The sequence below is a fragment of the Pseudomonas sp. DNDY-54 genome, from assembly GCF_019880365.1.
In the GTDB taxonomy this organism is placed as follows: Bacteria; Pseudomonadota; Gammaproteobacteria; order Pseudomonadales; family Pseudomonadaceae; genus Stutzerimonas; species Stutzerimonas stutzeri_P.
Genome location: NZ_CP082271.1, coordinates 1310555 through 1537952 on the forward strand (window position 1 = coordinate 1310555; position 227398 = coordinate 1537952).

211 protein-coding genes, 2 tRNA genes and 9 pseudogenes (1 of these 222 only partly in view) are annotated in these 227398 nt (G+C 59.9%); 136 read left to right on the forward strand and 86 right to left on the reverse strand.

Features of this window, described 5'->3' with window-relative positions:
- Positions 1-144: 144 nt before the first annotated feature.
- Positions 145-468, reverse strand: coding sequence for a ferredoxin FdxA (gene fdxA, locus K4O48_RS06135; RefSeq protein WP_181083598.1), 324 nt, complete (start codon positions 466-468; stop codon positions 145-147).
- A 132-nt stretch (positions 469-600) separates the two neighbouring features.
- On the reverse strand, positions 601-3174 hold the full coding sequence (gene mutS, locus K4O48_RS06140; RefSeq protein ID WP_222911177.1) for a DNA mismatch repair protein MutS: 2574 nt from the start codon (positions 3172-3174) through the stop codon (positions 601-603).
- Positions 3175-3602: 428 nt separating this feature from the next.
- On the opposite strand from mutS, the gene K4O48_RS06145 reads away from it, so the two are divergent.
- From K4O48_RS06145 to recX, 3 genes are all read left to right on the forward strand, one after another.
- Positions 3603-4103 (forward strand): CinA family protein, encoded by a 501-nt coding sequence (locus K4O48_RS06145; protein WP_222911178.1) that lies wholly within the window; start codon positions 3603-3605, stop codon positions 4101-4103.
- Between the two features lie 84 nt (positions 4104-4187).
- Positions 4188-5231, forward strand: coding sequence for a recombinase RecA (recA, locus tag K4O48_RS06150; protein WP_222911179.1), 1044 nt, complete (start codon positions 4188-4190; stop codon positions 5229-5231).
- A 5-nt stretch (positions 5232-5236) separates the two neighbouring features.
- Positions 5237-5698 carry a recombination regulator RecX gene (gene recX / locus K4O48_RS06155; RefSeq protein WP_222911180.1) on the forward strand — a complete coding sequence of 154 codons (462 nt, stop codon included), beginning with the start codon at positions 5237-5239 and terminating at the stop codon, positions 5696-5698.
- Between the two features lie 56 nt (positions 5699-5754).
- Here the strand turns inward: recX and K4O48_RS06160 are convergent, their stop codons facing one another.
- The gene (locus tag K4O48_RS06160) at positions 5755-6828 is read right to left on the reverse strand and encodes an LOG family protein (RefSeq protein ID WP_222911181.1); all 1074 of its coding nucleotides are present in this window, start codon (positions 6826-6828) and stop codon (positions 5755-5757) included.
- 209 nt (positions 6829-7037) lie between these two features.
- The gene (locus tag K4O48_RS06165; RefSeq protein WP_222911182.1) at positions 7038-8447 is read right to left on the reverse strand and encodes an MBL fold metallo-hydrolase RNA specificity domain-containing protein; all 1410 of its coding nucleotides are present in this window, start codon (positions 8445-8447) and stop codon (positions 7038-7040) included.
- 128 nt (positions 8448-8575) lie between these two features.
- On the opposite strand from K4O48_RS06165, the gene K4O48_RS06170 reads away from it, so the two are divergent.
- Positions 8576-10984 (forward strand): xylulose 5-phosphate 3-epimerase, encoded by a 2409-nt coding sequence (locus tag K4O48_RS06170; protein ID WP_222911183.1) that lies wholly within the window; start codon positions 8576-8578, stop codon positions 10982-10984.
- Positions 10985-11036: 52 nt separating this feature from the next.
- Here K4O48_RS06170 and K4O48_RS06175 read toward each other — a convergent pair whose 3' ends face one another.
- Positions 11037-11429 (reverse strand): PA3611 family quorum-sensing-regulated virulence factor, encoded by a 393-nt coding sequence (locus K4O48_RS06175; protein WP_222911184.1) that lies wholly within the window; start codon positions 11427-11429, stop codon positions 11037-11039.
- A 117-nt stretch (positions 11430-11546) separates the two neighbouring features.
- Here K4O48_RS06175 and K4O48_RS06180 point away from each other — a divergent pair, with 117 nt between their 5' ends.
- Positions 11547-12263 (forward strand): tRNA-uridine aminocarboxypropyltransferase, encoded by a 717-nt coding sequence (locus tag K4O48_RS06180; protein ID WP_222911185.1) that lies wholly within the window; start codon positions 11547-11549, stop codon positions 12261-12263.
- 12 nt (positions 12264-12275) lie between these two features.
- Here the strand turns inward: K4O48_RS06180 and K4O48_RS06185 are convergent, their stop codons facing one another.
- On the reverse strand, positions 12276-13199 hold the full coding sequence (locus tag K4O48_RS06185) for a DMT family transporter (RefSeq protein ID WP_222911186.1): 924 nt from the start codon (positions 13197-13199) through the stop codon (positions 12276-12278).
- 235 nt (positions 13200-13434) lie between these two features.
- On the opposite strand from K4O48_RS06185, the gene erdR reads away from it, so the two are divergent.
- Positions 13435-14085 (forward strand): response regulator transcription factor ErdR, encoded by a 651-nt coding sequence (gene erdR / locus K4O48_RS06190; protein ID WP_222911187.1) that lies wholly within the window; start codon positions 13435-13437, stop codon positions 14083-14085.
- Positions 14086-14146: 61 nt separating this feature from the next.
- On the opposite strand, the gene K4O48_RS06195 is transcribed toward erdR, so the two are convergent.
- Positions 14147-15073: a LysR family transcriptional regulator gene (locus K4O48_RS06195; RefSeq protein WP_222911188.1), complete on the reverse strand. Its 927-nt coding sequence runs from the start codon at positions 15071-15073 to the stop codon at positions 14147-14149.
- A 112-nt stretch (positions 15074-15185) separates the two neighbouring features.
- On the opposite strand from K4O48_RS06195, the gene fpr reads away from it, so the two are divergent.
- The gene (gene fpr / locus K4O48_RS06200) at positions 15186-15962 is read left to right on the forward strand and encodes a ferredoxin-NADP reductase (RefSeq protein WP_222911189.1); all 777 of its coding nucleotides are present in this window, start codon (positions 15186-15188) and stop codon (positions 15960-15962) included.
- A 65-nt stretch (positions 15963-16027) separates the two neighbouring features.
- Here fpr and K4O48_RS06205 read toward each other — a convergent pair whose 3' ends face one another.
- A complete protein-coding gene (locus tag K4O48_RS06205; protein ID WP_222912006.1) occupies positions 16028-16513 on the reverse strand; it encodes a YchJ family protein in 486 nt (161 codons plus the stop codon).
- A 6-nt stretch (positions 16514-16519) separates the two neighbouring features.
- Positions 16520-17017 (reverse strand): DUF6231 family protein, encoded by a 498-nt coding sequence (locus K4O48_RS06210; protein WP_222911190.1) that lies wholly within the window; start codon positions 17015-17017, stop codon positions 16520-16522.
- A gap of 458 nt (positions 17018-17475) precedes the next feature.
- On the opposite strand from K4O48_RS06210, the pseudogene K4O48_RS20440 reads away from it, so the two are divergent.
- Positions 17476-17829: pseudogene (locus K4O48_RS20440) on the forward strand (OmpA family protein); the annotation flags it as partial.
- A gap of 72 nt (positions 17830-17901) precedes the next feature.
- Here the strand turns inward: K4O48_RS20440 and K4O48_RS06220 are convergent.
- Positions 17902-18366, reverse strand: coding sequence for a CopD family protein (locus K4O48_RS06220; protein ID WP_222911192.1), 465 nt, complete (start codon positions 18364-18366; stop codon positions 17902-17904).
- Positions 18367-18452: 86 nt separating this feature from the next.
- Between K4O48_RS06220 and dinG the strand changes: the two genes are divergently transcribed.
- The 4 genes from dinG to pdxH all read left to right on the forward strand — a co-directional run bounded on the left by dinG (position 18453) and on the right by pdxH (position 23402).
- Entirely contained in the window at positions 18453-20597 is a 2145-nt protein-coding gene (dinG, locus tag K4O48_RS06225; protein WP_222911193.1) for an ATP-dependent DNA helicase DinG, read from the forward strand.
- Positions 20598-20737: 140 nt separating this feature from the next.
- On the forward strand, positions 20738-21886 hold the full coding sequence (locus K4O48_RS06230; protein ID WP_222911194.1) for a serine hydrolase domain-containing protein: 1149 nt from the start codon (positions 20738-20740) through the stop codon (positions 21884-21886).
- Positions 21887-22020: 134 nt separating this feature from the next.
- A complete protein-coding gene (locus K4O48_RS06235; RefSeq protein ID WP_222911195.1) occupies positions 22021-22650 on the forward strand; it encodes an OmpA family protein in 630 nt (209 codons plus the stop codon).
- 104 nt (positions 22651-22754) lie between these two features.
- Positions 22755-23402 carry a pyridoxamine 5'-phosphate oxidase gene (gene pdxH / locus K4O48_RS06240; protein ID WP_222911196.1) on the forward strand — a complete coding sequence of 216 codons (648 nt, stop codon included), beginning with the start codon at positions 22755-22757 and terminating at the stop codon, positions 23400-23402.
- A 70-nt stretch (positions 23403-23472) separates the two neighbouring features.
- On the opposite strand, the gene K4O48_RS06245 is transcribed toward pdxH, so the two are convergent.
- Positions 23473-23709 (reverse strand): hypothetical protein, encoded by a 237-nt coding sequence (locus K4O48_RS06245; RefSeq protein WP_222911197.1) that lies wholly within the window; start codon positions 23707-23709, stop codon positions 23473-23475.
- A gap of 182 nt (positions 23710-23891) precedes the next feature.
- On the opposite strand from K4O48_RS06245, the gene K4O48_RS06250 reads away from it, so the two are divergent.
- From K4O48_RS06250 to K4O48_RS06280, 7 genes are all read left to right on the forward strand, one after another.
- Positions 23892-24353 (forward strand): hypothetical protein, encoded by a 462-nt coding sequence (locus K4O48_RS06250; RefSeq protein WP_392567803.1) that lies wholly within the window; start codon positions 23892-23894, stop codon positions 24351-24353.
- A 299-nt stretch (positions 24354-24652) separates the two neighbouring features.
- A complete protein-coding gene (locus K4O48_RS06255; protein WP_222911198.1) occupies positions 24653-27445 on the forward strand; it encodes a monovalent cation/H+ antiporter subunit A in 2793 nt (930 codons plus the stop codon).
- Positions 27445-27774, forward strand: coding sequence for a Na+/H+ antiporter subunit C (locus tag K4O48_RS06260; RefSeq protein ID WP_222911199.1), 330 nt, complete (start codon positions 27445-27447; stop codon positions 27772-27774). The genes K4O48_RS06255 and K4O48_RS06260 overlap by 1 nt, the downstream gene beginning before the upstream one ends.
- Complete coding sequence (locus K4O48_RS06265) at positions 27771-29270, forward strand: monovalent cation/H+ antiporter subunit D (RefSeq protein ID WP_222911200.1); 1500 nt, start codon at positions 27771-27773, stop codon at positions 29268-29270. Before K4O48_RS06260 ends, K4O48_RS06265 begins: the two co-directional genes overlap by 4 nt.
- Positions 29267-29767 carry a Na+/H+ antiporter subunit E gene (locus tag K4O48_RS06270; RefSeq protein WP_222911201.1) on the forward strand — a complete coding sequence of 167 codons (501 nt, stop codon included), beginning with the start codon at positions 29267-29269 and terminating at the stop codon, positions 29765-29767. The genes K4O48_RS06265 and K4O48_RS06270 overlap by 4 nt, the downstream gene beginning before the upstream one ends.
- Entirely contained in the window at positions 29752-30021 is a 270-nt protein-coding gene (locus tag K4O48_RS06275) for a K+/H+ antiporter subunit F (protein ID WP_222911202.1), read from the forward strand. The genes K4O48_RS06270 and K4O48_RS06275 overlap by 16 nt, the downstream gene beginning before the upstream one ends.
- A gap of 9 nt (positions 30022-30030) precedes the next feature.
- Positions 30031-30360 carry a Na+/H+ antiporter subunit G gene (locus tag K4O48_RS06280; RefSeq protein WP_222911203.1) on the forward strand — a complete coding sequence of 110 codons (330 nt, stop codon included), beginning with the start codon at positions 30031-30033 and terminating at the stop codon, positions 30358-30360.
- A 40-nt stretch (positions 30361-30400) separates the two neighbouring features.
- Here the strand turns inward: K4O48_RS06280 and K4O48_RS06285 are convergent, their stop codons facing one another.
- Together K4O48_RS06285 and map are read right to left on the reverse strand one after the other, a co-directional pair.
- Complete coding sequence (locus K4O48_RS06285; RefSeq protein WP_222911204.1) at positions 30401-33103, reverse strand: [protein-PII] uridylyltransferase; 2703 nt, start codon at positions 33101-33103, stop codon at positions 30401-30403.
- A gap of 42 nt (positions 33104-33145) precedes the next feature.
- Positions 33146-33928: a type I methionyl aminopeptidase gene (gene map, locus K4O48_RS06290; protein WP_222911205.1), complete on the reverse strand. Its 783-nt coding sequence runs from the start codon at positions 33926-33928 to the stop codon at positions 33146-33148.
- Positions 33929-34241: 313 nt separating this feature from the next.
- Here map and rpsB point away from each other — a divergent pair, with 313 nt between their 5' ends.
- The 23 genes from rpsB to ispD all read left to right on the forward strand — a co-directional run bounded on the left by rpsB (position 34242) and on the right by ispD (position 60294).
- Positions 34242-34982 (forward strand): 30S ribosomal protein S2, encoded by a 741-nt coding sequence (gene rpsB / locus K4O48_RS06295; protein ID WP_222911206.1) that lies wholly within the window; start codon positions 34242-34244, stop codon positions 34980-34982.
- Positions 34983-35107: 125 nt separating this feature from the next.
- A complete protein-coding gene (gene tsf / locus K4O48_RS06300) occupies positions 35108-35977 on the forward strand; it encodes a translation elongation factor Ts (protein ID WP_222911207.1) in 870 nt (289 codons plus the stop codon).
- Positions 35978-36171: 194 nt separating this feature from the next.
- On the forward strand, positions 36172-36915 hold the full coding sequence (gene pyrH / locus K4O48_RS06305) for a UMP kinase (RefSeq protein ID WP_019342381.1): 744 nt from the start codon (positions 36172-36174) through the stop codon (positions 36913-36915).
- Entirely contained in the window at positions 36912-37469 is a 558-nt protein-coding gene (frr, locus tag K4O48_RS06310; RefSeq protein ID WP_222911208.1) for a ribosome recycling factor, read from the forward strand. The genes pyrH and frr overlap by 4 nt, the downstream gene beginning before the upstream one ends.
- 158 nt (positions 37470-37627) lie before the next feature.
- Positions 37628-38389 carry a polyprenyl diphosphate synthase gene (uppS, locus tag K4O48_RS06315; RefSeq protein ID WP_222911209.1) on the forward strand — a complete coding sequence of 254 codons (762 nt, stop codon included), beginning with the start codon at positions 37628-37630 and terminating at the stop codon, positions 38387-38389.
- Complete coding sequence (locus tag K4O48_RS06320; protein WP_222911210.1) at positions 38383-39198, forward strand: phosphatidate cytidylyltransferase; 816 nt, start codon at positions 38383-38385, stop codon at positions 39196-39198. Before uppS ends, K4O48_RS06320 begins: the two co-directional genes overlap by 7 nt.
- Entirely contained in the window at positions 39192-40385 is a 1194-nt protein-coding gene (gene ispC, locus K4O48_RS06325; protein WP_409518925.1) for a 1-deoxy-D-xylulose-5-phosphate reductoisomerase, read from the forward strand. The genes K4O48_RS06320 and ispC overlap by 7 nt, the downstream gene beginning before the upstream one ends.
- Before the next feature lie 91 nt (positions 40386-40476).
- Complete coding sequence (gene rseP, locus K4O48_RS06330) at positions 40477-41826, forward strand: RIP metalloprotease RseP (RefSeq protein WP_222911211.1); 1350 nt, start codon at positions 40477-40479, stop codon at positions 41824-41826.
- 69 nt (positions 41827-41895) lie between these two features.
- The gene (gene bamA / locus K4O48_RS06335; protein ID WP_222911212.1) at positions 41896-44247 is read left to right on the forward strand and encodes an outer membrane protein assembly factor BamA; all 2352 of its coding nucleotides are present in this window, start codon (positions 41896-41898) and stop codon (positions 44245-44247) included.
- 48 nt (positions 44248-44295) lie between these two features.
- On the forward strand, positions 44296-44799 hold the full coding sequence (locus tag K4O48_RS06340) for an OmpH family outer membrane protein (protein ID WP_222911213.1): 504 nt from the start codon (positions 44296-44298) through the stop codon (positions 44797-44799).
- A complete protein-coding gene (gene lpxD, locus K4O48_RS06345) occupies positions 44796-45869 on the forward strand; it encodes a UDP-3-O-(3-hydroxymyristoyl)glucosamine N-acyltransferase (RefSeq protein WP_222912009.1) in 1074 nt (357 codons plus the stop codon). Before K4O48_RS06340 ends, lpxD begins: the two co-directional genes overlap by 4 nt.
- A gap of 83 nt (positions 45870-45952) precedes the next feature.
- Positions 45953-46393 (forward strand): 3-hydroxyacyl-ACP dehydratase FabZ, encoded by a 441-nt coding sequence (gene fabZ / locus K4O48_RS06350; RefSeq protein ID WP_222911214.1) that lies wholly within the window; start codon positions 45953-45955, stop codon positions 46391-46393.
- Entirely contained in the window at positions 46390-47166 is a 777-nt protein-coding gene (gene lpxA / locus K4O48_RS06355) for an acyl-ACP--UDP-N-acetylglucosamine O-acyltransferase (protein WP_222911215.1), read from the forward strand. The genes fabZ and lpxA overlap by 4 nt, the downstream gene beginning before the upstream one ends.
- A gap of 1 nt (position 47167) precedes the next feature.
- Positions 47168-48301 (forward strand): lipid-A-disaccharide synthase, encoded by a 1134-nt coding sequence (lpxB, locus tag K4O48_RS06360; protein WP_222911216.1) that lies wholly within the window; start codon positions 47168-47170, stop codon positions 48299-48301.
- Positions 48301-48942, forward strand: coding sequence for a ribonuclease HII (gene rnhB, locus K4O48_RS06365; RefSeq protein ID WP_222911217.1), 642 nt, complete (start codon positions 48301-48303; stop codon positions 48940-48942). Before lpxB ends, rnhB begins: the two co-directional genes overlap by 1 nt.
- Before the next feature lie 109 nt (positions 48943-49051).
- Positions 49052-52573 carry a DNA polymerase III subunit alpha gene (gene dnaE, locus K4O48_RS06370; RefSeq protein WP_222911218.1) on the forward strand — a complete coding sequence of 1174 codons (3522 nt, stop codon included), beginning with the start codon at positions 49052-49054 and terminating at the stop codon, positions 52571-52573.
- A 185-nt stretch (positions 52574-52758) separates the two neighbouring features.
- Positions 52759-53709 (forward strand): acetyl-CoA carboxylase carboxyltransferase subunit alpha, encoded by a 951-nt coding sequence (locus K4O48_RS06375; protein WP_222911219.1) that lies wholly within the window; start codon positions 52759-52761, stop codon positions 53707-53709.
- A 155-nt stretch (positions 53710-53864) separates the two neighbouring features.
- Complete coding sequence (gene tilS, locus K4O48_RS06380) at positions 53865-55184, forward strand: tRNA lysidine(34) synthetase TilS (RefSeq protein ID WP_222911220.1); 1320 nt, start codon at positions 53865-53867, stop codon at positions 55182-55184.
- A 140-nt stretch (positions 55185-55324) separates the two neighbouring features.
- The gene (locus tag K4O48_RS06385; protein WP_222911221.1) at positions 55325-56956 is read left to right on the forward strand and encodes a CTP synthase; all 1632 of its coding nucleotides are present in this window, start codon (positions 55325-55327) and stop codon (positions 56954-56956) included.
- Positions 56953-57798 carry a 3-deoxy-8-phosphooctulonate synthase gene (gene kdsA / locus K4O48_RS06390; protein WP_222911222.1) on the forward strand — a complete coding sequence of 282 codons (846 nt, stop codon included), beginning with the start codon at positions 56953-56955 and terminating at the stop codon, positions 57796-57798. The genes K4O48_RS06385 and kdsA overlap by 4 nt, the downstream gene beginning before the upstream one ends.
- A gap of 33 nt (positions 57799-57831) precedes the next feature.
- Positions 57832-59121, forward strand: a complete 1290-nt coding sequence (eno, locus tag K4O48_RS06395; RefSeq protein WP_222911223.1) for a phosphopyruvate hydratase — start codon at positions 57832-57834, stop codon at positions 59119-59121.
- A 194-nt stretch (positions 59122-59315) separates the two neighbouring features.
- Positions 59316-59594: a cell division protein FtsB gene (ftsB, locus tag K4O48_RS06400; RefSeq protein ID WP_222912010.1), complete on the forward strand. Its 279-nt coding sequence runs from the start codon at positions 59316-59318 to the stop codon at positions 59592-59594.
- 4 nt (positions 59595-59598) lie between these two features.
- The gene (gene ispD, locus K4O48_RS06405) at positions 59599-60294 is read left to right on the forward strand and encodes a 2-C-methyl-D-erythritol 4-phosphate cytidylyltransferase (protein WP_222911224.1); all 696 of its coding nucleotides are present in this window, start codon (positions 59599-59601) and stop codon (positions 60292-60294) included.
- Between the two features lie 71 nt (positions 60295-60365).
- On the opposite strand, the gene K4O48_RS06410 is transcribed toward ispD, so the two are convergent.
- The 3 genes and pseudogenes from K4O48_RS06410 to K4O48_RS06420 all read right to left on the reverse strand — a co-directional run bounded on the left by K4O48_RS06410 (position 60366) and on the right by K4O48_RS06420 (position 62947).
- The gene (locus tag K4O48_RS06410) at positions 60366-61532 is read right to left on the reverse strand and encodes a hypothetical protein (RefSeq protein WP_222911225.1); all 1167 of its coding nucleotides are present in this window, start codon (positions 61530-61532) and stop codon (positions 60366-60368) included.
- Between the two features lie 89 nt (positions 61533-61621).
- Positions 61622-61924: pseudogene (hpf, locus tag K4O48_RS06415) on the reverse strand (ribosome hibernation-promoting factor, HPF/YfiA family); the annotation flags it as partial.
- Positions 61925-62032: 108 nt separating this feature from the next.
- Positions 62033-62947, reverse strand: coding sequence for a LysR family transcriptional regulator (locus K4O48_RS06420; protein ID WP_222912011.1), 915 nt, complete (start codon positions 62945-62947; stop codon positions 62033-62035).
- Between the two features lie 140 nt (positions 62948-63087).
- Between K4O48_RS06420 and K4O48_RS06425 the strand changes: the two genes are divergently transcribed.
- Together K4O48_RS06425 and fghA are read left to right on the forward strand one after the other, a co-directional pair.
- Entirely contained in the window at positions 63088-64203 is a 1116-nt protein-coding gene (locus K4O48_RS06425; RefSeq protein ID WP_222911227.1) for an S-(hydroxymethyl)glutathione dehydrogenase/class III alcohol dehydrogenase, read from the forward strand.
- Positions 64204-64268: 65 nt separating this feature from the next.
- The gene (gene fghA, locus K4O48_RS06430; RefSeq protein ID WP_222911228.1) at positions 64269-65114 is read left to right on the forward strand and encodes an S-formylglutathione hydrolase; all 846 of its coding nucleotides are present in this window, start codon (positions 64269-64271) and stop codon (positions 65112-65114) included.
- Positions 65115-65274: 160 nt separating this feature from the next.
- Here fghA and K4O48_RS06435 read toward each other — a convergent pair whose 3' ends face one another.
- Positions 65275-66324 (reverse strand): alkene reductase, encoded by a 1050-nt coding sequence (locus K4O48_RS06435; RefSeq protein WP_222911229.1) that lies wholly within the window; start codon positions 66322-66324, stop codon positions 65275-65277.
- Positions 66325-66364: 40 nt separating this feature from the next.
- Positions 66365-66667, reverse strand: a complete 303-nt coding sequence (locus K4O48_RS06440) for an ArsR/SmtB family transcription factor (RefSeq protein ID WP_222911230.1) — start codon at positions 66665-66667, stop codon at positions 66365-66367.
- Positions 66668-66855: 188 nt separating this feature from the next.
- On the opposite strand from K4O48_RS06440, the gene ispF reads away from it, so the two are divergent.
- The 8 genes from ispF to K4O48_RS06480 all read left to right on the forward strand — a co-directional run bounded on the left by ispF (position 66856) and on the right by K4O48_RS06480 (position 73425).
- Positions 66856-67329 carry a 2-C-methyl-D-erythritol 2,4-cyclodiphosphate synthase gene (gene ispF, locus K4O48_RS06445; protein ID WP_222911231.1) on the forward strand — a complete coding sequence of 158 codons (474 nt, stop codon included), beginning with the start codon at positions 66856-66858 and terminating at the stop codon, positions 67327-67329.
- Positions 67326-68366 (forward strand): tRNA pseudouridine(13) synthase TruD, encoded by a 1041-nt coding sequence (truD, locus tag K4O48_RS06450; RefSeq protein WP_222911232.1) that lies wholly within the window; start codon positions 67326-67328, stop codon positions 68364-68366. Before ispF ends, truD begins: the two co-directional genes overlap by 4 nt.
- A complete protein-coding gene (gene surE, locus K4O48_RS06455; protein ID WP_222911233.1) occupies positions 68366-69115 on the forward strand; it encodes a 5'/3'-nucleotidase SurE in 750 nt (249 codons plus the stop codon). Before truD ends, surE begins: the two co-directional genes overlap by 1 nt.
- 41 nt (positions 69116-69156) lie before the next feature.
- Entirely contained in the window at positions 69157-69792 is a 636-nt protein-coding gene (locus K4O48_RS06460) for a protein-L-isoaspartate(D-aspartate) O-methyltransferase (RefSeq protein WP_222912012.1), read from the forward strand.
- 17 nt (positions 69793-69809) lie between these two features.
- Positions 69810-70745, forward strand: coding sequence for a DUF368 domain-containing protein (locus tag K4O48_RS06465; protein ID WP_222911234.1), 936 nt, complete (start codon positions 69810-69812; stop codon positions 70743-70745).
- Between the two features lie 47 nt (positions 70746-70792).
- Positions 70793-71617 carry a peptidoglycan DD-metalloendopeptidase family protein gene (locus K4O48_RS06470; RefSeq protein WP_222912013.1) on the forward strand — a complete coding sequence of 275 codons (825 nt, stop codon included), beginning with the start codon at positions 70793-70795 and terminating at the stop codon, positions 71615-71617.
- A gap of 97 nt (positions 71618-71714) precedes the next feature.
- Positions 71715-72713 carry an RNA polymerase sigma factor RpoS gene (gene rpoS, locus K4O48_RS06475; protein ID WP_222911235.1) on the forward strand — a complete coding sequence of 333 codons (999 nt, stop codon included), beginning with the start codon at positions 71715-71717 and terminating at the stop codon, positions 72711-72713.
- 562 nt (positions 72714-73275) lie between these two features.
- Positions 73276-73425: a hypothetical protein gene (locus K4O48_RS06480; protein WP_222911236.1), complete on the forward strand. Its 150-nt coding sequence runs from the start codon at positions 73276-73278 to the stop codon at positions 73423-73425.
- Positions 73426-73439: 14 nt separating this feature from the next.
- Here the strand turns inward: K4O48_RS06480 and K4O48_RS06485 are convergent, their stop codons facing one another.
- Positions 73440-73859 carry an NUDIX hydrolase gene (locus tag K4O48_RS06485; protein ID WP_222911237.1) on the reverse strand — a complete coding sequence of 140 codons (420 nt, stop codon included), beginning with the start codon at positions 73857-73859 and terminating at the stop codon, positions 73440-73442.
- Entirely contained in the window at positions 73841-74278 is a 438-nt protein-coding gene (locus K4O48_RS06490; RefSeq protein ID WP_222911238.1) for a GNAT family N-acetyltransferase, read from the reverse strand. The genes K4O48_RS06485 and K4O48_RS06490 overlap by 19 nt, the downstream gene beginning before the upstream one ends.
- A 172-nt stretch (positions 74279-74450) precedes the next feature.
- Here K4O48_RS06490 and K4O48_RS06495 point away from each other — a divergent pair, with 172 nt between their 5' ends.
- Together K4O48_RS06495 and K4O48_RS06500 are read left to right on the forward strand one after the other, a co-directional pair.
- Complete coding sequence (locus tag K4O48_RS06495; protein WP_222911239.1) at positions 74451-76391, forward strand: sodium:solute symporter family protein; 1941 nt, start codon at positions 74451-74453, stop codon at positions 76389-76391.
- A gap of 295 nt (positions 76392-76686) precedes the next feature.
- On the forward strand, positions 76687-77202 hold the full coding sequence (locus K4O48_RS06500; protein ID WP_222911240.1) for a hypothetical protein: 516 nt from the start codon (positions 76687-76689) through the stop codon (positions 77200-77202).
- 85 nt (positions 77203-77287) lie between these two features.
- On the opposite strand, the gene K4O48_RS06505 is transcribed toward K4O48_RS06500, so the two are convergent.
- From K4O48_RS06505 to K4O48_RS06515, 3 genes are all read right to left on the reverse strand, one after another.
- Positions 77288-78079: an SIR2 family protein gene (locus K4O48_RS06505; RefSeq protein ID WP_222911241.1), complete on the reverse strand. Its 792-nt coding sequence runs from the start codon at positions 78077-78079 to the stop codon at positions 77288-77290.
- A 12-nt stretch (positions 78080-78091) separates the two neighbouring features.
- Entirely contained in the window at positions 78092-78640 is a 549-nt protein-coding gene (locus K4O48_RS06510; RefSeq protein WP_222911242.1) for a non-canonical purine NTP pyrophosphatase, read from the reverse strand.
- Positions 78641-78759: 119 nt separating this feature from the next.
- Positions 78760-79197, reverse strand: a complete 438-nt coding sequence (locus tag K4O48_RS06515; RefSeq protein WP_409518926.1) for a group II truncated hemoglobin — start codon at positions 79195-79197, stop codon at positions 78760-78762.
- A 123-nt stretch (positions 79198-79320) separates the two neighbouring features.
- On the opposite strand from K4O48_RS06515, the gene K4O48_RS06520 reads away from it, so the two are divergent.
- Complete coding sequence (locus tag K4O48_RS06520; RefSeq protein ID WP_222911243.1) at positions 79321-79752, forward strand: universal stress protein; 432 nt, start codon at positions 79321-79323, stop codon at positions 79750-79752.
- 25 nt (positions 79753-79777) lie between these two features.
- Here the strand turns inward: K4O48_RS06520 and K4O48_RS06525 are convergent, their stop codons facing one another.
- A complete protein-coding gene (locus K4O48_RS06525) occupies positions 79778-80122 on the reverse strand; it encodes a YajD family HNH nuclease (protein ID WP_222911244.1) in 345 nt (114 codons plus the stop codon).
- A 45-nt stretch (positions 80123-80167) separates the two neighbouring features.
- On the reverse strand, positions 80168-80872 hold the full coding sequence (locus K4O48_RS06530) for a YebC/PmpR family DNA-binding transcriptional regulator (RefSeq protein WP_222911245.1): 705 nt from the start codon (positions 80870-80872) through the stop codon (positions 80168-80170).
- 204 nt (positions 80873-81076) lie between these two features.
- On the opposite strand from K4O48_RS06530, the gene K4O48_RS06535 reads away from it, so the two are divergent.
- A complete protein-coding gene (locus tag K4O48_RS06535) occupies positions 81077-81973 on the forward strand; it encodes an EamA family transporter (RefSeq protein ID WP_222911246.1) in 897 nt (298 codons plus the stop codon).
- Positions 81974-82024: 51 nt separating this feature from the next.
- Here K4O48_RS06535 and K4O48_RS20445 read toward each other — a convergent pair whose 3' ends face one another.
- From K4O48_RS20445 to K4O48_RS06550, 5 genes and pseudogenes are all read right to left on the reverse strand, one after another.
- Positions 82025-82156 carry a hypothetical protein gene (locus tag K4O48_RS20445; RefSeq protein WP_256059203.1) on the reverse strand — a complete coding sequence of 44 codons (132 nt, stop codon included), beginning with the start codon at positions 82154-82156 and terminating at the stop codon, positions 82025-82027.
- A 176-nt stretch (positions 82157-82332) separates the two neighbouring features.
- On the reverse strand, positions 82333-83262 hold the full coding sequence (locus K4O48_RS20675; protein WP_409518940.1) for a methyl-accepting chemotaxis protein: 930 nt from the start codon (positions 83260-83262) through the stop codon (positions 82333-82335).
- Positions 83239-84255, reverse strand: a pseudogene (locus tag K4O48_RS20680) (methyl-accepting chemotaxis protein); the annotation flags it as partial. The pseudogene K4O48_RS20680 and the gene K4O48_RS20675, both read right to left, overlap by 24 nt.
- A gap of 177 nt (positions 84256-84432) precedes the next feature.
- Positions 84433-85110: an MOSC domain-containing protein gene (locus K4O48_RS06545; RefSeq protein WP_222911248.1), complete on the reverse strand. Its 678-nt coding sequence runs from the start codon at positions 85108-85110 to the stop codon at positions 84433-84435.
- Between the two features lie 39 nt (positions 85111-85149).
- Positions 85150-85338, reverse strand: coding sequence for a hypothetical protein (locus K4O48_RS06550; protein ID WP_222911249.1), 189 nt, complete (start codon positions 85336-85338; stop codon positions 85150-85152).
- 120 nt (positions 85339-85458) lie between these two features.
- Here K4O48_RS06550 and dgt point away from each other — a divergent pair, with 120 nt between their 5' ends.
- Positions 85459-86955, forward strand: coding sequence for a dGTPase (gene dgt / locus K4O48_RS06555; RefSeq protein WP_222911250.1), 1497 nt, complete (start codon positions 85459-85461; stop codon positions 86953-86955).
- Between the two features lie 56 nt (positions 86956-87011).
- On the opposite strand, the gene K4O48_RS06560 is transcribed toward dgt, so the two are convergent.
- The gene (locus K4O48_RS06560) at positions 87012-87665 is read right to left on the reverse strand and encodes a TetR/AcrR family transcriptional regulator (protein ID WP_222911251.1); all 654 of its coding nucleotides are present in this window, start codon (positions 87663-87665) and stop codon (positions 87012-87014) included.
- A gap of 95 nt (positions 87666-87760) precedes the next feature.
- Between K4O48_RS06560 and K4O48_RS06565 the strand changes: the two genes are divergently transcribed.
- Both K4O48_RS06565 and K4O48_RS06570 read left to right on the forward strand, forming a co-directional pair.
- Positions 87761-88858, forward strand: a complete 1098-nt coding sequence (locus K4O48_RS06565; protein ID WP_222911252.1) for an efflux RND transporter periplasmic adaptor subunit — start codon at positions 87761-87763, stop codon at positions 88856-88858.
- Positions 88859-88863: 5 nt separating this feature from the next.
- Positions 88864-91938 carry an efflux RND transporter permease subunit gene (locus tag K4O48_RS06570; RefSeq protein ID WP_222911253.1) on the forward strand — a complete coding sequence of 1025 codons (3075 nt, stop codon included), beginning with the start codon at positions 88864-88866 and terminating at the stop codon, positions 91936-91938.
- Positions 91939-91971: 33 nt separating this feature from the next.
- On the opposite strand, the gene K4O48_RS06575 is transcribed toward K4O48_RS06570, so the two are convergent.
- The gene (locus tag K4O48_RS06575; RefSeq protein ID WP_222911254.1) at positions 91972-92538 is read right to left on the reverse strand and encodes a TetR/AcrR family transcriptional regulator; all 567 of its coding nucleotides are present in this window, start codon (positions 92536-92538) and stop codon (positions 91972-91974) included.
- Positions 92539-92686: 148 nt separating this feature from the next.
- Between K4O48_RS06575 and K4O48_RS06580 the strand changes: the two genes are divergently transcribed.
- The 10 genes from K4O48_RS06580 to wrbA (K4O48_RS06625) all read left to right on the forward strand — a co-directional run bounded on the left by K4O48_RS06580 (position 92687) and on the right by wrbA (K4O48_RS06625) (position 102865).
- Positions 92687-93286 (forward strand): glutathione S-transferase family protein, encoded by a 600-nt coding sequence (locus K4O48_RS06580; RefSeq protein WP_222912015.1) that lies wholly within the window; start codon positions 92687-92689, stop codon positions 93284-93286.
- Between the two features lie 12 nt (positions 93287-93298).
- The gene (locus tag K4O48_RS06585; protein ID WP_222911255.1) at positions 93299-94237 is read left to right on the forward strand and encodes a pyridoxamine 5'-phosphate oxidase family protein; all 939 of its coding nucleotides are present in this window, start codon (positions 93299-93301) and stop codon (positions 94235-94237) included.
- Positions 94230-94979: a Zn-dependent hydrolase gene (locus K4O48_RS06590; protein ID WP_222911256.1), complete on the forward strand. Its 750-nt coding sequence runs from the start codon at positions 94230-94232 to the stop codon at positions 94977-94979. The genes K4O48_RS06585 and K4O48_RS06590 overlap by 8 nt, the downstream gene beginning before the upstream one ends.
- Positions 94980-95120: 141 nt before the next feature.
- On the forward strand, positions 95121-98243 hold the full coding sequence (locus tag K4O48_RS06595; protein WP_222911257.1) for a transglycosylase domain-containing protein: 3123 nt from the start codon (positions 95121-95123) through the stop codon (positions 98241-98243).
- Between the two features lie 130 nt (positions 98244-98373).
- Positions 98374-99153, forward strand: a complete 780-nt coding sequence (locus K4O48_RS06600; protein ID WP_222912016.1) for a PhzF family phenazine biosynthesis protein — start codon at positions 98374-98376, stop codon at positions 99151-99153.
- Positions 99154-99226: 73 nt separating this feature from the next.
- A complete protein-coding gene (locus K4O48_RS06605; protein WP_222911258.1) occupies positions 99227-99592 on the forward strand; it encodes a CidA/LrgA family protein in 366 nt (121 codons plus the stop codon).
- Positions 99589-100299, forward strand: a complete 711-nt coding sequence (locus K4O48_RS06610; RefSeq protein ID WP_222911259.1) for an LrgB family protein — start codon at positions 99589-99591, stop codon at positions 100297-100299. Before K4O48_RS06605 ends, K4O48_RS06610 begins: the two co-directional genes overlap by 4 nt.
- Before the next feature lie 203 nt (positions 100300-100502).
- Positions 100503-101381 carry an alpha/beta fold hydrolase gene (locus K4O48_RS06615; protein WP_222911260.1) on the forward strand — a complete coding sequence of 293 codons (879 nt, stop codon included), beginning with the start codon at positions 100503-100505 and terminating at the stop codon, positions 101379-101381.
- A 135-nt stretch (positions 101382-101516) separates the two neighbouring features.
- A complete protein-coding gene (locus K4O48_RS06620; protein ID WP_222911261.1) occupies positions 101517-102215 on the forward strand; it encodes a pirin family protein in 699 nt (232 codons plus the stop codon).
- Between the two features lie 50 nt (positions 102216-102265).
- The gene (wrbA, locus tag K4O48_RS06625) at positions 102266-102865 is read left to right on the forward strand and encodes an NAD(P)H:quinone oxidoreductase (protein ID WP_222911262.1); all 600 of its coding nucleotides are present in this window, start codon (positions 102266-102268) and stop codon (positions 102863-102865) included.
- 65 nt (positions 102866-102930) lie between these two features.
- Here the strand turns inward: wrbA (K4O48_RS06625) and K4O48_RS06630 are convergent, their stop codons facing one another.
- Positions 102931-103419: a GNAT family N-acetyltransferase gene (locus tag K4O48_RS06630; RefSeq protein WP_222912017.1), complete on the reverse strand. Its 489-nt coding sequence runs from the start codon at positions 103417-103419 to the stop codon at positions 102931-102933.
- A 132-nt stretch (positions 103420-103551) separates the two neighbouring features.
- On the opposite strand from K4O48_RS06630, the gene K4O48_RS06635 reads away from it, so the two are divergent.
- The 4 genes from K4O48_RS06635 to mdoH all read left to right on the forward strand — a co-directional run bounded on the left by K4O48_RS06635 (position 103552) and on the right by mdoH (position 110955).
- Entirely contained in the window at positions 103552-104091 is a 540-nt protein-coding gene (locus tag K4O48_RS06635) for a DUF3087 domain-containing protein (protein WP_222911263.1), read from the forward strand.
- Positions 104092-104287: 196 nt separating this feature from the next.
- Entirely contained in the window at positions 104288-106579 is a 2292-nt protein-coding gene (gene bglX, locus K4O48_RS06640; protein WP_222911264.1) for a beta-glucosidase BglX, read from the forward strand.
- Between the two features lie 283 nt (positions 106580-106862).
- The gene (locus K4O48_RS06645; RefSeq protein ID WP_222912018.1) at positions 106863-108386 is read left to right on the forward strand and encodes a glucan biosynthesis protein G; all 1524 of its coding nucleotides are present in this window, start codon (positions 106863-106865) and stop codon (positions 108384-108386) included.
- A complete protein-coding gene (gene mdoH, locus K4O48_RS06650; protein ID WP_222911265.1) occupies positions 108379-110955 on the forward strand; it encodes a glucans biosynthesis glucosyltransferase MdoH in 2577 nt (858 codons plus the stop codon). Before K4O48_RS06645 ends, mdoH begins: the two co-directional genes overlap by 8 nt.
- Before the next feature lie 56 nt (positions 110956-111011).
- Here the strand turns inward: mdoH and K4O48_RS06655 are convergent, their stop codons facing one another.
- The 6 genes from K4O48_RS06655 to K4O48_RS06680 all read right to left on the reverse strand — a co-directional run bounded on the left by K4O48_RS06655 (position 111012) and on the right by K4O48_RS06680 (position 115690).
- A complete protein-coding gene (locus K4O48_RS06655; RefSeq protein WP_222911266.1) occupies positions 111012-111683 on the reverse strand; it encodes a c-type cytochrome in 672 nt (223 codons plus the stop codon).
- Positions 111684-111695: 12 nt separating this feature from the next.
- Positions 111696-112643: a copper resistance protein B gene (locus tag K4O48_RS06660; protein ID WP_222911267.1), complete on the reverse strand. Its 948-nt coding sequence runs from the start codon at positions 112641-112643 to the stop codon at positions 111696-111698.
- Positions 112633-112962, reverse strand: a complete 330-nt coding sequence (locus tag K4O48_RS06665) for a hypothetical protein (RefSeq protein WP_222911268.1) — start codon at positions 112960-112962, stop codon at positions 112633-112635. Before K4O48_RS06665 ends, K4O48_RS06660 begins: the two co-directional genes overlap by 11 nt.
- Before the next feature lie 11 nt (positions 112963-112973).
- The gene (locus K4O48_RS06670) at positions 112974-114815 is read right to left on the reverse strand and encodes a copper resistance system multicopper oxidase (RefSeq protein WP_222911269.1); all 1842 of its coding nucleotides are present in this window, start codon (positions 114813-114815) and stop codon (positions 112974-112976) included.
- A 143-nt stretch (positions 114816-114958) separates the two neighbouring features.
- Positions 114959-115402, reverse strand: coding sequence for a DUF411 domain-containing protein (locus tag K4O48_RS06675; protein ID WP_222911270.1), 444 nt, complete (start codon positions 115400-115402; stop codon positions 114959-114961).
- A 24-nt stretch (positions 115403-115426) separates the two neighbouring features.
- Positions 115427-115690, reverse strand: a complete 264-nt coding sequence (locus K4O48_RS06680; RefSeq protein WP_222911271.1) for a heavy-metal-associated domain-containing protein — start codon at positions 115688-115690, stop codon at positions 115427-115429.
- A 219-nt stretch (positions 115691-115909) separates the two neighbouring features.
- Between K4O48_RS06680 and K4O48_RS06685 the strand changes: the two genes are divergently transcribed.
- Both K4O48_RS06685 and K4O48_RS06690 read left to right on the forward strand, forming a co-directional pair.
- A complete protein-coding gene (locus K4O48_RS06685; RefSeq protein WP_222911272.1) occupies positions 115910-116593 on the forward strand; it encodes a heavy metal response regulator transcription factor in 684 nt (227 codons plus the stop codon).
- Positions 116590-117960: a heavy metal sensor histidine kinase gene (locus K4O48_RS06690; RefSeq protein WP_222911273.1), complete on the forward strand. Its 1371-nt coding sequence runs from the start codon at positions 116590-116592 to the stop codon at positions 117958-117960. The genes K4O48_RS06685 and K4O48_RS06690 overlap by 4 nt, the downstream gene beginning before the upstream one ends.
- Here the strand turns inward: K4O48_RS06690 and K4O48_RS06695 are convergent, their stop codons facing one another.
- Positions 117961-118413, reverse strand: coding sequence for a DUF305 domain-containing protein (locus K4O48_RS06695; protein ID WP_222911274.1), 453 nt, complete (start codon positions 118411-118413; stop codon positions 117961-117963). It abuts the gene before it with no gap.
- Between the two features lie 428 nt (positions 118414-118841).
- On the opposite strand from K4O48_RS06695, the gene K4O48_RS06700 reads away from it, so the two are divergent.
- The gene (locus K4O48_RS06700) at positions 118842-119297 is read left to right on the forward strand and encodes a hypothetical protein (protein WP_222911275.1); all 456 of its coding nucleotides are present in this window, start codon (positions 118842-118844) and stop codon (positions 119295-119297) included.
- Positions 119298-119320: 23 nt separating this feature from the next.
- On the opposite strand, the gene trhA is transcribed toward K4O48_RS06700, so the two are convergent.
- From trhA to K4O48_RS06735, 7 genes are all read right to left on the reverse strand, one after another.
- Positions 119321-119938, reverse strand: coding sequence for a PAQR family membrane homeostasis protein TrhA (gene trhA / locus K4O48_RS06705; protein WP_222911276.1), 618 nt, complete (start codon positions 119936-119938; stop codon positions 119321-119323).
- A 29-nt stretch (positions 119939-119967) separates the two neighbouring features.
- Positions 119968-120654: a DUF4197 domain-containing protein gene (locus K4O48_RS06710; protein ID WP_222911277.1), complete on the reverse strand. Its 687-nt coding sequence runs from the start codon at positions 120652-120654 to the stop codon at positions 119968-119970.
- 154 nt (positions 120655-120808) lie between these two features.
- Positions 120809-122443, reverse strand: a complete 1635-nt coding sequence (locus K4O48_RS06715; RefSeq protein ID WP_222911278.1) for a choice-of-anchor Q domain-containing protein — start codon at positions 122441-122443, stop codon at positions 120809-120811.
- A 146-nt stretch (positions 122444-122589) separates the two neighbouring features.
- Positions 122590-125073, reverse strand: coding sequence for a glycerol-3-phosphate 1-O-acyltransferase PlsB (gene plsB / locus K4O48_RS06720; RefSeq protein WP_222911279.1), 2484 nt, complete (start codon positions 125071-125073; stop codon positions 122590-122592).
- 192 nt (positions 125074-125265) lie between these two features.
- Positions 125266-125622: a hypothetical protein gene (locus tag K4O48_RS06725; protein WP_222911280.1), complete on the reverse strand. Its 357-nt coding sequence runs from the start codon at positions 125620-125622 to the stop codon at positions 125266-125268.
- 10 nt (positions 125623-125632) lie between these two features.
- On the reverse strand, positions 125633-126328 hold the full coding sequence (locus K4O48_RS06730) for a class I SAM-dependent methyltransferase (protein ID WP_222911281.1): 696 nt from the start codon (positions 126326-126328) through the stop codon (positions 125633-125635).
- Positions 126329-126499: 171 nt separating this feature from the next.
- A complete protein-coding gene (locus tag K4O48_RS06735) occupies positions 126500-127075 on the reverse strand; it encodes a cysteine hydrolase family protein (protein ID WP_222911282.1) in 576 nt (191 codons plus the stop codon).
- Positions 127076-127372: 297 nt separating this feature from the next.
- On the opposite strand from K4O48_RS06735, the gene K4O48_RS06740 reads away from it, so the two are divergent.
- The 4 genes from K4O48_RS06740 (at position 127373) to K4O48_RS06755 (ending at position 131318) form a co-directional block, all read left to right on the forward strand.
- Positions 127373-128296, forward strand: a complete 924-nt coding sequence (locus tag K4O48_RS06740; protein ID WP_222911283.1) for an ABC transporter ATP-binding protein — start codon at positions 127373-127375, stop codon at positions 128294-128296.
- A complete protein-coding gene (locus tag K4O48_RS06745) occupies positions 128293-129024 on the forward strand; it encodes an ABC transporter permease subunit (protein ID WP_222911284.1) in 732 nt (243 codons plus the stop codon). Before K4O48_RS06740 ends, K4O48_RS06745 begins: the two co-directional genes overlap by 4 nt.
- A gap of 10 nt (positions 129025-129034) precedes the next feature.
- Positions 129035-130870, forward strand: a complete 1836-nt coding sequence (locus tag K4O48_RS06750; RefSeq protein WP_222911285.1) for a GldG family protein — start codon at positions 129035-129037, stop codon at positions 130868-130870.
- A gap of 238 nt (positions 130871-131108) precedes the next feature.
- The gene (locus K4O48_RS06755) at positions 131109-131318 is read left to right on the forward strand and encodes a cold-shock protein (RefSeq protein ID WP_014852307.1); all 210 of its coding nucleotides are present in this window, start codon (positions 131109-131111) and stop codon (positions 131316-131318) included.
- An 87-nt stretch (positions 131319-131405) separates the two neighbouring features.
- Here K4O48_RS06755 and K4O48_RS06760 read toward each other — a convergent pair whose 3' ends face one another.
- From K4O48_RS06760 to dapE, 3 genes are all read right to left on the reverse strand, one after another.
- Positions 131406-131777 carry a hypothetical protein gene (locus tag K4O48_RS06760; protein WP_222911286.1) on the reverse strand — a complete coding sequence of 124 codons (372 nt, stop codon included), beginning with the start codon at positions 131775-131777 and terminating at the stop codon, positions 131406-131408.
- 132 nt (positions 131778-131909) lie between these two features.
- The gene (locus K4O48_RS06765) at positions 131910-132716 is read right to left on the reverse strand and encodes a putative RNA methyltransferase (protein WP_222911287.1); all 807 of its coding nucleotides are present in this window, start codon (positions 132714-132716) and stop codon (positions 131910-131912) included.
- The gene (gene dapE, locus K4O48_RS06770; RefSeq protein ID WP_222911288.1) at positions 132710-133858 is read right to left on the reverse strand and encodes a succinyl-diaminopimelate desuccinylase; all 1149 of its coding nucleotides are present in this window, start codon (positions 133856-133858) and stop codon (positions 132710-132712) included. The genes K4O48_RS06765 and dapE overlap by 7 nt, the downstream gene beginning before the upstream one ends.
- A 214-nt stretch (positions 133859-134072) precedes the next feature.
- Between dapE and tcdA the strand changes: the two genes are divergently transcribed.
- The gene (gene tcdA, locus K4O48_RS06775; RefSeq protein WP_222911289.1) at positions 134073-134879 is read left to right on the forward strand and encodes a tRNA cyclic N6-threonylcarbamoyladenosine(37) synthase TcdA; all 807 of its coding nucleotides are present in this window, start codon (positions 134073-134075) and stop codon (positions 134877-134879) included.
- A gap of 17 nt (positions 134880-134896) precedes the next feature.
- Here the strand turns inward: tcdA and K4O48_RS06780 are convergent, their stop codons facing one another.
- The 5 genes from K4O48_RS06780 to K4O48_RS06800 all read right to left on the reverse strand — a co-directional run bounded on the left by K4O48_RS06780 (position 134897) and on the right by K4O48_RS06800 (position 138523).
- Positions 134897-135331 (reverse strand): SufE family protein, encoded by a 435-nt coding sequence (locus K4O48_RS06780; RefSeq protein ID WP_222911290.1) that lies wholly within the window; start codon positions 135329-135331, stop codon positions 134897-134899.
- Positions 135328-136530 (reverse strand): aminotransferase class V-fold PLP-dependent enzyme, encoded by a 1203-nt coding sequence (locus K4O48_RS06785; RefSeq protein ID WP_222911291.1) that lies wholly within the window; start codon positions 136528-136530, stop codon positions 135328-135330. The genes K4O48_RS06780 and K4O48_RS06785 overlap by 4 nt, the downstream gene beginning before the upstream one ends.
- Positions 136531-136608: 78 nt before the next feature.
- Complete coding sequence (gene dapD / locus K4O48_RS06790; protein ID WP_222911292.1) at positions 136609-137643, reverse strand: 2,3,4,5-tetrahydropyridine-2,6-dicarboxylate N-succinyltransferase; 1035 nt, start codon at positions 137641-137643, stop codon at positions 136609-136611.
- Positions 137644-137687: 44 nt separating this feature from the next.
- Positions 137688-138059 (reverse strand): ArsC family reductase, encoded by a 372-nt coding sequence (locus tag K4O48_RS06795; protein ID WP_222911293.1) that lies wholly within the window; start codon positions 138057-138059, stop codon positions 137688-137690.
- Between the two features lie 131 nt (positions 138060-138190).
- Positions 138191-138523, reverse strand: coding sequence for a thioredoxin family protein (locus tag K4O48_RS06800; protein WP_222911294.1), 333 nt, complete (start codon positions 138521-138523; stop codon positions 138191-138193).
- Positions 138524-138661: 138 nt separating this feature from the next.
- Here K4O48_RS06800 and K4O48_RS06805 point away from each other — a divergent pair, with 138 nt between their 5' ends.
- Together K4O48_RS06805 and K4O48_RS06810 are read left to right on the forward strand one after the other, a co-directional pair.
- Positions 138662-138907 (forward strand): hypothetical protein, encoded by a 246-nt coding sequence (locus tag K4O48_RS06805; protein ID WP_222911295.1) that lies wholly within the window; start codon positions 138662-138664, stop codon positions 138905-138907.
- 11 nt (positions 138908-138918) lie between these two features.
- A complete protein-coding gene (locus K4O48_RS06810) occupies positions 138919-139065 on the forward strand; it encodes a hypothetical protein (protein WP_222911296.1) in 147 nt (48 codons plus the stop codon).
- 36 nt (positions 139066-139101) lie between these two features.
- Here K4O48_RS06810 and dapC read toward each other — a convergent pair whose 3' ends face one another.
- Genes dapC through purM form a run of 5 tightly spaced genes read right to left on the reverse strand, consistent with a single transcriptional unit; the run spans position 139102 to position 143487 of the window.
- Complete coding sequence (gene dapC, locus K4O48_RS06815; protein ID WP_222911297.1) at positions 139102-140298, reverse strand: succinyldiaminopimelate transaminase; 1197 nt, start codon at positions 140296-140298, stop codon at positions 139102-139104.
- Positions 140299-140350: 52 nt separating this feature from the next.
- Positions 140351-141010 carry a COG3650 family protein gene (locus tag K4O48_RS06820; protein WP_222911298.1) on the reverse strand — a complete coding sequence of 220 codons (660 nt, stop codon included), beginning with the start codon at positions 141008-141010 and terminating at the stop codon, positions 140351-140353.
- Between the two features lie 52 nt (positions 141011-141062).
- Entirely contained in the window at positions 141063-141773 is a 711-nt protein-coding gene (locus K4O48_RS06825) for a DUF3108 domain-containing protein (protein ID WP_222911299.1), read from the reverse strand.
- An 8-nt stretch (positions 141774-141781) separates the two neighbouring features.
- Complete coding sequence (gene purN, locus K4O48_RS06830; protein WP_222911300.1) at positions 141782-142429, reverse strand: phosphoribosylglycinamide formyltransferase; 648 nt, start codon at positions 142427-142429, stop codon at positions 141782-141784.
- The gene (purM, locus tag K4O48_RS06835; protein WP_222911301.1) at positions 142429-143487 is read right to left on the reverse strand and encodes a phosphoribosylformylglycinamidine cyclo-ligase; all 1059 of its coding nucleotides are present in this window, start codon (positions 143485-143487) and stop codon (positions 142429-142431) included. Before purM ends, purN begins: the two co-directional genes overlap by 1 nt.
- Before the next feature lie 323 nt (positions 143488-143810).
- On the opposite strand from purM, the gene K4O48_RS06840 reads away from it, so the two are divergent.
- The 3 genes from K4O48_RS06840 (at position 143811) to hda (ending at position 146814) form a co-directional block, all read left to right on the forward strand.
- Positions 143811-144890: a DUF2066 domain-containing protein gene (locus tag K4O48_RS06840; RefSeq protein ID WP_222911302.1), complete on the forward strand. Its 1080-nt coding sequence runs from the start codon at positions 143811-143813 to the stop codon at positions 144888-144890.
- Positions 144891-145024: 134 nt separating this feature from the next.
- Positions 145025-146113 carry an AI-2E family transporter gene (locus K4O48_RS06845; RefSeq protein WP_222911303.1) on the forward strand — a complete coding sequence of 363 codons (1089 nt, stop codon included), beginning with the start codon at positions 145025-145027 and terminating at the stop codon, positions 146111-146113.
- Positions 146110-146814 carry a DnaA regulatory inactivator Hda gene (hda, locus tag K4O48_RS06850; protein WP_222911304.1) on the forward strand — a complete coding sequence of 235 codons (705 nt, stop codon included), beginning with the start codon at positions 146110-146112 and terminating at the stop codon, positions 146812-146814. The genes K4O48_RS06845 and hda overlap by 4 nt, the downstream gene beginning before the upstream one ends.
- Positions 146815-147156: 342 nt before the next feature.
- Here the strand turns inward: hda and K4O48_RS06855 are convergent, their stop codons facing one another.
- Genes K4O48_RS06855 through arsC form a run of 3 tightly spaced genes read right to left on the reverse strand, consistent with a single transcriptional unit; the run spans position 147157 to position 148515 of the window.
- Entirely contained in the window at positions 147157-147567 is a 411-nt protein-coding gene (locus tag K4O48_RS06855; RefSeq protein WP_222911305.1) for a DUF2069 domain-containing protein, read from the reverse strand.
- On the reverse strand, positions 147560-148165 hold the full coding sequence (gene wrbA, locus K4O48_RS06860) for an NAD(P)H:quinone oxidoreductase (protein ID WP_222911306.1): 606 nt from the start codon (positions 148163-148165) through the stop codon (positions 147560-147562). The genes K4O48_RS06855 and wrbA (K4O48_RS06860) overlap by 8 nt, the downstream gene beginning before the upstream one ends.
- Positions 148162-148515: an arsenate reductase (glutaredoxin) gene (gene arsC, locus K4O48_RS06865; RefSeq protein ID WP_222911307.1), complete on the reverse strand. Its 354-nt coding sequence runs from the start codon at positions 148513-148515 to the stop codon at positions 148162-148164. The genes wrbA (K4O48_RS06860) and arsC overlap by 4 nt, the downstream gene beginning before the upstream one ends.
- Before the next feature lie 161 nt (positions 148516-148676).
- Here arsC and K4O48_RS06870 point away from each other — a divergent pair, with 161 nt between their 5' ends.
- Both K4O48_RS06870 and K4O48_RS06875 read left to right on the forward strand, forming a co-directional pair.
- Positions 148677-149897: a virulence factor BrkB family protein gene (locus tag K4O48_RS06870; protein WP_222911308.1), complete on the forward strand. Its 1221-nt coding sequence runs from the start codon at positions 148677-148679 to the stop codon at positions 149895-149897.
- 34 nt (positions 149898-149931) lie between these two features.
- Positions 149932-150393 carry a TlpA family protein disulfide reductase gene (locus K4O48_RS06875; protein ID WP_222911309.1) on the forward strand — a complete coding sequence of 154 codons (462 nt, stop codon included), beginning with the start codon at positions 149932-149934 and terminating at the stop codon, positions 150391-150393.
- Between the two features lie 31 nt (positions 150394-150424).
- On the opposite strand, the gene K4O48_RS06880 is transcribed toward K4O48_RS06875, so the two are convergent.
- From K4O48_RS06880 to K4O48_RS06895, 4 genes are all read right to left on the reverse strand, one after another.
- Positions 150425-150997 carry a lytic transglycosylase domain-containing protein gene (locus tag K4O48_RS06880; RefSeq protein WP_222911310.1) on the reverse strand — a complete coding sequence of 191 codons (573 nt, stop codon included), beginning with the start codon at positions 150995-150997 and terminating at the stop codon, positions 150425-150427.
- Between the two features lie 9 nt (positions 150998-151006).
- Positions 151007-151954 carry a hypothetical protein gene (locus K4O48_RS06885; protein WP_222911311.1) on the reverse strand — a complete coding sequence of 316 codons (948 nt, stop codon included), beginning with the start codon at positions 151952-151954 and terminating at the stop codon, positions 151007-151009.
- Between the two features lie 8 nt (positions 151955-151962).
- A complete protein-coding gene (locus tag K4O48_RS06890; protein ID WP_222911312.1) occupies positions 151963-153678 on the reverse strand; it encodes a proline--tRNA ligase in 1716 nt (571 codons plus the stop codon).
- A gap of 162 nt (positions 153679-153840) precedes the next feature.
- Positions 153841-155121: an OprD family porin gene (locus tag K4O48_RS06895; protein WP_222911313.1), complete on the reverse strand. Its 1281-nt coding sequence runs from the start codon at positions 155119-155121 to the stop codon at positions 153841-153843.
- A 455-nt stretch (positions 155122-155576) separates the two neighbouring features.
- On the opposite strand from K4O48_RS06895, the gene K4O48_RS06900 reads away from it, so the two are divergent.
- Both K4O48_RS06900 and K4O48_RS06905 read left to right on the forward strand, forming a co-directional pair.
- On the forward strand, positions 155577-155999 hold the full coding sequence (locus K4O48_RS06900; RefSeq protein WP_222911314.1) for an HIT family protein: 423 nt from the start codon (positions 155577-155579) through the stop codon (positions 155997-155999).
- A 3-nt stretch (positions 156000-156002) separates the two neighbouring features.
- Positions 156003-156209: a SlyX family protein gene (locus K4O48_RS06905; RefSeq protein WP_222911315.1), complete on the forward strand. Its 207-nt coding sequence runs from the start codon at positions 156003-156005 to the stop codon at positions 156207-156209.
- Positions 156210-156271: 62 nt separating this feature from the next.
- On the opposite strand, the gene K4O48_RS20450 is transcribed toward K4O48_RS06905, so the two are convergent.
- The 3 genes and pseudogenes from K4O48_RS20450 to K4O48_RS06915 all read right to left on the reverse strand — a co-directional run bounded on the left by K4O48_RS20450 (position 156272) and on the right by K4O48_RS06915 (position 157692).
- Positions 156272-156529 carry a cold-shock protein gene (locus K4O48_RS20450; RefSeq protein ID WP_409518941.1) on the reverse strand — a complete coding sequence of 86 codons (258 nt, stop codon included), beginning with the start codon at positions 156527-156529 and terminating at the stop codon, positions 156272-156274.
- A gap of 111 nt (positions 156530-156640) precedes the next feature.
- Positions 156641-156910 (reverse strand): annotated as a pseudogene (locus tag K4O48_RS20575) (cold shock domain-containing protein membrane protein); the annotation flags it as partial.
- 311 nt (positions 156911-157221) lie between these two features.
- Entirely contained in the window at positions 157222-157692 is a 471-nt protein-coding gene (locus K4O48_RS06915) for a Dps family protein (protein ID WP_222911317.1), read from the reverse strand.
- A gap of 372 nt (positions 157693-158064) precedes the next feature.
- On the opposite strand from K4O48_RS06915, the gene aspS reads away from it, so the two are divergent.
- The 16 genes from aspS to nadA all read left to right on the forward strand — a co-directional run bounded on the left by aspS (position 158065) and on the right by nadA (position 172424).
- Positions 158065-159840, forward strand: a complete 1776-nt coding sequence (gene aspS / locus K4O48_RS06920) for an aspartate--tRNA ligase (RefSeq protein WP_222911318.1) — start codon at positions 158065-158067, stop codon at positions 159838-159840.
- Between the two features lie 75 nt (positions 159841-159915).
- Positions 159916-160662, forward strand: coding sequence for a YebC/PmpR family DNA-binding transcriptional regulator (locus K4O48_RS06925; protein ID WP_222911319.1), 747 nt, complete (start codon positions 159916-159918; stop codon positions 160660-160662).
- 145 nt (positions 160663-160807) lie between these two features.
- Positions 160808-161332: a crossover junction endodeoxyribonuclease RuvC gene (gene ruvC, locus K4O48_RS06930; protein ID WP_222911320.1), complete on the forward strand. Its 525-nt coding sequence runs from the start codon at positions 160808-160810 to the stop codon at positions 161330-161332.
- A 92-nt stretch (positions 161333-161424) separates the two neighbouring features.
- A complete protein-coding gene (ruvA, locus tag K4O48_RS06935) occupies positions 161425-162030 on the forward strand; it encodes a Holliday junction branch migration protein RuvA (protein WP_222912019.1) in 606 nt (201 codons plus the stop codon).
- Positions 162030-163085: a Holliday junction branch migration DNA helicase RuvB gene (ruvB, locus tag K4O48_RS06940; protein ID WP_222911321.1), complete on the forward strand. Its 1056-nt coding sequence runs from the start codon at positions 162030-162032 to the stop codon at positions 163083-163085. The genes ruvA and ruvB overlap by 1 nt, the downstream gene beginning before the upstream one ends.
- Positions 163086-163136: 51 nt before the next feature.
- On the forward strand, positions 163137-163580 hold the full coding sequence (ybgC, locus tag K4O48_RS06945; protein WP_222911322.1) for a tol-pal system-associated acyl-CoA thioesterase: 444 nt from the start codon (positions 163137-163139) through the stop codon (positions 163578-163580).
- A 2-nt stretch (positions 163581-163582) separates the two neighbouring features.
- Positions 163583-164275 (forward strand): protein TolQ, encoded by a 693-nt coding sequence (gene tolQ, locus K4O48_RS06950; RefSeq protein WP_181295311.1) that lies wholly within the window; start codon positions 163583-163585, stop codon positions 164273-164275.
- A gap of 12 nt (positions 164276-164287) precedes the next feature.
- Positions 164288-164740 carry a protein TolR gene (gene tolR / locus K4O48_RS06955; protein WP_222911323.1) on the forward strand — a complete coding sequence of 151 codons (453 nt, stop codon included), beginning with the start codon at positions 164288-164290 and terminating at the stop codon, positions 164738-164740.
- Positions 164740-165741 carry a cell envelope integrity protein TolA gene (gene tolA / locus K4O48_RS06960; RefSeq protein WP_222911324.1) on the forward strand — a complete coding sequence of 334 codons (1002 nt, stop codon included), beginning with the start codon at positions 164740-164742 and terminating at the stop codon, positions 165739-165741. The genes tolR (K4O48_RS06955) and tolA overlap by 1 nt, the downstream gene beginning before the upstream one ends.
- A 20-nt stretch (positions 165742-165761) precedes the next feature.
- Positions 165762-167039: a Tol-Pal system beta propeller repeat protein TolB gene (gene tolB / locus K4O48_RS06965; protein WP_409518942.1), complete on the forward strand. Its 1278-nt coding sequence runs from the start codon at positions 165762-165764 to the stop codon at positions 167037-167039.
- Positions 167040-167088: 49 nt separating this feature from the next.
- Complete coding sequence (gene pal, locus K4O48_RS06970) at positions 167089-167595, forward strand: peptidoglycan-associated lipoprotein Pal (RefSeq protein WP_222911326.1); 507 nt, start codon at positions 167089-167091, stop codon at positions 167593-167595.
- Positions 167596-167601: 6 nt separating this feature from the next.
- Positions 167602-168429, forward strand: a complete 828-nt coding sequence (gene ybgF, locus K4O48_RS06975) for a tol-pal system protein YbgF (protein WP_222911327.1) — start codon at positions 167602-167604, stop codon at positions 168427-168429.
- Between the two features lie 193 nt (positions 168430-168622).
- The gene (gene queC / locus K4O48_RS06980) at positions 168623-169300 is read left to right on the forward strand and encodes a 7-cyano-7-deazaguanine synthase QueC (protein WP_222911328.1); all 678 of its coding nucleotides are present in this window, start codon (positions 168623-168625) and stop codon (positions 169298-169300) included.
- A gap of 59 nt (positions 169301-169359) precedes the next feature.
- A tRNA-Lys gene (locus K4O48_RS06985) sits at positions 169360-169435 on the forward strand.
- Between the two features lie 196 nt (positions 169436-169631).
- Positions 169632-171128, forward strand: coding sequence for an acetyl-CoA hydrolase/transferase family protein (locus tag K4O48_RS06990; RefSeq protein WP_222911329.1), 1497 nt, complete (start codon positions 169632-169634; stop codon positions 171126-171128).
- Between the two features lie 237 nt (positions 171129-171365).
- Positions 171366-172424: a quinolinate synthase NadA gene (nadA, locus tag K4O48_RS06995; RefSeq protein ID WP_222911330.1), complete on the forward strand. Its 1059-nt coding sequence runs from the start codon at positions 171366-171368 to the stop codon at positions 172422-172424.
- A 66-nt stretch (positions 172425-172490) separates the two neighbouring features.
- On the opposite strand, the gene K4O48_RS07000 is transcribed toward nadA, so the two are convergent.
- Positions 172491-173921, reverse strand: coding sequence for a M48 family metalloprotease (locus K4O48_RS07000; protein WP_222911331.1), 1431 nt, complete (start codon positions 173919-173921; stop codon positions 172491-172493).
- 105 nt (positions 173922-174026) lie between these two features.
- On the opposite strand from K4O48_RS07000, the gene K4O48_RS07005 reads away from it, so the two are divergent.
- Entirely contained in the window at positions 174027-174278 is a 252-nt protein-coding gene (locus tag K4O48_RS07005; protein WP_222912020.1) for a sulfurtransferase TusA family protein, read from the forward strand.
- A 17-nt stretch (positions 174279-174295) separates the two neighbouring features.
- A complete protein-coding gene (locus K4O48_RS07010; RefSeq protein WP_222911332.1) occupies positions 174296-175375 on the forward strand; it encodes an AI-2E family transporter in 1080 nt (359 codons plus the stop codon).
- A 30-nt stretch (positions 175376-175405) separates the two neighbouring features.
- On the opposite strand, the gene K4O48_RS07015 is transcribed toward K4O48_RS07010, so the two are convergent.
- Both K4O48_RS07015 and K4O48_RS07020 read right to left on the reverse strand, forming a co-directional pair.
- A complete protein-coding gene (locus K4O48_RS07015; protein ID WP_222911333.1) occupies positions 175406-175879 on the reverse strand; it encodes a peroxiredoxin in 474 nt (157 codons plus the stop codon).
- A 14-nt stretch (positions 175880-175893) separates the two neighbouring features.
- Positions 175894-176454: a glycine cleavage system protein R gene (locus K4O48_RS07020; protein ID WP_222911334.1), complete on the reverse strand. Its 561-nt coding sequence runs from the start codon at positions 176452-176454 to the stop codon at positions 175894-175896.
- Between the two features lie 219 nt (positions 176455-176673).
- On the opposite strand from K4O48_RS07020, the gene dapA reads away from it, so the two are divergent.
- The 4 genes from dapA (at position 176674) to K4O48_RS07040 (ending at position 179932) form a co-directional block, all read left to right on the forward strand.
- Positions 176674-177552 (forward strand): 4-hydroxy-tetrahydrodipicolinate synthase, encoded by an 879-nt coding sequence (gene dapA / locus K4O48_RS07025; protein WP_222911335.1) that lies wholly within the window; start codon positions 176674-176676, stop codon positions 177550-177552.
- 41 nt (positions 177553-177593) lie between these two features.
- Complete coding sequence (bamC, locus tag K4O48_RS07030; RefSeq protein WP_222911336.1) at positions 177594-178694, forward strand: outer membrane protein assembly factor BamC; 1101 nt, start codon at positions 177594-177596, stop codon at positions 178692-178694.
- A gap of 135 nt (positions 178695-178829) precedes the next feature.
- Positions 178830-179699: a phosphoribosylaminoimidazolesuccinocarboxamide synthase gene (locus K4O48_RS07035; RefSeq protein WP_222911337.1), complete on the forward strand. Its 870-nt coding sequence runs from the start codon at positions 178830-178832 to the stop codon at positions 179697-179699.
- A gap of 143 nt (positions 179700-179842) precedes the next feature.
- Positions 179843-179932 (forward strand) — tRNA-Ser (locus K4O48_RS07040).
- A gap of 133 nt (positions 179933-180065) precedes the next feature.
- Here K4O48_RS07040 and K4O48_RS07045 read toward each other — a convergent pair.
- Positions 180066-180341, reverse strand: coding sequence for a hypothetical protein (locus K4O48_RS07045; RefSeq protein ID WP_222911338.1), 276 nt, complete (start codon positions 180339-180341; stop codon positions 180066-180068).
- Between the two features lie 176 nt (positions 180342-180517).
- Between K4O48_RS07045 and K4O48_RS07050 the strand changes: the two genes are divergently transcribed.
- The 5 genes from K4O48_RS07050 (at position 180518) to K4O48_RS07070 (ending at position 185898) form a co-directional block, all read left to right on the forward strand.
- Entirely contained in the window at positions 180518-181168 is a 651-nt protein-coding gene (locus K4O48_RS07050) for a hypothetical protein (RefSeq protein WP_222911339.1), read from the forward strand.
- A gap of 209 nt (positions 181169-181377) precedes the next feature.
- Positions 181378-182829: a GMC oxidoreductase gene (locus tag K4O48_RS07055; protein WP_222911340.1), complete on the forward strand. Its 1452-nt coding sequence runs from the start codon at positions 181378-181380 to the stop codon at positions 182827-182829.
- A gap of 9 nt (positions 182830-182838) precedes the next feature.
- Complete coding sequence (locus K4O48_RS07060) at positions 182839-183258, forward strand: hypothetical protein (RefSeq protein ID WP_222911341.1); 420 nt, start codon at positions 182839-182841, stop codon at positions 183256-183258.
- Positions 183259-183361: 103 nt separating this feature from the next.
- Positions 183362-184360: a 2-hydroxyacid dehydrogenase gene (locus K4O48_RS07065; RefSeq protein ID WP_222911342.1), complete on the forward strand. Its 999-nt coding sequence runs from the start codon at positions 183362-183364 to the stop codon at positions 184358-184360.
- The gene (locus tag K4O48_RS07070; RefSeq protein WP_222911343.1) at positions 184360-185898 is read left to right on the forward strand and encodes an L-lactate permease; all 1539 of its coding nucleotides are present in this window, start codon (positions 184360-184362) and stop codon (positions 185896-185898) included. The genes K4O48_RS07065 and K4O48_RS07070 overlap by 1 nt, the downstream gene beginning before the upstream one ends.
- On the opposite strand, the gene K4O48_RS07075 is transcribed toward K4O48_RS07070, so the two are convergent.
- A complete protein-coding gene (locus K4O48_RS07075; protein ID WP_222911344.1) occupies positions 185899-186924 on the reverse strand; it encodes an AraC family transcriptional regulator in 1026 nt (341 codons plus the stop codon). It abuts the gene before it with no gap.
- A gap of 3 nt (positions 186925-186927) precedes the next feature.
- Positions 186928-187842 (reverse strand): annotated as a pseudogene (locus tag K4O48_RS07080) (GGDEF domain-containing protein).
- A gap of 1148 nt (positions 187843-188990) precedes the next feature.
- Between K4O48_RS07080 and K4O48_RS07085 the strand changes: the two are divergent.
- The 8 genes and pseudogenes from K4O48_RS07085 (at position 188991) to K4O48_RS07115 (ending at position 198510) form a co-directional block, all read left to right on the forward strand.
- Positions 188991-191472: pseudogene (locus K4O48_RS07085) on the forward strand (TonB-dependent receptor).
- An 85-nt stretch (positions 191473-191557) separates the two neighbouring features.
- Positions 191558-193488, forward strand: a pseudogene (locus K4O48_RS07090) (phytase).
- Positions 193489-193575: 87 nt separating this feature from the next.
- The gene (gene tolQ / locus K4O48_RS07095; RefSeq protein ID WP_222912021.1) at positions 193576-194289 is read left to right on the forward strand and encodes a protein TolQ; all 714 of its coding nucleotides are present in this window, start codon (positions 193576-193578) and stop codon (positions 194287-194289) included.
- 12 nt (positions 194290-194301) lie between these two features.
- Positions 194302-194742, forward strand: a pseudogene (gene tolR / locus K4O48_RS07100) (protein TolR); the annotation flags it as partial.
- Positions 194743-195018: 276 nt separating this feature from the next.
- Entirely contained in the window at positions 195019-195612 is a 594-nt protein-coding gene (locus K4O48_RS07105; RefSeq protein WP_260523730.1) for an energy transducer TonB, read from the forward strand.
- A 163-nt stretch (positions 195613-195775) separates the two neighbouring features.
- Positions 195776-197241 (forward strand): annotated as a pseudogene (locus tag K4O48_RS07110) (PhoX family protein).
- A 61-nt stretch (positions 197242-197302) separates the two neighbouring features.
- Positions 197303-197608: an alkaline phosphatase PhoX gene (locus K4O48_RS20685; protein WP_409518943.1), complete on the forward strand. Its 306-nt coding sequence runs from the start codon at positions 197303-197305 to the stop codon at positions 197606-197608.
- Between the two features lie 365 nt (positions 197609-197973).
- A complete protein-coding gene (locus K4O48_RS07115; protein ID WP_260523705.1) occupies positions 197974-198510 on the forward strand; it encodes a lipid A deacylase LpxR family protein in 537 nt (178 codons plus the stop codon).
- 39 nt (positions 198511-198549) lie between these two features.
- Here the strand turns inward: K4O48_RS07115 and K4O48_RS07120 are convergent, their stop codons facing one another.
- The 4 genes from K4O48_RS07120 to K4O48_RS20460 all read right to left on the reverse strand — a co-directional run bounded on the left by K4O48_RS07120 (position 198550) and on the right by K4O48_RS20460 (position 201845).
- A complete protein-coding gene (locus K4O48_RS07120; RefSeq protein WP_222911345.1) occupies positions 198550-198894 on the reverse strand; it encodes a YdbL family protein in 345 nt (114 codons plus the stop codon).
- An 8-nt stretch (positions 198895-198902) separates the two neighbouring features.
- Complete coding sequence (locus K4O48_RS07125) at positions 198903-199094, reverse strand: YnbE family lipoprotein (protein ID WP_222911346.1); 192 nt, start codon at positions 199092-199094, stop codon at positions 198903-198905.
- A gap of 178 nt (positions 199095-199272) precedes the next feature.
- On the reverse strand, positions 199273-199632 hold the full coding sequence (locus K4O48_RS20455; RefSeq protein ID WP_312846503.1) for a YdbH domain-containing protein: 360 nt from the start codon (positions 199630-199632) through the stop codon (positions 199273-199275).
- Entirely contained in the window at positions 199521-201845 is a 2325-nt protein-coding gene (locus K4O48_RS20460) for a YdbH domain-containing protein (protein ID WP_260523706.1), read from the reverse strand. Before K4O48_RS20460 ends, K4O48_RS20455 begins: the two co-directional genes overlap by 112 nt.
- Before the next feature lie 558 nt (positions 201846-202403).
- Between K4O48_RS20460 and K4O48_RS07135 the strand changes: the two genes are divergently transcribed.
- Positions 202404-202754 (forward strand): tetratricopeptide repeat protein, encoded by a 351-nt coding sequence (locus K4O48_RS07135; RefSeq protein WP_222912024.1) that lies wholly within the window; start codon positions 202404-202406, stop codon positions 202752-202754.
- A gap of 137 nt (positions 202755-202891) precedes the next feature.
- A complete protein-coding gene (rmuC, locus tag K4O48_RS07140; RefSeq protein WP_222911347.1) occupies positions 202892-204361 on the forward strand; it encodes a DNA recombination protein RmuC in 1470 nt (489 codons plus the stop codon).
- A gap of 13 nt (positions 204362-204374) precedes the next feature.
- Here the strand turns inward: rmuC and K4O48_RS07145 are convergent, their stop codons facing one another.
- Positions 204375-205619, reverse strand: a complete 1245-nt coding sequence (locus K4O48_RS07145) for an MgtC/SapB family protein (protein WP_222911348.1) — start codon at positions 205617-205619, stop codon at positions 204375-204377.
- An 80-nt stretch (positions 205620-205699) separates the two neighbouring features.
- The gene (locus tag K4O48_RS07150) at positions 205700-209167 is read right to left on the reverse strand and encodes a PAS domain-containing hybrid sensor histidine kinase/response regulator (RefSeq protein ID WP_222911349.1); all 3468 of its coding nucleotides are present in this window, start codon (positions 209165-209167) and stop codon (positions 205700-205702) included.
- A gap of 521 nt (positions 209168-209688) precedes the next feature.
- On the opposite strand from K4O48_RS07150, the gene K4O48_RS07155 reads away from it, so the two are divergent.
- The 4 genes from K4O48_RS07155 (at position 209689) to K4O48_RS07170 (ending at position 213465) form a co-directional block, all read left to right on the forward strand.
- Complete coding sequence (locus K4O48_RS07155; RefSeq protein ID WP_222911350.1) at positions 209689-210258, forward strand: GNAT family N-acetyltransferase; 570 nt, start codon at positions 209689-209691, stop codon at positions 210256-210258.
- 191 nt (positions 210259-210449) lie between these two features.
- A complete protein-coding gene (locus tag K4O48_RS07160; RefSeq protein ID WP_222911351.1) occupies positions 210450-211163 on the forward strand; it encodes an AzlC family ABC transporter permease in 714 nt (237 codons plus the stop codon).
- Complete coding sequence (locus tag K4O48_RS07165) at positions 211163-211489, forward strand: AzlD domain-containing protein (protein WP_222911352.1); 327 nt, start codon at positions 211163-211165, stop codon at positions 211487-211489. Before K4O48_RS07160 ends, K4O48_RS07165 begins: the two co-directional genes overlap by 1 nt.
- Positions 211490-211587: 98 nt before the next feature.
- Entirely contained in the window at positions 211588-213465 is a 1878-nt protein-coding gene (locus K4O48_RS07170; RefSeq protein ID WP_222911353.1) for an MFS transporter, read from the forward strand.
- 20 nt (positions 213466-213485) lie between these two features.
- Here K4O48_RS07170 and K4O48_RS07175 read toward each other — a convergent pair whose 3' ends face one another.
- Positions 213486-214403, reverse strand: a complete 918-nt coding sequence (locus tag K4O48_RS07175) for a MalM family protein (protein WP_222911354.1) — start codon at positions 214401-214403, stop codon at positions 213486-213488.
- Positions 214404-214565: 162 nt separating this feature from the next.
- Positions 214566-215855, reverse strand: a complete 1290-nt coding sequence (locus K4O48_RS07180) for a maltoporin (RefSeq protein ID WP_222911355.1) — start codon at positions 215853-215855, stop codon at positions 214566-214568.
- A 407-nt stretch (positions 215856-216262) separates the two neighbouring features.
- Here K4O48_RS07180 and K4O48_RS07185 point away from each other — a divergent pair, with 407 nt between their 5' ends.
- Complete coding sequence (locus tag K4O48_RS07185) at positions 216263-217924, forward strand: glucan 1,4-alpha-maltotetraohydrolase domain-containing protein (RefSeq protein WP_222911356.1); 1662 nt, start codon at positions 216263-216265, stop codon at positions 217922-217924.
- A 70-nt stretch (positions 217925-217994) separates the two neighbouring features.
- Here the strand turns inward: K4O48_RS07185 and K4O48_RS07190 are convergent, their stop codons facing one another.
- Entirely contained in the window at positions 217995-219062 is a 1068-nt protein-coding gene (locus K4O48_RS07190) for a hypothetical protein (protein WP_222911357.1), read from the reverse strand.
- Between the two features lie 21 nt (positions 219063-219083).
- A complete protein-coding gene (locus tag K4O48_RS07195) occupies positions 219084-221150 on the reverse strand; it encodes an alpha-amylase (RefSeq protein WP_222911358.1) in 2067 nt (688 codons plus the stop codon).
- A gap of 257 nt (positions 221151-221407) precedes the next feature.
- Here K4O48_RS07195 and malE point away from each other — a divergent pair, with 257 nt between their 5' ends.
- The 4 genes from malE to malT all read left to right on the forward strand — a co-directional run.
- Positions 221408-222595: a maltose/maltodextrin ABC transporter substrate-binding protein MalE gene (gene malE, locus K4O48_RS07200; RefSeq protein ID WP_222911359.1), complete on the forward strand. Its 1188-nt coding sequence runs from the start codon at positions 221408-221410 to the stop codon at positions 222593-222595.
- A 73-nt stretch (positions 222596-222668) separates the two neighbouring features.
- On the forward strand, positions 222669-224234 hold the full coding sequence (malF, locus tag K4O48_RS07205; RefSeq protein ID WP_222911360.1) for a maltose ABC transporter permease MalF: 1566 nt from the start codon (positions 222669-222671) through the stop codon (positions 224232-224234).
- Positions 224235-224245: 11 nt separating this feature from the next.
- Positions 224246-225136, forward strand: a complete 891-nt coding sequence (malG, locus tag K4O48_RS07210) for a maltose ABC transporter permease MalG (protein ID WP_222911361.1) — start codon at positions 224246-224248, stop codon at positions 225134-225136.
- 65 nt (positions 225137-225201) lie between these two features.
- Positions 225202-227398, forward strand: the 5' portion of a protein-coding gene (gene malT, locus K4O48_RS07215) for an HTH-type transcriptional regulator MalT (protein ID WP_222911362.1). It continues 548 nt past the right edge of the window; 2197 of the gene's 2745 nt are visible here — the first part of the coding sequence; its start codon is at positions 225202-225204; its stop codon lies beyond the right edge, outside the window.

Sequence of the window (227398 nt, forward strand, 5' to 3'; positions counted from 1 at the left end):
TTTTTCGTTTCGCGGGGTTTGGTCTTGTGAGTCAGTCCAACTCGAATCGAGCGTCGATGGGACTCCAGAAGTCGCTACGCCCCGCTACTGAACGTACATCGCCTTATTGAGTGCCCGCATCTGCCGGCACTCTCGTCGGACCGACTAGCGCTCCAAATATTGCAGCTTGTCCTTCACCCCATCCCATTCTTCTGCGTCAGGCAGGGAATCTTTCTTTTCTGTGATATTTGGCCAGACCTCTGCCAGATCCGCGTTCAGCTCGATGTACTCCTGCTGATCGTCTGGCACCTCGTCTTCGGAGAAGATCGCCTGAGCTGGGCACTCCGGCTCGCAGAGTGCGCAGTCAATGCACTCGTCCGGGTGGATGACCAGAAAATTCGGGCCTTCGTAGAAGCAGTCCACCGGACAGACTTCGACACAGTCGGTGTATTTGCACTTGATGCAGTTGTCGGTGACGACGAAGGTCATTTCTAGCTATCTCCTCGGGCGTGTCAGGTGGCGTTGCAATGACGCCACCGTTCGGCAGGACTATGGCGGCACCAGGCAAATGCCGCGCATATCCAAAAAATGCGCGCGATTCTAGCAGCTTTTTCGCAGCCGTCAGACACGCGCTTTCAGGTTGTATAGCAGGTCCAGCGCTTGGCGCGGGGTCATATCATCGGGATTTATCCGTCCCAATTCTTCGATCACCGGATGCGGCAGGCTTGCGAACAGGTCGTTCTGCATAGGCGGCGCCGCTTGACCGGCTGCTATTTTCGGCGCTTCGCGTGCCAAGCTGGTGGTTTCCAGCCGCGACAGATGGTCGCGTGCGCGCTGGATCACTTCTCCGGGCACGCCTGCGAGCTGTGCGACCGCCAAGCCGTAGCTTTGGCTGGCCGGACCCGGCAGGACATGATGCAGGAAGACGATACGCTCGTTGTGCTCAGTGGCCGAGAGGTGAACGTTGGCCACGACCGGTTCGCTCTCCGGCAGCACCGTTAGCTCAAAGTAGTGTGTCGCAAACAGGGTAAACGCTCGCAGCTTGGCCAGATGCTCGGCCGCCGACCAGGCCAGCGATAAGCCGTCAAAGGTACTGGTACCGCGCCCGACCTCGTCCATCAACACCAGGCTGCGGTCGCTGGCGTTATGCAGGATGTTGGCGGTCTCGCTCATCTCGACCATAAAGGTCGAGCGACCGCCGGCCAGGTCATCCGACGAGCCGATGCGGGTGAAAATACGGTCCACTAGCGATAGCTCGCACGCTTTGGCTGGTACGAAGCTCCCGATCTGCGCGAGCAGTACGATCAATGCTGTCTGTCGCATGTACGTCGACTTACCGCCCATATTCGGACCCGTTATGACCAGCATGCGGGTGTCGTCATCAAGGCTGAGATCGTTAGCCACGAAGGGTGTCTGCAGCACCTGCTCGACCACCGGGTGGCGGCCTTGCTCAATCTGCATGCAGGGATGTTCGACGAATCGCGGTCGGTTGAGATCCAGTGTCAGCGCCCGTTCGGCGAGGTTGCTCAGCACGTCCAGCTCAGCCAACGCCGCGGCGCTGTCCTGAAGCGGGGCGAGATGATCGATGAGTCGCTCCAACAATTCCTCGTAGAGCTGCTTTTCACGGGCCAGGGCACGGCTCTTGGCTGACAGCGCTTTGTCTTCGAACTCCTTGAGTTCAGGGGTGATGAATCGCTCGGCGCCTTTGAGCGTCTGCCGGCGAATGTAGTCGGCCGGGGCTGACTCGGCCTGCTTGCTCGGCAGTTCGATGAAATAGCCATGGACGCGGTTGTAGCCAACCTTGAGGTTGGCCAGCCCCGTACGGGCTTTCTCGCGGGTCTCCAGGTCCATCAGATACTGGCCGGCGTTTTCGGACAGCGACTGAAGTTCGTCCAGCTCGGCGTCGTAGCCGGTTTTCAGTACGCCGCCCTCGCGGATCACGGCCGGTGGGTTGTCGATAATGGCTTTAGCCAGTAGCGCCGCGAGCTCCGGGTAGGTGCGGATGGTGACGGCCAGGGCGGTGAGATGCGGGGCCACCAGTTCCTGCATGGCGTTCTGCAGCTGCGGCAGCGCGGCGAGCGCATCGCGCAAGCGCGCCAGGTCGCGGGGCCGAGCGTTGCGCAAGCCGATCCGCGCAAGAATGCGTTCGAGGTCGCCGATTTCTTTGAGCTGGGGCTGGATCTGCTCGAAGCGGTAATGCTCAAGCAGGCAGGTGATCGAGTCCTGACGTGCCTCAAGCACACCGCGATCGCGCAGCGGGCGGTTGAGCCAGCGGCTGAGCAGGCGGCTGCCCATGGCCGTCTGGCAGCGGTCGACTACCGACTGCAGCGTATTGTCCCGCCCGCCGCCAAGGTTGATGTCCAGTTCCAGGTTACGTCGGGTCGCACCGTCGAGAATGACGGTGTCGTCCAGGCGCTCATGGCGCAGGCTGCGAAGGTGGTGCAGGGCAGTGCGCTGGGTTTCCTTGGCATAGGTCAGCAAGCAACCGGCGGCGCCTACGGCCAGGGTCAGTTTCTCGCAGCCGAAGCCTTTGAGATCCTGCGTGCCGAACTGCTGGCAAAGCCCTTTGAACGCGCTGTCGCGGTCGAAATCCCAGGGTGCACGCCGACGCACGCCGCGGCGTTTTGCTAGCGGGAGACCGGCGGGCCAGTCGTCGGGGATCATCAGTTCAGCCGGGTTGAGTCGTTCGACTTCGGCCAGCAGAGTTTCCCAACCGCCGAACTCTTGCACGCTGAACCGGCCACTGGTGATGTCCAGCACCGAGAGTCCGAACAGCTTTTCATCGCCCACCACGGCGGCCAGCAGGTTATCGCGGTGTTCATCGAGCAGCGCTTCGTCGCTGACCGTGCCAGGCGTAATGATGCGCACCACCTGGCGTTCCACCGGGCCCTTGCTCGTAGCGGGATCACCGATCTGCTCGCAGATGACCACCGACTCGCCCAGCTTGACCAACCGGCTCAGGTATCCCTCCGCCGAGTGGAACGGGATGCCCGCCATGGGGATTGCGTTGCCACCGGACTGACCGCGGGCGGTCAGGGTGATGTCCAGCAGCTTGGCAGCCTTCTTCGCGTCGTCGTAGAACAGCTCGTAAAAGTCGCCCATGCGATAGAACATCAGTTGGTCGGGATGCTCGCGCTTGAGCTTCCAGTACTGCTGCATCATGGGCGTGTGATGGGACAGGTCTTGTGACGACATATAGCTCGATACTTGAATGAATGCAGGGGTTGCGGCGCTGCCTGGCGTGTTCAACGGCGCTTGCAAGCGTCGACTGGAATGCTGGTCCAGCCGGGTGGATCAAACCCGCAAGGTTAGCATGAGCCGTCGGCCCGTCGATGCCCCGATCTACGGGCGAGATCTCGCGTCGAAGCCCTGCGCAAGATCCATAGCGTTGGGGCTCTCACTGGCTGATCCGAACTGGGGCGCCGGTTTCTGCCAGCGAGCAGCGCTTTGCGCAAACGGTGCCTTATCGTCCATTGAGGCTGTTGTGAATATCACACTCACACATCGAGCGGCTGTGAGCTGATCGCCCGCTGGGCTAATGGTATTTCGATCCTGCCTGGCTCGCGCCGTTAGAGGAAACGCCTGCTAAGGTATGCCTTCGATCGTCGTTTCTGGAGCGTCTCATGTCGGCCTTGACCGATCTGGCCATGCGGCTGGGTATCGCGCTGCAAGCGCAGTCCGCGCACGTGACTACTGCCGAGTCCTGCACTGGGGGAGGAATCGCTGAAGCCATCACTCGTGTCGCTGGCAGTTCTGCTTGGTTCGAAGTGGGTTTCGTGACCTATTCCAACGAACAGAAAACTCATGTGCTCAAGGTCCCGGTCGATTTGTTCGGTGAGGTCGGTGCCGTCAGTCGCGAAGTGGTTGGCGCCATGGTGCGTGGCGCTCAACGGGCCAGCGGGGCGCATTATGGTGTCGCTGTCAGCGGCGTCGCGGGGCCTGGCGGGGGATCGCCAGAGAAGCCGGTTGGTACCGTATGGTTGGCCTGGGCGGCGGGCGAACACGTCATCACACGGCGCTTTCAGTTCGACGGTGATCGTCAGGCCGTACGCGAGCAGAGTGTGGAGGCCGCGCTTGTCGGATTGATCCGGCTGGTCGCGGGAGAAAATCCGCTTGAGGGCTAGGCGCTTCATTTTGCCTATGCTCTAATACTGTCTACTTATACAGTTGTCGTGGCCTCTGGCCCTCTTGATCAAGTGAGGATTGTAATGGACGAGAACAAGAAGCGCGCCTTGGCTGCCGCCTTGGGCCAGATCGAAAAGCAGTTCGGTAAAGGCGCGGTCATGCGCATGGGCGATCACGATCGCCAGGCAATTCCCTCCATTTCCACCGGCTCGTTAGGCTTGGATATCGCGCTGGGTATCGGCGGTTTACCGAAAGGCCGGATCGTCGAGATTTACGGTCCTGAGTCTTCAGGTAAAACAACCTTGACCCTGTCGGTCATTGCAGAAGCACAGAAGATGGGCGCCACCTGCGCCTTCGTCGATGCCGAGCATGCGTTGGACCCGGATTATGCGGGCAAGCTCGGCGTTAACGTCGATGATCTATTGGTTTCTCAACCGGACACGGGTGAGCAGGCACTTGAAATCACCGACATGCTGGTGCGCTCCAACGCCGTTGACGTGATCATCGTTGACTCCGTGGCTGCGCTGGTTCCCAAGGCCGAAATCGAAGGCGAGATGGGTGATACCCACGTTGGCTTGCAGGCTCGCCTGATGTCTCAGGCGTTGCGCAAGATCACCGGTAACATCAAGAACGCCAACTGCCTGGTGATCTTCATTAACCAGATCCGTATGAAGATCGGCGTGATGTTCGGTAGCCCGGAAACCACCACTGGCGGTAACGCGCTGAAGTTCTACGCGTCGGTCCGCCTCGACATTCGTCGTACCGGTGCGGTGAAAGAAGGCGACGAAGTGGTCGGTAGTGAAACCCGCGTCAAAGTCGTTAAGAACAAGGTGGCGCCGCCGTTCCGTCAGGCTGAATTCCAGATTCTGTACGGCAAAGGCATCTACCGTAACGGCGAAGTCATTGATCTTGGTGTGCAGCAAGGCCTGGTTGAGAAGTCCGGTGCCTGGTACGCCTACAAAGGCAACAAGATCGGTCAGGGCAAGGCCAACGCGGCCAAGTACCTGGAAGAGAACCCGGAAATCGGTCGTGAAATCGAGCAGCAGATCCGCGACAAGCTGCTGGTTGTTGCGCCGAATACCAAGGCTAATCCCGTTACTGAAGACATGGCCGAAGCCGATCTCTAATCGGCATGCCGGTGGTGCTCGATAGTCCCGCCGCGGTACGGCGGGCAGCCATGGACCTTCTCGCCCGCCGCGAGCATGGTCGCGTCGAACTGAGCCGCAAACTGCGCTTGCGCGGTGCCCCTACTGACCTCATAGAGCCGGCATTGGATCGGCTCGCTGAGGAAGGGCTTCTAAGTGAAGCGCGCTACCTCGAAAGCTTCGTGCGGATGCGTGCCAACGCGGGGTACGGCCCGTTGCGAATTCGCGAGGAGCTGGCTCAGCGAGGGCTCGCCCGGGAAGTCATTGAGCAAGCGTTGCGCGACAGCGGCTTTGATTGGAACGCGCAGCTCTACGAGGTATGGCAGCGAAAATTCGGAGAACTGCCAGGCGACCAGCGAGAAAAAGCCCGTCAGGGCCGTTTTCTAAGTTACCGTGGCTATTCACTGGAAATGATCGGAAGGCTATTACGAGGTAACTCGTTGGATTAGCAATCGCGGTCAAATAATGCGCTGTTCAAACTGACGTGCGATTTGACCTCTTTGGGTTAGGGTCGCCAGTTGCATTTGGCGTTGACGAAGTCGGTCAGCTCGCGCAGACGCCCATGATCACGTCCGTTAAAAACGAAGCTGAGCCGAGGTAGCGACTGCAGTTCTGGCTCGTCCAGCTCCATTTCGCAGCAGGCTTGTTGTTCGAAACCACCTGTCACGCAAAGATCGCGAAACTCGTCATTCAGGTAAGCCAGAGCATCCTCTGTCAGGTTGTGGTTCATGCGCATGACGAAGCGATCCTTTAGCCAGCGACTTGAATGGAAGTTGCTGTAGAAATTGTCTATTTCGGCAGCCGCGTCCTCAGCATTGTCAACCAGTCGCATGAGGCGCATGTCAGTCGGCAGAATATAGCGGTTCCCCTCCAGCTGATGACGCATAAAACTCAGCGCATCTTTCCAGAACGAGCCGTTGGGTTCGTCCAGCAGCACGACTGGCACCAGTGGGCTCTTACCTGTCTGTATCAGCGTCAGTACTTCTAGCGTCTCATCCAAGGTGCCAAAACCACCGGGGCAAAGCACCAGTGCGTCGGCTTCCTTAATGAAGAAGAGCTTGCGGACAAAGAAGAAGTGAAAAGACAACAGGTGGTCGGTCCCGTCCACCGTGGGGTTGGCGTGTTGCTCGAAGGGCAGGGTGATGTTCAGCCCGAGGCTGTTGTCGGTGCCGGCGCCTTCGTGCGCGGCGGCCATGATGCCGCCGCCAGCACCGGTAATAACCATCAGGTCATAACGGGCAAGTGTTTCGCCGAGTTCACGCGCAAGCGCGTAAAGCGGGTGCTCGATCGGAGTTCTGGCAGATCCGAAGACAGTGACCTTGCGGCGACGCTTGAATTGGTCGAGTCGACTGAAGGCGTGCTCCATCTCACGCATCGTCTGGAGCAAAATCTTCGCGTCCCAGCGGCTTCGGTCGGCTTGTGCCATGCGCAGCACGGTGACTAGCATTTCCCTGTACAACGGTAGATTCTGGCTAGCCGGTGGGACGGCCAGTGCCACCAGCTCATCAATTTTCTTCGACAGTTCGATGCCACTGGTCTTGAAATGTCGCGACAGGTAATCGTCCGGTTCGAAAGGCATACACGTCTCCCTTGTTGGAACCTGTAGTGCTCGGCGCCGCTCACCGTCCAATGTTGCCCTGTTTGAAGCAAACGTTTTTCGGTTCGGCGCTATAAAACTAACAGTAGCTGATGGAGCCCGAAGGACGCCGGCGGCGCGGATAGGGATACATCTGCGTCCTGTTACGTAAGCAGATACGGTCGAGCGGTAGCCGACCTCTAATCCAGCAATCAGAGCGCGATGCGATCGCCTGGTTCAGGAATATTGGCGTGCCAGTCCAGACGGTCATGGATGGCCTTCTGGAGAGCTTGCATCTTTTCCAGCTCACCATGAACCAAGTACAGCTCCGGGCGCGTCTGGAAATGGCTTGCCCATTCGATCAGTTGCGATTGGCCGGCGTGTGCCGAGAAGCCACCCAATGTATGCACCTTAGCGTTCACGGCAATGCGCTGATGGAGCAGCTTGACCGTTTTAGCGCCGTCCACAATGACGCGACCAAGCGTGCCGCGGGCTTGGAAACCAGGGATCACCAGATGGCACTCCTCTCGCCAGAGGTTGTGTTTGAAATGATGAAGAATGCGCCCGCCGGTGCACATTCCGCTGCCAGCAATGATGATTACACCGCTCTTGAAGCGGTTGATGGCCATCGACTCTTCCGGCGTGGGGGTGGTTCGCAGGATCGGCAGCCACGTCTCGATATGCCGGGTTCCGTTGGCTGTCGGCGCACCTTGCGGCACCACGTCTATTTCCAGCTGTTCTTGGAACAGGGAGTAAATTGCGTTCGCGCCGATAGCCATCGGGCTGTCCAGAAATACCATCTGCTGCGGCACGCGGCCTTGCTGGTAGAGGAGGCCGAGGTAATAAATCAGATCTTGCGTCCTCCCAACGGCGAAGGATGGCATCAGAACGTTGCCTCCGTCGCGGTGGGCTTGTTGAAGGATGTCAGCCAGCTCCTCGATGGTGGCCTCATGGTCACGGTGGTCACGATCCCCGTAGGTCGACTCCATGAGCAGTACATCGGCCTCACGCAGCGGGGTCGGCGCGTGCATCAGGGGTGAGGATGCATTGCCGAGATCACCCGAGAAAACCAATCGGCGCGTGGCTCCGAAGTCGTCGACGTCGGCTTGTACGATGGCCGATCCGAGAATATGTCCGGCGTCGAACAAGGTTACGTTAACGCCAGGTGCCGCTTCGAATGCCTCTCCGTAGGCATGGGGTTGACGCAGCTTCAACATGCGCTCGGCATCAATCCGCGTATAAAGCGGCTTGATCGCTGGCTTACCCAGCCGGGCGCGCCATTTATTTTCCCATTCGGCATCCTTCTCCTGAATGCTGGCCGAGTCGAGCAGCATTAGCTCGACCAACTTGCAGGTTGAGTCGGTGGCATGGATCGGGCCTTTGAAACCTGACGCCACCAGTTTTGGCAGCAAACCGCTATGGTCAATATGCGCGTGCGACAGCACGACGGCATCCAGCGATTGCGGGTCGAAGGCAAATCCGGCACGGTTTCCATCCTCTTCCTGGCGTCGGCCCTGGTGCATGCCGCAATCGAGCAGGACTCGTGAGCCTTCATGCGTTTCGATCAAGTAGCACGATCCAGTCACCTGTTGAATCGCGCCGAGAAAACTGAGCAGAGCCATATGAGCGTTCCTGTTTGATCGTTTGAATGAGTGTGCCGGTCGATTCAAGGCGCTGTCTTGATGCATATCAGAGATAGCTGCTCGAACGCTGACTAGACTTGTGCAACCGCCATTCAACGGAGCGCCACATGAACCACCAGCTTCTTCCCAGTCTTGTCGAACTGGACCGTCACGCAGAAGCGGAGCCGGAATTTGCCCGCTGGCGCAACGGTTACGGGCGGTTCGAGCACTCTTTGGAGACCCAGGCCGCGGTGTTCCGATTGGCCCATCAGCTGGTCCAGGCTGAAAAGCAGCCCGACTTGGCAAGCGTCTACCAACTGCTGCAGGCGATTGACCGGGTGGGTTCGGCGGGGCTTTGGCTGGTCGCGCACATGACCTATGCACGCCGCGTCCGACTGGATGGTGTGGCGCTTCTGGCTGAGGACTTCAAAACATCCCCGGAAGGTCATACGGGCGGTTCGCTGAATATGGTTCCGGCCTATGCCGGTTACCTCGGTTTGAATGCCCTGACGGGTACTACGCGTGCGTGGCTTATGGGGCAGGGTCATTGCGTGGCGGCGATCGAAGCACTGAACCTGCTTACCGATAATCTTACGCCTGAACAATCGCATGCCTACGGCAACGGCGAGTCGGGGATTAACCGACTGCTGGAAGATTTCTACGGGTACGAGCAGGGCGCCGATGGCAGCCCGGCCGCACCCCTCGGCAGCCATGTCAACGCGCATACGGGGGGCGGCATCGCCGAAGGCGGCTATTTGGGCTTTGCTGAACTGCAGTACGCACATATGCCGCTGCCGGGCGAAACGCTCGTGGCGTTTTTGTCGGATGGGGCGGCAGAGGAACAACGTGGCAGCGATTGGATCCCACGCTGGTGGCGGGCCGAAGACTGTGGAACAGCGTTGCCGATCATGATCGCGAATGGCCGGCGTATCGAACAGCGCACTCAGCTCGGGACTCATGAAGGGCTTGAAGGGTTTCGTCAGCATCTAAGCCGTTGTGGATTCGATCCCATTACGTTCGATGGGCGAGATCCTGCGGCCTTCGTCTGTATTCTCTGGGAAATGGAACAGCGTTTTACTCGGCGCGTCGATGAAAAGGCGCGGGGGCTGTTGCGGTACCCTTTGCCGATCCCCTATGGCATTGCCGAGACGGAGAAGGGATTTGGCTTTTATGGTGCCGGAAGCAACGCGGCGCATAACTTGCCCTTGCCTGGCAATCCGCGTTTCGATGAGCAGTCGCGCGAGCTATTCAACGCTCATGCCGCGCCGCTGTTTGTTCCGTGGGGCGAGTTGGCACAAGCTCGCGAGTTGCTAGCCCAGTCCCGTGACGGCCGTCCGGCCGAGCGCGACAATGTGTTGGCAACCAGGCGGCCCGCTACACCCATCATGCCGTCACTCAACTATCGGGACAGCGTCTGTTCGCCGATGGTGGCGGTCGATGATTTTTTCGTCGAACTGACAAGTCTCAACCCGTCGCTACGGCCGCGCGTAGGCAACCCCGACGAGTTGGCGAGCAACCGCCTTGGCGGTGTGCTCAAAGCGCTTAAGCATCGGGTGGTCGATCCGGAGAGTGACGTCGAGGCGGTGGACGGGAAAATCATCACCGCCTTGAATGAAGAAGCGGTCGTTTCTGCCTGCCTCGCCAACCAGGGCGGCCTCAACTTGGTGGCCAGTTACGAGGCTTTTTGCGTAAAGATGCTCGGCGCGGTACGTCAGAGCCTGATCTTCTCGAGGCAACAGAAGGAAGTGGGTCGGTCGGCTGGTTGGCTCGGTTGGCCGGTCATCGCGACGTCGCACACCTGGGAAAACGGCAAGAACCAGCAATCGCATCAGGACACGACGTTTTGCGAGGCCCTGTTGGGAGAAATGAATGACATGGCGCGGGTCCTGTTTCCGGCGGACCATAACAGCGCGCTCGCGCTGCTGCCTTCCATCTACCAAGCCCGCGGCGCTCTGGCCTGTCTGGTCATGCCCAAGCGTGAACGGCCATCGTTTTTCAATCAGGCGCAGGCCGAGCAGCTCGCCAAAGATGGCGCGATCATCGTCGATGAACGGGTTGGGGCCAGCCCGGTTCTTCTGATAGCCAATGGCAGTTATCAACTGACTGAAATGCAACGTGCGGCTGTTCGGTTGGCTGAGGCTGACGTGGCCTATCGGCTGGTCTATCTGCAGGAGCCGGGGCGGTTCAGGGCTCCGCGGGATCGGTGGGAGATCGATGCACTGGCGGCGGACGGCGTGGCCGAGCGGTTGTTCCCGGAGCGGATGGAGATGCGCGTGTTACTCACCCATATGCGGCCGGAGGTAGCGCGCGGTCATCTTTGGCCGATCTTGCCGGACGCGAGGCGCAACTCAGTCCTGGGCTATCGCAATCGTGGCGGCACGCTGGATGAAAGCGGAATGCAATTCGCTAACCGTGCGTCTTGGGCGAATGTGCTCGCAGCGTGCGCGCGGTTACTCGACCTGCCGCGAACAGCGCTCCTCAAGCCCGACGAGGCGGCCGCGGTGGCCGGTAAAGGTAATCCGCAATTGTTGCGCTAAGAGGGGAGCCGTCGCGGGCAGCACCGGTGCTGCCGTTGGCGGTGTTTCAGGCTTAGCAGTCGCTGGAGCGATACCGCTCGGTGGTGATCGGCTTCTTGCTTTGATACTCGCTGAACTCGAAGCGCAATACCGCGCCCTGGCTCATCAGCTCCCGCAAGCCTTCGTTGTTGCAGACGCTGGCGGCCAGCTGTGTGCGAACCTGCTTGGGGTTGTCGCGCATCTGCGCAGCATGGCGTGGCTGAACGCTGAGGTGGTTGACCAGTTCGTTGCCATCAACGCTGTAGCCTTCATCCAGCAGGTCAGAATTAATAGCGCGGGGCGTGCCCACGCTGCTTTCACGGGCTACTTTGTCGAGCAGCTGGCCGAGCGCTTGGTCCTGCGCCGAAGCGGTGTTGGCGAAGGGGAGGGCAAGGCAGAGCGTGAATAGTGCGGTCAGACGGTGCATGGTGATCTCCTGGTAACTGCCGTCGTTCGACCCGTCCCCGCCGGCACGGTTCAGCCGCAGCCACGGTTTCCGACCAGGCTGGTAAACTGCGGGCCCCTTCGCTCGATCGATTACTCAATGCCCCATGCCGTAGCCCGTTTACGTGATGCGCGTCTGGCCCGTAGCGCCAAGCCTTTTATCGCGCGGGGCTCACGTACAGCTCGCTGTGTTCGTTGTCGTGTCGCGAGCAGTCACTGCTTTTGCGATTGGCTTCCATGCGTGCCGACACACAGTGCCGTCTGCTTGATCATGCATGACATCGAGCCGCTTAAGCCGAGCAACACCGGTTGGCTGATTGCGGATATCGTCGCGGATACCTATGCCTTCACCTGGAACAGAACCGAGGTGGAGCCGGCCTTGCTGGAGCTGCTCGCCGATCCTCGTTATCAGCCCGTAGTGGTGTTCCCGGGCGAGTATGCCGAACCCGAGCGCGTGGTGTCCGCGGTCGAGGTGGCTGACGACAAGCGTCCGCTCTTCGTTCTGCTTGATGCGACATGGACCGAAGCGCGCAAAATGTTTCGCAAGAGCCCTTACCTCAATCGTTTGCCCGTGCTAAGTCTGCAAGCCGAGGTCCTGTCGCGTTATCGTCTTCGCCGTTCGACACGCAGTGAGCATCTGTGTACGGCTGAAGTGGCGGCGTTGTGTCTCGGGTTGGCGGGTGATGAACAGGGAGCCGGGGCGTTGGATAACTGGCTCGACGCCTTCACTGACCACTACCTGGCTGCCAAACACCACCGTACGCCTGACCCGGATGATGCGACCCATCAGGCGCTGGCGGCGTTGGGCCGGGGTTGATCAGAAGGCCTATCAATGCCTCGCCATTGGTGGGATCGCATCATCGACCGTTACCGGCACGGGCTTGCGTGGCCATAACTGCGCGGCCAGCATGCCCACAAACATCAACGCGCAACCCACGTAGCCGCGCGCGCTGAGGCTCTCATCGAGCAATAGCGCTCCAGCAATCGCGGCGAACACGGCCTCGAGTGAGAGGATAATGGCCGCATGTGAGGCAATCGCATGCTTCTGAGCTACCACCTGCAACGTGTAGCCCACGCCAACGGCGAACATGCCGCCATAGATCAGCGCAGGTGCGGCCAGTTGAATGCTGGCGAGGCTGGCTTCCTCAAACGCAGCTGCAAGAGCCAGGCTGACCAATGCGCAAGTCACAAACTGCAGAAAGGCCAGTCGAATCGCGTCATGGCGACTGACAAAAAAGCCGACAAGCAATACATGCACGCCCCAGACAAAAGCGCCGGCCAGTTGTATCCAGTCCCCCGAGGCAACCTTGAAGTTCTCGTCAATACTGAGCAACGCCATACCGAACACCGCAAGGATCGCCCCGATCCAGGTGCCCATACCTGTTTTATGGCCGATGATTAGCCCGAGCAGCGGTACGACGATGACGTACAGTCCGGTAATGAAGCCGGAGTTGGTCACGCTGGTAAATAGCAGGCCGACCTGCTGCAGATTGATTCCGAGCGTGAGCGCGAGGCCCATACTGAGCCCTCCGAGCAACAGGCCTCGCTGCAGGAATGGCTCATGCCGAGCGGCACCGCGGCCCTGATGAAGCACCAGCGGGAGCAGGACGACCGCACCCAACGCGAAGCGCAGGCCTGTAAACAGAAAGGGGCCGATGTTATCCATCCCGACCCGCTGGGCAACAAAGGCGCTCCCCCAGATCATGGCTGTAATGAGCATCAGGAAGTCGGCGCGAAGGGCTTGGTTACGCATGGTTGGGCTCGGGCGAGAAAGTCGCAAACTTTGCATCAAACCGGCGTGCTTGGCCACAGATTCACCGGGCATCCTGCTGTGACGCCTGATTAAATTCCGCACGGTGATCGAATTTCGAGTGGTGGCGCGATATCATCACCCGGGTTCACCCCGAGCAATTTGCGGGTTCATGCCGGCCTGATGACAGCATCCGGCTCTGGCCGGTGAAAGCGCCAATAAAAACTATAGGTCTGCCATGGCTGCTTACGAAATCCTTATCGCCGATGATCACCCGCTGTTTCGCAGTGCCCTCCAGCAAGCATTGACGCTTGGATTAGGCGATGACGTTCGGCTTTCCGAAGCGGCAAGCATTGCCGAGCTAGAAGCCCAGCTGACCCGAACCTCCGATTGGGATCTGGTCTTGCTGGATTTGAACATGCCGGGTGCTTACGGATTCTCGGGGCTTGTGCTGCTCCGGGGGCAGTATCCCCAATTGCCGGTGGTGATGGTTTCTGCGCAAGAAGACGCGGCAGTCGTAGCTCGCTCACGTGAGTTCGGCGCAAGCGGTTTCATACCCAAGTCCAGCTCATTGGAGACCATTCAGGAAGCCGTGCGGGTCGTGCTTGATGGGGATGTGTGGTGGCCTACCAACATCCAGGATGTCGGTCATGTCAGCCCTGAAGCCAAGGCAGCCAGCGAAGGGCTCGCCAGTCTGACGCCTCAGCAGTTCCGCGTGTTGACGATGGTCTGCGACGGCTTGCTGAACAAGCAAATCGCCTACGAGCTCAGCGTTTCCGAGGCAACAATCAAAGCGCATGTCACGGCCATCTTCCGCAAGCTGGGCGTCCGCACACGGACCCAGGCGGCTCTGTTGCTGCAACAGATGGGATCAATTCCAACGAGCTGACACACCGTTATAGCGCGATCCAGATCGCGTGTGTACGAATGGGCCCGGGCCCATCAGCAACTTACGCGATGGTCGGCAGGACGATCTCGTCGCTGCGCTGAATCCCCGCGGTGAGCGCGCGGCATTGCTCGATGAACTCGCGCATCGCGGCGGTCTGGTACTTCAACGAATGCCAGATGAAATAGAACTGTCGGGCCAGATCCAAGTCCGGGGTTTCAACCGCAACGAGGCTGCCGCGGCGAAAGGCGTCGCGCAGTGCCAGGCGAGAGATGCACCCGATGCCCAGGCCAGACTCCACGGCCCTTTTTATAGCTTCGGTATGCTCCAATTCGAGCCGTATGTTGAGTTTTGCCGGGTGGTGCCGCATGGCGTGGTCGAACGTTAGGCGAGTCCCTGAGCCTTGCTCACGAAGAATCCAGGCTTCACGCGACAGCTCATCGAGACTTACCTCCGTGCGGCCGGCCAGTGCATGCTGGGGTGCGCAGAAAACCACCAGTTCGTCCTCGACCCACGGCAGCACTTCGATGTCGGGGTGCTGGCAATCGCCTTCGATCAGACCTAAATCAAGTTCATGTTGCGCGACCTGCTGGACAATGTGCGCCGTGTTCTGCACATGCAGTTTCACCCGGCACTCAGGATGACGCTGCATGAAACTGCCAATCAGCAGTGTGGCGAGGTAGTTGCCGATCGTCAGCGTGGCGCCGACATTCAATGAGCCAAAACCGGTCTTGCCAGCCAGCAGATCCTCGATGGCTTTGGCCTGATCGAGCAGGCTTACTGCTTGAGGCAGCAACTGACGGCCCAGTGCGTTCAACCATAAGCGCTTGCCGGCGCGGTCGAATAGTTGGCAGCCGGATTGCCGTTCCAGTTCAGCTAACGAGGTGCTGGTGGCCGATTGAGACAAAGCGAGGCTTTCGGCGGCGCGGGAGACGCTTTCCTGGCGGGCAACCGACACGAATACCTGAAGCTGGCGCAGCGTGAAATGCATATTTGTAAAACCGATTAGATATATCGTTAATATTCGTTTAACGGATATTAACGATATCGGTAGACTTTCGTAAATTATCGAGGCGCCGTTGCGCTAGAAGAGGAATCCGTACATGAGCAACCTGAACGTTGAGCGAGTCCTCAGTGTGCATCACTGGAATGACACGCTGTTCAGTTTCAAGACCACCCGTAACCCGGGGCTGCGCTTTGAGAATGGTCAGTTCGTGATGATTGGCCTAGAGGTAGAGGGCCGGCCGCTGATGCGTGCGTACAGCATTGCCAGCCCCAACTATGAAGAGCACTTGGAGTTTTTCAGCATCAAGGTTCCTGATGGCCCGCTGACTTCGCGCCTGCAGCACCTGAAGGAAGGTGACTCGCTGATGGTCAGCCGCAAGCCCACTGGCACCTTGGTGTTGGATGACCTGCTGCCGGCCAAGCATCTGTATCTATTGAGTACAGGCACTGGTCTGGCGCCGTTTATGAGCGTGATCCAGGACCCGGAAACATACGAGCGTTTCGAAAAAGTCATTCTGGTTCATGGCGTGCGCTACGTGAACGAGGTTGCGTACCGGGAATTCATTACCGAGCACCTTCCGCAGAACGAGTTCTTCGGCGAAGCCTTGAAGGAAAAGCTCATCTACTACCCGACCGTGACCCGCGAGCCGTTCGAAAATCAGGGACGGCTGACAGATCTGATGCGCAGCGGCAAGCTGTTTAATGACATCGGGCTGCCTCCCATCAATCCAGACGATGACCGCGCAATGATCTGCGGAAGCCCGAGTATGCTGGCCGAAACCAGTGAGGTTCTGGATAGCTTTGGCCTCAAGGCTTCGCCACGTATGGGTGACCCAGGGCATTATCTGATTGAGCGGGCGTTTGTGGAGAAATAAGCGCTCGGTTAATGCGAAGGAAGGCCGGCTGGCGCGATGCGCTTGTCGGCCTTTGTCTTTCTAGGTCAGAGATAAGCGGCGCAGCATTTCTTGAATTTCTGCCCACTGCCACACGGGCAGGGATCGTTGCGGCCGGCCTTGAGCGTGATGGTCGGATCGATGAAATACCATTTTCCGTCGTGCTGAACAAAGGCAGAGCGCTCGTGCTGGGCGTGCTCTCCCGCCAAGTCATGCCAGCGGGCTGTAAAACTGACAAGCGCATGCTCTGGTTGGCCGCCGATTACTTGGCTCTCCTCGACGTCGAGTCCTAGCCAGGTGCTGCTGACGCTCCAGTCCTTCATCGATTGGAGATCCAGCGAGTCTTGCTGAATAGGCAAGGTCGTAGCTTTCAAGTAGTCAATGAGACCAAAGACATAAGCACTGTAGCGTGAGCGCATGAGCTGTTCCGCGCTCGGCGCCGGAAGGCCGCTGTGATAACGCCCGCAGCATGCGCCGAGCGTATTGCCGCTACCGCAAGGGCAATTTGCGTCATGTTGTGTGTCGCTCGTCATCATCGATCACCACCAATATTTGCCAAACATCTGTGGGTTCGCCCAGAACTTCGCGTTCAGCCAGTCCGGAACCTGCTTATAAACAAGCAGGTCGTAGGTGAAGAGGGTCAAGGTCTGTTCCTCCCGCTCAAAGCGCGCGCTGATCTGCAGCGCAAGGGAAAAGAAGTCGGTGGCTTGCCAGTCGCATGCGCTCAGATCAACCAGAACCGCGATACGACTGGCGTTGAGGTTGCGAATACCACCGAGCAGTTGCATCCCGTCGCGTTTGAGCAGGTGTTCTAGGCAGTCGGCAACGAGCGCCAGGTCGTAGCGGCGTCCGGATAGGTCACCAGGCAGAGGTGCAGCGGGCGCACGGTCAATGTGGCGACCTTCGCGGCTGCGACCGAATGCTTCGACTGCCGGCATATCGCTAACGCCGACGTGCAGCACATGCGTCGGAAGATAGTGCTCGAGCAGTGCGGCCAACGCGTGTTGTGGCGTTTGCGGTGAGCTGGGTGCGATCAAGCCGGGATCCTCTATGTCAGGCGTAGCAGGCGCAGAAATGCAGTTTCATACGGTCTGTCGAAGCGTAAAGACTAGCGCGGCGGTGCGTGCCGTCCTAGTCTCGTTGTAACTGGAGTGGCTAATGCTGTCTGCATGGCGCTCTGGCCGATCCCAAAACTAGGAGGTTTTACCTGATGAGTAGCTTACGGACAGCAGTACCCGTGATTGTAATGACCACCTTCCTGGCTGGCTGCGCAGGGGTGCAGAAGCAGGATTGGCCCAGCTGTGCGGCCGTTGGCGGCGTCACTGGTGCCGCACTGGGTGCAATAGAAAGCAGCACTTATGCAGGGTACGGTGCGCTGATTGGTGGCGGTATGGCTGCAGCATATTGCTGGGCCAACGGTACTGAGCAGGAAACGGTCGCCATGGTTGAAACCGTTGAGCCAACCCCGACCCCTGTCGCCGAACCTGAGCCTGCTGCTGAGCCTGTTCGTGTTGAGCTCGACGTGAAATTCGATTTCGACCGCGCTGAAGTCAAGCAGGACAGCATGGCTGACATCCGCGACCTGGCAGACTTCATGAAGCAATACGGTCAGACGTCGACGGTCGTCGAAGGGCATACCGACTCGGTGGGTACCGATGCGTATAACCAACGCCTGTCCGAACGCCGCGCCAACGCGGTGCGCGATGTCCTGGTCAATCAGCATGGCCTCGATAGCAGCCGAGTCGATGCAGTTGGTTACGGCGAGTCCCGTCCGGTTGCCGATAACTCTACTGAGGAAGGTCGCGCAATCAACCGTCGTGTAGAGGCTGAGGTCGAAGCACGTCCTTAACCTGACTGCTGCATAACAAAGCCGGGCTACGAGCCCGGCTTTTTTTATCCTCAAATCGCTAGGTTTTTCTCGTCAGAACAGCGGGCGAGCGCTGGCAAGCGCGACAACCAGCAGCCCGAGCAACAAGTTGACGCCCACCAGTTGACGGATTTTTCCAAGCGCCGCCCCACCTTCGGGCCAGCTCTGCGTGGAGACAGCGCGTTTGAGCTCGGGTAACTGCAGTAGCTGGATACGCAGGAACAGCGCCAGCATCACCAGAAACAACCCAGCCATGATGTGTACGTAACGGGGCGCTGCCGCTAGCCCCTCGAAACGCATATGCCACATGCCGATACCACTGATCGGCAAAACGAGCACCGTGATCCAGACCCATTTGAAAAAACGGCGAAGCACCTCAGACCATAATTTCAGCCGCTCGGGTGCCTGCAGTTCAGAAACGGCGGCGGGTCGCAGCACCATCCATGCGAAGAACATGCCTCCGATCCAGATCACGGCGGCCAGCACGTGAAGTGAATAGAGCAGGGCGAAAGCGGTCATGGGAAATCTCCGGTGGCGATTGGGGAAACGCGCGCTATCATAGCCACCCACTTGAAATACTGAAAATATATACAGCTTTCGCGCCCATGCTCAGCACCGAACTCAAGTCCCAGATTCAGGGCGCCTACTCTCGATTTCTCGAAGCCAAAAGCTTGAAGCCCCGCTATGGTCAACGTCTGATGATTGCCGAAGTGGCAAAGGTCCTGGGCGCGATCAAGGCTGACGACGAGGGCAGGCGAGACGGCGAGCCAGCGGTCGTTGCGGTCGAAGCAGGAACGGGCACAGGTAAGACAGTTGCTTACAGTATTGCAGCCATTCCTACTGCCAAGGCTGCGGGGAAGCGCCTAGTGATCGCAACGGCAACCGTCGCGTTGCAGGAGCAGATCGTGCACAAGGACCTGCCTGACCTTATGCGCAACAGTGGCCTGAATTTCTCATTCGCGCTGGCTAAGGGCCGCGGTCGCTACCTGTGCCTGTCCAAGCTCGATGTACTGCTACAGGAAGGCCAAGCGCAAAGCGCCACCGCTCAGCTGTTCGAGGAAGAAGGTTTTCGCATCGATGTCGACGAGCGTAGCGAGAAACTGTTCGGCAGCATGATCGAGAAACTTGCCGGGAACCGTTGGGATGGTGACCGTGACAGCTGGCCAGAAGAACTCGCTGACCCCGACTGGGCTCGCCTGACCACCGACCACAGCCAATGCACGGGGCGGCACTGTCCAAACTTTCAGCAGTGTGCGTTCTACAAAGCGCGTGAGGGCATGACCAAGGTCGATGTCATTGTCACTAACCACGACATGGTACTCGCCGACCTTGCGTTGGGCGGTGGCGCGGTTCTGCCAGATCCACGCGACACGCTCTATGTCTTCGATGAAGGCCATCATTTGCCGGACAAGGCCATCGGTCATTTCGCACATTTCACGCGTCTGCGCTCGACGGCCGAGTGGCTGGCACAGGTCGAAAAGAACCTTACCAAATTGCTGGCGCAACATCCCTTACCGGGCGACCTGGGTCGGTTGATCGAGGCCGTCCCGGAGATCGCTCGGGATCTGCGCAGCCAGCAGCAATTCATGTTCAGCGCGTGCGAGCAGGTCGCTGATTTCAGACCCGGCGAAGACATGGAAGGTCGCGAGCGCCCACGGCACCGTTTTGTCGGTGGCGTAGTGCCTGAGCATCTGATCGAACTTGGCGTCGAGCTGAAGAAGGGCTTCGCCAAGTTGAACGACCTGTTCACCCGATTGACCGAACTGTTGAAAGAAGCGATGGATGGCGAGGCGGGTATTGGTATCGCCAGTCATCAGGCAGAAGAATGGTATCCGCTATTTGGCAGCCTGCTGACCCGAGCGCAGGGTAATTGGGAGCTATGGACGGCTTTTACTGTCGATGACCCCGAGGACAGTCCACCGATGGCGCGTTGGCTGACGCTGGCTGAAGGGGGCGCACTGTTTGATATCGAGGTCAACGCCAGCCCTATCCTGGCCGCCGAGACGCTGCGACGCAATCTTTGGAATGTCTGCTACGGCGCCCTGGTTACCTCCGCGACGCTCACCGCCCTCAACAGTTTCGACCGCTATCGAATGCGTGCTGGGCTCCCGCGCTGCGCCGTCACGGCCGTGGTGCCTAGCCCGTTTCATCATGCCGATGCTGGCGTGCTACGGGTGCCTGATCTCAAGGCCGATCCGCGCGATGCGGTCGCGCATACGGCTGCAATCGTGCGCGACCTTCCGGCGTTGGTCGAAGCCTCGCGCGGAACGTTGGTGTTGTTTTCATCGCGTAAACAGATGCAGGACGTATTCGACGGGCTCGAGCGTGAGTGGCGTAAGCGAGTGCTGATTCAGGGCAACCTGTCCAAGCAGGAAACGCTTAACAAGCACAAGGCTCGCGTGGATGACGGCGAGAAAAGCGTGCTGTTCGGGCTTGCCAGCTTCGCCGAGGGTGTGGATCTGCCTGGGGCCTACTGCGAACATGTGGTGATCGCCAAGATTCCCTTCGCGGTACCCGACGACCCGGTCGAGGCGGCATTGGCCGAGTGGATCGAGACGCGCGGCGGTAATCCCTTCATGGAAATTGCTGTACCTGATGCGTCGTTGCGCCTGGTTCAGGCCTGTGGCCGACTGCTGCGTACTGAAGAGGATCGAGGCACCATCACGTTGCTGGACCGCCGAGTCGTCACTCAGCGCTACGGAAAGGCCATTCTCAACGCACTGCCTCCCTTTCGCCGCGAGATAGGCTGAGTGCTAGGCGGCGCACCGAGACGGCCAATGCAGCACCATTCAAACCGCTGATGGTCCGGTTATCGCTGTCGGGTCTGTTCCCATGAAACAGTGCGGCTGAAACAATGGATCAATTCTTATTCGGTCAAAGGGGCGCGAGCGTGCAGATCCAAGGGTATTTCGATCTTCGTTTCGAGGCGGTCAGAGACGCCTTCAGTGATCTGTTCGAGCAGTCTCAGCAGCGTGGCGCTGCGGTTTGCGTAAAGGTCGGTGGCGAAACCGTTATCGACCTCTGGGCCGGTGTGGCCGACAACGCGGGCGAGCAAGCCTGGCAAAGCGATACCCTGGTCAATCTGTTCTCCTGCACCAAGACCTTCGCTGCCGTGGCGGCCCTTCAACTGGTAGGTGAAGGCAAGCTGCAGCTGGACGAGCCGGTCGCGCGGGTGTGGCCGGAATTCGCCGCCAACGGCAAACAGGACATTACCCTCCGCCACGTGCTCAGTCATCAGGCCGGGCTCCCCGCGATCCGGGAGCTGCTTCCGCCTGAGGCGCTATATGACTGGAACGTGATGACTGCCGCATTGGCCGCCGAGGCCCCGTGGTGGACCCCAGGAGACGGGCATGGGTATGCCGCCATTACCTATGGGTGGTTAGTTGGTGAGCTGATCCGTCGCGCTGATAACCGTGAGCCGGGCGAAGCGATCGTGGCACGTACCGCCCGGCCATTGGGGCTGGATTTCCATATCGGCCTGGCCGACGCTGAGTTCGATCGGGTCGGGTACCTGACTCGACAGAAGAATAACTTTGGAGATGCGGCTGCCCAGCGGGTGTTCAGAGCGTTAATGGAAGATCCGAAGTCGCTAACGGCACGCGCGTTTACGAATCCGCCGTCGATCATGAACAGCGCAAACAAGCCGGAATGGCGTCGGATGTCGCAGCCGGCTGCGAACGGCCATGGAAACGCGCGCGCGTTGGCTGGGTTTTATGATGGGTTGATGCGGGGGGCGCTGCTCGATCAGCAACTGCTCAACGAAATGACGCGGGAGCATTGCATCGGTGAAGACCGTACGCTGCTGACGCGAACCCGTTTAGCGTTGGGCTGCTGGCTGGATCAACCAGCGGTGGAAAATGCCACCTTTGGTATGGGCCCCGGTGCTTTTGGTCATCCAGGTGCGGGCGGCTGCATCGGTTTCGCCGATCCGCAGCACGAGGTGGCGTTCGGTTACGTCACCAATACGCTTGGTCCTTATGTTCTGATGGATCCACGTGCTCAGGCTTTGGCCCGTGCGGTTAAAGCCTGTCTGGCATAAACCGCTCGTCTGTTCGCATTGGATTGACTTTTCATAACAATGACCTGCGTCCACAATTTGAGGCGAATCCTTGCTTAAGCTGCGTTTTCATCTCGCGCGGTCGTATTCGTCAACATCATCACGGAACCTGGCTCATGAACCTGCTGAAAAGCGCCTCTCTCATTCTCTGCGTGGTCATCGCTGGCTGTAGTTCTAAAGGCGACAAACCGACCGAGGTGGCGGTCGCGCCGGGTCCGGTGATCGATCATGCCTGGCTGGACGGTTATGAGCCGCGGTTGCGCGATGCGTTAAAAGACAGCCGCTTCGAGCTTGAACGTCGTGAAGGCGTGCTGGTGGTTACTGCACCGGTCGATGCATCCTTTAACCCAGACCGTCCCGGTATGCTATTGCCTGTCACGCTTGGCCCGATCAGCCGGGTGGCGAAGTTGGTCGAGGGTGATGACAAGACTGCAGTGGTCGTACTTGGTCACGCCGACAGCACCGGTTCGGCCGAACTCAACCGCGACATCAGCCGCAAGCGCGCCGGCGCCATCGCGGCAATTTTCCGTCTCAGCGGCTTGAAACACGACCGGTTGCGCATTCGCGGGCTGGGCTCGGATATGCCGCGCGCTTCAAACGAGCATGAAGAAGGCCGGGCGCTGAATCGTCGCGTGGAGATGGTCCTGGCGCCTCAGCCCACCCTGCTGGCACTGATCGCCCAGTACAGCGAAGCGCCGGCTAAAGTGACCCAAGTGGCTGCGGCTGAGGTCAGTAAGGCCAAATAGAGAGGCCCGCTTGGCGTAACGTGTCGTTGGGGTTTGCGCTGAGTCAAGCGAGGCTTGGCAGCAAACCGTTAAGCTGCGCTTCGACTGTTCCACGGAGATCTGTAATGACCCAGACCTTGGCCGACATGCGCCGCGACTACACCCGTGATGGCCTCAGCGAAGCGAATGCCCCAAGTGAGCCCCTCTCACTCTTTCGCCAGTGGTTCGGTGATGCAATACAGACCGAGCAACCGCCGGTAGAACCAAACGCCATGACGCTTGCGACAGTAGATGCAGACGGTCGACCACACTGTCGCGTGTTGTTGCTCAAGGCGTTGGATGACCGCGGTTTCACCTTCTTCACCAATTACGACAGTGCCAAGGCGGAGCAGCTCGGCGTGCGCCCGTTTGCTGCGATGACGTTCTTTTGGCCAAGCCTGGAACGACAGGTGCGAATTGAGGGGCGGATCGAAAAGGTCAGCGCTGCCGAGTCAGATGCTTATTATCAGGTGCGTCCGCTGGGCAGCCGCCTGGGTGCTTGGGCTTCACCTCAGAGCCAGGTGATTCGCGATCGCGCCGAGCTCGAACGACTACTTGCCGAAACGGAACAGCGCTTTCTGGACCAGGCACCTCATTGTCCGCCTCACTGGGGTGGCTACCGCTTGGTTCCGGATCGGATAGAGTTTTGGCAGGGGCGGCCGAGCCGGCTGCACGATCGGCTCAACTACCGGAGTGTTGCCAGTGACTGGCAACGAGAACGTCTCGCGCCCTGATCCCGGGCGCTTCATACCGATTGGGCTCCGAACAAGGTCGTAAGCTGGAACGCCTGCGACTGACCTCGCTTTATTCTGCGCTGTACTGCTCGAGTTCCCGCTCTAGCCAAATCTGCAGCTCTTTCCGCTTAACGCGCGCATGCTTTGCTGCTGCGAGCCGTCGCAATACCCATTCCCGCTTCTTCGGATCGTCACCTGCCAGCGATAACGCCAGGTCTCGATCCGCCCAGCGTCTGAAACGAATGAATAGCCAGGCGTGAAATACCAGCCCGGCGAGCGTAACGACAGTGATGATGAAGTAGTCCATGAGTAGTCTCGTGAAACAGCTCGGGCGTGCGCCATGCATGCGAGGCGGGATCGCGTGGGGTAAAGTGCTGTCTTAATTGACACGAATGCTGAGCCAGGTCGAGGCGGCTGCCAAGCGTCTCTTCGCCGCAGGCACCTGCTCAACGCGGTCGGGGATAATTCTGTTTCCCAGGAGAGTACATCATGCGCAACTCCCTTTTCGTTGCTTCATTTACCGCCATGGCTTTGGCCGTAGGAGGCTGTACATCCAACCTCACTGGGGATTCCTATTCCCGCGACGAAGCTCGAACTGTTCAGACCGTACGTTACGGAACCATTGAGTCGCTGCGGCCGGTCAAGCTCGAAGGCACTAAAACACCTATCGGCGGTGGGGCTGGTGCAGTTGTCGGCGGCATCGCTGGTAGCGGTGTGGGTGGCGGCCGGGGCAGTGCCGTGGCCGCTGTGATCGGCGCCGTGGCGGGTGGCTTGCTGGGCGCAGCGGCCGAGGAGGGGATTACCCGCGCACAGGGGGTTGAAATTACCGTCCGCGAAGACGACGGAAACATGCGTGCCTATGTGCAAGAGGTCGAACCCAATCAGGTCTTCCGCGTGGGTCAGCGCGTGCGCATCATGACCGTCAACGGCACCAGTCGTATTGCGCCTTGAGGGGGAGCGCGCCAAGCATTAAGCGGGAGCGGCATGCAACGCTATTCCGCTGTGTTGGGCGATCCGGCTGTAACAACATTAGTGCCTCAGTTGCAGTACAGGAGTCGCTTTAGGCGTAGTCCGATACCGTTCGTTACGGTCATTGGCTGCGCCTATTGTTTTTCGAAATATATGAGTTCATGACGTTATTGCGATCGGCATGGATAATCGGCCCACGCTGCCGGGCCTATCTGGGCTGAAAACGGTCGTCCAAGGGATATAACCGCTGTGTGCATGCACGGCTAAAGGGGTTTTTGCTCATGGCGCTTGCGCTGATAATCGCTCTGCCATTGTTAGGGATCTGCCTGCCACTGTTGTTCGAACGTTTTGGCAGATCTGCCTGTGCATTCGGTGCCGGGTTGGCGCCATTGCTGGCGCTGGCATTGCTGTTATCCAAACGCGACATCGTATTTGGCGGCGAAACGGAAGTGATCACGATGCCTTGGCTCCCGGAGCTGGGGTTGAACTTAAGCCTGAGGCTCGATGGCCTGGGCTATCTCTTCGCGTTGTTGATACTTGGCATTGGCCTGTTGGTCATCCTCTATGCCCGCTATTACCTGTCGAAAAGCGAGCCGATGGGGCGTTTCTTCAGCTTTTTCCTGCTGTTCATGGGCGCCATGCTCGGCGTGGTACTGGCCGAAAATCTTCTACTGATGCTGATGTTCTGGGAGCTGACCAGTCTCTCGTCGTTCTTGCTGATCGGTTTCTGGAACCATCGTTCCGATGCGCGGCAGGGCGCCAGGATGGCCTTGGTCATAACGGGCGGCGGAGGACTCGCACTGCTGGCGGGGATACTGTTGATCGGCCATATCGTAGGCAGCTATGAGCTGAGTGTCGTCCTCGCGTCAGGCGATTTGATCCGCGCGAATGCCCTGTATCCATTGACGCTGATCCTGGTTCTGCTCGGCGTTTTCACCAAATCGGCACAGTTTCCGTTTCACTTCTGGTTGCCGCAGGCGATGGCGGCCCCCACGCCGGTATCAGCCTTTCTGCATTCCGCGACCATGGTGAAAGCCGGCGTGTTCTTGCTGGCGCGCTTATATCCCGCGCTGTCAGATTCGGAATGGTGGTTCTACTTAGTCAGCCTGACAGGGCTGGCGACCTTGCTGATCGGTGCGGTAATGGCGCTGTTTCAGCATGATCTGAAGGGGTTGCTCGCCTATTCGACCATCAGTCACCTAGGCCTGATCACGCTGTTATTCGGGCTCGATTCTCGTCTAGGGCCGGTCGCTGCGATATTCCACATCATCAATCACGCGACGTTCAAAGCGTCGTTGTTCATGGCGGCCGGGATCATTGATCACGAGACGGGGACGCGTGACATGCGGCGCGTCAATGGCATGCTCAAGTACATGCCTCATACCGCTGCGCTGGCGATGGTCGCGTCGCTGGCAATGGCTGGGGTCCCGCTGCTCAACGGCTTCTTGAGCAAGGAGATGTTTTTCGCTGAGACGCTCGATCAGCACCTGCTGGGTAGCTTTTATTGGACGATTCCAGCCTTAGCCACACTGGCGAGCGCCTTCTCGGTCGCCTATTCGCTTCGATTTGTGCATGACGTTTTCTTCAATGGCGAACCCATTGACTTGCCAAAATATCCGCCGCATGAGCCGGCGCGTTACATGAAGATTCCCGTCGAAATTCTGGTCCTGCTCTGTTTGCTGGTTGGCATGCTGCCCGCGTACACCGTCGCCCCGCTATTAGCTGCGGCAGTTGCCGGTAGCCTTGGTGGTGATGTTCCCGAATACAGCCTGGCGATCTGGCATGGCTTCAACCTGCCACTGGCGATGAGTTTCGTAGCACTCGGCGGCGGCCTGCTGATTTACGGCATGCGCAAATGGGCGTTTCGTTGGTATGAAGGACTGCCGCGGGTTGACTCTCTACAGGTTTTTGGCAGCGTCGTCAGTGGGATAGCTGGCACCGCCCGTTGGGTGACCGAGCGGATGGAGAACGGCTCGTTGCAGCGTTATCTGGCGCTGATGTTGTTCAGTTCGCTGGTCGTCGTGGTGTATGCGTTGACCCCCTTGCAATCGCTGCGCGGGACGGTGCCGCTGACGCCGATGGACAGCATTACCGTGTTAGGGCTGGGCATTCTCGGACTGGCCTCGGTGATGACGGTTATCTTCCACCGCAGGCGGCTCATGGCACTTATGGTCTTGAGCGTGGTGGGGTTGATGGTTTCCCTGGCGTTCGCCCGTTATTCAGCGCCTGACCTGGCATTGACTCAGATCTCGGTGGAGGTGGTAACCATCATCCTGCTGATCCTGGCGTTGTTCTTTATGCCTGACCGGACCCCGGTTGAGTCGAGCAGCCTGCGCAGCTTCCGTGATCTGATCCTCGCTGGTGCCTTTGGCACTATGATCGCTCTGCTCGCCTATGCCGTGTTAACGCGTCCTTACGACAGCATCTCCTCGTTCTTCCTCGAAAACAGCTTGCCTGGCGGCGGCGGCACCAACGTCGTCAATGTGATTCTGGTGGACTTTCGCGGTTTCGATACGCTCGGGGAAATCGCTGTGCTGGCCATTGCTGCCGTGGGCATCTATGGGCTGTTGCAAGGGCTGCATCTGCCCCATCCGATTCGTGATTATGGTGGCCGACTCTGGTCGACCGACCGGCACCCGATGGTGCTGGACACGCTTTCGCGCGTATTGCTGCCGATGGCGTTGCTTGTTTCGGTATTCATCTTCCTGCGTGGGCACAACCTCCCGGGTGGGGGCTTCATTGCCGGTCTGATAACCGCGGTTGCGCTGATTTTGCAGTACATCTCGCATGGCGTTGTATGGGCTCAGCAGCGCCAGCCATTCAGTTATCACAGCGTGGCGGGGCTCGGTGTGTTGATCGCCGGGTTGACCGGGCTCGGAAGCTGGCTCTTCGGCCGGCCATTCCTGACCTCGGCGTTTGGACATTTCCACCTTCCGTTGATCGGTGATTTCGAGTTGGCTACAGCGATGCTGTTTGATCTCGGTGTGTATTTGGCCGTGGTCGGCGCGACATTGCTGATCCTTTCCAATCTCGGTCACGTCAGTCAGGACGAGTCATGCAAGGAGGTGCTTTGATGGAGATTGTCATCGCGGTCACGCTCGGCGTGATGATGGCCAGCGGCGTGTATCTTCTTTTACGTGCGCGCATTTTCCCGGTGGTGATGGGGCTGACCCTGATTTCCTATGCAGTAAACCTGTTCATCTTCGCGATGGGCCGTCTTGCTACGGGGATCCCGGCGATTATTGGTAAGAGCGCTGAGTATGGTGATCCGCTGCCACAGGCCTTGGTGCTGACGGCCATCGTTATTGGCTTCGCGATGACGGCGTTCGTCGTGGTGCTGGCGCTTCGCGGTTTGGGTGAGCTGCGCACTGATCATGTTGACGGACGGGAGCCGCGCGAATGAACCACGCGATGATCGTTCCCATCCTGCTGCCGTTGCTGACCGGCTGCATTCTCCTGCTGGCCCATCGGCGGGCCGCCTCGTTCAAGCGCGTGTTATCGGTACTGGCCACGTGGATGCTTGTTCCGCTAGCGATATGGTTGCTGATACAGGCGGATACCGGGGCGCTCGCTGTCTATCGCCTTGGCGATTGGCTACCGCCTTTCGGCATCATGCTTTTGCTCGACCGGTTGAGCGCACTGATGCTGCTGCTCACCGCCGTCCTTGGGGGCTTCTGCGTCCTCTATGCTGTCCGAGGAGACGACGAGCGCGGTCCGAACTTCCATGCGCTGTTCCAGTTTCAGCTGGCCGGCATCAACGGTGCGTTTTTGACCGGGGATTTGTTCAACCTCTTCGTGTTCTTCGAAATCCTGCTGATTTCCTCCTACGCGCTGTTGCTGCATGGTCACGGTGCGAAGCGGGTTCTGGCCGGTATTCATTACGTGGTGCTGAACCTGCTCGGCTCGTCGCTGTTCCTGATCGGCGTGAGCATGCTCTATGGCCTCACCGGCACACTGAATATGGCGGATCTGGCCTCACGGGTGAGTGCGGCTGATCCAGCCGATGCGCCGTTGTTGGCGGCGGCGGGTTACTTATTACTCGTCGTGTTCGCCCTGAAGGCAGCCATCCTGCCGCTGTATTTCTGGCTACCGCGAGCCTACGCCTCGGCGACGGCCCCGGTGGCTGCACTGTTCGCGATCATGACCAAACTAGGGCTCTACGCCATCGTCAGGGTTTTTACCCTGATCTTTGGGAGCGAGGCGGGGGTCTTGAGCAACATGGTGCTCGACTGGTTATGGCCGTTGTCGATGCTGACCCTGGCTGGTGGTGTGCTGGGCGCGTTGGCGGCTCGGAACCTGCAAATTCTGTTGGCCTACCTGGTGGTGGTCTCGGTGGGGACCTTGCTGGCGGGTATCGCCTTGGGAACCGTGTCTGGGCTTGGCGCGGCGCTTTATTATCTTGTGCACAGTACGCTGGTGTCTGGCGCGTTGTTCCTGTTGGCAGACATCATCGCCCGCCAGCGAGGTGACACGGCGTCAGAACTGGTATCGGCACCCGCGTTGAAGCAGCCGTTGATGCTTGGAGCCCTGTTTTTCGCCGGCGCGATCTCGATTGCGGGTCTTCCTCCTTTTTCTGGTTTTCTCGGCAAGGTAATGCTCCTGAGGGCTGTCTCTCTTGGTATTGATGCCTCAGTCCTCTGGCCGGTGGTGTTGATCGGCGGACTGGGGATGGTGATCGCGCTAAGTCGGGCCGGAAGCATGGTGTTCTGGCGTCCGAGCGAGGCGGTCAGCGTTGGCCGGCCAGCAGACACCATGCGTGTCGGTGCTACCCTCGGTTTGTTGCTGGGCAGCGTGCTGCTGGTGGTCGCCGCGCAGCCGATTCAGGCCTATATGCAAGCGACCGCCGCTCAGCTATTCGAACTCACGCCTTACTTGCAGATCATCGGGGGTGGCCAATGAAATCCCGATTGCTGCCCAGCCCGATGCTGTCGCTTGTTCTCGCGGTGCTTTGGTTGTTGCTGAACAACACCGTTGGCTTCGGACACATAGTGCTCGGGCTGTTGCTGGGCTGGGTGATTCCGATATTGGTGCAGGGATTTCTCATCGATCTACCGGCGGTTCGACAGCCCCTGAAGCTCTGCCTGTTCGGCCTCAAGGTGCTTTACGACATCGTCATCGCCAACGTACATGTGGCAAAACTCGTCATTGGGCCACGGGAGCGTTTGCAGCCGGCATTTATCGAGATACCGATGGCCATCGAGCATCCCTTCGTGCTGGCAGTGCTGACCAATATCATCTCGCTCACACCGGGAACCGTATCGGCTTCGTTACGACCAGATCACAAGGTGCTGCTGATTCACGCGCTGGATGCGCCCGATATCGACGCCTTGGTCGCCGAAGTGAAAACCCGTTACGAAACGCCATTGCTGGAGATATTCGTATGCTCGCCTATGTGATTCCGATATGCATGGGAGTCCTCGGGCTCGCGGCGATCTTGACCGTGGTGCGCTTGGTTCAGGGGCCGGACATGCCCGATCGCGTGTTGGCACTCGACACCTTGTATATCAACGCGCTCGCATTGATCGTGCTGTTCGGTATCTGGTTGGCCTCCGATCTGTTTTTTGAGGCTGCCTTGCTGATTGCGGTTATGGGCTTCGTCAGCACCGTCGCGGTGGCAAAACACCTGTTGCATGGCGAGATCATCGACTGAGGAGTCTGCATGCCTTTCTGGATCGAACTGCTGGTGAGTATCTTTTTGATAATCGGCAGCGCTTTTGCGCTGGTAGGCGCGATTGGTTTGTATCGCCTGCCGGATTTCTTCACGCGCTTACACGGGCCGACCAAAGCGACCACGCTCGGGGTGGGCGGCATCGTGGTCGCGTCGATGATCTTTTTCAGCAACCAAGGTGACGGCCTCAGCGTCCATGAAATATTGATTACGCTGTTCCTGTTTCTGACCGCGCCGGTCAGTGCCCACGTGCTGGCCAAGGCCGCTATGCAGCAGAAATTGCCATTCGCGGCGAGAACGCGTGGCAAGCCCTGGGATTGAGTGCCGGCGCTCCTTGCCGCTCGGTTTGAATCGAAGCGCCCTAGATCACGAAGCTGCTTGGAGAGGGCTGGTGCTCGTTTTCCTGAGAAAGCTGCTTGATAAGCGCCTGCTGCAGCCGGATGCACAATTGCGGGTCGGATAACGGCTCATTGTCCGCGTTCGTTACAAAGAACACGTCTTCCACACGCTCGCCAAGCGTCGCAATCTTCGCGTTCTGTACAGACAGATCAAAATCCAGAAACAGCTGCCCTATACGCGCCAATAGACCGGGGCGATCGGGTGCTATGACCTCGATGATTGTCTGTGGTCGCTGCATGTCGTTGTGGATGGTGACCTGCGGCGGAAAGGCGAAATGTTTGAGCTGGCGAGGCACGCGTTTCTGAATAATCGTCAGGTAGTCGTCCGGGTTGCGTAGCGCATCGATCAGGCCTTGTCGGATCTCTTCGGTGCGCTCGGGATCGTTGCCAATCGGAGTACCATCCGCATCGAGCACGATGTAGGTGTCCAGCGTGAACTGACTGCTCGACGTGATGATGCGGGCGTCGTGAATGTTCAGATTGAGCTGGTCCATAGCAGCCACAGTCACCGCGAAGAAATCGTGCTGATCAGGCGCATAGATAAAAATCTGTGTGCCACCTTCGAACTCGCGCTGGGTGGTTTCCTTGATCAACACCAACGGCCCCCCATCGCTCGGATGCTCGATGATGGCGTCCGTATGCCAAGCGACGTCAGCGGAACTATGGCGCATGAAATAGTCGTCGCCCAGCTGCGACCACAGCTGTTCGGCGTCGTCTGGGTCGGTGCCGTTGCGTACCAGGTTGTCGAGGGCGGCGCGCTGGGTTTGGCGGATCTGCTCCTCGCGTCCGAGCGGGTTCTCGAGGCCTCGCTTGAGCGCCCGCTTGGTTTCGGTATACAGCTGACGCAGTAGGCTGGCGCGCCAGGAATTCCACAGGGTTGGGTTGGTTGCGTTTATATCCGCTACCGTCAGCACGTATAGATAGTCAAGATGGGTCTCATCACCGACCAACTGGGCAAAGTCGTTGATGACTTGTGGATCCGACAAATCCTTGCGCTGGGCCGTGGTTGACATCACCAAGTGATTCTCCACCAGCCAGACCACGAGTCGCGTATCCCACGCGGGGAGCTTGTGGCGCAGGCAGAAATCCTGCGCGTCCACGGCGCCCAATTCAGAGTGATCCCCGCCACGGCCCTTGGCGATATCGTGATAGAGACCGGCAATGTAGATCAGCTCGGGTTTGGGGAGAAGTTCGACCAGTTTGCTGGCCAGTGGATACTTCTCAGCCACGCCGGGTTTGCTCAGTTTGCGAAGGTACTTGATGACGTTGAGCGTATGGGCATCGACGGTATAGATGTGGAAGAGGTCATGCTGCATCTGCCCCACGATATGGCCGAACTCGGGGAGATAGCGCCCGAGGATGCCATAGCGATTCATGCGCCGAAGATTGCGATGAATACCTTCCTTGCACTTGAACAGCTCAATGAAAAGACTGGTGTTGCGAATGTCGCTGCGAAACTCATCATCGATTAGATGGCGATGATCGCGCAGCAGTCGGATGGTCTCGGCTCGTACACCCCTGATTTCCGGGCGTTGCGCAAGCAGTACGAAGATTTCCATTATCGCGAAAGGTCTGCGCCGGAATACCGAGTCGTCGGCCACCTCGAGATAACCGTCGCGCACGCGGAAGCGGCTGTTGAGCGGAACGGCATCACCGCTGTCGCCTTCCCAAAGAATGACCTCTGCGAAATGCTGGCCGACAAGATCGCTAAGCTCGGAAATGCTCATGACCACACGGTAGTACTTCTGCATGAAGCGTTCGATCGCCAGCTTTGCGTCGCTGTCTTCATAGCCGAGGAGGGCGGCGAGGCTGCGTTGATGGTCGAACAGCAGGCGATCTTCTGCGCGCCCCGCCAGCATGTGTAGCCCGTAGCGCACGCGCCAGATGAACGCCTGGCTGGAGATCAGCAGCGAATATTCGCCCTCGGTCAGAAAGCCCTGATCAACGATCGCGCTCAGGTTGAGGCTGCCCAGCTGGCGCCGTGCTATCCAGAGGATCGTCTGGATATCGCGCAGACCGCCAGGTGAGCCTTTGACGTTCGGTTCGAGGTTGTATTCGGTGTTGTTGTATTTCGAATGACGTGCGGCTTGTTCATTGCGCTTGGCAAGAAAGAACTCCTTGCTCGGCCACATTTCCGATGGGCTGGTCACCTTCAACATGTTCTGACGAAGGCGCTCAGGGCCAGCGATCGTGCGGCTTTCCATCAGGTTGGTGATGACCGTCAGGTCCGCGCGCGCCTCCTCAGCGCATTCCTGAACAGAACGTACGCTCTGTCCAACTTCGAGCCCAATATCCCAGAGGAGCGTCAGAAAACCTTCGATAGAATGACGGAATTCCTCATGATCACTGCCATCGAGCAGGATCAGCAGGTCGATATCAGAATAGGGATGGAGCTCGCCACGGCCATAGCCACCAACTGCAACGAGTGCGATCTCGGCCTCACTGGTCCAGTCAAATCGCGCCCAGGCAGCGCGTAGAATCTGATCGACGAACCAGGCGCGATCTTCGATCAGGCGGCGAATGTCATGGCCTGCCAAGAACCGCGCGTCGAGCACCTCCCTCGCTTTCCGAATGACTTTTTTGAAGGCAGCAATGGGGCTGGCCTTGAGCGCAAGTTCGGCCTGGAACTGACTGCGGTCGAACAGTTCGGGGTCAACTCGAGGCATGTCGCCTCCCTCCTTCAGGACGCTCATGGTTGGGTCAGCTGATCATGGTGATGTGCGGGGGATGGTGTCATCGCTGCGCAGGGTAAAGATTTCGTACCCATCAGCGGTGACTACAATTGTGTGCTCCCACTGGGCGGACAGCTTGCGGTCTTTGGTAATGGCGGTCCAGCCGTCGCCGAGCAAGCGAGTCTCCGAACGGCCCTGATTGATCATTGGCTCAATGGTGAACGTCATGCCTTCCTTCAGCTCCAGCCCGGTTCCCGCTCGGCCGTAGTGGAGCACCTGCGGCTCTTCATGAAACACCTTTCCGATCCCGTGTCCACAGTATTCACGAACGACAGAAAAGCCGTTTTTCTCAGCGTGCTTCTGAATCACCTCACCAATATCGCCAAGCCGGGTTCCGGGGCGGACGATCTCGATGCCTTTATAGAGGCATTCCTGGGTGACCTTGCACAACCGCTCGGCCCATTCTGGCGCTTTGCCGACGAGGAACATGCGGCTGGTGTCGCCGTGGTAGCCATCCTTAATGACAGTAATGTCGATGTTCAGGATGTCGCCTTCTTTCAACGGTTTGTCATTGGGGATGCCATGACACACCACATGATTAATAGACGTACAGATCGACTTCGGGAAGCCCTTGTAGTTAAGCGGTGCGGGTATGGCCTGTTGCACGTTGACGATATGCTCGTGGCAGAGCCGATCGAGTTCGTCGGTGGTTACGCCTGGCTTGATGTGCTCGGCGATCATTTCCAGCACCTCGGCGGCCAGGCGGCCAGCAATGCGCATTTTCTCGATATCTTCGGGTGTCTTGATGGAAACGGTCATGCAATCCTCTTGGCGCCCAGGGGCGCAGGCGGGAATTCGAAAGGTCAAATGATAAACCAAAGCGCCTTTGGCCTGCAGGCGTCCCTGGCGTCGAAGGCAGCACTGATGCTTCGGACTGATTGGGTTGCTGGGTCTGCGGCAGCTACAAGTGCGCTAGCCTCTACGGGATCTTTATGCTATAAAACGCGCCGCTCTGCGAGGACTACCCGCGGAGCCTGACCCCACACACGTGTCGACACGGTATCCTGGGTGCTCGCAAGAGTTGGATATCGGGACGCGTGGAGGCCTAACCCGACTTATCTGAGGAAGTAACATGTCTCAAGTCACCATGCGCGATATGCTGAAGGCCGGTGTGCACTTCGGCCACCAAACCCGTTATTGGAACCCGAAGATGGACAAGTACATCTTCGGCGCGCGCAATAAGATTCACATCATCAACCTTGAAAAGACCATGCCGATGTTCAACGACGCTCTGCGTTTCGTTGAAAAGCTGGCTGCAGGCAAGAACAAGATTCTGTTCGTTGGCACCAAGCGCTCTGCTGGCAAGATCGTTCGCGAAGAGGCCGCTCGTTGCGGTTCGCCGTACGTCGATCATCGCTGGTTGGGCGGCATGCTGACCAACTACAAGACTATCCGTGCCTCGATCAAGCGCCTGCGCGAACTTGAAGTTCAGTCTCAGGACGGTACTTTCGAGAAGCTGACCAAGAAAGAAGCCCTGATGCGCACCCGTGATCTGGAAAAATTGGATCGTAGCCTGGGTGGTATCAAGGATATGGGTGGTCTGCCCGACGCGATGTTCGTCGTAGACGTTGATCATGAGCGTATCGCTATCTCCGAAGCCAACAAGCTGGGCATTCCGGTTATCGGTATCGTCGATACCAACAGCAGCCCGGAAGGCGTCGACTACATCATTCCTGGTAATGATGATGCCATCCGTGCCGTGCAACTGTATCTGGGCTCCATGGCCGATGCTGTACTGCGTGGTCGTCAGAATGGCGCTGGTGGAGCTGACGAGTTCGTCGAAGAAGCTGCCCCTGAGGCTGCTCAAGGCTGAGCCCGGCAATCACATAGCTGTTACCCGTTGAACAGAAAGGGGGCTATGCCCCCTTTTTGCCAATTCCGAATTGATCGCCCGAGGTAAGGGTTTGATCGAACATCGAATCGAGAGGATTTGCGAACATGGCAGAGATCACTGCGGCCCTGGTTAAAGAACTGCGCGAGCGCACTGGCCAAGGCATGATGGATTGCAAAAAAGCACTTACCGCAGCTGGCGGCGACATCGAGAAAGCCATTGATGATATGCGTGCGGCTGGCGCCATCAAGGCAGCCAAGAAAGCAGGCAATATTGCTGCTGAAGGCGCGATTGCGGTCAAGGTTGCCGATGACAACACCCGTGCGGTGATCATTGAAGTCAACTCGCAGACTGACTTCCTGGCCCTGCAGGACGACTTCAAGAATTTTGTCAGCAGCAGTGTCGAGAAAGCCTTTGCTGACAAGCTGAGCGATGCTGCTCCGCTGATCGCTGCTCAGGAGTCTGATCGCGAAGCACTGGTTGCCAAGTGCGGTGAGAACGTTAACATTCGCCGCCTGACCTCCGTCGAGGCGGATCTGGTGGGTTCCTATCTGCACGGCCACCGCATCGGCGTTTTGGTTGCGCTGAAGGGCGGTAACGTCGAGCTGGCCAAGGAAATTGCCATGCATGTCGCCGCCAGCAACCCGCAGTTCCTGGACCCGTCTCAGGTGTCCGAGGAAGCGGTTGCCAAGGAGAAAGAGATTTTCCTCGCGCTGAATGAAGACAAGATCAAGGGCAAGCCTGCCGAAATCGTCGAGAAGATGGTGGCCGGTCGCATCAGCAAGTTCCTCGCTGAAGCCAGTCTGGTCGAGCAGGCCTTCGTCAAAGATCCGGATGTCAAAGTGGGTGATCTGGCGAAGAAAGCCGGTGCTGAAATCGTTTCCTTCGTGCGTTACGAAGTAGGCGAAGGTATCGAGCGTGGAGAGGTCGACTTCGCAGCTGAGGTCGCCGCTCAGGTAGCTGCCACTAAGCAGTAAGTCGCTTCTGCCGTCCTCGAAGAGGCTGCCCGCTTGCGCGTGCGGCCTCTTTGTCGGACTGGGGTGCCGAAAGTTTTTTTTGCCGCGCTATAGTCGCCGCTTGGCACAAACTCATGGCTGCGCTGTCATAGCGCAGATATTTTCTGGCCGTAGCGCCAGCTGGTCATACACATGCCGCAGGAGAGACAACGCCAATGGCTCAGCAGATGAGTGCACGCAATCCTCGCTATAAACGCATTCTGCTCAAATTAAGCGGCGAAGCCTTAATGGGTTCGGAAGATTTCGGCATCGATCCTAAAGTGCTGGATCGTATGGCCTTGGAAGTCGGGCAGCTGGTGGGTATAGGCGTAGAGGTTGGCCTGGTCATTGGGGGTGGCAATCTGTTCCGGGGCGCGGCGCTTTCCGCAGCGGGCATGGATCGCGTGACTGGCGACCATATGGGCATGCTGGCCACGGTCATGAATTCGCTGGCCATGCGCGATGCGTTAGAGCGCTCCAATATTCCTGCATTGGTCATGTCTGCTATTTCCATGGTGGGTGTGACCGATCACTACGACCGTCGCAAAGCGATGCGTCACCTTAAGAGCGGGGAGGTGGTTATCTTCTCTGCTGGCACCGGTAATCCGTTCTTCACCACCGATTCGGCTGCTTGTTTGCGTGCCATCGAGATTCATGCGGACGTCGTGCTCAAGGCCACCAAGGTTGACGGGGTATACACCGCCGATCCGTTCAAGGACCCAAATGCCGAGAAATTCGAACAGCTGACCTATGATGACGTGCTTGATCGCAAGCTGGGCGTCATGGATCTGACCGCCATCTGCCTGTGCCGCGACCACAACATGCCGCTGCGGGTGTTCAACATGAACAAGCCCGGTGCTTTGCTCAATATCGTGCTCGGCGGCGCTGAAGGAACCCTGATCGAGGAACAGAACCAATGATCAACGAGATCAAGCAAGACGCCCAAGAGCGTATGAAGAAGACCTTGGAATCCCTGGGTCATGCATTCGCCAAGATCCGTACCGGCCGAGCCCACCCAAGCATCCTCGATAGCGTGATGGTGTCTTACTACGGTAGTGATACGCCTTTGCGCCAGATAGCCAACGTCATCGCTGAAGATTCACGGACTCTGGCATTGACCGTGTTTGACAAAGGCATGATCCAGGCGGTTGAAAAAGCCATTATGACCTCTGACTTGGGTTTGAATCCGGCAACGGCGGGTACCACCATTCGCGTACCGATGCCGGCGCTAACCGAGGAAACCCGTAAGGGTTTCACGAAGCAGGCACGTGCTGAAGCTGAGAACGCCCGCGTGGCAGTGCGGAACATACGCCGCGATGCCATCGGGCAACTCAAGGATCTGGTGAAGGAAAAGGAAATCAGCGAAGACGAGGAACGCCGCGGACAGGACGACGTTCAAAAGCTGACCGACAAGTACGTTGCGGAGATTGATAAGGCGCTTGAGGGCAAGGAAAGCGACCTGATGGCTGTTTGAGAGTGCTGGACTGGATGTCGTCCGTACTGCTCACGTCGGAGCGCTTCAATCCTGTGTGGAGCGGAGCGCCAGGGGCTAACCCGTCGTATCCCCGGAAATTGCAGCCGGCAATTTCTCCTATTGTTCGCAGCATGATTGAGCGCAGGTAGAGTCGTTTCATGGAAAAGGTCAGGCAGATTGCCGGGCGGAGTGTACCCCGTCACGTCGCAGTCATCATGGATGGCAACAATCGCTGGGCAAAACGGCGGCTCTTGCCGGGCGTCGCTGGGCACAAAGCCGGTGTCGATGCGGTGCGCGCCGTCATAGAGGTGTGCGCTGAGGCGGGTGTCGAGGTGCTGACATTGTTTGCTTTCTCCAGTGAAAACTGGCAGCGGCCGGCCGACGAGGTTGGCGCGTTGATGGAGCTATTTCTGACTGCCCTGCGCCGTGAGGCGCGCAAGCTTAATGAGAATGGAATTAGTCTGCGGATCATCGGGGATCGGTCGCGATTCCATCCCGAGCTGCAGGCGGCGATGCTGGAAGCCGAAGAAATGACAGCTGGGCCTGATCGTTTCGTGCTGCAAGTTGCCGCTAACTACGGCGGGCAGTGGGATATCGTTCAGGCCGCGCAGCGAATGGCGCGCGAAGCCCAGGATGGGCGCCTCAGTCCAGACGAAGTCACGCCGGCACTGTTTCAGCGTTATCTCGCCACGGGTGATATGCCCCCGCCCGATCTCTGTATCCGTACCGGCGGTGAGCGACGTATCAGTAATTTCCTGTTGTGGCAGTTGGCCTACGCAGAACTGTACTTCTCCGACCTGTTCTGGCCGGATTTCAAGCACGATGCCATGCGCGCCGCTTTGGCTGATTTTTCAAAGCGGCAACGCCGTTTTGGAAAAACCGGCGATCAGGTCGAGACTGAGGTTCGTGTCGAATGTTGAAGCAACGCATCATTACAGCCGCGATCTTGCTGCCAGTCGCCCTGATCGGATTTTTTCTCCTCGAAAATCTCGCGTTTGCCGTTTTTATCGGCGTAGTGGTGGTCCTTGGCGCATGGGAATGGGCGCGCCTGGCTGGGGTTGCTGGTCAGGTTGCGCGCGTAGGCTACGCGCTTGTCGTTGCGCTGCTACTTGCCGGTCTGTATCGGTTCCCTGTGTTTACTGCGTGGTTGCTGCCGCTTGGTGTCGTTTGGTGGCTAGCGGCAACGGGTCTGGTGCTCAGTTATCCAAGCAGCCAGCGCCACTGGGGTGGTCGACTCGGTAGCTTGGTGATCGGTCTGCTGGTTTTGCTTCCGGCCTGGCAGGCCTTGGTAGTGCTCAAGCAGTGGCCGCAAGGTAATTGGCTTATTGTGGCCGTCATGGTGCTGGTCTGGGCCGCCGACATCGGTGCCTACTTTTCCGGTAAGGCGCTCGGTCGTCGCAAACTTGCCCCTCAGGTCAGCCCAGGTAAAAGTTGGGAAGGTTTGGTGGGCGGGGTGCTTACCAGTCTGCTGATTACCGCTGGCGTTGGGTTGTATCAGAATTGGTCACCGCGGGAGCTGGTACTGGCATTGCTTGGAGCGGCTCTGGTGGTTTTGATCTCGGTCGTAGGTGATCTTACCGAAAGCATGTTCAAGCGTAGCTCGGGCATCAAGGACAGCAGTCAATTGTTGCCTGGGCACGGCGGGGTGATGGATCGCATCGATAGCCTGACCGCTGCGGTGCCTGTCTTCACAGTTCTCCTTTGGCTCGCTGGTTGGGGGGCATGGTGAGCGGCCTGTTGCAGGCCACGGTGCTTGGTGCGACCGGGTCTATTGGTTTGAGCACGTTGGACGTCATTGCTCGTCATCCGGAACGCTACGAAGTGTTCGCGCTAACAGCGTTCAGTCGTATCGCGGAGTTGCGTATTCTTTGCCGTAAGCACCGTCCCCGCTACGCTGTCGTACCTGATGGTGGCAACGCCCGGGAGTTGCAGAGCCAACTTGACAGCGACGGGATCAGGACCCGGGTCTTGGTGGGCGAGGGTGGGCTGAGCGAGGTTGCAGCCCATCCTGAAGTAGATGTGGTTATGGCTGCGATTGTGGGTGCTGCAGGATTGAGCCCAACGCTGGCGGCCGTCCAAGCCAGCAAGCGGGTATTGCTGGCGAACAAGGAGGCGCTGGTTATGTCCGGCGCGTTGTTCATGCAGGCGTTGCGCGACAGTGACGCCGTACTGCTACCCATTGATAGCGAACACAACGCCATCTTTCAGTGTCTTCCCGGCGGCTATTCAAAGGGGCTGAGTCGTGTTGGGGTGAGACGAATTCTGCTCACTGCCTCCGGTGGGCCATTTCGCCAGATGCCATTGGAGCAGTTGGCTGCGGTGTCCCCTGACCAAGCCTGCGCACACCCGAACTGGTCAATGGGGCGCAAGATATCCGTCGATTCCGCAAGCATGATGAATAAAGGGCTCGAGCTAATTGAGGCGTGCTGGTTGTTCGATGCGCAGCCGGACCAGGTAGAAGTGGTCATTCACCCGCAGAGCGTCATTCATTCTATGGTCGACTACATAGATGGATCGGTGTTGGCGCAGCTGGGCAATCCGGACATGCGCACTCCGATCGCGCATGCCCTGGCTTGGCCAGAGCGAATCGATTCGGGTGTATCGGCGCTCGATTTGTTGCAGACGGGACGCCTCGATTTCGAGGCCCCTGACCACTTGAGATTCCCTTGTCTCCGCATCGCCCGGCAGGCCGCTCAAGATGGCGGGACGGCGCCGGCGATGCTCAATGCCGCCAACGAAGTGGCGGTGGATGCCTTTCTCAAAGGTCGGATTCGCTTCACCGAGATCGCAGGTATCATCGAGGGCGTCCTTAATAAGGAAGCATCGGTTCCGACGCGTTGCCTGGCGGATGTACTTGCTGCCGATGCGCAGGCTCGTAGACTAGCTTCTCGCTGGCTGCACGACCATGATCGCTAGTTAACCGAACGCCTGGCGAGTCGCGACAATGTTGCGTTTAGCGCTCCGCGGAGCAATTGACTCCTAAATACGCCTTTGGGCAGAGGAAAATATGGGCGCGCTGTACATGATCATTGGCACCCTTGTGGCATTGGGGGTTCTGGTCACTTTTCACGAGTACGGACATTTTTGGGTCGCACGTCGTTGCGGCGTCAAGGTTCTGCGTTTCTCGGTAGGTTTCGGTCGCCCGCTGGTCCGTTGGCACGACCGCCACGGTACCGAGTTTGTTATTGCAGCGATCCCCCTCGGCGGCTACGTAAAAATGCTCGACGAGCGTGAAGGTGACGTGCCTTCCGCGTTATTGAGCCAAACATTCAATCGCAAGACCGTGCGCCAGCGCTTCGCCATCGTATCGGCTGGACCGCTCGCTAACTTCCTGCTCGCCCTGGTGTTCTTTTGGGTGCTGGCGATGCTGGGTTCCGAGCAGGTTCGGCCAGTAGTCGGCGCTGTTGAGGTTGGCAGTCTCGCCGATCGCGCCGGTCTCTTGCCTGGGCAAGAGATTATTGAGATCAACGGTAAGCCGACCGCTGGCTGGTCGGAGGTTAACCTTCAGTTGATCCGACGGCTGGGTGAAAGCGGCTCGCTCGAGATGCTCGTCCGTGCCAATGGGGATCAGCCGCAGCAGCTTCAGCTGGAGTTGAAGGACTGGTTGAAAGGTGCTGAGGAGCCGGACCCGATCGGCTCGTTAGGTATTCGGCCCTGGCGTCCAGCGATCGCCCCGATCGTTGCACAATTGGATCCGGACGGGCCGGCGCAGAGCGCAGGCGTGCGCCTCGGTGATCGTCTGGTCAGCCTCGACGGCAATCGGTTGAGCGAATGGCAGGAAGTCATCGATCGTGTCAGGCCGCTAGGCGGTCAGACTGTTCTGCTCCAGGTTGAGCGTGATGCGCAGGTCATCGATGTGCCGCTGACGCTGGCTGAAAGAGGCGAGGGGGAAAAGCGTTGGGGGTATCTGGGTGCTGGAGTCGCGGGTGGTGAGTGGCCAGCGGAAATGCTTCGCAATGTCAGCCATGGGCCGGTCGAGGCGGTCGGTGAAGGTATCCGCAGAACCTGGTCGATGAGCGTCCTAACGCTAGATTCGTTAAAGAAAATGCTCTTCGGGGAGCTCTCGGTAAAAAACTTGAGCGGTCCGATAACCATTGCTAAAGTGGCGGGCGCTTCTGCACAGTCCGGCGCGGGCGACTTTCTGAATTTCCTCGCCTACCTGAGCATAAGTCTTGGAGTACTCAATCTATTGCCTATCCCGGTCCTGGATGGTGGGCATCTGCTCTTCTATCTGGTTGAGTGGGTCCGTGGACGTCCGCTGTCGGACAAGGTCCAGGGCTGGGGAGTACAGATCGGTATCAGCCTGGTTGTTGGGGTGATGCTGCTTGCGTTGGTCAACGACCTTGGCCGCCTTTAATCGCCATATACCTTGATGTCGCCGCGCCAAGCGCAGGTTCAATTATCAGGTTTGAAAAGAAAGGACTTCATGAAACGTCTGCTGCTACCTGCGGTAATTTCCGCACTGATGATTGCCGAAGTTCACGCCGAGTCCTTCACCATCTCCGATATACGTGTCAATGGCCTGCAGCGGGTCTCCGCAGGCAGCGTATTCGGCGCGCTGCCATTGAATGTCGGACAGGCCGCTGATGACAGTCGTCTGGTAGATGCAACCCGCGCACTGTTCCGCACTGGTTTCTTCGAGGACATCCAGCTCGGACGTGAAGGCGATGTGCTCGTGATCAACGTTGTTGAGCGACCGTCGATCTCAGGTATCGAAATCGATGGCAACAAGGCGATCAAGACCGAAGACTTGCTTTCCGGTTTGCAACAGTCGGGGCTTGCGGAGGGTGAAATCTTCCAGCGCGCCACGCTCGAAGGTGTGCGCAACGAGTTGCAGCGCCAGTACGTGGCGCAGGGCCGTTATTCCGCCACCATCGAAACGGAGGTGGTCCCGCAGCCACGTAACCGCGTTGCCTTGAAAATCAATATCAACGAAGGCTCCGTCGCGGCGATTAAACATATTAACGTTGTCGGCAATTCGGTGTTTCCGGACGAAGATCTCACCGATCTGTTCGAGCTCAAAACCAGTAACTGGTTGTCGTTCTTCCGCAACGACGACAAATATGCCCGTGAAAAGCTATCCGGCGACCTCGAACGGTTACGTTCGTATTATCTGGATCGCGGCTACATCAATATGGATATCACTTCTACTCAGGTATCGATAACACCGGATAAAAAAGACGTCTATATCACTGTCAACATTGCTGAAGGTGATCGTTATACCGTCAGCGACGTTAAGTTGAGTGGTGATTTGAAAGTGCCGCAGGACGAGCTGCAGTCGCTGCTGTTGGCAAAGGAAGGTCAAGTCTTTTCACGCAAGGTGATGACTACCACCTCGGAACTGATCACGCGGCGCCTGGGTAACGAAGGTTATACCTTTGCCAACGTCAACGGCGTCCCGGAAACCAACGACGAAGACAACACTGTCGCGATCACCTTTGTGGTTGATCCGGGGAAGCGGGCCTATGTCAATCGCATCAACTTCCGCGGAAACACCAAGACCGAAGACGAAGTGTTGCGTCGCGAGATGCGTCAGATGGAAGGAGGCTGGGCCTCTACATATCTGATCGATCAGTCCAAAACACGTTTGGAGCGTCTAGGCTTCTTCAAGGAAGTGAACGTCGAAACGCCTCAGGTGCCAGGCACCGATGACCAGATTGATGTCAACTACAGTGTTGAAGAGCAACCATCCGGCTCGATCATGGCGAGCATAGGCTTCGCGCAGAATGCCGGCCTTATTCTTGGCGGGTCGATCAGCCAGAACAACTTCCTGGGTACCGGCAACCGCGTCAGTGTCGGGCTCACCCGCAGCGAATACCAGTCGCGTTACAACTTCGGTTTCGTAGATCCCTACTGGACCGAAGACGGCGTCAGCCTCGGGTACAACGCCTTCTATCGCACCACCGACTACGACGAACTGGACTATGACGTGTCCAGCTACTCGGTCGACAGCTTGGGTGGTGGCGTAAATATTGGCTATCCGATCAGTGAGACGTCGAGGCTATCGTTTGGCCTGTCCGCGCAGCAGGATACGATCGACAGCGGCCGCTACACCGTTGATGAGATTTTTGATTTCATGGAAGAAGAGGGCGACAGCTACCTCAATTTCAAGGCCTCGGTAGGTTGGTCCGAATCTACGCTGAACCGTGGCGTGCTGGCGACGCGGGGTCACTCACAGAGCCTTTCCCTCGAAACCACCATCCCGGGCAGCGATCTGTCTTTCTATAAACTCGATTACAACGCGCAGCTGTTCGTGCCGGTCACGCAGACATACACCATGCGTCTGCACACTCAGCTGGGCTATGGCGATGCCTACGGGTCTACCTCACGCTTGCCGTTCTATGAGCATTACTATGCGGGCGGATTCAATTCGGTTCGCGGCTTCGAGGACAGCAGCCTTGGGCCGCGGAGTACGCCGAGTGATGGCAGCAACGCCGGCACCGAAAGGGATCCAGATCAGGACGCGCTGCCGTTCGGCGGCAACGTGCTCATCCAGGGTGGAATGGAGTTGCTGTTCCCAATGCCGTTCGTCAAGGATCAGCGTTCGCTGCGTACCTCGGTGTTCTGGGATGTCGGTAACGTCTACGATACCAACTGCCCGTCGGGCTCTACCAAGTGCAGCGATATCGACATAGGCGATGTAGCCAGCTCGGTTGGTGTTGGCCTCACCTGGATTACCGCCATGGGGCCCTTGAGTTTTAGCCTGGCGATGCCGGTTATGAAGCCGGACGAAGCCGATACTCAGGTGTTCCAGTTCTCGCTTGGCCAAACCTTTTAATCACCTGGAGCGATGCTCCAGCGCATTTCATGAAGAGTGGTAAATACCGTGCGTAAGCTGACCCAATTGCTTGTTGTTACCGCTGCTCTGGTAGCGACCCCCGCATTCGCCGAAATGAAGATCGCGGTGATGAACTACCAGATGGCACTGCTTGAATCAGACGCTGCCAAGCGCTATTCAGTGGACGCAGAAAAGAAGTTCGGCCCACAGCTGGAGAAGCTCAAGGGGCTGGAAAGTGATGCCAAGCGCATCCAGGACCGTCTTGGCAAGGACGGTGACAAGATGCAGCAAGCCGAACGTGAGCGTCTCGAGCTGGAATTCAAGCAGAAGGCCCGCGACTTCCAGTTCCTCTCTAAAGAGCTCAATGAGTCCAAGGCAGCCGCCGATCGCGACATGCTCAAGCAGCTCAAGCCCAAATTGGACAAATCAGTGGAAGAGGTCATCAAGAAGGGTGATTACGATCTAGTGCTCGAGCGCGGCGCGGTAGTTGATGTCAAACCGCAATACGACATCACCCGCCAAGTCATTGAGCGCATGAATCAGCAGCGCTGATGAACACTGTTGTCTATACGCTCGGCGATCTGGCCGAGCGGCTCGGGGCGGAGCTGCACGGTGATCCCTCGCTTCAGGTGTCCGGGCTGGCCACGTTACAAGATGCCGGCCCAGAGCAGCTGAGCTTTCTGGCCAATGCGCAGTATCGAAAGTTTCTCGGTACTACCCGTGCGGGGGGCGTGCTGTTGACGCCCAATGATGCTGAAGGTTATTCGGGCGCCACACTCGTCGTTGCCAATCCGTATTTGGCCTATGCTCGGCTTTCGCATCTGTTTGAAAGGCGTCCCTTTACGCCCGTTGGTGTCCACCCTAGTGCAATTGTTGACCCCAGTGCGGAGGTTGATCCCACCGCTCGTATCGGGGCTCAGGTGGTGATTGAGGCAGGTGCCTGGATCGGTCCAGATGTTGAGATAGGCTCTCAGACAGTCGTTGGCGCGCGAAGCCGTGTCGGTGCGGGTGGCCGGCTTGCTGCTCGCGTGACCCTATGCCATGACGTAACCATCGGTAAGCGGGTGGTCATCCAGCCCGGTGCGGTGATTGGCGGGGAGGGCTTCGGTTTCGCTAATGAGCGGGGCAGCTGGGAAAAAATAGCCCAGCTTGGCGGTGTGCGTATCGGTGACGATGTGGAGATCGGTGCGAATACAACCATAGATCGCGGTGCGATATCGGACACGGTGATCGGTAACGGCGTGAAGCTGGATAACCAAATCATGATTGCGCATAACGTCCAGATCGGTGACAACACGGCGATGGCGGGTTGTTCTGGAATTTCCGGCAGTACGAAGATCGGACGAAATTGCATGATTGCCGGTGGTGCCGGCCTCGTTGGGCATATCGAGGTCTGCGACAACGTGTTCATTACCGGAATGACGATGGTCACCCGATCGATTACCGAGCCGGGAAGCTATTCGTCAGGGACAGCCATGCAGCCCGCCGCCGAATGGCGTAAAAGTGCTGCGCGAATTCGTCATCTCGACGACATGGCTCGTCGCCTCCAACAAGTGGAAAAACGCCTGGCTTCCGTGACCCCATCCGGGGATACGTCTTCTGATCCTGACCCTATTGGCTGATCGCCTCGCTAAAGGCGTCGTCATCGGGTTGTACGGCGTGATGCCGTGCTGGCTCTCATAATACTTACGGGCTTTCCCTTTATATGATGGATATCAACGAGATTCGCGAATACCTGCCCCACCGCTATCCGTTTCTGCTGGTGGATCGGGTGGTGGAGTTGGACACGGAGGCCAAGCGTGTTCGCGCTTATAAGAACGTGACCATCAACGAGCCGTTTTTCAACGGCCATTTCCCTCAGCACCCGATCATGCCTGGCGTGTTGATCATCGAAGCGATGGCGCAAGCGGCGGGGCTACTTGGCTTCAAGATGATGGGCGCAAAGCCAGCCGACGGCACGCTCTATTATTTTGTGGGCTCGGATAAGTTGCGCTTTCGTCAGCCGGTCGTGCCGGGCGATCAGCTTGTGCTTGAAGCATCTTTCATAAGCGCGAAGCGAGGAATCTGGAAGTTCGATTGCCGGGCCACGGTTGATGGCAAACCGGTATGCTCCGCCGAAATCATTTGTGCGGAACAGAAGATATGACTTTGATCGACCCTCGCGCCATCGTCGATCCTGCGGCCCTGCTGGCGGATGACGTTCAGGTCGGTCCCTGGTCGATTATTGGCCCGGACGTCGAGATAGGCGAGGGGACGGTGATCGCGTCCCACGTGGTCATTAAAGGGCCGACTCGCATCGGCCGCAGCAATCGAATTTTCCAGTTTTCCTCCATCGGCGAGGACACGCCTGATCTCAAGTACAAAGGCGAGCCGACGCGCTTGGTGATTGGAGATCACAATGTCATTCGTGAAGGTGTCACGATTCACCGCGGCACCGTACAGGACCGTAGCGAGACCACGATCGGTGACCACAATCTGATCATGGCCTACGCGCATATCGGCCACGACAGTGTCATTGCCAACCATTGCATTTTAGTCAACAACACCGCCTTGGCGGGTCACGTGCATGTCGGTGACTGGGCGATTCTGTCCGGCTATACCTTGGTCCATCAGTACTGTCACATCGGCGCGTACAGTTTCTCGGGGATGGGGACCGCCATCGGTAAGGACGTTCCCGCATTTGTCACGGTGTTCGGCAACCCGGCTGAGGCCCGCAGCATGAACTTTGAGGGCATGCGTCGGCGTGGCTTCAGTGACGAAGCCATACTGGCGTTGCGTAACGCCTACAAGATCGTTTACCGCAAAGGGTTGACTGTCGACGCCGCCCTGGCCGCCCTCGCCGCGGATGCCAGAGCATTTCCCGAAGTTGCCCTGTTCCGGGATTCGGTCCAGGCCTCGAACCGCGGCATCACACGCTGACATGGCCAGGCCGCTGACAGTCGCGCTGGTGGCCGGCGAAGCATCCGGCGACATCCTTGGTTCAGGGTTAATGCAAGCGCTCAGGTCGCAGCACCCGGATGTCGAGTTCGTTGGGATCGGCGGACCCCGAATGGAGGCGCAGGGACTTAAACCTTACTTCCCAATGGAGCGTCTGGCTGTCATGGGGCTGGTAGAGGTGCTGGGTCGCTTGCCAGAGCTTCTGGCGCGTCGCAAGCGGTTGCTCAAAACCTTTCTCGACTTGCGCCCTGATGTGTTCATCGGTATTGATGCACCAGATTTCAACCTGGATCTGGCGCTCAGGCTGCGACGAAACGGCATCAAAACCGTGCATTACGTCAGTCCCTCGGTATGGGCCTGGCGGCAGAAGCGCGTGCTGAAGATTCGTGACGCCTGCGATCTGATGCTTACGCTATTCCCCTTTGAGGCGAAGTTCTACGACGAGCATCAAGTATCCGTACGGTTCGTCGGTCATCCGCTCGCTGACACAATTCCGCTGGCACCTGATCGGGTTGCTGCTAGGGATGCGCTGAACTTACCTCAGGAGGGCTCGATCGTTGCGCTGATGCCAGGAAGCCGGGGTGGCGAGGTGGGCCGTCTGGGCGAGCTTTTTATTGCAGCTGCTGATCGGCTGCGCTCAATGCGGCCCGGGATTCGGTTTGTGGTGCCCTGCGCCAATCCCGAGCGCCGTGCGCAGCTCGAGCAGATGCTGGTAGGTCGCGATTTGCCGCTGACATTGCTCGATGGTCGGTCGCATGAGGCGCTGGCCGCCTGCAATGCCGTGCTAATTGCTTCCGGCACCGCGACGCTGGAGGCGTTGCTGTACAAGCGACCCATGGTCGTTGCGTATAGCGTGGCGCCGCTGACCTTTCGGATCCTCAAGCGGATGGTGAGGAGTCCATACGTGGCGTTGCCCAATCTGCTGGCGCAGCGGCTTCTGGTGCCTGAGCTGTTGCAGGATGCGGCTACCCCGGAGGCGATGGCGCAGTTGTTGTCGCCCTTACTCGACAATGGCGACGTGCAGACCGAAGGTTTCGACGCTATTCATCGCACCCTGCGCTGTGATGCGTCAAATGAGGCTGCCAGCGCGGTGCTCGAGCTGGTTAGAGCGAGCTAATGCAGATGGGGCTGGATTTTAACCTGGTTGAAGAGCTGGTTGCTGGCGTCGATGAGGTCGGCCGCGGCCCGCTTTGCGGTCCCGTTGTCACCGCTGCGGTGATCCTCGATCCGAGGCGCCCCATCGAAGGGCTTAATGATTCGAAGAAGCTGACTGAGGCACGGCGCGAAGCGCTGTTCGAGGAGATTTGTGAGAAAGCGCTGGCTTGGTGCATCGCGCGCGCCGAGGTCCACGAGATTGATCAGCTGAACATTCTTCACGCCACCATGCTAGCTATGCAGCGCGCTGTGGAAGGGTTGAGTGTGACGCCGCGCTTGGCGTTGATCGATGGCAATCGCTGCCCCCAGCTTGCGGTGCCCAGCGCTCCCGTGATTCAGGGCGATGCCCAGGTTCCAGCGATCGCAGCGGCCTCGATTCTGGCCAAGGTGAGCCGTGATCGGGAAATGTGCGCGCTGGATCTGTGTTATCCCGGCTACGGCCTCGCTGCCCATAAAGGTTATCCGACCCCTCATCATCTGGATGCATTGCAGCGGCTCGGGCCAACAATTATTCATCGTCGCTCATTTGCTCCGGTCCGCAATCTGTTGGAACGAGCCTCGTTGACTGACCCTGTTAACGTGATGGTTGCGTTGCCTGTCTGATCGATAAGTCGCCACCGCTTGGTAAAGCAGCCCATCACCAGTCGCCTTAATCGCTTGGGCTTTCCGGTACAATCGCCGGCTTATCGTTTCGCCAGTCCAAGGTTCGTTCATGCCTGTTGCTTTCGTCCATCTTCGTGTACACACCGAGTATTCCCTGGTCGACGGACTGGTGCGTGTGAAGCCGCTGGTCAAATCGGTGGCGGCCGCCGGAATGCCTGCGGTGGCTGTTACTGATCAAAGCAATATGTGCTCGCTGGTCAAGTTTTACAAAGCGGCCCAAGGCGCCGGAATCAAACCGATTTGCGGCGCTGATATCTGGCTCGCTGGGCGCGAGGAGGATGGTCCGCTCACTCGTCTGACACTGCTGGCGATGAACAGCAAAGGGTACCGAAACCTTACCGAGCTGGTCTCGCGGGGCTGGACCGAAGGGCAGCGCAACGATCAGGTCATCATCGAGCGTGACTGGGTGAAGGCTGCTTCCGACGGGCTTATCGCCCTGTCCGGCGCTAAGGAAGGTGAGATAGGTCATGCGTTACTCGACGGCGAAGAGGCGGTGGCCGAGGCACTGCTCGTCGAGTGGCAGGAAGCGTTTCCGCAGCGTTTCTATCTGGAAGTGCAGCGCACCAGTCGCGTCAATGACGAAGAGCACCTGCACGCTGCGGTGGCGTTGGCCCAGCGTTGTAGCGTCCCGTTGGTTGCCACCAATGACGTTCGCTTCATCAAGCAGGAGGATTTCGAAGCCCACGAAACGCGTGTCTGCATCGGTGAAAGTCGAACCCTCGATGACTCGCGGCGACCGCGGAACTACTCCGATCAGCAGTACCTGAAAACGCCGGAGGAAATGGGGGAGCTATTCAGCGACCTGCCCGAGGCACTGGAAAATACCGTCGAGATCGCACGGCGTTGCAATATCGAAGTGCAGCTGGGCACTTACTTTCTTCCAGATTTTCCGGTCCCTGACGGCATGACGATGGACGAGTACTTCCGCAAGGTCTCGTTTGACGGCCTCGAGGAACGCCTTGAAGTGCTGCTGCCAAACGACACGCCAGACTACGAGGCAAAGAAGCAAGTCTATGTCGATCGGCTGAATTTTGAGCTCGACATCATCATCCAGATGGGCTTCCCGGGCTATTTCCTGATCGTGATGGATTTCATCCAGTGGGCGAAGAGCAACGGTGTCCCGGTAGGTCCAGGCCGGGGGTCGGGCGCCGGTTCGCTGGTTGCATACGTGCAAAAAATCACCGATCTAGATCCCCTGGCCTATGACCTGCTGTTCGAGCGCTTCCTCAATCCGGAGCGGGTATCCATGCCTGACTTCGACGTCGATTTCTGTATGGATGGCCGGGACCGGGTCATCGATTACGTGGCGGAAAAGTACGGGCGCAACGCGGTCAGTCAGATCATCACTTTTGGCACCATGGCGGCGAAGGCGGTCGTGCGTGACGTAGCGCGAGTGCAAGGCAAGTCTTATGGACTGGCCGATCGACTGTCGAAGATGATTCCGTTCGAAGTGGGTATGACGCTCGAAAAAGCCTACGAGATGGAAGAGCCGCTACGGGATTTCCTCGCTGTCGACGAAGACGCCCGCGAGATCTGGGACATGGCGCTCAAGCTCGAAGGCATTACCCGTGGCACCGGCAAGCATGCTGGCGGTGTGGTCATCGCCCCGACCAAGCTCACCGATTTCGCTCCCATTGCTTGCGATGACGAGGGCGGCAGCCTGGTTACCCAGTTCGACAAGGATGACGTCGAACAAGCTGGCTTGGTCAAGTTCGACTTCCTGGGTTTGCGTACCCTGACCATCATCAAATGGGCGCTCGAGACCATCAATCGGGAGCAGGCGCGCAAGGGTCTCGAGCCGGTCAACATCGATTTCATCCCTCTGGACGACAAGCCGACCTACTCGCTGCTGCAGAAGGCCGAGACCACCGCGGTGTTCCAGCTCGAATCGCGCGGTATGAAAGAGCTGATCAAGAAGCTCAAACCAGACTGCCTGGAAGACCTGATCGCTCTGGTTGCGCTGTTCCGTCCCGGCCCGCTGCAGTCCGGCATGGTGGACGACTTCATCAACCGTAAGCATGGCCGCGCGGAAATTTCTTACCCGCATTCGGATTATCAGTACGAAGGCCTCAAGCCGGTATTGGCACCTACCTACGGCATCATCCTGTATCAGGAGCAGGTGATGCAGATCGCTCAGGTCATGGGCGGCTATACGCTTGGTCAGGCGGACATGCTGCGTCGAGCCATGGGTAAGAAAAAGCCCGAAGAGATGGCCAAGCAACGTGGCGGCTTCATTGAAGGCTGCGCAAACAACGGCATCGATGCTGACCTGGCCGGTAACATTTTCGACCTGGTAGAGAAATTTGCCGGTTACGGCTTCAACAAATCGCACTCCGCTGCCTATGGTCTCGTTTCGTATCAGACGGCCTGGCTCAAGGCGCATCATCCATCGCCCTTCATGGCTGCGGTGCTATCAGCGGATATGCACAACACCGACAAGGTAGTGACGCTGATCGAGGAATGCCGCAGCATGAAGCTGCGCATCGACGCGCCGGATGTGAACAATTCCGAATTCAAGTTCACCGTCAGCGAGGACGGACGGATTATCTACGGTTTAGGCGCCATCAAAGGCGTCGGTGAGGGTCCGGTCGAGGCGATATGCGAATGCCGAAATGAAGGCGGCCCTTTCAAGGACCTGTTTGATTTCTGCAGTCGTGTAGACCTGAAACGCATCAACAAACGCACCCTTGAGGCGTTGATTCGGGGTGGCGCGCTGGATCGGCTTGGGCCGTATTTTTCCGATGAGCCGAAGGCCTACCAGGCCAATATTGACCGTAACCGGGCTCTATTGTTGTCAGCAATGGAAGAAGCCATCCAGGCGGCTGAGCAGACCGCTCGGAGTCTCGACAGTGGCCACATGGATCTGTTTGGCGGGCTTTTCGCGGAACCCGAGGCCGATGTGTATGCAAACCATCGCAAGGCGCGCGAGTTGTCGCTTAAAGAACGGCTCAAGGGCGAGAAGGACACGCTGGGGCTTTACCTGACCGGCCATCCAATCGACGAATATGAAGGCGAGGTACGCCGGTTTGCTCGCCAGCGAATCATCGACCTGCGTCCCGCGCGAGGTGAGCAGACCATCGCGGGACTGATCGTCAACCTTCGCGTCATGAAGAACAAGAAAGGCGACAAGATGGGCTTCATCACGCTGGACGACCGTTCCGGGCGAATCGAGGCGTCTCTGTTCGCTGAGGCGTTCAACAGCGCACAGGCGCTGTTGCAGACCGATTCGCTCGTAGTGGTGGAAGGTGAGGTCAGCAATGATGACTTCTCGGGTGGCTTGCGGCTGCGAGCCAAACGGGTAATGAGCCTTGAAGAAGCGCGCACGGGGCTCGCAGAGAGCTTACGGGTCAAGGTAGCCAGTGATGCGCTCAAGGGGGATCGGGTTCGCTGGCTGGCCGATGTCTGTGGCCGTCATCGTGGCGCCTGTCCGATTACCCTGGAGTACACCGGCAGCGACGCGAAAGCCTTGCTGCAGTTCGGCGAAAGCTGGCGAATCGACCCGGCCGACAACTTGATTCAAGCATTGCGTGACCAGTTCGGGCGCGACAACGTCTTTCTGCAATACCGATAGCGGGACGTAGCGGACCTGCGCGCCAATGGCTGCGTGATCCAATCGCGTCCTGAACCGTCCCGATCTTGGATCGGGCCGTGATTGCGAACATTTTGTTCGACCTGAATGCGCCCGTCCCGTAAGGTAGGGCGCAAAAAAACGGAACAGCTCCCGGCCGCCTGGCCGTCGACGCATGACGGATGCCTATGAACCCGAATTTTCTCGATTTCGAACAGCCGATAGCCGACCTGCAAGCCAAGATCGAAGAATTGCGCCTGGTTGGTAACGACAACTCGCTGAACATTGGCGATGAGATTGCTCGCCTGCAGGACAAGAGCGAGTCGCTCACCGAGAGCATCTTCGGCAACCTCACCAGCTGGCAGATCGCTCGTCTGGCCCGCCATCCACAGCGGCCATATACGTTGGATTACATCAGCCACCTCTTCACTGAGTTCGAAGAGCTGCACGGTGACCGCCACTTCTCCGATGACGCCGCGATCGTTGGAGGCACGGCTCGCCTGAACGGTGAGCCAGTGATGATCATCGGTCATCAAAAAGGGCGTGAAGTGCGCGAGAAGGTTCGCCGCAACTTTGGCATGCCCCGCCCTGAAGGCTACCGCAAGGCGTGCCGTCTGATGGAAATGGCCGAGCGATTCAAGATGCCGATCCTGACCTTCATCGACACCCCGGGCGCCTATCCGGGGATTGACGCTGAAGAACGCAACCAGAGCGAAGCTATCGCTTGGAACCTGCGAGTCATGGCACGTTTGAAGACGCCAATCATCGCCACGGTAATCGGTGAAGGCGGTTCAGGCGGAGCGCTCGCTATTGGAGTCTGCGATCAGTTGAACATGCTCCAATATTCCACCTATGCCGTGATCTCACCTGAAGGCTGTGCCTCGATTCTCTGGCGTACGGCAGACAAGGCTCCGGAAGCCGCTGAGGCCATGGGCGTGACGGCTGAGCGGCTGAAAGATCTGGGCATTGTGGACAAAGTGATCTCCGAGCCGCTGGGTGGCGCCCATCGCAACCCGACGGTGACGGCGGCGTCCTTGCGCGAAGAACTGACTGCTCAGCTCGACATGCTCAAAGGGCTCGATACCGAAGCCTTGCTCACGCGGCGCTATGAGCGCCTGATGAGCTACGGCATCGCCTGATAGAACATCGGTAGAGCTACAATAAACGGTGGGTTTTCCCGCCGTTTTTTTTGTCTGTACTAGACCCGCATCCAGCGCATCAGCAAACTGATGCCTACGCGATATTCGGTCGCGTACCGGTTTATGCTGACCCTCGTGTTTGTGAGTTGTCATCCATGTCACTCGAGTCTCGCCTGCTGGTCGAATTGCAGCCCTGGCGTACCGCGCCGCGCTGGTGTGTGGGGTTCTCCGGAGGGCTCGACTCGACGGTGCTGCTGCATCTGTTAGCACGGCTATCGACGCAGGAAACATTGCCCACTATCAGCGCAATCCATGTCCATCATGGGTTGCAGCCTGTCGCCGATGGCTGGCCCGCCCATTGTCGTTCTGTATGCGACGGGTTGGGCATAGCGCTACAGGTTGTGCATGTTCGGGTCGATTCTGGGCCGAGCCCCGAGCGCGCTGCCCGAGAGGCACGGTATGCAGCATTCAACGAACATTTGAGCACGGCCGACGTGCTACTCACCGCGCAGCATCGTGACGACCAGGCTGAAACGTTGCTATTTCGCCTGCTACGCGGCGCGGGCGTGCGCGGACTTGCCGGCATGCCTGCAATGCGCGCGCTGGGCGAGGGGAGGTTGGTTAGGCCGCTGCTGAACGTCGGTCGAGACGAGCTCGAGGGCTACGCATGCGAGCGGGGGCTGATCTGGATTGAAGACCCCAGCAACCAGTGCACTGACTATGCGAGGAACTACATTCGTCGCCGAGTTATGCCGGTACTGCTGGAGCGTTGGCCGAACGCGTCGGGCAACATGGCGCGCGCCGCTACGCATCTGAGCGAGGCGCAGCAATTGCTGAACGACTTAGCCGAGATTGATCTTAGCCAAGCGAACGTAAGCGGGCGTTATCCATGGCTCGCGATGCCGAACCTCTCGCTGAACTCGTTGAAGGCGCTCAGTCCGGCTCGTCAGCGTAATGCCCTGAGACATTGGTTGGCAGATCTCACAGCGTTGCCTGACAGCGACCATTGGGCCGGCTGGGACGCGTTACGTGATGCCGCTTCAGGTGCCGCGCCTGTCTGGCGGTTGGCTAGTGGTGAGGTGCGTCGGGGGGCTGAGCGTATCTGGTGGCTTTCCGGGCCATGGTTGGCGGCCCCGAGCGAGGCAATCGATTGGTTGCAACCTGATCGCGACCTGCAGCTCCCAGGAAATGGCAGGCTCCAGCTGAAGGGGCAGGGTGGTGCAGGTGCGTTTCAGGTGCGGTATCGGCAAGGCGGAGAGTCACTGACATTACCGGGGCGCGGTCGGCGGGACCTTAAACGGCTGCTCAACGAAGCCGGTGTGCCAGGCTTCGTCCGTTCCCGTTTGCCCTTGCTTTACCGTGATGGCGAGCTCATCGCGGTGGCGAATCTACCGCAGTTTGACGTCGAAGAGATGTCGCTGATCTGGACGCCGCCGGCCGATACCAGGTTTGAGCTAGTGGGGTCTTTCAAGTAGACTACGCTCCCGTCCCAATACAGCTTCTGCGGCTTTCTTCGAAAACCGTGGCAGTTGCGCTATTGCCGCCATTGGCGCAGTGGCACCTTCGCTTTCCCCCGGCGGCGCTAGCCGCTTAACGCAGACTTCTAGGGTTTTTCATGACGCGCTACATCTTCGTCACGGGTGGTGTTGTTTCTTCATTGGGGAAAGGCATCGCCTCGGCTTCATTGGCGGCCATCCTGGAGGCGCGGGGCCTGAAGGTCACGATGCTCAAGCTGGACCCTTATATCAACGTCGATCCAGGCACCATGAGCCCGTTTCAGCACGGTGAAGTGTTCGTCACCCACGACGGCGCCGAGACCGATCTCGACCTGGGTCACTACGAGCGGTTCATCCGCACGACAATGACCAAGAGCAACAACTTCACCACCGGCCGCGTTTACGAAGACGTGCTTCGCCGGGAGCGCCGTGGTGATTACCTGGGCGCGACCATTCAGGTCATCCCCCATATCACTGACGAGATCAAGCGCCGCATCATCAAGGGTGCTGGTGATGCTGACGTAGCGCTGGTGGAAGTCGGCGGAACGGTCGGCGATATCGAGTCGCAGCCGTTCCTCGAGGCGATTCGTCAGTTGCGTGTCGAGGTCGGCGCCAAGCGCGCGATGCTCATGCACTTGACCCTGGTGCCTTACATCGCCACTGCTGGGGAAACCAAGACCAAGCCGACCCAGCACTCGGTCAAGGAGCTGCGCTCCATCGGTCTGCAGCCGGACGTGCTGGTGTGCCGTTCCGATCACCCGATCGACGTCTCTTCGCGCCGTAAGATTGCGTTGTTCACCAACGTCGAAGAGCGTGCGGTAATCAGCCTGGAAGACGTTGACACCATCTACAAGATTCCCGGGGTCCTGCACGCTCAGGGCCTGGACGACTTCGTTGTCGAACGCTTTGGTCTGGAGTGCGGCGGTGCTGATCTGTCGGAGTGGGATCGCGTCGTTGATGCCAAGCTGAACCCCGAAAAAGAAGTCACCATTGCCATGGTCGGCAAGTACATGGAACTTCTGGACGCTTACAAATCTCTGATCGAGGCAATGAGCCACGCTGGCATCCAGAGCCGTACCAAAGTGAACCTTCGCTATATCGACTCCGAAGACATCGAAAACCAGGGCACCAGCCTTCTGGAAGGCATGGACGCGATTCTGGTTCCTGGTGGATTCGGCCTGCGCGGCGTGGAAGGCAAGATTGCCACAGTGAAATATGCCCGCGAAAACAAGATCCCGTATCTGGGTATCTGCCTCGGCATGCAGGTCGCGGTGATCGAATTCGCCCGTGATGTGCTGGGCTGGACCGACGCCAACTCCACCGAATTCGACAAGGACAGCACCCACCCGGTTGTTGGCCTCATTACCGAGTGGGCTGATGCCGCCGGTACCGTGGAAACTCGCACCGATGCATCAGACCTTGGCGGCACCATGCGCCTTGGCGCGCAGGAGTGTGGCCTCGAGGCGGGCTCCAATGTGTTCGCCTGCTACGGTAAGGAGCGCATCGTCGAGCGCCACCGCCACCGCTACGAAGTAAACAACAACCTGTTACCGCAACTGCAGGCCGCTGGGCTGAAAATCACTGGGCGCTCTGGTGACGGTGCACTGGTCGAAGTGGTCGAGGCGCCGGATCATCCGTGGTTCGTGGCGTGCCAGTTCCACCCAGAATTCACCTCTACGCCGCGCGACGGCCATCCGCTATTCAGCGGCTTCGTCAAGGCAGCGCTGGATTACAAGGCGGGCAAGGCATGAACCAGAAGACTATCCGCGTTGGCAAAATCGAAATCGCCAATGACAAGCCGTTTGTGTTGTTCGGCGGCATGAACGTTCTGGAATCCCGAGACCTCGCGCTGCAGATCTGCGAAACCTATGTGAAAGTGACCGAGAAACTCGGCATTCCCTACGTTTTCAAGGCCAGTTTCGATAAGGCCAATCGCTCTTCGATCAACTCCTTCCGCGGGCCAGGGCTGGAAGAGGGAATGCGTATTTTCGAAGAGGTAAAAACAACGTTCGGTGTGCCCGTGATCACCGACGTTCACGAGCCTCACCAGGCACAGCCTGTGGCGGAGGTCTGCGACATCATCCAGCTGCCGGCTTTCCTGTCCCGCCAGACTGATTTGGTCGTCGCGATGGCCAAGACCGGTGCTGTGATCAACATCAAGAAGGCGCAGTTTCTCGCGCCGCAGGAAATGAAACATATCCTTGCCAAGTGCGAAGAAGCCGGTAATGACCAGCTGATTCTCTGCGAGCGCGGGTCGTCCTTTGGCTACAACAATCTCGTCGTCGACATGCTCGGCTTCGACATCATGAAGCGGATGCAATATCCGGTGATCTTCGATGTCACACATGCGCTGCAGATGCCGGGTGGCCGCGCCGATTCGGCTGGCGGTCGTCGCGCTCAAGTGACGGATCTGGCCAAGGCCGGGCTCAGCCAAGGTCTTGCTGGGCTATTCCTCGAAGCGCATCCCGACCCCGACAACGCCAAGTGCGACGGCCCCTGCGCCTTGCGTCTGGATAAGCTCGAACCCTTCCTCACTCAGCTCAAGCAGCTGGATGATTTGATCAAGAATTTTTCGCCAATCGAAACGGCTTGATGCGTTGAAGCTATCTACGGAGTGTTAATAAAAATGGCAAAGATCGTCGACATCAAAGGGCGTGAGGTTCTCGACTCCCGTGGCAACCCCACGGTGGAAGCCGACGTTATTCTGGATAACGGTATCGTCGGCAGCGCTTGCGCGCCGTCTGGAGCTTCTACCGGTTCCCGCGAGGCGCTGGAGTTACGCGATGGCGACAAGAGCCGTTACATGGGCAAAGGTGTGCTGAAAGCCGTCAGTAACATCAATGGCCCGATCCGCGACCTGCTGATGGGCAAGGATCCGCTGGATCAGAAGGCCCTAGACCGAGCCATGATTGAGCTGGATGGCACCGAGAACAAGGCGTCGCTGGGCGCTAACGCGATTCTCGCGGTATCCCTCGCCGCTGCCAAGGCCGCTGCTCAGGATCAGGATCTGCCGCTGTACGCGCACATCGCCAATCTTAATGGGACGCCTGGCCAGTACTCGATGCCCGTACCGATGATGAACATCATCAACGGCGGCGAGCACGCCGACAATAACGTTGATATCCAGGAATTTATGGTTCAGCCGGTCGGCGCCAAGACCTTTGCTGATGCCCTGCGCATGGGTGCCGAAATCTTCCATCACCTCAAAGCAGTGCTAAAGGCTCGTGGTCTGAGCACGTCGGTGGGTGACGAAGGCGGTTTCGCGCCGAACCTGGCCTCCAACGAAGATGCCCTGGCTGCTATCGCAGAAGCGGTGGCCAACGCCGGCTATACGCTTGGTGACGACGTCACGCTCGCACTCGATTGCGCCTCGAGCGAGTTCTTCGAGAACGGCAAGTATGACCTGGCGGGTGAAGGCAAAGTGTTCGATGCCGCCGGTTTCGCCAATTACCTGGCGGGTTTGGCCGACCGCTATCCGATCATCTCCATTGAAGACGGTATGGACGAGTCCGACTGGGACGGTTGGAAGGTGCTGACCGACAAGATTGGCAAGAAGGTTCAGCTGGTGGGTGACGATCTGTTCGTGACCAACACCAAGATTCTCAAGGAAGGCATCGAGAAAGGCATCGGTAACTCGATCCTGATCAAGTTCAACCAGATCGGTTCGCTGACTGAGACGCTTGAAGCCATTCAGATGGCCAAGGCGGCTGGTTACACCGCGGTGATTTCGCATCGATCCGGTGAAACCGAGGACAGCACCATTGCCGACCTGGCGGTTGGTACCGCTGCAGGCCAGATCAAAACCGGCTCACTCTGCCGCTCTGATCGCGTGTCCAAGTACAACCAGCTGCTGCGTATCGAAGAGCAGCTTGGCGGTAAAGCAGTCTACAAGGGTCGTGCCGAGTTCCGCGGCTGATCTGGCTATCGCTAGAAAAGCTGGGGCATGCTAGAAAAGGGCGGCGTTAGTCGCCCTTTTTTGTGGTTGCCTATCGGTGCTGCTAAGGTCGCCCGTGAAGCGCCGATTGCTCTGCAGAAGGTTGTTGTAGGATGCCGTTGACCGCCGCCCATTTACCGTTCCTGGAATTCAATCGAAGCCGTTCCATGCCGTCCATGCGTAGTCCCCATTGGTTGTTCGTTGTATTGATTCTGTTGCTTACCGGCCTGCAGTATCGACTCTGGGTGGGCGAGGGCAGCCTGGCTCAGGTCAGCGGATTAAATCAGCAGATTGCCGAACAGCAGGGCGAGAACCAGCGCTTGCTGGAGAGAAATCGTATTCTCGAAGCCGAAGTCATGGAGCTTAAGCAGGGTATGGAAACCGTCGAGGAGCGTGCGCGTCACGAGCTTGGGATGGTTAAAGAGGGCGAAACCCTCTATCAGTTGGCCGAGTAGATCCATGCCTCCTTCATTCTGGGTGGTCATCCCGGCTGCGGGTGTTGGCAGCCGCATGCGAGCCGACCGACCCAAGCAGTACCTGGGTCTCGCTGGCAAGACGATCATCGAACATACCCTTGACTGCTTTCTCGATCACCCTGACCTCAACGGAATTGTCGTTAGCCTGGCCACACGGGACCCGTACTGGGCTGGGTTGCGTTGTGCTGGCGACGCCCGCATTCACCGCGCCGACGGCGGTGCCGAGCGTGCCGACTCAGTGCTCGCTGGACTTCGCTGCCTGTCCCAGCTAGGTGCGAAGGATGAGGACTGGGTGCTGGTTCATGACGCGGCGCGACCCAATCTTGCCCGCGAAGACCTCGATAACCTATTCGCTCAGCTGGTCAACGATCCGGTCGGTGGACTGCTCGCCGTCCCTGCACGGGATACGCTCAAACGCGCAGGGCCCGAGGGCCGAGTTGAAGAAACGGTCGATCGCAGTGTGATATGGCAGGCATTCACCCCGCAGATGTTCCGCCTCGGGGTGCTTAGCGATGCGCTCGTTGGGGCGCTCGCAAATGGCGTCGCGATTACCGATGAGGCCTCCGCCTTGGAATGGGCAGGGCAGAGCCCTCGATTGATCGAGGGGCGAGCAGACAACATCAAGGTGACGCGGCCGGAAGACCTGGAATGGTTGGCCCAGCGCTGGAACACCCAATAGCGAGCGCCGAGCCGTCCTGCTGGACGACCGAAGGGCCAGGCCTTCAGCCGTCCAGTCATCGTGTGGAGCGGTTAATAGCGATAAATCGCAGCGGCACCGCTCTGGGTCGGCATGCGCTCAGTAGGCACTGAGATCACTTCACCGCCTTGCTCCAGTGTCCATATGGTTAGCTCATCAAGTAGGTCAGGTGTTGTCGCCGAATCGTCATTCACGGCGACCGCCTTACCCTGCTGCTTGTCAGCTACGCCCGGTATCTGGCGTTCAGCTTCCACCAGCAAGGTCGCGACCCGCCCTTCGATCGTGGCCTGTCCGATCTGCTCGAGCTGGTCAGTGGCCAGGCCCTGCCCACGCGACTCACCGTACTGGTTGATGAAACCTTCGAGACGCTTGATGTAGCGCGGCTGCATCACCATCCAGCTTTTTTCGCGTAACTCGTCGTGGCTCAGCAGCGACGCGTCGCTCTCGATGCCCTCAGGAAGCAGGAACTCGTTGTGGCTCAGCTTGCGGAAATGGAACTGGTGCTCTGGAAGCGCTGCGAGGATCAAGGGCAGTCGAGATTTACGGCTGTGATGCTCGAGAATGGCCCGGTCAACTTCCCGGAAGAAGCGCTCGCGATCCCTGTCAATTTCATTCTGGCGGCCCGCACCGCCGCTCTCAACCTGCATCGGATCGCCGCGCTCGCTGGCTCGGCTATAGCCTTGAGGGAAACCGGTCTGGCCCTTTTCCGTCAGCTCACGGCCGAGTGCTTCCTCTACGGTCTTTGGAACGCCATCAGCCAGTTGCACTTCGTCGACACCGTCACGGTTGCCTTCGAACAGGCGCACCGCATCCAGGGTGATCGCAAGTATCTGATAACGGTCGGCCGATTGGGCAATGCGCAGCAATGGCTTGAGGTGCATCCGGTCGTTGGCAACAGCCAGTTCCGGGACGGTGCGTTGCAGGCGAAAGATTTCGAAATAGTCAGAGGCGCTAAACACGGCAAGCCCGTCACGGTTGAAGTTCCAGAAATCGACATCGTCGATCAGCGCGTAGAACGGCTTGAGTAGGGTTTTGGCTTGATCGCCGCGGCCTTGCTGCTTGAGTGAGTCCTCGAGCTGTTTAACGAGATGTTTGAACCGGATGGGGTCCTGTTGGCGCTCGGGGAAGCTGCGATGAGTGGGCTGGTAAAGCGACAGGCAAGGGGCTTCGCGTTTTGCCAGCAACTGGGTCATGGTTTCACGATCGAGCAATTTGTTCATGCACGGCCTCTCTCTGATTAGATTTCGATCCCTCGTATGTGGACGGCCTGGTTCAGTAGGTCGCAGGCGGGTCGCGATCAATGATGATTGAGTTTATCCAGCGCATGCGCCAACGCATGGTTGAGCTTCTCGGCGGCGCCGTCGATCGCCAGCGTCATTGAGTCTGCCTTGTGGCTTGTCGAGATAGGCTCGTGACCTTTGACGCGAGCCTCCATCTGGCAACGCTTGTCTTGAGGCCCGCTCTTTCCGCTGTTTTCGTCGTTGAGATGAACTTCGACCCGGGTCAGCTGATCATCGAAACGTTCCAGTTCGCTCTCCACGGTGGCTTTAACGTGCTCCTCCAGGCTACTGGTCACGTCGACGCTGTGATTGCTGTTCACCAGAATCTGCATGATGTCCTCCTGATTAAATCGCCGGGTAGCTCCAGGCATTAAGCAAGGGCACCGGCTACACGAATATCGACGTAGCCTGGTTGCACGGGTTCCGCCTGCAACGGCCCGTCAGACGCGCGGCGCAGATTGGTTATTGGTGCGATATTCCGGGCGCAGCGCGAGACCCTCTTTGAGTGCCTGTATCAGCAGGCGGACCTTCGGCAGCGGATAGCGGCGCTGGGGATAGACGGCCCAGACCGCCGTGTTTGGGGGCTGGTTGGTTTCCAGCAGTGATACCAGCTCGCCGCGGCGCAGTGGCTCCTGGACGTAGTAGTCCGGTAGCTGACAGAGCCCGAACCCCCGAAGCGCGGCATCAAGCACCGCCTGGCCGCTGTTGCATCGCCAGTTGCCGGTCGGTTTGAAAGGATGCTCGCGACCCTCGACCTGAAGCATCCAGGTGTCTCCCGTCCCCACCAGGCAGTTATGCCTCGCGAGTTCCGACAGCGTGTGCGGACGCCCATAGCGCTCCAGGTAGGCCGGCGCCGCGCAGAGGTACATGGCGCGTGGCGCGATGCGCATCGCCACAAGGCGCGACTCGCTGAGTCGGCCCAGGCGTATTGCCAAGTCATAGCCCTCTTGGACCAAATCCAGCGTGCGGTTCGACAGCTCGATCTCGACGCGCAACTGTGGGTGTTGCGCCATGAACTCGTTCACCAGCGGTACGATGAAGCGCTCCCCGTAGGCGACTGCTGCGGTCATGCGCAGCAGCCCGGTTGGCGCGGCGTGCAAATCACTGATGGCATGGAAGGCCTCGTCGCGCTCTTCGATGAGCCGCTGGCAGCGCGCCAGAAAGGTTTGCCCGGCTTCGGTCAGCGACACCCTCCGCGTTGTGCGGTAGAGCAGGCGCGCCTGCAAACGTTCTTCGAGGCGGGCGACCTGCCGACTGACATGCGAAGACGAGACGCGCAGCTGTTCGGCAGCGCGCATGAAACTACCGCATTCGGCCACAGCGACGAATTCATCGAGCCCTTCCCAGCGATTCATCATGTTCAGGCCTTTACATGGATTGACGGCGGCAGCCTCGGATTATCCCTGTGGGGCAACAATGTTTCCATGGTTGGCTCATTAACCCTGAGGGCGTCGCAAACTACACTGCGCTGCACATCCATCGCGAGTAGAGCCCCATGACGATTAAATCCCGCGCGGCAGTCGCCTTTGCCCCAAACCAGCCTTTGCAAGTTGTTGAAGTGGACGTCGAGCCGCCCAGAGCCGGAGAAGTGTTGGTGCGCATTGTCGCCACAGGTGTCTGCCATACCGATGCCTATACGCTGTCTGGCGAAGACTCTGAAGGCGTGTTTCCGTGCATTCTGGGCCACGAGGGCGGTGGCATCGTCGAGGCCGTAGGCGAGGGTGTGACCTCGGTAGCCGTCGGTGATCATGTAATCCCGCTGTACACGGCTGAATGTCGGCAGTGCAAATTCTGCAAATCGGGCAAGACCAACCTCTGCAGCTCGGTACGCGCGACGCAGGGGAAGGGTCTGATGCCGGATGGCACGACGCGATTTTCCTATAACGGCGAGCCCATCTACCACTACATGGGCACGTCGACATTCTCCGAATACACCGTATTGCCGGAGGTGTCGGTCGCTAAGATTCCCAAAGAAGCGCCCCTCGATAAGGTCTGCTTGCTAGGCTGTGGCGTCACGACCGGTATCGGTGCCGTGCTCAATACCGCCAAGGTGGAAGAGGGCGCCACCGTGGCAATCTTCGGCTTGGGCGGCATTGGTCTGGCAGCCATTATCGGGGCCAAGATGGCTAAGGCCAGCCGGATCATCGCCATCGATATCAATCCATCCAAGTTCGCCATCGCCGAAGAGTTGGGCGCCACTGACTTCGTCAACCCGAAGGACCACGACAAGCCTATTCAGGAGGTCATCGTCGAAATGACTGACGGCGGCGTGGACTATTCCTTCGAATGCGTCGGCAATGTTCAGCTGATGCGCGCCGCCCTGGAATGCGCCCACAAAGGCTGGGGCGAGTCGGTGATCATTGGTGTGGCAGGCGCCGGCCAGGAAATCAGCACCCGCCCATTCCAATTGGTGACTGGCCGCGTCTGGCGCGGCAGCGCTTTTGGTGGTGTCAAGGGCCGTACCGAATTGCCCGGCTACGTGAAGAAATCGCAGACCGGCGAGATTCCGCTGGATACCTTCATCACCCACAACATGGGGCTGGATGAGATCAACCAGGCGTTTGACCTGATGCACGAAGGTAAAAGCATTCGAACCGTCATTCACTATTGATCAGGTATCGCGCCGTAGCGAGCCGTGCTAAGGCGCGGCTCGATGCGGCGGGTTGTGGAGAGCCTATGAATCTCGAAAACATTTCCTGCCAGAAGAGTTTTGGCGGCTGGCACAAGCGCTACCGTCATCGTTCGAGCAGCTTGAATTGCGACATGGTATTTGCAGTGTATCTGCCACCTCAGGCCGAGCAGGGCGAGAAATTGCCGGTGCTGTATTGGCTGTCGGGACTGACCTGCACCGATGAAAATTTCATGCAGAAGGCTGGCGCGCATCGACTGGCTGCCGAACTTGGCTTGATCATAGTTGCGCCAGATACCAGCCCTCGCGGACCAGGCGTGCCGGACGATCCCGATGCTGCCTATGACTTTGGCTTGGGCGCAGGCTTTTATCTCAACGCCACTAAAGAGCCTTGGGCAAAGCACTACCGCATGTACGATTACGTAGTGGATGAACTGCCGGCCCTGATCGAGGCGAATTTTCCGGTCTCTGACCGGCGCGGCATCAGCGGTCATTCCATGGGCGGACACGGAGCGCTGGTTTGCGCACTCAAGAATCCAGGTCGTTATCAATCACTGTCGGCGTTCGCGCCGATCGCCAATCCGGCCGATTGCCCGTGGGGCGAAAAGGCTTTCTCCGGCTATCTCGGCGACGACCGTTCACGCTGGCGCGAGTGGGATGCCTGTGCCCTGATTCCTCAGGCGCAAGGGAAACTGCCGATCCTGGTGGACCAAGGTGATCGGGACGATTTCCTGGCGAATCAGCTTAAGCCTGATGCGCTCGAGGCGGCCGCCAAGGCAGCCGATTACCCGCTGACGCTGCGCATTCAGCCGGGCTACGATCACAGCTATTACTTCATCAGCACGTTTATCGATGACCATCTTCGCCATCATGCGAAGGCGCTCAGGTCCTGAGGTTAGCTGCGAACCCTGGGGCGCGCGTTGCTTGCGAAACTGTGACGACGCCGGTGAGGCTTTCACCTTGCTTGGTTGAATCCGCTCACAGTCCGGCCCCGCCATCAGGACAAAAAAAGGCCCGACCGGTCACCCGGTCGGGCCTTTCCATCGCAAGGAGCTAGAGCGACGGGTAATCGGTGTAGCCCTCGGCACCCTTGGCATAGAAGAGTTCTGGGCGTGGCTCATTGAGCGGCGCATCCTGACGCAGGCGCTGCACCAGGTCCGGATTGGCGATGTACGGAATGCCGAAGGCGACGGCATCGGCCTTGCCCTCCGCCAGCCAGCTGTTCGCCTGGCCCCTGGTGAAGCGTTCGTTGGCGATGTACACACCACCGAAAATCTGCTTCAGCTGTGGGCCTAAGCTGTCTTCGCCGGCTTTTTCGCGGGTGCAGATAAAGGCGATGTCGCGCTTGCCCAACTCGCTGGCGACATAGCCAAAGGTCTCGGCGCGGTTCGAATCTCCCATGTCATGGGAATCCGCTCGTGGGGCGAGATGCACGCCCACGCGGCCGGCGCCCCAGACGCTGATGGCAGCATCGGTTACTTCCAACATCAGGCGTGCGCGGTTTTCCAACGAGCCGCCGTATTGGTCGGTCCGTTGGTTGGTGCTGTCCTGCAGGAACTGGTCAAGCAGATAACCGTTGGCACCGTGGATCTCAACGCCATCGAAACCGGCCTCCCGCGCGTTCTCGGCACCCTTGCGGTACGCCTCGACGATATCGGCGATTTCTGCGGTTTCAAGTGCGCGCGGTGTCTCGTAGTCCTTCATCGGACGCACCAAGCTGACGTGACCGGCGGGCTTGATGGCGCTCGGTGCGACCGGACGCTGGCCGTCGAGGTAAATCGGGTCGGAAATCCTGCCAACATGCCAGAGCTGAAGGATGATCTTGCCGCCCTTGGCATGGACGACGTCGGTTACTTTTTTCCAGCCCTGGATTTGTTCAGCGGACCAGATGCCGGGGGTGTCCGGGTAGCCAACACCCATCGGCGTAACCGAGGTGGCCTCGCTGATGATCAGTCCAGCATCGGCGCGCTGACTGTAATATTCCGCCATCAGGTCGCCGGGCACGCGGCCTGGCTCCGCACGGCAACGGGTGAGCGGGGCCATGATGATGCGGTTGGCCAGCTCCAGTTCGCCAATCTTGATGGGGTCGAAAAGTGTAGGCATAGCGATGCTGCTCCTTTACACGGTAAGGGTTCGGTGACGCTCAGAGTTCGTGGTCGAGGCGAGCCAGGAAGGCTTCGATGACCGATTCATTGCGCTTGAAAAAATGCCACTGGCCGACCTTGCGATTGGTGATCAAGCCGGCACGCTGCAGCGTGGCCAGATGCGCGGATACGGTCGACTGCGACAGTCCGGTGCGCTGATCGATCTGCCCGGCGCATACACCGTTTTCCAATGAATGGTGCTGCTCGGAAAAATACCGCTCGGGTTCTTTCAGCCACCGCAGGATTTCCCGTCGCAGTGGATGAGCGAGCGCCTTGATGATGTCATCGAGTTCGTCGGACATGGGTTCGCCTGTTTCGGTGTATCGCGATGGAGCGAACTATATATCGGGAAATTACGATGCAGGATCGAATCGCTCGATGATGCTCATCATCGATATCGATTGTTTGGCGCATGGGAAGGCGCTTCCACTTCAACCGAACGCCGGGTCCTGTAGAATCCCGGGCTGATATTTCCCCGGGTATCCAGACTATGCGTATCGGCCACGGCTATGACGTGCACCGCTTCGCCGAGGGCGCGTTCGTCACCCTCGGTGGGGTACAGATTCCACACAAGTTCGGTCTGCTCGCCCATTCGGACGGCGACGTGCTGCTGCATGCGTTGAGCGATGCTTTGCTCGGTGCCGCGGCGCTGGGTGATATCGGCAAGCACTTCCCTGACACTGATCCCGCGTTCAAGGGTGCCGACAGCCGAATGCTGCTGCGGCATGTGCTCAAGCAAGTGCAGGCCAAAGGCTGGATAGTCGGCAATGTCGACGCCACCATCATCGCGCAAGCGCCGAAGATGGCTCCGCATATCGAGACGATGCGAGGGCTGATCGCAGAGGACCTGCAGATCGATCTCGACCAGGTTAACGTCAAAGCCACCACCACCGAAAAGCTTGGCTTCGTTGGGCGCGAGGAGGGCATCGCCGCGCACGCCGTCGCCTTGTTGGTCAAGGCATGAACGACGACCAGTTGCTCGGTCCAAGGGCGCACGGCGAACCTTGCGGTACGGCGGTTCTCAAAGCAGTTGCCGAAGACTTCCAAGTCGATGAGGTGCTGGACATACCGCTGTCCGGCAATGGAGAGCACCTGTGGCTCTGGGTTGAAAAGCGCAATCTCAACACCGAGGAAGCGGCTCGTCGCATCGCTCGAGCCGCTGGCATACCGGCACGCAACATCAGTTATGCCGGCCTGAAGGATCGCCAGGCGCTGACCCGTCAGTGGTTTAGCCTGCATTTGCCCGGCAAGGCCGATCCAGCAATTGAGAAAGCTGAAGACGAGACGCTGAGGATTCTCAGTGCGGGTCGCCATCAGCGCAAGCTCCAGCGCGGTGCGCATTCGGCCAATGGATTCACGCTGCGCCTGACCGAGCTACGCGCAGACCAGGCTGCGCTCGAGGCGCGCCTCGAGCAAATCAAGACGCACGGCGTGCCCAACTACTTCGGCTCGCAGCGGTTCGGTTTCGAGGGCAGCAATGTCTTCGGCGCACGGCAATACGCTGAGCAACAGGCGTTACCGGCGCAGCGTAATGTGCGCTCGCGATTACTCTCGGCGGGACGCAGCTATCTGTTCAATCGAGTCTTGGCCGAGCGCGTGGCGGGGCAAAGCTGGAATCAGGCACAGGTTGGGGATCTGTTGGCGTTTACCGACAGCCGCAGCTTTTTTCCAGCGGGCGACGCTGAATGCAGCGACCCACGCCTACAGGCACTGGATCTGCATCCGACTGGCCCGATGTGGGGTGCTGGCGACTCGCCTGCAACCGGTGATGTACAGGCGCTCGAGACCGCCATTGCGGAGACCGAGCCGTCAATCGCCAAGTGGCTCGCAGAAGCCGGCATGAAGCATGAACGGCGCATTCTTCGCCTCCCCATCGGCGGCTTGTCGTGGCATTATCCCGAGCCTGACATTCTGCAACTTGAATTCGTCCTGCCGACCGGATGCTTCGCCACTGCCGTGGTGCGCGAACTGGTCAGCCTGGCAGGGCAGACGGACATTTGATGCGTATTCTGATCGCCAACGACGACGGGGTGTATGCACCTGGGCTCGCCGCGCTTTATGACGCGCTGGCGGATTACGCCGAGTGCAAGGTAATTGCCCCAATCCAGGACATGAGCGGCGCTAGCAGCGCGCTGACCCTGGATCGCCCGCTTCATCCAACGACCATGCCGAATGGTTTCATCGGTGTGAACGGGACGCCCACCGATTGCGTTCACCTGGGTATCAACGGGTTGCTCGACGAGACGCCCGACATGGTGGTGTCCGGCATCAATCTGGGCGCCAACCTGGGTGACGATGTGCTGTATTCAGGGACCGTGGCGGCGGCCATAGAGGGTCGCTTCACCGGCAAACCCGCCTTCGCGTTTTCGCTGGTGTCCCGTCTTCCAGACAATTTGCCCACTGCCGCTTATGTGGCACGCAAGCTGATCGAGAACCAAGAAACCCTCGATTTGCCGCCGCGTACTGTGCTCAGTGTCAACGTGCCCAACCTGCCGCTAGACCACATCCGTGGTATCCAACTGACCCGGCTTGGCCACCGCAGCCGGGCCAAGCCGCCGGTCAAGCAGGCAAATCCGCGCGGCAAAGACGGCTACTGGATTTCGGTGGCTGGTGACGTCGAAGACGGCGGGCCGGGAACCGATTTCCATGCCGTGATGCAGGGCTACGTGTCGATCACGCCGTTGCAGCTCGATCGGACCTTCCATGAAGCGTTCAAGGGACTCGATAACTGGCTGGAGGGGGTGCTGTGAATCATCGCGGACAAGACGACCTGCTGCGTCACGGGACGGGCATGACTTCGCAGCGAACCCGAGATCGGCTGATTCAGCGCCTGTACGAGGAGGGATTGTCTGACCCCCGCGTACTTGAGGTCATCCGGCGAACGCCGCGCCATCTCTTCGTGGATGAAGCACTGGCACACCGTGCGTATGAAGATACCGCGCTGCCGATCGGCCATAACCAGACTATTTCCCAGCCGTTCATGGTTGCCCGCATGAGCGAACTACTCTTGGCCAATGGCCCTCTGGACAAGGTGCTGGAGATCGGCACCGGGTCTGGATACCAGACAGCTGTGCTGGCACAACTGGTCGAACGGGTCTTTTCGGTCGAGCGTATTCAGGCACTCCAGGACAGGGCAAAGGAGCGCCTCGTCGAACTCAAGTTGCGCAATGTTGTCTTTCGCTGGGGTGATGGCTGGGAAGGGTGGCCTGCATTGGCTCCCTACAACGGCATCATCGTTACCGCGGCGGCAGCCGACGTGCCACAAGCCCTGCTCGATCAACTGGCTCCCGGCGGGCGGCTGGTCATTCCGGTCGGGGTTGGCGAAGTCCAGCAACTAATGCTGATTGTTCGAGAGGAAGACGGTTTTTCCCGCCATTTGCTGGACACCGTACGCTTCGTGCCGCTGCTCAATGGACCTGTAGTTTGATCTCAGCGGAAGGAAGCATGAAAAACGCGTTGTTGTTGTACGCCAAGGGTATGGCCATGGGCGCCGCGGATGTGGTGCCCGGCGTTTCGGGTGGTACCGTTGCATTCATCACCGGTATTTACGACGAGCTTCTGCGCTCTATCGGCGCCGTACCAAACGCTATTCCTCCGCTGTTGAAAGGGCGTTTCGCCGAGGCATGGCGCACAGCCAATGCAACCTTCCTGTTGATCCTGTTCGCCGGCATCCTGACCAGTATTCTCAGTCTGGCGAAATTGATCACCTACCTCCTGGAAGCACACCCGATCCCGGTCTGGTCCTTCTTCTTTGGTTTGATCCTGGTGTCGGTACATCTGATCGGCAAGGAGATTCAGAGGCGCACGCTGTCGCGGCTAGTCAGCCTTTGCCTGGGAATCACCTTCGCTTATTGGATAACCGTGGCGGCGCCCGTGCAGTGGAGCACGAGTAGCGTCAGCCTGTTCTTTGCCGGCGCTATCGCGATCTGCGCAATGATTCTTCCCGGGATCTCCGGCAGTTTCATTCTGGTTCTGCTCGGCCTTTATCCCATCATCCTTGGCGCGGTCAAGGCACTGGACCTCGGCGTGATGATGACCTTTGCCGCCGGGTGTCTGGTTGGGCTGCTGAGCTTCGCCCGCGTCCTGGGCTGGGTATTACGTCGATGGCGCGACTTGACGTTGGCGTTCCTCACGGGGCTGATGCTCGGCTCTCTGAACAAGGTCTGGCCATGGAAAGAGACGCTCACCTGGCGCACCAATTCACACGGCGAGCGTGTGCCGCTGCTGGAGCAGAACCTGTCTCCAAGCGCGTATGGTGATCTCACCGGGCTGGACCCGCAGCTGCTCTTAGCCATTCTTCTCGCAGCGGCAGGCATCGGGTTGGTGCTTGGGCTGGAGTGGTTCGCCGGCCGCCATCAGCCAGCCCCGCAGAGCGTTTGAACCGACTTGTTGATCTTAGGGAGCGAGCATTGAAGCTCACAGCCAGCATGCGGTGGATACGCAGTTCTTCATTCCGTTGCGCACTTGCCGCGATAGTGGCTGGCACGTTACTCGCCGGCTGCGCAGGTTCGCCATCCGGCGGCGTCAGCGTGGTCGATCGCAATAATCGGGACCGTGTTACCAGTGGGCACTATGTTGTTCGCCGTGGCGATACGCTTTGGTCAATCGCGTTTCGTTTTGGGTGGGATTGGCGTGACCTGGCTCGGGTCAACAATATCCGACCACCACACGTGATCTATCCAGGCCAAACGATTCGTTTCAGCGGGCAGGCGCCACGGACTGTTGCCGCCCGTCCGGCTGTCCCTCCAACAGCCACGCGACCCAGCACGCCAACAGTCGTGACGAACCCCGTACCGATTCCTCCTCCGCTCACACGCCCCAGCGCATCGCCCTCCAAGCCAGCGGCGGCGAGCACCCCGATTAAGCCCGTGGCACGCTCTGCAAGCGGCTGGGCGTGGCCCGCAGGCGGCGCTGTGATCGGACGATTTTCCTCAAACGGCAGTTTGAATAAAGGAATTGATATCGCGGGGGAATTAGGACAGCCTGTTTTAGCTGCTTCTGATGGGGCTGTTGTGTACGCCGGCAGTGGTTTACGGGGTTACGGCGAACTTGTGATCATCAAGCACAGCGATACCTATGTAAGTGCCTACGGTCACAACCGCAGGCTGCTGGTTCAGGAGGGGCAACAAGTCAAAGCTGGGCAGACCATTGCCGAGATGGGATCGACTGGAACCGACCGGGTGAAGCTGCACTTTGAGATTCGCCGCCAAGGTAAACCTGTAGATCCGTTGCAATACCTGCCAAAGCGCTGATTTGCTACTACCTGTTCCGGCACTAGGAGGGGCTTGAGCGATACCAGGGACGTGTGTTGCCCGAGCCTGTTGTCGAACTCAGAACAGGAAAACAATAATGGCTCTCAAAAAAGAAGTGCCGGAGTTTGACGTAGACGATGCCGTTCTACTGATGGAACCGACCGCGGACCTGGATGCAGTCACCAAGATCCCGCGCGCTGGTTCAGCTGGCACCAAGCCCAAGGCCGCAACGGTCAAGCAACACAAGTTTGTTGACTACACCCGGGCGCTCGACGCCACTCAGCTCTACCTCAACGAAATCGGTTTTTCCCCACTGCTGACTCCCGAACAGGAAGTGCACTTTGCGCGCCTTGCACAAAAAGGCGATCCGGCGGGGCGGAAGCGCATGATTGAAAGCAACTTGCGACTGGTGGTGAAAATCGCGCGCCGCTACGTCAATCGAGGTCTGTCTCTTCTGGATCTGGTCGAAGAGGGCAATTTGGGACTGATCCGAGCGGTTGAGAAGTTCGATCCTGAGCGTGGCTTCCGCTTTTCCACCTATGCGACCTGGTGGATCAGGCAGACCATTGAGCGGGCGATCATGAATCAGACCCGCACTATTCGTTTGCCGATTCATGTGGTCAAAGAGCTGAATGTCTATCTGCGCGCTGCTCGCGAACTGACCCAAAAGCTGGACCATGAACCAAGTCCGGAAGAAATCGCCAATCTGCTCGAGAAGCCGGTTGCCGAGGTCAAGCGGATGCTGGGTCTTAACGAACGCGTCACCTCGGTAGACGTGTCCCTTGGGCCAGATACTGATAAAACACTGCTCGATACCCTGACCGATGACCGTCCTAGCGATCCTTGCGATCTGTTGTTGGATGACGATCTGTCAGAAAGCATCGACCAATGGCTGTCAGACCTGACCGAGAAGCAGCGTGAAGTCGTTATACGGCGCTTCGGTCTCCGTGGTCATGAGAGCTGCACGCTGGAGGAGGTCGGCCAGGAAATCGGCCTCACCCGTGAGCGGGTCCGTCAGATCCAGGTCGAGGCACTCAAGCGGTTACGTGAGATCCTCGAGCGTAACGGTCTGTCCAGCGAATCCCTGTTCCGTTAGCCTGCTGTACCCCCGCCAACGCGGTGGGGGTACGCTCATCCTCGCTATTAATCCAATCCGGCATTCTTGTTTATGGGCTCTCAAGTTTGCATTGCGCCCGTTGGCAGAGTTAACCCTCAGCTAAAACTTTTTCCAATGAAGCTCCTCTGTGCGTAAGCATTCGCTTACAAGACGTGTAAGCAAACCGTTAAGAACCATCGGCCAATACGCTTTCGTTAAACTGGAGCTGGGCTGAGCGCTTGTTTTATATCGGTTTTTTAAAAATTTAAGTGATGGCTCGGGCTGCCATCATGCATTTCTCCGAGTTGCTGTTGTCGCTGGAAGCCGTAATATCGACCCCGTGCTTAAGGACAAGCGCAGCCGGCAGGAGGCCGGTCAGGATCGACCGCTGGATGTGGTTCATCAGGATGATGAGTGGGAATAAAGGAGCAGGGACGGAGGTGGGCGGGGCTTAAGCCCCGCCCCTTTTTTTTGCGTCATTGTTTTAGGGATCAACCGTGTATCTGCCGAACGACTGCTCGGCTGGGTGGCCTAACTTGAATAACCACCCAAGGAGTCTGCAATGAACGGCAAAAACCAAGACCAGCCCGTCCAACCGCAACAGGATGGAGAAGAAGATCCGATCAAGCGTCACCCGGACGAGGCTGATGAAGATCAGCTGGACGAAGCGCTGGAAGAGACCTTTCCCGCAAGCGACCCCATTTCTCCATAACCACTCGAGCTGATTCAACGCCTGTCTGTGCTCAGCCATCGACGCAATGCAGGAAGCACCTGCTCGCGCAGCAGTGGTGCAAGGTATTCCTGCTGTTGCGCGTGGATGTCTATCCAGATCATTTCTTCGAGTTCGGCCTGTACCCGAACCTTCCCATTCAAATAACCAATGAATACATCGGCTTGCACCCAGTGATCCGGCTCATTGGCCGCGCGCGATTGAAAATGCCCCAGTGAATGCAGCTGCGATTCTTCAATGCGTAGGTCTAGTTCTTCGAACAGCTCCCGCTGCAGCGCCTGTATGGGTGCCTCCGCGTTTTCAAGCTTACCGCCGGGTAACATGAACATGCGTGTGTCACGTTTGCGGACCACCAGGATCCGTCCGTTTCCATCGAGCAAACAGGCTGTAGCAATATTCAGAACGGTAGAGCGCATACGGTTCTCTTGTTGTCGTGCCATAGCGCTATGAGCGCTTTGTTTCTGTTATAGCGCTGGAGTCGGTCCGCCAGTGCGCTCGGCAACACAGCGCCTTTTTCGAACCCCAGCTGTTCATAAAAACCTATCAGCCTCGATTCGCAGAATAGCCAGACAGGCCCGTCGCATGCCGCCACCGCCTCGGTCACCAATCGCTTCGCTAGCCCTTTGTTGCGCTGATCAGGCGCGACGAATAAGCCCGTCAACCAATAGCCCTCATCCACGCGAGTCAGGCACAACCCGGCCACGATTTCGGTATGGCTCACCACCCAACAGCGTGCTTCGCCCGGAACGCGCATGTGGCTGCGGTGAGCCCGATAGAACTTGTTGAGCAGGGGCCGGCATTCGGCCGGTAACTGACGCAGTCTGAATTCAAACATTCTCGGTATCCGACGACGGCGCGCGTGTTGACCCATGCGCTGTGAAGCGAGGCAGGGCTTGGTTCAGCGCAGCGTGATTAGGCGCGTGTGTCCGTTCATCCGAACGCTGCAATTTTTCGCCGTTTCGCAGGTTCTCAAGCAGAACAGCCCTTCCAACAAAGGACATAACAATATGTTGGATCTACTGATAGTGGTGGCTTTCATCCTATACGGTCTGGGCTCCGGCCTGAAGGCACGAGGAAAAGCCTCTCAAAGTCTGGATGAGTATTTTCTTGCGGGCAGGACCATAAAGGGCTGGAAGGCCGGTTTCTCCATGGGCGCGACGCAGTTCGCCGCCGATACGCCGTTGCTGGTGACCGGCCTAGTTGCAACGGCCGGTATTTTCGCCCTTTGGAGGCTCTGGATCTACGGTCTCGCGTTCCTGCTAATGGCATTTGTGTTTGCGGTGGGTTGGCGTCGTGCCGGCGTATTGACCGACGCAGAGCTGACCCGTGTGCGCTACAGCGGTAAGGGCGTCACGCCGTTGCGCCTGCTCAAGGCGATCTACTACGGCACGGTAATCAACTGCGTGGTGCTGGCGATGGTACTGGTGGCGGCCATCCGCATTGCTGAGGTGTTTCTGCCGTGGCATTTGTGGTTGCCGGCCGGTATCTACGACCCGATCGTTGGTTTCATTGCCAGCACCGGGATTCAGTTGGGCGAGAGCATCACCGGGTTGGAGCCGGCGATGATGAGCGCAAACAACCTGATTTCGATCCTGCTGATACTCGCATTTACGGCCATGTACTCGATTACCGGCGGGCTGCGTGCGGTAGTCCAGACCGACGTCGTGCAGTTCAGTCTGGCCATGGTCGGCACGCTGCTCTACGCCTGGTTCGTGGTCGACGCGGCGGGTGGGCTCGGTGGGCTTACCGATCGTATTGTCGAGCTCTATGGTTCGGATCAGGCCGGGAAGATGCTGTCCTTCTCGCCGCCGGCCGATGCGGGAGAGGCGTTGATGCCGTTCCTGGTGATCATTGGTCTTCAGTGGTTCTTCCAGATGAATTCGGACGGCACGGGCTACCTGGCGCAGCGAAGCATGGCGTGCCCGACCGACCGAGACGCTCGAATCGCCGGTCTGGTGTTCACGTGGTTGCAGATCTTCCTGCGCAGTCTGTTCTGGATGGCGATTGCTGTCGGGTTGCTGGTGCTGTATCCGTTCACGCCGGCTGAGATGGCGGGCGACGGCTTTACTGCCGGGCGCGAGGCGCTATTTGTCCAAGGTATCGAAGACCTGTTGCCGCCGGGTGTGCGGGGCCTGATGTTGGTGGGTTTGCTGGCCGCGCTCGCGTCGACTGTCGATACCCACCTCAACTGGGGCGCGTCCTATTGGAGCAACGATGTCTACGGCGGTGTGTTCGCCCCGCATGTCCTAAAGCGCAAACCTCGGGATCGCGAGCTGGTCTTGGTGGCGCGTTTGTCCAATGTGCTTATTCTCGCCATTGCGATGATCATCATGGCCAACCTGGGCTCGATCCAAACCGCCTGGTTCATCTCGTTGCTGTTTGGCGCAGGGATGGGGTCGGTGTTGGTACTGAGGTGGCTCTGGGAACGGATCAACCTATTTTCCGAACTGACGGCCATGGCCGTGTCGCTGATCACGGCACCGCTGCTCCTTTACTACCTCGGTACCGATCCTGAGCGTGAGTGGATACGCCTCGGCATCATGGCGCTGACGACAACAAGCGCGGCCATTCTCGTCACCTTCATCACGCCGCCAACTGACGATGCGACGCTGAAGCGGTTCTATCGTCGTGTTCGTCCGTTCGGTTTTTGGCGCCACGCCGCCACGCTTAACGGGGTTGCTGCATCGGTGTCGGTCAAGGCGCTGGGGACGCGGCTCTTTGCGGTGGCGGTGACGGCCGCTTCGCTCTTCTCGCTTTTGGTCGGCGTCGGCCGTTTGATGTTTCCTCCACCGGATGGCAGTTCCATGATCAGCTGGATATGCATTGCAGTGGGCTTGTTGCTGGTCCCGGTTTGGTTGCGAATTGCGATGGGTCGGGACTTCGACGCAGACCCCGAGGACGATCCAATCCCTGACGACACGGTTGCCCGGCAAGGCGGTTCTATCTGAACTCACAGACGGTCTCAAAGTCGCTCCGATTGTTAGATAGAAGCAGTATTTACGTTTCGTCAGTTAGTTTGTGTTCGCCGTTTCGCTAGTTTAAGGAAGTGTATTTGATTCAGTTTTATGCTGCTTTGATTAACTAGCGAAACGGCGAGATAAAATAAAAAACTCTTTCTATACAGCTACTTGCGCTACATATCTAAAATAAATTGAACAGTGTGAAAGTGGTCGTGTCATTACTAATGCGCACCGCGTAAGCGTCACTGCGTATTCCGCAATATTAAGAACAAGAGGTGTTGTCATGAACAAACTTTTCAAAACTTCCCTCCTGGTCGCCGCCATGCTTCCCGCGTTCGCTGTTGCCGCTCCGGTAGCGGGTGATCGTGAGGTTACATTGGGCGGTGCGGGCAGTAGCGATAAGGACTTCGACGATACAGTGTTCTCCGTACAAGGTAGTTGGGGTACATACCTGGACGATGCTTCCATGTGGGGTATTCGGCAGACAGTGAATGCGCGTGACTCTGAAGGCGAGAGTGTGCAGTTCGACGGCTCTACCCGTGTGTTCTATGACTATCACTTCGGCAGCGGCAATACCCGTCCGTTTGTTGGCCTGAGCGTCGGTGGTATTTACGGCGAGGAGGTTGATGAGACGTTCATGGGCGGTCCTGAAGTGGGTTTGAAATACTGGGTACAGGACAAAACGTTCATTACTGCAATGGCGGAATATCAGTTCTTGTTCAAGAGTGGAAGTGACGCGCGTGATCGCTACGACGATGGTGCGTTCTTCTATAGCGTGGGTATCGGTTACAACTACTAAGCCCAGCGAGTGCGATGCTTCGATGCATCGCACTCGCACTCGCACTCGCACTCCGTTTCGTTTGTTGGGTTACTAAAAGTTTCGATTAGCTTTCTACAAGCCCTCTGAGAAAGTTCTTCAATGCCAGCCCCGGCTCGTCATCTTCCGAACTGATCATTTGAATCCCCCACTGGCTCAGAATTTCTTCCTGCACAGGATTCGGCTTGTGTGAGAAAACATATGAAATCGGCCGAACGCCCAGCGTTTCGTGCTCATTCCACATCTTTGAAAGTTTGTAGAACAATAATCGAATGTTCGTATCTGAAAGGCTGTAGCCGATAAACAGCACGGCCTTGCTCAAGGTGTCCGCCCGCAGTTTGATGTCGAGTGGGGTTTCAAACTGCAGCCGCTCGTAGTAGCTGGTCTCGTCCAGCACGATCGAATCATCGTCATCGAAGTCGCCGTGAAACTTGACGATCTGCCGAACCCCATCGCGGGCTTTTACCAAGTCGCTGGCATTGGCGATCTTGATGTAGCTGACGCCGTGCGCATCATGGGCGTTCTCTAGCCAGCGATCGTAGTTGGTCGTGTAGATGGCCGGAAAGCGTCCTTGCACGATCAACCTGTGGATTTCTGAATCGCGAATCTGAATGTCCTTATGCCATTCGCGGTCCATCCAGCTCCGCAGGGGGCCGATATTGCCCTTCTTGATGCGGTAATACTCGGCGAGGGAGAGGAAATTGCCATAAGTGTCGAACACGTCGGGGTCGTAATCGAGCTGTAGTGCAATCTCGTCGATCAGGTCGCGCCACGGAGGCAGTCCGATATTCGCCGACACGCCGGAGCCTACAAAAAGGATCAGGCGATTCTGCCGGTAGGCTTCCAGAAGCTTCTGCATCAACCACCTCGCTCAGATACCACGCAGGTGCGTGACGAAGGCTTCTAACGCCCGCTTGCGCATGGATAGCTCGTTATGGATGCCGCCCAGCTCGGCGAACGTACACGTATAGCCGTCGGGGATGAACACGTTGTCCCACTCGAACCCTTCTTCACCCGCGGGTTCGCGAGAAATACGCCCACTGACTTCACCCTCGAAGAAGTGCCGCTTGCGGCCATCGCAGTAGCCAATCAACGTGCGGGCTATCGCTGAGGAATCGTCCAAGCTGCCGATCAGTTCCGAGAAGCGCACGGCATGTAAGCGGTCCCAGAACGTCTGCGTAAGGCCGCCTGGAAAGCCATTCAGGCTGCTGATGAACAGGCCGGAATGTTCGACGAAAACGGGCTTGCCGATCAGCTTGAATGCATCCAGCAGTTTGTCACTGACCAACTGATGGAGGTCTTCTGTCTGGGTTTCAACGATGCGCACCGGGAAGTTGATGATCTCGATACCGCGTTGAGCGAGAAACTCACCTGCATCTCGAATTTTTTGCTCGTTGACCGAGGCAAAGCGGATCTTCATTCAGTTACCTGACAGCGCTGTTGAACAGGGCACGGCAGGGCGCACATCGTGACCCTGTAAGGGTATGACGCAGCGGACACTTCAGGGTTCGGCCGATTGGTCCGGCAGGACGAAGCAGGCTAGCGCGGGTGCGCAGGGCAATTCCGCTGGCCGGCTTGCAGGATGCGCTCGGCAGGTACTTGCAGCTGCGCTAACAGGTAGCTGGAAAAGTCCGCTGAGTAATGTTGCCTGGCTATGGCCTCGGCCATGCACTGGAGCCAGGCATCGCGCTCGGACGCTCCCACGGTCCAGCGCATATGGAATTGCGGGATGCTGATGCTGCCAAACTTTTCAGCGTAACGGCGCGGCCCACCCAACCATCCGCACAGAAAGGCGGCAAGCCGTTCGCGTGATTCATTGAGATCCGGCGGATAGAGGCGACGCACGCATGCAGCGGCTTGGCTTTCTTCCATCACTTCATAAAAGTCCGCGACCAGGCGCTCGATACCGGCTTCGCCGCCTGCTGCCTGAAAAGAAGCGTCGCCGACGCCAAACGGAACGGGGCTGGTTGTCATCATGGTCTGGCCTTATATGGAGGAGCTTGGACCGCGCAGTTGATCCAGAGCAATGGATCTGATGCTGCGCCGCCAGCGTGCTAGGGCGTTGGTCTATGCTGTCGCCAACAGTCATGGAGACCTACTATGCGCAATATTCTTCTCGCTTACGACGGTTCGGACAACGCCAAACGGGCGCTGAACTACATCATCGATTTTGCCGCCGATGCCCCTAAACCGCCCCAGGTGCATGTCTTGAACGTGCAACAGGAACCGGTGCTCTACGGCGAGTTCGTCACCGCTAATGCCGTGGATGAGCTGAACAAAAGCTTTCTCGATAAATCACACCGCACCCTCGCGGAAGCCGCTACGGCGCTGCAGACTGCTGGTATTCCGCATCAAACCCACGCGATCCTCGGAAATGTAGCGGAGCAGGTGAACGATGCGGTGCAGCGGTTGGGCTGCGACACCGTGGTGATGGGTACCCGTGGGCTGGGCAGCTTCACCGGCATGCTGATGGGCTCTGTCGCCAACAGGGTCGTGCATGAAGTATCGGTGCCGGTGTTGCTGGTCAAATAACCGGAATCTACAGGGCCGGACGGGGTCAGTCCGGCTTGCCCTTGAGCAGGTCGCCCAGATTGGCGAAGGCCTTGAACGTTTCCTTCGGCCCTAAATCGCTGCCTGGTTTGGCTTCGGCGTGGTACTGGTTATCGGTGTATCGAGAGTGCTCGTTGTCGTGGCAGTACAGGCAGAGCAACTCCCAGTTCGAGCCGTCTTCAGGGTTATTGTCGTGGTTGTGGTCCTTGTGATGGACCGTCAACTCGCTCAGCCGCTTTCCCGAAAATTCCCTGGCGCAGCGTCCGCAAACCCAGGGGTATATCTTCAGTGCTTTTTCGCGATAGCCCTGCTCGCGCTGGGCGTATGGTGTGTTCGGTTTGTTGGTGCTCATTGGCCTTGCCTCTTCCTGGTCCGATTCCGTCACCCAGTCGCCTTGTCAGCCAGCCAGCCCGACGTAAACGTTCTGCACGTCGTCGTGGGCATCAATGGCGTTTAGGAACGCCTCGACTTCCTCCAGCTGCGCATCCGTCAGGGTAGTAACTGGGTTCTTCGGTCGATAGCCGAGCTGCGCCGACTGCACCGTGAAACCCTGATCGGGCAGGGCGCGGCTGACCACGTCCATATCGCTGGGGTCAGTAATGAAAAGCGTGGCGTCGTCGTCGGCTGCTTCAAAATCCTGCGCGCCGGCTTCTATGGCTGCCAGCTCGGGGTCGGCGTCCGCTGACGCAGGGACTGCCTCGATCATGCCGCAATGATCGAAATCCCATGCGACCGAACCGGATGCGCCGAGCTGGCCCTTGCGGAACAGTACGCGTATTTCCGCCACCGTGCGGTTGACGTTGTCGGTCAGGCACTCAACGATCAAAGGCACCTGATGCGGGGCGAAACCTTCGTAGGTTGTGCGCTCGTAATTGACGCTCTCACCCAGCAGTCCGGCGCCTTTCTTGATGGCGCGCTCCAGGGTTTCACGCGGCATCGAGGCTTTCTTGGCCTGTTCAACCACCAGGCGCAAACGGGGATTCATATCCGGGTCAGCACCGCTGCGCGCCGCGATCATGATTTCCTTAGATAGCTTGCCGAAGGTGCGCCCTTTGGCGTTGGCGGCTGCCTCCTTATGTTTCGCTTTCCACTGTGCGCCCATGGTTGCTCTCGTCGTCAGGTGAGTTGATAGGCGTCGATTCTAGCTGTTGCTGCCAAAGCAGGCACGGCCTGAGCGCAGTGACTTTTTACTCTTGGGCTGGCGGCATCAGCCGGCAGGACTGTACGGGCTATTTGCCCGCTCGCTGTACGTGTGCGCCTGCATTGCGCTCGGGCTTTAATGAAGTCTTTGTACAGGGGGCCTGACATGTCACCGAAGGATCTTTTGCTGGCCCTTGTCGTGATTGTTGTGTGGGGCATGAACTTTGTCGTGATCAAGATCGGTTTGGATGACATTCCGCCGATGCTGCTGGGCTGCCTGCGGTTCATGTTGGCGGCGTTTCCCGCGATTCTATTTATCAAGCGGCCGCAAATGCCCCTGCGCTGGTTGATCGCCTATGGCGCGACCATCTCACTGGGTCAGTTCGCGTTCTTGTTTTCGGCGATGCATGTGGGAATGCCGGCTGGTCTGGCGTCGCTGGTCCTGCAATCGCAGGCGTTCTTTACGCTGTTCTTTGCCGTGCTGTTTCTCGGCGAACGGCTGCGCGCGACCAATTTGGTCGGGCTCGTGATCGCCGCCAGCGGACTGGTACTGATCGGGATGCAAGGTGATCGCAGCATGACGTTGGCGGGCTTCATACTGACCATTTGCGCAGCCTCCATGTGGGCGATGGGCAATATCATCACGCGCAAGGTGGGTAAAGTGAATTTGGTTGGGCTGGTGGTCTGGGGCAGCTTGATCCCGCCAATACCGTTTTTCGCGCTGTCCTGGTTCATCGAAGGCCCGCAGATGATCGAAAGCGCCCTGCGCGGGATCGGTCTGAGCTCGATCATGGTCCTGGTTTACCTGGCGTTTGGCGCGACCATTCTCGGCTATGGGCTTTGGAGTCGGCTGCTATCTCGGTACCCGGCCAATACCGTGGCACCGTTTTCGCTGCTGGTGCCAGTGGTTGGGCTGACCTCCGCCGCGTGGCTGCTGGGCGAGCAGCTTGATGGGTTGCAGGCAATCGGTGCGCTGCTGGTGATGCTGGGCCTAGTGATCAACGTGAGCGGGGGGTGGTTGGTCGGCCGACTGCGCACGGCATTCGGCGGGTCGCCGGCCTGACAGCAAAACGCCCCGGGCCGGAAACCGGGCGGGGCGCTCGTTGGACAGTCTTCAGCGTGCTGCGTGGCTGCCCAGCAGGGGCGTCGCTCCGTTGGCTTTTTCGCGTTTAGCCACGCGTTTTTCCTGCGCGGTCTTGAGGGGTTTCTTTTTAGCGTTCTTCTTTGTGTCCATTCCTTTGCTCATGGTGTCGCCTCGCGGATTGATGGCTGGGTTGTGCATCCCTGCGTCGGTCTGCTCTGTGGCCAGTGCACCTCGGTGAGCGTAGAAGATCTGTAATCAACTGGTAGCCGAGACTACGCCTGATTGACAGAGCTGGATAGCGACACGCAATCGCTGCGCTGCCGGCGGAACGGCTGTGATCAGACTTTGAACTGTCTGATCAACGTTTGAAGTTCGGTGCCCAGCCGTGCCAGTTCAGCAGTAGACGTGGCGGTTTCCTGGGCCGCTTCGGCAGACCGATCGGCAACGTCGCGTACGTTGAGAACGCTGCGATTGATTTCGTCCGCCACGGAGCTCTGTTGCTCGGCTGCGGTCGCGATCTGTTGGTTCATCGCCTGAATGATCGACACCGTTTCGGTGATGGCCTGCAGCTCCCGTCCAACATCCTGCGCCAACGCGACGGTCTCGATGGCAAGGCCGCTGCTGCTATCCATCATGCCGGATGCGTTTCGGGCGCCTTTTTGCAGATTGGCAATCAGCGCTTCGATCTGGGCGGTTGACTGCTGGGTGCGCTGGGCAAGGCCTCGTACCTCGTCGGCCACCACGGCAAACCCACGACCAGCTTCACCCGCCCGTGCGGCCTCGATTGCCGCATTCAGCGCGAGCAGGTTGGTCTGCTCGGCGATGCCGTTGATCACGATCAGCACCGTGCTGATGCCATCGGTCTCTTGATTCAGCTGCGTCATCGCGTCGGCCGATAACGTGACTTCGCTTGAGAGTCGGTCGATTTGCGCTAACGCGCGCTGGACGACCAGGTTGCCTTTAGCGGCCTGTTGGTCGGCGCGTTGTGCGGCATTCGAGGCTTCTTCAGCATTGCGCGCCACTTCTTGCACCGTGGCGGTCATCTCGTGCATGGCGGTTGCGACCTGATCGGTTTCCTGGCGCTGGCTGGTAACCCCTGCGCTGGTTTGCGCGGTCACAGCGGACAGTTCTTCAGAGGCGGTCGCGAGCTGTGTGGTGATGCCGCCGATATGGCCGATGAGCGTCTGCAGTTTGCCGCGGGTCTTGCCCAACGCCTGCAACAATTGGCCGAATTCGTCTTGACGCTCTGCTGGCATTTCTCCGGTCATGTCCCCTTCACCGATCCGCTCGGCCATCAGCACAGCCTGATTCAGCGGTTGGGTAATCTGGCGCACGATCAAGCCACCAATGAACACGCCAAGCACGATGGCGAGCAAGGTGATGCCTATGACTTGAAGCTTCTGGCTCTGCGCATCGTCTGCGCGTTTCTGGGTTTGACTGGAAATGATGCCTTGGGCCTGTTCATAGAGCTTGTCGAATATCGCTTCCATGTTCTGCCGCGCCTTTTGTTGCTCGGCCACGAGCGGCGGCAGTTTTTTTACCAGCGCCACGTACTCGGTCGCACTCGCCTTGAGAGTCATTAGGCTCCCGGCTTGCGGCCCTATCAACTCGCTCTCCAGGGGCGCGATCGCAGCGTTCAAGGCCTCGAATTGCTGGTTCAGGGCCTGTAGTGCCGGTTCCGATTCTTCCATCAGGTAGCCCCGAACGGTGAAGCGCAGCAGGCGATTCTGCTTGGACAGTTCGGTGGTCAGCAGGGCTATGTTGGCAATGTCGCTGGTTGGGTGCAGGACGGGATTGCCATAGACACCGTTCCAGCGGCGTTCCAGGTTGGCGATCAGCTTGTCAGTGGTGTTGCCCGCATCGACCCAGTTGGCCCGGGTCTGCTTTTTCAACGCATGCAGCGCGGCGAGCCTCTCGAATGCAGTTTGATAATTTCGGGCTTCGCTAACGATGGATTCGAGGTATTCCCGATCCTGTGGCTCAGAAAAGCCCGCTCTTCGCTGCTCGACAATTTCGGCAATCCTGGCGACCGCATCGGTTACCTGCACGATGTACGTCGCATCTCCCCGTTCTTCAAACCGCATCTGCGCATAGCGGATCTGATCGGCTTCGTTCAGCAGGTGTTCCGCTGTCTGAGCCTTATCGCTGCGCGAGATCAGCGCATCCATGCTCAGTACACCGATAGCAGCGACGCAGATGGTTAGGAGCAGTACCGCGGCGAAGCCTAGCGTCAGCTTGGCGGTGACCTTGAGATTCTTCATTGTTTTTCCTCAGACGGGCGAATGCCGAAGACGATGAGTTGTAATACAACATCGGCAGTTCATGCTCATACTTGAGCTTGTTGTCTGATGACCTTGCCAGGCCTGCTGAACGGTCTTTTTCTGGTTCCGTCACGTTCTGCATTTAGGTCCCGCGCGGTTTACGATGCGGTCAGGTTGTCAGAACAGCGTGCCCTGATCTTGCAGGCGGCGCCTTGCATCGAGACGCTTGCGAAAGCGTATGCGGTACTCGCCAGCCAGAGGTTGCAGGTCTTGTAGCCGGGCTAGCTCTGCGTCGCTTGTCGCGTCGTCACGCAAGCTTCGCCAAACGCGAAGAACGCTGTCGGTGGGAAACGGCCTCTCAATCAGGCAGAGCTCGGCGCCGAAATGAACGGTGCCCGGCTCAAGCGTTCGGTACAGCCAACCGGTTCGACCGCTTTGTGCAAGGTGTCGCGCCAGGCCAGGTGCATTGTGGCGACGGTCCAGATTGCTGCAGGGCGAGCGGGGCTGGCTGACCTCGAGCAGGGCGTCACCCCAGCGAAAACGGTCACCGATGCAAACGTGCCGCTCATCAAGACCGGTAGTGGACAGGTTTTCGCCAAATGCAGCGGGGCCGAGCGTCTGCAGATGCGAAAAGGCGTGGCGCCAACGGTGATAGTGCTCTGCCGGATAATGGCAGACGCTGCGATCTGGCCCGCCATGAAAGCGGCGGTCGGCGACGCGATCACCTTGCAGGCCATCGCCATCAAGCCAGACGTCCGTCAACGCCAGCTGCTTGTCGATTGCACTGGGCTTTCCGGTACCTGGCAGCCGCCGGAGCTCGTCGCGCAGAAACGGCCCCTCGACGGGCCACTGCATGATCATCTTTTTTCGGCCTTGATGTTGGCGTCCTCTGAGTCAGCCTTCGTTGAGCCGTGCCAGTTCCCGACGCACCATCGCGGCGAACTCTGGCGGCTTTAGCTGATACAGCTCGGTTGCGACCCAGGCCAGCCAGCGTGCGCCTAGCACCGAGCGCTGAATGAGCATGCGCTGTGCTTCCGCGGTGGCACGTTCCGCATGCTGCAGATGGAATTGCGATCGGGTCATGACGCTGCTCCGGTGACAGGGCGGACGATTCTAAACGAGCTGGCCGCATCGGCGCCCGATGCTTGGTAAAGCCGTCCGGCCGCGATAGGCTCGCTGTTCCTTTGTAGAGCGAGCGTAACCATGCCGGGGCCAGTGAATTTCAAGGACAAGATTTCCCGCCAGCGTCCCTATGGCGCGGCTGAGTCCGGGCTGAAGGCTTCAGACGGTGATCTCGCGCTGGTCATCGATCAATTCGAAAGCGATCGCGGTCGCATCATCAACTCCGCGGCGGTACGTCGTCTGCAGCAGAAGACGCAGGTGTTTCCGCTGGAGCGCAATGCCGCGGTGCGCAGCCGTCTGACGCATTCACTGGAAGTGCAGCAGACCGGCCGCTTCATTGTCCGCACACTGTATAAGCAGCTTGGCAACAAGGCAGGCGAATACGGGCTCGATGGGCTTGAGGGCGCGCTGGAAAGCCTGGTTGAGATGACGTGTTTGATGCATGACATCGGCAACCCGCCGTTTGGCCATTTTGGCGAGTTCGCGATTGGTGAATGGTTTGGCGCAAAGCTGGAGGCATTGTTCGACGTCGCCGTACCGACAGGGCAGGGCGATGACGCGTTGCGTTGCCAGATGCTCGCCGATCTCAAGCAGTTCGAAGGCAACGCTCAGGCAGTTCGGCTGGTGGTCAGCCTGTTGCGCTTGAATCTGACCTATACCCAGACGGCCGGCCTGCTCAAATATGTGCGCGCAGCCTATGCGCCAAGGCCGGCGAAGGGGACACCTGGCGCGTATCTGCACAAGAAGCCCGGTTTCTATCTATCCGAAGAATCATTTGTGAGCGATCTGCGCACAGCGCTGGATCTGCAGCCAGGCACCCGTCACCCGGTTGCCTACATCATGGAAGCGGCTGACGACATCGCCTATTGCCTGGCGGACATCGAAGACTCGGTGGAGAAAGGTATCTTCACCATCGAGCAGCTGTCGCAACTGCTGCTCGCCAAATTTGCCGAGCACGGTTCGCCGGACGAACCAATCGCGGCCACCGGTCGCAGTTTCCGCAGCGTGCTCGCCTATGCCGAATCGCGTGCGCAGAAAGAGCCGATCAACAAGGTCGGCGAGTTCTTCATCTGGCTGCGGGTCAACCTGGTCCATCCGCTGGTGCAGCACGCAGCTCAGCAGTTCATTGAAAACATCGAGGCGGTGTATCACGGGACCCTGGATCGGGCCCTGCTTGAAGATGCCAGCCTGCCCAACGCCATCGTTCAGACATTCAAGGACGTCGCGATGAATCGAGTTTTCTGTCACCGCGAAGTCGAGACCCTGCAGCTGCAGGGATACCGGATTCTCCAAGGGCTACTCGATGCCTATGCGCCGTTGCTTCGAGTCAGTCCGCCCACCTTTCAGGCACTGACTGAAGGCATTTGCCGCAGTGAACCGCACCTGCAAATGCTGGCTCGGCGGTTGCCCAGTCAGTTGATCAAGGCCTACCACGAAGCCATCAAGCTGCACGCTGAGTGTGCGTCGAACTGGCCGCTTTGGGAGTTCTACTACCGGTGCCGAATGCTCCAGGATTTCGTCAGCGGTATGACCGATCAGTTGGCGCAGGACGAGTACCGTACCCTGTCGGCGCTCTAAGCGTCGTGACGATCACGGCTAGTGCGGCGCCGCCGTGAGAACGGCATGGCTTCGCCTTAATCTGCTTTTGCTGTGGCCGTGCCATAGGCGCGTATGAACACGTCGATGCAATCCTGGACATGTTTATCCGCCTCACCGGTGTCGGGTGGGTCTGAATAGCCGATCAGCAGTCGGAAATGCGTGGCGCCCTTGATCAGCGAACAAAAGTGCTCGGCGGCGCGCATGGGTTCGTTCGCACACAACAGGCCGCGCTGATTCGCCTGAGCAAACAGCTGTTCGAGATCCAGCAGCAAGCGCTGCGGCCCTACGTCGAAAAACATACGTGACAGTGCTGGATTCTGCGTTGCCATGGCCACCATGACGCGGTGCAGTCCGATGGACTCGGGGCTGTTGACCAGCGCCTGGAATGCGCGGCCTATCTCCAGCAACACCTGCCTGATCGAGCTATCGTCTTCGAGTGAGAACAACTTGCGCGGCAGCCGAGTCTCGCACGTTATTTTCACCGCTTCGCTGAACAACGCCTCCTTATCCTTGAAATGGCTGTACAGCGTGAGTTTCGAGACGCCTGCCTCCGCGGCGATGGCGTCCATGCTGCTGCCTTCGTAGCCATTGCTGAGAAACAAGACCTGAGCGGCTGTGAGGATCGCCTCGCGCTTGGCGAGATCCTTCGGGCGGCCCGGGCCAGAGGGCGCGGCTGGTTTGTCGGTCATAGGTGTTTTTAATACTAGACTGGTGAGTTCGGTATTTTTACTATACCGCGCAGTATAAGTATTAGAACCCGCTTCGCGACAGAGAGAGACTCAACGTGTTTCGACATGCCCTGCCTTTAATCGGTGTCATTGGCCTCGCTTTGCTCGCTGGCTGTGGCAACGGTGAACCCGAGCCCCTTTCTGTCAGGCCGGTAATGGTGACCCAGCCGCAACCGGCGAGCGAGGCGTTCGAGAGCTACCCGGGCGAGGTGCATGCGCGTTACGAGCCGGAACTGGCGTTCCGAATCGGCGGCAAGGTCGTTGAGCGCATGGTTGAAGCGGGCGAGCGGGTGAGCAAGGACCAACCGCTGGCCCGGCTCGACCCCCAGGACGTACGACTGCAACTGGAAGGCATCCGCGCTCAGGTGGCGGCTGCGGAGGCCAACTTGCGGGTCGCCCGAGCCGAGCATGAGCGCTACAAGACGTTGATGGGTCGGCAACTGGTCAGCCGCTCGCAATTTGATGCCTCTGAAAACGCGTTTCGCTCGGCTCAGGCTCGTCTGCAACAGGCTCGCGCCGAGTTCGATGTGGCGAACAACCAGGTCGACTATGCCGTTTTGCGCGCAACTCACGAAGGGGTAATCGCTCAGCGCCGGGTTGAGGTAGGCCAGGTGGTCTCAGCTGGCCAGACGGCATTCGTGCTGGCAGCCGATGGTGAGCGCGAGGTGGCGATCAACTTGCCGGAGCAGGCGCTGGATCGTTATTCGGTCGGCCAGTCGGTCTCGGTGGAAGTGTGGTCCCAGCCGGGCAAGCAATACCCCGGTTCCATCCGCGAGTTATCTCCCGCTGCTGATCCGCAATCACGCACGTACTCCGCACGGGTCGCTTTTGCGGACGCCGATGTCCCTGCCGAGCTCGGCCAGAGCGCTCTGGTCTCGATCCGCAGCAATGGCGAGGTGCCACTGGCCGTACCGCTTTCGGCGGTGACCGCCGAGCAGGGCAAGGCTTATGTCTGGCGCGTGAAAGACGACGCCACGCTGGAGCGCGTCGTGGTGCAGACGGGGGCCTTCGGTGAAACCCTGGTACCCGTACTCAACGGTTTGCAGGCCGATGACTGGGTCGTGCTGGCAGGCGTTCAGATGCTTCATGAGAACCAGCCGGTGAGGGCTGTCGATCGTGACAACAGGCCGGTCGAACTGGCCGCTCAGGAGTAATCGGAATGCGCTTCAATCTTTCCGCCTGGGCGTTAGGGAACCGGCAAATCGTCATCTATCTGATGCTTCTGATGGCCGTTGTCGGAGCGTTGTCGTACAGCAAACTCGGTCAGAGCGAGGACCCACCGTTTACCTTCAAGGCCATGGTCATCCAGACCCAGTGGCCCGGCGCGACCGCCGAGGAGGTCTCGAGGCAGGTCACTGAGCGCATCGAGAAGAAGCTGATGGAGACCGGCGAATACGAACGCATCGTGTCGTTCTCGCGGCCGGGTGAATCCAACGTGACCTTCATGGCGCGCGATTCGATGCACTCCGAGCAGATCCCTGACCTCTGGTATCAGATCCGCAAAAAGATCGGTGACATCCGCCACACCTTACCGGCAGGCGTGCAGGGGCCGTTCTTCAACGACGAGTTCGGCACCACCTTCGGGAATATTTACGCGCTGACCGGCCAGGGTTTCGACTATGCCGTGCTGAAGGATTACGCCGACCGCATCCAGTTGCAGCTGCAGCGGGTCACCAATGTCGGCAAGGTCGAGCTGATCGGATTGCAGGACGAGAAGATCTGGATTGAGCTGTCGAACGTCAAACTCGCGAATCTGGGCGTACCGCTGGAAGCGGTAAAGCAAGCGCTCGAAGCTCAGAACACAGTGATGTCCGCTGGCTTCGTCGAGACCGTCAGCGACCGGGTCCAGTTACGTGTGACCGGCAGTTTCGAAACCGTGAAGGAGATTCGCGACTTTCCCATTCGCGTCGCGGGCAGCACCTTCCGCATCGGTGACGTTGCGGAGGTTTACCGCGGCTTCAATGATCCGCCGGCGCCGCGTATGCGCTTCATGGGCGAGCCGGCTATTGGCCTTGCCGTATCGATGAAAGCGGGTGGTGACATCCTCATGCTCGGTGAAGCCTTGCAAGGTGAGTTCGCCAGGCTGCAGCAGGAATTGCCGGCAGGCATGGAGCTGCGCAAGGTGTCCGATCAGCCAGCCGCCGTGAAGACAGGTGTCGGCGAGTTTGTGCAGGTGCTGATCGAGGCGCTGATCATTGTGCTGCTGGTGAGTTTCTTCTCACTCGGCGTGCGCACCGGCCTCGTGGTCGCGCTGTCCATTCCGCTGGTTTTGGCGATGACGTTCGCAACCATGCACTACCTGGACATCGGCTTGCACAAGATCTCGCTGGGCGCGCTGGTGCTGGCGCTCGGTCTGATGGTGGACGACGCGATCATTGCCGTGGAGATGATGGCGATCAAAATGGAGCAGGGGTTCGACCGGCTCAAGGCAGCGAGTTACGCCTGGACCAGTACGGCTTTTCCAATGCTCACCGGGACCCTGATTACCGCGGCGGGCTTTCTGCCGATTGCCACAGCGCAGTCCAGCACCGGCGAATACACCCGTTCCATTTTCCAGGTTGTGACCATTGCGCTGATTGCGTCGTGGATTGCGGCGGTTGTGTTCGTGCCGCTTCTCGGCGCAAAACTGTTGCCTGACCTGGCGAAGCGCCACGCGCAGAAGCACGGCGGCAGCGACCAGGGGCATGACCCCTACTCGACACCGTTTTACCAGCGGGTTCGGCGAGTGATTCATTTTTGTGTGCAGCGGCGCAAGACAGTCATCGTCCTGACGTTACTGCTCTTCGTCGGTGCGATCGGGTTGTTCCGCATCGTCCCGCAGCAGTTTTTTCCGGCGTCAGGGCGTCTTGAGTTGATGGTGGATTTGAAGCTGGCCGAAGGGGCATCGCTCAAGGCCACTGAAGCCGAGGTCCACCGCCTTGAAGAGATGCTCAAGGACCGGGCCGGTATCGACAATTACGTTGCCTATATTGGCAATGGCTCACCACGGTTCTACCTGCCACTGGATCAGCAATTGCCGGCGACGAGCTTTGCGCAGATCGTGGTGCTGGCGAACAGCATCGACGAGCGCGAAGCGCTGCGCAGCTGGCTGATCGAGCGACTCAGAGAGGATTTCCCAACGCTGCGCGGGCGTGTCAGTCGCCTGGAAAACGGACCGCCGGTGGGGTATCCGGTGCAGTTCCGGGTGACTGGAGAGCACATCGATGTCGTCCGCAAGCTGGCGCGTCAGGTGGCCGCCAAGGTTCGCGATAACCCGTACGTAGCGAACGTGCATCTTGATTGGCAAGAGCCGAGCAAGGTGGTCTGGCTGAATGTGGATCAGGATCGCGCCCGCGCCCTCGGCGTGAGCACGCTCGAGCTTTCCGAGTTTCTCAGGCGTACGTTTACCGGCACAACCGCCGGCCAGTTCCGGGAAGACAATGAACTGATCGAGATCCAGCTGCGTGGTACGGCGCGTGAGCGCGAGCAGCTAAGCATGTTGCCAAGCCTTGCCATTCCCACCGCCAGTGGCCGTAGTGTGCCGTTGTCGCAAGTCGCAACCCTCGAGTACGGTTTCGAAGAAGGCGTGATCTGGCACCGAAATCGCCTGCCAACGGTAACGGTGCGGGCCGACATCTACGGGGATCAACAACCGGCGTCCCTGGTTCAGCAGATCGAACCGACGCTTAGCGAGATCCGTGCGGCGCTCCCCAGCGGGTATCTGCTGGAGGTTGGCGGCACCGTGGAAGATTCCACTCGCGGTCAGGCCTCGGTAAACGCCGGTATGCCGCTGTTCGTCATTGTCGTGGTAAGCCTGTTGATGCTGCAGCTCAAGAGCTTCTCGCGTTCGGCCATGGTGTTCCTCACGGCGCCGCTGGGGCTGATCGGTGTCGCGCTGTTCCTGCTGCTGTTTGGCAAACCGTTCGGCTTTGTGGCCATGCTTGGCACCATCGCGCTGTCAGGGATGATCATGCGTAACTCTGTGATCCTGGTGGATCAGATCGAGCAGGACATTGGTGCAGGCCAGGATCGCTTCAACGCAATCATCGACGCCACGGTACGGCGCTTCCGGCCCATCGTGCTGACTGCGCTTGCGTCAGTGCTGGCGATGATTCCGCTGTCGCGCAGTGTGTTTTTTGGGCCCATGGCCGTGGCGATCATGGGCGGATTGATCGTTGCGACCGCTCTGACGCTGCTGTTCCTGCCGGCACTGTATGCGGCCTGGTTCCGGGTGAAGGAAGCGCCAGCCGCCTAAACGCTTGTTATCAATTATGAATCGCCGCGGGCATCAGGCTGGGATGCCCGCGGCGTCTAGCAACTGCTTGGCTGCCGTCTTGGCCAGCAGGGCCTGGTCACCCGGCCCCTCGATGTGCGCCATGCTCAGCGCACCTTCAACGAGGTATTGCAGTTGCCGCGCCAACTGCTCGGGCTGCGGAGATTCCATGGCTTCCAGCAGCTCGCGCAGGTGCGCCTGGAACTGCGCCTTGTAGGCCGCGGCGCGCTGGTGAATCGGATGGTTGCGGTCGTGGTATTCCGCCGCCGCATTGATGAAGAGACAGCCGCAAAACGCCTTCTGGCTGTGAATCATCTCGTTCAAGCCGTCGAAAATGCCCAGCAATGCCTTGCGTGGCGGGAGTTTGCTGCGAGCCTCGTGCAGACGCTCAAGCATTGGCTGCTGCCGCGCGTCCAGCACGGCCAGGATCAGCTCTTCCTTTGACTTGAAATGTTTATACAGCGTCATCTTCGCCACACCGGACTCGCTGAGAATCCGATCAATTCCCGTGGCGTGGTAACCCTCCGTGTAAAAAAGCCGCTCGGCCGTATCGAGTAGTTGATCGCGCTTGTTGGTTGCCATTCAGGTCTCCTTCAGACGGCCATTATGCGGGACCGTTTGCGTTCCCTCCAACCGGCCTGGAGAGGACAAAAAATATGCTTGAAGTGTACAGACAGGTCTGTCTATTATCCAGTCGTGCATCTGCACCCATCCTTAAAGGAGCGACATGATGAGACTGTACGATTTGACGTTGTCCAGTAACTGCTACAAGGCGCGCCTGTTCCTCGGTCTGATTGGCCGGCCGGTTGAGTTGGTGCCGGTTGATCTGGTGAATGGCGAGCATAAGCAGCCGCCTTTTCTGGCGATCAATCCGCGCGGACAGGTTCCGGTACTTGAAGACGAGAACGTAAGGATGGTCGACTCGCAAGCCATTCTTGTCTATCTGGCGCGGCGCTACGCAGAGGAACACTGGTTTCCGCAGGACGCCCTAATCCAGGCGCGTATTGCCAGCTGGCTGAGTTTCGCCGCGAACGAGATGCAGCATGGTCCGGCAACGGCCCGAGTGGCGCGCCTGTTCGGTCTTCGGATCGACGAGGCGTTGACTTCTACACGTGCGCTGGCTGCGATGCATGTGCTCGAACAGCAACTGGCCGAACACACCTGGCTGGCTGAGAGCGCTGTCCCGACTATCGCCGACATCGCGGTTTACCCCTACGCGGCGTTAGCGGGTGAGGGCGGCATTGATCTCGCGCCGTACCCTGCCGTACGTGCCTGGTGTTCACGCATCCGCGAGCTGCCGGGTTACGTCGGCATGCCCGGCCTGGAATAAGGGGCAGTCACCATGAGCAGCCCTTTTCACGCCGGTGAACAATGGGTGCAGAGCCGCGCAGGCGTACGCGATAAAGCTGAGCAGATCGGCCGTCGAGTGATCCGTTCGTTCATGCCCGAACAGCATCGAGCGTTCTTCGCTCAGTTGCCGGCGCTGCTGGTTGCCGCAGCCGATAGCGAAGGGCAGCCTCATGCGTCCCTGCTCTGGGGGCCGGCCGGGTTCGCCTGGTCGCCGCACCCCGAACTGCTGTGCATCGGTGCCAGCCCGCACGCTGACGATCCGATCGCGCCGTTGCTGCACCCGGGCGCCATGGTCGGTTTGTTGGGGTTGGAGTGGCCGACCCGACGGCGCAATCGATTGAACGGACGGATCATCGAGCGTGATGCGCAGGGCTTCAGCGTTGCCGTGGCGCAGTCATTCGGCAACTGTCCGAAGTACATCCAAGCGCGAGAGTGGCAGCCGGTCGACCGTCTGCCAGGGTTAATGCTGGAAGGCGAAGGGTTGGACTCGGAATGGCTCACTCAGGTGCAACAGGCTGACACGCTGTTCATCGCCAGCCAGAGTCCGGACCTGCAAGGTGGTGGCGTTGATATTTCACATCGCGGGGGCCCGGTCGGGTTCGTCGAGGTTGGGCGTGATGGTCGCCTCTGGATGCCGGATTACAGCGGCAACCGGCTGTTCAATACCCTGGGCAATCTGGTCCGCGAGCCGCGTTGTGGGTTGTTGTTCATCAATTTCGCCAACGGTGATCTGCTCCACCTACAAGCGCTGGCGGAAGTGGTCTGGCCCGAGCAGTTCGCCGCGTTTGACATCACCGCGCCGGTAGGCGCCGAACGCATGCTTGCGTTGGCGCCGGGCCGGTGGACGCTGCGGCGTTCAAGGCTGCCCTTGTCGTTCGCTGCACCGGATGTCTCACCGTTCCTTCCGGAACCAGGGGTGAGCGATGCGTAGCTCAAGAATGGTCGGCCTGTTGCTGATGTTGTTGGCCGCGAGCGTGGATGCCGCGGCACTGCGCTTTAGCCTCGTTCGCACCTCACAGACGCTTTCCAGCGGCGAATACGCCTGGCGTGATGGTGGCTGGGTACAGCCTCCACCCATAAACCACATCGCGGTGCTGATCGAGCACCAGGGCAGCCGGCTACTGTTCGGCACGGGGTTGGGGCGGGAAATCGATGCGCAGCTGGACAGCGAGCTACCCTGGCGCAGGAAACGCTACGGAGCGGTGCGGCCAGTACGTGATCAACTGGATCGCGACGACCTTGCGGTTGACCGGATTGTCATGGGATGTGCCCGCTGGCAGTACGCGTCCGGGCTGGCTGATTTTGCCGACGTGCCGGTTCTTGCCAGCCAGGAGGCCATCCGCTACGCCCACGACGCGACGCCTCCGGCGGTGATCCCGGCGCAATTCGCCCACGGCGTCAAATGGCAGCCGTTGCGCTTCCAGCGACGCCCATACGGTGGCTTTAAGGAGAGCCTGGACCTGTTTGGCGACGAACGGCTGGTGCTGGTCAAGCTGCCCGGTCACGGTGCTTTGGGTCTGTTTCTGACGCTTGAAGATGGCCGTCGCGTGTTCTTCCGTGGGGATGCCGCCGATGGCGAAACGAGCCAGAAGCCACTGTCTGCTGAGGTCTTGCATCTGCATGATGCTCGTCTGCAGTCGCAACTCGGTTTTTATCCGCGCTGGATCCAGTGATTTCATGCCCCGTTTAGGCCGGCCGTTTGACTCGTGAGGCGCGAATTTGAGCCTCTCCGTTCGTCTGCTTGGGCACTCTGAACGAAGCGCTGCCAGCTAAGCTTAAGCCTGTAATTTCCTTTGGAAGCCAGGCCGGAAAAGATGGGCGCAGTATGGCGGACCGATACATCCCGGGCGGGTGGCAGCAAGCGTGCGTCATCCACCAGCAAACCCGGTAAAACACCTAGCCACGGGAGCCGTTTGGCGCGCCGTATGGGCGTTTTGCTGGGCGTTTCTTTATTGGCCGGCGGCGGCTATGCCGCCTGGCACGAAATGCATACCTCCAAGCTGCAGGCGCTTTGGTTGACGCGTTACGCGGCGAATCTCGACTATCAGCTTGAGCCCGGCGCCAGTAGCGCGATCCGATTTCCCGAGGCGGGCCCTTTCGACCGACGTCTGGGCTACGCAGCGCTCCCGACGTTTCTTGAGCGGCTGAGCGAGCGGGGTTTCGATATTCAACAACAGGTTCGCTTTTCCCCGGCCCTGCAACGCTATGTCAGCCACGGCTTTTTCGTGCCCTATCCGGAAAAGTCCCAGGCCGGGCTGACCATCGACGACTGCCGTGGCGAACCGCTTTACGCGAATAGTTACCCGCATCAGTACTACGAAACCTTCGAAGATGTGCCACCGATCATTGCGATGAGCCTGCTGTTTATCGAGGACCGTGGCTTGCTGAACGCTGAGCGCCCCCGCGCGAACCCGGCGGTGGACTGGCCGCGGTTTACCATGGCGGCGGTGAGCCAGGTCGAAAAGAAGCTTGGTTTGCCGGTCCAGGCGGCAGGCGGCAGTACCCTCGCGACCCAGGTTGAGAAATACCGACACTCACCGGAAGGGCGAACCGGGAGCGCCGAAGAAAAGATTCGGCAGATGATTTCAGCCAGCGTGCGCACGTACCGCGAGGGCCAACAGACGTTGGCCACGCGCAAGCGCATCGTGCGTGACTACCTCAACAGCGTGCCGCTTTCCGCGGCATATGGTCATGGTGAGGTACACGGTATCGCCGATGGGCTGCGGCTCTGGTTCGGCGCGGACTTCGCCGAGGTTAACCGCCTGCTCGATTCACGCCGCAACGCTGAGACGAGCTATGAAGCTCAGGGCCTGGCGCTGCGTCAGGTACTTTCGCTGCTTATCGCGCAGCGCCGGCCGTCCTACTACCTTGGCGCCGGACGCGATGACATGGCCGAACTCACCGACAGTCATATCCGCCTGCTCGCCAATGGCGGGGTGATCAGCACGCGCTTGCGCAACGCCGCCTTGCAGCAGAAGGTCGTGTTCCGCGACTTGCGGGTCGAGTCGGGGGTTCGCGAGGTGCCTTCGAGCAAAGGCATTACCGCGGCGCGCATGCGTCTGAGCAGCTTGTTGGGCGTGTCGCTGTATGAGCTGGACCGTCTGGACCTGGCCGCTACCACGCCGCTGCATGGCGCATTGCAGACTCAGGTCACCGAGTACCTGCATCGCCTCGCGGAGCCCGGATTCGCCGGCGAGGTCGGGTTGTTCGGCGAGCGCATGCTGTCGCCAGAGCGTACCGCCGATGTCCGCTACAGCTTCACCTTGTTCGAGCGTGGCGAGCAGGGTTTCCGGGTACGCGTGCAGACCGATAACACCAATCAACCATTCGATATCAACGAAGGCAGCAAGCTGGAGCTGGGGTCGACGGCCAAGCTGCGTGTGCTGACCACCTACCTAGAGGTCATCGCTGAATTGCATGATCGCTACGCACAAAGCAGCATCAGCGAACTGCGCAAAGCCGAGGCGGTCGATCCGTTGACGCGCTGGGCGCTCGGTTATCTGATCCAGAACGAGGATCGCAATCTGCCGGCCATGCTCGACGCCGCACTGGACCGTCAGTATTCGGCCAGCCCGACCGAGCGCTTCTTTACCGGCGCCGGCATGCACCGTTTCGGTAACTTCAGCCGTGAGGATGACGGTCGCCTGCCGACCATGCGCGAGGCGCTGCAGGAATCCATCAATCTGCCGTTCGTGCGGTTGATGCGCGACCTGGTGAGCTACAGCACCTATCAGGCGTCCAACGGGGCGGAGTTGCTGAAAAGCGACGACAATCCGGAGCGGCGCGAATACCTCAGGCGTTTTGCCGACCGCGAGGGCTCCGTCTTCATCCAGCGGTTCTGGAAGAAGTACCGTGACAAGACTGCCGACGCGCGCATCGAAACGCTGCTGGATGGTATGCGACCGACCGCGCCGCGGCTGGCTGCCGTGCACCGGTACCTCATGCCGGAGGCCGATCGCGCCACCTTCGACGACTTTCTCAAGCGAAACCTGCCGGAGACCGAGCTCAGCGACAAAACGCTCGACTCGCTGTACAGCCGCTACGCACCGGGTGCCTATAGCCTGCCGGATCAGGGGTATATCGCTCGGGTGCATCCATTGGACCTGTGGCTGCTCGGCTACCTGATCAAGCATCCCGAAGCCGGCATCTCCGAGGTGATCGCCGCCAGCACCGCCGAGCGTCAGGAGGTCTACGGCTGGCTGTTCCGCAGTCGGCACAAGAGCGCCCGCGACAGCCGCATCCGCATCATGCTGGAAGTGGAGGCCTTCACCGACATTCATCGTCGCTGGCAGCGCTTGGGATATCCGTTTGACCATCTGGTGCCGTCGCTGGCGACCGCGCTCGGCAGCTCCGGCGACCGGCCCGCGGCGTTGGCGGAGTTGATGGGCATCATCGTCAACGATGGCGTGCGGTTACCCAGCGTGCGTATCGACAGCCTCCATTTCGCGAGCGAAACACCCTATGAAACCCGCGTGGGCATCAAGCCGGACGCGGGCGTACGGGTGTTGCACAGTGAGGTAGCTGCGGCCTTGCGCGATGCGCTGGGCAGTGTGGTGGAAGGCGGTACGGCAAGACGGCTGCGCGGAAGTTTCCTGGAGGCCGACGGCGAGCCGCTGAAGGTGGGTGGAAAAACCGGGACGGGCGATAACCGGATTCAGACCGTCGGCGCTGGCGGCCGGTTGATCAGCTCGCTGGCGCTTAATCGCACCGCCACGTTTGTCTTCTATCTCGGACCGAACCATTTCGGCACGCTGACGGCGTACGTTCCGGGGCGTGGTGCGGAAAGCTTCCGCTTCACCTCCGCGTTGCCGGTGCAGGTGCTTAAGGGGATGGCGCCGATACTGCAGCCGTATCTGCACGCCAACGCGCAGACGCAGTGCCAGCCCGCCGCGCCGATCCAGCCAACGCTCACCGCCAGTATGGCCTCGGAGCGCTAAAACTTTCAGCGCCGCTACGGCGCTGGCGGTTACACCCTGCGGTATTGCCCGTCGCCGGCGGCGCAGCGAGACTGGTTGCTTTGCGCCCGAATGGCGGGCGCGTTGCGAGGAGTCGCGCATGAAGTTACCGATCTATCAGGTCGACGCATTCACCCAGGAGCGTTTCAAAGGCAACTCTGCAGCGGTGGTGCCGCTGGAGCATTGGCTGAGTGACGCGCAGATGCAGTCGATCGCGATGGAGAACAACCTGTCGGAAACGGCATTCCTGGTGCGTGAGGCCGACGGCGCTTTTCATATCCGCTGGTTCTCGCCGCTGACGGAGATCGATTTCTGCGGTCACGCCACGTTGGCGAGCGCGTTTGTGCTCCTGGAGCAGCAGATTGCATCAGCACCGCTGACATTCCGTGCCGGTGCCGTGGGCGACATCAGCGTCGCTCGGCTGGACGATGGCTGTCTGGAGATGAACTTCCCCAACCGTGCGCCAGAGCCCGTGGACAATCCTCCCGTCGGGCTGCTCTCCGGCCTGGGCCTGTTGCCGACGGCGATCTTGAAGAATCGTCAGGCCTGGTTTGCCGTTTATGAACACGAGGACCAGGTGCGGCAGCTGGCGCCTGATCTCGAAGCGCTCAAGTCACTCGCGCCTCTGGACGTCGTAGTGACCGCGCCGGGCATCTCGCAGGATTTCGTCTCTCGCTACTTCTGGCCCGCCAATGGCGGCGAAGAAGACCCGGTCACCGGGTCGATTCATGCGGGCCTTGCGCCATTCTGGGCCGGGCGTTTGGGCAAGACGTCACTGGTCGCGCTTCAAGCCTCACGCCGCAGCGGGTTGCTGTATTGCCGGGTGGAGGGCGATCGGGTTTTCGTCGCGGGTCACGCGGTGCAATACCTGCAAGGAACGATCGAGGTCTAGCCGAAAGCGTGCCGCAGCGCGCGATTCACGGCATGATGGCCCGTTCTGTTGTGCCGTACTAAGGACTCCCTCAATGATTCTCAAAGGCCTGACCTGGCTGGTCGTGCTGCAGTTGCTTGGCAGCGTCATTCACCTCTTGCTGCTTCCCGCCTTGCCGGGGCCGATTATCGGCATGGTGTTGTTGTTCGGTGTGTTGTTGCTGCGTCGCGGCATCCCTGAGCCGCTGGAGAAGACCGCTGCGCTGTTGCTGCAATACCTGCCGCTGCTGCTCATCGTCCCGGCCGCGGGAATCATGACCAGCGCCGATGCGCTGCTCGCGGATCTGCCGGCCATTGCGGCCGGGCTGGTGTTGTCACTGGTGGTGACCGTACCGTTTTGCGGCTGGCTGATGCAGGTACTCATCCGACGCATGGATCGCCGGCAGGAGGATCATTCATGAGTGGCCTCGACTGGAAACAGGTCTGGGCGATGACGCTCGACCATCCGCTGTTCTCCGTCGCGCTGACGCTGATTGCCTTCCAGCTGGCCCTTGCGCTTTACCGACGCAGCGGGTGGCTGGTGCTGCAGCCGGTCATGGTCGGCATGCTGTTGGTGGTCGGTACGCTTTATCTCTGCGGCATCGATTATGCGAGCTACCGCGCAGACGCCTCGATGATCGCCATTCTGGTTGGCCCCGCCACGGTCGCGCTGGCGGTGCCGCTGTATCGCCACATCCGGCGTATCCAGCAGCTGTTCTGGCCGATCCTCATCACGCTGGTCAGCGGCGGTGTGTTGGGGGTCGTGCTGACGCTGGTGATTTCCAGCGCGCTGGGCGCTGACGTGTCCGTGCTGATGAGCCTGTCGCCCAAAGCGGCAACCATGCCGATTGCCATGCTGGTGGCGGAACAAATTGGCGGGCTCGCTTCACTCGCTGCAGTGTTCGTTATGCTCACCGGAGTGATCGGCACGGCGTTAGGGCCGGTGTTATTAGGCTGGGCCGGCGTCGATCACCCGGCAGCGCGGGGGCTGAGCTACGGCATCAACGCCCACGCCATCGGCACGGCGAGGGCGCTGGAGGAGGGCGACGAGTGCGGCGCCTTCGCTGCGCTGGGCATGAGCCTGCTGGGCATCCTGATTGCCTTGTTTTTGCCTCTGGCGCTCGGCTGAGCTCCGATGCCCCGGGCTGCTCGCTGGCTCGATCCTGGTCGGCGCGCGTTGGTAAACCTGGACGCTATGTTGCTTCGGAGGCGGCGTTGCCCCGTTTAGTGGGCGCGCCGCACCGGCGCTGACTTGCGGTGGTGAACAGTCAATCTTGATTCACTTACTGGGGCGCGGGCTAGACTCAGCCGCAGTGTCCCAGGAGCGGTCCTATGTTCGAGCAGTTCAAGCCAGGCCAACGCGACGTCAATGGCGTCACCATCCATTACCGTCAGGGCGGCTCGGGTCCGCCCTTATTGCTGCTGCATGGATACCCGCAGACGCACGTGATGTGGCACAAAATTGCGGATCAGCTGGCCGAGCGCTTTACCGTCGTTGCAGCGGATTTACGCGGCTATGGCGACAGCAGCAAGCCTGAAGGCGGTGAAAACCACGTCGCCTATAGCAAGCGCGAGATGGCGCGTGATCAGGTCGAGCTGATGCAAGGGCTGGGCTTCGAGCGCTTTGACATCCTCGCCCACGACCGTGGCGCGCGGGTCAGCCATCGTCTCGCCATGGACTATCCCCACGCGGTGCGACGAATGATCCTGCTCGACATCGCACCGACGCTGGCCATGTATAGCCAGACCAACGAGACCTTTGCGCGCGCGTATTGGCACTGGTTCTTTCTGATCCGTCCAGCACCGATCCCCGAGAGCCTGCTCGCGCTCAACCCCGAGCAGATCCTGAAAGGGGCTGTGGCCACCCGACCGGATCACCAACATCCCTTCAGTGACGCGGCGTTCGCCGAATACCTGCGCTGCATGAAGCTGCCCGGCACCGTCCATGCCTTCTGCGAGGATTATCGGGCCAGCGCCGGGATCGATCTTGAGCATGACCGTGAAGACCGAGCCGCTGGCCGGATGATTCTAGCGCCGTTGCTGGTGCTCTGGGGCGCGGATGGCATCGTCGAACGCTGTTTCGATCCGATGAAGGAGTGGCGCGCCGTTGCGCAAGACGTGCAAGGCAAGGCGCTGCCAGCCGGGCATTATTTACCGGAGGAAGTACCCGAGCGGGTACTTGAAGAGGCGCTGGCGTTTTTGGCGCGCTAACAGCTGAACAGATCGACTTTATCGATTGGTTTGTCCGGAATAATCCAACCAAACACTCAATAACAAAATAGAAGATAGCCTCATCCGGTACGGTGCCCTCCCTTGCGACGCCGACCGCCCTTTAGAGGCTGCGCCATGATCGACATTCGCCCCCGGGCCAAACTTGGTGGTGCCCAGCACGGTTGGCTGGATACCCGTCACCATTTCTCCTTCGCCGGTTATCACGACTCGGCGCGCATGCACTGGGGGCGTCTGCGAGTCTGGAACGACGACATCATCGCCCCGCAGTCAGGTTTCCCGACCCATGCGCACAGCGATATGGAAATCATCACCTACGTGCGCAAAGGGGCTATCACCCACGAAGACAACCTCGGCAATCGTGGCCGGACGGTCGCAGGCGATGTGCAGGTCATGAGCGCCGGCACGGGGATCGCTCACAGCGAATACAACCTTGAAGACGAACCCACCGAAATCTTTCAGATCTGGATTTACCCGGATCACACCGGGCTGCCACCCGCTTGGGGAACGCGGCCATTCCCGACAGCAGAACGCGCAGGTGCGTTCGTTACGCTCGCCAGCGGCATGGCAGAAGACACCGAGGCATTGCCGATACGGGCCGATGCGCGGCTGGCGGCCGCGACACTTTCCACCGATCAGGTTGCCGAATACCCAATCGCTGCCGGTCGAAACGTTTATCTGGTGCCGGCGAGCGGACGCGTCGAGATCGGTGGGCAGATTGCTGCCGCGGGTGACGGGGTCGCCGTACGTGATGAAGCGCGGCTGATGATCAGGGCGCTGGAAGACAGCGAAATTGTGCTGGTGGATGTGCGCTGAGCACACCGAGCGGCAAATCGAAACACACCAACCCGGAAGAGGAAGCAGAGATGGCGAAGATTCTTGTGTTGTATCACTCAATGTACGGCCACATCGAAACCATGGCCAACGCGGTGGCGGAGGGCGCGCGCCGTGTCGAGGGCGCGGAAGTAACGGTCAAGCGAGTGCCGGAAACCATGCCCGAGGAGGCGTTCAAGAACGCTGGCGGCAAAGTCGACCAGCCCGCACCGTTTGCAAATCCCGCGGAGCTGGCTGATTACGACGCGATCATCTTCGGCACCCCGACGCGCTTCGGCAACATGTCCGGGCAAATGCGCAACTTCCTCGATCAGACCGGTGGTCTCTGGGCCAAAGGTGCGCTGCATGGCAAGGTCGCAAGCGTGTTCACCTCTACCGGCACGGGTGGCGGGCAGGAAATGACCATCACCTCCACCTGGACTACGTTGGCGCACCACGGAATGATCATCGTGCCGACCGGCTACGGCATCGGTGAGTTTTTCGATATCTCTGAAGTGAATGGCGGCACGCCCTACGGTGCCTCGACCATTGCTGGCGGTGACGGTTCGCGCCAGCCCTCACCGAAGGAGCTGACCATCGCGCGCTATCAGGGCGAGCTGGTGGCCAAAACCACGTTGAAGCTCAAGGGCTGACGGTTGGAATGGCGCCGGGCGGCGCAGGCCGTCCGGTCGTCTGGGTCAGTATCGGCTCCCTTGAATCATCTTTCGCTGAGCAGCAATCCGTACATCAACTCATCCACATAGCGTTCGTCGGTGACGCGTTTGTAAGCGGCTCGCTGGGTGCCTTCGTGGACAAATCCGATGCGTTCATAGAAGGCAATCGCTCGCCCATTGTCGGCTTCCACCGTCAGCTCCACCCGACGGATGCCGGCGCGGCGCAGACGTGTGAGCGCGTCTTCCATCATCACTTTGGCAAGGCCAGTTCCCATCATCTCCGGCGCGACGGCCAGCGTCCCCAGGTAGGCAACATGCGCGGCACGGCCGAGATGCCGCCGCACCTGGTAGAACCCCTGGACGATCCCCTCAACCTCGAATACGTAGAAACTGGCGCTTTCGAACAGCGGATCGAACACCTTGCCGAAAGCTGAGCGCGGCATTAGGTCGAAACCGAGAAAGGGCACGACTGTGTCATGCATGTAGATGTCGTAGACCCGGTCGAAATCACCAGGGATCACAAGTCGGCGCATATCTCGTTCCTTGTATTCGGCGGCTGTCGTCGCTGCGTCTGAGAGTCGTCTGCGCGGCGTCAGGTGCGGGTATCCGATTGCGGTGATAATGCCGCTCAACCGACTTACCTTCCGACTACTCAGGATCCACTCATGGTGACATTCGAGATCAAACCACTCAGCCCCGAAGCTTACCGCCAGCAGACCCGTCGCAGCACCTTGCTGGTGGTGGCGACCTTTGCGGTGCTGGGGATGGGCTTTGCGACGCTGGCGGTTGCGCTTTTCGGCGAGGCCGGTGCGGACAACCTGCGCCTGAACGTGGCGGGCGTGGTGGCCGGGTTCCTGCTGACGGCGGCGTTGGTGCGCCTGGTCTATTGGAAACAGCCCTGGATGCACAGCGCGGTCTATGGCTGGCGCCTCAAGCGCAGCCTGATGAGCGTCACCAATGCGATGCATCACGTGACGGCGGGCATCGCCGCGGGTGATCCCGACGCGATCAAGCTGCTTCGTTTCTACCATCTTGGACTGACGCAGATGCATCAGCTCGACGCTAACAGCGCGTCGCTAAGCGAGGCGGCCGCAGAAATCGATCGGCACCGCGGGCTGATGGAGGCCCGAGGAATGGATACCGACCAGCACCAATTGCATGACGAATGGCTCGGCTCGGTGAAGCGCTTCCCCGCGACCAGATGAGGCAGCGCACTCAGCAGGGCGGCAGCGAGCGTCCCCGTAGGGCTTCTGAGTTTGCTCATACCGGCAACGCTGCCGTTTCGCTCCAGACCGCTGGTTGTGATGAAGGGAAAAACCCATACTCGCGGGTGTTTCGCCGGCCATGCCGGAATCCATGCCGTTCGCCTATACGTCTCGCTGGCCAAGGAATCTCTGAACAATGAAAAGGCTGTATTTGGTCGGTCTCATGGCCGGTCTTTCGCTGCAATCAGTCGCTGCCGAGTCCCCGTCCCCTTTGCTGGATAACAAGCCGGCCTTCATCGCGAGCCTGATCGAGCGGATGACGCTGGAGGAAAAGGTTGGCCAGCTGCGGTTGATCAGTATCGGGGCAGACATGCCTCGCCCGCGCATCCTCGAAGAGCTGGCCGCTGGGCATATCGGCGGCACGTTCAACACCGTGACACGGCACGACAACCGGCCGATGCAGGAGGCGGCGCTGCGCAGCCGGATGAAAATCCCGATCTTCTTTGCGTACGACGTGGTACACGGTCACCGGACGATCTTTCCGATCGGGCTGGGCCTGGCGTCGAGCTGGGATCTGGGCACGATCGCGACCAGCGGACGGGTGCAAGCGATCGAAGCCAGTGCCGATGGCCTGGATATGACCTTCGCACCCATGGTGGATATTTCGCGTGATCCACGCTGGGGGCGGACATCTGAAGGCTTCGGTGAGGATCCCTATCTGGTGTCGGAGATCGCGCGCACCATGGTCCAGGCCTATCAGGGCGACTCTCCAGCCGCGGCCGACAGCGTGACCGCCAGTGTCAAACACTTCGCCTTGTACGGGGCGGTAGAAGGTGGGCGCGACTACAACGTCGTGGATATGAGCCCGATGCGTATGCATCAGGATTTTCTTCCGCCTTATCGTGCGGCCATCGACGCAGGCGCAGGTGGGGTGATGGTGGCGTTGAATGCCATCAATGGCGTGCCGGCCAGCGCCAACACTTGGCTGTTGCAGGATTTGCTGAAGCGGGACTGGGGTTTCGACGGCGTGGCGCTGAGTGACCACGGCGCAATCAGCGAGCTGATGCGTCACGGCGTCGCCAAAGATGGCCGCGAGGCTGCTCGCTTGGCGATCAAGGCGGGCATCGACATGAGCATGGCCGACTCGTTGTACCGCGAGGAATTGCCAGGCCTGGTGGAATCCGGCGATGTCGCGGTTGGCGAAATCGACACAGCGGTTCGCGAGGTGCTGGGCGCCAAATACGACATGGGGCTGTTCCACGACCCGTTCCGGCGTATCGGCGTCGCTGCGGATGACCCGAAAGATGTCAATGCCGAAAGCCGGCTGCACCGTAAGGCGGCGAGAGCGGTGGCGCGTGAGTCGATCGTGCTGCTGGAAAACAATGACCACACCCTGCCACTGAACAAGCGCGGGACGATTGCGCTAGTCGGTCCGCTGGCTGATTCGCCGGTCGACATGATGGGCAGCTGGTCCGCCGCCGGCGTCGCCAAGCAAGCCGTGACGCTACGCCAGGGAATGCAAAGCGCGCTGGGCAGTGACGCGGTGCTGCTGCATGCCCGCGGCGCCAACATTACCGACGACAAGCACATGGTCGACTACCTGAACTTTCTGAATTGGGACAATCCCGAGGTGGTGCAGGACTCGCGCTCGCCGTCGGCGATGATTGCCGAAGCGGTCGCCATGGCGGAACAAGCCGATGTGATTGTCGCCGCAGTGGGTGAGTCGCGCGGCATGTCTCATGAGGCGTCGAGCCGCACCAGCTTGCAGATCCCTCAGAGTCAGCAGGCATTGCTCGAGGCGCTCAAGGAAACTGGCAAGCCCCTGGTGCTGGTCTTGATGAACGGGCGACCGCTGGACCTGAACTGGGCGAAGGCGAATGCCGATGCGGTCGTGGAGACCTGGTTCAGCGGCACTGAAGGCGGCAACGCGATCGCCGACGTGCTGTTCGGTGAGCACAACCCTGCCGGCAAATTGCCGATCTCCTTTCCCCGTTCGGTAGGCCAGATTCCGACCTATTACAACCATCTGCGCGTCGGCAGGCCCTATGTCGAAGGCAAACCTGGCAACTACACCTCGCAGTATTTCGAAGAGCCGAATGGCCCGCTATACCCCTTCGGCTATGGCCTGAGCTATACCGACTTCGAGCTGTCGGAGGTGAGCCTGTCGAGTCAGACCATGTCGCGGGGTGGTGACCTAGACGTTAGCGTCACCGTAAAAAATGCCGGCCCGCGCGATGGCGCAACGGTCGTGCAGCTGTATATCCGCGACGAGGTCGCCTCGGTGATCCGACCGGTGAAAGAACTCAAGGATTTCAGCAAGGTTGCCTTGGCCGCGGGCGAGGCTCGGGAGGTCCGTTTCAAACTCGACGAGGAGGACCTGAAATTCGTCAATGCGCAGCTCAAGCGTGTCGCCGAACCGGGAACCTTTCAGGTACAGATTGGGCTGGATTCGCAACGGGTCAAATTAGCGTCTTTCACGTTGCAGTGATGCCTCGTCAAGGCGCGGTGCGCCGCGCCTGTAGCCCGCTTGAGTCAGGCATTCCGCGTCCTTTGACGTGCTGAAAAAAAGTCCTCTCAGAGTAGCTATCCGGCGCTATGGCGGCGTGGGATGATTTGCCGCTTCGCTTGGTTGCGCAGGGAATCATTTGCCGCTGCGGTAGACCAACGATTGCAAACCGGGCCGCAACGCGGCCATCGGTCATCGTGATAGCTCAGGAGGCGATGTGTCACGTACCTTTCATTTCAACGCAGGCGCTCGCACAGGTCGGGCACTGGGTTTTACGTTGAGTTTGTCCTTGGGGTTGTTTGCCAGCCACGGCTGGGCGTTCAGCCTTGAGGATGTTGCGGTAAAGGCGGAAAAGCTGGCGACGCAAGACTACGCGCCACCGCAGAGCAATCTGCCCCCCGTGTTTCGCAACATGGCGTTCGCGGATTACCAGCAGCTGCGTTTCCGTGGCGACAAAGCGCTATGGAAAGCTGAACCCACGCCATTCGAGCTGCAGTTTTACCATCAGGGCATGCATTTCAATGTGCCTGTGCGGATCAACGAGATCACCGCCAATGGCGTCGAGAAGATCCGTTACGAGCCGGAAATGTTCGAGTTCGGCAACGTTGAGGTCGAGCCCGCCGCGTTGGAAAATCTCGGCTTCGCGGGTTTCAAGGTGCTCTATCCGCTGAACAAGGCGGACAAGGCAGACGAGCTGATGACGCTGCTGGGCGCGAGCTATTTTCGGGTGATCGGCAAGGACCAAGTGTATGGTCTGTCCGCGCGGGGGCTGGCGATCGACACGGCGCTGCCCAGCGGCGAGGAATTTCCGCGCTTTCGCGAGTTCTGGGTCGAGCGCCCGCAAGCCGATCGCCGCAATTTGGTGATCTACGCCTTGCTGGATTCGCCGCGCGCCACCGGTGCTTATCGGATGGTGGTTACGCCGGGTAAGGACAGCACCGTTGACGTACAGGCGCGCGTGTATCTGCGTGAGCCGGTTGAAAAGCTCGGCCTTGGCGCGCTGACCAGCATGTATCTGTTCGGCGCCAACCAGCCGAGTCAGTTGCTCAACTACCGTCCGCAGCTGCACGACTCTGAGGGGCTGGCGATCCACACCGGCAATGACGAGTGGATCTGGCGACCGCTGAACAACCCCAAGCGACTGTCCATCAGCAGTTACAGCGTCGAAAACCCGCGCGGCTTTGGCCTGCTCCAGCGCACCCGGGATTTTGGGCGCTATGAAGACCTGGACGATCGTTACGAGCTGCGACCCAGTGGATGGGTCGAGCCCAAGGGTGACTGGGGGAAAGGACGGGTCGAACTGATCGAAATTCCGACGCCGGACGAAACCAACGACAACATTGTTGCGTTCTGGGTACCGGAAGAGCGGCCGGAACCCGGCAAGCCGCTGGATTTCGCGTACCGCCTGCACTTCACCATGGATGAGCCGGCGCTGCATGACCCCGAGTTGGCGTGGGTCAGCCAGACGCGGCTCTCTACCGGCGACGTAAAACAGTCGAATCTGATCCGGCAACCTGATGGCAGCACCGCTCTGATTGTCGACTTCGTCGGGCCCAACCTGGCCGCGCTGGTCGCCGATGCAGCCGTGAGCACCCGGGTGAGCATCGGTGAAAACGCCGAGCTGGTGGAAAACAACCTCCGGCATAACCCCGTGACCAAAGGCTGGCGTCTGACCTTGCGCTTGAAGGTGCGTGATCCCAAGCGCCCTGTAGAGCTGAGGGCTGCACTGGTGGAAGGCGAGAAGACGCTTTCCGAAACCTGGAGCTACCAGATCCCAACCAATGAGTAATCCCGTGGAGCCTTCGATTACCGGTCGCTACATCAGCCAGCTGCCGCTCGATGATGCGCAGCGCCAAGCCTTGCTCAGCGAGGTGGAGCAGGGCAGCGGCGGGCTGGAGGATGTCCATCGAGCCCTGGGCCGCACCGTACCGGATGCCGACTCGGTATCGAGCGGCGGCGATTTGCTCGGCTCGGTGGCCGCCCGCTTGAGGCTCGGCTGGGGTGAAACCTTCGAGCGTGCACGGGCGTTGACTCGCGACCATCAGGGGCGCGTGTGCATCCGCTCGACACCGCCGATTGTGCGGACTCGAATGGTGCCTGAGCCGTGGCATACCAACGTACTGCGTCTGAGCTGGTGGCGCCTGCTGCGCAAAAAGAACCGTACGGTGGAGCTGCCACCTGCGCAGTCCGTTGATCGCTCGGGCTGGCGTAGAGTCGCCGCGTTCCGTCGCACCACGTTGCTGGTGCTGATGCTGGTACAGACGGTGATTGCCACCTGGCACATGAAATCCGTGCTGCCTTATCAGGGCTGGGCACTGATTGATCTGCAGGAAGTGTTTCTGCAACCGTGGCAGGAGTCAGCGCGGCAGATTCTTCCGTACGTGGTGCAGACGAGCATTCTTTTGCTGTTCGCCTTGCTGTTCTGCTGGGTTTCGGTGGGGTTCTGGACAGCGCTGATGGGGTTCTTCCAGCTGCTCAAAGGGCACGATCAATACAACATCTCCGCCAGCACCTTAGGCGACGAACCGATCCCGCGCGAGGCGCGCACCGCACTGGTGATGCCAATCGCCAACGAAGATGTGCCGCGCGTGTTCGCCGGGCTTCGGGCAACCTACGAATCGCTCAAGGCGACCGGGCATCTGGAGCATTTCGATATCTTCGTGCTCAGCGACAGTAATGACCCGGATAAGTGCGTCGCGGAACAAAAGGCCTGGCTGGAGGTGTGCAAGGAGGTGGACGGCTTCGGGCATATCTTCTATCGGCGTCGCCGTCGACGCGTGAAACGCAAGAGCGGGAATATCGATGACTTCTGTCGTCGCTGGGGCAGCAGTTACCGTTACATGGTTGTGCTGGATGCCGACAGCGTGATGAGCGGTGAATGCCTGACCAGCCTGGTGCGCTTGATGGAAGCCAACCCGGGCGCCGGCATCATCCAGACCGCGCCGAAGGCATCGGGAATGGACACGCTTTACGCGCGGATGCAGCAGTTCGCCACGCGGGTTTACGGGCCTCTGTTCACTGCCGGGCTCAATTTCTGGCAGCTGGGGGAGTCCCACTACTGGGGCCACAACGCGATCATCCGGGTCAAACCCTTCATAGAACATTGTGCGCTAGCGCCGCTGCCGGGTAAGGGCTCGTTTGCCGGCGATATCCTTTCTCATGACTTCGTCGAAGCGGCGCTGATGCGCCGGGCTGGATGGGGCGTATGGATCGCCTACGACCTGCCAGGAAGCTATGAAGAGCTGCCACCGAACCTGCTCGACGAGCTCAAGCGCGACCGTCGTTGGTGTCACGGCAATTTGATGAACTTCCGGCTGTTCCTCGTGAAGGGCATGCACACCGTCCATCGTTTCGTATTTCTGACTGGGGTCATGTCGTACCTGTCTGCGCCGCTCTGGTTCGTGTTCCTGGCGCTCTCAACCGGCCTGCTGGCGATTCATACGTTGATGGTGCCTGAGTACTTCCTGCAGCCGAATCAGCTGTACCCGCTGTGGCCGGAATGGCATCCGCAGGAAGCGATCGCGTTGTTCTCCGCGACGCTGACCTTGTTGTTCCTGCCCAAGTTGCTCAGCGTTCTGCTGATCTGCATCCAGGGCGCGCACGAGTACGGCGGCCGCATTCGCCTGGTGTTGTCGATGGTGTTAGAGACCCTGTTCTCGATGCTGGCCGCGCCGGTCCGCATGCTGTTCCACACCGTGTTCGTGACCGCCGCATTCCTTGGCTGGTCGGTGCAGTGGAACTCACCGCAGCGCGCTGACAATGCGACGCCCTGGGGTGAAGCCTTGCGTCGACACGGCCCGCAGATGCTGTTGGGCGCGCTCTGGACCGGGCTGGTGGCCTGGCTCGATCCGGCGTTTCTGTGGTGGCTGGCGCCGATTGTGGTGTCGCTGATGCTCTCGGCCCCCGTGTCGGTGATCACCAGCCGTACTGGCCTCGGCCTCGCTGCGTTCCGTCGGAAGCTTTTTCTGATCCCGGAGGAGTTCAATCCTCCGCAGGAACTCGCGTCGACCGACCGCTACACGCGAGAGAATCACGACAACGCGCTGCACGACGGCTTTATCGCGGCGACAGTAGACCCGATCTACAACGCGCTCGTTTGTGGGATGGCACGCGCCCGGCATGCCAAGGTCGTTCCGGGTGCAGAAGTACTGCGGGAGCAGCGCATGCAACAGATTCTCGATGCCGGTCCCGACGGCGCGGCAGAAGCGGCGCGTTGGCGTTTACTGAACGACCCGGACGGGATGGCGCGGCTCCACCTGCGCGTCTGGCAGGACGAGCGTTATCAGGCGTGGCGTGACGCCTATCGTCAGCCAGCGCTGGCTGGGCAGGCACCAATCGAGGTCGTTTCCGTACCGTAAGCCGCACCGCTCGACCACCGCCACGTGATGAACCACCACGTGGCGGTGGCAGGTGCTCAATGAGGGTGATCGGTGCCGTCGGCATGGCGGTGCAGATCGGGTGTTGCGGGCTGCGCTGGATGATGCTGCTCAACCGACCGCTCGCCGTCATGAGGTCGCGTGTTGGCAGGCGCTGGATTGTGGTTCTGCATAGCTGTCTCACCGCCGCCGTGCTGGTGACCGCCACTCGCTGCAACCAAGGCCTGATAGTCCATGGGCGTCAGCGCTGGCAGCTGCTCCAGAAGGGCGATCAACCCCCAGATGTAACGGTCGTCCATGCTCTGGCCCCAGGCGGGCATGCCGGTGGCTTTGATGCCGTGTTTGATCGTCCAGAAATCGTGCGCCGGCTCGTGCTTGCGGTTGGCATCCGTGAGGTCCGGCGGGGCAGGGTTGAGGGCGTTGCTCAGCTCGGTGGATTGGACGCCCGGTGCGAGGTGGCACATCGCGCACATCGCATCGTAGTTGCCAGCCCCCGACCTGATCAGTTCCGCATCGCTCAGGTCCGGCACAAGGATATCGTCGGCGCGAACGGCGATTGAGCGTTCGCGTGCTGTTTCCAATAGCGCCCGGACCGGCGCGCTATGAGGTGTATCTGCAGCCACATTGACGACGCCGGAATAGACCACGCCAGCACCGATCAGTATCAGCACAAGCGCAGCCAGCAGCAGTGTCGCTAACGTTTTGAGCATGGTTGTTCGGCCTTAAAACCAGAACCGGATACCCGCCACCAGGCGAGTTTCGCGGGTGTCTTCCCCGTCGAGGCGTGCTAGATCAGCGGTGTTGCCATAGGCGCGGTGCCAGCTTACGCCCACATAGGGCGCGAACTGACGGCTGATCTCGTAGCGTAGGCGCAGACCAACCCCCGCGTCGCTCAAACCGGAACCGATGCCTCGGCGCTCGTCGTTGCGACCATGCAGGTTGACTTCGGCCGTGGGCTGCAACACCCAGCGCTGCGTCAGCAACAGATCGTACTCAGCCTCGAGGCGCAACGCAGTCTGGCCACCCTCGCCAACGAAAGCCGTCGCTTCGGTTTCCAATCCGTATAGCGGCATACCCTGCACGCCGAAAGCGGCCCAGGTTTGTGGCGAGCCGGGTTTGAAGTCCTGGCGCACACCGGCAACCGTTTCCCACCATGGGCCGATGGCATGGCTCCAGAGCAGCTGCAATTCGGCTTCTTCGGTATGACCGTTCGTTCGCTCGCCTTCTGAGCGAAAGGCCAGACGGTCGATATCACCGCCCGCCCAACCGCTCAGATCCCAGGCCAGCGTGCTGCCGTCATCGGCGTCCTGCCATTCCAGCTCGTCGGCGACAAACATGAAATGGGTGCCACCTTGGTGCATGCCATGATCGGGAATATCCGGAATGGCTGCCGCTATATCGGCGGGATCGAGCGTCGGGATCGGGCTGCGCGTTTGCTGGCTTGGTGGGATTCCCGTTTTGGGCGGATGCGGCATTGAATGCCCCGAGTGGTCCATCGCGCCGTGATCCATCTGGCCGTGGTGGGGCCGGGCGGTATCGTGGCTCGGCGATGTATGCGCCGGGGCATTTGGCGAATGACCACCATGACCCGAGTGATCCTCGGCTTCCTGCGCCTGGGTGGTGGCGGCTGCCAGACAGAGCGCGCTGATCAGCGGCAGTTTAATGGTCATGCTTTGGGTTCTTGCTGCTGGTTCCATCAGGCTGTTGCTGCCCTTGTTCCATGTTGCCGTGGCCCATCTGTCCTGAGCCCATGTGCTGCTCGTGCATCTGCATCATCTTGTCGTGATCCATGCCCTCATGACTCATGCCGTCGCGTTTCATCGTTGCCCCGGGTTGCGACACTGGAGCGTCGGTCTCAGGCGCCTGCTGCGTCGCGGCGGCGCTGTTCGAATGGTGGTTGCCGTGCTCGCCTTGCGCGTGAGCGCCGCCAAAGGGCAGGGCGGCAATCAGGCCGAGCGCGAGCAGGGCGTTGCGCTGGGTAATGCTCATAATCTTCTCCGTCATTGCTCGACGCGGACTTCGCGGAACATCCCGAGGTCCATGTGCATCAGCATGTGGCAGTGGTAGGCCCAACGGCCAAGGGCGTCGGCCGTGACGCGGTAGCTGCGTCGGGAGCCTGGCGGCATGTCGATGGTGTGTTTGCGCACCATGAAGTTGCCCTGTTCGTCCTCCAGATCGCTCCACAGCCCGTGGAGGTGGATCGGGTGGTGCATCATGGTGTCGTTGACGAGCACAAAGCGCACGCGCTCGCCATACTTCAGGCGGATCGGCTCGGCATCGGCGAACGGGATGCCATCGAACGACCAGGCGAAGCGTTCCATGTGCCCTGTCAGATGCAGTTCGATCGTGCGTGTCGGCTCACGGCCGTCCGGGTCGGGGAAAGTGCTGCGCAGGTCGCCGTAGGTCAGCACACGACGGCCGTTGTCGCGCAGGCCGATTCCGGGGTCGCCCAGCTTGGGCACCGGCATCATGGTCTGCATGTCCACCAGCGGATTGCCGTCTTCGCTTTCGGGGTGGGACTGCATCGCAGTAGGCGCAGGATCTTTGCTGGCGGTCGAATGCTCCATGTCTTGATGATTCATCTGGCCATGATCGCCGTGCCCAGTGTCGTTGCTCCCATGACCCATCTGTCCATGGGTTGTTGCGCCGTGATCACCGCTGTGTCCTGCCGGCTGCGGTTGCTCATCGTGGCCGCTATGCGCGCCATGATCGCCGTGGCCCATGTCGTCCATGCTCAGCTCTGGCCGTGGATCGAGATTGGGCACCGGCGCGCTCAGGCCATTGCGTAACGCCAGCGTCCCGCGCGCATAACCGCTGCGGTCCATGGATTGAGCGAAGAGCGTATAGGCGTCCTGGCTGTCATCTGGCGAGACGATGACATCAACCGTCTCGGCCACCGCCAGCCGCAGCTCGTCCACCTCGACCGGCTTCACGTTCTGGCCGTCCACCGCCACCACGGTGAGCTTCAGCCCGGGAATGCGGAAATCGAAATAGGTCATGGCCGAGCCGTTGATCAGCCGCAGGCGCACCCGCTCACCTGGTTCGAACACGGCCGTCCAGTTGCTATCCGGAGCCTGTCCGTTGAGCAGATAGGTGTAGGTTTCCGCGCTGATATCGGCTAGATCAGTGGGCGTCATCTTCATCTTCGCCCAGGCCCAGCGATTGCCTACCGTCTCGCGCCAGCCCTGATCGGCGACATCATTGATAAAGTCGCCGAGGGTGCGGCGCCCGCGGTTGTAGTAGTCGGACTGTTTCTTCAGCTTATCGAGCACCCGTGCCGGACTTTCGTCCGTCCAGTCGGTGAGCATCACCACGTAGTCTCGTTCGTACGTGAAGGGCTCGGGCTCGAGCGGATCGATCACCAGCGGCCCGTAAACACCGAGCTGCTCTTGGAAGGCCGAGTGGCTGTGGTACCAGTAGGTCCCGCTCTGTTTTAGCCGGAAACGGTACTCATACATGCCGTCCGGCGCGATGCCCGCGAAGCTGAAACCCGGCACGCCGTCCATGTTGGCTGGCAGCAGGATGCCGTGCCAATGGATCGAGGTGTCCTGCGGCAGGCGGTTGTGCACGCGCAGGGTGACCGTGTCCCCCTCACGCCAATGCAGCAGAGGGCCGGGAATGCTCCCGTTGATTGCCATCGCGGTGCGTTCGCGACCACTGAAATTCACGCCGAGCGAGTCGATGTAAAGATCGAAGTCGGTACCTGCCAAGACGCCGCCTTCAGCTGACTGGCCTGGGCGTGCAACCGCCCACACCGGCTGCCGCCAGATACCCAGGCCCGCGGCGACGCCGCCTGCGGCCAGGGTTTTGATGAAGGTTCGGCGGGAAGCTGTGGACTGCATGCTATTCCTGCTGGATGACTGATTTGAGGATGATTGCGCGTGCTTTCGAGCCGAACATCGTGAGATTTCGGTGCTGTTCTCAGCCACAAGAGCGAAGCGCGTTTACGCCGTCCGGCTGCGAACGCCAGTGATCAGAACGCGTGTTACTTCCCTGGGTAATCAGCCATGACCACATCCTTCCCACCCTTAGTCAGACCAATGACCTGATAGGCCTGCGCCGGCTGGCCGTAGTCCATGCCTGGCGAGCCGGCCGGCATGCCGGGTACGGCGATTCCGGTCAGGTCATTGCGCTTCTGCAGTTCTAGGATCTGCGCCACCGGAACGTGGCCCTCAATGAATTTGCCGTCGATCACGCCGGTGTGGCACGAGCCAAGGCGCGGGGCGACGCCCAACTGCTGCTTGACGGCCGACATGTTGGTTTCAACGTGATCGCGCACTTCAAAGCCGTTCGCCTCGAGATACTTGATCCAATCCTTGCAGCAGCCGCAGTTGGCGTCCCGGTGCACATCGATCACATCAGCGGCGTGCGCGGTGCCAGTCATCAACAGCGCGGCGATGATGGCGAGTTTGGTTTTGAGAGCAGGCATCAAGAGCACTCCTATGAGAAAAATTCAGCGACAACCGCAGCCGCTTCCGCAACCCGTTTTTGGCGCTGCAGCGGAGGTGGTCTCGCCGCCGATTTGCGCCGGATACCCAGCTTCGTTAAGTGCGCTGAGTAACGCCGCGTGGTCAGGGTCGCCGCCTACGCGTACCCGTCCGCCCTGAAGGTCGACATCGACCGCGTCCACACCGGCGATGGCGTTGAGCGCTTGGGACACGTGCCGCACGCAAGCGCCACACGTCATGCCCTGTACTTGAAGCGTGATGGAACTCATTGGAAGTCCTCGGTAAGCGCCGGTCAGTCCGGCTTGGCTTGATCTTCAACCTTTCCCTTGTGTCAAGGTCAAGCCGCTGCGCCTTTCGCCTTTATTGGTAGGAAACATAGCCTGAGCTGGCTTTCGGTTAGCTGAGCGGAACATTACTTTTCTGTCAGCTTCTGGTTCGGCCAGGTCGATCGCGGCACACTCGAACGATGAAATGGAAAGGATGTGCTGATGAAACTTCTGGTCGCCGAAGACGAGCCCAAAACCGGTATTTATCTACAGCAGGGCCTTACCGAGGCTGGGTTTACCGTTGACCGTGTCACCAGCGGCACCGATGCGTTGCAGCATGTACTGAGCGCCCCCTATGACCTGCTGATACTCGATGTGATGATGCCCGGCCTGGATGGCTGGGAAGTGCTGCGTTTAGTGCGCGCGGCCGGGCAGGATGTGCCGGTGTTGTTCCTCACGGCGCGTGATCGGGTAGAGGATCGGGTCAAGGGGCTGGAGCTCGGCGCGGACGACTACCTGGTCAAGCCCTTTGCCTTTTCCGAGTTGCTGGCCCGCGTGCGAACGCTGCTGCGTCGAGGCCATGCGGCTGCCATGCAAACCCAGCTGAACATTGCAGACCTCGAAGTGGATCTGCTCAAGCGCCGCGCCGTGCGGGCCGGTCAGCGTATCGATCTCACGGCCAAGGAATTTGCATTGCTGGAGTTGCTGTTGCGCCGGCGCGGCGAAGTGCTGCCCAAATCGCTCATCGCTTCGCAGGTATGGGACATGAATTTCGACAGCGACACCAATGTCATCGAGGTCGCGATCCGCCGGCTGCGGGCAAAAATCGATGACGGGTTCGAAACCAAATTGATCCATACCGCGCGAGGCATGGGCTACATGCTCGACGAGCCAGACGCGTCGTGAAGCGGTTGTCCCTGACCGCCAGGCTCAGCCTGATGTTCATGCTGGTCGTCACCGGTGTGCTGGGCGCAGCGGGGCTATTCTTCAGCCTACTGAGTCAGCATCACTTCGACGAACTCGACCGACATACGCTGGAAGAGAAGTTTCAAGCCAGCCGCCAGTTGCTGCAGCAAATCGATGATCTTCAGCAGTTCGATGCGCTACGACCTCAGCTTCAGGCACTGTTGGGCGGTCATAGCGAGCTCTCCGCGCGGATTATCGACGCCCGTGACCGGGTGCTGTTTGCCGCAGACGGAGTGGCCCAGTCAGCGCACTGGCCGCCTGATCATGTAAACGATGGCGAAAATGAGCATCAGCGTACTGGGCAAGTCTGGCGCAGCAGGACCGATGTGATTGAGGTCGCGGGACAGCCCCTGCGCGTGGTGCTCTCGCTCAATGTCACCGCTCACAACGCGTTCCTTCATACGCTCACCGGGTGGCTCTGGGCCGCATTGCTCATATGTGCATTGATCAGCGGGCTTCTGGGCTGGTTGCTGGCACACCGAGGGTTGCGCCCCTTGCGCGACGTGACCCAGGTTGCGGCGTCTGTATCAGCCAAGTCCTTGACCGAGCGTATTCCCTCCGACGCGACGCCCGCAGAGTTGCAGCAGCTGGTGCTGGCCTTCAACGCGATGTTGGCGCGGCTGGAGGATGCATTCGTGCGGCTGTCCAACTTTTCGGCAGACATTGCACACGAGTTACGCACGCCGCTTAGCAACCTGATGACCCATACCGAAGTCGTCCTGAGCCGGGACCGCCGCCGTGAGGATTACCAGGAAAATCTCCATTCCAACCTGGAAGAGCTGCGACGCATGGCGCGGATGATCGATGACATGCTGTTCCTCGCCAAGGCTGACAACGGTTTGATCATCCCCGAGACGAAACCTGTCGAGTTGCAGCCCCTTTGTGAACAACTCCTGGAGTTCCATCAGATGACCGCGGATGAGCGCAGTATCCGATTCGAGCTATCGGGCAGCGCACGCATCCCGGGCGACGCCGCGATGCTGCGTCGGGCACTGTCGAACGTGCTGTCCAATGCGCTGCGCTATACGCCGGACGGAGGCGTCATTCGTGTGGAGATCGCTTCGGGAGAGCGAGGCGTTGCGCTGAAAATCGTCAATCCGGGTCTAACTATTCCGCCAGCCCATCAGCCGCGTGTGTTCGACCGTTTCTACCGGGTCGATCCGGCTCGCCGCGAAGGCAGTCCGAGCAATGCCGGACTTGGGCTGGCGATCACCCGTTCCATCGTAGAAGCGCATCGCGGCGAGATTCTCTGCAGCAGCAAAGAGGGCTGGACCACATTCGAGATCATCTTCAGCGCCGCTGCCTGATCAGTCGGCGTCTTCGAGCTCGCTGATCAGGCGCTCCATTTCGGCAATCTCTTCGCGCTGGGCCTGGATAATTTCATCGGCCAGCTTACGTACTCGCGGATCGGTAATAGTGGCGCGCTCACTGGTGAGGATCGCAATCGAATGATGGGGGATCATCGCCTTCATCCATGACACCTGCTCCACGGTCTGCTGGCTGCGTACCAACCAGAGCGACGCGGCAAACACCACTACGCTCCCCGCGAAAATCGCAATGTTGACTCCCCGTTTCTTATACATGCCGAGCATGAATGCCAGCATGATTATGGCCATGCTGGCGCCCATCACGAGCGCCATGTAAGCGCGCGTTTCGCTGAAGAAAATGTGGTCAAGTTGAAATACATTCAAATACATCAAACCGAACATCACGATCGTTGACGTGGCGATCATCGCGCCGAAGCGGGCGTAGTTATTCATGCGGTCCTCCGTCTGGCGAATCGGTAGCGGTTTTTTATCGCCGCCGTACTAGAGGTGACCGGATTCGTAATCGGTCGTTCGATTCTGCAAGCCAGCAGCCATGCGGCTTTGCTGTCAGTCCGCTGACAGGAATGTCAGCAAACGCGTCGTTAGCCGTGAGGCGCCACCTGCACCCGATGCCGCTTCGGTGTCGAGAGACGGTGTGGCGCGACTGGTGCATGGCGAATCGGCACGCTATGCATATTGTTCATTCAAGCGCGTGCATACGCCCTTTTCCAGCCTCCGTGCTGCGATGTCGGTAGCCACCGCCCGGCCAGCCAATGCCAGCACTGGTCAATCCGGGCCGGACGTGTTTGGATCGGGTTTCCGTTTTGCTCGTCACGTGCCGGCTCTCACACCCGGCAGCAAACCGCAGCGGAGGAGGCGTCATGAACATCGAACGATGCGAAGACCTGATTAATTGGACCCGAAAGGCCCATGCACTCTTAGCCGACTGTTTGGCTGAAGGAGCCAAGGAACGAAGCGACTCGCTGGCGAAAATGTTGCTGGACTATCTGGCTCAGCATGAGCGGGAACTAACGGTCACCATCGCGCGGGTCATCGAGCACGCCGAGCCAGGCGCGTTGCAGGCCCCGTTGCATGATGCCGTCCAGGGCGACACGGTGAGGCTAGAGATCGACAGCGAAACATTCGCGCAGATCACTGTCGAGGAAATCTCACAGCTCGTGTTCGCGGTGCATAACCGCATCATCGATCTGTATCGCTCCCTTGAAAAACGCCGCGAATTGCACAGAGCGAGCGGTCTACTCGGTGAAGTGCTGCAGTTCGAGGAGCGCGAAACCATGCGGTTGGCACATCAGGTCAATCGCATGCAGGAAATGTGAGCGTGTGATCTAGCGATTCAGCGTCAGACCACATGCCGCAAGATGGCTACGAAATGCAGCAGGCTCCCCGCCATGACAAACAGGTGCCAGATGCCGTGCCAGTGGCGGAAGCGCGTGTCGTATGCATAAAAGATGATTCCCACCGTATAGAGCACGCCGCCGGCGACCAACCAGCTGAACCCCACAGTGCCGAGCGCAGCCAGCAGCGGCTTGACCGCAACGAGCACGATCCAACCCATCACCGCGTAGATCACGACGGACAGCACCCGAGCTTCCGAGCGCGGCTTGATCTCCTGCAGCATGCCGATGACCGCCAGTGCCCAGACGGTTCCGAACAGCCACCAGCCCCAGGTGCCGCGTAGGGTTACCAGGCAGAACGGCGTATAACTGCCGGCGATCAGCAGGTAGATCGACAGGTGATCGAGCTTCTGCATGATCTCCTTGGCCCGCCCGCGCACGCTGTGGTAAAGCGTGGAGGCGCTGTACAGCAATACCAGGGTGAATCCGTAGATGGCCATACTGACGATCTTCGTCACGTCGCCATCCATTGCAGCCAGGACAAGCAGCCAGACCGTGCCGAGCAAGGCCAACACACCGCCCGCAAGATGCGTCCAAGCGTTGAGCTTCTCTCCGTGATACATCCGTGTTCAGCCTCGACTCATCTCGCCGATCAATTGCCCATCAGTACGCCGAATACCTTCTTCGCCATACTGGTCGCCGCCTGCGCCGGGTTCTGGCGAATGCTGGCTTCCTGCTCGGCGATAACAGTGAACAGACCATCGAGTGCCTGCTCGGCCACGTAGCCTTCGACCGTGCCGTATTTGCCATCGACTGCACCGAGGCCGGAGACCTTGCCCGCCAGCGCGTTGTATTGCTGGGCCACGCCAACCTTGTCGGTCGCCTGCTTGATGATGGGCAGGAACCTGGCGCGGATCTCATCTCGGCTGGTCTTGCTCAGATACTGCGTTGCCGAGTCATTGCCACCGGCTAGGATCGCCTTGGCATCGGCCACGGTCATCTTCTTCACCGCATCCAGGAGCAAGGCCTGCGCCTGCGATACAGCGGCTTCAGCCGCTTTGTTCATGCCGGTCTCGAGTTCTTCCACCTGCGCACCCATGCCCATCATCTTGAGCATGCGCGAAGCCTTGCCGATGTTGCCGGGTAGTTCGATGCGAACATCGGGATCATTGCTGAAGCCGCCCGGTTTACCGAGCTGCTGCACCGCAACCTTGGCACCCTGACTGAGTGCGTCCTTCAGGCCCGCGCTGGCGTCGCCCTGGCTGAGATCGGATAGCGACAGGGCGTAGGCGCCCGCAGAAAGCAGAAGACCGGCAATGAATGTGGTGGTGCGCAGCATGGGGAATCCTCTGAGTGATGCAGCAGGGCAGGCGACGAGCTTAAAACGCCAGGCGCAGCGTGCCAAACGATCGCAGCTTGTCTCGGCTGCTGCGTTGATGCAAGCGCGCCCGTTCGCCCGCCGAAGCAACCAAACTCAGCGGGCCGGTTTTGGCTCAAAACTCGTAGGCGCCTGGGTCGCAGTTCGAATCATCGCGAGGCATACCCCGTTGATCGGTGTCTGGGCAGAGCACTCCGCCCATGTCGATGGGATCGAAGTAGGGGCTGTCTTCGAACGGTTCACGCAGTGCGATAGTGTGGGTTGGGCCGCCGTTATCACGCAGCGCGCCAAGGCTGAGGCGTATCTCGATCTCGTCGGCGGTGGAGGGTACGAAACCGCAGCCTCTGAAGAAATCGGCCAGATCGCTGGGGCCACCGATTGCATTGAAGCTGCCACTGGTCAAACGACCGCTGCAGAAGGGCGTGCTGTTGAACCTGCGTATTTCGACGAGGCTGTTGGCGAGCCGAAACTCGCCAGCTCCGGAATGGCTGAATAGCTGCAGCGTATTGCTGAATGTAGAATTGCGCGCCGATATCGTGCCATCCACATTGCCGATATCTGCACCTCTGACGCCACCGGTAGTGCCGATATTGTCGGCAAATGTTGAGTTGAGAATGTCGACAGTGCCTTGGTAGTTCAGCATTCCCCCCCAGAAACGCGCTGTATTGGCGGCGACCAGGCTGTCGCGTACATACAGCTGGGCTGTACGCCCCATATTTGAAATGCCGCCCCCATGGCCGGAAGAGTCGCTCGTCGAGTTCTGTTCGATGGTCGACCGTGCTACCAAAGCCTGGCCCTCATTGAATAATCCCGCGCCCCGGTTGCACACGCGCCGGCTCGGAGAGTTCGCACAAGTGGAGTGGAATTCATGATCAATGCGGTTGCCGCGTAGCAGCATCCGGTCCATACGCAGGTTGCCGCGGTTCCAGATGGCGCCGCCGCCGCTATTCATCGACCGACCATTTTCCAAACGCAGATAGCTGAGCGTCACGGCCTGGGGCACGGTCGGATAAATATCGAAAATCCGGTCGATACCGCCCCCGTCGATAATGACCTGAAGATCGGCATTCTTCGCCGCGCGTCCGAGCCCCGTCAGTGTTAGTCCGTCGGTGATATCCAGGTCGCCGATTGCATCGTTTGGTATGTCTACCGCTTCGCTGCCGGTCAATGAAAGCAGGTACGTTCCTGACGGCACCGTGATCTGGTCATGGCCCTGGTGCGCGTTGCTTTCCATTACTGCGGCCCTTAGCGTGCAGCGATTGGATAGTGATCGACATTCGCCATCGCCGGGCTCGATGTCCACCTCGTCGGCCGTGTGGTTCACACTCAGCGTCAGGCCGATAGGTGCCGCGCAATCGTCCGGCACCGGTTCGCCAGTCACTTGCAGAAGGTTGCCTGAGGCCTCGGGAAAACGCTTCTCGTGAACGGTGCTCGAATAGCCGGAACCGAGCCAGTTGCGGCGCTGGTAGCCGACTTCGAAGTGATAGGGAATATTGGTTTCGCAGGTCTCGGCGAAATATCCGACTGCATAGCGGTCGCTCGGCAGCAACATCATCGACCACGGCGTACCGTGGATTACTGCATTGACATGGGCGATACGATTGCCCCGCCTATCGACTTGCGCCCGTAGCGGGTACAGCGGCACCGGCGAGCGCGCAACCGAGGTGGCTGTGAGATTGGTCAGGCTGGGGGTTGCGCAGCCACTGAGACCGACAAAGAGCGACAAGGTGATGACATTGACGCGGTTCATACAGGCTCCTTTAGGCGACAGCCGAAGGATTTATTGTGGAGTGCCTGATAAGTATGGGAGCCGCGTCTAATTGCGATTGACCGATTCGGCATTACGCCGGATCGGCCTTAGCGTGGTTTAGCACGCGCCTTTTCGTCTCGCCAACGCTAAGTTGCGGGCGCTTCATCCTCGTGCCGCTCCAACGCCACCTGGTGGATCGACAGGCGAATCTCGGCGGGGAGCACGCGCTTGGCGACGCCTTCGGCGAGCCCGCCGAGCTTGTCGTGATAACCGAGCTTGCCGGCGTCGTCCTGCCGTAACACATCTTGATCCTGCAAGCTCTTGATGAAGTGCCTGAACAAGCTCTTGTCGAAAAACTCCGGCGCGTTAAGGCCATGCAGGATCGATAGACGCTGAGCCATCACCGTACAAAGATTCTCCAGCTCTTCGGCATCGAGGGTGTGTTGGCCGCTGTTGAGTAGCAGCGAAATCGCCATATAGAAGCGTTGCAGCGTCTGCACGATGACGCGTGCTAACAAGGTCAGCAGTACGAACTGCCGCGAGCTAGGTGCGGGCCGCACATAGGTTTCGCCATCAACCTTGAGCAGACCGTGTTCGACAAATGCGGCCAGCCATTGATCGATCACTGCTTCGAGCTCTTCCGGTTCCCAACGCATGAACAGCTCGGCACGCAGATAGGGATACAGCGCTTCGGTGAAACGCAGGATCTGTTCGCGACTGATCCGGGAACTGCTCTGGAAGAAGCTCGCCAGCAGCGCCGGCAGGGCGAAGATGTGCATCACGTTGTTGCGGTAGTAGGTCATCAGAACGGCGTTCTGCTCGTCCAGATAGAGAATGTTGCCCAGTGCATCCTTCTGCTCGGCCAGTAGTCCGAGATCCTTGACGTAGTCGATCAAGGCTTCGCCATCGCCTTCCGGCAGTGTCGTGTGGGGCGAGTAGGGGACCTTGCGCAACAGCTTCTGGTAAAGATCAAGGACACGCGCCAGCGAACGTCGGTCCAGTGCCTGCCGACTGGTGGACAGCATGGCCAAGGCCACCAGGTTCACGGGGTTGACCGCCGCGGCCTCATTGAGCCGTTGGGCGATGCGTTCGGAGAGCTTGTTGGTGGTTTCGCTGAGCCATTCCGGACGGAAGTCCGGCGCCAGGTTCTGCTGCCGCCAGCCGGGCTGCTGTTGCTCGAGAAAATCGTTGAGCTTCAGCGGCTCGCCAAAATTGACCCAGACCTGGCCGAAGCGCTGCTTGAGGGCCCCGATGACCTTGAAGACATCGAAGATCGACTCCTTCTTCTTGGCCGCGCCGCGCAGTTCGCCCAGGTAGGTGCGGCCTTCCAGCACCCGTTCATAGCCGATGTACACCGGCACAAAGAGAATCGGCAGGCGAGAGGAGCGCAGGTAGCTGCGCAAGGTGATCGCCAACATGCCGGTTTTGGGTTGCAACATCCGACCCGTGCGTGAGCGACCGCCTTCGACGAAATACTCCACCGGGAATCCACGGCTGAAGAGTGTGTGCAGGTATTCGTTGAACACGGCGGTGTAGAGCGGGTTGCCCTTGAACGATCGGCGCATGAAAAAGGCGCCTCCGCGACGCAGCAGGCTACCGATCACGGGCATGTTGAGGTTGATGCCGGCGGCGATATGCGGCGGGGTCAGGCCGTTGCGAAACAGCAGGTAGGAAAGCAGCAGGTAGTCGATATGGCTGCGGTGGCAGGGCACGTAGATGACTTCGTGTCCCTGTACCGCGTCCTGCAGCGGCACCAGATGATTGACGCGGATACCGTCGTAGATCTTGTTCCAGAACCAGGACAGCACCACTTCAAGGAAACGCACTGCGGTATACGCGTAGTCCGAGGCGATTTCATTGCCGTAGCGCAGTGCGCGGGCCTCGGCTTTTTCCAGTGGAATGCTTTCGCGCTCGGCTTCGTCCTTGATCGCCTGACGCACCTGCGGCGTATGGACCAGCCCCTTGACCAGGTTGCGGCGGTGGGACAGGTCGGGGCCGATGACAGCGGTTTTCTGATTACGGAAATGCACCCGCAGCATGCGGTGCGCCATGCGCAGGGTACGTTCGTGGCCCTTGTTCTGCGCGACCAGCTCACTGAGCTGGATGGGCGCCGAGAACTGCACACGAGTCTTGCGGCCGAGCATGATCATGCTCATCAATTTGCGTAGCCGCCCGGTTACCGCCCAGCTGTCGGCAAACAGCAGCTTCCAGGGACTGGTTTCGCGAGCCGGGTTTTGCCCCCAGAATACGGTGACGGGAATGATCTGGGCGTTATCGACGGCGTTTCTTTCCAGCGCACCCACCAGCCGTACCAGCGGTGCGGGCGGCTCGACGCGTGTGCGTCGGCCGAACCAGCTAGCAGCGGGGCTGAGAAAGAGGAAGGCCGCCGGCTCGATATGATCGCCCACCGCCACCTCAGCCACCGGGCGAGGCAGGCCCGCCTTGCTGCATTCGTGATCCAGCACAGCCAGGTCGCTCAGAGAAGCCTTTTGCAGCACATAGAAGACTGGTTTGCTGCGGTCCAACTTGAGCGTGAAGGCGGATTGGTTAATGGTTTCCGAGCGAACCCAGAAATACAGCATGCGGCGGGCGATGGAGAAAAGCAGACGGCGGATCGGTGAGCGGGTCATACGACAGGTTTGGCCAAAGAAAGGGGGCAGAGCCACGAAGGTGGCAAGTGTGCCGTAAGCGGGGTTAGCCGGCAAAACGTCTAAACGTCGATTGTGGGATATGGCGCGTCCACGTTCGAAATCAAGGTGGGCACCTCGGCGCGACCGTAGCGAAACCACCCTCTGCACCGAGCTTGGGTCGTTGCGACGTGATCATTCATCCGTAGCGGAGCGGCGGCGATTGCGAATACGAGCAGCCAAGTAGGTGCCGCCCAGAAACAGCAGCGACCACAACAACAGAAATATCAGGCCCACGGCCAGCAGTGGGCCTGACGGCAGAAACAACCACAGGTACAAGAACTGCCCAAAAACGCTGCCTGCATAAAGCGCCCAGAGGGGCGCCGGCACTATGAGGCCTGTTACCAAGCCGGCCGCGATCAACGCTGCGCTGTAATAGACGCCGTTCGCATCCCACGGCTCGGTGTGGCCGGTCAGCCAGGGTGACAACGCCCAGACGAAGGCGCCGGTGAGAGCAGCGAGCGGAAAGGCCACGACCGGCGAGCGGTTCATGGCGTCTCGTCTATTCACGATTCGCAAACCACGCGTGGATCAGGCCCGCCTGGTAGACAGGGACCGGTTCGTCAAAGCCAGCCGACTGGATGATCGACGCGACCTGGACTGGCGGCAGAATCGCAACGTCCTTGGCGTAGGCAGCTCGCATTTGGTCGACGTCGGCCGCTGAAATGCCCGCAGTCGCCATCATCGTCAACCAAGGCTTGAGAAGGGCATCGTACTGGGCGGAACCCACATCCGCCGCTAGATCGGAACTTGCCAAAATCGCCCCGGAACGGAGCCTGGCGGCTATTGTGCGGAAGAAGTCGGCACGGGTGGCCTGGTCAAGAATGAACTGCGACACGAGGAAGCACGTCGCCCCATCGAAGTCGCGTTGGTCGGGCAGGGACTCCAGATACCCTTCATGAAAATGGCAGCGCGAGGCAAAGCCTCCCTTTGCTGCCTTGTCGCGACACACGTCAAGCATTGCGCCCGACGGCTCAACGGCGGTGAATGACCATCCGGGAAAGCGCTTGGCGAGATAGGCGATTTCTTCGCCGGTACCCGCACCGACGCAGAGAACCCGCGCATCGGTTGGTAACTCGGCGAATACCGCTTCAAGAATGAAGTGCAACGCCTCTCGAATGGGCGCCGTTCTGGCCCAGCGCTCGTCATAACTGGCCGCCTGTTGATCGAAGATGGCCTTGATCTCGTCGCTGTGCATGGCATTTCCAGTTTGGCTGAGGTTGGTTGACTAGATTAGTCCGTCGCAGGCGAGTGAGTGCTGGCCGAGCGGCTGGTGCCCGGGATGAACGTCGAGTGTTCAGCATGGATAAACAGGACGACATGCTGGCAACGGGTCGCTTAAAAAGTTGCTTATTCCTCGGTGCGGGCGCTATGGGTACGGCCGTTTGAGGGCGTCAACACGTAGCGGTAGCAATTCCTCCGAGCCGACTACCTTCGCATATTCACCGTCCAGGTTTGCCAGCGACATGTCATGTACCGCTTCAGCATCGCGCACCTGACCCCGGTAATCTCGCTTGGCAAACGTGAAACAGGCATCCTCGACCACATAAGTTGTGATGCCTCTGCAGCCGGCAGTCCTTGCCGTTGCCTCTACCGAATTGTTTGTTGCGACCCCGGTAATGACGATAGAACCGACACCCAGTTGCGTCAGGATCGCTTCCAGATCGGTTCTGGTGAATGCGCAGGGCGTGGGCTTCTCGATGACTGTTTCATTCTCGCCGGGCTGGAACGCCGGCTTGAACTCGAAACCCTCCTGAAAGGGGCAGAACACCGAGTCCAAATCCGAAGAACGATGTCGGATATGAACCACTGGCCGCCCACGCTCCCGCCAGTGCGCTAGCAGGGCAAGAATCACCGATTCGGCGTGCGGGTTGTTTCGTTGGCCCAGCTTGGGATGATCGATACCTTTTTGTTGATCGATCACCAACAGCGCGGCGTCGTCCATTCGTTGTCGATCTCGCTATGAGCAAAAGCATGGACAGTAACCGATTCATGGACGAAGCGAATCAGCGTGGGGTGGCGTCCACTTCGGCACGCTAAACCAGCAGGCCGACGCTGCCGGCCGTGGTCTTGTCTTCCAGAGAGCGCATAGTGCTGGTACACGGGAGCCACCTGGGCGCGGCGATATCTCGCGCTGCGACGCCCGCTCCGGTTGCAATGCCGGTCGTGCTCTTTTTATAGTCCGGCCCGCATTGGACCCGTCTTGCCGAGTTCGGCCGTGGGTCCGCCATGGGTGAGAACGATGATCGAATTAAAAAATCTGACAAAAAAGTTTGCCCAGCACACCGCAGTGGATGCGCTGTCTTTCACTGTCCAGCCCGGCGAGGTGCTCGGTTTCCTTGGCCCCAACGGGGCCGGCAAGTCCACCACCATGAAGATGCTGACTGGCTTCCTGGCGCCCACTTCCGGCACGGCGAGCATTTTCGGCTGTGACATTCAGACTCAGCGGCTGCAGGCACAACGACAGATTGGCTATCTGCCGGAAGGCGCGCCTTGCTACGGCGATATGACGGTGCGGGGTTTTCTCGACTTTATCGCTGAGGTGCGCGGTTATCGCGGCGCGGACAAGCGTGTGCGAGTCGAAACGGCAGCGGGCCAGGTTGAATTGGATTCGGTACTCGGCCAGAGCATCGAGACCCTGTCCAAGGGGTTCAAGCGCCGTGTCGGGTTGGCGCAGGCGATTCTGCATGACCCTCGGGTACTGATCCTCGACGAGCCTACCGATGGGCTTGATCCGAACCAGAAACATCAGGTGCGCGAGCTGATCCAGGGACTGGCGCACGACAAGATCGTGATCATCTCGACCCATATCCTGGAGGAGGTCACGGCCGTCTGCACCCGTGCGGTGGTAATAGCCAATGGACGGCTGGTGGCTGACGGCACGCCGTTCGAGCTGGAAAGTCGCTCCAGGTATCACCAGGCGGTGACGCTGGTCAGTGATGCCCCGCTGGATGACATCGCGCTGGCAGCCTTGCCGGGTGTAGCAGGGATCGAAACCAATGAGCGCGAACACAGCATCACGGTGCTGGCCAAGCCGGGGCAGGTGATCTTTCCGCAGGTCAACGCGTTGATCACGCAGCGGGGTTGGACAGTGACTGAATTGGATGTCGAGCGTGGGCGGTTAGACGAAGTGTTCCGCACGCTGACTCGCGGGGAGGCGGTATGAGCCAGTTGCCGGTTATCTTCAAACGCGAGCTGGGCAGCTATTTCGCAACGCCGCTCGCCTATGTATTCATCCTCATCTTCCTGGTGTTGTCGGGCGTATTTACCTTCTACCTGGGTGGTTTCTACGAGCGCGGCCAGGCGGATCTCATTCCCTTTTTCAGCTTTCACACCTGGCTCTACCTGTTCCTGATTCCGGCCATCGCAATGCGGCTATGGGCAGAGGAGCGCAAGTCCGGCTCCATCGAGCTGTTGATGACGTTGCCGATTACCCGCTTCGAAGCAGTCACGGGCAAATTCGTTGCGGCCTGGGTGTTCGCCGGGATTGCGCTGTTGCTGACGTTCCCCATGATCATTACCGTCAACTACCTCGGCGAGCCGGACAACGGCGCGATTGCCACTGGTTATTTCGGAAGCTGGTTGCTGGCGGGGGCATTTCTCGCGATCGGCTCATGCATGTCCGCACTGGCGAAGAATCAGGTAATCGCCTTCATTCTGGCCGTCAGCGTGTGCTTTCTTTTCATCGTGAGTGGCCTGCCGATGGTCCTCGACGCGTTCGCTTGGGCGCCGCAGTGGCTGATCGATGCAGTGGCTTCGTTGAGCTTTCTGATCCGCTTCGACTCACTCAGCAAGGGGGTCATTGACCTGCGCGACCTGTTGTATTTCGTCACGCTGATCATCGCCTGGCTGGCGGCCACCGCTGTGGTGGTCGATCTGAAGAAAGCGGCATAAGGAAGCCCACATGAAACGAGTAATGTATTCAGGTGCCGGACTGCTGCTGATCGCGCTGATCTTCCTGGCATTCAACACCTTTTCCAGCCTAATATTTACCGATGCACGGCTGGACCTGACCGAGCAGAAGCTCTACACGATTTCCGAAGGGACCGAGACTATTCTCGACGGGTTGGAGCAACCCATCGAGTTGCACCTCTTTTATTCGGAAGAGGCAACCAAAGGGCTTGTAGCGCTGCGCAACTACGCCCGGCGCGTGGAGGAGCTGTTACGCGCCTACGAGCGTGAGGCAGAGGGCAAGCTCACGCTGCAGGTGATCGATCCTGAGCCGTTTTCCGAAGAGGAAGACCGTGCCGCCGAGCTCGGGCTGCAGGCTGTGCCGCTGAACCAGGGGGGCGACAAGGTCTACTTCGGGCTCGCCGGTACCAACACTGACGGCCAGACGCAAAGCATCCCGTTCTTCCCGCTCGATCAGGAGGAGTTCCTCGAGTACGAGCTTAGCCGGCTGATCCAAAGCCTGGCATCGCCGCAGATGCCCGTCGTTGGTGTGCTCTCCGGATTGCCGATTACGGGCGGCTTCGACATGCGGACCCAGCAAGCGACGGCGCCGTGGATGGTGCTGGAGGAGATTCGCCAGCTGTTTCATATCGAGAGCCTCAAACGCGACGTCGATATGATCCCGTCCAGCGTGTCGGTGCTGATGCTGGTGCATCCCAAGGATCTGCCCGAACAGACGCTCTACGCCGTCGACCAGTTCGTCATGCGTGGCGGCAAGCTGCTGACCTTCTTGGACCCGTACAGCGAAGCTGATCCCGGCATGGGCATCGGGCCAGGTGAGTTCGGCGAGGAAAAAGCATCGGATCTGGAGCCACTGCTCAAGGCTTGGGGCGTGCGCATGGCGTCCGACCAGGTGGTAGCCGATGCGTCCTATGCGATGTCTGTCGGGGTGGGCGCGGAGCGGCGGCCGGTCAGGCATCCTGGCTGGCTGAGCCTGCCGCAGGTCACCATGGATGCCGAAGACGTCGTCACTGCCTCGCTGGAAAGCCTGACCATGGCCACGGCCGGCTTCCTCGAGCCGCTGGAGAATGCCAGTACCCGTTTCACGCCGCTGATCCAGAGTTCCAGCTATGCCATGCCGTTCGAGGCGCAGCGTTTCGCGACCCTGGAAAACCCGGAGGCATTGTTGCGCGAACTGGAGCCTACCGGTGAACGCTATACGCTGGTGGCGCGGATTCAGGGCCCGGCAACGTCAGCGTACCCGGACGGTATAGAAGGTCGCAAAGACGGGCTGAAGGAGAGCGCGAACATCAACGTCATCGCCGTCGCGGACACCGATCTGCTGGCCGATCGCATGTGGGTGCAGGTACAGGACTTCTTTGGGCAGCGCATGCCGCAGCCCTGGGCTGACAATGGCACCTTCGTGATCAACGCGCTGGACAATCTGTCCGGCACCGATGCGTTGATCAGCGTTCGCTCTCGCGGCCGCTTCGCCCGGCCGTTCGTGGTCGTCGAGGAGCTGCAGCGACAGGCTGAAAATCGCTTCCGCGAGAAAGAGGAGGCGCTGCAACAACGCTTGGCCGCCACCGAGGCGCAGCTTGCCGAACTGCAGGGTCCGAACGCAGAGGGAGCAATGGAACTCACCGCCGAACAACAAGCTGCGCTGCAGGGTTACATGCAGGAAAAATTGCGCATTCGCAAAGAGCTACGCGAGGTGCGCTATCAGCTCAATGCGGACATCGAGGCGCTGGGCCGCGTGCTGAAGTTCTTCAATATCGCGCTGGTCCCGCTGGTGCTGACCTTGGGCGTGTTGTTGATATGGCTATGGCGGCGACGCCGGGCAGGTTGATCCGGCGGCCACCTGGAGGTCCGGTCAGTGGTGCGGTGGCTTCAGCTATGCCACCGCTTCCGGGCCCCGGAAAAAACACGAAGACGAGAATATTCGCTGTTCTATACTCGTCCGCGATCAACCTGAAACACGCTTGTCACGCCGGCTTCGCTATAGTGCGAACAGGCGGCCCGCAGCGGCTCAGGCCTGATCGTTCCTCCCCAAGCGGGAATAATAAGAATCGAGTTGGAGAAGTAGGATGGCTGAGCGCGAAACCGGAACCGTCAAGTGGTTCAATGATGCCAAGGGGTATGGATTCATCCAGCGTGGCAGTGGTGCGGATGTATTTGTTCACTACCAGGCCATTCGTGGCGAAGGCCACCGCTCTCTGGCCGAAGGTCAGCAGGTGGAGTTCTCGGTGACACAGGGTCAGAAAGGCCTGCAGGCCGAGGACGTGGCGGGGCTCTGACACCCAGCCGCGGAACAGAAAGCCCGTCGAATGACGGGCTTTTTCATGGGTTGCGCTTGGCAGCGCTGGACGCCGCAGGAACCGGCATCAGTCGGTGCGCCAGATTATTTCAGCCTCGCCACGCTCGCTGACGCTCATCCAGCGATCAGCATCTTCAACCGACTCTTCTTCCTGCCAGCCGCCTGGTGCACAGCGGATTTCCACTCCCAGCGCCGCATAGGCGTCGCGGGCGCAGGCGACATCGTCGTCCCATGGGGTCGCGTCGCTTTCCAGCAGCAGGCTGTGCCATTTGCCAACAGCCTTTGGCAACCACGTCACCGGGATATCACCCGCCTTGCACTTGAACGTCTTGCCCTTGGGTTGCCAAGGGGAACACGGACCTATGGCCTGACTGAGCCATTCGGTAACGGCGTCCTGGCTGGCATCCCTGAGGTAGATTTCGATGTCCGGTTGACGCATGGGCGGTGGCCTTGTCTGGTGAGGGTTACAACAGGGTGGAAAAAAATGAGTGCTGGCTTTCCGAGATTCGTGGACCGCTCGGATCTGTGCTCGTCGAGATTGATCGGATGCAGCGTGGCTTGTCTGGCCGCGTTATCGGTCTCGTTCGATCCAATCGTAGCGTATCGCAACCCGAACCTTGAGTGGCGCGCCGACTACCGCCGCTCGGCGTTCGGCGCTCGCGCGCCACCCGTGCGGCGTCATGGCGAGCAGATCGGCGCGGGCTTCGGCGCTGCCGAGCTCCAATTCATAGTCGAGCGTTTCGCTGTGGGCGAGGTGCATGCCAGCAGGTATCAGTGACAGGTGCTTTTCGTCATCGTAGTCACGTACTTCGTCATACAGCAGGCCGCGCAGTTCCCACAAGTGATCGCGGGTCGGGCCCATACGCAGCAGGCCGCCGCCGGGAGCGAGAATGCGGCGGGCTTCGTTCCAATCCAGCGGGCTGAACACGCTGGCGAGCAGATCGCAGCTGGCATCGGCCAGCGGCACTCGCGCCATGCTTGCCACCAGCCACTTCAGCTGAGGGGCTCGTTTGCACGCGCGCTTGACCGCCTCGCGGGAGATATCCAGCGCATAACCTTCCGCAGCCGGCAGGGCCTCTGCGATTTGGGCGGTGTAATAACCCTCGCCGCAACCGATATCAACCCAGTGCTTCGGCAAGCGCTCAGCCGCCAGCTGCGCCAGCCGCGTGGCTAACGGCGCGTAATGACCACCGTCGAGAAAACGCCGGCGTGCCTCCACCATGGCTTGGTTGTCGCCGGGGTCACGGCTGTTCTTGTGCTGCACCGGGAGCAGGTTCAGATAACCCTGGCGCGCGCGGTCGAAACGGTGGTTGGCCGGGCAGGCCACACCGTTGTCGAGCGTACTCAACGGCGCCTGGCAGATCGGACAGATCAGCATGCGAGCAGGTTGACCAGGGACTGGTAGTAGATCTCGGTCAATAGATCGAGATCGCTCGCAAGAATGTGCTCGTCGACCTGGTGAATCGTGGCATTGACCGGGCCGAGTTCGACCACCTGAGTACCAAGGGTCGCGATGAAGCGACCATCGGAGGTGCCACCGCTGGTGGATGGCGTGGTTTCGCGACCGGTTACGCTGCGGATCGCCCTGGCGACACCGTCGAGCAGGTCGCCCGGTTCGGTGAGAAAGGGCAGGCCCGACAGAGCCCACTCGACGTTCCAGTCCAGACCATGCTTGTCGAGAATCGCCGCGGTGCGCTGCTGCAGCCCCTCAACCGTGGACTCGGTGGAAAAACGGAAGTTGAACACCGCTTCCAGCGTGCCGGGAATGACATTGGTGGCGCCGGTGCCAGCGTTGAGGTTGGAAATCTGGAAACTGGTCGGCGGGAAAAACGCGTTGCCATCGTCCCAATGTTCGGCAGCCATCTCGGCCAGTGCCGGCGCGGCCAGGTGGATCGGGTTCTTCGCCAGATGTGGATAGGCCACGTGGCCTTGTTGGCCACGTACGGTCAGGGTGCCGCCGAGTGAGCCGCGGCGGCCGTTCTTCACCACGTCGCCCACCAGGGTGGTGCTTGAGGGTTCGCCGACGATGCACCAGTCCAGCCGCTGGCCACGCTCACGCAGACGCTCGACCACTGCTTTGGTGCCGTGGTGCGCAGGGCCTTCTTCGTCGCTGGTAATCAAAAAGGCGATCTGTCCCTTGTGATTGGGGTAGTCCGCTGTGAAACGTTCCACGGCGACAATCATCGATGCGAGGCTGCCTTTCATGTCCGCCGCGCCACGGCCATGAAGCATGCCGTGCTCGTCAATGCGCGCCGCAAATGGCGGGTTCTGCCATGCGTGCAATGGACCGGTGGGCACCACATCGGTGTGCCCGGCAAAGCACAGCACCGGGCCTTCGTTGCCGCGAATTGCCCAGAAGTTCTCGACGTCCTCGATGTGCATCGGCTCGATGGCAAAGCCGCAGGCGGCGAGCCGTTCGCTCATCAGTTGCTGGCAGCCCTCGTCCAGTGGCGTCACCGATGGACGATTGATCAGCTCGCAGGCGAGTTCGAGGGTGGGCGAGAGGGCGGCGGCAGTCATCACGGCTCCGAGGCAGGCGAGGAAAGGGGCGCCATATTAAAGCAAAAAGCTGTTGCGACCGGGGTTGGCGATGCCTGACCCATAGGGCGAATGCAGCACGGCCTCGTCGCGGGTGTCGGATTCATCGACAACCTAAGGTACAGACACGCTGGCAAGCCCTGTGTCGGCAAGAACGAAGGTCTTATAATCGAGCGACTTTTACTGGGGTTTCGACATGTCTATCGACGATCAGCGTTTCGGCGGTATTGCGCGCCTGTACGGCACCGCCGGTCTCGAGCGGCTCGCGGCAGCGCATGTGGCGGTCGTAGGAATAGGCGGGGTCGGATCGTGGGCGGCCGAGGCATTAGCGCGAAGCGGGGTCGGCGAGATCAGCCTGTTTGATCTGGATGACGTTTGCATCACCAACACCAATCGGCAGGTCCATGCGCTGGAAGGCGCGGTGGGCAAGCCGAAGGTGGACGAGATGGCGGCGCGGCTCAAGGCGATCAATCCGAACTGTGTGGTGCATGCGATTGCTGACTTCGTCACCCGAGAGACCATGGCGGAGTACATCACCGAACACATGGATTGCGTCATCGACTGCATCGACAGTGTGCCGGCAAAGGCTGCGCTAATCGCCTGGTGCAAGCGGCGCAAGATCCAGATCATCGCCACCGGCGGCGCCGGCGGGCAGGTGGACCCGACGCAGATCCAAGTTGCCGATCTGAACAAGACCTTCAACGATCCGCTGGCGGCGAAGGTGCGCTCATTACTGCGGCGCGAGTACAACTTCTCCCGAACGCCGGGGCGGACCTACAGCGTGCCTTGCGTGTTTTCTACCGAGCAACTGCGATATCCGAAGCCGGACGGCGGTGTCTGTCAGAGCAAAAGCTTTGTTGGCGAAGGTGTGAAGCTCGACTGCGCCGGAGGATTTGGCGCCGCGATGATGGTCACCGGAAGCTTTGGTCTGGTTGCAGCGGCGCGCGCGGTCGACAAGCTGGTCGCCGGGGCTAGACGACCGGCGGAGCGCGCGCGGGGCTGACCGCCTCCGAGCGTCGGCTATTGAACGTTGGCGTTTGATCGGCTGGAGCTTGCCAATGCTCGCATTCGCTGCAGCACGGCGTTCATTCCATTGGCACGGGACGGTGAGAGTTGCCGAGCCAACCCGAGCTGGCCGAACCAGTCCGCGACGTCCAGCCGCTGCAGCTCGTCCGCTCCCAAACCATTGACGCGTACCAGCAAGACTGCGAGCAAACCGCGCAGAAGCCGCGCCTCGCTGGTGCCGTGGAAGTGCCAATGCAGGCCGCGTCGCTCGCCAACCAGCCAGAGCCTGCTGTCGCAACCGGCCACCAGGTTATCGTCAGTGCGCTCTGTGTCGTCGAGCGGCTCGAGACGATCGCCTTGCTGCATCAACAGGCGCGCACGCTGTTCCCATCCCGCCGCCTGCTGGAAGGTTTCCAGTGTTTCGCTCGCCGCAGCGGGGAGTTCGCTCATCGGAGCAATTCCAACGCCTGATCCAGCGCGTTGAAGAACCGCTCCAGATCGGTGCCGTCGTTATACAGCCCAAGGGACACGCGAATGGCGCCCTCGACACCGAGCGCTTTCATCAGGGGTTGCGCGCAGTGTGTTCCGCTGCGTATGGCGATACCTTGCTCAGTGAGCAGGTGTGCCAGGTCCCCATGATGGACACCGTCGATCGTGAAGCTGGCCAGCGCCAGCCGCGGCTCGCCGAGCAGGTGTACACCGTCGCGTTCGCAAAGGCCTGAAAGCAGCTTCACGTGCAGGGCCTGCTCGTGATTGTTCACCGCGGCAGCATCCAGTCGCGACAGATAATCCAGTGTCGCCCCGAGGCCGATGACAGCACCGATGGGCGGCGTGCCGGCTTCGAAACCCAACGGTGCTGCATGAAATTCGGCATGGTGAAAATCAGCGATACGGACCATCTCGCCGCCGAATTGCCAGTGCTTGAGCTTGAGTAAGGATTCGCCCCGGCCATAAAGCGCCCCAACGCCTTCCGGCCCGTAAAGCTTGTGGCTGGACAGCACATAGAAGTCGCAGGCCAGCGCCTGCATGTCGTGCCGTCCATGTACTACGCCTTGAGCCCCGTCGACGACTGTCAGTGCGCCCTGGGCCTTGGCCAGCGGCAGTAACTCTGCCAGCGGCTGCCAGGCACCCAGCACGTTGGAGAGCTGGCTGACCGCCAGCAAACGGGTCCGAGGGCCGATCAGGCTCGCAGCGATCTCTGTGTCGATCATGCCCCGGGCATCCAGCGGTAACACCAGCAGCTTGGCATTGCGCCGCTTCGCGAGTTGCTGCCAAGGCAGGAGATTGGCGTGATGCTCCAGCGCACTGACGACGATCTCGTCATCGGCCTCGATCAGCGGCTCGAGACCATAGGCGAGCAGGTTCAGCGCTTCGGTGGCGCCGCGGGTGAAGACGATTTCGGTCGGGCTGGCCGCGTTGAGCCATCGCGCGACCTTGACCCGGGCATCTTCGAATGCACGGGTCGCGCGTTCAGCGGGCTGATGTTGGGCGCGGTGAACATTGGCGGTGCCGCAGGTGTAATAGCCGGTCAGCGCGTCGATCAACGCCTGAGGCTTCTGAGCGGTGGCGGCACTGTCGAGGTAGGTTTGGCCCTGGGCTTCGAGAATCGCCAGAGCCGGGAAGTCGGAACGCCAAGGAGACAAAAGCATAGCGTTGGGCCTGAAGCTGGAGGCTGGCAGCCGGAGCGCGGCGCTGCTGCTGCCAGCGTCCGGCTGCCAGCCAAGCGGTCAGTTATGCGCGTGCAGCGCTTCGTTCAGCTCGATTGCGGATTTGTGCGTCTTGCATTCCACGGCGCCGTTCTGCGAGTTACGGCGAAACAGGAGGTCCGTCTGGCCGGCGAGATCGCGAGCCTTGACGACTTTAACCAGCGCGCCTTGGTCATCAAGCAGGTTCACTTTGGTTCCGGCGGTGATGTACAGGCCGGCTTCCACGGTGTTGCGATCGCCGAGCGGTATGCCGATACCCGCATTGGCGCCGATCAGGCAGCCCTCGCCAACCGAGATGACGATGTTGCCGCCGCCGGACAGCGTGCCCATGGTCGAGCAGCCGCCGCCCAGATCCGAGCCCTTGCCGACGAACACGCCAGCCGACACACGGCCTTCGATCATGCCCGGGCCTTCGGTGCCCGCGTTGAAGTTGACGAACCCTTCATGCATGACCGTGGTGCCTTCTCCGACGTAAGCGCCGAGACGTATACGGGCGCTGTCAGCGATGCGCACGCCAGCCGGGACGACGTAGTCGGTCATCTTCGGGAACTTGTCGACAGAGAACACTTCCAGCAGATAGCCCTTCAGCCGCGCTTCCAGCTGACGCTCGGCCAGCTCCGCCAGGTCCACTGCGCCCTGATTGGTCCAGGCCACGTTGGGCAACAGCGGGAAGATGCCGGTCAGATTCAGGCCGTGCGGCTTGACCAGACGGTGTGAGAGCAGGTGCAGCTTGAGGTAGGCCTCGGGGGTGGAGGTCAGCGGCGCATCTTCAGCGAGCAATGTGACCACTAAGGGGCGCTGGCTCTCAGCCAGACGGGTCAGCAATGCATGCTGAGCAGTGTCGAGCGGCTTGATAGTGTCGGCCAGTTGGGCCGCCTGGGTAGTGCTGATGGTGATCGCCTGGTTGCCGCCTTCATAGCTGAGCAGCGGCGCAATAGCGGCGACCATCTCGCCCGGCGGATTCAGCAGCGGTTGGGCGTAGAACACTTCAAGCCAATTACCCTGGCGGTTTTGTGTGCCAACGCCGAAGGCCAGGCTGAATAGAGAGTTGCTCATAGGAATTCCTTCTTATCGATCCCGCTCGTCATGGCGAGTGGGTGTCAGTTCTTGGCTGCCAGCTCGGCAGCGTAGATGTCCGGCTTGAAGCCGATCAGCGTCTTATCACCCAAATCCAATACCGGGCGTTTGATCATCGACGGCTGGGCCAACATGAGCTCGATGGCCTTGGCCTGATCGAGATTGGCCTTCTGCGCGTCGTCTAGCTTGCGGAACGTGGTGCCTGCACGGTTGAGCACCATTTGCCAGCCATGTTCGTTGCACCAGGCTTCCAGATGGGCGCGGTCGATCCCGGCGTTCTTATAGTCATGGAAGTCATAGCTTAGCCCTTGTTGGTCGAGCCAAGTCCGGGCCTTTTTCATCGTGTCGCACGCCTTGATGCCGTACAGGCAGCGTCCTTTGCGTTGATCGGACATATCAGCTCCGCTTCTCCGGCCAAACTGGGGCGCGGATTATGCCACGATGTAACGAAGCCTGCCGTCTGGGCGATTTTAGGACAGGTATGTCGCGGTTCGCTTCGTAGTAGTGATGCCACGCCCGGACGACGCTACCCTGAAGCGCTATCGGCGTGGCTCAGCAGTTCTTCGATGGCTTGTGTGCTGGTGGGGCGTACCACTCGACCCAGTTCCTGTCCGTCACGCATCAAAATCAGCGTCGGCCAAAGCTTGACGCGAAAGGAACGCCCAAGAGGCCGCCCGGGGCCGTCCTCGATTTTCAGATGGCGAACGTCGCGATCTGCCATCGTTCTGTGCAGCAGCGGTTGCGCCGAGCGGCAATGGCCGCACCATGCTGTGCCGAATTCCAGAAGGGTATAACCGTCCAGGGCATCCACCTCGTCACGCGAGGGCGCGCTGGTGACGTAGGTTTCGTTCATGGGCATCGCAGGGCTCCCGATTGTCGCTTTAAGGTGTGAGTCACGGCAGGAGCGGTCGGTTCAGCGCACACGAGTCAAAAGCTGCCCGACCTTTTTCGCGCTTCACGTTGTCCATTGATCACAATCGCAATGACGAGGTCAGGTATGGCACGCAAGCATTTCGAACACCATGAAGCCATTTCGTCAGCCGTTCCTACCGATGACGGCTTCGAGGCGGTGATTGCCGTGAAGCGCCGAGGTACGGACGATAACGCCCACGTTTTCAAAGTTGCCAACGGCCGGCATTACGATTTGGCATCCGAGGCCGACGTCGCGGCAGAGGCGGCCTTGACGAAGGTCCGAGAGGTCAGTGACAACGGTGAGCTAATCTGGGAAGAGAACGCAATCTGACGGAGGACGCCATGAACGAGCCCGAAAAGCCGGACCTGGATGAGCACGACAAGCGTGACGACACCACCTCAGCAGATATTCCGGAGCACATGAAACCAGAGAATCTGGAAAAACTGCGCGACTACGGCAAGGACATGATCCCACCGGGTGTCGCCTGACCTGGAGGCCGGACGCCACGGCGTCCGGCTCCCACATCACAACCGGGCGATGAAGGCGCGAATCCGCTCGGCAGCTTCGATGCAATCGTTCAGGGGTGCGACCAGCGCCATGCGCACTCGCCCTGTACCGGGGCTAATGGCATCCACCTCACGCGACAGATAAGAGCCTGGCACCACGGTGACATGCTCCCGGTCATACAGCTCTCGGGTAAATTGCTGATCGTCGATGGGGGTTTTCGGCCATAGGTAAAAGCCGCCATCAGGGCGTTGCACATCCATTACTGGCGCGAGGATGTCCAGTACCGCGTCGAATTTTTCGCGGTACAGCTGACGGTTGGCCTGTACATGCGCTTCGTCGTTCCACGCCGCAATGCTAGCCAACTGCGTTTGCACAGGCATGGCACAGCCGTGGTAAGTGCGGTAGAGCAAAAAAGCCTTGAGGATGTCCGCGTCGCCTGCGACAAATCCGGAGCGCAGCCCCGGCAGGTTCGAGCGTTTGGACAGGCTGTGGAACACGACGCAACGTTTGAAATCTCCACGACCCAGCGCCGCGCACGCTGTGAGCAGCCCGGCTGGCGGACTCGCTTCATCGAAATAGAGCTCGCTGTAGCACTCATCTGCCGCGATGACGAAATCATGCTCATCGGCGAGTGCGATCAGCTTTTTGAGCGTGTCGAGCGGCACCAGCGCACCGGTGGGGTTTCCTGGCGAGCAGAGGAAGAGAATCTGGGTGCGTTGCCAGGTCTCGGCCGGAACCGCATCGAAATCCGGATTGAAGCCGTTTTCGACGGTGCAGGGCAGATAGTGCGGCGTGGCGCCGGCCAGAAGTGTCGCGCCCTCGTAGATCTGATAGAACGGATTTGGACTGATCACCAGCGCGTCAGCGCTGCGGTTGACCACGGCCTGGGTGAACGCGAACAGGGCTTCACGGGTGCCGTTGACTGGAAGCACATGACGCGCCGGATCGAGGCTGCCGGTGTTGACGCTGAAGCGGCGCTCGCACCAGCCGGCAATCGATTCACGCAGCGCGGGGATTCCGAGCGTAGACGGGTATACCGAGAGTTGATCGAGGTTGGCCGCCAACGCCTGAGCGACAAAATCAGGTGAGGGATGCTTGGGTTCGCCGATCGAGAGGGCGATTGGGCGTTTGTCGGCAGGCGGTTGTGTACCGGCGAGCAGGGCGCGGAGTTTCTCGAACGGGTAGGGCTGAAGCAGCGAAAGGTCTTTATTCATGTTCAGTGTCTTCGAAACATTGGGAAGCGCGCCGGAACGCGGTTCGTGAGATTCACTCGTTGCGCGCGCCACCGTAGTAGGCGCAGCCACGCAGCGTCTGGTCGTCGAGGCGCAGCTCGGCGGTCAGATGGGTGACGGCCCCTGTGGCGCTGTCGACGCAGCGTTGGGGCGCAACCCATAGATCGAGGCGTTGATTGTTTGCTTCGCTGCTGAAACTGGTTTGCCCACCCGGCAGCTGTTCCTCCAAGAAAGGCACTGCCAATGGCGCATGATCGGGACGCTCGAGCAGCATGCCCTGGGTCGTGATTGTTAGGCTCCAGCCAGGCTCGTGGCCGCCGGCGCGCAGGGCCAGTCGGTCAAACCCCTTTGCGCCGCAGCCTGGGCCTTCGGCCTGCAGGCGATAGACCTGGGTCAGTTGCAATTGGCCGGTGCCGTTTGCTCTGGAGAGCAATCTGCCGCGCACATCGGCGAACAGTGGCTGGCCACCGTCTGCCAGTAACGCTTGAGCATCGTCTGGCAGTCCGGTAGCAGCGGAATCAAGCAGTTCGAGTTGCCGGGTGCCCTGGCAGGAACGCAACAGCAGCATGCCTTCACTGTGTGTGATGTCACCTTGTAGCCGCTCGGTCGGATAGGTCGGCTCGTCGCCCCAGGGCAGCGCTTGACAGCCAGCGAACAGGGGCAGGGTGAGCAGCAGGAGGCGGGCAAGATTCATGAATGGGCTCGGTATGGCGGGGAGACTGCGCGAGCACGCTGGCGCAGAGGGTTCAGTCACCTTTTACGGTCTTGCCGCCGACGGTGCCTTCGTCGAGCATGATCTGGTACTCCTTACCGTCTTTTTCCACCTGATGCAGGCGGACCAGCAGGTAATCCCAGTCACTGGCGAACCACAGGATCGTCTGGCGCTTACTTTGTGTCGGATCTCGGACCCGCTCCACTTTGATTGCGTCCACCTGACCTGCTTTAGTGCTGACCTTTTCTTCACCAAGAACACGGAAGTCGTAGGTTTCGATCTCGTCGCCGTCGACTACCTGATAGCTCATGCTTTTTTCGCCCGCCGCCACGGCATGCTGAAGGGCAATCTGATAGGTGGATTTGTCCAGCAGGCCACGATCGAGCGGCAGCTTGACCGGGTCACCGCGATCCTCGCCGACCACTTGTTTGGCGGCCCAGTCGAAGTCGTGTTTGATGGTCTTGCCCTTGCCGAGTCCGCTGCGCTTCAGGCGATATTTCTGAGGTACAAAGGTTTCGCCTTCAACCGTGAACGTGCTGCGTTCGTTGAAGCTGGCCACCAACATGGATGCTTCGAAATCCAGCTCCCAGACGTCACCCTCGAGTTTTTCCAGGCTGCGTTGGGCGGTGCCGCTGACCGGCACCTGTTTCCAGTCCGCGGTGTAGCTGGCGGAGAAGGGCTTAAGCTCAAGGGCGTGAGCCGGCAGGGCCAGCACGGCAAGAGCGAGCAGCAGGGCGCGACGCATAATTTCTCCTAGATTCGTAACAGGTAGCCGGTAGGCGGCAACAGGGTTTCATCCAGCATCGCGCCTTGCTCGGCCAGGCGCAAGCGCCCCTCGGCGAACCAGCGGACGGCCAGCGGATAGATGATGTGCTCGGCGGCATGCACTCGACCGGTGAGTGAGTCGACGTTCTCGTCTGGCTCGACGGTGAATGCAGCCTGTATCGCCACGGGGCCGCCGTCGAGCTCTTCGGTGACGAAATGCACGCTGCATCCGTGCTCGTGATCGCCGGCTTCGAGCGCCCGGCGGTGGGTATCCAGGCCCTTGTATTTGGGCAGCAACGAGGGGTGGATATTGAGCAAACGGCCCTGGTAATGGCGCACGAAACCCGGCGTGAGAATGCGCATAAAGCCCGCCAAGACCACCAGCTGCGGCTGATAGGTGTCGATAATTTCCATCAGCGCCGCATCGAAGGCTTCGCGGTTGGCGAAATCCTTGTGCTGTACGACGTCTGTAGCGATACCGGCGGCGTGAGCGCGCTGCAGCCCAAAGGCTTCAGCACGATTTGAAACCACCGCGCAGATGCGAGCCGGGTTGTCGTTGCCGAGGCTGTCGATCAAGGCCTGCAGGTTGCTGCCGGACCCCGAAATGAGCACTACGACATTGCAGGCTGCAGTCATCAGTGGGTTTTCAAATTGTTCAATACGACGCGTTCGGCACCCTCGGTAGCGGATGCGATCTGGCCGATCACCCAGGGCTTTTCGCCGGCGCCGCGCAGGTTTTCGAGGACCGTCTCGACCTGGTCCTGAGCCACGCAAATCACCATCCCGACGCCGCAGTTCAAAACCCGGTGCATTTCATGCTCTTCAACGTTGCCCTGCTGCTGCAGCCAGTCGAAGACTGCCGGACGCTGCCAGCTAGCGACGTCGATCACGGCCTGGCTGCCTTCCGGTAGAACCCGGGGAATGTTGTCCAGCAGGCCGCCGCCGGTGATGTGGGCCATCGCTTTGACCGCGCCGGTTTCCTTGATCAGTTTGAGCAGCGGCTTGACGTAGATACGCGTTGGCGCCATCAGCAGCTCGGTCAGCGGCTTGTCGTCGAGTTGGGTGTTTTCGATATCCGCGCCGGACACCTCGATGATCTTGCGGATCAGCGAATAACCGTTGGAATGCGGACCGGAGGAGGGCAGCGCGATCAGCGCATCGCCGGCAATGACTTTAGAGCCATCGATGATCTCGCTCTTTTCCACTACACCCACGCAGAACCCGGCCAGATCGTAGTCTTCACCTTCGTACATGCCAGGCATCTCAGCCGTCTCGCCACCCACCAGTGAACAGCCGGCCAGCTCGCAGCCGGCGCCAATGCCGGTCACCACAGTGGCGGCGATATCGACATTCAATTTGCCAGTGGCGTAGTAATCGAGGAAGAACAGCGGTTCAGCTCCGCAGACCACCAGGTCGTTGACGCACATCGCTACCAGGTCCTGGCCGATGCTGTCGTGCTTATTGAGGTTCAGCGCCAGGCGCAGCTTGGTACCGACACCATCGGTACCCGATACCAATACTGGCTGCTTGTAGCCTGCCGGAATCTCGCAGAGCGCGCCGAAGCCGCCCAGGCCGCCCATCACTTCAGGACGCGCAGTACGCTTGGCCACGCCTTTGATACGTTCAACCAGCGCTTCGCCTGCATCGATGTCGACACCGGCGTCCTTGTAGCTAATGGAGGGTTGCTTGCTCATAGAGATCCGGACCTGTGAGGAGAGTGCGGGGCGACCGGTGGACGAGGTGGAAGTCTCGGCGTGGCGATGGCGCCGGACCGGTCTGCGGAAAGCGCGCGATTTTATCAGGCTTGCTGCATAGCAGCCATCCCGCACACGCCTGGTGCAGGGCTGGCGCAAGAGAAACCGGCCGAATCTGTTAACCGTAGGCAACTGGCTGCTGTAGCGGTTGCCCCGGTTCAGGCGCCTGTTTAAGGTATAACGCTTGATTTTCCGTGGCCGGACCCGGTCGTTGTCTGCGACCGCCTGGCTTCTTCATGACTGGCCATCCAGCGAGTACCCTCATGCGCCTAATCCCCCGTCTCTTGGCCCTTTGCTGTGCGCTCGCTTCTGTGCACAGCATGGCGACGCCTCTCAACGATCTGTATCAGGTGCGCGAACCGGTTGCCAACCAGCAGCCAGAAGAGCGGGAAGAAGCGCTCCGCAAGGCCTTTGATACGTTGGTGTTGCGCTTGACGGGTGATGCGAAAACGGATCAGGTCGCGCAGCTTCGTGCGGACCCGCAGCAACTCGTCAGCCGGTATGCCTACGAAGACAATGCCGTCGTGGTGAGCTTCGATCCTATTACCACCGAACGCGCCCTGCGCTCCGCGGGGTTGCCGCTATGGGGCGCTGACCGCCCTAGCATCCTGACCTGGTGGTTGGGTGAATCACCCAACGGCTCGCAGCTTGTAGGTGATGCTCAGGAAGGCTCTTCCGCGTTGCGCGCCGCGGCCCAGCACAGAGGGTTGCCGTTGCGACTGCCGTTGGCCGATCTGAGTGAGCAATTGGCCGCCACTGCAGAGACCGTCACCGCCAAAGAGCCTCAAGCGCTTCGTGAGGCTTCTGATCGTTACGATGCCGATGGGTTGCTGGCGGTGCTCGCGAAGCAATCCGGTGATAGCTGGGAGGCCAGCTGGCGGCTCTGGGTGGGCGACAAGCAGACGCAGGGCAAGGCAAGTGGCGACAGTCGCGCCGCGGTGGCTGATGAGGTGATGTTGGCGGTCAGCACCTTCCTTGCGCCGCAGTATCGTGTGGCGGCAGGTGACACGTCCGAGATTACGCTCGAGGTGTTGGGCGCCGATGTGGAGCGCTTTGCCGAACTGGATCGCCTGCTCGAACCGTTCGGTGCTCGCCTGCAGCGGGTCGAGAGTGATCGATTGGTGTACCGCCTCAATGCCAGTCCTGAACAGTTGCGTTCACAGCTGGCCCTGGCGCGCCTGCAAGAAGTGCCGGCGGATGAAATCGAAACGCCGCCGGCAAATCCCGGAATGGCCGCCACCGATGCGCAGCCGATCGATGCTGAAGCGCCGCTCGAGGCGCCGGCCGAACCCGTCGCTGAGAGACCGGCGGATGAAGGCGAGGTGCTGCGCTTTCGCTGGTAACCGTGCTTAACGCCTGCTGAACAGGCCGCAAACAATGCGAGCGCCGTGGCTGGCCGCGCTCGCAGATCATCGCTACCCCTTTCGACTGCAGAGACCGTGCGGCCTCGAATCAACCGGAACAAGGCGTTCTGACTATGATCATGACTCACACCAACCGCTGGCTATGGCTGGCGGGGCTGTTATTGCTTGGCTGGTTGATCTACCAGCTTTCACCGATCCTTTCGCCCTTTCTAGTCGGCATTTTGCTGGCTTACCTGGGTGATCCCCTTGTAGATCGGCTTGAGCGCTGGAAGCTCTCGCGTACCTGGGGCGTAATCTTGGTTTTTGCGCTGTTTATCCTGCTGTGTCTATTGGCGCTGCTGGTGCTGGTGCCGATGCTTGGAAAACAGCTGATGCACCTGTATCAACTGGCCCCTCAGGCGCTCGATTGGCTGCAGGTTACAGCGTTGCCCTGGGTACAAATGCAGTTTGGACTCGACGACGATTTTTGGCGCTTCGATCAACTCAAGACCGCATTTTCCGAGAATCTCGGCAGTACCAAAGACGTTGTGGCGGTCATTCTGAGCCAGGCGACCGCGTCGAGCATTGCCTTGCTGGCTTGGCTAGCGAATCTCTTGCTGGTACCTGTGGTGTGCTTCTATCTGCTGCGGGACTGGGACGTGATCATGGCCAAGCTTCGCTCGCTCTTACCGCGACGGCAGGAAGACACCATCATGGATTTGATGCGCGAGTGCCATGAGGTCATCGGTGCCTTTTTACGGGGGCAGCTGCTGGTCATGCTGGCCCTCGCCGTGGTGTATTCCGCCGGTCTGATGCTGCTCGGTGTCGAATTGGGGCTGCTGATAGGCGTGCTCGCCGGCCTTGCGAGCATCGTGCCCTACATGGGATTTGTGGTGGGTATCGGCGCGGCAGTAGTCGCCGTGTTGTTCCAGTTCGGGCTCGAACTTTACCCATTGCTGGGCGTTGCGGCGGTTTTTACCGCCGGGCAAATGCTTGAAGGAATGCTGCTCACCCCATTGTTGGTGGGGGACCGAATAGGTCTGCACCCGGTTGCGGTCATCTTCGCGGTATTGGCTGGGGGGCAGCTGTTCGGGTTCACTGGCGTGTTGCTGGCGTTGCCGGTGGCGGCGGTGATCATGGTTCTGCTGCGTCACATGCACGATCTCTATAAACTCTCGGACCTTTACGCAGATCCGCCGACTGACCCGCCCCGCCAACCATGAAACCCATCCAGTTGCCCTTGGGCATCCGTCTTCGTGACGATGCGACCTTCGCTAATTACTACCCTGGCGCTAATGCCGCCGCTCTGGGCTACGTCGAGCGTGTCTGTTCGCCAGAGGCCGGTTGGTCCGATGAGCTGATTTACCTCTGGGGCAGTGCTGGGGTGGGGCGTAGCCATCTACTGCAAGCCGCCTGTTTGCGTGTGGAGCAGCGAGGCGAGATGGCGGTGTATCTGCCGTTGGCCGAGGTGGCTGAATATGGCCCAGCGCTTCTGGATAATCTGGAACAGAGTGAACTGGTGTGTCTGGATGATCTCGACGCGGTTGCCGGCGACCCGGTGTGGGAAGAGGCGCTCTTCCACCTGTTCAATCGGCTACGTGACAGCGGCCGGCGCCTGCTGTTGGCTGCCGACGCTTCGCCGCGAGAGGTTGCCGTGCGGCTGCCGGATCTCAAGTCGCGCCTGAGCCTCTCGCTGGTATTTCAGCTGCAGGAGCTGTCCGATGAGGACAAGTTGCGTGCGTTGCAACTGCGTGCGTCGCGCCGTGGTTTGAACCTGCCAGATGATGTGGGTCGTTTCATCCTCACCCGCGGTGCCCGTGACATGAGTGCGCTGTTCGAACTGCTTGATCGACTCGACCAGGCCTCGCTGCAGGCGCAACGCAAGCTGACCATTCCGTTTCTCAAGGAAACGCTCGGCTGGTGATGATTCGGTTGCGGAGTCGCTGAGGTTGAGAATTCAGTTGGATTGCTTACGGTCGAACCCGCCGCTATCCGTCCGTCCCCTTGTTCGCATCTCAATGGCCGAGCATCGGGTTAGCTGTTCTTCTGGCGATTAACCGATGGTGGGCTGAAGCCCACCCTACATCAGACATCAGCGATCACACACCAGCCATTAGACACCAGCGCTTCGTCGCGTCGGGTCTAACGGGTGTTCCGGCGTTAATTGCTGGTGGTTTGAAGCCCACCCTACTTCTGACACGATCGCTTCGTAGGGTGGGCTTCAGCCCACCAATATCGATGCGAGACTCCTACGCTAAGCAATTCCTCAGCTTTCACCCGCCGCTTTGCGCCCGTATTGATAAGCCCAGCGGGTATAGAGCAGGGCGCTGATAAACAGCGTCAGGCTGATGATCGCCTCCAGCCAGCCGTACACCATCCGGGTCGGGTTGATCGCAGCGAGTACGCCCTGAATGAAGTAGAGATTGACGATGAAGCAGGTCCAGGCGTGGGCGCGAGGGCTGCCGGATATCATGCCGGGCGCGACCAAAAGCAGAGGAATTAGCTGGATGCTGACCACGACCCAGGTACGGGCCCCGTGCAGGTCGGCAAACGCGAGATTCCAGACGATCAGCAGGGCGGCAAGACCGAGAAAGCTTGCCAGGCTAATGGCGCGACTCGCTTTTACCCGTGGCGTCAGCCATTCCAGAGATGGAAGGGGTTTGGGCTTTCTAGCCACAGGCATTCTCCAACCGCTTGGCTGTCTGCGCGAGGCGCAGACCCAGTGCGCGGCACAGACTGATTTCATGTTCATCCAGCAAGCGCTTGCCATCGGCTCCTGCATGGTGGCTGGGGCCGTACGGTGTGCCGCCGCCCCGGGTCTCGAGCAGTGCGTTTTCGCTGTAGGGCAAACCGAGCACCAGCATGCCGTGGTGCAGTAGAGGCAGCAGCATGGATAGCAGGGTTGTTTCCTGTCCGCCATGTAGGCTGGAGGTCGAGGTGAAGACGCCAGCGGGCTTGCCCACCAACTCACCAGTCAGCCAGAGCCCGCTGGTGCCGTCGAGAAAATATTTGAGCGGGGCAGCCATGTTGCCGAAGCGCGTCGGGCTGCCAAGCGCCAGGCCGGAACAGTTTTTCAAGTCATCCAGGGTCGCATAGATCGCGCCTTGGTCTGGAATCACGGGTGCTGTCGCTTCGCATTCGGTGGACACCGCCGGCACAGTGCGCAGGCGCGCCTCGAGGCCAGCCTGCTCGACACCACGTGCAATCTGACGCGCCATTTCGGCTGTGGCGCCGTGGCGACTGTAGTACAGCACCAGGATGTACGGCGCGCTCATGGCAAGATCTCCAGCACCTTCTCAGGTGGGCGACCGACTACCGCAACGTCACCATTAACCAGAATGGGGCGCTCGATCAGTTTGGGATGAGCGACCATCGCCTCGATGATCTGAGTGTCGCTAAGGCTCGGGTCGGCCAGGTTGAGCGCCTTGTATTCTTCTTCGCCAGTGCGCAGCAACTGCCGCGGCCCGATGCCCAGTCGAGCCAGAATCTGCTTGAGTTCAGTGGCTGACGGTGGTGTTTCCAGATAGCGGACCACGGTAGGGTTCAGCCCGCGCTGTTCGAGCAGCTCCAACGCGCCTCGAGACTTCGAGCAGCGTGGGTTGTGATAAAGGATCAGTTCGGTCATTTCTCGTTGCTTCGCGCCAGTGTAGTTTCGCCATTCTAACCTTCAATGCAGCACGGCCTGAAACGCCGGTCGCGAACGAGTGTCTGCCAAGGTACGCTTTCCGCATGTCATAGGCTTTGTAATGCGGGTTCCGACGATCCGGTGGGCGCCGAGGAGATTGAATGCAGCAACGGATGAAGGATTTCATGGAGTTCGGCCGCTTTTTGGTGCACCGCTTCCTGGCGGACCGAGGCCCCCACAGTGCTGCCGCATTGACCTATACCACGCTCTTCGCGGTGGTCCCGATGATGACGGTGACCTTCGCCATGCTCTCGGCTATCCCGGCGTTTCAAGGCGTGGGCGAGCAGATTCAGATGTATATTTTCAGTAATTTCATCCCCTCGACAGGCGCAACCATTCAAGAGTATTTGGTCGCCTTTACCGACCAGGCCAGGCAGCTCACGTGGTTCGGCGTGGGGTTTCTCATGGCAACGGCGTTGATGATGCTGCTGACCATCGAAAAGGCATTCAACGTGATTTGGCGAGTACGCCAGCCGCGCCGTGGTATCTCGAGCTTTTTGCTGTACTGGGCCATTCTCAGCCTGGGCCCGTTGTTGCTGGGTGCGGGTTTTGCCATGAGTACCTACATCACCTCACTCTCACTCATCTCCGGGCCGCATGCGTTGATCGGTGCGCGCACAGTGCTCAAGGCCATGCCGCTGGTGCTGAGTGTGGCGGCGTTTACCCTGATTTATGCGGCGGTGCCGAATACGCGTGTGCCGATTCGGCATGCGGTCGTTGGCGGCTTCTTCACTGCGGTGTTATTCGAGGCGGCCAAGCAACTGTTCGGCTTGTATGTCAGCTACTTTCCCAGCTATCAACTGATCTACGGGGCGTTCGCTGCGGTGCCGCTGTTCCTGCTCTGGGTTTACCTTTCCTGGATGATCGTTCTATTCGGTGCGGAGCTGGTGTGTGGGCTGTCGTCGTCGCAGCAATGGCGGCGCCGCTCGGTACCACGCTTGCTTGTCATGCTGGGTTTGCTACGAGTGCTCTATGAAAGCCAGCAGGCCGGACGTGAGGTTCGCCTGCGCGATGCCCATAGAAGCGGTTGGCAGCTACCCGAGGACGAATGGGACGAGATTCTCGAATTTTTCGAGCGCGAGCAGCTCGTCTGCCGAACGGGTTCGTCTGGTTGGGTGCTGTGCCGTGATCTCAGCCACTACACCTTCGACCAGTTGTTGCGCGCCAATCCTTGGCCTCTCTCCGGACGGCAGTCGCTACCCGAGCACCTTGATGAGCCTTGGTATCCAACGCTGCGCCAATCCCTGGAGCTGATGAACAAGGAGCAGGCCAGCCTGTTCGGTGGGAGCGTCGCCGAGTGGCTGCGGGCCCGGCGGGAGTGAATTGAATCGTGACTCAGCACAGCAAGGAATCAAGATGATCAAGCGATCCGTTGGTTTAGTCAGTTTGCTCGCCGGTTTGGCGCTGGCGGGCTGCGCCGAAGATTGGGGTCCTGATCAGAACGGCGAAGCCGTTACAGCGCAGCAGCTCGACGGGCAGTGGGTGTTGATCAATTACTGGGCGGAGTGGTGCGGTCCGTGCCGGACCGAGATTCCTGAGCTCAATGCGCTGAATCAATCGCATGACGACGTCACGGTGCTCGGAGTGAATTTTGACGGGCTGCAGGGCGATGAGTTGATGGACGCGGCACGGGCGCTGGGGATCCAGTTTCGAGTCCTCGGGGTCGATCCAGCGGAACGCCTTGAGCTGCCACGCAGCGCGGTGTTGCCCGTAACCTATATCGTAGATTCAAACGGAGTGGTTCGCGAAAGCCTGGTTGGCGAGCAGACGGCGGACGGTTTGCTTGCGCGTCTGGACGCGCTACGGCAGAAAGAATAGAGCTCTAAGGCGATGTTCACCGCGGTGAACCTCAGGGCTTTACGTACCAGAAGTCCTGCCAGAACCCGATCACCTTGGCTGGGTAGTGCGGTTTTCCAAGGCTGCCGTTATACCTGGCCAGGGCACGATTGATATTGCCGTTTTCCTTTTTCAGGTAGTAGCTGAGGATGGTGCAGCCGTAGCGCAGATTCGTGGCATTGTCAGTAAGGTTGTCCTGCGGACGCCCCAGCTCGGCTTTCCAGAATGGCATTACCTGCATCATCCCCTGCGCGCCAACGCTGGAAATGGCGAAGCGGTCGAAGTGGCTTTCAGCATGAATCAGCGCCAGCACAATGTCCGGTTTCAATCCTGCTTTGCTTGCTTCCTGGTGGACCAGGCGCAGCAACGTCAATCGTTCTTGCGGATCGGAGACGTAACGCTTGAGGCGGGTCGACATGTCCAGTAGCCAGACTTCCGCATCAAACCGATCATGAAAGCTCTCAGCCTCGGCCACGGTACGCTGCATTAGCTCGCGCAGTTCTGGTTCTGGCGCCTGTCGCACAGCCGCAGCGGCCGGTGCAGTCGCGATGAACACAAGCAACCACAGCCATGAGAGTGTCTTCATGGCGCAGTCTCAGTCGTCTTCACCCGGATCGCTGGCTTGACGGCCAGCACCGTGAAGCAAGCTGCGGAGAAACTCTTGCTGCAGATCAGGGTCGTTGCGGGTTAACTCGATCAGGCTTTGTTCGAGCTCGCTGGCTTCTTCTTCGAGCCCAAGGTCCGAAAGGCGCTTGACCCGGTGGACCCATTGGTCAACCTCATCGCCTTCCAGATCATCGAAGATAAGGTCATGCGCTTCGAGCAGCTTTCCACGCAGGTTGCGGCTGACCAGCAACATCGCGTCGGCGCGAGTTTGGTCTTGAGGATCTTCAACCTGTAAATGAAGTCTGCCGATCTGGCTGATGTCCTGGTCGGTGAACGGGCCATCAAGCAAGTTCACTCGTAACATGCCATTGCGATCTGTAGTCAGTTCGTGCGTCTCGGTGCCGGCGATAACCAATACCGGGCGCTCGGCCCACGGCAGGCTGGAGTACTCGAGGCGGGCATCGCGGCGTTGCTCGTCGAGGCTTTCGAGGTTCTGCTGCGAACGGCCATTGGACTCGGCATTGATGAAGGGATTAAGGCCAGCGAACCCGTAGCTGATCCAGTCGCGCGTTGCGCTCTCTGGCAAATTACCGAGCATGATTACGTTGAGCACGTTAGCCCCTATACCGGCGACAACGGCGACCGCACCGAGAGGGATTTCGTATAGCTCGCGCCATGCCTGATAGGGGGTATAGCGGTCATAGCGTCGTGTTACCTCGAAATCGGTAACCTCGAAGGTTTTCTGGTCGAGGATTCGAACGCGCCGCTGAGGCAGCTCCAGTAGCGGTTCGCCCACCTCAATGCGCAAGCTGTGGTCTAGCAGCTTGCGTTCGGTGCGAGCTTCATGTTCGCTGCGTTGTGGCAGCTGGTTGGCGCAGCCACTGATGAAAAGCGCCACGCAAAGCGTGGCGCAGGTTGAAGCACGTCGGTTGAGCATGATTTCCGTCAGCGGCTGGCGCGCGAATTGATGAACTCAAGGATCTCGGCGGTCGGGACGGCCTGGCTTTCCGCATCGCGACGATGCTTGTATTCCAGCGTGCCATCGGCAAGTCCGCGATCGCCAACAACGATGCGATGCGGGATGCCTACCAACTCCATATCAGCAAATTTGACGCCGGGACTGGTTTTTTTGTCACGATCGTCGAGCAGTACGTCGTAGCCGGCAGCGGTGAGTTCCGCGTACAGCTTGTCAGTTGCCTCGCGCACGGCTTGGTTTTCGTATTTCATCGGCACCAGGGCGATCTGGAACGGCGCCAACGCATCCGGCCAGAGAATGCCACGGTCGTCGTAGTTCTGCTCGATCGCGGCGGCGACCACGCGAGACACACCTATACCGTAGCAACCCATGGTCAGCGTGACCGGCTTGCCGTTTTCGCCCATGACGCTGCAGTTCATCGCCTCGCTGTACTTGGTGCCGAGCTGGAAAATGTGCCCCACCTCGATACCGCGCTTGATGACCAGCGTGCCCACGCCATCGGGGCTCGGGTCGCCCGCGACGACGTTGCGCAGATCCGCGACTTCAGGTAGCGGCAGATCGCGTTCCCAGTTAAGGCCGAAATAGTGCTTGTCTTCCTGGTTGGCACCGGCTGCGAAATCACTCATGAGTGCCACCGATCGATCAATGACGCAATCGATTGGCATGTTCAACGGGCCCAGAGAGCCAGGCCCGGCACCAATCGCCGCACGAATTTGCTCATCGGACGCGAACACCAGCGGGCTTTCAACCTGAGCCAGGTTCGCTGCCTTGATCTCGTTCAGTTCATGATCGCCGCGCACGACCAGCGCGACCAACTGGCCTTTTTCTTTTCCATGCACGACTAGCGTCTTGATGGTTTTTTCAATGGGAAGCTGGAACTGCTCTACTAGCGCAGCGATGGTCTTGCAGTTTGGTGTGTCGACAAGACGCAGCTCTTCGCTGGCCGCGCCACGCTCGGTCTCGCGGGGAATCGCTTCTGCCTTCTCAATGTTGGCGGCGTAATCAGAACTGTCGCTGAACGCGATATCGTCTTCCCCGGATTCGGCAAGGACATGAAACTCATGCGAGCCGGTACCACCAATTGATCCCGTATCGGCCTGCACGGGGCGGAAATTCAAGCCCAGACGCGTGAACACGTTGCAGTACGCTTGGTGCATGCGGTCATAGGTTTCTTGCAGCGACTGCTGGTCCGCATGGAAGGAGTAAGCATCTTTCATCAGAAACTCGCGCCCGCGCATCAGGCCGAAGCGGGGGCGGATCTCATCGCGGAATTTAGTCTGGATCTGGAAGAAGTTGATTGGCAATTGCTTGTAGCTGTTTAGCTCGGTGCGCGCCAAGTCGGTGATGACTTCTTCGTGGGTTGGGCCGACGCAGAACTCGCGGTCATGGCGGTCCTTTACGCGCAACAGTTCGGGTCCGTATTGCTCCCAGCGACCGGACTCCTGCCAGAGCTCGGCAGGTTGAATCGCGGGCATCAGGACTTCCAGCGCGCCGGCCTTGTTCATCTCGTCGCGGACGATAGCCTCGGCCTTGCGCAACGCACGCAGCCCCATCGGCATCCAGGTGTAAAGACCGGAAGCCAGCTTGCGGATCATCCCTGCACGCAGCATCAGCTGATGGCTAATGACTACAGCGTCGGAAGGCGTTTCTTTAAGGGTCGAAAGCAGGAACTGACTGGTGCGCATGTGGCCGTTGTGTCCTTGCAAAGCGGGGAAATTGGCTCGGCATTGTACGGCGGCGTCACGATGGCGTACAGAATCGTTCCGATAGCATGCAAGGTTGAAAACCAAGAAGCCCGGCGCAGGGCCGGGCTTCTTGTGTCACTCGAGTTGTAGCTGCTTCCTGAATTACAGGATGTTCAGCGGGTACTCGACGATAAGGCGGGTGTCGCTCAGGTCATTATCCAAGCCATTGGTGGCTTGATAGAACGCTTGGCGTACGCGCAGGGAAAGATCCTTGGCGGGACCTTCCTGGAACACATATTTAGCTTCGATATCCCATTCGGTTTCTTCAGCATCAGGACCGACCGGCATGTCGATATTGCTACCTGCAACATAACGGGTCATGAAGCTGAGACCCGATACGCCATATGCGGCCATATCCAGGTCATAGCGGACCTGCCAAGACTGCTCGTCCTTATTGTAAAAATCTGAGTACTGTACCGAGTTACCCAGCCAAACTGTGCCGCCGCCATCTATACCATAACCATAGCCGGCTTGAATCGGGTTGCCCTGGTTGTCGGTTGTAAAATAACCGCCATGGGATTTCTGATATGCCGCAGTAAAGCTATGCGCACCCAGGGAGTAGGTTGCAGCAAGGCTCCAGATCGTGTTGTCCTCGTCGCTTCCGTTACCGGTAAACTCGGACTCGTACTCGGTCTGGTATATGTTGAAGTCAAACGCGAGCGATTGGTCTGCTTCAAGGGCCATACTGTAGTTGACGTTGCCGTAAATCTTTTCGAACGCGTCTTTGACATCGGAGTAGTACAGTGACGTGCTGAGGCTGTCGCTGAATGCATACGTACCGCCGACGAGATTGATCTCTTTCAGGCCTACGGAGTCGTGGTCCGATTCAGATTTCGCGCTCAGTGCAGTAAAGCGGCCGACGTTCAGCTCAAGTCCATCGATCTCGCTGCTGGTGATCAGGCCGCCACGTGCGGTTTCGGGCAGCAGGCGCGCATCATCGGTGGAGAACACTGGCAGCGCTACAAACTGAGTGCCGTATTTCAGGACGGTATCCGAAACGCGGAATTTGACCGCAACGCCAGCTTCGGAATAGTCGTCTTGTGGCTTGCCTTCGCTGTCCCTCGGGAAAATATCCGGCCAGGCACGACCTTCGCCGCTGTCAAGCTTGACGCCCAGCAGGCCAATAGCATCGACGCCGACACCGACGGTGCCTTGAGTGAAGCCGGATTCGAAGGTGCCGATGAAGCCGTGGCCCCATGCTTCACGGTAGCTCTGGCCAGCGTCACCACGGAAATCACGGTTCATATACAGGTTGCGGTTGAAGATAGTAAGGCTGCTGCCTTCCACAAAGCCTTCCGACTCCGACTGGCTGGACGCCAGCGCCATTTGCGACGTGCCGGCCGCAACGGCCATGGCGATTACGCTCCACTTCATCACTTTCATTCGTGATTGCTCCTTTGGTTTCAAATTGGTGCTTGCTTTCCGGGCGTGCGCCGGAAAGAGGCATCTTTTATTTTCGGTATACAAGCTCAATTCAATCCTTGTCTGCCTAGCTGGTCGAAACCTGCAGCAAGCCTGGAATGTATATCCCGAGAACTACTGTTTAGCTGGGTAAACTAGCGCGAGCAAGCTTAACCCAGCTATTTACGTTTTTCTTCCCCCCCGCGCCGTGCTTTTTTCTGTAAAGCAAATACCGTGCACAGAACGCGAAATCTCGTTTTCATCGGGATTTCGGTGTGTTCGGTCAGTCTGCGTGGCTCTACTACAGGGCGGGGTGGTTTGGTATCGCGCTGGTTTGGTGCGCTTGGGTTTGACGACGTTCGTGCGCGTCGGAGTATCCTTCAGTACGGTCACGTAGCTGGCGCTGCGGGGAACTCGACTATCAAAGGAGTCACGTTATGTTCGTTCTTGATTCACGCCTGGAGCAGGACACTCTGAATCTGGGAGATTTTCCGTTGTGCCGGTTGCTGCTGATGAACGACGCCAATTACCCCTGGTTTATTTTGGTGCCGCGCCGTGAGGAGGTCAGTGAGCTGTTTCAGTTGGATCCGGCAGATCAGCAGACGCTATGGCGGGAAGCGACGTCGCTGGCCGAGACGCTCAAGGACACCTTTGGTGCGGATAAGATGAATGTCGCAACGCTGGGTAACGTGGTAAGTCAGTTGCATATGCATGTAATCGCCCGGCGTCGTAATGATGTGGCCTGGCCGGCGCCTGTCTGGGGTGCGCAGCCTGCGAGTCCATACAGCGGCTCGCAGGTTGATTCGATCAAGCAGAAACTGAAACTGGTGCTTACCGATAACTTTCGTTTCGCGGAGTGATGTATGGAGCTGGAACAACGGATTGTCGACCTTGAGGCGCGCTTGGCGTTTCAAGACGATACGATCCAGACGTTAAGTGACGTGATGTTTGCACAAGCGCAAGCGGTTGAACGGCTTCAGGCGCAGCTTGAACTGCTCGCCCGCCGGCAGGAAGACATGCAGGGCAGGCTGGGTGCGGAAGATGATGAAGCGCCTCCGCCGCACTATTGATCGGGTGCTGCCCAAGCAAGGCGCCAGACTTTTAATTTTCTGGCGCTAGCAGCTACGTTGCCTTATTGCGTCGCAATGACGTCTTCGGCCTGCAAGCCCTTGTCGCGCATCATGATGGTGAATTCGACGCGTTGGCCTTCTACCAGAACCCGGTGCCCTTCGCCGCGAATGGCTCGGAAGTGGACGAAGACATCGTCGCCACTGTCCCGTGAGATGAAGCCGAACCCCTTCGAGGTATTGAACCATTTCACCGTGCCGGTCTCGCGCCCGGCAGCCGGTCCGGCGGGTGCGGCGGTGCGCTTGGGCTGGCTTTTTCTCACGCTCGAGGCGCGGCTGCTGTCGGTTGTGTGTAGGTCCTTTGACTGGGCAGTTGCTAACTGCAGCAGTACGGCAAAGCAAACGAGTACGAGGCTGGCAAGGGTAGCTGGTTGGCCGGCGATAGATACGATTGGAATCAGCACCACGGCGGCCTGAATTACTGCCGCAGCGATTAACAGGACGGATGCCGCCAACAGGACTGGCCTGTTATGGGCAATCACATTTGGCTGTACGGATGCAGCGAACTGTACATTCAGCAGGCCCAGCAGCAGCAAGCACAATGCCTCGGGCTGTAGCAGCAGCGGTGTTGCACCGGTGAGGCTGGGGGCAAACGATAACGTCAGGGCAGCAATGCCCGTTAATACATGGATGATCTTAAGCATTCTTTTGGCTCGCAGTTAAATAGCACGACAGAAAGCGGCAGGCGTTGGGCGCAATTGAAGAACTGAGCGTGGGAAAGCGAATGCTCGTAGTTGACAGTGCCCAGCCTGCGGCGCGCGCGTATTTAACAGTAAAGAGGGGCGCTGCTCAAATGGCCTGTCCGCTTGGCCAGCTTTGCAGGAGCAACGGAAGGCGGGCGATTGCCTAGCTGTTGTGACCGAGGTGGCCCGGTTCGTGACGCTGATTTGGGGGTTGGGCAGAAGGAGATAGCCGTTCGGCTATCTCCTTAGGGGTGCCGGTTTGACGTTCGGCGTTAGGCTGCTAGCAGGCTACGCAGCATCCAAGCGGTTTTTTCATGGATCTGCATGCGCTGGGTTAGCAGGTCGGCCGTTGGCTCGTCGCTGACTTTTTCCAGCAGCGGGAAAATGCCCCGAGCAGTGCGAACGACCGCCTCTTGGCCTTCAACCAGTAGCTTGATCATCTCATCGGCCGATGGAATGCCTTCCTGCTCCTTGATCGAGGAAAGCTTCGAGTAGGCGGCATAGGTCCCCGGTGCTGGGAAACCCAGTGCGCGGATACGCTCGGCGATATCGTCAACAGCGACCGCAAGCTCGGTGTATTGAGTCTCGAACATGGTGTGGAGGGTGTTGAACATCGGCCCTGTCACGTTCCAATGAAAGTTATGCGTCTTCAGGTACAGCGTATAGGTGTCGGCCAGTAGGCGGGACAAGCCCTCTGCAATCGCGGCGCGATCCTGTTCGGCAATACCAATGTCGATTTCCATGGTTCTCTCCCGTTTGATGATCTGTGATGTTATGCCAGAAATGAGTGGCCTTGGTCAGCGGCGCACTGTCGCCATTAGCGATCTACTGCTTTGGAAGCCTTTGGGCTGACTTCGGTTCAACAACGTCGGCTATCACTTCGATTAAGCAGGCCTATCTGCCCCGGCTGCGTTGAAGCCATTATGCAGATATAATCCCGCGCTTGTGTCGGGCGGCTCTTTTCGCCATTACAGGTGGCGCCGCGCTCTACCGTCGGCCGCTCCATCCAACGCCGGCTAGTGAATTCAGACAGAGCGCCACGAAGCTGCCCTCTGTCATAGTCGCGAGTCGAGCGACCCAACGAATTTTTCAAGATACGAGAAGCGAACCTCATAATGATGCGCAGCCACTATTGCGGCCAATTGAACGAAAGCCTGGATGGTCAGGAAATTACACTTTGCGGCTGGGTTCACCGCCGCCGCGATCACGGCGGGGTCATCTTCCTCGACGTGCGCGACCGTGAAGGCCTGGCTCAGGTCGTGTTCGATCCCGATCGTGCCGAGACCTTCACAGCTGCGGACAAGGTGCGCAGCGAGTACGTCGTCAAGATCACCGGCAAGGTACGGTTGCGTCCAGAAGGCGCGCGCAATCCGAACATGGCGTCCGGCGCTATCGAAGTACTGGGTTACGAACTCGAAGTCCTGAACGAAGCGGAAACCCCACCGTTCCCACTCAACGAATACAGTGACGTCGGCGAGGAAACCCGCCTGCGTTATCGCTTCATCGATCTGCGTCGCCCGGAAATGGCCGAGAAGCTCAAGCTGCGGTCTCGCATCACCGCCAGCATCCGTCGCTACCTCGACGAAAACGGCTTTCTCGACGTTGAGACGCCCATACTTGGCCGTCCCACACCTGAAGGCGCGCGTGACTACCTGGTGCCCAGCCGTACTCATCCCGGTAACTTCTTTGCGCTCCCGCAATCGCCTCAGCTGTTCAAGCAGTTGCTGATGGTTGCAGGCTTCGACCGCTACTACCAGATAGCCAAATGCTTCCGTGATGAAGACCTGCGCGCTGATCGTCAACCGGAATTCACCCAGATCGACATCGAAACCAGCTTCCTCGAAGAAGCCGACATCATCAGCATCACCGAAGGCATGGTGCGCAAGCTGTTCAAGGAAGTGCTGGGCGTCGAGTTCGGCGATTTCCCACACATGCCGTTCGAGGAAGCCATGCGTCGGTACGGCTCGGACAAGCCCGATCTGCGCATTCCGCTCGAGCTGGTTGATGTGGCCGATCAACTGCAACAGGTCGAGTTCAAGGTGTTCAGCGGTCCGGCGAATGATCCAAAGTGCCGCGTTGCTGCACTACGGGTTCCGGGCGGAGCGAGCATGCCGCGCAAGCAGATTGATGACTACACGAAGTTCGTCGGCATCTACGGCGCCAAAGGTCTGGCCTATATAAAGGTCAACGAGCGCGCCAAGGGCGTCGAGGGCCTGCAGTCGCCGATCGTGAAAAACATCCCCGAAGATAAGCTGAATGTGATTCTCGACCGGGTCGGCGCTGTCGACGGTGACATCGTGTTCTTTGGCGCGGATAAGGCCAAGATCGTGTCCGAGGCGCTAGGGGCGCTGCGCATCAAGCTGGGCCACGACCTGAAACTGCTGACCTGCGAGTGGGCGCCGATGTGGGTCGTCGACTTCCCCATGTTCGAAGAGAACGACGACGGCTCGCTTAGTGCACTTCACCACCCCTTTACGGCGCCCAAATGCACGCCTGCAGAGCTTGAGGCCGATCCGGCCGGCGCGTTGTCCCGTGCCTACGACATGGTGCTCAACGGCACCGAGCTGGGTGGCGGTTCGATCCGTATTCACCGCAAGGACATGCAGCAGACCGTATTCCGCATTCTAGGTATCGACGAGGCGGAGCAGGACGAGAAGTTCGGCTTCCTGCTCGATGCGCTCAAGTTCGGCGCGCCGCCTCATGGTGGTCTGGCGTTCGGCCTTGATCGCCTGGTGATGCTGATGACCGGCGCGCAATCTATTCGTGAAGTCATCGCCTTCCCGAAAACCCAGAGTGCCGCGGACGTGATGACTCAGGCGCCGGGCGCGGTCGATACCAAGGCGTTGCGAGAGTTGCACATTCGCCTGCGCGAGCAGCCGAAAGCCGAATAACAGCGGTGCAGGAGCCCAGGGAAACCTGGGCTCTTGGTTTCAGCAAGACGAAGTTGATCAGAAAGGGAGGCAGTTATGGCTGGTCATTCCAAATGGGCCAACATCAAGCACCGCAAAGGGCGCCAGGACGCCAAACGCGGCAAGATTTTCACCAAGCTTATTCGCGAGCTGACGGTTGCGGCCAAGAGTGGGCCTATTCCTGCAGACAATCCACGCCTGCGCTTGGCAGTAGATAAAGCCCTGGTTGCAAATATGTCGCGAGACGTCATCGATCGCGCTATTGCACGGGGTGCGGGCAACAACGAGGCTGACAACGTCGTTGAGCTGACCTATGAAGGTTATGCGCCGAGCGGCGTCGCCATCATCGTCGAGGCCATGACCGACAACCGCAACCGTACTGCCGCCGAAGTGCGTCATGCCTTCAGCAAGCATGGCGGTAACCTCGGTACGGATGGGTCGGTCGCCTATATGTTCGATCGTAAAGGGCAGATCAGCTTTGCAGCGGGCGTAGAAGAGGACGCGCTGATGGAGGCGGCCTTAGAAGCCGGCGCCGATGACGTGGAGATGGGCGAGGACGGCTCGGCGCTCGTCTCTACCAGCTTCACAGATTTTCACGCCGTCAACGAGGCGCTGGGTGCCGCCGGCTTCAAAGGCGATGAGGCGGATATCGCCATGATTCCTTCGATCGCTGCGCCACTTACTGATCTGGAGACTGCACAGAAAGTGCTGCGCCTGATCGATGCGCTGGAAGATCTGGATGATGTTCAGAACGTCTACCACAATGCCGAAATTCCTGACGAGATTCTGGAACAGCTGGACTGATTGAGTAGGGAGCACGAGAGCCGGAAGCAACCTGGTAGCTTCCGGCTTTTTGTTGCCTGGGCGTGGGCGGCAGGTTATGTCACTGGTCGCCACGTTCTCCACTCCTTATACTGCCGGCTGGATAAATAGACAGTATGGCGGTCGCATGACGCTTATCCTCGGGATAGACCCCGGCTCACGGATCACCGGTTATGGCGTAGTGCGAGACACGGGTCGCAATTGCGAATACGTAGCCTCCGGCTGTATCCGCACGGGTAGCGGTGAGCTATCCGCTCGTTTGCAAGCGGTGTTCGTTGGCGTTAGCGAAGTGATTCGCCTGCATGGCCCGGTGACGATGGGTATTGAACAAGTGTTTATGGCACGAAATGCAGATTCCGCGCTCAAGCTGGGGCAGGCGCGTGGCGCTGCCATCGTCGCTGCAGCGGAGCAAGGGCTGGACATTGCCGAGTACACGGCCACCCAAGTGAAACAGGCCATCGCCGGAACCGGCGGCGCTGATAAGCAACAGGTTCAGATGATGGTGATGCATCTACTGAAGCTTGTGCAGAAGCCACAGATCGACGCGTCCGACGCGCTGGCGATCGCCTTGTGTCATGCCCATCATCGTCAGAGCCTGATCCCGCATGGCCTGGCTGGGGCCAAACGCCGGGGTGGACGCCTGCGGCTGTGAATCGAGCTGAAGCAGGGGCGAGTCTTCGCTGAGGCGGGGTTATCGAGCATCTGACCGTGGTAGACATGCCGGTCGAGAAAAGGAGACAGATTTTGATTGGACGTTTACGCGGCACCTTGGTGGAGAAGCAACCGCCTCACCTGATACTCGATGTGAACGGCGTCGGTTACGAGGTCGAGGTGCCAATGACGACGCTGTACCGTCTGCCGGGGCTAGGCGATCTGGTGACACTCCACACTCATCTTGTCGTGCGTGAGGACGCGCATTTGCTGTACGGCTTTTCCGAGAAGCGCGATCGTGAGCTTTTTCGTGAACTGATCCGTCTTAATGGCGTGGGGCCGAAGCTGGCTCTGGCGCTGATGTCGGGACTTGAGGTGGATGAATTGGTGCGCTGCGTACAGGCGCAGGATACTTCTGTTCTGGTGAAGATTCCTGGTGTCGGTAAGAAAACTGCCGAACGTCTATTGGTTGAGCTCAAGGATCGTTTCAAGGCCTGGGAAACAATCCCGTCTATTGCCACCCTGGTGGTTGAACCCCGGGGATCTGTGGCAGTCTCAAGCGCCGAGAATGATGCTGTCAGTGCCCTGATTTCGCTGGGCTTCAAGCCGCAAGAGGCTAGCCGTGCTGTATCCGCCGTACAGGAAGACGATTTGAGCAGTGAAGACCTGATCCGCCGTGCACTCAAGGGTATGGTCTAGTGATAGAAGCTGATCGTCTGATTACCGCCACTGGCCGTGACCGCGAAGAACAGTTTGACCGCGCCATACGCCCGCTGAGTCTGGCCGATTACATTGGACAACCTGTCGTGCGTGAGCAGATGGATCTGTTCATTCGCGCCGCCCGGGCGCGCAAGGAGGCTCTCGATCACACCCTGATTTTCGGTCCGCCGGGGCTCGGGAAGACCACGCTGGCGAATATCATTGCGCAGGAAATGAGCGTATCGATCAAAAGCACTTCGGGGCCTGTGCTTGAGCGACCCGGCGATCTCGCTGCGTTGTTGACCAACCTGGAAGAAGGCGACGTCCTTTTCGTGGACGAAATTCACCGTTTGTCGCCCATCGTCGAGGAGGTGCTCTATCCGGCGATGGAAGACTTCCAGCTGGACATCATGATCGGAGAAGGGCCCGCGGCGCGCTCGATCAAACTCGACTTGCCGCCGTTTACGTTAGTGGGCGCCACGACCCGTGCCGGTATGCTCACCAATCCGTTGCGAGACCGTTTCGGTATCGTGCAGCGCTTAGAGTTCTACTCGACCGCTGACCTGGCGACGATCGTCACGCGCTCCGCTGGCATCCTAGGGCTGCCCATCGAAGCCGAGGGCGCCCTCGAAATAGCGCGGCGCGCCCGCGGGACGCCACGGATTGGAAACCGATTGTTAAGGCGAGTCCGAGATTTTGCTGAAGTACGAGGCAATGGTGAGATCTCTCGGGTTACGGCGGACCAGGCCCTCAACATGCTCGATGTGGACGAGCGCGGGTTGGATCATCAAGACCGCCGGCTATTGCTGACGCTTATCGAGAAATTCGATGGTGGCCCGGTGGGAGTCGACAGCCTTGCCGCCGCCATCAGCGAAGAGCGCCATACCATCGAGGATGTGCTTGAGCCGTATCTGATCCAGCAGGGCTATATCATGCGTACGCCAAGAGGTCGCGTGGTGACGCGCCATGCCTATCTGCATTTCGGCCTGAACCTGCCTAAGCGTTTGGGCGATTCGCCAGTAGCAGGTGACCTCTTCGACGACGACACAGCGTGACAAAAATATTGTTCCTCCACCCAATTGGCATTTGCAGGGCCTGGCACTAGTATGCGCGCGGAATCACATACTCAACCGTTCTCCTTCCGGTGTCGGGTTTACTACGAAGACACCGACGCGGGCGGCATCGTTTACTACGTCAATTATCTTAAATTCATGGAGCGGGCCCGCACCGAGCGGTTGCGCAGCCTGGGCTTCGCCCAGTCGCAATTGGTTGGTGAAGACCTGCTGTTCGTTGTGCATTCCAGCGAAGCGCGTTACCACGCGCCGGCGAGGCTGGACGATGAATTGCTGGTCTCGGCTGAAGTAGCGGAGGTCAAGCGCGCAAGTCTGCGCTTTGCTCAGCAGGTGCGACGAGCGAAGGATGATTTGCTGCTCTGCGAAGCGCAGTTTGTGGTGGCCTGCGTGCGCACCGATAGTTTGAAACCCCGCCCCATTCCCGAAGCGCTACGTGCTGCTTTCGCCGGGTCGGGTCTACCCCTAGCAGGAGAGTAAGCGTGGAAGCCAACGTCGATCATATGTCCATGTGGAGCCTGATCAGCAATGCCAGCTTTGTTGTTCAGCTGGTTATGTTGATTCTGGTGGGCGCCTCGGTGACTTCTTGGATCATCATCTTCCAGCGCGGCAATATGCTGCGAGCAGCCAAGCGGGCATTGGACAGCTTTGAGGAGCGGTTCTGGTCGGGCATTGATCTCTCTAAGCTGTATCGTCAGGCGGGTAGCAATCCAGACCCTGATTCAGGCGTCGAACAGATTTTCCGTGCCGGTTTCAAGGAGTTTTCGCGGCTGCGTCAGCAGCAGGGCGTGGATCCAGATGCCGTGATGGACGGCGTCAACCGGGCGATGCGCGTTGCGATCTCTCGTGAGGAAGAGAAGCTTGATCAGAGCTTGCCGTTCCTTGCTACGGTCGGTTCCACCAGTCCCTATATCGGTCTGTTTGGCACCGTCTGGGGCATCATGAACTCCTTCCGTGGCTTGGCTCAGGTACAGCAGGCAACCCTGGCAACCGTAGCGCCGGGTATCGCTGAGGCCTTGATTGCCACAGCTATCGGTCTGTTCGCGGCGATTCCTGCCGTCATCGCCTATAACCGTTTCTCGGCACGCGGCGAAATGCTCATCGGGCGCTATTACACCTTTGCTGACGAGTTCCAGGCGATCCTCCATCGCAAAGTTCACACCACAGAAGATTGAGGCCCCCAGGCCATGGCAAGAATTCGCAACAGACGCAAACCTGTCGCCGAGATGAACGTGGTGCCTTACATCGATGTGATGCTGGTGCTGCTGGTTATCTTTATGGTGACCGCGCCGATGCTCAATCAGGGTGTCAAGGTCGATCTGCCTAAGGTAAGCAGCGAGGTCCTGCCTCAGGATAACGATGCCCGGGTTCTGACTATTTCTATCAAGGCAGACAAAAGCTACTTCTGGAATATCGGCAGCGAAGTTGACACCGAGACCGTTCAGGATCAGGCGCTTACCCTGGAAGAAATGACCAAGGCTGTCACGGCGATCATGAATCAGAACCGTAGCCAGGGTAAGCAGGTCCAGGTTTTCGTGCGCGGTGACAAAGCGGTGGACTACGGCTCGGTGATGTCTGCCATGGGTGGGCTGCAGGAAGCAGGCGTGGGTAACGTCGGCCTGATTACCGAGGCCCCTTGATGCAGCAACCGGAACGTTCGCGCTCAGAGAGCTACTACTGGCCCACCATTCTGGCTGTCGGGCTGCATGTAGTCATTTTCGGCATGCTGTTCGTCAGCTTTGCCATGACACCGGAGCTGCCCCCGTCCAAGCCAATTGTGCAGGCAACGCTGTACCAGCTCAAATCTCAAAGCCAGGCCAAGACTCAAACCAATCAAAAAATAGCCGGCGAGGCTCAGAAGACATCGGCCAAGCAGTACGAAGCTGAGCAGATGGAGCAGCGTAAGGTCGAGCAGGAAAAACAAGCCGCCGCTAAAGCCGCGGAACAAAAAAAGGCTGACGAGGCTCGAAAGGCCGAGGTGGCGAAGGCCGATGCTGCAAAAAAAGCCGCAGCGGCCAAGCAAGCCGAAGAGGCGAAGAAAGCCGAGCAGAAGAAGCAGGCTGATATCGCCAAGAAAAAAGCGGCCGACGAGGCGGCAAAAAAGAAAGCTGCAGAAGAGGCCAAGAAAAAGGCTGCGACCGAGGCGGCGAAGAAGAAAGCTGCGGAAGAAGCTAAGAAGAAGGCAGCCGCTGAAGCAGCGAAAAAGAAGGCCGCGGAAGAAGCTAAGAAAAAGGCCGCTGAGTCTGCGCGTAAGGCGGCAGAGGACAAGAAGGCTCAGGCGCTTGCTGAGTTGTTGTCCGAAGATACGGAACGGCAGCAGGCCATGGCTGATACACAGGGCGATCAGGTCGCCGGTAACTTCGATGATCTGATTCGGATGCGCGCAGCAGAAGGTTGGACCCGGCCGCCTTCGGCTCGCAATAACATGTCGGTATCGCTGCGGGTCAATATGCTGCCGGATGGAACCATCACAGCTGTCACGGTTTCTCGTTCCAGCGGTGATGCCCCATTCGATAACTCTGCGGTCGCTGCGGTAAAGAATATTGGTCGGCTGACCGAAATGCAGGGTCTTTCTGCACAGGAGTTTCAGCCGTATCGCTCGTTCACGATGACATTTACGCCTGAGGATCTAGCGTTGTGATCAATTACCTTCGAGGTTTTATCGTTCTTTTCCTGTTTGCGTTTGGCAGTGCCAATGCGCAAGAGAAGAACATCGTCGTTACGAGTGGCGCCGATCGTGCGATTCCTATCGCGGTCGTACCGTTCGGATGGCAAGGCGGGACGGTGCTGCCAGAAGACATGGCTCAAATTATCGGCAATGACATGCGTAATACCGGTATTTTCGAGCCAATCCCTAAGCAAAACATGATCAGCCTGCCTACACGGGGCAGCGAAATCATTTTTCGTGACTGGAAGGCGCTGGGCGCTCAGTACGTCATGGTCGGCAATATCGCGCCGTCTGCCGGCAAGCTGCAGATTAGCTATGAAGTGTTTAACGTAACGACAGAGCAGCAAGTGATGACCGGCACTGTCGGTGGCGGCCAGGATCAATTGCGGGATATGGCGCATTACGCGGCGGACCAGGCGTTTGAAAAACTGACCGGCATCAAAGGGGCGTTCTCGACCCGCCTGCTATACGTCACTGTCGAGCGTCTTGGTTCCGCCAACACGCGATACACGCTGCAGAGGTCCGATTATGACGGCGCGCGCGCCGTCACCCTGTTGCAATCGCGCGAGCCAATCCTATCGCCGCGCTATTCGCCGGACGGCCGTCGTATCGCCTACGTTTCTTTCGAGCAAAAACGACCACGTATCTTCATGCAGCACATTGATACGGGTCGCCGTGAGCAGATTACCAATTTCGAAGGGCTCAACGGTGCGCCTGCATTCTCACCGGATGGCAATCGTCTGGCGTTCGTGCTGTCGAAGGATGGCAACCCGGAGATTTACGTGATGGATCTCGGCTCGCGCCAGCTGCAACGGCTCACCAATCATTATGCGATCGATACAGAGCCTTTCTGGGGTGCTGACGGTCGGACTATTTACTTCACTTCGGATCGTGCCGGCAAACCTCAGATCTACAAGCAGAGTCTGGGTAGCAACAATGCCGAGCGGGTAACCTTTGTGGGTAACTACAATGCCAATCCAAAGCTCTCCGCAGACGAGAAGACGTTGGTAATGATTCATCGTCAGGAAGGCTACACCAACTTCAAGGTGGCGGCGCAGGACCTACAGCGCGGTAATTTGCGACTACTCTCCGAGACAAGTTTAGATGAGTCGCCCACTGTTGCGCCTAATGGCACCATGCTAATCTACGCGACCCGCCAGCAGGGCCGGGGAGTCTTGATGCTCGTATCAATCAATGGTCGAGTTAGGCTCCCGCTTCCTACTGCTCAAGGCGAAGTCCGTGAGCCATCGTGGTCCCCTTACCTGAACTGATGCGGTATCAACGCTTTACTAACCAAAAACACACCTGGGGTTGTTACACATGGAAATGCTGAAATTCGGTAAGTTCGCTGCGCTGGCTCTGGCTATGGCTGTAGCTGTTGGTTGTTCGTCCAAAGGTGGCGACGATTCAGGCGAAGGTTCCACCGCCATTGATCCTAATGCTGGTTACGGTGCTGACAGCGGTGCTGTCGACGGCAGCATGAGCGGTGAAGAAGCAGCTCTGCGCGCTATCACTACTTTCTACTTCGAATACGACAGCTCGGACCTGAAGCCGGAAGCCATGCGCGCTCTGGACGTTCATGCCAAGGATCTGAAGTCTGCCGGCAACCGTGTAGTTCTTGAAGGTCACACCGACGAGCGTGGCACTCGCGAATACAACATGGCGCTCGGCGAGCGTCGTTCCAAGGCCGTCCAGCGCTACCTGGTTCTGCAGGGCGTATCGCCTGCTCAGTTGGAGCTGGTTTCCTACGGTGAAGAGCGTCCGGTTGCCATGGGCAACGACGAGCAGTCGTGGGCTCAGAACCGTCGCGTTGAGCTGCGTAAGTAATAAGCCATGCTCAAGCACCGTTACGCTCTGACGCTTATTGCACTTGGTCTGCCGTTTTTTGCGGCAGCTCAAGTCCCGGTAGTTGAATACGACTCGCAATCCCAAGGTGGAGCGTCGGGGTCAGGTTATTCAGTCGGGGCGGAAACTGGCGGTGCCTATGCTGGAGGCGGAGCTTCGGCTCCGTCTTCGGCGCAGGGCATGCTTTTCGTTCAACTGCAGCAGATGCAAGAAGAAATCGCGCAACTGCGCGGTATGCTCGAAGTGCAGCAGAACGAGATCCAGCGCCTTAAACAAGAAGGACTGGAGCGTTATCAGGATTTAGATAGTCGCTTGTCGGCGGCCTCTTCGGGCGGATCGGCGAGACAAGATTCTTCAACCGCGGGCGCCACCGGCGCCAGCGGAGCGGCGGACGCGTCTACAGGCAGTCCAATGCAAGGCACAGGGAGTAGTCAGTCGGCTGATCCTGAAAAGGAAAAGCTCTACTACGACGCTGCGTTCGATCTGATCAAGGCGAAGGACTTCGATAAAGCCAGCCAGGCCTTTTCAGCTTTTTTGCGCAAATATCCCGCGAGTCCTTACGCTGGCAACGCGCAGTATTGGTTGGGTGAGGTGAATCTGGCCAAGGGCGACCTTCAAGGTGCAGGTCAAGCGTTCGCCAAGGTCAGCCAGGCCTATCCGCAGCACAACAAGGTCCCCGATTCGCTTTACAAGCTTGCCGATGTTGAGGTGCGCTTAGGTAATCGAGATAAGGCCAATGGGATTCTTCGCCAGGTTATTGCGGACTACCCTAACAGTTCGGCTGCCCAGCTAGCCCAGCGCCAGCTTAATCGATAGTCTCTGATCTGTATTCGATTGGCTATGCGAGCCCGCCTTTGGCGGGCTTTTCGCTTCTTGATGCCGGGTTGTCCTCGTGCCTTGGTTCGTGTCGTCGCCTTTAGGGCGTACCTAACGCGCATCTGCGACAAGGGCCTGGACCTATGCATGGGTTCGCATCGCCTCAATTGGTCGGTCGTTCAGTAAGGTAAACATGACAACTGACAAGAAAGCAGTAGTTCTTCTCTCTGGCGGGCTTGATTCTGCCACCGTGGTGGCGATGGCCAGAGCGGAGGGGTACGCCTGTTACGCCATGAGTTTCGATTACGGCCAGCGTCACCACGCTGAGTTGCGAGCGGCCCAGCGCGTTGCTTATCAGCTGAGCGTGGTTGAGCATAAAACCATCGCTATGGATCTCGGAGGTATCGGTGGCTCGGCACTTACCGACTCCAGTATTGCTGTACCGGAAACGCCAGGCGACGGAATCCCTTCTACTTATGTACCGGCTCGTAACGCACTGTTCCTCTCTCTGGCGTTGGGTTGGGCTGAGGTGCTGGGAGCGCGCGATATCTTCATTGGTGTGAACGCTGTCGACTTTTCGGGTTATCCCGATTGCCGGCCGGAGTTCGTGGCAGCGTTCGAGCGCATGGCTAACCTAGCAACCAAGGCTGGCATAGAGGGACGGGGCTTTACCATACATGCACCTCTGCAGGCACTGAGCAAGGCCGAAATTATCCACGCAGGCGTTCGGCTTGGAGTGAATTATGCGGAGACGGTGTCGTGTTATCAGGCGGACGAAGACGGGCGCGCCTGCGGCAAGTGCGACAGTTGCCGTCTGCGTGCAAAGGGCTTTGAACAAGCCGGGATCGCTGATCCGACCCGCTATCGCTGATGTTTTTTTCTTTGAGATGTTGATTTAATCAATCAAATCAGTATCATGCGCTCCGCATTGGGTCGTTAGCTCAGTTGGTAGAGCAGTTGGCTTTTAACCAATTGGTCGTAGGTTCGAATCCTACACGACCCACCATATTCTCCTCGTGGAGCTAAAAAGCCGGAAACCATTCGTGGATCCGGTTTTTTTATGTCTGCAGTCTGCCAATACCGGGACGATCCATATCCTCTCGCTATAACCACCGTTTTTCCTACGACCTTGGTCTGTGACCAAGGCCGGAACAAACGTAATAGACTGCCACTTCCCGATTGTCCGTTGGTTTGAGGCTCACATGTATTCTGATCGCATCCGCTTGTCCTCCCTGCAGAGCAAGGTCATGAGCGCCCAAGAGGCCGCTACTTTTATTAGTGACGGGATGACCGTCGGCATGAGCGGTTTCACCCGTGCGGGTGAGGCAAAGGCTGTGCCCCTGGCGCTGATCGATCGTGCAAAGGGCGAGAAGTTGAAGATCAGCCTGATCACCGGCGCCAGCTTGGGCAACGATCTGGACGGAAAGATGGCCGCAGCGGGTCTGCTGGCCCGTCGCGGGCCGTTTCAGGCGGATGCTACGTTGCGTAAGGCGATCAATCAGGGTGAGGTGATGTTCATCGATCAGCACCTTTCCCACACCGTTGAGCAAATGCGCAACAACCAGATCAAGCGCCCCGACGTTACGATCGTCGAGGCGGTTAGCATCACCGAACAGGGCCATATCGTTCCAACCACGTCGGTAGGTAACTCTGCCAACCTCGCCGTGTTTGCCGATAAGGTTATCGTTGAGCTGAACCTTGCCCACAACCTGAACCTGGAAGGTCTGCACGACATCTACTTCCCGGGCGAGCGTCCGAATCGTGGTCCGATTCCGCTGACCAAGGTCGATGACCGTATCGGCACTACCGCCATTCCGATTGATCCGGCCAAGATCGTTGCGATCGTTATTACCGAGCAGCCCGATTCCTATTCCACCGTTACACCACCGGATGAAGAGACCCAGGCCATCGCGAGTCACTTGGTCGAGTTCTTCAAAAAGGAGGTCGCCGAAGGCCGCCTTCCGAAGAACCTCGGTCCAATGCAGGTCGGTATCGGTAACATCGCTAACGCCGTGGTGTGCGGGTTGATCGATTCACCGTTTGAAGATTTGGTCATGTACTCCGAGGTGTTGCAGGACTGCACATTCGAGTTGATCGACGCCGGCAAGATGAAGTTTGCGTCTGGCTGCTCGATCACGCTCTCCGAGCGCTGCAACGATCGTGTCTTCGGCAACCTGGAGAAGTACAAGGACAAGCTGGTGCTGCGTCCTCAGGAAATTTCCAACCATCCGGAGCTGGTACGCCGTCTCGGTATCGTCGGTATCAACACCGCTTTGGAATTTGATATTTACGGCAACGTCAACTCGACCCATGTCGGCGGAACCAAGATGATGAATGGCATAGGCGGTTCTGGCGATTTTGCCCGTAACGCCAACATGGCTATCTTCGTAACGAAGTCGATTGCTAAGGGCGGCAGCATCTCCAGCGTTGTACCGATGGTCGCGCACGTCGACCACACCGAGCACGACGTTGAGATTCTGGTAACCGAGCAGGGTCTTGCGGACCTGCGTGGTCTGGCACCACGCGAGCGTGCGCGAGTGATCATCGACAACTGCGTGCACCCGTCCTACCGTGATGCGTTGAACCAGTACTTCGACGCAGCGTGTGATAAAGGCGGCCAGACGCCGCATATGCTCCGAGAAGCCATGGAATGGCACCTCAATCTGGAGGAGCGGGGTCACATGCTCAAGGGCGCGTGATGCCATGATTTAAAAAACGCCGGCTGATGCCGGCGTTTTTTTTGGCCGACGCTGAATGCGCGGCTTGGCGCTCCCGCTTTCCCTTTTGCAAAGGCTTCAGCTAGTATTCCTGCCCCTTACGCGGGCAGGAAGGCGGGTCTGCATGTAATGTGCCTCTCCCTTTCGCCTCGTCCGGGCTGAGCCGGTCGACCGGCTTTACTCGGCGCTTCATGCATAACGTGCTTGCAGGACGGCAACATGACGCACATACCCGAACGAATCCTTGTGCAGGCGCATCTGGCAGCCAAACAGCCCAAGCCGCTTACGCCCGAACAAGAAGCGGCGTTACGCAGCGATATCGCCCTCGAGCTGAAGAAGCAGAATGCGGTGCTCGTGGCGCACTATTACACCGACCCAGTCATTCAGTCCCTTGCTGAGGAAACCGGAGGCTGCGTTTCAGACTCGCTGGAGATGGCCCGGTTCGGCAACGAGCATTCGGCGCAGACGGTAGTGGTTGCCGGTGTGAAGTTCATGGGGGAGACGGCGAAAATCCTCAATCCCGAAAAACGAGTCTTGATGCCGACATTGGATGCAACCTGCTCACTTGATCTTGGTTGTCCTGTGGACGAGTTTTCGGCGTTCTGCGATCAGCACCCTGAGCGTACGGTGGTCGTCTATGCAAACACGTCCGCGGCGGTCAAAGCGCGTGCAGATTGGGTGGTCACGTCCAGTTGCGCGCTTGAGATCGTTGAAAGCCTGATGGACAACGGCGAAACGATCATCTGGGCGCCAGACAAGCACTTGGGTAGTTATGTGCAGCGCGAGACCGGAGCTGACATGCTGCTTTGGGACGGTGCCTGTATCGTCCATGAAGAGTTCAAGGCGAAGCAGCTCGAGGATATGAAGGCGCTGTATCCGGACGCTGCCGTTCTGGTGCATCCCGAGTCGCCCGAATCGGTGATCGCCTTGGCGGATGCGGTTGGCTCTACCAGCCAGCTGATCAAGGCGGCGCAGACACTGCAGAACCGAACGTTCATTGTCGCCACGGACCGTGGCATCTTCTACAAGATGCAGCAGCTTTGCCCGGGTAAGGAATTCATTGAGGCGCCAACGGCGGGGAGCGGCGCCTCCTGCCGTAGCTGTGCGCACTGCCCATGGATGGCCATGAACACGCTTGAGCGCACGCTCGATTGCCTTCGTACCGGCAAGAACGAGATTTTCGTTGATCAAGCGCTGATTCCGCGGGCAGTTAAACCGTTGAAGCGCATGCTCGACTTCACGCACGCTGCTCGTATAAAGCAGGCCGGTAACGCCTGAGGCGCGCGTTAGCGCGCGTTGGCGTCAGTCGCGGCAGCGGTGCGGTGCAGTACCGCGCCGCACGACTCAGCGCAACATTTCGTCGACCATTCGCTTTTCTTCGATCAGCTGTTGCTGCCGGGCGTCAATGCGTGCGGCTGTCTGGAAATTGCTGGAACGGCGTTTCGCGAAATCCAGCTGCTCAATCGCCTGATCGTAGTCTCCGACCAGTGCGAAGAACTCCGCCCTGCCTTGATGCAGTCCGATGATGTTACCAGTGAGGCCTCGTATCTCTGATACTTGGTACCAGATGTCTGGATCTTTGGGTCGTGCTTTCACTAACGCGTCCAGTTCTTGCTCGGCTTCCTGCAGCTTGTTCTCCTTGATCAGCAAGTCGATGTGCGTCTGGCGCACTGGATAGCTGCTGGGATAGAGGCTGAGAAGAGTCTGGGTGCGTTCGCGTGCGGCGGCGAGGCGATTAGCAGTGATGTCGAGCTCGATCTGAGCCAGGTTATAAATGGCGTTGTCAGGTTCTTCCGTTAGCAGTGGCTTTAAATGGGCGGCCGCCTCGTCAAGCTGGCCGCTCTTGATCTGCGCCAGGGCTAAGCCGTAGCGAGCTGCGTCGAGATTCTCATCCTCGCTGAGCATGGCCCGGAAGCGCTTGGCACTGACACCTGGCGTGCTTTCGAACTTCAGATCCACCCGGGCGCGCATCAATTGGTAGCGCAAGCTGTCTTCGACGCCCACGTCTGGGTATTGCTCGGCGCGGTTTTTAGTGTCGGCTATTCGTGATTCGGTGACCGGGTGGGTGAGAAGAAACTCCGGCGGCTTCTGGTCATAGCGATACTGACGCATCAGGCGGCCAAACATTTCCGGCATCGCACGGGGATCGTAGCCAGCGCGTTCCAGATTGACGATGCCGATGCGGTCGGCCTCTTGTTCATTCTGTCGGGAGAAACGCCGTTGTGCCTGAATCGCAGCGGCCTGTGTCGAGACGATCGCGGCGATACCTGCATCGCCTGCGCCAGCCGCAGCCGCTACGACGCCGGCGAGCATCGCGGCCATCAGAGGCAGCTGCATGCGTTTCTGTGCCTCCAGCCCCCGAGCGAAGTGGCGTTGCGAGAGGTGGGCCAGTTCGTGCGCCAGGACAGAGGCGTACTCGGCTTCAGTCTGGGCATTTAGAAACAAGCCGCCGTTGACCCCGATAATCCCGCCTGGTGCGGCAAAGGCGTTTAGTTGTGGGCTGTCGAGCAGAACGAACTCGAGCCGGCGATCCTGTAGCTGGCTGGTTTCAGCCAGGCGGTACACGCTGCGCTCCAAAAAATCCTTCAGTAATGGATCCGACAGTTGGGGCACCTGGCCACGTAGCAGGCTCAGCCACGCGCGGCCCAATTGATGTTCCTGCTCCGGTGAAACGATTCCGGAGCTGGAGTCACCGAGAGAGGGTAAGTCATTGGCTAGAGCCGGTTGGCCGAACAGGCAGGCCAGCGTCAGCAGAGTAGGGCGCAGCAATTTCATCCAGACTGGCTCATGAAAGCAGGAGCGTTACTGTAGCCTTGTGCCAGGGTAACTGGCCAGAGGCGGGCAGGGGTCGGTATCCTGCGGACTTTCGAGGAGATGATGATGACTCAGCGGCCTTTGCCCGACACTGATTGTGATGCCGAGCTTGATGCCGTCGGGCTGGAATGTCCGATGCCCTTGCTGAAAGCAAAACTCGAACTCAACCGACTCGTCAGCGGCCAAGTATTGAAGGTCACGGCTAGTGATCCTGGTTCGCAGCGGGATTTTCGCAGTTTTGCCAAGCTGGCCGGACACGCCTTACTACGTGAGGAAGCGAACGAAGGACTTTATCGATACTGGCTGCGCAAGGCCTGAGGCCATTAAGGAACGATATGCTCAACGTACTGCGTGGCTGGGTCCATCGCTATTTCTCCGATGAAGAGGCGGTGGTTCTCGCGGTGTTGCTGGTGGTCGCCTTTGGCGCGGTGCTGACGCTCGGTGACATGCTTGCGCCGGTCCTTGCTGGGTTGGTGCTTGCGTTCCTGATGCAGGGTGTGGTCGGTGCGCTGGAGCGCGTCAGAGTCCCTCATTTGGTGGCGGTGTGGCTCGTTTTTCTGATGTTCGTCGGTGCGCTTACAGTATGTCTGCTGTTCCTTGTGCCTTTGGTCTGGCAGCAGGTGCTGACGCTGTTTAACGAGCTGCCGCGGATGTTGGTCGAGTGGCAGGCCTTGCTGCTGTTGCTGCCTGAGCGCTATCCGCAGCTGCTGACGGAAGAGCAGGTGTTGCGTGGTATCGATTTCATGCGGGGCGAGGTCGGGCGCTACGGTCAGCTGGTTCTGACCTCGTCCTTGTCTAGCTTGCCGCTGCTGTTGAGCCTGATGATCTACCTGATTCTTGTGCCTATTCTGGTGTTCTTCTTCCTGAAGGATCGCCAGCAGATCAGTGACTGGTTCAGTGGCTACCTGCCTCGGGAGCGAACGCTGATCACCCAGGTGTCGCAAGAGATGAACGTGCAAATCGCTAATTACATACGTGGCAAAGCGATCGAGATTCTGATCTGCGGTGTTGTGTCGTATGCGGTGTTCGCTGCCTTGGGATTGAACTACGCGGCATTGCTGGCACTGCTGGTCGGCGTTTCCGTGGTGGTGCCTTATATCGGTGCCACGGTCGTGACCATTCCAATTGCGCTTATCGGACTATTTCAATGGGGACTGGGTGACCAGTTCATTTACCTGATGGTTGCTTACGCGATTATCCAGGCACTTGATGGCAATGTTCTGGTGCCCTTGTTGTTCTCTGAGGCGGTGAATCTGCATCCAGTCGCCATCATTTGCTCAGTGCTGCTGTTCGGGGGGCTTTGGGGGTTTTGGGGCGTGTTCTTTGCGATTCCCTTGGCGACGCTATTCAAGGCGGTCTTATACGCTTGGCCCCGCAGAGCGCCGGCGGTCCCGGTGGTGGAGCGCGTAGGCTGATATGACAAGGCCGGCATTTGCCGGCCTTTTTCATGGGCGATGCAGCGCCTGAGCTGCGTGCAAAACGGCATCAACATGCCCGGGAACCTTCACCCCTCGCCACTGCTGGCGAAGCACGCCGTCGCGATCGATCAGGAACGTACTCCGATCGACGCCCATATATTCCTTGCCGTAGAGCTTCTTCAGCTTGATGACATCGAACAGCTGGCAGAGCAGTTCATCCTTGTCGCAGATGAGCTCAAAGGGGAATGCGTGCTTTGCCTTGAAGTTTTCATGAGTCTTGAGGCTGTCCCGAGAAACACCGAAGACCAGGGTGTTGGCTTCGCTGAATGCCTCGTGCATGTCGCGGAAGCCTTGTCCTTCCGTGGTGCAGCCCGGCGTGTTGTCCTTCGGGTAGAAGTACAACACGACTTGCTTACCCCTTAGTGCTTCGAGCGTGACCTGGATGTTATTGGTGGCCTGGGCTTCGAAAGGCGGAACGGGTTTGTCGATTTCCACAGCCATTGTGGTTTTCCTTATCAAGGGTTCTGCGGACGCCAGGGCTCAATCAGTGCGTCCAGATTCAGCGCGTCGGCAAAATCCAGGAATTGATCGCGCAGCCAGCTGATTTGTGTGCCGGCGGGAAGCGTGACGGTAAAGGTCGCGTTGAGCATGGTTCCGCCTGTTTGCGGTGCTTGGTAGGTGTCGCAAGTCAGGCTCTCGAGCTCTACGCGATGGTCGATGAAGAACTGGCACAGCTCATTGATGATGTCCGGGCGGTAAACCGAACTGACATAGGCCACGTAAGGCAACGCCTGCGGGCGGGTTTCCAGCGCCTCGCTGCGCACCACGTTGGTGGTGAACTCGTGCTTCTTGGCCAGGCCAGGCAGCGCTGTCTCCATACGAGCCAGCGCGTCCCAGGTCCCGGTGATCTCCAGGACTAGCGCACAGCATTCGCCATGACGGGTGAGGCGGGTGTTGACCACGGCGCAGCGGTTCTCGTTGCTGGCTCTGCAAAGCACATTGGTGAGCATCATAGGGCTACGGCCCATGGCGCTGATGACGAGAAACTGTTCTCGAGGTACTGGGGGGGTGGACATGCAGGTTCCTGGCGGTGATGAATCGGTCGGCCAGCCAAGCCGAAAACGGCTAAGGGTAGCGAAAAGCGTCGTCAGAGGGAATGCACGCGCCGCGCGGGCCGCTCAAAGTGCACCACCCGCTGGGGATCGATCAGACGGCAGGATGCATCCAGCGTACTCGCAAAGCGATCAGGAGCCTTGTACCATTACGCCTCTCTTTTTCCGGCAGGAGTGGGTTGCATGATTGCGGGCAGTATGGTGGCGTTGGTCACTCCCATGGACGCGCAAGGTGGTCTTGATTGGGATAGCCTGAGCAAGCTTGTCGACTTCCATCTTCAGGAAGGCACCCATGCGATCGTCGCAGTCGGTACCACGGGTGAGGCGTCTACGCTCGAAGTATCTGAGCACATCGAAGTGATCCGGCGTGTGGTGGATCAGGTCAATGGTCGAATCCCGGTGATTGCCGGCACCGGCGCCAACTCCACTCGCGAAGCCGTCGAGCTGACCGAGAACGCTAAAGCAGCCGGCGCCGATGCGTGTCTGCTGGTCACGCCCTATTACAATAAGCCGACCCAGGAAGGCATGTACCTGCACTTCCGTCATATCGCCGAAGCCGTGGCAATTCCCCAGATTCTCTACAACGTACCGGGCCGCACGGCCTGTGACATGCTGCCTGAAACCGTTGAGCGCCTATCAAAGGTGGCGAACATCATCGGTATTAAGGAAGCGACCGGCGACCTCAAGCGCGGCCAAGAAGTGCTCGATCGGGTCAGCAAGGATTTCCTCGTTTACTCGGGCGACGATGCAACTGCCGTAGAGCTCATGCTAATGGGCGGGAAAGGCAATATTTCTGTTACTGCCAACGTCGCCCCACGGGCCATGAGCGAACTGTGCACTGCCGCCATCGCTGGCGATGCAGAAAAGGCGCGCGCCATCAACGCGTTGTTGATGCCGCTGCACCAGACCTTGTTCCTCGAAGCCAATCCAATTCCGGTGAAATGGGCGCTGCATGAGATGGGCCTGATGCCGGACGGTATTCGCTTGCCCCTGACCTGGCTTAGCCAGCGCTGCCAAGAGCCGCTTCGCGACGCCATGCGTCAATCTGGTGTGCTGGTCTGAACACGTCTCCGGTGTACTGGTTTAACAATGAAGGAACATGCATGAAGCGACTGGCCGGACTCTCGACCCTAGCCCTGATTATCTCTGGAACCAGCGGTTGTGGCTGGTTGTGGGGCGACGACGGATATTTCCGCGACCGTGGCAGCGACTACCTGCAGGCACATCAGGTGCCGCCGATGCAGGTTCCCGCCGACGCCGAACTGCGCCCGATCGAGCCGCTGCTACCCATTCCTCAGCAGGTAGCTGACACCCGTAGTACCGACGAGTACGAAGTGCCGCGTCCACAGCGGCTATTGATTGCCGAAGAGGCCAGCGAATTCAGCCTGCAAACCTCAGAAGATGCGCGCTGGCTCGTTGCTATGCGCGCGCCCTCTCAGGTTTGGGCAGCCGCCCGCCAGTTCTTTACGGATAACGGTTTCCAGATCGCCGAAGAGCGTCCGCAGACGGGCGAGTTCGCTACAGCTTGGCAAACACGTGATCAGTTGTCGCCCGCCTTGGTACGCAACCTGGGTCTGGGCCAGGGGGAGACACGTGTTCGGGTACGTATCGAGCCAGGCGTACAGCGAGACACCAGCGAGATATACCTGCTTAGCGTTCAGCGTCCTGCGGGCAGCAACGCTGATGTCGCTTGGCCTGACGAGCCGGCCAATGCCGAGCTTGACCGGGTACTGCTGGATGAACTGCAGGCAGGCTTGAATAGCAGTGCAGCGCAGGGCGGTTCGGCCTCCCTTCTTGCTGAGCGTGAATTCGATGCGCCTAGTCGCGTAACACTCAGCGAAGCCGGCAGCGGCACGCCGGTGCTAAGGCTCGACACTGATTTCAACCGAGCCTGGTCGAGTGTTGGCCGCGCACTGGCGGCCAGTGACATTCTCGTCGAGGACTTGGACCGGACACTGGGCGTTTATTACATTAACTTGTCCGAAGGTGCGGCGAATCCGGACGACAAGCCCGGGTTCTTCTCGCGGTTGTTTGGCGGGGCGCCAGACCGAGAGGAGATCGAGGCGCGTGCCGAGCGCTATCAGGTCCGGGTAACTGACGTGGGCGGCAACGTACACGTGACACTCGACAAGGACCTCGAAACCGTCGCGCCATCCGACGTCGCGCGTCGCGTGCTGAACATGCTCAAGGACAGTCTGGACTGATTCGGCAAACCTGTCCGCTACAACCCATCCAGGCGAAACCCTTTGGTTTCGCCTGTTTCGTTTGATGAAAGACCCGATCGTTACGGCTGCTTGTTTTCGCAACGTGGCGATGGCTCGGTAACCGTGAGAAGCGCCATGACCACTCCCAGTGCACTTAGCCTGAAGAAAATCTACTCCGGCAAGGTCCGTGACCTGTATGAGATCGACGACAAACGCATGCTCATGGTCGCCACTGATCGGCTGTCAGCGTTCGATGTGATCCTTGCCGAGCCGATTCCGGAGAAGGGCAAAATCCTCACGGCCATTTCCAACTTCTGGTTCGACAAGCTCGCTCACCTGGTTCCCAATCACTTTACCGGAGACAAGGTCGAGGACGTGGTTCCGGCAGCAGAGTTGCCGCTAGTAGAAGGGCGGGCGGTGGTGGCCAAGCGGCTGAAGCCCGTTGCGGTCGAGGCCATCGTGCGCGGTTACATTGTCGGTTCGGGCTGGAAGGAATATCAGAAAAGCGGGACCGTCTGCGGTATCCAGTTGCCGTCTGGCTTGAAGGAAGCATCGAAGCTGCCGCAGCCAATATTCACTCCGTCGACGAAGGCTGCAGTTGGCGATCACGACGAGAATATTTCGTTCGAGCAGTGCGAGGCCATTATTGGCGAGGCGCTTGCAGCTCAGGTGCGCGATACCTCTATCGCGCTCTATACGGCCGCCGTCGAGTATGCCGCTACTCGCGGCATTATCATCGCCGACACCAAATTCGAGTTTGGCCTCGACGAGCATGGCCGCCTGACGCTGATGGATGAAGTGCTGACTCCGGATTCCAGTCGTTTCTGGCCCGCCGACAGCTATCAGGAAGGAAGCAACCCGCCGAGCTTCGACAAACAGTTCGTGCGTGATTGGCTGGAAACCACCGGGTGGAACAAAGAACCTCCCGCACCGCCGGTGCCGACAGAAGTTGCGCAGAAAACCGCTGATAAGTACCGCGAAGCCCTCACGCGCCTTACGGCCTGAGCGCGACGCAGGGCGGCCATGGAAAGTTGGTTTAAGGGCACAGCAAAACGGGTGACGGGTCGATGCAAGATCCTGAATATCGAGAAAAAACCGTCGCCCTGGGGTTCGACAATCGTTTCTGAACTGCTATGATGCGCGCCGCTGGAGAGATGCCGGAGTGGCCGAACGGGACGGATTCGAAATCCGTTGTACCCTCGCGGGTACCTAGGGTTCAAATCCCTATCTCTCCGCCATTACATATGAAAAGCCCCTAACTGTTCCGCAGTCAGGGGCTTTTTCGTTTCAAGTCCATTGTAATGGGTGGGCTGGCGCTGAGCCGGTTACGCGTCCTTGCGCGGGGGCTTCTAGCCCTGGCCACACTGACCGTCATTGCTCAGTCGGGGCGCGTTGCGGCGAGTCCTCTTTGTCTTCGTCACCCGCGTCGGTGCCATGTGCGTTGTCAATCGTATCCTCGGACAGCCGTGGTTCAGGGTCCTGCCCGGCGGGATTCTGGTAGCCATGCGCGCCTGCTTCGTTGTTGATGTCCTGTTGGCTCTGGCTGCCGGTGCTGTTGGTTTCTGGTGCAAGCGTGTCCTGATTGGCAAAAGCGGTTGTCGCTAACAAGGTCAGCGCAAGTGCGGTGGGGATCGTCAGCGTCTTCATTGGATGTCCTCGACGGTATGGGCTCTTTGCTTCGGACCGGCAACGCGGATCGTTGTTCGTGACGAGGCATCGCCAGCTGCTCGGATTGATCCTTTCCCCGACGATCTGATCCGGCTTTGGGGCACCGGGTCGTCAATTGGCGGTCCCAGCTAACGAATTTCCTACCGAGACTTCACATGATCGAGTGGTTGATGAACAACCAGCAGCTGATCTCGCTGCTGATCTCTGCCAGCACGCTGCTAGTGTGGGTGTTTTACGCCCAGTTGCTGTTGCTCAACTTCCGTCGTCAGCGCAAGCCGAGCCTGATCATCAATCGCGGTGCCGGCAAGGGACTGGGTTCGCTCTGCCTGATTTCCAACATGAGTGCCGAGCCGATGTTCATTAATCAACTGACCGTTTCGATCGAAACATCCAAAGGTCCGTTGGAGGTCGATGTGACCGATATTCGGCAGAGCATCGATGAGGAAGACGGTGCCTCACCCGATTTACCGATCTATCAGACGACCCACCAGGGCCCAATGCGCAGCGGCGACTTCATTCACATAGGTACATTCCAAGGCATGCTGCTCGCCGTTGCGGAGCAGCACGGAATTGAACTGGACGGGTTGAAGCCCGTGGGCGACTGGAAATTTCATACGCTGGAAGTCCGAGCAGTGGCGTTCTACGGTCCCGAGCGCCACCCCATCGGGGTTTTGCGTCGATTTCGCCTGCATGGTTGCGGGGAGCCAGATTGCGCCCTGATACCTGAGAGCCCTTTCACCCACCAATTGTTGTCGCGCCGCGATCGACGAAAGGTACGCCAGTGGCTAAGCGAGTCACTGGGATGAGGAGGCTTCGCGGGTACGTCCACCGCACTGGTCGCGCGAAACGTCCGGAACTTCGGCTTGGCATACCGGTCTCGTTTAGCTGGCAATGATGCCAGTGGGCGGAGCCCAAAATCGTTGGAACGCTTGCGGCGCGCACGACGTGATTGGTTGCGCGATTGTTGATCAGGCAGCAGGTCTACGGGCCCGGTGCGAAAAGGAAGGGTAGTTAGGTGGAAATCAACCGCGTAAGCGCAAGGGATGTCGACAAGGCACAGTATGAGTTGGTCGTGATCGGGTCTGGTTTTGGTTCCAGTTTCTTTCTGACCGAAGCGTTGAAGCACCTCACCGGGCGCGCATTGATCATCGAGTGGGGTGATTTTCATCCTTGGGACTGGCAAATCCAGACTCAAAGCAGTTCCGTGATCGCGCCAGAGTCCACCTACGACAATCGCGGTGAGAAGCCCTGGAACACCACGATCGCGCTCGGCGGCGGTATGAACTGCTGGTATTCGCAAACGCCTCGCTTGCATCCCAGCGATTTTGCGATCCGCACTCGCTACGGTGTCGGCAACGACTGGCCGCTGAGCTACGAGGATCTGGAACCCTACTATTGCCAGGCCGAGCAGATCATGTCGATCGCCGGGGATGAGGACATGGCCAAAGTGCTGCCGCGCAGTCGGCCGTTTCCACAGCCGCCGCACAAGGGATCGTCGATCGACATGCTGATGAAAGAGGCGATGCCCGATCATCACTTCATCATGCCGACCGGTCGCGCTCGGGTAGCGACCGGCACCCGCGGCGTTTGTTGTGCAAACGCGACCTGCAACCTGTGCCCGGTAAATGCCAAGTTCACCGCGCAGAACGGTCTTGCTGAGCTGTACCGCCACCCCAAGGTGGACGTTTGCCTGAAGACCGAGGTGCGCACGCTCGAATACGAAGGCGGCACTATCAAGAGTGCAACAATTTTGTCCGAAGGCCGTGAGTTCAAGGTGTTCGGCGACCTGTTCGTGCTGGGCGCGAATGCCATCCAGAGCCCGGCGATCTTACTGCGCTCTGATATTAACTTCGGCGAAACCGGGATGGGCTTGCACGAGCAGGTGGGTGCAAACGTCGAGGTATACCTCGATGGATTGGGTAATTTCGATGGCAGCACCATCACCACCGGCCTGAACTATTCGCTGTACGACGGCGATTTCCGCAAGGACCACTCCGCGTGCCTGGTTTACTTCGAGAATCGGTGGCCCTACGGGCTGCGACCGGAGCGTGGACGCTGGAATCAGACCTTGCCCTTGATGCTGGTGAGCGAGGATTTGCCCAACGTGGAAAACCGTGTCGTGGTCGATCCGCAAAGCGGGCAGGCAATCATCGACTACCGCGGTGAGTCCGATTACGGGATGAAGGGTGTTCAGTTCGGTCTGGACAGCCTGGAGAAACTGCTCGCACCGCTGCCGGTCGAATCGATCAACTTTCGAGAGTGGCGCCTGACCGAGTCGCATGTTCAAGGCACGCTGCGTATGGGGCAGGTTGACGACGGCTCGGTGGTGGACGGCCAGATGCTGCATCACCAGATGCGCAACCTGGTGGTGGTCGGAACGGCAACGTACCCGAGCTGTTCGCCAGCGAATCCCAGCCTGACCGCCGCCGCCTTGTCCATCCGTGCCGCCGATCTGCTGTACAGCTAAGGAATGCCCATGAAGCGTCGTACATTGTTGCTTTCATCTGCCGCCACGCTAGGGCTTGCGGCTGTCGCTTCGGCGGCCTGGGTTTACGAAGACCGGCAAGTATTCATCCCCGAGCTGCTGCACCGTTTGGTGGGTGATTTTCAGATGGACGCTGAGGATCAACGCAAGTTTGTCGATGCTCTGGCGGGGCACTATGGCGCCGAGAAGCTCACGGCGTTGATGGGGTTGTACAAAATTCGCGAGGAAACCGGTGTTGGCAGTCCGTACACCGATCTTCGGGTGGATAACTTCGAGCGCCGGTTGCTGACGGACTTCGTGGTGTCGACCGATTATCTCAGTCGCCAGCATGAGCCCAATCCGACAGTGTCCTTTCTGGGCTATCGCCTGCCGTGCAGCAATCCCTACGCGCGGTTCGACGGGTTGACGTGAGGTGTGGCTGGTTTCGCCAGTCGTGTGCTGATCCGCGCCAACCGGGAGTAGCCTTGCTGCCAAGGTCAGGCGTTGCCTGCCGTTTTCCCGAGGAGATCAGCTTATGCGCATCGCAGTATTCAGTACCAAGCCCTATGACCGCCGTTTTCTTGATCAGGCCAACCAGACGCAGCATGAGCTGACCTACTTCGACCCCCAGCTGACGGCAGAAACTGCGCCACTCGCTGCTGGTTTCGAGGCCGTCTGTGCATTCGTCAATGACAAGCTCGACGCACCGGTGCTGCGGTTGCTACATGGCAACGGTACGAGGCTGATCGCGTTGCGCTCGGCGGGGTTCAACAACGTTGACTTACCCGAGGCGGAGCGGCTCGGCATGACCGTCGTGCGTGTACCGGCTTATTCGCCGCATGCGGTGGCCGAGCATGCGGTGGCGCTGGTGCTCAGCCTCAACCGGATGACCTTTCGTGCCTACAACCGTGTGCGTGAGGGCAACTTCTCCCTTGATGGGCTGCTCGGCTTCGACCTCTTCGGCAAGACAGTCGGCGTGATCGGTACGGGCAAGATCGGGCTGATCTTCGCCGACATCATGCATGGCTTTGGCTGCAAGATTCTGGCGGCTGACCCGTACCCAAGCCCAGATGCCAAGCCATTCGTAGAGTACGTCGCGCTGGAACGCCTGCTGGGCGACTCGGATATCGTCTCTCTGCATTGCCCGCTCACGCCGGAAACCGATCACCTGATCGATGCCAAGGCGGTCGCGCAGATGAAGGACGGGGTCATGCTTATCAACACCGGGCGGGGCCGGGTAATTGATACCAAGGCGGTGATCGAAGGGCTCAAGAGCGGAAAGATCGGCCGACTCGGGCTTGATGTGTACGAAGAAGAGGAACACCTGTTCTTCCAGGACCTGTCCCAGCGCGTCATCAGTGATGACCAGTTCATGCGCCTGACCACTTTTCATAACGTGCTGATCACTGGCCACCAGGCGTTCTTCACCTCCGAGGCACTAACCAACATCGCCGACACTACCATCGCCAATATCACTGCCTTCGAGAGCGGCACTGGCACCTTGCATCGGGTCAACGCGGACAAGATCGCCTGATGCCGAATCTGCTGTTCGCCGGGCTCGCGGCTGTTCCTATCATCGCGATACTGGTGTTGATGGTCGGATTTCGCTGGTCCGCCGCGCGCTCTGGCAGTGTCGGCTTGCTTCTCGCCCTTGGCATCGCTTGGTTTGCCTTCGGCTACGGTACGCGGGTGCTGCCTGAACTGGGTGTTGGCGTTGCCACGGCCGGCGCGCTGGGCGAAGCGCTGTTTCTGGCGATGACCATCCTCTGGATCATCTTTCCGGCACTGTGCATCCACGAGTTGCAGTCGCGCACCGGTGCGATCGATGTATTGCGTGAAGCCATGGGACGGCTGTCCGACGATCCGCGCATCGTTGCCTTGCTGGTGGCTTGGTTCTTCGTCTTGTTCATCGAGGGCGCCGCAGGCTTCGGTACCTCAGTCGCCCTGGCCGCGCCGTTTCTGGTTGCCGCAGGTTTTGGTCGGGTGGAGGCGGTGAGCATCGCCTTGATCGGCCACGCCGTCGGGGTGTCCTTTGGCGCGGTGGGGACGCCGATCCTGCCACAGTTGGCGGTCACGCCCTTCAGCGGCGGTGAACTGGCCGCGGCGACTGCGAACTACCACGTTCTGCTGGGCTGGCTGATGCCGCTGGTGGTGATGTGGCTGGTGTCACGAGCATTTGCCGGCAGCCGGCAGATTTCGCTATCGCAGTGGGCGTGGCCGCTGTACGCCGCTGCGGCGTTCCTGCTGCCGTTCTACCTGATCGCCGTGTTCATCGGGCCTGAACTGCCGACGCTGGGCGGGGCCTTGCTGGGCGCGATGATCTTCGTTGCGATGCTGGTGACACTGCGCCGCCGCGAGGGTGCTCGCGCGGCAGGGCAGAGCGGTGCATCCGGACAGCAGCTGTTGCGGGCATCGGCGCCCTATCTGGCTCTGGTTGCGCTGGTGCTGGTGACGCGTTTGATCACACCGATCCGCGAAGCGCTGCAGGGGGTGACGCTGGCGTGGCGATTCGAAGCGTTCAGCGGCAGCATGGCCATGCTCTATCACCCGGGCACCTTGCTGCTGTTGAGCTTTCTCATCGGTGCGTTCTGTCAGCGTGCGGCCTTTGCCGAGGTTTCTGCGTCCGCAGTTCAGGTGCTGCGGCGCATGCTGTCGGTGACACTGGCGCTAACCGCGATGCTGGCGTTGTCGCGGGTGATGGTGCACGCGCAGATGATCGATACCCTGGCATTGGCCGCGGCTAACGCAACCGGGGGTGTCTGGCCGTTGTTCGCGCCCTTCGTGGGTGTGCTGGGTACCTTCGTGACCGGCTCGGCTACCGCATCCAACATCCTGTTCAGTGACTTCCAGCAAGCCACCGCAGAGCGCCTGGGTATGCCGGCGCTGCCCTTGCTTGGCGCTCAGGGTTTTGGCGCAGCGGTCGGCAACATCATCTGCCCGCACAACATCGTGGCGGCTAGCGCGACGGTGAATCTGGTCGGCCAAGAGGGCGAGGTGCTGCGGCGTACCCTCGCGCCGTCCCTGATCTATGCCCTGCTGGGCGGGATGCTCGCGCTCTGGGTGTTCGTCTAGCTAGTCGAACAGCTGGCGCAGGGCGCTGGGCGCAATGCCGGTCCAGCGCTTGAAGGAGCGACGGAAGTTGGTGGTGTCGTTGAAGCACAGATAACTCGCCACTTCCTCGTTGCTGTAACCCTTCATCTGGTAGAGGTACAACGCAACGTGCTTGCGCACCTGGTCGAGTTGCTCCTGAAAGCCAGTGCCGTGCTTGTGCAGTTTGCGCTTGAGCGATGCCGGGCTCATGTCGAAGGCCTGCGCGACGCGCTCCAGGTTGAGCGGTGAGCGGATGTTGGCGTGCAGATGATCGTATAGCTGATCGATGATGCTGATTGTGCATCCCAGCTGTTCAAGCTGAGCCTGACTCGCCTGCAATGCGACCCGACCTGCAGTTGCCGAGGCGTTAGGCCAGGGTTGGTGTAGATACTCGATCGGCAGGCTCATCATGGTCATCTGGCTATCGAACGTCAGGTCTTCGCCCATGTGCACCCAATACTGTTCGATATGCCGTGGCTGCGCATAGCCCAAGTGAAAACGCCAAGGCATGCGCGTACCGGACAGGCGTCGGGTCATGGCCACCACGGCGGTCAGGCTGGCTTCGGTAAGGAAACGCTGCTCGCCGGTGCCGCAAGTGTCTGTCCAGAACAGGTGCAGCTGCTTTTCGTCGTGCAACAAACGCGGCGTCAACAAGGGGCTGAGCAGGGCGCGGAACTGCTGCAGCTGCTCCAGAGCCTGCTGCAGCGAAGCCGCGTGAGTCAGGGCGTGGCTGACCTCTCCGTAGTGACCGGGCAGCAACCGCTGGCCGAACAGGAAGCTGCTGTCATCAGCGCCCAGCAGTCGCTGAGCATTGCCAATCAGCACGCGCAGTTGATCAGGACTGATGCGCGCTTCTCCGCTGGTCACGTCGTCGTAGAACACTCCGCTGCCGCGCAGCAGCTGGTGACTGTCGATCCCGCGCGATAACGCCAAGTCGATCAGCACCGCCGGCTGATGATGCGCGGCAATGAATCGGGTGTCGCATTCGTAGCCGAGCGGCATGTTCATCGTTCAGGCGCAGCGCGGCAGGTGTTGCTTGGCTTTCGCCAGGCCGAGATTCAGGCGCTTGAGCAACTGCTCGGCGTTTTCGTCGATGGCCATGATTGCAGCGGTGCTGGCCTGCAGGTGAAGACGCTCGCCATGCTGCTCGGTTCGATGCGCGAGGCTGGCGACCGCCTGTTGCAGCTCAGCGGCGATCAGCCGCGCCTGGGCTTCCCCGGTGTTGGGCAAAACCGCTACAAAGCGATCCCGGCCAACCGGCACAGCAGGTCCTGACGGCGCAGATTGAGCAACAGCAGCTGCGCCATGGCCTGAAGGACGGCGTCACTTCGGCCTGGCCGTAGCGTTGGTTGATGGCGGTGAAGTCATCGATGTCCACCGCCACCAGCGACAATGGTTGCAACTGTCCACGGGCGTGCGCGAGGGCTCGCTGCAGCTGTTGCCTGAGGTATTCGGCGGCGCCGAGGGGCGTCAGCTTGTCGAACAGACGGTGCTCTCGCGAAACAGCTTTTCACGCTTGCTCATCTGTTGGCTGATGGCGCGCTGCTCCTGGTTCAGGTGGTAGATACCCAGCGTCAGCAGGATCAGCCCGATGGGCATTGGCGCCGTTTCCAGCCAGTTGTCCCAGACTGCCAGTTCCGGCAGGTGAATGAATTCGTCCAGCGTGTCCATCCACCAGGAAAAGAACACGCAGGACAGACCCAACGCGAGCAGTCGCGTTACCCGACCCGCCGGGCGGCTGCGCAGCAGCATGATCAGCCAGGCTAACGCGAGGACGGCCGAGCCGCCTTCGCCGGCTACGTCCATCCAGTTGATCTCCGCCCAGGCCTTTAGCTGGCCGGTAGCGAGATAGATCTGCAGACCGGCGTTGGCGGCCATGGCCAGGCCGAGGAGGGTAAGGGTGTGGAGTTTGAGCAGGGATTTCATCGGGTCTCCGTGGCTAGGCGCGCCAGTGCGTGAGGGCACGGAAACAGATGGATGTGACGGTTGGATGAATGAGGTGGGGGTTGAATTGGCTCAGGGTTTTTTCGCGCTGTTGCTCGTGTTTTGGGGGGAGGCGGATTAGGGCGTTGTTTGATGGCTTGGTTTCGCCCTGCTGGGCGAGTTCCTTTTGGCAGTCGCCCCAAAAGGAACCAAAAGTTCTTGCCCCTGCATCCGGACTAGGCGTCCCCGGTTCGCTGCGCTCGACTTCCCTCATTCCATCGCTGCGCTGAGGGCCGCCGCGCAAGGGCCATCCATACCGACGGCGGCCCCGACCCTTCACGGCTCTCGCGGCATCCATGCCGCTCGCCCCTCTACGCAGCGATTCCATTCGGCCTTCTGAAAGGGGCGTTCGGCGGCGTCTGATGGTTCGTCTGCCAGCAAAGAAGCAACGCGCGCCTGCGTCTCGTAGGGGGGTGCAACCCATCAAGCTCTTGCGATGGGCTTCGCCCATCCTACGTTGTGAAACCCAACCCACAGTGCTTAGGCTTTTGATTTCTGGCACAGACCAATAAACGACGCCGAATGCCCCTTCAGGAGGGTGAGTGGAATCGTTGCGTAAGGGGTTGAGCCGCATGGATGCGGCGAAAGGCTTATAGGGCCATGGATGGCCCTTGTAAGCCGACCCTGAAGCAGCGATGGAGCGAACGAATCCGGAGCGAAGCGCAGGGCCGTATGCAGGGGCGCAGCGTTTTTGGTTACTTTTTCAGCGTTTGGAAAAAGTGACTCGCCCAACAGGGCGAAACCAGCGTCCCGGACTACGCTGCAACGGGCAGCGGCACGAACCGCGCTCCCACCAATGCGTCACCCCCCACACCACCAGAACAGGTCATATCGGCAGCGTAGGGTGGGCTTCAGCCCACCGTGACGGAGTGGCTCCGTGCATGCGGTGGGCTAAAGCCCACCCTACGGGTTGAGCGCTGCGTCCCGAGCCGGAGGCAGGTCATATCAGCTCAATCCCCACCCCAAACCACCCCAATAAAAGCCATCTGGTGCTCCTGCACCAACCTCTGTCACAGAACCGCCATATCCCGACCCTACCGTCCGCTCCAGTTCCGGGATGGACCCGGTAAACAGCGTTCGGGGGATTGTTAATGAGCACATACCGCAGCGGCATCCGCCATGCAGGGTTCCGCATCAGCCTGCTGGCCCTGGCCGTCAGCGCCGGTTCGGCCTGGGCCGAGGAGCCGCTTGTCATGGAGCACGTCGAAGTGATCGGCCAGGCCGTCAGCATCGACGAGGCATTGAGGGAACAGCGCAACTCCGACAGCGTGAAAAGCGTGGTCCATGCCGATGGGATCGGCCAGCTGCCCGATGACAACGCCGCCGAAGCTTTGCAGCGCATCCCCGGCCTGTCCGTCGAGCGCGATCAGGGTGAAGGCCGCTTCGTCAGCGTGCGCGGCATCGCGCCGGACCTGAACAGCGTCACCATCAACGGCACCCTGGTGCCCTCGCCGGAAAGCGGCCGCCGCGCCGTGGCGCTGGATGTGCTGCCTTCGGAACTGGTGCAGTCGCTTTCAGTGGTCAAGACCCTCACGCCGGACATGGATGCCAACTCCCTGGGCGGCACCATCGAGGTGGAGAGCCTGTCGGCGTTCGACCACGACGGCCTGTTCTACAGCCTCAGCACCGAAGCCAGCTACGACGAGAACGTCGGCGAGACCAGCCCCAAATTTTCCGGTGCCATCAGTAACCGCTTCAGCCTGGGCGGTGGCGTCGACAACTTCGGCGTGGCCGCGGCGCTGAGTTGGCAGGATCGCGACTTCGGCTCGGATAACGTCGAGACCGGCGGCAAGTGGGATTTCGAAGACGACGAGGCCCGGCTGCGGGAGTTCGAGCAGCGTGACTACGAGATCACCCGCGAGCGCACCGGCTTTGGTCTGAACTTCGATTACCAGCCGGACGACTTCAGCAGCTATTACCTGCGCACGCTGTACAGCCGCTTCAAGGACACCGAGACCCGCAACGCAGCCGGCGTCGAATTCGAAGATGCGCAGCTGGCAGGTGAATTGGGCGATGCCGAGGGTTGGCGTGAGCTGAAGTCACGCGAGGAAACCCAGACCATTCAGTCCTACGTGTTCGGTGGCGAGCGGATGATGGGCTTCTGGACCCTCAGCGGTCAGGTCGGCTACAGCGAGGCCCGCGAGCGCAACCCGGGCGGCATTTCCAGCGCGACGTTCGAGGGTGACTTCGCTGACGTCGGTTTCTCCAGCACGAACAAACCGCGCCTGACCGTCGACCCGTCTTTCTACGATCCTGCGAGCTTCGAGCTGGACGAGGTGGAGTGGGAGAAGACCGATGCGCGCGACAAAGAGAAAAACATCCGTCTGGATCTAGCCCGCGATTACGACATCCAGGGCTACGCCTCCCAGCTCAAGTTCGGTGGCAAGCTCAGCCGGCGCGACAAGACCAACGACGCCGAGATCTGGGCTTACGACGATTTCGACGACCTGACCCTAGCCGACTTCCAGAGCGGCAAGGTCGACTACGCGCTGGACCGCTTCGGTTCGGGCATCAGCGCCGGCGGCCTGGAGGTCTGATTGGCGGCCTCGATGCGAGCGAGTTCTACGACCAAGAGGAGTCGCGCATTGGCGACTTCGACATGAGCGAAGACATCAACGCGGCGTATTTCATGAACACCCTGGACTTGGACAAGTGGCGCATCATCGCCGGCCTACGCTATGAGGGCACCGAGTTCAGCGCCAAGGGCACCGGCCTGCGCGACGGTGAGTTCGAAGCCGTATCCAGCGACAACCGTTATGACCACTGGCTACCGGGCTTGCATGCGCGCTATGAGCTGACGCCCGATACCTTCGTTCGGGCGGCCTGGACCAACACCGTGGTGCGCCCGACGTTCGAGCAGCTGGCACCTGGTTTTTTCATCGAAGATGATGAGGCGGCGTTCGGCAACCCGGACCTCAAGCCGCTGGAGTCGACGAACTACGACCTGGGCATCGAGCACTACATGGGCCGCGCGGGGGCCGTGTCGGCCTATCTGTTCTACAAGGACATCGACAACTTCATCTACAACACCGATCTGGCCGGCACGGGCCAATGGACCGGGTTCGACGAAGCGCTGAGTTTCGAGAACGGTAGCAGCGCCAAGCTCTATGGTGTCGAGTTGGCCTATTCGCAGAAGCTCGATTGGCTACCGGCACCCTGGAATGGCGTGCTGCTGGGCGCCAACGCCACCTTCAGCAAATCCGATGCAGAGATTGAAGGCAGGGCAGCAGTCGCAGCATCGACCTGCCAAACCACTCCGATAGCGTCGGCAACCTCATGGTCGGTTGGGAGAATGACGTGTTCAACATGCGTCTGGCCGCCAACTACAAATCCGAGTACCTGGCCGAAGTGGCCGGTATCGATGACGCAGCCCACGACCTCTACGCAGACGATCAGCTGTTCGTGGATTTCAAGGCAGGCTACTTCATCACGCCGAACCTGCAGGTGACGCTAGAGGCGTTGAATCTCACGGACGAGTCCTACTTCGTCTACACCGGGCGCAGCAACTTCAACGCCCAGTACGAGGAATACGGTCCGACCTACAAGCTCGGCCTGACCCTGACGCACTTCTGACCCTTTTCGACTTATTCGCCGCCCCGTCTCCGCTCCGTTCCCCTTTCAGAGCGGTGGCGGCCAGCTGCTGCTGATTGGAAAAACCATGTACATGACTTTGCATAAATCCATGTTGCTGAGCCTCTGCATTGCGCTCGCGGCCTGTCAGTCCGGAGCGGGCGTCGGCTCCGACAAGCAGCCGGCGCCGAACCTGATCATCGTGGATGCCGCACCGCTGGAAGCCGTGAACGCTCAGCTGATCGCCAATACAGATTTCTGGCCAAATGCGTCGCGACTGGTCGTTCGACCGGATTCGCGCGGGCTGCAGATACTCGACGCCAAGGGCGCGGTAATCAGCGATTTCAAAGGCCGCTTTGAAGGCCTGGATCATCGCGTAGGCAGGCAGGGCATGTTGATCGCCACCCTCGACCGCAAGCGACAGCAGGCCGTGTTGCTAGGGCTTGATCGCGAGCATCGCTGGAGCCAGCCGCTGTACATCCCGCGGACGGATTTCGCCATCGAGGGGCTGTGCTTGTTCCGCGACGCGGCGCGCAACAGCTTCCTTTTTCTGGTCGGTGAAGAAGGTATCGGCGAGCAGTGGCTGGTCGCCGCGAACATGCGCCCACTCGCAACCCCGCAGCGCGTACGCGGCCTGAGCCTGCCACCGAAAGCGGCTACTGCCAGGTGAATGATCAAACCGGCGAGCTGATCGTCAACGAGGAAGGCGTGGGTCTCTGGCGTTACGCGGCGGATGCTGAGGCACCGCTCATACGTCAACCCGTGGACATCGTTCAGCCCTTCGGTGGTATCGCCGAAGCCGCTGCTGGCATGGCATTGGTGCCGGGCGGGTTGCTGGCGCTAGACCCGGAAGCTGGCGCGCTGCACATCTATGGGCGAGAAGCAGACAGCTGGCGTAGCCATTCGGTACTGCCGCTCGAAGGCTTCGACGAGCCTGAGCAGATCAGCGCCCGATTGACCGAGGGTGGCATCGACCTGCTGCTGACCGATGAGCGTGGCGCCCACGCGTCTCGTCTGGATTGGCAGCCTCCAACGCCCACCGCGACGCCTGTCATTCCGATGCTGCCGGCTCAGGCTCAGACCGATCCGGTGCCGCACCTCGGCGATGCTGCCGACGACCCTGCGATCTGGGTAAACGCAAGCGACCGTGCCAGAAGCCGTGTGCTGGGCACCGACAAGAAGGGCGGGCTCGGCGTGTACGACCTGACCGGCAAGCAGCTCCAGTACCTGCCCGTCGGGCGGTTGAACAACGTGGACGTGCGCACCGGCTTTGTTCTCGCAGCAAGCAGGTTGACCTAGCCGTGGCCAGCAATCGGGATCACAACAGTCTGCACCTGTTCGCCATCGATCCAACGAGCGGGCAGTTGAGCGACATCGGCCAGATCGCCACGCCGATCTCCGAAATCTATGGCCTGTGCATGTTCAAGGATCGCCAGGGCGCTATCCATGCGATCGCCAACGACAAGGACGGCACCTTTCGGCAGTACCGCCTGGATGGTTCCAGCGGCTCGCCGCGTGGTGAGCTGGTGCGGCAGTTCAAGGTTGCCAGTCAACCCGAGGGATGCGTGGCCGATGACCGCACCCAGCGGCTCTTCGTCGGTGAGGAGGACGAGGCAGTCTGGACACTGGATGCCCGTGGCGATGCCCCGGCGAAGCTGGAGAAGGTCATCGGTGTCGGCGGCCCGCTGCATGACGACGTCGAGGGGCTGGCGCTCTACCAGGGTGCGAAGGCCGATTACCTGGTGATCTCGAGCCAGGGTAACGACAGCTATCTGGTACTGGATGCCGCCGCGCCTTACGCCGTTCGAGGTGCATTCCGCGTTGGTTTTGAATGCCGAGCGCGGCATCGATGGCGCATCGGAGACCGATGGGCTGGAGGTCACTTCGGCCAACCTCGGCGGTGTCTGGAGCCGCGGCATGCTGGTGGTGCAGGACGGCCGCAAGCGCATGCCCGAAGGCGCTCAGAACTACAAATACCTGCCGTGGGCAGCGGTTGCTGACGCGCTAGGGCTGGACTGACCTCGGTCGCATGAATGCGTCAGGCGACGCCCGCAACGTTGCTTGAAAGTAATAAACGAGTGCCGCCCCACGGGGCGGCCGGAGGAAATACAGATGCAAAGTGAACATATGTCGGTCTGGGGCCTGGTCAGCGAGGCCAGCCTGGTGGTGCAACTGGTGATGGTGATTCTGGTGCTGGCGTCGATTGCCAGTTGGTACCTCATCATCCAGCGTGGCGCGGCCTTGCGCCGCAGCGAATGCCTTTTGAAAACCTTCCTGCAGCGCTTTCGTAGCGGCGCGGAACTGACGCAGTTGTATCGCGAGGGCAGTGATCAGCCGCTGCCCCGGGAGGCGGCCCTGCAGCACATCTTTCTCGCCGGTTATCAGGAATTCAGCCAGCTGCAGCGCCAGCCGGGCATTGCACCGGATGCGGTGATCGAGGGGGTGGAGCGCAGCCTGTATGTCGCCATTTCCGAGCAGGAAGAGCGTTTGGAAGGCGGTTTGCAGTTCCTCGCCACGGTCGGTTCGGTCAGCCCCTATATCGGCCTCTTCGGTACGGTGTGGGGGATCATGAATTCCTTCCTTGGTCTGTCCATGGTGCAGCAGGCGACGCTCTCCACCGTTGCTCCGGGCATTGCGGAAGCGCTGATCGCCACGGCCATCGGCCTGTTCGCGGCGATCCCCGCGGTGATGGCCTACAACCGCTTTTCCGCCCGCGGCCAGACCCTGAGCGCGCGTTACTACAGCTTCGCCAACGAGCTGCAGGCGCGCCTGCATCGTCGCCTGCATGCCGGCTCGCCCAGCGTCGCCGCTGCCGCCTGAAGGAGCTTCGCCATGCTGGTCAAACCGCAGCGTAAACACGGCCCCAAAGCCGAAATGAATGTGGTGCCCTACATCGATGTGATGCTGGTGTTGCTGGTGATCTTCATGGTCACCGCGCCGATGCTGGTGCAGGGCGTGAAGATCGAACTGCCCAAGGTCGCCGCCGAGGCGCTGCCCACGGAGAACGAGCGGCAGATCCTGACCCTCTCGGTGAAGGCCGACGGCGGCTTCTACTGGCACCTGGGCACCGAGCTGAACGCCGAGGACCAGACCGACAGCGCCATCGATCTGGAAGAAATGCGCGATAAGGTTGCAGCGATCATCGCAGCTCGCGGTGACACCCAGGTCTACGTACGCGCTGATGATGCTGCGGACTATGGCCGCGTGGTGGCCGGGATCGCCGAGCTGCAGCGCGGTGGGGTGGTGAACCTCGGTCTGATTACCGAGGCGCCACCTGGCAGCCTACGCCATGAGCAGCCTGACCATGACGCTACCAACGAGCTTCCCGGTAGCGCGCGTCCGCAGTGGCGCAGCCATGCCGGTGCTGCGGCGGTCACCCTGGCGCTGCACGCTGGCGTGTTCGGTCTGTTGCTGCATGGCTGGACGCCCGAGCTGAGTGCTCCGAGTCAGACTCAAGTGCTCAAGGCCCAACTGATCAGCCTGCCGACTCCCAAGCCGGCGGCGGAGGCTGTGATTGAGCCCGAGCCGACACCCGTCTCGGAGCCGCTGGTGGAGACGGTCATCGAGGAACCGCAGATCGATCCGCAGATCGAACAGCAGCGCCTGGAACAGGCCGAGCTGGCCTACAAGCGCGTCGAGCAGGAGCGACAGGCAGAGGAGGCGCGCGTCAAAGAGCAGCAACGAGCCAAGCAGCAGCGCAAAGAGCAGCTGGAGCGCGAACGGCAGGAACGCATCGAAGTCGAGCGGCAGCAGCGCGAAGCCCAGCGCCGCGAGCAGCGGGCTCGCGAGGAACAACAGCGCCAACAGGCGGCACGTGCCGAAGCGGCGGCCGCTGCAGAACGCGCGCGCCAAGCCGAAGCCGCAGCGGCTGCCAGTCGGCAGTACCTGCCCATCGCCAAGGATGCACCTGACTACCCATCGCGTGCGTTGGACAAGGGCATCGAGGGCACCTGCACCGTCAGCTATTCGGTCAACTCACAGGGGCGGATAGAGAACCCGAAAGCGCTGGAAGACTGCCACCCGCTGTTTATCCGACCGTCACTTACGGCTGCTAAAAGTTTTCGCTACCAACCTCGGATCGTCGACGGTCGCGCCGTGACCGTCCCCGAGGTCAAGAACACCTTTCATTACCGCATCCAGTGATGCGGACCAGTCCCATTTGCTTAACGAGTTAATGATGAAACAGGATTTCCAAAGCTTTCACGCCAACCTTTCCGCGCTCGATGATCAGGCCATCAACCCGAGCGCCAACGTCTCGTTGGAGCAGCTTGTCGATCGTAGCCGGCGTAACCTGCTCAAGGGCGGGATGGGCCTTGCCGCGTTGGGTTTTCTCGGCGGCAGTCTGGGTGCCTGTCGCAGCGCCGTGCAATCTGAGTCGCTGATCGGTTTCAAGCGCATCCCGACGCAGCTCGACCCGGCCTTCGACAGCGTGCAGGTAGCGCCGGGCTACACTGCTCGGACGTTCTTTTCCTGGGGTGATGCCGTCATGGCCGACGCCCCGGAGTGGAACCCCGACGCCACCGATGATTGGCAGGCTCAGCTCAAGCAGGCCGGCGACAACCATGACGGCATGCACTTCTTTCCGTTCCCGGAGAACCCCGACAGCCACGGCCTGCTGGTGATGAACCACGAGTACGTCAACCCGCCGCTGCATCCCAACGGCATGACGTTTACCGACGGCAAGCGCCCGCGGGATGAGGTGCGCAAAGAGCAGGCAGCTCATGGCGTCAGCGTTATCGAAGTGAAAAAAGACACGCAGGGTCAATGGCAGCGGGTCATGCCATCGCGCTACAACCGGCGCATCTCGGCCATGACGCCGATGGCGGTGGGCGGCCCGCTGGCCGGCAACGACGCGCTGAAGACGGCTTCCGACCCAGCGGCCGCGAAATCATCGGCACGCTGAACAACTGTTCCAGCGGCTTCACGCCCTGGGGCACCTATCTGGTGTGCGAAGAGAACTGGCACAACTACTTCGTCAACCATGATGCTGCCGACATGGCCCAGCGTGTATCGCACAGGCGTTACGGCATCGAGGGCAAGGGCATGAGCAAGCTGTATGGCTGGGAGACCGCCGACGCCCGTTTCAATGCCACGCCGGACCCGACGCAACCGCACGGTGGCCACGTACATGAGCCGAACCGTTTCGGTTGGGTCGTCGAGGTCGATCCCTTCGATCCAGCGAGCAAGCCGGTCAAGCGCACCGCCTTTGGCCGCTATTGCCGCGAGTGTTCCGTGCTCTCGCTGGGTGAGGACGGTCGCATGGCTTTCTATTCCGGCGACGATACCAAGGGTGAATACGTCTACAAGTTCGTCCCAAGCGGCCGCTATGTGCCGGGCGCCGATAAGGCCAACCGCCAGCTGCTGGACAGCGGCACCCTGTACGTGGCGCGGTTCAACGCCGATGGCAGTGGCGAGTGGCTGGCGCTGGTGCACGGACAGAACGGGCTCACGGTAGGGAACGGTTTCGCCGACCAGGCTGAAGTGTTGCTCAACGCCCGCGCCGCTGGCGACCACGTGGGCGCGACGCCCATGGACCGGCCGGAGTGGGTGGCCGTGCACCCGCCCAGTCGCGAGGTCTATGTGACCCTGACCAACAACGACAACCGCGGCGTGAAATGGCTCACCGACAAGGCCAACCCGCGTCCCGTGAACCTGCACGGCCAAATTCTGCGCTGGAACGAGAAGGGCGCCGACCCCACCGCGACCGCCTTCACCTGGGAAGTCTTCCTGCTGGCCCGGCGAGCAGCCCGGCGCCAAGGATGCAGAGGGTGAGCCAGTACCGGCCAACCTCACCGGCACCATCAACGGGGATATCTTTTCCTCGCCCGATGGGCTGGCCTTCGATAACGCTGGCCGGTTGTGGATTGAGACCGACTACGGCGACGACGAGCCCGCGATGCAGGCCATGGGCACCAATCAGCTGCTCTGTGCTGACCCGCGCACCCGCGAGGTGCGGCGCTTTCTGGTCGGCCCTCGCGGCTGCGAAATCACGGGTATCACCTGGAGCCCGGACTACCGCGCCATGTGGATCAACGTCCAGCATCCCGAACTGAGCTTTCCCGCCAGCGACGGCAAGACCCGACCGCGATCCTCTACCGTGCTTATCACCAAGGACGACGGTGGCGTTATCGGAACCTGACGGCCGATGTCGGTGGCTCTGTTGAGCTGAACGTTTGGTCTAGGGTCTGGCTCTAACATGCTGATACATACTCCTCTGCATGTAATCAAGGAGCTGGGCCATGGCCATCTCACCGCTGCAAGCACGACTGGCTCTTACTGTCGTTGTGTCCTGTGTTCCGCTTGCGAGCAGGCGGATCTCTACTCGCTGAAGGTTGAAAACGACATCATCGCCACCGCAGTGATGGTCACACCAACGCGAGCTGATGCGCTCGTTCAAGCCTGACAGACCAAACGAAATCCGCGTTTTTATCGGCACGCACCCCGCCGGTTTATCCTCCCGCGAACTCGCCGCATCGAGGTTTCGCCGCGCTGCTGTTCGCCGGCATGCGTGGCGCGGCGGTGGGGCTCGCCGGGAACCCAAAACATCGCAATCAACTGCGCAATGAACCCTTCGTCAATCTCGCCTATCAACATCGCTGGTGGCTACAGCACCGCCTGGCTGGGCTGGATGTTGAATACGGACCGAGCGCCGGCTTTGCGCTTGGCAATCTCTATACGTACGGGTCTGCCGGGTTTGGGCTGCGCATCGGTCAAGGGCTGGGCCGCAGCTTCAGTATTCCCGCAGTGGCACCGGCGCAGAGCGGAAGCATGTTTTTCGATCAAGGCGGTGGGTTCGCCTGGAGCCTCTTTGCCAACGTAGAAGGGCGCTACATGGCGCAGAACATGTTGTTGGAGGGCAACACGTTCAAGAGCAGCCACTCGGTGGATCCGAATGAATGGGTCGGCGACGCCAAAGCCGGCGTGGCGCTAACCTGGAACAGCTGGCAACTGGCGTTTGCCAGCGTCTGGCGTACTCGCGAATTCAAAGGTCAAGACGAGCATGATCAGTTCGGTTCGCTGACGGTCTCGACCTGGTTCTAGGATGAAGCGGGGAGCGAGCGCTCCCCGCTGATGCCTCGTTTACTTCTTCACCCAGCTGCCATTGAGCTGGATGATCTGCCCGGGCGGGGTTTTCTCGATCGCCTTTTTGCCGGCAATTGCCTCGACGTCGCTCACGTTGATGCCATTCTTCTGAGCCAGACGATGGTACTCAGCACGTCGCGCCTGGTTGATCTGACTGGCGATTTCTTCGGCTTGACCGCCGCTCTGCACGACGCCGAGATAGCCGTCTGGCCGCTCGCCGAGCTGGCCGCTGGCCTTGGCCTGGCCCAGCGCGGACATGGCCTCGTTGAGCGACATGGCGGCGGCGGGCAGCGCCAGGCACAGCGCGATGAGTAGGGTTCCGAGTTTCAGATAGGTTTTCATAAGGCTCCTCAGAACAAACCGCTGTCTTCGTTAATGATCGAGTCGAGCTGCTTGTCGACCTTGATGTAAATCTCGTGCTCGATTTTCACGTTGAGGTTGATGTTGATCGGCTCGTTGGGCACGGCCAGTTCGACGCGTGGTGTACAGGCACTGGCGAGCAGGGCAAGCATGAAAATGCTGATTGGATGAAACACCCGCATGACGGTCTTCTCCTGATCGGGGGTGCCGCTACCTTGCCTCAACCGGCCTTCGAAAAACTACCGGCGTTAGCCATAGCCGCCAAAAAATTCTCGGACTTCACATTTACGGCGCGTGTAGGTGCTACGCGAGTCCCGGTCCGGGTGTTCGGCTGGTGCCTCTCAAGTCTCATGGTGGCCCTCAGCGGGTAGATCTGAGGCGTTCCTGCACGCGCCGTTGAATGGTTTCGCTGACGCGATCGGACAATTGCAGGCTGGTCAGCAGAGCCGGAATGTCTTCCTCCAGATTGATCGAGAAGTTGATAGGGCGTCCGCCCTCCAGCGCAGGATTTCGGCCATGCAGTTTCAAGCCCAGATCCAGTTTGCCTTCGGCCGAATAATCCACATCGCTGGCAAGCACGTCGTAGTGGAAGTCATCCAGTGCTTCCGTTACCAAGCGCATGGCCGGGTTCGATTGGCCCAGTGCCTGAAGCTTCGCCGAACGAAACTGCAGGGCACCGCCCGGTTCGCGCGCCTGCAGCCTGCCTTGCTCGATGCTGATGCCCGCGGGGTGCGTTGCAGTTGCATGTTGCCGTCGATCACGCCGGTGCCGGTGAGCCCTTCGGCGGGATAGGCTTCGAGCAGCAGCGGTAGTTGCAAGCCGCGCAGGTGCGCCTGCAGTTGCTGGGCATCGGCAGCAAGGTCCATAACGCCGGGTTCCAGCCAGAGTCTGCCACCGAGCAGGCGTGCTTCGGCGAGGCTCCAGGCTAGGCGACCGCGGGTGAAGGTATCGAGTGGGCTGACATATTCACCCTTGAACCGCAGCGGACCAAAGGTGAAGCCGGGGTTGGCCTCGCGCAAGGTCAGTTCGGAGATGCTCAGTCTCAGTTCATTGCGCTGCAGCGCAAACGCCAGCTCGGCATCCAGCCCGCTCAACTCGGTGCGGTCGTAGATGCCGCCGAGCCCCCTCGCGCTGAAGGTGGCGGTTGCGGTGACAGCACCACTCCCAAGCACGTTGACTTGCGTCTGGCCGGTCAGGCGCCCGTTGTTCAGCTCCAGTGTTTCGGGCCAGTCGGCGAGGGTGGCAGCCAAGGGATTGCCGGCCCGCAGGAACAGGTCGGGCAGGGCCGCGTTCAGGTGCGTTGCCCCGTCGGCCATGTCGTAGGTCAGTGCCAGCGGAAGGGCGAGCGCGGCATCATTGCTCAGTGGACCTTCGAGCGAGACGCGTGTTTGGTTCGCGGCGAGCGTGCCGTTCCAGTGCCAAGCCTGAGGGCGCAGTGCTGATTGCTGCAGTTCTCCGATGGACAGCGTGGGCTTGCCGGACACCGTGAGGGCTCGCAGTTGGTTGTCGGAGTACGTGGCGTCAATGCCGATCCCTGCCACATTCGCTTGCAGTTGGCGGGCAGCCAAACCGGCGGTGGCGGTCAGGGCGTTTAGCGTCAACTTCGAGCCTTTGCCAAGGCGGATCACGGCGGTGTCAGGGGAGATCTCGCCGCTAAGGCGCAGGTCCGCTTCAAGACCGGCGAGGGCGAGGTCCGGTGTTTTCAGAACTGGGTTATTCAGGCGGAGCCGCGTCTGGTCAAACGACAGTGAGTACGGGGCCCGGAGTTTCAATTCCAGGAGGCTTTCTAACGACACGGCCGTGGGCCCGCTGGCGGCCATTCGTACCTGTAGGGGAAGGGCCGAGGCGGTGCTGCCGGTTGGTAACGGTGTGATCTGTAGGCTTAATGCATCGGGTTGCAGCTGTACAGGAAGCTCAGCGATCAGCGCCTGCGCGGGCAGTAGCTGCAGATCCGTGCGCAGGGTCGTCGGTAACCAGATGCCTTTATCCACGCGCGCCGAGAGATCCAGCAGACCTTGTACGTGCCCGATGCCGACGACCGGCCAAGGCACAGGCAGGTTGGCGGAGAGGTGTAGGTCACCGTCCAGCGCCTCCCAGCTATCCGCCTCGTTGCTCGTATCGACACGCATCGCCCAGCCTGCGCCGATACGCATCTGCTGGGGGAGTTCGGGTAGCGATTGGGCGTCATAGTCTGACCAGTTGCTCAGCCAGTTCAGCAACCATGGCGCCTCGGGCAGCTCGCTCATCGCGAGCGTGCCGCGCCAGCGCGTAAAGCCTGCATCCTGTGCAAATTGATTCTGCATGGTCGCTCGCTGAATTCCATCCAGCTCGAGCTCGAGGTTCAGATGCGTTTCGCTGCCCCGCTGTGAGGCTTGGACTGCTACGCCCACGCGATGGCTTTGATGGTGCAGCCGCAGATCAATACGCGCTGGAAACAGCTCGTTATCGCCTGATTTCCAGCTAATGCCACCGTGTTCCGTGCACACACCGGTGTTGCAGGGCAGGGTCAGATCAAGAGACTCGATCCGTCCGTGTCGTGGTAGCCAGGCCAACCAGCGTTCCAACTGGCTGGGCTCAGGGAACGCGACAGGTTGACTGTCGCGACGGCCATCGGAGGGTGGCTGCCACTGGGCATCGATGTGCTTGACCGTCAGTGCACTAAAGGGCAGCACTCGCCAGCCTTTGGCGAACTCCAGGTTTAGGGCGTTGATCGTTACGGCGAGCCGTTCATCGGGTGATGGCTGCCGGACGATCGAAATTTCCCGTACCGCGAGATGGTTCATCGACAACCGCAAACCGCTGATGTCGAACGCGACGATGCCGAGCTCAGCCTTGAGGTTCTGCCAGCGCGCACTCCCATAGAGCGCAGCGCTCAGTACAAGCAAAGCCAGGCCTGCAGCCGCCCATAGCAAGATTGTGCGCCGCTGGGTCATGGTCCTTCCTGCCGAATTTGACGCGTCAGCATAAAGCGGTCATTGCGCGGATGCGATGCGCGCCGGCGTGGAAGAGGCGGCTACCGCAAAGCTGGCCGGAAGTTCCTGATCACGCCGCTATTGACGCGCTGGAAGCGTTTATGGCGCACCTCACAGCCTGCTGCGCCAAACTTGTGCACATTCGGGCGTCGGGCTTGTCAAGCGCTTATGACAATCTGTCGCAAACCAAGCGCGGTCATAGAACGTTATTAACTTGCTGAAAATTAAGGACTTTTTTCATTGGTGAAAAAAGCGTCAGTTTAACCGCAGCCCCCTGAATACAGGCGTTAGGGAAATCTGTAACCTGTTTGTCCACTGACTTATCCACAGCTTCTGTGGATTAAAGTTCTCTGTGATCCGGATCGCGTTTTTAGACTTTTGACAAGACTTTAACTCTTCGAAAAAAGGAGTAGAGTGCGCGCCCTTGTTCCCCCGAACCCTTCGGTGACCATGAGAACGCGTCCCCTTGCCTCGACCCCGCTCGAGAGCACTCCCTCTTCTCCACGCCTGCCGATGCGCATGGCGTTGTGGCTGCTGGACAGCCAGCGTCTAGGACAGACTCAAAGTGTCAAACGTATAGCTGGCCGGATGCTCAAGCAGCCGGCACTCGAAGGCGTTGTCGAAGCGCAGAGCCGCCTGGGACGGCTGCTTTGCAAGGATTGCGACAGCCAGCGCGATCGGCGTATCGGTTTCGAGCTGTTGCGTCAGGCCGCACGCGCAGGTGACTGCCAGGCCCAACTGGAGCTTGGCCAGCTGTATTGCCAGCCACAGTATCGCGAGTTGGGCAAAGCGCGGCACTGGCTGGAGCAAGCCGCCGCGCAAGGTTCTGCCGAAGCGTCACGGGTTTTACAGCGATTTCCCACCCGCTAAAGCCTTTCAGCTGTCGTTGCGTCTCGTTACTCGCGCGGGCGACACGGCCGCCGCGAGTAAGGGGCGAAGCAGGGCGTTCGGCCTGACCGCCCCGGTTTGGCTGGCTATACTGCGCGGCAATTCAGCCGGAGCCACGCATGCCTCTCGACCCTACCTATTTGCTCGCCGGGCTTGGTTTCCTATCTCTGTTGCTGGCTGCTGTTGCGGTGGTTTTGCAGCGCCGTCTCTCACAACGCCAGACCGAGTTCGCCTTGCTCGATGAACGTCTCGCCCAGGCCACCATGGCTCAGGAGGGGTTGAGCGCGCAGCTCGAGGCGAGCCGCGTGGCTCACGCCGACCTCAGTGAGTCTCGCTCGGCACTGCAAGCCGAGTTGGCAGCCCTGCGGCGCGAAACCGAGTGGCTGCAAGCGCAGCGCATAGAACACCGTGAAGCGCTCAACGATCTCGAAGCCGAGCGGGATGCGCAGCAATCCGAGCTGCGTGCACTGAGCGCGGCTCACGCGGCTGTCTCTGCCGAACTCAACGAACAGCACAAAACTCACGACCAGCGCCTGGAGGATCTACAGGGGGCCCGCGACGAGCTGCGTTCGCAATTTGCAGAACTGGCTGGGAAGATTTTCGCGGAACGTGAACAGCGATTTGCCGAAACCAGCCACGAGCGACTCGGACAGCTGCTCGATCCGCTGAAGGAACGTATCCAGTCATTCGAAAAACGTGTCGAGGAGAGCTACCAGAGCGAAGCGCGCGAGCGGTTCTCACTGGCCAAAGAGCTGGAACGGCTGCAGCAGCTCAATCAGCGTTTGGGCGACGAGGCAACCAACCTGACGCGGGCACTTCAAGGCCAGAAAACCCAAGGCAACTGGGGCGAGCTCATCCTGGAGCGCGTGCTGGAGCATGCGGGACTGGAAAAGGGCCGCGAGTACCACACTCAGGTCAGTCTGAAGAGCGCCGACGGCGAGCGTTTCCAGCCCGACGTCCTGATCCAGCTGCCCGGTGACAAACAGGTGGTGGTGGATGCCAAGGTCAGCCTCACGGCGTATCAGGCGCTGACCTGTGCTGAGGATGAAGGCAGTCGTGCGCTGGCCCTGAAACAGCACGTTCTCTCCGTGCGTAACCACCTGAAAGGGTTGTCATTGAAGGATTATCAGCGGCTAGAAGGACTGCAGAGCCTGGATTTCGTGCTGCTCTTCGTGCCCATCGAGGCGGCGTTCGCGGCGGCGCTGCAGGCTGATCCGGAACTGTTTCAAGACGCTTACAGCAAAAACATCGTGATCGTCAGCCCAACCACATTGCTCGCTACCTTGCGCGTGATCGACAGCCTCTGGCGGCAGGAGCGGCAGAGCCAGAACGCCCGTGAGATTGCCGAGCGCGCCGGTGCGCTGTATGACAAATTTGCCGCCTTCATCCAGGACCTGGACGAGATCGGCAATCGCCTGCAGCAGCTCGACAAGGCCTATATCGGAGCACGTAACAAACTCACGGATGGGCGTGGCAACCTGGTCGGTCGTGCCGAGCAGCTGAAACTATTGGGTGCCCGCGCCAGCAAGCGGTTGCCTACTGACTGGCTGGAGCGCGCCGGGGCCGAAACGCCGCTGGCCGAGGATTGAGCGTCCCGCTACGTCATGCCAGCCAGAGTACTGCGAGCCCCACTAACAGGCCGCCGAGCATGAACGGCAACGTCATCAACGCAAGGGCGCGCCCACCGATAAACAGAATCAGCCCTGCCTTGACCAGACTGTTGCTCAGCGCGGCGAGAAAGATGCCTCGAACGGCCACCATTTCGCTCAGGTCGGTCCGAGCGCTGTTTGACAGCGACAGGGTGATGGCATCTACGTCGGTCAGCCCTGAGAGCAGCGCGACCAGATAAATGCCCGTATCGCCCAGCAACCGCTGCGCGCCCTCGACGAGAAAGAGAATGATGACCAGCAGGCCGGCAAAGCGCAGCGCAGGGCCCAGTTCGAAGGGGTTCTTGAGTGGTGGCTCGGCTCCGCTCTGAGGCTGTTGTCCGGCGCGTAAATAGTAGAACAGGGCTCCGGCCGAGTAGATCAAGCCGGCTGTCACCATCGGCGCCAGCAACGACGGCAGCAGTGCTCGGTTGATCAGGCCGACCTCAAGCAAAACCCGCGGAAACATCAAGGCAGAGGTCGCGAGCAGACCGGCGGCCAGTGCAGGTCGCAGCTTCTCGGTGTTCAAACGGGCCAGGGTGATGGTCATGGCGGTTGAGGAAACGATACCGCCGAGCAGCGCCGTAACCATCAATCCATGGCGGGTGCCGAGCAAGCGAATGGCAACATAGGCGGCGAAGCCGATGCCAGCGATCAAAACCACCATCCACCAGGTGGTATAGGGGTTGAAGGCCTGCCAGGGCCCGTAACCTTCATTGGGCAGCGCCGGCAGCAGAACCACCGAAATAAACAACAGCTTCAAGGCGCCGCTCAGTTCGGCCTCGCTCAGCTTGCGTAGCGCACCGTGCAGACGTGCTTTCAGGCTCAGCAGCAGCGCCACGACCACGGCAACGGAAGCGGCCAGCAAGCGCGTCTCGGCGACGGCGAGGCTACCGAGCAAGAAGGTGAGCAGCAGCGCCACTTCGGTGGTCATGCCATGGTCGGCGTAGGCCCGCGACTCGATGACATAACCCGCAATTGTCAACAAGGCGAGCACGACAAACATCGCGATCCATGCGGCTGCACCGAAATGGCTCGCACTCAGCGCGGCCAGACCTCCAAACAGACCAGCGAGGCCGAAGGTGCGAATGCCGGCCAGCTCCTGCCCGGCATTATCGCGCCCGCTCCAGCTGCGCTCCGTACCGATCAGCAGGCCCACGCCTAACGCGGTGGCCAGGTTCAACAACAATTCTAGGGTCATGGCGTGATAGGCCGGCAGCTTCGGACTGTTTCAGTTTAGCCGTCGCGCTTGGCACAGACTTGCCCTGGCGCACGTCTGCTTCAATGCAAGCGAATGTGGCGGCTCATCAGTGCGCGTAACGCGGCGGGTTTCACCGGTTTGGCGAGGAAGTCCAGCCCGGCTGCGTGAATCGCCGCGATCAGTTCCGGTCGCCCGTCGGCGCTGATCACCACGCCCGGTACCGGCTCGCCGAGCCGAGTACGCAACCACGCCATCAAGTCCGATCCGGTCTCGCCATGGTCCAGGTGATAGTCGACCAATACCAGCTGCGGTCTTACATCTTCCCTCAACAGTGCCTCGCATTCGGCTCGGTTGCTGGCTGTCCAGACCTGGCAACCCCAGCGTGACAGCAAGCTGTGCATGCCCACCAGAATGCTGTCTTCGTTATCAATGCACAGCACCTGAATTCCGGTTAGCGCGGTCTGTTGTGGCTCGCCGTTGCCATTGGCTTTCGGCTGCCGGACAACGTTGTTGGCAATCGGGACGGTCACGCTGAACACGCTGCCCTTGCCAGGCACCGAGCGCACCGACAGCGGATGATCGAGCACCTGACAGAAGCCATCAGCGATGGCCAGGCCCAGCCCCAATCCTTTCTCGGCGCGGGTCTGGTGGCTGTCCAGGCGTTTGAATTCCTCGAAGATCACCCGCAGCTTGTCTTCGGCGATTCCCGGGCCGCGGTCCCATACTTCCAGGCGCAGTGAAGCGCCCTGGCGCCGAACACCGAGCACGACGCGCCCTTTGGCATAGCGGAAGGCATTGGTGAGGAAGTTCTGCAGCACCCGGCGCAACAGGCGAATGTCGCTGTCGACCCGCAAGCGGCTGCCATGAACGCGGAAGTCCACACCCTGTTCGGCGGCGAGAATGGTGAACTCGGTACTGAGCGTGTCGAACAGCGTGGCCAGCGGGAAGGGATTGCGATCAGGCGTGATGCGACCGTTTTCCAGGCGAGAAATGTCCAGAAGATCGGAGATCAGATCCTCGGCCGAGCGCAGCGATCCGTCCAGATGGCGCACCAGATCGCGGGCTCCACTCGGCAGAGCGTCATGTTGGTGCGACAGCGCAGCGGAGAACAACCGTGCGGCATTCAAGGGTTGCATCAGGTCGTGGCTGACCGCGGCCAGAAAGCGCGTCTTCGACTGGTTGGCCGCTTCGGCGGTGCTCTTGGCTTCGGTCAGCGCGTTGTTAAGTTCCGACAGTTCCTGGGTACGCTCGATGACGCGCTGCTCCAGGCCCTCGTTGGCATCCTTGAGGGCGCGTTCAGCTTCTCGATAAGCCGTGATGTCACTGAAGCTCATGACAAACCCGCCGCCGGGCATCGGGTTGCCAATCAGCTCGACCACGCGGCCGTTTGGAAAGGTTCGCTCGGAGGTGTGGGCGCGGCCTTGGCGCATCCAGTACAGCCGCTTGGCCACGTGGGTATCGGCATCGCCAGGCCCGCAAAGGCCGCGCTCGGCGTTGTAACGGATGATGTCCGCCACGGGGCGACCAATGTAGACCAAGCCGTCCGGGTACTCGAACATTTCCAGGTAGCGATGGTTCCACGCCACCAGGCGCAGTGACTGGTCGACCACGCTGATGCCCTGGGTGATGTTCTCGATCGCGCCCTGCAGCAGTGCGCGGTTGAATTGCAAAACCTCGGACGCCTCGCCAACGATGCGGACGACATCGTCGACTTGCATGTCGCGCCCTTCCAGCGCGGCCTTGACGACTGCGCGCGTCGACGACGCACCCAACACACCGGCCAGCAGGCGCTCGGTATGAGCGATCCATTGGCCGTCGGCCTGTTGCCTGGGTGAATAGTCATGGCCGTGCCGCCGGGCGAAGCGTTGAAAGCTGAGTTCCGCACGCTCCGAGCCAACGAAGCGTGCCGCCAGCGAGAGCAGATCCTCGACTTGCACGGCGAGCAGCCGGCGGGAGTTTGGCGTCGCATGAACTTCCTGCCCGATGAAACGGCTGGCTTGCCAGTGCTCGGCCACGCGAGTCTGCGAAAGGATCGAGACCCAGAAAAACAGTGTCGCGTTGCTCACCAGCGACAGCATCACGCCGAGCGTCAATGCGCTGGTATCGAACGGCAGTTCGGTGGTGTACATCCACTGCAGGCCGGGGAACATTTCCAGTGGCCAGCCCAGCAGCGGCAAAATCAGCGTGTAACCCCAGACCAGCGCGCCGGCGGCGAGGCCAGCGAACACGCCGCGCCGGTTGGCCTGCTTCCAATACAGGGCACCGACCATGGCGGGTGCGAGTTGGGTGAGCGCGGCGAATGCAATCTGGCCGATGGTGGCCAGGCTCGCGCTGGTGCCGAGCAGCCGGTAGCTGACGTAGGCCAGCAACAGAATGGCAACGATGCTGATGCGACGCACTGAAAGCATCCAGTGACGGAACACCTCGAACGGTTGCTCGGCTTCTTTGCGACGCAGCAACCAGGGCAGCAGCATGTCGTTGGACACCATGGTCGACAACGCCACGCTTGCCACAATGACCATGCCCGTCGCGGCCGAGGCGCCGCCAATGAATGCCAGCATTGCCAGTGCCGGGTGGGCTTCGGCCAACGGCAGGCTGATCACAAAGGAGTCCGGCGTGACCCCGGCGGGTAACTGCATTTGCCCGGCCAGCGCGATGGGGATCACGAAGATGGCCGCCAGTAATAGATAAAGCGGGAACACCCAACGTGCGAGATTAAAGTCGCGTGGCTCGATGTTCTCCACGACGGTGACGTGGAACTGGCGCGGCAGGCAGACAATGGCCATCAAGGCCACGGTCGTCTGTACCAACATCGAGGGCCAATTGACTGTCTCTTCCCAGAAGCCGGTCAGCTCTGATGAGTCGTATGCTTGATTGAACAGATCGCCGAAGCCGTTATACAAACCGAAGGTGACGAAGACACCCACGGCGATGAATGCGAGCAGCTTGACCAGCGACTCGAATGCAATCGCCAGGACCATCCCGCGGTGGTGCTCGGTGACGTCCAGGTTGCGCGTGCCGAACAGGACGGTGAAAAGCGCCAGCACCACGGACACGATCAGGGCCGTGTCACGGGTACCCGAGCCGGCGGCCGCCTCGCTGTGATTGCCAATCAGCAGGTTCACCCCGAGCACGATGCCCTTGAGCTGCAGGGCGATGTACGGCAGTACACCGACCAGGCAGATCAGCGTGACCACCACGGCCAACAGCTGCGATTTGCCGTAGCGCGCCGCAATGAAGTCGGCGATGGAGGTGATGTTTTCCTGCTTGCTGATCATGATCATCTTCTGGATCACGTGGGGTGCCAGCAACATCAACAGCATTGGCCCCAGGTAGATCGGCAGGAACGACCAGAGTTGCTCGGCGGCTTGGCCCACGGCGCCGAAGAAGGTCCAGCTGGTGCAGTAAACCGCCAGCGATAGGCTGTAGACCCAGGCGCGCAGGCGCGGAGACATCGGTGCGCTGCGATCACCATAGAAAGCGATGGCAAACAGCACGGCCATATAAGTAAACGCGACCAGCGCAATCAGCCCACCGGACAACGACATGCGAACTCCAAACAACGATAAAAGGGTGTGCCCGTAAGGACCGCCCGTAAGCAAATGGCCTGGCGCGCCGGACCAGACAGTCTCATGTACACCGAAAGAACGGTAATCGGCCCGTTGCGCTGACGAGGTCAGCAGGTGCGATGTACCTGTTCACGACTGGCATACCACGCCTGCGGCTGCTCTAGCTCGGCCGCATTTCGGAATCCAGGAGACTGCCGCTTATTGATAGATGAATCCGTAAAGTTTCGCAGTAAAACAGGGGCGATTGTTGCGGCTGCGACCATGGTCGCATGAGGTGAGTGGTCGCGGCTGGACCGGCGCAGCGCCCGCGCTAGACCGCTCGCCGGTTACGTTGTCCGTCTGAAGGGCGCGCGCTGTCGTCTTGGCGGCCTTGGGTATCCCGCCAGGTTCGTCTAGGGTCGATCCCCGCAGGATCCTGGCTGGCCGGGGCGGCACTTCCCGCCGACGTGAGGATCACAAGAGCGATGTATATGCTGAATAAAAGTCAGGAGAGCCATTAAATGTTCACGCCGCGCCCGGTCACGTTGCAACGGGGAGCCCTGCGTCTGGACCCGCTTGCAGAAACAGACATCCCGGCATTGGTGGAACTGGCCATGGGCAACCGTGACGAGCTGGTCTATCTGAACGGCCCGCTGCGCCCTGACTGGTACCGCTTCGCGCTTGCTGAGCAACGAGAAAACCGGGCCGTGGTGTTTACCCTGCGCATGGCCGATCGCATTGTCGGCACCACCCGTTTCGCTGACTTCAACCCGCTTCTGCCGGCAGCCGAACTGGGGTGGACCTGGCTGGACCGGGCCGAGCATGGAAGTGGGCTAAACACCTCGATCAAACATTTGCTCCTCAGACACGCGTTCGAGGACTGGCAGCTGGTACGCCTGCAACTCAAGACCGCGGCCAGTAACCTCCGGTCTCAGCGTGCAATCGAAAAGCTCGGCGCCCAGCGCGAGGGCGTGCTTCGTAATCACCGTCGTCTCGCAGACGGCCGGCTGGACGACACCGTTCTTTACAGCATCACGGACCGTGACTGGCCTACGGTCAAGAATGCGCTCGAGGCGCGGGCCATCGGCTGAACGGCTCGTGTTTGGTGGCTGCGAGCGGGGTCACACGCACGCTGCTGTTGCTGGCGGGTCGCTCTGGGAGCGCGCTTGGGGTAATGTTTGCGGTCGCAATTTCCGCTGTCACTGGTCCGTCTTCACGCGCCCCTATGCTCCGACTCGGTGCATAGCTCATCACCTTTTGCGGTACACCCTAAGGAGCCTCAATGTCCCGCTTGCAGGAGTTCTTGCATGGCTGTCGCGATATCCTCCCGCTGATCGTCGGTGCGGTCCCCTTCGGTGTCATTTTCGGCACGCTGTCCATTGGTGCGGGCCTCTCTACCTGGCAGACCATCGGCATGTCGGCGTTGGTGTTTGCCGGCTCGGCGCAGTTTATCGCGGTCACCCTGATTACCGGCGGAGTGGGCGCGGCGGTCGTGTTGCTGACAACCTTCGTGGTGAATCTGCGCCACGCGCTCTATAGCGCGGCGCTGCAGCCTTTCGTACGGCATCTGTCGAGTCGCTGGCGGGTGCCGCTTGCCTTCTGGCTGACTGACGAAGCCTTTGCCGTTATCCAGCATCGCTATGCCCGAGAGGACAGCTCCCCTTACAAACATTGGTTCTTTCTGGGCGCCGCACTGACCATGTACCTGAGTTGGCAACTGGCGACGCTGGCCGGTATCGCGTTCGGCCAAGCGGTGCCGAACGTGGCCAGCTGGGGGCTGGATTTCGCCATGATCGCCACTTTCATTGGGATTGCCGTGCCGATGATGCGCACCCGTCCGCAAGTGGTGTCCGCGCTGGTCGCGGCTGCTGTCGCGCTACTGACTTGGGACATGCCCTACAAGCTGGGGCTGATCGCGGCCGCGCTGGCCGGCATCGTAGTAGGCGTCTGGCTCGAGCAGCGCGCCGAGCGCCAACTGAACGTGGAGGTGCGCTGATGCAAACCTGGCTGCTTATTCTTGGCATGCTGGCAATCACCTTCGTGATCCGCTACAGCTTCTTCGCCTGGCCGGACCTACGCTTCCCTCGCCTGGTGGAGCAGGGCTTGCACTATGTGCCGGTCGCGGTGCTGACGGCCATCGTGGTCCCGGGCATGCTCATGCCTGAAGGACAGTGGGCGGTGCACTGGAACAATGCCTATCTGCTCGCGGGGTTGCTCGCAATCCTCATCGCAGCCGTTGCCCGCAATCTGTTGGCGACCATTGCGGGCGGCCTGTTGAGTTTCTTTCTCTTGCGCTGGGCGTTCGGCCAGCTGCCGCTGTGATCGAACGCTCACTGCATCGCGCCAACCACGCCTCTCATGTGCCCTGAGGCGGGTCGGCGCGCTCCTATGATCAACGCCCTGTCCATGGAATCGGATCGATGACCAAGCCTCACTCGCAGTTCACCCTGTTTGGCAAACGGCGCTTCCTGCCGTTTTTCCTGACTCAGTTATCGGGTGCCTTTAACGACAACCTGTTCAAACAGGCGCTGATTCTGGCGATCCTCTACAAGATCGGCTCCAGCGCAGACAGCAGTCTGCTGATCAATCTTTGTGCGCTGCTGTTTATCCTGCCGTTCTTCCTGTTCTCTGCCCTGGGCGGCCAGCTCGGCGAGAAGTACCCGAAGGAGCGACTGATCCGGGCGATCAAGGCCGGCGAGATCGCCATCATGCTTGCCGGTGCGGCGGGCATGCTGCTGGGCAACCTGCCGTTGCTGCTGGCCGTGCTGTTCTGCATGGGCACTCAGTCAGCGCTGTTCGGCCCGGTCAAATATTCGGTGCTGCCCAAGCTGCTCGAGGATCACGAGCTGGTCGGCGGCAATGCGCTGGTGGAAATGGGCACCTTTCTGGCGATTCTCGCCGGCACAATCACCGCTGGCGTGATGATGGCCAGCGAGGGCTACGCTCAGCTCATCGCCGGCAGCGTAGTGCTGGTGGCTGTCGCTGGTTACTTCGCCAGCCGAAAAGTACCTGCAACCGGCGCGTCATTTCCAACATTGCAGATGGACTGGAACCTGTTTCGCCAGACCGGAGCGATTCTGCGCATGGGGCTGGGGCAGCGCCTCTCGGTATCGCGCTCGCTGATCGGCAACTCCTGGTTCTGGTTTCTCGGCGCGACCTACCTGACCCAGATTCCGGCCTATTCGAAAGACCTGCTGCATGGCGACGAGACCGTCGTCACGCTGATCCTGACGGTGTTTTCGGTGGGCATCGCCCTCGGCTCGCTGCTCTGCGAGCGGCTTTCCGGCCACAAGGTGGAAATCGGTCTGGTGCCTTTTGGCTCCATGGGGCTGACGTTGTTCGGCCTCTTGTTGTGGTGGCAATCGGGCGGTTTTCCGCCGGGCAGCACGCCCCACGATTGGCTGACGCTGCTGAGTTTCGGCCAGGCCTGGTGGATATTGACGTCAGTGCTTGGGATCGGGGTATTCGGCGGCTTCTATATCGTGCCGCTGTATGCGTTGATCCAGTCGCGCACGGCCGAGCAGGAGCGGGCGCGGGTGGTCGCGGCAAACAACATTCTCAACGCACTGCTGATGGTTGCCTCGGCGCTGGTGGCCATTCTGCTGTTGAGTGTCGCGGGGCTATCGATTCCGCAGCTGTTCCTCGTGGTATCGCTGATGAACGTGGCGGTGAGCGCCTATATCTTCAGCATCGTGCCGGAATTCAGCATGCGCTTTCTGGTCTGGCTGCTCGGCCACTCCATGTACCGGGTGCGCCAGCAAGGGCTTGACGCGATCCCGGACGAAGGCCCGGCGGTGCTGGTCTGCAACCATGTGTCCTTCGTCGACGCGCTGCTGATCGCCGGTGCGGTGCGCCGGCCCGTGCGCTTCGTCATGTACTACAAAATCTTCCAGATCCCGGTACTGAACTTCATCTTCCGGACTGCGGGGGCGGTGCCGATTGCCGCCCGACATGAAGACGAGGCGATCTACACAGAGGCGTTCGAGCGCGTCAGCCGCTACCTCAGCAATGGCGAAGTGGTGTGCATCTTTCCGGAAGGCAAGCTCACCGCTGATGGCGAGATCAATGAGTTCAAGGCGGGCGTGGAACGCATTCTCGAAGCGAATCCGGTGCCGGTGGTGCCCATGGCGCTGCGGGGTCTGTGGGGCAGCTTTTTCAGCCGTGATCCAGACAAGGGCTTCTTCCGCCGGATCTGGTCGCAAGTGGACTTGGTTGCCAGCGCGCCTATCGCCGCCAGCGAAGCCAATCGTCAGCAGCTTCAGGCGCAGGTCAGCTTGTTACGCGGCGACCGGCGTTAGATGCAGGCCGCCGCTGGTCTTTACTTGATCTCGATGCGTTCCAGCAGATAGGCCTTGGCGCTGGCGTCACCGACACGCGTGGCTTCGTCTGCCAGGCGTAACGCGCGCTCCAGGTCCTTGCTGGCCAAGGCTGCATCGATGCCCTGGCGGTAATAGGCCTGGGTTTCCGGCAGCACGGCCGGAGCGGGTATCGATGGCAGTTCGTTTCCCATTTCACGACCCGTGCTGTAGGCGGGCACATAGGTATTCGCCTGCTGCCCGGCGGCCTTGTCTTCGATCAGTACCATCTTGATCACACCTACCGGCGAATGCTGGGCGACCGGGTCCGGAATGCTGGGCGGCTCGTTGCCGAGCGCTTTGGCGTAGGCCTTGGCGGGGTGCTGGAGAACGGTCTGGCCGTCGGCATCTGCAGCGAATAGCACCAGATATTGCTCGTTACCGGAGTTGTCCAGGTATGTCCGATCGATGCGTAGGCGGGCGTCGAGGCTGTCGCCCTTGAGGCCCTCGGCGGGCACATAGACGAAGTCATCGGCATCGAGCAGACGGGTCATGCGCAGTTGACCGTCGAGCAGCATGACGCTGGGGGCGAGTACCGTATCGCCCGCCTGGCTGTACAGCCGGATTTCGAAGGATTTGCTCTCGCGCGGCAGTTCGAAGGCGCGGAAGAAGCTCTTGCCGCTGTCGAAGCGGTAAGCCGGGGCCGACGCGTCCAGCGTCACGTCAGCGGAAAAATTTGCCGGAATGGGCTGAAAGGGAAAGGCCTTGATTGCATCGCAGCAGACCGGTGCGTCCGCCAATACCTGACGTGCGGTGCTTATCGGCGTTTCCAGCGGGGCCGGGGTTTGCGCCAGCGCGTCCACACGGCGTAGGGGATCGCTGCCGCAGCCGGCAACCATCAGCATGGCGAGGCCAAGCAGGGGGAATCTCAGGTGGTTCATTGGAGCTACTCCAATCAAAAAAGACCCCGACCAGCCACGGTCAGGGTAAAAACACCGCCAAGACGGTGGGAGCGGAAATGAGCGTTACCAGAGTCGGCGGGCGATGCGGGAGGAGAGACCGCACGCTTAACCGCCGACACTCAGGCAATTACCACCGGACGTTTACCACCAGGCTTCTGCCTGAACGCCGAAGGTCAGACCGTCGTCATCGCCAGCGTCGATTGATTCGCTGGCTGCCTGATAGCGGCCGCCGTCCCACTGGGCGTAGGTAGCGAACACGCGGATCTGCGGGCGTGCCCAAAAGCTGCGGCCGGCCGACCACTGCTGGGCGAGGGTGAGCTTCTTAAGATCGCGGCTGCGCTCGCCGTCGGCCTGAGGGTCAACACGGTCATAGCCGAACTCCAGCGCAGTGCTCATGGTGTCGTTCCACTTGTAGACCGGACGGACGCCGAAGGAGAGCCATTTCTGGCCGGAGTCATTGTCGAAGTCGCGATCTTCGTAGATTTGTACGTACATCATTTCGATGGTGTCGGTCAGCCCGACCACGCCCTGGTTGACCAGGCGCAGCATGTCGCCATCGCTATTGCCGGTGTTGTTGCGGCCACTGGTGGCGATGATGCCGTCGGTGCCGTACTGCACGGCGAGCTTGTTGTAACCACCGAACCAGCTGGCTTGAGTGTGCTCAAGGGTGACCAGATGACCTTTCTGGTCCTGGTAGCCGTCGTCGCGTTCCTGAAGGTCCGTCAGGTTGGCTTTGCCGTAGTCGTAGCCGATCTCGAGCTTGCCGTTGGGGTTGACGTCGATCTCGCCGATACGGAAGTCCAGGGTGTCGTTGGCGATGTTGGTGCCAGTCCCTGAACCCTGGTAGGCCCATTCGCCATCGGTGTTGCGGATCCAGGCGATGCTGCCTTTGCCGAAGCCCAGATCAATGTCTTCGATGCCGGCGCCCGGGCCGGACACGTCCCAGTAGTAGTAGTCGTTGATGTGCACGTCATGACGCTTGTAGTAGCGCTTGCCTGCCCAGATGTCAGCGCCCGGCAGGCTCTGGATCAGGTTGTGGCCGACCACATTGAACTGGCGGATCGCGACATCCCCGCTTTCATCGAAGGGGTTGTTGGCACCACCGTTGGTGTCGGTGCGGGTGGCTTCCCAGTCGTTCGCCTGCCGCGAGTTGTAGGCGATCATGCTGTCGACGTAGAAGCTCTGCTCGCCTTCCTTCCACACTTCCTGGCCCAAGCCGATTTCGGCGTAGGTTTCACACTCGTTGCCGAGACGGTACTTGGCCGGCGCGCCAGCAGCCTGGAAGCAGGCCTGGTCGCCTCCGCCGGCCGTCGCACCGACGCCGGAGCGCATGTAGCCGTGAAAATCCACCGCTTGCGCGGGTATGGCAGCCAGGATGGCAGCGCAGAGCAGGGTGGGTTGCAGAAGACGCAGGGAATGTTGCCGGTTCATCGCGATAGTCCTTTGTTCTTTTTGTTGGTCTGTGCTCGGCCAAATGCGGGCCGTTCAAGTACTGCCAGCGGTGGCGCCAGCTTTGCCCGGTCGAATGCGGAACGGGCTGGCGGCGAACGAAAGCCTGCGGATCGGCGACGTTCGCGACATCCTCCCCGCAGGTTTTTTTCAAGGCGGAGCGGCGGGGCGTAGCGGGGGAGGAGGGAGATTGGCCGGAAAGGTGCCGCGTACTACGCCTGGCCACTAAGCCCGGTGAAAAACCGCCGGGGAGGTATGGCGTGCCGGGAATGCGCGGCAGTCTGGCCCGGACGGTGGCGTTCGCGTCGTCGCCCTCTGCGCCCGGTTGTCCGGGAAACCGGTGACCGATGTCGGGTGCTCACAACAACTACAAAAGTGGAGCTACTTCGATGAAACATCCCTTGCTTCCTGCCCGCCTGGCCTTGGCGGTGTCCTCCTTGCTGCTGACGCTGAGTGGCGCATATGCAGCGGATCTAGCCGGCAAGAGTCCGGCTGGGGTTCGTTATCACGGCGGTGACGAAATCATCCTCCAGGGTTTCCACTGGAACGTGGTTCGGGAGTCCGCCAACAACTGGTACAACACCCTGCGCGAGATGGCGCCAACCATCTCAGCGGATGGTTTCAGCGCGATCTGGATGCCTGTGCCCTGGCGCGATTTCTCCAGCTGGAGCGATGGTGCCAACTCTGGCGGTGGCGAGGGTTATTTCTGGCATGACTTCAACAAGAATGGCCGCTATGGCAGCGACGCCCAGCTCAAGCAGGCGGCTGCTGCCCTGAACGGCGCCCAGGTCAAAGTGCTGTATGACGCCGTTCCCAATCATATGAATCGCGGTTACCCGAACAAGGAAATCAACCTGCCGGCCGGCCAGGGTTTCTGGCGTAACGATTGCTCCGATCCCGGCAACTACCCCAACGACTGCGATGATGGCGACCGTTTCGTGGGCGGCGACGCCGACCTCAACACCGCCAACCCGCAGGTATACGGCATGTTCCGCGACGAGTTCTCCAACCTGCGCAGCAACTATGGCGCCGGCGGGTTTCGCTTCGACTTCGTGCGCGGTTACGCCAGTGAGCGGGTCGATTCCTGGATGAGCGAGGCTCACGACAACGCCTTTTGCGTGGGCGAGCTGTGGAAGGCGCCGGCCGAATATCCGAGCTGGGACTGGCGGAACACCGCCAGCTGGCAGCAGGTGATCAAGGACTGGTCCGATCGCGCCAGGTGCCCGGTGTTCGACTTCGCGCTCAAGGAGCGCATGCAGAACGGCGCCATCGCTGACTGGAAGCACGGCCTCAACGGCAACCCCGATCCGCGCTGGCGGGAAGTGGCGGTAACCTTCGTCGACAACCATGACACCGGTTATTCACCCGGTCAGAACGGCGGCCAGCATCACTGGGCGCTGCGTGACGATCTGGTGCGTCAGGCCTACGCCTACATCCTGTCGAGCCCCGGTACGCCGGTGGTGTACTGGTCGCATATGTACGACTGGGGGCACGCGCCACTGATTCGTCAGCTGATCCAGATCCGCCGTGCCGCAGGGGTGCGGGCCGATTCGGCGATCGAGTTCCACAGCGGTCATTCCGGTCTGGTGGCAACCGTACGGGGTACGGCGCAAACGCTGGTGATCGCCTTGGGTTCGAACCTGACCGATCCTTCTCAGGTCAGCAGCGGGAGCTTCAGTCAGGCGTTGAACGAGGACAATGGCCAGCTGAAGATCTGGACCACTGGCAGCACGAACGGCGGCGGCGAGGGCAGTCTGGTCAGCGTCAACTTCCGCTGTGACAACGGCGTGACTCAGCCGGGCGATAGCGTTTATGCCGTCGGCAACCTGACCCAGCTCGGCAGCTGGAGCCCGGCGGGTGCGGTACGACTGACGGACGTCAGTAGCTATCCCACCTGGAAAGGCACGATAAGCCTGCCGGCCGGTCAGGCTGTGGAGTGGAAGTGCATCGTGCGCAGCGAGGCCAACCCGGCGCAGGTAAAAACCTGGCAATCGGGCGCCAACAACCGCGTCACCAGCGCAGCGGGTGCGAGCACCACGGGTCGCTTCTAACCTGTAAGCCTGTCTTAGCCGGGCCCGTTCGGGCCCGGCTTCTGTTGGCGCTAGTTGACTCGGACGGGTATCAAGCCACTTGCCAGCGCTGGGCAAGCTGGCGAGCCTCCCTCAGTTGGTCAAACAAGCTGTTCTTGCTCTCCACCACGACGAGCCTCTGTAGATCGGCGTAGCGTTCACGCGCCGTGCGCTCCAGCCAGCCGATACGCGCCATGGTCGACGGCGTGCAGGTCTGACCGCTGAGGTCGTCATGCAGATCCAGCCAATGGGACCGCCAGGCTTCCTGCAGGTACAACTCCGTAGCATCGCTAACCAGGGCGCGCCGCCAGCTGGCGATCATGCCGTCCAGCCAGTCGAGCACCCCGGGCAGGGCGCCGCGGCTTGCGAGCTCTGCGCGCAGACGCTGATAGGCCTCGACGGCGATACGCTTTTCCAAGACGAAGGCAGCGAGCGCAAGGCGTTCGCCGTCCTGCTCAAGTCTCAACAGATGGGCGAAAAATTGGCGAGTTTCAAAGCGTTCAGCGGCGTGAAACTGTGGCATCGCAGTCCCGTTGCTATTGAACGCGCGTAGCGGATCGAAACGGTACATGTAGCCGAAGTCGAACAGCCGCACCTGACCGTCATCTAGCGTGTTACCGGGGCAGAGGTCCCACTCGAACAGGCCGCCCAGCAAGAGCGCCACCAGCGTATCGAAGAGCTGCACGAGCTGACGTTCGTCCCACGTGTCGATCGTCACACCCTCGATCCAGGGCGAGAGCAATAGGCCATGGCGAAAGCTGGCGTAGCGGGTGTCGACGATGGCGTTCAGCCGCTCGCCGAGCACTGGGTCGCGCTTGAGTTCGCGCAGGTCGGCACGGCGCTGGATCTCATTGAGAAAGCTGGTCTGCCCGTCGACGTTCTGCACCTTGCATTTGTCGCGGGCGAGCTTGAGGGTCCAGTCCTGCCCGCCCGCGTGAATGCGATAGACATGCGCGGTAAGCCCCGCGCTGAACCGTTCGCGCACGTAGGGCTCATCGCCTCGGGTAGCGACGAGCTGTTCCAACGGCAGCGGGCACTCTTCAGGCGTGCCGATTTCCAGCTCCGCACCGCTGGCGACGAAAGCCAGCTGCGCAGCGTGGCGGTGTTGTTCGGGTGTCATAACCAACTCCAGCGACCCGGCTCAGCGAGCCTGTACCACGATGATCCGGTCGTCGCCGTGCTGGCGAGCGAAGGCGTAAGGCGACTCGGACAGTTGCCGGTGGCTGCCCGCACCGATTGCGGGATGGCGTGCGCGGAACTGACCGAGGCGCTGCCAATGCCGGATCAGCGCGTCGACTTCCGGCTTGGCGTGATCGTCCCAGTTCATGTCCGAGCGGGTGCCCTGATAGGGGTCGGAGCCTGTAGGCCCGAAAGCGCGTGCGCTTTCGTCGCCGTAATAGATCTGCACCGCGCCTGGGCTCAGCAGCAAGGCGCTGGCGAGGCCATGCTGGCGCTGCAGGTCGTTGTCGTGCTGGGCTGAGAACAGGGACGTGTCGTGGGATGAGGCGTAGCTCATGAAGTTATGCCCCGGATTCTGCGCCAGCAGCTCCGCGTAGTGCCCGTAGCTCTTGTCGGCGCGGCGCAGGCAATCGCTGGCAGTGCCGGCTATTTCCTCCTGGAAGGCAAAGTTGATCAGTGCATCGAAACCGTTGGCCTGATAGTCGCTGGTTTCCGGCCCGTGACCGAAGACTTCACCCACCATCCAGAACGGCTCGCCCGCCATCGGGTCGTCCGGATTGGCGTCGGACCACGCTTGGCGCGCCCGGTCTGCGTGCTGGCGCAGCGCTGCCCAGGCTTCCGGTTCGACATGCATGACGGTGTCGGCACGAAAACCATCGACGCCGAACTCACGCACCCAGGTCGTCAGCCATTCGTTGAGGTAGTCACGCACCCGGTAGCCGTCACGCTCGACGGCGCGGGTGGGCCGCTTGTGGCGAAGGAATTCAGGGAGGCCGACCGGGCTCTCTGACTCGGTGCGAAAGTCCGGCAAGAACGCCAGCGAGCCTTTTACCGGGTCCACCAAGACGCTTGGTGGAGCAGGGTAGTCGGCTATGCCGGCGCGCACCCACTCCTTGCCCCACCAGCGTGACCAGGCCGGGTGATCGTAGTCGATCAGGTTGTGGTAGGCGTGCAGGTTCTCGTAGGGCTCCGGCTGCCAGTCTGTCCAGCGCTCCGGCAGGTATTGCGCCATGCCGTCGCGCAGGGCGCCGAATCCTAGGTTTTGCATATCTGCGAGCGTGGAATAGCCGGCGTGGTTGAGCACTACATCGAACAACACACGAATACCGCGCGCATGGGCACCGGCGATGAGTTCGCGAAGGTCGGCCTCGCTGCCCATGTTGGCATCCAGCTGGGTGTAATCCAGCGCGTAGTAGCCGTGGTAGGCGTAATGGCGGAAGTCGCCTTTGTCGCCGCCACCGACCCACCCGTGGATTTGTTCGTAAGGCGCGCTTATCCAGAGTGCGTCCACACCCAGCTCGGACAGATAGTCGAGCTTGCCGGTCAGGCCCTTGAGATCGCCGCCGTGAAAGGTGCCGATCTCCTGCGCACCGTCAGGCTCTCGGCCATAGCTGCGGTCGTTGCTCGGGTCGCCGTTGGCGAAGCGATCCGTGAGGGTGAAATAGACGGTCGCGTTACGCCAGTCACGTGGCTGCTTTGAAGGCGCGTCAGCCGCCTCAATCAGCAGCAAGCCGTTGCTCTCCGGTGCCGGCATCAGTTCGACCTTGCCGTTCTGCACGGTTGCGGTATTACCGCTGTAGGCGTCGCGCAACCGCTGACCGTTGTCGAACACACCGGCGACCGGCACCTGTACGGCTTCGCCATTCCACGGGCGGCACGCGTGTTCGACCGGCTTGCTCTCCTGGCGGATCGGCAGCAGTCGCAGGTTGGCGTCCTCGCCGGTCTGCACCAGCAGGCGGTAGCGGCCCGGCTTCGTCACCTTGAAATGGTAGTTGCTGCCGGGTTTCAGATCATGTCGCTGAAACGGTTTGAGCGGCTCATGTTCAGTCGCGCCGGCGCCCAGCTGTAGCACGCCTTCGGGCAGCTCTAGCTCCGTCTCGAAGCGATCGTCGGCCAGGCTTTCCCATGACGGCGTTAGTGGCTGACCGCCCAGTCGAATCGGGAATTGCGGTTCCGCTTGTATAACGGGTGCGAGCAGACCGAAACAAAGGGCTAGGATAGATGGACTAAGGGGCGGCAGAGGGCGCATGTCCGGCTCCGGCTTGGCGAGAAGATGGCTATATTCAAGCCTGTTTTCTTCATGCCGTGCAGGCTGAGATAGGCAATTCAAAGCCTCTGAAAACACAGCGCGAAGACAAAACTACGCCCTGCATCTACGCCCCTCATCCTCCCTCGGAGGAGGATGTTTTAGCTGATCGGCGGGGAGAGTATGGATGCACTGCAGACCGCCTGACGGCACGCAGAACGTTGTGGATCAAAAATAAGAAGCCACGAGGAATGACCCAAATGAATAAAAAGCTGTTTGCAGCGGCCGCGATCGGTCTCTCCGCCACCCTGAGCCTGCCGCTGTCCGTCCAGGCCGCCATCGAAGAAGGCAAGCTGGTTGTCTGGATAAATGGCGACAAGGGCTACAAAGGGCTGGCCAAGGTCGGCGAGAAGTTCACCGAAGAAACCGGTATTCCCGTTGAGGTTGCGCATCCCGACGCTGCCACTGACAAGTTCCAGCAAGCAGCGGCCACAGGCAACGGACCGGACATTTTTATCTGGGCGCATGATCGCCTCGGTGAATGGGCACAAAGCGGGCTGATCACCCCGGTCACGCCCAGCGCCAAGAGCCAGAACGAAGTGGCTGATTTCGCCTGGGAAGCGGTGAGCTATAACGGCAAGCAGTGGGGCTACCCCATCGCGGTGGAAGCACCGGCGTTGATCTATAACAAGGCCCTGGTGCCGACGCCGCCGAAGACCTTTGACGAAGTTTTCTCCATCCACAAGGAACTCGCCGCTGACGGTAAGCGAGCGATCCTCTGGGATTACAACAACACCTACTTCACCTGGGCCTTGCTGGCTGCCAACGGCGGTTATGCATTCGCTGACACCGACTCGGGTTATGACGTCAGCAAGACCGGCGTGAACAATGAAGGCGCCAAGCAGGGCGCGATGGTGCTCAAAGCGCTTATCGACCAGGGCGTCATGCCCAAGGGCGCGGACTACAGCGCGGCTGAAGCAGCTTTCAACAAGGGCGAATCGGCAATGTTCATCAGCGGGCCCTGGGCATGGTCGAACATCCGCAAGAGCGGAATCGACTTCGGCGTTGCGCCCATTCCGGCGGTAGGTGACAGCCCGAGTAAGCCGTTCTCCGGCGTGATGGCCGCAACCCTCAACGCGGCCAGCCCGAATCAGGCGTTGGCGGTTGAGTTTCTGGAGAACTACCTGCTCCAGGTCGAAGGTCTGAAAGCAGTAAACGCCGATGTAGCGCTGGGCGCTGTGGTGAACAAGGAATACATGGCCGAGCTGTCGGGTGATCCGATGATCAAGGCCACCTTCGAAAGCGCCCAGCAGGGTCGTCCGATGCCGAACATTCCGCAGATGGGCGTGTTCTGGTCGGCCATGGAGCCTGCGCTGACGAACATCACCTCCGGTCGCCAAACCGTGGATGCCGCCCTGGATGACGCCGCCAAACGCATCGTCAAGTAACGACAACCCGCAGTCGCAACCGCAGCCGGAGACGCCTGCGTTTCCGGCTGCGCGTCCTGAGGCCCAGATTCCGATGTCCGCCGTGAATGTTCCCGTCGAGATACCCCGCCGAGCCGTGCCCAAGCTGTCGGTCCCTAAGATGCCCGCCGCGATGCGGTGGGGCCTGTGGCTGTTATGCAACGCTTTTGCCCTGTACCTGATCATTGCCTTGTATGCCCAGGGACAGACCGTGTTCGCCCTGCTCGGACTGGTGGTGGCGGGTATCGCCAGCTTTGTGTTCATCAGCCGCCGTGCCTACGCCCACCGCTACATATTTCCTGCCGTGGCGGGCATGCTGGTGTTTGTCATCTTTCCGCTGCTCTACACCGTAGGGATCGGCTTTACCAACTACAGCGGTACCAATCTGCTGAGCTTCGAACAAGCGCGGGGCTATCACCTCAGCCAGACTCATTTGGCAGGCGAGCGGTATGGGTTCAGCCTGCATCAGAATGATGACGGCGAGATGCGTCTGAGCGTCGACAAGGGCGAGCAGGGCGTCTGGGTGTCGGCACCGCTGCAAGGCGAGCTACAGCAGGGCGAGCCCTTGGAACTGAGCCCGGTTGGTGAGGTGGACGACCTGGGCAAGGCCTTGCCGCTGCGCGAGGTGATTCGTCTGCGCAACCAGCTCGAACAGTGGGTATTGCTCGGCAACGAAGGCCAACTGCTGCGCCTGTATGGCCTGCGTGAGGTGGCGGCGGTCGAGCCGCTGTATCGCCCAGAAGAAGACGGCTCGCTGGTAAACAACCAGACCGGTGAGCGCCTGACGGCAAACGATGACATCGGATTCTACGTCGATGCCGAAGGTCAGCGCGTCGCCCCGGGGTACACCGTCTACGCCGGCTGGAGCAACTTTGCGAAAGTGCTGACCGATCCGAAGATCCGTGGCCCGTTTCTGCAGATCTTCGTCTGGACCGTATGTTTCGCCGCATTGACCGTGGTTTTCACGCTTGCCGTGGGTTTGGTGCTGGCCAGCTTGCTGCAGTGGGACATGGTGCGCGGCAAAGCCTTTTACCGCTTGATGTTGATCCTGCCGTATGCCGTTCCGGCGTTCATCTCGATCCTGGTGTTTAAAGGTCTGTTCAATCAGAGCTTCGGCGAGATCAATCTGATGCTCGACAGCCTGTTCGGCATACGCCCGGCCTGGTTCAGCGATCCGACGCTGGCGCGCAGCATGATCCTGCTGGTGAACACCTGGCTCGGTTACCCCTACATGTTGCTGTTGTGCATGGGGCTGCTGCAGGCGATTCCGCGTGATCTGTATGAAGCCTCGGCGATGGACGGCGCGTCGCCGCTGGACAACCTCCTGAAGATCACGTTGCCGTTGCTGATCAAGCCTCTGGCGCCGCTGCTGATCGCCAGCTTCGCCTTCAACTTCAACAATTTCGTCCTCATCACGCTGCTGACCCGCGGGGGGCCGGACATTCTGGGCACTACCACGCCGGCCGGGACGACCGATCTGCTGGTCAGTTACACCTACCGCATCGCCTTTCAGGATTCCGGGCAGAACTTTGCCCTGGCTGCCGCCATCGCCACGCTGATCTTTATCGTCGTCGGTGCCATGGCCTGGCTGAACCTGAAGCTTTCCAAGGTCAAGGTCTGAGGATTACGCACATGGCCATGGTTCAACCGAAATCCGTCAAATACCGCATCTGGATGACTCACGCGGCACTGCTCGCCTTTGTCGCGCTGATCGTGTTTCCGCTGCTGATGGTGGTGTCGATCTCGTTCCGCGAGGGCAACTTCGCCACCGGTAGCCTCTTCCCGGAAAGCCCGACCCTGGAGCATTGGTCGTTGGCGCTGGGGATTCCCTACGTGCATGAGAACGGCGCAGTCAGCAACCCGCCATTCCCCGTGCTCACCTGGCTATGGAACTCGATCAAGATCGCGCTGATCAGCTCCGTGCTGATTCTCATGCTCTCCACTACGAGCGCTTACGCCTTCGCCCGGCTGCGCTTCGGCGGCAAGGGCCCGATCCTCAAGGGCATGCTGATTTTCCAGATGTTCCCGCCGGTGCTGACGCTGGTGGCCATTTATGCCTTGTTCGATCAGCTCGGCGAGCACGTTAGCTGGCTCGGCGTGAACACCCATGGCGCGGTGATCATCGCCTCGCTGGGCGGGATGGCGCTGCACATCTGGACCATCAAGGGCTATTTCGAAAGCATTGACGGCTCGCTGGAAGAGGCGGCGATTGTCGACGGTGCCACCACCTGGCAAGCCTTCGTGCACATTTTGCTGCCCATGAGCGTGCCGATCCTGGCAGTGGTGTTCATTCTCGCCTTCATCACCAGCATCACCGAATACCCGATTGCCTCGGTGCTGTTGATGGACGTGGACAAGCTCACGCTGTCGGTCGGTGCCCAGCAATACCTCTACGACCAGAACTACCTCTGGGGCGACTTCGCTGCGGCGGCGGTTCTCTCAGGCCTGCCCATCACAGCTGTGTTCCTCTACTGCCAGAAGTGGATCGTTGGCGGGCTGACCGCCGGTGGGGTGAAAGGCTAGCCATCTAGTCGCGACACACGATGCGTCACGAAACCCGAACAGGGATTGGATCACGGGAGACGACCATGAACGCCGCAATACCTGAGCCTTTGCCGCTGATACCGGCGAAGCTGAGCATGCCGCCGATGCCACGCGGTTTGCTGGCGCGACCGCGTCTGGATGAGTGGTTCCAACGCCTCGGCGACGTGCGGCTAGCCGTGCTGCATGCGCCCAGCGGATTCGGCAAGACCACGCTCGCCTGCCAGTGGGCGCAGGCGTTCGATGGCCGGGTCGCCTGGCTGCAGCTTCATCCTGGTGACAACGATCCCCGTCAGCTCGGCCGCTATCTGCTGCACGTGATTGATGCGCAGCTGGCGCATGGCTGTGCGCGCAGTTTGCTACTGGCGGAACAGGGCGGCGAGGTGTTCGACACCTTGCTGACCCATCTGCTGGCGGAGCTGCCGGCCGAGCACGATCCGCTGCTGCTGGTGCTGGATGATTTCGAAACACTGAACAACCCCGAGGTCATCGCTGCGCTGCGCTTTTTCCTGCGAAACATGCCGGCGTGGTTGACCCTGCTCGTGTGCAGCCGCGGTTTGCCTGAACTGGGCGTTGCCGACCTGCGTGTGAAGCATCAGTTGTTGACGGTCGATGCGCCGCATCTGGCCTTTGAAACAGATGAGGTGGAGGCGCTGCTTAATCTGGGCCTTCCGGTCACGGTCAACCGCGAGCAGGTTGAGCGCTTGAACCGACGCATCGGCGGCTGGCCTTGCGCGTTGCAACTGGCCCTGCAGGAAGTGCAGACCGGTCGGGGGATGGATCTTTTTCTGGAAAATCTGCAGCTCGGGCATCCCTATATCCGCGATTACATGCGCGAACAGGTGACGGGTCAGTTGGGCGCGGCGACGCTCGAATTTCTCCAGGCGACATGCCTCCTGGAACGCTTCAATGCGCCCTTGGCGAATCGGCTGACTCAGGGCAGCAAAGCGCGCGACATGCTCGAACAGCTTGAGCGCAGTGGTCTCTTCATACAGCCGCTCGACAGCTTGCGGCAGTGGTACGCCTACCATCCGCTGTTCGCGATTTTCCTTCAGGGAGAACTGCGCACTCATCAACCGCAGCGAATGACGGATCTCCATCTGCGCGCGGCCGAAGCGCTGATGGCTGAGAGCATGCCGGAAGAAGCCGCACGGCACGCCGTGCAGGCAGGATGCCCGGTGCGGGTTGGCGAGGTGCTGGAGCGCCATGGACGGCAGTTCTACCGTCAGGGCCGGCTGGGGCTGTTGCAGCAGTGTCTGGAAACGCTTCCGGACGCGGTTATCGCCGGCTCGCCGCTGTTCACCCTGTTGCAGGCGTGGGTCTCGCAGAATTCCTACCAGTTCGACCAGGTCGAGCGTTGGTTCAAGGCGGGTGAGCAGACCTTGCAACACAGCTGCTCAGAAGAGGAGTGGGCGCGCATCGTAGGTGAATTCAATGCCGTGCGCGCGCAGGTGGCGATGAACCGCGGCGACGAGCAGCAGGCGATCGCCCTGGCTCGCGAAGCGCTGGTCCGCGAGCCGTTGATCATGCGCACCTCCAAGGTCGCAGCGCTGTCGGGGCTGGCCGAAGCGCATTTCGTCCAGGGCTTGTTGCCCCAGGCGCAGAAACAGTACGAAGAGGCCGAGCGCCGTGCGCGTGAGATTCGTGCCTCGCATTTGGTGGTCTGGAATCTCGGGCAGCTGTCTGAAATCGCCATCGCGCAGGGCTATCTGCAGAAGGCCTATTCGCTGCAGGAACGAGCGATCCAGTACGTCGAGCAGGCCGACCTTCAGGCTACGCCGATCATGGAATTCATCTACCGGGTACGCGGCCAGGTATTGCTCGAATGGCATCACCTGGACGCCGCCGAGCAGTGCGCGTTGCAGGGCATCCAGATTCTTGAAGACGTGGGCGACCGCTGGCTGTTGCAGTGCTACGCGCTGCTTGCCGGGATTGCCCACGCACGCGGACAACAGAGCGCCTGCGCCGACTACATTGGCAAGATGCAGAGCATGCTCGCCGACGATAACTACCACGTTGATTGGCTCGCCAACGCCCACGCCGTGATGCTCAGCTACTGGGACTCGACCCAGGACAAGACGGCGATTCAGCAGTGGCTGCTCACGGCGCCTGCGCTCGAACGCGGCGTCAATCACTTCGCCCAGTACAACGGTCGCAATCACGCGCGTGCTTACCTGTCGCTGAAACAGGCAGACAAGGCGCTGCCGATCCTTCGGCAGCTGCAGATTGATGCCGAACAGCACG

Bases quoted from the DNA above. Each gene is read 5' to 3' on its own strand.
- fdxA (WP_181083598.1), bottom strand. From the start codon at position 468: ATGACCTTCGTCGTCACCGACAACTGCATCAAGTGCAAATACACCGAC.
- mutS (WP_222911177.1), bottom strand. From the start codon at position 3,174: ATGTCGTCACAAGACCTGTCCCATCACACGCCCATGATGCAGCAGTAC.
- K4O48_RS06145 (WP_222911178.1), top strand. From the start codon at position 3,603: ATGTCGGCCTTGACCGATCTGGCCATGCGGCTGGGTATCGCGCTGCAA.
- recA (WP_222911179.1), top strand. From the start codon at position 4,188: ATGGACGAGAACAAGAAGCGCGCCTTGGCTGCCGCCTTGGGCCAGATC.
- recX (WP_222911180.1), top strand. From the start codon at position 5,237: ATGCCGGTGGTGCTCGATAGTCCCGCCGCGGTACGGCGGGCAGCCATG.
- K4O48_RS06160 (WP_222911181.1), bottom strand. From the start codon at position 6,828: ATGCCTTTCGAACCGGACGATTACCTGTCGCGACATTTCAAGACCAGT.
- K4O48_RS06165 (WP_222911182.1), bottom strand. From the start codon at position 8,447: ATGGCTCTGCTCAGTTTTCTCGGCGCGATTCAACAGGTGACTGGATCG.
- K4O48_RS06170 (WP_222911183.1), top strand. From the start codon at position 8,576: ATGAACCACCAGCTTCTTCCCAGTCTTGTCGAACTGGACCGTCACGCA.
- K4O48_RS06175 (WP_222911184.1), bottom strand. From the start codon at position 11,429: ATGCACCGTCTGACCGCACTATTCACGCTCTGCCTTGCCCTCCCCTTC.
- K4O48_RS06180 (WP_222911185.1), top strand. From the start codon at position 11,547: ATGCCCCATGCCGTAGCCCGTTTACGTGATGCGCGTCTGGCCCGTAGC.
- K4O48_RS06185 (WP_222911186.1), bottom strand. From the start codon at position 13,199: ATGCGTAACCAAGCCCTTCGCGCCGACTTCCTGATGCTCATTACAGCC.
- erdR (WP_222911187.1), top strand. From the start codon at position 13,435: ATGGCTGCTTACGAAATCCTTATCGCCGATGATCACCCGCTGTTTCGC.
- K4O48_RS06195 (WP_222911188.1), bottom strand. From the start codon at position 15,073: ATGCATTTCACGCTGCGCCAGCTTCAGGTATTCGTGTCGGTTGCCCGC.
- fpr (WP_222911189.1), top strand. From the start codon at position 15,186: ATGAGCAACCTGAACGTTGAGCGAGTCCTCAGTGTGCATCACTGGAAT.
- K4O48_RS06205 (WP_222912006.1), bottom strand. From the start codon at position 16,513: ATGACGAGCGACACACAACATGACGCAAATTGCCCTTGCGGTAGCGGC.
- K4O48_RS06220 (WP_222911192.1), bottom strand. From the start codon at position 18,366: ATGACCGCTTTCGCCCTGCTCTATTCACTTCACGTGCTGGCCGCCGTG.
- dinG (WP_222911193.1), top strand. From the start codon at position 18,453: ATGCTCAGCACCGAACTCAAGTCCCAGATTCAGGGCGCCTACTCTCGA.
- K4O48_RS06235 (WP_222911195.1), top strand. From the start codon at position 22,021: ATGAACCTGCTGAAAAGCGCCTCTCTCATTCTCTGCGTGGTCATCGCT.
- pdxH (WP_222911196.1), top strand. From the start codon at position 22,755: ATGACCCAGACCTTGGCCGACATGCGCCGCGACTACACCCGTGATGGC.
- K4O48_RS06245 (WP_222911197.1), bottom strand. From the start codon at position 23,709: ATGGACTACTTCATCATCACTGTCGTTACGCTCGCCGGGCTGGTATTT.
- K4O48_RS06250 (WP_392567803.1), top strand. From the start codon at position 23,892: ATGCGCAACTCCCTTTTCGTTGCTTCATTTACCGCCATGGCTTTGGCC.
- K4O48_RS06255 (WP_222911198.1), top strand. From the start codon at position 24,653: ATGGCGCTTGCGCTGATAATCGCTCTGCCATTGTTAGGGATCTGCCTG.
- K4O48_RS06260 (WP_222911199.1), top strand. From the start codon at position 27,445: ATGGAGATTGTCATCGCGGTCACGCTCGGCGTGATGATGGCCAGCGGC.
- K4O48_RS06265 (WP_222911200.1), top strand. From the start codon at position 27,771: ATGAACCACGCGATGATCGTTCCCATCCTGCTGCCGTTGCTGACCGGC.
- K4O48_RS06270 (WP_222911201.1), top strand. From the start codon at position 29,267: ATGAAATCCCGATTGCTGCCCAGCCCGATGCTGTCGCTTGTTCTCGCG.
- K4O48_RS06275 (WP_222911202.1), top strand. From the start codon at position 29,752: ATGCTCGCCTATGTGATTCCGATATGCATGGGAGTCCTCGGGCTCGCG.
- K4O48_RS06280 (WP_222911203.1), top strand. From the start codon at position 30,031: ATGCCTTTCTGGATCGAACTGCTGGTGAGTATCTTTTTGATAATCGGC.
- K4O48_RS06285 (WP_222911204.1), bottom strand. From the start codon at position 33,103: ATGCCTCGAGTTGACCCCGAACTGTTCGACCGCAGTCAGTTCCAGGCC.
- map (WP_222911205.1), bottom strand. From the start codon at position 33,928: ATGACCGTTTCCATCAAGACACCCGAAGATATCGAGAAAATGCGCATT.
- rpsB (WP_222911206.1), top strand. From the start codon at position 34,242: ATGTCTCAAGTCACCATGCGCGATATGCTGAAGGCCGGTGTGCACTTC.
- tsf (WP_222911207.1), top strand. From the start codon at position 35,108: ATGGCAGAGATCACTGCGGCCCTGGTTAAAGAACTGCGCGAGCGCACT.
- pyrH (WP_019342381.1), top strand. From the start codon at position 36,172: ATGGCTCAGCAGATGAGTGCACGCAATCCTCGCTATAAACGCATTCTG.
- frr (WP_222911208.1), top strand. From the start codon at position 36,912: ATGATCAACGAGATCAAGCAAGACGCCCAAGAGCGTATGAAGAAGACC.
- uppS (WP_222911209.1), top strand. From the start codon at position 37,628: ATGGAAAAGGTCAGGCAGATTGCCGGGCGGAGTGTACCCCGTCACGTC.
- K4O48_RS06320 (WP_222911210.1), top strand. From the start codon at position 38,383: ATGTTGAAGCAACGCATCATTACAGCCGCGATCTTGCTGCCAGTCGCC.
- ispC (WP_409518925.1), top strand. From the start codon at position 39,192: ATGGTGAGCGGCCTGTTGCAGGCCACGGTGCTTGGTGCGACCGGGTCT.
- rseP (WP_222911211.1), top strand. From the start codon at position 40,477: ATGGGCGCGCTGTACATGATCATTGGCACCCTTGTGGCATTGGGGGTT.
- bamA (WP_222911212.1), top strand. From the start codon at position 41,896: ATGAAACGTCTGCTGCTACCTGCGGTAATTTCCGCACTGATGATTGCC.
- fabZ (WP_222911214.1), top strand. From the start codon at position 45,953: ATGATGGATATCAACGAGATTCGCGAATACCTGCCCCACCGCTATCCG.
- lpxA (WP_222911215.1), top strand. From the start codon at position 46,390: ATGACTTTGATCGACCCTCGCGCCATCGTCGATCCTGCGGCCCTGCTG.
- lpxB (WP_222911216.1), top strand. From the start codon at position 47,168: ATGGCCAGGCCGCTGACAGTCGCGCTGGTGGCCGGCGAAGCATCCGGC.
- rnhB (WP_222911217.1), top strand. From the start codon at position 48,301: ATGCAGATGGGGCTGGATTTTAACCTGGTTGAAGAGCTGGTTGCTGGC.
- dnaE (WP_222911218.1), top strand. From the start codon at position 49,052: ATGCCTGTTGCTTTCGTCCATCTTCGTGTACACACCGAGTATTCCCTG.
- K4O48_RS06375 (WP_222911219.1), top strand. From the start codon at position 52,759: ATGAACCCGAATTTTCTCGATTTCGAACAGCCGATAGCCGACCTGCAA.
- tilS (WP_222911220.1), top strand. From the start codon at position 53,865: ATGTCACTCGAGTCTCGCCTGCTGGTCGAATTGCAGCCCTGGCGTACC.
- K4O48_RS06385 (WP_222911221.1), top strand. From the start codon at position 55,325: ATGACGCGCTACATCTTCGTCACGGGTGGTGTTGTTTCTTCATTGGGG.
- kdsA (WP_222911222.1), top strand. From the start codon at position 56,953: ATGAACCAGAAGACTATCCGCGTTGGCAAAATCGAAATCGCCAATGAC.
- eno (WP_222911223.1), top strand. From the start codon at position 57,832: ATGGCAAAGATCGTCGACATCAAAGGGCGTGAGGTTCTCGACTCCCGT.
- ftsB (WP_222912010.1), top strand. From the start codon at position 59,316: ATGCGTAGTCCCCATTGGTTGTTCGTTGTATTGATTCTGTTGCTTACC.
- ispD (WP_222911224.1), top strand. From the start codon at position 59,599: ATGCCTCCTTCATTCTGGGTGGTCATCCCGGCTGCGGGTGTTGGCAGC.
- K4O48_RS06410 (WP_222911225.1), bottom strand. From the start codon at position 61,532: ATGAACAAATTGCTCGATCGTGAAACCATGACCCAGTTGCTGGCAAAA.
- K4O48_RS06420 (WP_222912011.1), bottom strand. From the start codon at position 62,947: ATGAATCGCTGGGAAGGGCTCGATGAATTCGTCGCTGTGGCCGAATGC.
- K4O48_RS06425 (WP_222911227.1), top strand. From the start codon at position 63,088: ATGACGATTAAATCCCGCGCGGCAGTCGCCTTTGCCCCAAACCAGCCT.
- fghA (WP_222911228.1), top strand. From the start codon at position 64,269: ATGAATCTCGAAAACATTTCCTGCCAGAAGAGTTTTGGCGGCTGGCAC.
- K4O48_RS06435 (WP_222911229.1), bottom strand. From the start codon at position 66,324: ATGCCTACACTTTTCGACCCCATCAAGATTGGCGAACTGGAGCTGGCC.
- K4O48_RS06440 (WP_222911230.1), bottom strand. From the start codon at position 66,667: ATGTCCGACGAACTCGATGACATCATCAAGGCGCTCGCTCATCCACTG.
- ispF (WP_222911231.1), top strand. From the start codon at position 66,856: ATGCGTATCGGCCACGGCTATGACGTGCACCGCTTCGCCGAGGGCGCG.
- truD (WP_222911232.1), top strand. From the start codon at position 67,326: ATGAACGACGACCAGTTGCTCGGTCCAAGGGCGCACGGCGAACCTTGC.
- surE (WP_222911233.1), top strand. From the start codon at position 68,366: ATGCGTATTCTGATCGCCAACGACGACGGGGTGTATGCACCTGGGCTC.
- K4O48_RS06460 (WP_222912012.1), top strand. From the start codon at position 69,157: ATGACTTCGCAGCGAACCCGAGATCGGCTGATTCAGCGCCTGTACGAG.
- K4O48_RS06465 (WP_222911234.1), top strand. From the start codon at position 69,810: ATGAAAAACGCGTTGTTGTTGTACGCCAAGGGTATGGCCATGGGCGCC.
- K4O48_RS06470 (WP_222912013.1), top strand. From the start codon at position 70,793: ATGCGGTGGATACGCAGTTCTTCATTCCGTTGCGCACTTGCCGCGATA.
- rpoS (WP_222911235.1), top strand. From the start codon at position 71,715: ATGGCTCTCAAAAAAGAAGTGCCGGAGTTTGACGTAGACGATGCCGTT.
- K4O48_RS06480 (WP_222911236.1), top strand. From the start codon at position 73,276: ATGAACGGCAAAAACCAAGACCAGCCCGTCCAACCGCAACAGGATGGA.
- K4O48_RS06485 (WP_222911237.1), bottom strand. From the start codon at position 73,859: ATGCGCTCTACCGTTCTGAATATTGCTACAGCCTGTTTGCTCGATGGA.
- K4O48_RS06490 (WP_222911238.1), bottom strand. From the start codon at position 74,278: ATGTTTGAATTCAGACTGCGTCAGTTACCGGCCGAATGCCGGCCCCTG.
- K4O48_RS06495 (WP_222911239.1), top strand. From the start codon at position 74,451: ATGTTGGATCTACTGATAGTGGTGGCTTTCATCCTATACGGTCTGGGC.
- K4O48_RS06500 (WP_222911240.1), top strand. From the start codon at position 76,687: ATGAACAAACTTTTCAAAACTTCCCTCCTGGTCGCCGCCATGCTTCCC.
- K4O48_RS06505 (WP_222911241.1), bottom strand. From the start codon at position 78,079: ATGCAGAAGCTTCTGGAAGCCTACCGGCAGAATCGCCTGATCCTTTTT.
- K4O48_RS06510 (WP_222911242.1), bottom strand. From the start codon at position 78,640: ATGAAGATCCGCTTTGCCTCGGTCAACGAGCAAAAAATTCGAGATGCA.
- K4O48_RS06515 (WP_409518926.1), bottom strand. From the start codon at position 79,197: ATGATGACAACCAGCCCCGTTCCGTTTGGCGTCGGCGACGCTTCTTTT.
- K4O48_RS06520 (WP_222911243.1), top strand. From the start codon at position 79,321: ATGCGCAATATTCTTCTCGCTTACGACGGTTCGGACAACGCCAAACGG.
- K4O48_RS06525 (WP_222911244.1), bottom strand. From the start codon at position 80,122: ATGAGCACCAACAAACCGAACACACCATACGCCCAGCGCGAGCAGGGC.
- K4O48_RS06530 (WP_222911245.1), bottom strand. From the start codon at position 80,872: ATGGGCGCACAGTGGAAAGCGAAACATAAGGAGGCAGCCGCCAACGCC.
- K4O48_RS06535 (WP_222911246.1), top strand. From the start codon at position 81,077: ATGTCACCGAAGGATCTTTTGCTGGCCCTTGTCGTGATTGTTGTGTGG.
- K4O48_RS20445 (WP_256059203.1), bottom strand. From the start codon at position 82,156: ATGAGCAAAGGAATGGACACAAAGAAGAACGCTAAAAAGAAACCCCTC.
- K4O48_RS20675 (WP_409518940.1), bottom strand. From the start codon at position 83,262: ATGACCGGAGAAATGCCAGCAGAGCGTCAAGACGAATTCGGCCAATTG.
- K4O48_RS06545 (WP_222911248.1), bottom strand. From the start codon at position 85,110: ATGCAGTGGCCCGTCGAGGGGCCGTTTCTGCGCGACGAGCTCCGGCGG.
- K4O48_RS06550 (WP_222911249.1), bottom strand. From the start codon at position 85,338: ATGACCCGATCGCAATTCCATCTGCAGCATGCGGAACGTGCCACCGCG.
- dgt (WP_222911250.1), top strand. From the start codon at position 85,459: ATGCCGGGGCCAGTGAATTTCAAGGACAAGATTTCCCGCCAGCGTCCC.
- K4O48_RS06560 (WP_222911251.1), bottom strand. From the start codon at position 87,665: ATGACCGACAAACCAGCCGCGCCCTCTGGCCCGGGCCGCCCGAAGGAT.
- K4O48_RS06570 (WP_222911253.1), top strand. From the start codon at position 88,864: ATGCGCTTCAATCTTTCCGCCTGGGCGTTAGGGAACCGGCAAATCGTC.
- K4O48_RS06575 (WP_222911254.1), bottom strand. From the start codon at position 92,538: ATGGCAACCAACAAGCGCGATCAACTACTCGATACGGCCGAGCGGCTT.
- K4O48_RS06580 (WP_222912015.1), top strand. From the start codon at position 92,687: ATGAGACTGTACGATTTGACGTTGTCCAGTAACTGCTACAAGGCGCGC.
- K4O48_RS06585 (WP_222911255.1), top strand. From the start codon at position 93,299: ATGAGCAGCCCTTTTCACGCCGGTGAACAATGGGTGCAGAGCCGCGCA.
- K4O48_RS06590 (WP_222911256.1), top strand. From the start codon at position 94,230: ATGCGTAGCTCAAGAATGGTCGGCCTGTTGCTGATGTTGTTGGCCGCG.
- K4O48_RS06595 (WP_222911257.1), top strand. From the start codon at position 95,121: ATGGGCGCAGTATGGCGGACCGATACATCCCGGGCGGGTGGCAGCAAG.
- K4O48_RS06605 (WP_222911258.1), top strand. From the start codon at position 99,227: ATGATTCTCAAAGGCCTGACCTGGCTGGTCGTGCTGCAGTTGCTTGGC.
- K4O48_RS06610 (WP_222911259.1), top strand. From the start codon at position 99,589: ATGAGTGGCCTCGACTGGAAACAGGTCTGGGCGATGACGCTCGACCAT.
- K4O48_RS06615 (WP_222911260.1), top strand. From the start codon at position 100,503: ATGTTCGAGCAGTTCAAGCCAGGCCAACGCGACGTCAATGGCGTCACC.
- K4O48_RS06620 (WP_222911261.1), top strand. From the start codon at position 101,517: ATGATCGACATTCGCCCCCGGGCCAAACTTGGTGGTGCCCAGCACGGT.
- wrbA (WP_222911262.1), top strand. From the start codon at position 102,266: ATGGCGAAGATTCTTGTGTTGTATCACTCAATGTACGGCCACATCGAA.
- K4O48_RS06630 (WP_222912017.1), bottom strand. From the start codon at position 103,419: ATGCGCCGACTTGTGATCCCTGGTGATTTCGACCGGGTCTACGACATC.
- K4O48_RS06635 (WP_222911263.1), top strand. From the start codon at position 103,552: ATGGTGACATTCGAGATCAAACCACTCAGCCCCGAAGCTTACCGCCAG.
- bglX (WP_222911264.1), top strand. From the start codon at position 104,288: ATGAAAAGGCTGTATTTGGTCGGTCTCATGGCCGGTCTTTCGCTGCAA.
- mdoH (WP_222911265.1), top strand. From the start codon at position 108,379: ATGAGTAATCCCGTGGAGCCTTCGATTACCGGTCGCTACATCAGCCAG.
- K4O48_RS06655 (WP_222911266.1), bottom strand. From the start codon at position 111,683: ATGCTCAAAACGTTAGCGACACTGCTGCTGGCTGCGCTTGTGCTGATA.
- K4O48_RS06660 (WP_222911267.1), bottom strand. From the start codon at position 112,643: ATGACCATTAAACTGCCGCTGATCAGCGCGCTCTGTCTGGCAGCCGCC.
- K4O48_RS06665 (WP_222911268.1), bottom strand. From the start codon at position 112,962: ATGAGCATTACCCAGCGCAACGCCCTGCTCGCGCTCGGCCTGATTGCC.
- K4O48_RS06670 (WP_222911269.1), bottom strand. From the start codon at position 114,815: ATGCAGTCCACAGCTTCCCGCCGAACCTTCATCAAAACCCTGGCCGCA.
- K4O48_RS06675 (WP_222911270.1), bottom strand. From the start codon at position 115,402: ATGCCTGCTCTCAAAACCAAACTCGCCATCATCGCCGCGCTGTTGATG.
- K4O48_RS06680 (WP_222911271.1), bottom strand. From the start codon at position 115,690: ATGAGTTCCATCACGCTTCAAGTACAGGGCATGACGTGTGGCGCTTGC.
- K4O48_RS06685 (WP_222911272.1), top strand. From the start codon at position 115,910: ATGAAACTTCTGGTCGCCGAAGACGAGCCCAAAACCGGTATTTATCTA.
- K4O48_RS06695 (WP_222911274.1), bottom strand. From the start codon at position 118,413: ATGAATAACTACGCCCGCTTCGGCGCGATGATCGCCACGTCAACGATC.
- K4O48_RS06700 (WP_222911275.1), top strand. From the start codon at position 118,842: ATGAACATCGAACGATGCGAAGACCTGATTAATTGGACCCGAAAGGCC.
- trhA (WP_222911276.1), bottom strand. From the start codon at position 119,938: ATGTATCACGGAGAGAAGCTCAACGCTTGGACGCATCTTGCGGGCGGT.
- K4O48_RS06710 (WP_222911277.1), bottom strand. From the start codon at position 120,654: ATGCTGCGCACCACCACATTCATTGCCGGTCTTCTGCTTTCTGCGGGC.
- K4O48_RS06715 (WP_222911278.1), bottom strand. From the start codon at position 122,443: ATGAACCGCGTCAATGTCATCACCTTGTCGCTCTTTGTCGGTCTCAGT.
- plsB (WP_222911279.1), bottom strand. From the start codon at position 125,073: ATGACCCGCTCACCGATCCGCCGTCTGCTTTTCTCCATCGCCCGCCGC.
- K4O48_RS06725 (WP_222911280.1), bottom strand. From the start codon at position 125,622: ATGAACCGCTCGCCGGTCGTGGCCTTTCCGCTCGCTGCTCTCACCGGC.
- K4O48_RS06730 (WP_222911281.1), bottom strand. From the start codon at position 126,328: ATGCACAGCGACGAGATCAAGGCCATCTTCGATCAACAGGCGGCCAGT.
- K4O48_RS06735 (WP_222911282.1), bottom strand. From the start codon at position 127,075: ATGGACGACGCCGCGCTGTTGGTGATCGATCAACAAAAAGGTATCGAT.
- K4O48_RS06740 (WP_222911283.1), top strand. From the start codon at position 127,373: ATGATCGAATTAAAAAATCTGACAAAAAAGTTTGCCCAGCACACCGCA.
- K4O48_RS06745 (WP_222911284.1), top strand. From the start codon at position 128,293: ATGAGCCAGTTGCCGGTTATCTTCAAACGCGAGCTGGGCAGCTATTTC.
- K4O48_RS06750 (WP_222911285.1), top strand. From the start codon at position 129,035: ATGAAACGAGTAATGTATTCAGGTGCCGGACTGCTGCTGATCGCGCTG.
- K4O48_RS06755 (WP_014852307.1), top strand. From the start codon at position 131,109: ATGGCTGAGCGCGAAACCGGAACCGTCAAGTGGTTCAATGATGCCAAG.
- K4O48_RS06760 (WP_222911286.1), bottom strand. From the start codon at position 131,777: ATGCGTCAACCGGACATCGAAATCTACCTCAGGGATGCCAGCCAGGAC.
- K4O48_RS06765 (WP_222911287.1), bottom strand. From the start codon at position 132,716: ATGCTGATCTGTCCGATCTGCCAGGCGCCGTTGAGTACGCTCGACAAC.
- dapE (WP_222911288.1), bottom strand. From the start codon at position 133,858: ATGACTGCCGCCGCCCTCTCGCCCACCCTCGAACTCGCCTGCGAGCTG.
- tcdA (WP_222911289.1), top strand. From the start codon at position 134,073: ATGTCTATCGACGATCAGCGTTTCGGCGGTATTGCGCGCCTGTACGGC.
- K4O48_RS06780 (WP_222911290.1), bottom strand. From the start codon at position 135,331: ATGAGCGAACTCCCCGCTGCGGCGAGCGAAACACTGGAAACCTTCCAG.
- K4O48_RS06785 (WP_222911291.1), bottom strand. From the start codon at position 136,530: ATGCTTTTGTCTCCTTGGCGTTCCGACTTCCCGGCTCTGGCGATTCTC.
- dapD (WP_222911292.1), bottom strand. From the start codon at position 137,643: ATGAGCAACTCTCTATTCAGCCTGGCCTTCGGCGTTGGCACACAAAAC.
- K4O48_RS06795 (WP_222911293.1), bottom strand. From the start codon at position 138,059: ATGTCCGATCAACGCAAAGGACGCTGCCTGTACGGCATCAAGGCGTGC.
- K4O48_RS06800 (WP_222911294.1), bottom strand. From the start codon at position 138,523: ATGCCCATGAACGAAACCTACGTCACCAGCGCGCCCTCGCGTGACGAG.
- K4O48_RS06805 (WP_222911295.1), top strand. From the start codon at position 138,662: ATGGCACGCAAGCATTTCGAACACCATGAAGCCATTTCGTCAGCCGTT.
- K4O48_RS06810 (WP_222911296.1), top strand. From the start codon at position 138,919: ATGAACGAGCCCGAAAAGCCGGACCTGGATGAGCACGACAAGCGTGAC.
- dapC (WP_222911297.1), bottom strand. From the start codon at position 140,298: ATGAATAAAGACCTTTCGCTGCTTCAGCCCTACCCGTTCGAGAAACTC.
- K4O48_RS06820 (WP_222911298.1), bottom strand. From the start codon at position 141,010: ATGAATCTTGCCCGCCTCCTGCTGCTCACCCTGCCCCTGTTCGCTGGC.
- K4O48_RS06825 (WP_222911299.1), bottom strand. From the start codon at position 141,773: ATGCGTCGCGCCCTGCTGCTCGCTCTTGCCGTGCTGGCCCTGCCGGCT.
- purN (WP_222911300.1), bottom strand. From the start codon at position 142,429: ATGACTGCAGCCTGCAATGTCGTAGTGCTCATTTCGGGGTCCGGCAGC.
- purM (WP_222911301.1), bottom strand. From the start codon at position 143,487: ATGAGCAAGCAACCCTCCATTAGCTACAAGGACGCCGGTGTCGACATC.
- K4O48_RS06840 (WP_222911302.1), top strand. From the start codon at position 143,811: ATGCGCCTAATCCCCCGTCTCTTGGCCCTTTGCTGTGCGCTCGCTTCT.
- K4O48_RS06845 (WP_222911303.1), top strand. From the start codon at position 145,025: ATGATCATGACTCACACCAACCGCTGGCTATGGCTGGCGGGGCTGTTA.
- hda (WP_222911304.1), top strand. From the start codon at position 146,110: ATGAAACCCATCCAGTTGCCCTTGGGCATCCGTCTTCGTGACGATGCG.
- wrbA (WP_222911306.1), bottom strand. From the start codon at position 148,165: ATGAGCGCGCCGTACATCCTGGTGCTGTACTACAGTCGCCACGGCGCC.
- arsC (WP_222911307.1), bottom strand. From the start codon at position 148,515: ATGACCGAACTGATCCTTTATCACAACCCACGCTGCTCGAAGTCTCGA.
- K4O48_RS06870 (WP_222911308.1), top strand. From the start codon at position 148,677: ATGCAGCAACGGATGAAGGATTTCATGGAGTTCGGCCGCTTTTTGGTG.
- K4O48_RS06875 (WP_222911309.1), top strand. From the start codon at position 149,932: ATGATCAAGCGATCCGTTGGTTTAGTCAGTTTGCTCGCCGGTTTGGCG.
- K4O48_RS06880 (WP_222911310.1), bottom strand. From the start codon at position 150,997: ATGAAGACACTCTCATGGCTGTGGTTGCTTGTGTTCATCGCGACTGCA.
- K4O48_RS06885 (WP_222911311.1), bottom strand. From the start codon at position 151,954: ATGCTCAACCGACGTGCTTCAACCTGCGCCACGCTTTGCGTGGCGCTT.
- K4O48_RS06890 (WP_222911312.1), bottom strand. From the start codon at position 153,678: ATGCGCACCAGTCAGTTCCTGCTTTCGACCCTTAAAGAAACGCCTTCC.
- K4O48_RS06895 (WP_222911313.1), bottom strand. From the start codon at position 155,121: ATGAAAGTGATGAAGTGGAGCGTAATCGCCATGGCCGTTGCGGCCGGC.
- K4O48_RS06900 (WP_222911314.1), top strand. From the start codon at position 155,577: ATGTTCGTTCTTGATTCACGCCTGGAGCAGGACACTCTGAATCTGGGA.
- K4O48_RS06905 (WP_222911315.1), top strand. From the start codon at position 156,003: ATGGAGCTGGAACAACGGATTGTCGACCTTGAGGCGCGCTTGGCGTTT.
- K4O48_RS06915 (WP_222911317.1), bottom strand. From the start codon at position 157,692: ATGGAAATCGACATTGGTATTGCCGAACAGGATCGCGCCGCGATTGCA.
- aspS (WP_222911318.1), top strand. From the start codon at position 158,065: ATGATGCGCAGCCACTATTGCGGCCAATTGAACGAAAGCCTGGATGGT.
- K4O48_RS06925 (WP_222911319.1), top strand. From the start codon at position 159,916: ATGGCTGGTCATTCCAAATGGGCCAACATCAAGCACCGCAAAGGGCGC.
- ruvC (WP_222911320.1), top strand. From the start codon at position 160,808: ATGACGCTTATCCTCGGGATAGACCCCGGCTCACGGATCACCGGTTAT.
- ybgC (WP_222911322.1), top strand. From the start codon at position 163,137: ATGCGCGCGGAATCACATACTCAACCGTTCTCCTTCCGGTGTCGGGTT.
- tolR (WP_222911323.1), top strand. From the start codon at position 164,288: ATGGCAAGAATTCGCAACAGACGCAAACCTGTCGCCGAGATGAACGTG.
- tolA (WP_222911324.1), top strand. From the start codon at position 164,740: ATGCAGCAACCGGAACGTTCGCGCTCAGAGAGCTACTACTGGCCCACC.
- pal (WP_222911326.1), top strand. From the start codon at position 167,089: ATGGAAATGCTGAAATTCGGTAAGTTCGCTGCGCTGGCTCTGGCTATG.
- ybgF (WP_222911327.1), top strand. From the start codon at position 167,602: ATGCTCAAGCACCGTTACGCTCTGACGCTTATTGCACTTGGTCTGCCG.
- queC (WP_222911328.1), top strand. From the start codon at position 168,623: ATGACAACTGACAAGAAAGCAGTAGTTCTTCTCTCTGGCGGGCTTGAT.
- K4O48_RS06990 (WP_222911329.1), top strand. From the start codon at position 169,632: ATGTATTCTGATCGCATCCGCTTGTCCTCCCTGCAGAGCAAGGTCATG.
- nadA (WP_222911330.1), top strand. From the start codon at position 171,366: ATGACGCACATACCCGAACGAATCCTTGTGCAGGCGCATCTGGCAGCC.
- K4O48_RS07000 (WP_222911331.1), bottom strand. From the start codon at position 173,921: ATGAAATTGCTGCGCCCTACTCTGCTGACGCTGGCCTGCCTGTTCGGC.
- K4O48_RS07005 (WP_222912020.1), top strand. From the start codon at position 174,027: ATGACTCAGCGGCCTTTGCCCGACACTGATTGTGATGCCGAGCTTGAT.
- K4O48_RS07010 (WP_222911332.1), top strand. From the start codon at position 174,296: ATGCTCAACGTACTGCGTGGCTGGGTCCATCGCTATTTCTCCGATGAA.
- K4O48_RS07015 (WP_222911333.1), bottom strand. From the start codon at position 175,879: ATGGCTGTGGAAATCGACAAACCCGTTCCGCCTTTCGAAGCCCAGGCC.
- K4O48_RS07020 (WP_222911334.1), bottom strand. From the start codon at position 176,454: ATGTCCACCCCCCCAGTACCTCGAGAACAGTTTCTCGTCATCAGCGCC.
- dapA (WP_222911335.1), top strand. From the start codon at position 176,674: ATGATTGCGGGCAGTATGGTGGCGTTGGTCACTCCCATGGACGCGCAA.
- bamC (WP_222911336.1), top strand. From the start codon at position 177,594: ATGAAGCGACTGGCCGGACTCTCGACCCTAGCCCTGATTATCTCTGGA.
- K4O48_RS07035 (WP_222911337.1), top strand. From the start codon at position 178,830: ATGACCACTCCCAGTGCACTTAGCCTGAAGAAAATCTACTCCGGCAAG.
- K4O48_RS07045 (WP_222911338.1), bottom strand. From the start codon at position 180,341: ATGAAGACGCTGACGATCCCCACCGCACTTGCGCTGACCTTGTTAGCG.
- K4O48_RS07050 (WP_222911339.1), top strand. From the start codon at position 180,518: ATGATCGAGTGGTTGATGAACAACCAGCAGCTGATCTCGCTGCTGATC.
- K4O48_RS07060 (WP_222911341.1), top strand. From the start codon at position 182,839: ATGAAGCGTCGTACATTGTTGCTTTCATCTGCCGCCACGCTAGGGCTT.
- K4O48_RS07065 (WP_222911342.1), top strand. From the start codon at position 183,362: ATGCGCATCGCAGTATTCAGTACCAAGCCCTATGACCGCCGTTTTCTT.
- K4O48_RS07070 (WP_222911343.1), top strand. From the start codon at position 184,360: ATGCCGAATCTGCTGTTCGCCGGGCTCGCGGCTGTTCCTATCATCGCG.
- K4O48_RS07075 (WP_222911344.1), bottom strand. From the start codon at position 186,924: ATGAACATGCCGCTCGGCTACGAATGCGACACCCGATTCATTGCCGCG.
- K4O48_RS07115 (WP_260523705.1), top strand. From the start codon at position 197,974: ATGCGTGGCGCGGCGGTGGGGCTCGCCGGGAACCCAAAACATCGCAAT.
- K4O48_RS07120 (WP_222911345.1), bottom strand. From the start codon at position 198,894: ATGAAAACCTATCTGAAACTCGGAACCCTACTCATCGCGCTGTGCCTG.
- K4O48_RS07125 (WP_222911346.1), bottom strand. From the start codon at position 199,094: ATGCGGGTGTTTCATCCAATCAGCATTTTCATGCTTGCCCTGCTCGCC.
- K4O48_RS20460 (WP_260523706.1), bottom strand. From the start codon at position 201,845: ATGACCCAGCGGCGCACAATCTTGCTATGGGCGGCTGCAGGCCTGGCT.
- K4O48_RS07135 (WP_222912024.1), top strand. From the start codon at position 202,404: ATGGCGTTGTGGCTGCTGGACAGCCAGCGTCTAGGACAGACTCAAAGT.
- rmuC (WP_222911347.1), top strand. From the start codon at position 202,892: ATGCCTCTCGACCCTACCTATTTGCTCGCCGGGCTTGGTTTCCTATCT.
- K4O48_RS07145 (WP_222911348.1), bottom strand. From the start codon at position 205,619: ATGACCCTAGAATTGTTGTTGAACCTGGCCACCGCGTTAGGCGTGGGC.
- K4O48_RS07150 (WP_222911349.1), bottom strand. From the start codon at position 209,167: ATGTCGTTGTCCGGTGGGCTGATTGCGCTGGTCGCGTTTACTTATATG.
- K4O48_RS07155 (WP_222911350.1), top strand. From the start codon at position 209,689: ATGTTCACGCCGCGCCCGGTCACGTTGCAACGGGGAGCCCTGCGTCTG.
- K4O48_RS07160 (WP_222911351.1), top strand. From the start codon at position 210,450: ATGTCCCGCTTGCAGGAGTTCTTGCATGGCTGTCGCGATATCCTCCCG.
- K4O48_RS07165 (WP_222911352.1), top strand. From the start codon at position 211,163: ATGCAAACCTGGCTGCTTATTCTTGGCATGCTGGCAATCACCTTCGTG.
- K4O48_RS07170 (WP_222911353.1), top strand. From the start codon at position 211,588: ATGACCAAGCCTCACTCGCAGTTCACCCTGTTTGGCAAACGGCGCTTC.
- K4O48_RS07175 (WP_222911354.1), bottom strand. From the start codon at position 214,403: ATGAACCACCTGAGATTCCCCCTGCTTGGCCTCGCCATGCTGATGGTT.
- K4O48_RS07180 (WP_222911355.1), bottom strand. From the start codon at position 215,855: ATGAACCGGCAACATTCCCTGCGTCTTCTGCAACCCACCCTGCTCTGC.
- K4O48_RS07185 (WP_222911356.1), top strand. From the start codon at position 216,263: ATGAAACATCCCTTGCTTCCTGCCCGCCTGGCCTTGGCGGTGTCCTCC.
- K4O48_RS07190 (WP_222911357.1), bottom strand. From the start codon at position 219,062: ATGACACCCGAACAACACCGCCACGCTGCGCAGCTGGCTTTCGTCGCC.
- K4O48_RS07195 (WP_222911358.1), bottom strand. From the start codon at position 221,150: ATGCGCCCTCTGCCGCCCCTTAGTCCATCTATCCTAGCCCTTTGTTTC.
- malE (WP_222911359.1), top strand. From the start codon at position 221,408: ATGAATAAAAAGCTGTTTGCAGCGGCCGCGATCGGTCTCTCCGCCACC.
- malF (WP_222911360.1), top strand. From the start codon at position 222,669: ATGTCCGCCGTGAATGTTCCCGTCGAGATACCCCGCCGAGCCGTGCCC.
- malG (WP_222911361.1), top strand. From the start codon at position 224,246: ATGGCCATGGTTCAACCGAAATCCGTCAAATACCGCATCTGGATGACT.